The sequence below is a fragment of the Corallococcus terminator genome (genome assembly GCF_049194865.1).
Taxonomy (GTDB): domain Bacteria; phylum Myxococcota; class Myxococcia; order Myxococcales; family Myxococcaceae; genus Myxococcus; species Myxococcus terminator_A.
Genome location: NZ_JBLZWL010000129.1, coordinates 56,604 through 255,975 on the forward strand (window position 1 = coordinate 56,604; position 199,372 = coordinate 255,975).

The 199,372-nt window shown below is 69.3% G+C and carries 165 protein-coding genes and 1 pseudogene; 94 read left to right on the top strand and 72 right to left on the bottom strand.

Going from position 1 to position 199,372, the window contains the following annotated elements:
* Positions 1-30 precede the first annotated feature (30 nt).
* From ACN469_RS38115 to ACN469_RS38125, 3 genes are all read right to left on the bottom strand, one after another.
* Entirely contained in the window at positions 31-1,161 is a 1,131-nt protein-coding gene (locus ACN469_RS38115) for an NAD-binding protein (RefSeq protein WP_498776339.1), read from the bottom strand.
* Positions 1,158-2,741, bottom strand: coding sequence for a cation:proton antiporter (locus tag ACN469_RS38120; RefSeq protein ID WP_498776341.1), 1,584 nt, complete (start codon positions 2,739-2,741; stop codon positions 1,158-1,160). Before ACN469_RS38120 ends, ACN469_RS38115 begins: the two co-directional genes overlap by 4 nt.
* Positions 2,742-2,829: 88 nt before the next feature.
* Complete coding sequence (locus tag ACN469_RS38125; protein ID WP_498776343.1) at positions 2,830-3,996, bottom strand: PQQ-dependent sugar dehydrogenase; 1,167 nt, start codon at positions 3,994-3,996, stop codon at positions 2,830-2,832.
* Between the two features lie 205 nt (positions 3,997-4,201).
* On the opposite strand from ACN469_RS38125, the gene ACN469_RS38130 reads away from it, so the two are divergent.
* A complete protein-coding gene (locus ACN469_RS38130) occupies positions 4,202-4,783 on the top strand; it encodes a type 1 glutamine amidotransferase domain-containing protein (protein ID WP_498776345.1) in 582 nt (193 codons plus the stop codon).
* Between the two features lie 55 nt (positions 4,784-4,838).
* On the opposite strand, the gene yjjJ is transcribed toward ACN469_RS38130, so the two are convergent.
* Positions 4,839-6,140, bottom strand: coding sequence for a type II toxin-antitoxin system HipA family toxin YjjJ (gene yjjJ / locus ACN469_RS38135; protein WP_498776347.1), 1,302 nt, complete (start codon positions 6,138-6,140; stop codon positions 4,839-4,841).
* Positions 6,141-6,326: 186 nt separating this feature from the next.
* Complete coding sequence (locus ACN469_RS38140) at positions 6,327-7,262, bottom strand: DUF1684 domain-containing protein (RefSeq protein WP_498776349.1); 936 nt, start codon at positions 7,260-7,262, stop codon at positions 6,327-6,329.
* 112 nt (positions 7,263-7,374) lie between these two features.
* Here ACN469_RS38140 and ACN469_RS38145 point away from each other — a divergent pair, with 112 nt between their 5' ends.
* The 3 genes from ACN469_RS38145 to ACN469_RS38155 are packed head-to-tail and all read left to right on the top strand — an operon-like array spanning position 7,375 to position 8,804.
* Positions 7,375-8,220 (top strand): 2-oxo acid dehydrogenase subunit E2, encoded by an 846-nt coding sequence (locus ACN469_RS38145; RefSeq protein ID WP_498776351.1) that lies wholly within the window; start codon positions 7,375-7,377, stop codon positions 8,218-8,220.
* Between the two features lie 34 nt (positions 8,221-8,254).
* Positions 8,255-8,485 (top strand): hypothetical protein, encoded by a 231-nt coding sequence (locus ACN469_RS38150; RefSeq protein ID WP_498776353.1) that lies wholly within the window; start codon positions 8,255-8,257, stop codon positions 8,483-8,485.
* Between the two features lie 22 nt (positions 8,486-8,507).
* Positions 8,508-8,804 (top strand): cyclic-phosphate processing receiver domain-containing protein, encoded by a 297-nt coding sequence (locus ACN469_RS38155; RefSeq protein WP_498776355.1) that lies wholly within the window; start codon positions 8,508-8,510, stop codon positions 8,802-8,804.
* 4 nt (positions 8,805-8,808) lie between these two features.
* On the opposite strand, the gene ACN469_RS38160 is transcribed toward ACN469_RS38155, so the two are convergent.
* Positions 8,809-9,918: a hypothetical protein gene (locus ACN469_RS38160; RefSeq protein ID WP_498776356.1), complete on the bottom strand. Its 1,110-nt coding sequence runs from the start codon at positions 9,916-9,918 to the stop codon at positions 8,809-8,811.
* A gap of 312 nt (positions 9,919-10,230) precedes the next feature.
* On the opposite strand from ACN469_RS38160, the gene ACN469_RS38165 reads away from it, so the two are divergent.
* From ACN469_RS38165 to ACN469_RS38180, 4 genes are all read left to right on the top strand, one after another.
* On the top strand, positions 10,231-11,121 hold the full coding sequence (locus ACN469_RS38165; protein ID WP_498776358.1) for a hypothetical protein: 891 nt from the start codon (positions 10,231-10,233) through the stop codon (positions 11,119-11,121).
* 431 nt (positions 11,122-11,552) lie between these two features.
* Positions 11,553-18,716 carry a HAMP domain-containing protein gene (locus tag ACN469_RS38170; protein ID WP_498776639.1) on the top strand — a complete coding sequence of 2,388 codons (7,164 nt, stop codon included), beginning with the start codon at positions 11,553-11,555 and terminating at the stop codon, positions 18,714-18,716.
* Between the two features lie 113 nt (positions 18,717-18,829).
* Entirely contained in the window at positions 18,830-20,809 is a 1,980-nt protein-coding gene (locus ACN469_RS38175; protein WP_498776360.1) for a hybrid sensor histidine kinase/response regulator, read from the top strand.
* Between the two features lie 181 nt (positions 20,810-20,990).
* Entirely contained in the window at positions 20,991-22,433 is a 1,443-nt protein-coding gene (locus tag ACN469_RS38180; protein WP_498776362.1) for a hypothetical protein, read from the top strand.
* A gap of 20 nt (positions 22,434-22,453) precedes the next feature.
* On the opposite strand, the gene ACN469_RS38185 is transcribed toward ACN469_RS38180, so the two are convergent.
* Both ACN469_RS38185 and yedA read right to left on the bottom strand, forming a co-directional pair.
* A complete protein-coding gene (locus ACN469_RS38185; RefSeq protein ID WP_498776364.1) occupies positions 22,454-24,745 on the bottom strand; it encodes a hypothetical protein in 2,292 nt (763 codons plus the stop codon).
* A 138-nt stretch (positions 24,746-24,883) separates the two neighbouring features.
* Positions 24,884-25,825: a drug/metabolite exporter YedA gene (yedA, locus tag ACN469_RS38190; protein ID WP_498776366.1), complete on the bottom strand. Its 942-nt coding sequence runs from the start codon at positions 25,823-25,825 to the stop codon at positions 24,884-24,886.
* Between the two features lie 286 nt (positions 25,826-26,111).
* Between yedA and hrcA the strand changes: the two genes are divergently transcribed.
* Positions 26,112-27,146: a heat-inducible transcriptional repressor HrcA gene (hrcA, locus tag ACN469_RS38195; protein WP_498776368.1), complete on the top strand. Its 1,035-nt coding sequence runs from the start codon at positions 26,112-26,114 to the stop codon at positions 27,144-27,146.
* A gap of 74 nt (positions 27,147-27,220) precedes the next feature.
* Here hrcA and ACN469_RS38200 read toward each other — a convergent pair whose 3' ends face one another.
* From ACN469_RS38200 to ACN469_RS38210, 3 genes are all read right to left on the bottom strand, one after another.
* Entirely contained in the window at positions 27,221-30,100 is a 2,880-nt protein-coding gene (locus ACN469_RS38200; protein ID WP_498776370.1) for a carboxypeptidase regulatory-like domain-containing protein, read from the bottom strand.
* A 54-nt stretch (positions 30,101-30,154) separates the two neighbouring features.
* The gene (locus ACN469_RS38205) at positions 30,155-31,093 is read right to left on the bottom strand and encodes a lipid kinase (RefSeq protein ID WP_498776641.1); all 939 of its coding nucleotides are present in this window, start codon (positions 31,091-31,093) and stop codon (positions 30,155-30,157) included.
* A gap of 174 nt (positions 31,094-31,267) precedes the next feature.
* Positions 31,268-32,137: an EF-hand domain-containing protein gene (locus tag ACN469_RS38210; RefSeq protein WP_498776372.1), complete on the bottom strand. Its 870-nt coding sequence runs from the start codon at positions 32,135-32,137 to the stop codon at positions 31,268-31,270.
* A gap of 185 nt (positions 32,138-32,322) precedes the next feature.
* On the opposite strand from ACN469_RS38210, the gene ACN469_RS38215 reads away from it, so the two are divergent.
* The gene (locus tag ACN469_RS38215) at positions 32,323-32,787 is read left to right on the top strand and encodes a transcriptional regulator (protein ID WP_498776374.1); all 465 of its coding nucleotides are present in this window, start codon (positions 32,323-32,325) and stop codon (positions 32,785-32,787) included.
* A 62-nt stretch (positions 32,788-32,849) separates the two neighbouring features.
* Here ACN469_RS38215 and ACN469_RS38220 read toward each other — a convergent pair whose 3' ends face one another.
* The 3 genes from ACN469_RS38220 to ACN469_RS38230 all read right to left on the bottom strand — a co-directional run bounded on the left by ACN469_RS38220 (position 32,850) and on the right by ACN469_RS38230 (position 34,862).
* Positions 32,850-33,569 (bottom strand): HAD family hydrolase, encoded by a 720-nt coding sequence (locus ACN469_RS38220; protein ID WP_498776376.1) that lies wholly within the window; start codon positions 33,567-33,569, stop codon positions 32,850-32,852.
* Positions 33,570-33,611: 42 nt separating this feature from the next.
* Positions 33,612-34,412, bottom strand: coding sequence for a hypothetical protein (locus ACN469_RS38225; protein ID WP_498776378.1), 801 nt, complete (start codon positions 34,410-34,412; stop codon positions 33,612-33,614).
* A 102-nt stretch (positions 34,413-34,514) separates the two neighbouring features.
* Positions 34,515-34,862, bottom strand: coding sequence for a hypothetical protein (locus ACN469_RS38230; protein WP_498776380.1), 348 nt, complete (start codon positions 34,860-34,862; stop codon positions 34,515-34,517).
* A 213-nt stretch (positions 34,863-35,075) separates the two neighbouring features.
* Between ACN469_RS38230 and ACN469_RS38235 the strand changes: the two genes are divergently transcribed.
* The 5 genes from ACN469_RS38235 (at position 35,076) to ACN469_RS38255 (ending at position 41,821) form a co-directional block, all read left to right on the top strand.
* Positions 35,076-36,071, top strand: a complete 996-nt coding sequence (locus ACN469_RS38235; RefSeq protein WP_498776382.1) for a site-2 protease family protein — start codon at positions 35,076-35,078, stop codon at positions 36,069-36,071.
* Positions 36,068-36,820, top strand: coding sequence for a hypothetical protein (locus ACN469_RS38240; protein ID WP_498776384.1), 753 nt, complete (start codon positions 36,068-36,070; stop codon positions 36,818-36,820). Before ACN469_RS38235 ends, ACN469_RS38240 begins: the two co-directional genes overlap by 4 nt.
* Before the next feature lie 132 nt (positions 36,821-36,952).
* On the top strand, positions 36,953-38,950 hold the full coding sequence (yoaA, locus tag ACN469_RS38245; protein ID WP_498776386.1) for a DNA repair helicase YoaA: 1,998 nt from the start codon (positions 36,953-36,955) through the stop codon (positions 38,948-38,950).
* A gap of 100 nt (positions 38,951-39,050) precedes the next feature.
* Complete coding sequence (locus ACN469_RS38250; RefSeq protein WP_498776388.1) at positions 39,051-40,388, top strand: hypothetical protein; 1,338 nt, start codon at positions 39,051-39,053, stop codon at positions 40,386-40,388.
* A 125-nt stretch (positions 40,389-40,513) separates the two neighbouring features.
* Entirely contained in the window at positions 40,514-41,821 is a 1,308-nt protein-coding gene (locus ACN469_RS38255; protein ID WP_498776390.1) for a hypothetical protein, read from the top strand.
* Between the two features lie 3 nt (positions 41,822-41,824).
* Here ACN469_RS38255 and ACN469_RS38260 read toward each other — a convergent pair whose 3' ends face one another.
* On the bottom strand, positions 41,825-43,933 hold the full coding sequence (locus tag ACN469_RS38260; RefSeq protein ID WP_498776392.1) for a TonB-dependent receptor: 2,109 nt from the start codon (positions 43,931-43,933) through the stop codon (positions 41,825-41,827).
* 97 nt (positions 43,934-44,030) lie between these two features.
* Between ACN469_RS38260 and ACN469_RS38265 the strand changes: the two genes are divergently transcribed.
* Positions 44,031-44,276, top strand: coding sequence for a hypothetical protein (locus tag ACN469_RS38265; RefSeq protein ID WP_498776394.1), 246 nt, complete (start codon positions 44,031-44,033; stop codon positions 44,274-44,276).
* A 178-nt stretch (positions 44,277-44,454) separates the two neighbouring features.
* Here the strand turns inward: ACN469_RS38265 and ACN469_RS38270 are convergent, their stop codons facing one another.
* Complete coding sequence (locus ACN469_RS38270) at positions 44,455-44,733, bottom strand: LysR family transcriptional regulator (RefSeq protein WP_498776396.1); 279 nt, start codon at positions 44,731-44,733, stop codon at positions 44,455-44,457.
* 104 nt (positions 44,734-44,837) lie between these two features.
* Here ACN469_RS38270 and map point away from each other — a divergent pair, with 104 nt between their 5' ends.
* The 4 genes from map to ACN469_RS38290 all read left to right on the top strand — a co-directional run bounded on the left by map (position 44,838) and on the right by ACN469_RS38290 (position 49,105).
* Positions 44,838-45,647: a type I methionyl aminopeptidase gene (gene map / locus ACN469_RS38275; protein ID WP_498776398.1), complete on the top strand. Its 810-nt coding sequence runs from the start codon at positions 44,838-44,840 to the stop codon at positions 45,645-45,647.
* Positions 45,648-45,720: 73 nt separating this feature from the next.
* Positions 45,721-46,347, top strand: a complete 627-nt coding sequence (locus ACN469_RS38280) for a hypothetical protein (protein WP_498776400.1) — start codon at positions 45,721-45,723, stop codon at positions 46,345-46,347.
* A complete protein-coding gene (locus ACN469_RS38285) occupies positions 46,344-48,107 on the top strand; it encodes a zinc metalloprotease (RefSeq protein ID WP_498776402.1) in 1,764 nt (587 codons plus the stop codon). Before ACN469_RS38280 ends, ACN469_RS38285 begins: the two co-directional genes overlap by 4 nt.
* A 23-nt stretch (positions 48,108-48,130) precedes the next feature.
* Positions 48,131-49,105 (top strand): hypothetical protein, encoded by a 975-nt coding sequence (locus ACN469_RS38290; RefSeq protein WP_498776404.1) that lies wholly within the window; start codon positions 48,131-48,133, stop codon positions 49,103-49,105.
* 19 nt (positions 49,106-49,124) lie between these two features.
* Here the strand turns inward: ACN469_RS38290 and ACN469_RS38295 are convergent, their stop codons facing one another.
* The 5 genes from ACN469_RS38295 to ACN469_RS38315 form a co-directional block, all read right to left on the bottom strand.
* The gene (locus ACN469_RS38295) at positions 49,125-49,655 is read right to left on the bottom strand and encodes a GNAT family N-acetyltransferase (protein WP_498776406.1); all 531 of its coding nucleotides are present in this window, start codon (positions 49,653-49,655) and stop codon (positions 49,125-49,127) included.
* Positions 49,656-49,704: 49 nt separating this feature from the next.
* A complete protein-coding gene (locus ACN469_RS38300; protein WP_498776408.1) occupies positions 49,705-50,529 on the bottom strand; it encodes a hypothetical protein in 825 nt (274 codons plus the stop codon).
* 53 nt (positions 50,530-50,582) lie between these two features.
* The gene (locus tag ACN469_RS38305; RefSeq protein ID WP_498776410.1) at positions 50,583-51,689 is read right to left on the bottom strand and encodes a type IV pilus twitching motility protein PilT; all 1,107 of its coding nucleotides are present in this window, start codon (positions 51,687-51,689) and stop codon (positions 50,583-50,585) included.
* Position 51,690: 1 nt separating this feature from the next.
* Complete coding sequence (locus ACN469_RS38310) at positions 51,691-53,469, bottom strand: type IV pilus twitching motility protein PilT (RefSeq protein WP_498776412.1); 1,779 nt, start codon at positions 53,467-53,469, stop codon at positions 51,691-51,693.
* 245 nt (positions 53,470-53,714) lie between these two features.
* Positions 53,715-54,254 carry a GNAT family N-acetyltransferase gene (locus tag ACN469_RS38315; protein WP_498776414.1) on the bottom strand — a complete coding sequence of 180 codons (540 nt, stop codon included), beginning with the start codon at positions 54,252-54,254 and terminating at the stop codon, positions 53,715-53,717.
* 286 nt (positions 54,255-54,540) lie between these two features.
* Here ACN469_RS38315 and ACN469_RS38320 point away from each other — a divergent pair, with 286 nt between their 5' ends.
* The 3 genes from ACN469_RS38320 to ACN469_RS38330 all read left to right on the top strand — a co-directional run bounded on the left by ACN469_RS38320 (position 54,541) and on the right by ACN469_RS38330 (position 57,462).
* On the top strand, positions 54,541-55,260 hold the full coding sequence (locus tag ACN469_RS38320; protein ID WP_498776416.1) for a GTP-binding protein: 720 nt from the start codon (positions 54,541-54,543) through the stop codon (positions 55,258-55,260).
* Complete coding sequence (locus ACN469_RS38325) at positions 55,257-56,765, top strand: ATP-binding protein (protein ID WP_498776418.1); 1,509 nt, start codon at positions 55,257-55,259, stop codon at positions 56,763-56,765. Before ACN469_RS38320 ends, ACN469_RS38325 begins: the two co-directional genes overlap by 4 nt.
* Before the next feature lie 109 nt (positions 56,766-56,874).
* On the top strand, positions 56,875-57,462 hold the full coding sequence (locus ACN469_RS38330; RefSeq protein WP_498776420.1) for an NYN domain-containing protein: 588 nt from the start codon (positions 56,875-56,877) through the stop codon (positions 57,460-57,462).
* 30 nt (positions 57,463-57,492) lie between these two features.
* Here ACN469_RS38330 and ACN469_RS38335 read toward each other — a convergent pair whose 3' ends face one another.
* On the bottom strand, positions 57,493-58,203 hold the full coding sequence (locus ACN469_RS38335; RefSeq protein ID WP_498776422.1) for a sigma-70 family RNA polymerase sigma factor: 711 nt from the start codon (positions 58,201-58,203) through the stop codon (positions 57,493-57,495).
* 26 nt (positions 58,204-58,229) lie between these two features.
* Between ACN469_RS38335 and ACN469_RS38340 the strand changes: the two genes are divergently transcribed.
* The 18 genes from ACN469_RS38340 to ACN469_RS38425 all read left to right on the top strand — a co-directional run bounded on the left by ACN469_RS38340 (position 58,230) and on the right by ACN469_RS38425 (position 79,673).
* Positions 58,230-61,088, top strand: a complete 2,859-nt coding sequence (locus tag ACN469_RS38340; RefSeq protein ID WP_498776424.1) for a tetratricopeptide repeat protein — start codon at positions 58,230-58,232, stop codon at positions 61,086-61,088.
* A 143-nt stretch (positions 61,089-61,231) separates the two neighbouring features.
* On the top strand, positions 61,232-61,657 hold the full coding sequence (locus tag ACN469_RS38345; RefSeq protein ID WP_498776426.1) for a VOC family protein: 426 nt from the start codon (positions 61,232-61,234) through the stop codon (positions 61,655-61,657).
* Between the two features lie 18 nt (positions 61,658-61,675).
* A complete protein-coding gene (locus ACN469_RS38350; RefSeq protein ID WP_163864103.1) occupies positions 61,676-62,023 on the top strand; it encodes an ArsR/SmtB family transcription factor in 348 nt (115 codons plus the stop codon).
* A 20-nt stretch (positions 62,024-62,043) separates the two neighbouring features.
* Positions 62,044-62,535, top strand: coding sequence for an SRPBCC domain-containing protein (locus tag ACN469_RS38355; protein ID WP_498776428.1), 492 nt, complete (start codon positions 62,044-62,046; stop codon positions 62,533-62,535).
* An 89-nt stretch (positions 62,536-62,624) separates the two neighbouring features.
* Entirely contained in the window at positions 62,625-63,647 is a 1,023-nt protein-coding gene (locus ACN469_RS38360; RefSeq protein WP_498776430.1) for a hypothetical protein, read from the top strand.
* 318 nt (positions 63,648-63,965) lie between these two features.
* A complete protein-coding gene (locus ACN469_RS38365; protein ID WP_498776432.1) occupies positions 63,966-65,573 on the top strand; it encodes a hypothetical protein in 1,608 nt (535 codons plus the stop codon).
* A 333-nt stretch (positions 65,574-65,906) separates the two neighbouring features.
* Positions 65,907-67,658, top strand: a complete 1,752-nt coding sequence (locus ACN469_RS38370; protein ID WP_498776434.1) for a Hint domain-containing protein — start codon at positions 65,907-65,909, stop codon at positions 67,656-67,658.
* Between the two features lie 144 nt (positions 67,659-67,802).
* Positions 67,803-69,329, top strand: a complete 1,527-nt coding sequence (locus tag ACN469_RS38375) for a hypothetical protein (protein WP_498776436.1) — start codon at positions 67,803-67,805, stop codon at positions 69,327-69,329.
* 53 nt (positions 69,330-69,382) lie between these two features.
* A complete protein-coding gene (gene thiL / locus ACN469_RS38380) occupies positions 69,383-70,315 on the top strand; it encodes a thiamine-phosphate kinase (protein WP_498776438.1) in 933 nt (310 codons plus the stop codon).
* A gap of 133 nt (positions 70,316-70,448) precedes the next feature.
* Complete coding sequence (locus tag ACN469_RS38385) at positions 70,449-71,774, top strand: methyl-accepting chemotaxis protein (RefSeq protein WP_498776440.1); 1,326 nt, start codon at positions 70,449-70,451, stop codon at positions 71,772-71,774.
* Positions 71,771-72,343: an MmcQ/YjbR family DNA-binding protein gene (locus ACN469_RS38390; RefSeq protein ID WP_498776442.1), complete on the top strand. Its 573-nt coding sequence runs from the start codon at positions 71,771-71,773 to the stop codon at positions 72,341-72,343. Before ACN469_RS38385 ends, ACN469_RS38390 begins: the two co-directional genes overlap by 4 nt.
* 15 nt (positions 72,344-72,358) lie before the next feature.
* Positions 72,359-72,781, top strand: a complete 423-nt coding sequence (locus tag ACN469_RS38395; RefSeq protein WP_498776444.1) for a chemotaxis protein CheW — start codon at positions 72,359-72,361, stop codon at positions 72,779-72,781.
* Positions 72,782-72,856: 75 nt separating this feature from the next.
* Positions 72,857-73,225, top strand: coding sequence for a response regulator (locus ACN469_RS38400; protein WP_015352829.1), 369 nt, complete (start codon positions 72,857-72,859; stop codon positions 73,223-73,225).
* A 50-nt stretch (positions 73,226-73,275) separates the two neighbouring features.
* Positions 73,276-75,720: a chemotaxis protein CheA gene (locus ACN469_RS38405; RefSeq protein ID WP_498776446.1), complete on the top strand. Its 2,445-nt coding sequence runs from the start codon at positions 73,276-73,278 to the stop codon at positions 75,718-75,720.
* Positions 75,717-76,316, top strand: a complete 600-nt coding sequence (locus ACN469_RS38410; RefSeq protein WP_498776448.1) for a chemotaxis protein CheC — start codon at positions 75,717-75,719, stop codon at positions 76,314-76,316. The genes ACN469_RS38405 and ACN469_RS38410 overlap by 4 nt, the downstream gene beginning before the upstream one ends.
* Before the next feature lie 24 nt (positions 76,317-76,340).
* Positions 76,341-77,093, top strand: a complete 753-nt coding sequence (gene larB, locus ACN469_RS38415) for a nickel pincer cofactor biosynthesis protein LarB (protein ID WP_498776450.1) — start codon at positions 76,341-76,343, stop codon at positions 77,091-77,093.
* A 5-nt stretch (positions 77,094-77,098) separates the two neighbouring features.
* Complete coding sequence (gene larC, locus ACN469_RS38420) at positions 77,099-78,271, top strand: nickel pincer cofactor biosynthesis protein LarC (RefSeq protein WP_498776452.1); 1,173 nt, start codon at positions 77,099-77,101, stop codon at positions 78,269-78,271.
* A gap of 118 nt (positions 78,272-78,389) precedes the next feature.
* Positions 78,390-79,673, top strand: coding sequence for an SH3 domain-containing protein (locus ACN469_RS38425; RefSeq protein WP_498776454.1), 1,284 nt, complete (start codon positions 78,390-78,392; stop codon positions 79,671-79,673).
* A 67-nt stretch (positions 79,674-79,740) separates the two neighbouring features.
* On the opposite strand, the gene ACN469_RS38430 is transcribed toward ACN469_RS38425, so the two are convergent.
* The 3 genes from ACN469_RS38430 to ACN469_RS38440 form a co-directional block, all read right to left on the bottom strand.
* On the bottom strand, positions 79,741-80,451 hold the full coding sequence (locus tag ACN469_RS38430) for a hypothetical protein (RefSeq protein WP_498776456.1): 711 nt from the start codon (positions 80,449-80,451) through the stop codon (positions 79,741-79,743).
* On the bottom strand, positions 80,448-82,016 hold the full coding sequence (locus ACN469_RS38435; RefSeq protein ID WP_498776458.1) for a Ycf46 family AAA ATPase: 1,569 nt from the start codon (positions 82,014-82,016) through the stop codon (positions 80,448-80,450). Before ACN469_RS38435 ends, ACN469_RS38430 begins: the two co-directional genes overlap by 4 nt.
* Before the next feature lie 130 nt (positions 82,017-82,146).
* A complete protein-coding gene (locus ACN469_RS38440) occupies positions 82,147-83,160 on the bottom strand; it encodes a Gfo/Idh/MocA family protein (protein WP_498776460.1) in 1,014 nt (337 codons plus the stop codon).
* Positions 83,161-83,277: 117 nt separating this feature from the next.
* Here ACN469_RS38440 and ACN469_RS38445 point away from each other — a divergent pair, with 117 nt between their 5' ends.
* Positions 83,278-83,994: a DUF2238 domain-containing protein gene (locus ACN469_RS38445; protein WP_498776462.1), complete on the top strand. Its 717-nt coding sequence runs from the start codon at positions 83,278-83,280 to the stop codon at positions 83,992-83,994.
* On the opposite strand, the gene ACN469_RS38450 is transcribed toward ACN469_RS38445, so the two are convergent.
* Together ACN469_RS38450 and ACN469_RS38455 are read right to left on the bottom strand one after the other, a co-directional pair.
* Complete coding sequence (locus ACN469_RS38450; protein ID WP_498776464.1) at positions 83,981-84,478, bottom strand: hypothetical protein; 498 nt, start codon at positions 84,476-84,478, stop codon at positions 83,981-83,983. The two genes, ACN469_RS38445 and ACN469_RS38450, sit on opposite strands and share 14 nt — an antisense overlap.
* A gap of 166 nt (positions 84,479-84,644) precedes the next feature.
* Complete coding sequence (locus ACN469_RS38455; RefSeq protein WP_498776466.1) at positions 84,645-86,033, bottom strand: ATP-binding protein; 1,389 nt, start codon at positions 86,031-86,033, stop codon at positions 84,645-84,647.
* A 280-nt stretch (positions 86,034-86,313) separates the two neighbouring features.
* On the opposite strand from ACN469_RS38455, the gene ACN469_RS38460 reads away from it, so the two are divergent.
* On the top strand, positions 86,314-87,807 hold the full coding sequence (locus tag ACN469_RS38460; protein ID WP_498776468.1) for a sensor histidine kinase: 1,494 nt from the start codon (positions 86,314-86,316) through the stop codon (positions 87,805-87,807).
* Between the two features lie 5 nt (positions 87,808-87,812).
* On the opposite strand, the gene ACN469_RS38465 is transcribed toward ACN469_RS38460, so the two are convergent.
* The 9 genes from ACN469_RS38465 to ACN469_RS38505 form a co-directional block, all read right to left on the bottom strand.
* The gene (locus ACN469_RS38465; protein WP_498776470.1) at positions 87,813-88,850 is read right to left on the bottom strand and encodes a sensor histidine kinase; all 1,038 of its coding nucleotides are present in this window, start codon (positions 88,848-88,850) and stop codon (positions 87,813-87,815) included.
* 1 nt (position 88,851) lies between these two features.
* The gene (locus tag ACN469_RS38470; protein ID WP_498776472.1) at positions 88,852-90,513 is read right to left on the bottom strand and encodes an FAD-dependent oxidoreductase; all 1,662 of its coding nucleotides are present in this window, start codon (positions 90,511-90,513) and stop codon (positions 88,852-88,854) included.
* Between the two features lie 117 nt (positions 90,514-90,630).
* Complete coding sequence (locus tag ACN469_RS38475) at positions 90,631-92,685, bottom strand: DUF7151 family protein (RefSeq protein WP_498776474.1); 2,055 nt, start codon at positions 92,683-92,685, stop codon at positions 90,631-90,633.
* Positions 92,686-92,720: 35 nt separating this feature from the next.
* Positions 92,721-94,619: a DUF7151 family protein gene (locus tag ACN469_RS38480; RefSeq protein WP_498776476.1), complete on the bottom strand. Its 1,899-nt coding sequence runs from the start codon at positions 94,617-94,619 to the stop codon at positions 92,721-92,723.
* The gene (locus ACN469_RS38485; protein ID WP_498776478.1) at positions 94,616-96,547 is read right to left on the bottom strand and encodes a DUF7151 family protein; all 1,932 of its coding nucleotides are present in this window, start codon (positions 96,545-96,547) and stop codon (positions 94,616-94,618) included. The genes ACN469_RS38480 and ACN469_RS38485 overlap by 4 nt, the downstream gene beginning before the upstream one ends.
* 31 nt (positions 96,548-96,578) lie before the next feature.
* Positions 96,579-98,309: a caspase family protein gene (locus ACN469_RS38490; protein WP_498776480.1), complete on the bottom strand. Its 1,731-nt coding sequence runs from the start codon at positions 98,307-98,309 to the stop codon at positions 96,579-96,581.
* Positions 98,306-99,052, bottom strand: a complete 747-nt coding sequence (locus ACN469_RS38495; protein WP_498776482.1) for a hypothetical protein — start codon at positions 99,050-99,052, stop codon at positions 98,306-98,308. The genes ACN469_RS38490 and ACN469_RS38495 overlap by 4 nt, the downstream gene beginning before the upstream one ends.
* Positions 99,049-99,744 carry an RNA polymerase sigma factor gene (locus ACN469_RS38500; RefSeq protein ID WP_498776484.1) on the bottom strand — a complete coding sequence of 232 codons (696 nt, stop codon included), beginning with the start codon at positions 99,742-99,744 and terminating at the stop codon, positions 99,049-99,051. Before ACN469_RS38500 ends, ACN469_RS38495 begins: the two co-directional genes overlap by 4 nt.
* A gap of 339 nt (positions 99,745-100,083) precedes the next feature.
* Positions 100,084-102,372, bottom strand: coding sequence for a lamin tail domain-containing protein (locus ACN469_RS38505; protein ID WP_498776486.1), 2,289 nt, complete (start codon positions 102,370-102,372; stop codon positions 100,084-100,086).
* Between the two features lie 224 nt (positions 102,373-102,596).
* On the opposite strand from ACN469_RS38505, the gene ACN469_RS38510 reads away from it, so the two are divergent.
* The 5 genes from ACN469_RS38510 (at position 102,597) to ACN469_RS38530 (ending at position 107,935) form a co-directional block, all read left to right on the top strand.
* Positions 102,597-103,127, top strand: coding sequence for a transcriptional regulator (locus ACN469_RS38510; RefSeq protein ID WP_498776488.1), 531 nt, complete (start codon positions 102,597-102,599; stop codon positions 103,125-103,127).
* A gap of 95 nt (positions 103,128-103,222) precedes the next feature.
* Positions 103,223-104,134, top strand: coding sequence for a nucleotide exchange factor GrpE (grpE, locus tag ACN469_RS38515; RefSeq protein ID WP_498776643.1), 912 nt, complete (start codon positions 103,223-103,225; stop codon positions 104,132-104,134).
* Between the two features lie 5 nt (positions 104,135-104,139).
* Complete coding sequence (dnaK, locus tag ACN469_RS38520; RefSeq protein ID WP_498776490.1) at positions 104,140-105,963, top strand: molecular chaperone DnaK; 1,824 nt, start codon at positions 104,140-104,142, stop codon at positions 105,961-105,963.
* 95 nt (positions 105,964-106,058) lie between these two features.
* Complete coding sequence (locus ACN469_RS38525; RefSeq protein WP_498776492.1) at positions 106,059-106,358, top strand: hypothetical protein; 300 nt, start codon at positions 106,059-106,061, stop codon at positions 106,356-106,358.
* Between the two features lie 29 nt (positions 106,359-106,387).
* Complete coding sequence (locus ACN469_RS38530; RefSeq protein ID WP_498776494.1) at positions 106,388-107,935, top strand: serine/threonine-protein kinase; 1,548 nt, start codon at positions 106,388-106,390, stop codon at positions 107,933-107,935.
* A 66-nt stretch (positions 107,936-108,001) separates the two neighbouring features.
* Here ACN469_RS38530 and ACN469_RS38535 read toward each other — a convergent pair whose 3' ends face one another.
* On the bottom strand, positions 108,002-108,901 hold the full coding sequence (locus ACN469_RS38535) for a YsnF/AvaK domain-containing protein (protein ID WP_498776496.1): 900 nt from the start codon (positions 108,899-108,901) through the stop codon (positions 108,002-108,004).
* 429 nt (positions 108,902-109,330) lie between these two features.
* On the opposite strand from ACN469_RS38535, the gene ACN469_RS38540 reads away from it, so the two are divergent.
* The 8 genes from ACN469_RS38540 (at position 109,331) to ACN469_RS38575 (ending at position 118,357) form a co-directional block, all read left to right on the top strand.
* On the top strand, positions 109,331-110,542 hold the full coding sequence (locus ACN469_RS38540; RefSeq protein ID WP_498776498.1) for an ABC transporter substrate-binding protein: 1,212 nt from the start codon (positions 109,331-109,333) through the stop codon (positions 110,540-110,542).
* The gene (locus ACN469_RS38545; RefSeq protein ID WP_498776500.1) at positions 110,543-111,463 is read left to right on the top strand and encodes a branched-chain amino acid ABC transporter permease; all 921 of its coding nucleotides are present in this window, start codon (positions 110,543-110,545) and stop codon (positions 111,461-111,463) included. It begins immediately after the preceding gene.
* Between the two features lie 2 nt (positions 111,464-111,465).
* Positions 111,466-112,530, top strand: a complete 1,065-nt coding sequence (locus ACN469_RS38550; RefSeq protein ID WP_498776645.1) for a branched-chain amino acid ABC transporter permease — start codon at positions 111,466-111,468, stop codon at positions 112,528-112,530.
* Complete coding sequence (locus ACN469_RS38555; protein WP_498776502.1) at positions 112,527-113,423, top strand: ABC transporter ATP-binding protein; 897 nt, start codon at positions 112,527-112,529, stop codon at positions 113,421-113,423. Before ACN469_RS38550 ends, ACN469_RS38555 begins: the two co-directional genes overlap by 4 nt.
* Entirely contained in the window at positions 113,420-114,175 is a 756-nt protein-coding gene (locus tag ACN469_RS38560) for an ABC transporter ATP-binding protein (RefSeq protein ID WP_498776504.1), read from the top strand. Before ACN469_RS38555 ends, ACN469_RS38560 begins: the two co-directional genes overlap by 4 nt.
* A 192-nt stretch (positions 114,176-114,367) precedes the next feature.
* Positions 114,368-115,153 (top strand): hypothetical protein, encoded by a 786-nt coding sequence (locus ACN469_RS38565; protein WP_498776506.1) that lies wholly within the window; start codon positions 114,368-114,370, stop codon positions 115,151-115,153.
* 157 nt (positions 115,154-115,310) lie between these two features.
* Positions 115,311-117,530 carry a WD40/YVTN/BNR-like repeat-containing protein gene (locus tag ACN469_RS38570; protein ID WP_498776507.1) on the top strand — a complete coding sequence of 740 codons (2,220 nt, stop codon included), beginning with the start codon at positions 115,311-115,313 and terminating at the stop codon, positions 117,528-117,530.
* Positions 117,531-117,589: 59 nt separating this feature from the next.
* Positions 117,590-118,357: a methyltransferase domain-containing protein gene (locus ACN469_RS38575; RefSeq protein WP_498776509.1), complete on the top strand. Its 768-nt coding sequence runs from the start codon at positions 117,590-117,592 to the stop codon at positions 118,355-118,357.
* A gap of 12 nt (positions 118,358-118,369) precedes the next feature.
* Here ACN469_RS38575 and ACN469_RS38580 read toward each other — a convergent pair whose 3' ends face one another.
* The 4 genes from ACN469_RS38580 to ACN469_RS38595 all read right to left on the bottom strand — a co-directional run bounded on the left by ACN469_RS38580 (position 118,370) and on the right by ACN469_RS38595 (position 122,449).
* Positions 118,370-120,430 (bottom strand): MopE-related protein, encoded by a 2,061-nt coding sequence (locus tag ACN469_RS38580; RefSeq protein ID WP_498776511.1) that lies wholly within the window; start codon positions 120,428-120,430, stop codon positions 118,370-118,372.
* A gap of 73 nt (positions 120,431-120,503) precedes the next feature.
* A complete protein-coding gene (locus tag ACN469_RS38585; protein WP_498776512.1) occupies positions 120,504-121,133 on the bottom strand; it encodes a YiiX/YebB-like N1pC/P60 family cysteine hydrolase in 630 nt (209 codons plus the stop codon).
* Positions 121,134-121,366: 233 nt separating this feature from the next.
* Positions 121,367-121,921: an RNA 2',3'-cyclic phosphodiesterase gene (thpR, locus tag ACN469_RS38590; protein WP_498776514.1), complete on the bottom strand. Its 555-nt coding sequence runs from the start codon at positions 121,919-121,921 to the stop codon at positions 121,367-121,369.
* Positions 121,922-121,924: 3 nt separating this feature from the next.
* The gene (locus ACN469_RS38595; RefSeq protein WP_498776516.1) at positions 121,925-122,449 is read right to left on the bottom strand and encodes a metal-dependent hydrolase; all 525 of its coding nucleotides are present in this window, start codon (positions 122,447-122,449) and stop codon (positions 121,925-121,927) included.
* Between the two features lie 97 nt (positions 122,450-122,546).
* On the opposite strand from ACN469_RS38595, the gene ACN469_RS38600 reads away from it, so the two are divergent.
* A complete protein-coding gene (locus ACN469_RS38600; RefSeq protein ID WP_498776518.1) occupies positions 122,547-123,791 on the top strand; it encodes an adenylate/guanylate cyclase domain-containing protein in 1,245 nt (414 codons plus the stop codon).
* A 92-nt stretch (positions 123,792-123,883) separates the two neighbouring features.
* Positions 123,884-124,744, top strand: a complete 861-nt coding sequence (locus tag ACN469_RS38605) for a caspase family protein (RefSeq protein WP_498776520.1) — start codon at positions 123,884-123,886, stop codon at positions 124,742-124,744.
* Positions 124,745-124,816: 72 nt separating this feature from the next.
* Here ACN469_RS38605 and proS read toward each other — a convergent pair whose 3' ends face one another.
* Positions 124,817-126,250, bottom strand: coding sequence for a proline--tRNA ligase (gene proS / locus ACN469_RS38610; protein ID WP_498776522.1), 1,434 nt, complete (start codon positions 126,248-126,250; stop codon positions 124,817-124,819).
* Positions 126,251-126,991: 741 nt separating this feature from the next.
* Here proS and ACN469_RS38615 point away from each other — a divergent pair.
* From ACN469_RS38615 to ACN469_RS38630, 4 genes are all read left to right on the top strand, one after another.
* Positions 126,992-127,366 carry a DUSAM domain-containing protein gene (locus ACN469_RS38615; RefSeq protein WP_498776524.1) on the top strand — a complete coding sequence of 125 codons (375 nt, stop codon included), beginning with the start codon at positions 126,992-126,994 and terminating at the stop codon, positions 127,364-127,366.
* A 177-nt stretch (positions 127,367-127,543) separates the two neighbouring features.
* Positions 127,544-128,008, top strand: a complete 465-nt coding sequence (locus ACN469_RS38620; RefSeq protein WP_498776526.1) for a hypothetical protein — start codon at positions 127,544-127,546, stop codon at positions 128,006-128,008.
* Between the two features lie 167 nt (positions 128,009-128,175).
* On the top strand, positions 128,176-128,802 hold the full coding sequence (locus tag ACN469_RS38625) for an MXAN_6652 family MXYO-CTERM-anchored protein (protein WP_498776528.1): 627 nt from the start codon (positions 128,176-128,178) through the stop codon (positions 128,800-128,802).
* 84 nt (positions 128,803-128,886) lie between these two features.
* Complete coding sequence (locus tag ACN469_RS38630) at positions 128,887-129,741, top strand: endonuclease/exonuclease/phosphatase family protein (RefSeq protein WP_498776530.1); 855 nt, start codon at positions 128,887-128,889, stop codon at positions 129,739-129,741.
* Here ACN469_RS38630 and ACN469_RS38635 read toward each other — a convergent pair.
* Positions 129,720-130,271, bottom strand: a complete 552-nt coding sequence (locus ACN469_RS38635) for a hypothetical protein (protein WP_498776531.1) — start codon at positions 130,269-130,271, stop codon at positions 129,720-129,722. The two genes, ACN469_RS38630 and ACN469_RS38635, sit on opposite strands and share 22 nt — an antisense overlap.
* A gap of 111 nt (positions 130,272-130,382) precedes the next feature.
* Positions 130,383-130,766, bottom strand: a complete 384-nt coding sequence (locus tag ACN469_RS38640) for a hypothetical protein (protein WP_498776533.1) — start codon at positions 130,764-130,766, stop codon at positions 130,383-130,385.
* Positions 130,767-130,923: 157 nt separating this feature from the next.
* On the opposite strand from ACN469_RS38640, the gene ACN469_RS38645 reads away from it, so the two are divergent.
* Both ACN469_RS38645 and ACN469_RS38650 read left to right on the top strand, forming a co-directional pair.
* Positions 130,924-132,324: a hypothetical protein gene (locus ACN469_RS38645; protein ID WP_498776535.1), complete on the top strand. Its 1,401-nt coding sequence runs from the start codon at positions 130,924-130,926 to the stop codon at positions 132,322-132,324.
* 43 nt (positions 132,325-132,367) lie between these two features.
* The gene (locus ACN469_RS38650; protein ID WP_498776537.1) at positions 132,368-133,030 is read left to right on the top strand and encodes a YdcF family protein; all 663 of its coding nucleotides are present in this window, start codon (positions 132,368-132,370) and stop codon (positions 133,028-133,030) included.
* On the opposite strand, the gene ACN469_RS38655 is transcribed toward ACN469_RS38650, so the two are convergent.
* Entirely contained in the window at positions 133,011-134,546 is a 1,536-nt protein-coding gene (locus tag ACN469_RS38655) for a trypsin-like peptidase domain-containing protein (protein ID WP_498776539.1), read from the bottom strand. The genes ACN469_RS38650 and ACN469_RS38655 overlap by 20 nt on opposite strands.
* A gap of 164 nt (positions 134,547-134,710) precedes the next feature.
* On the bottom strand, positions 134,711-135,223 hold the full coding sequence (locus ACN469_RS38660) for a MarR family winged helix-turn-helix transcriptional regulator (RefSeq protein WP_498776541.1): 513 nt from the start codon (positions 135,221-135,223) through the stop codon (positions 134,711-134,713).
* Positions 135,224-135,341: 118 nt separating this feature from the next.
* Between ACN469_RS38660 and modA the strand changes: the two genes are divergently transcribed.
* Genes modA through modC form a run of 3 tightly spaced genes read left to right on the top strand, consistent with a single transcriptional unit; the run spans position 135,342 to position 137,844 of the window.
* On the top strand, positions 135,342-136,103 hold the full coding sequence (gene modA, locus ACN469_RS38665; RefSeq protein WP_498776543.1) for a molybdate ABC transporter substrate-binding protein: 762 nt from the start codon (positions 135,342-135,344) through the stop codon (positions 136,101-136,103).
* Positions 136,100-136,777: a molybdate ABC transporter permease subunit gene (gene modB, locus ACN469_RS38670; protein WP_498776545.1), complete on the top strand. Its 678-nt coding sequence runs from the start codon at positions 136,100-136,102 to the stop codon at positions 136,775-136,777. The genes modA and modB overlap by 4 nt, the downstream gene beginning before the upstream one ends.
* A gap of 14 nt (positions 136,778-136,791) precedes the next feature.
* Complete coding sequence (gene modC / locus ACN469_RS38675; protein ID WP_498776547.1) at positions 136,792-137,844, top strand: molybdenum ABC transporter ATP-binding protein; 1,053 nt, start codon at positions 136,792-136,794, stop codon at positions 137,842-137,844.
* Between the two features lie 153 nt (positions 137,845-137,997).
* Here modC and ACN469_RS38680 read toward each other — a convergent pair whose 3' ends face one another.
* Complete coding sequence (locus ACN469_RS38680) at positions 137,998-140,025, bottom strand: glycosyl hydrolase family 18 protein (protein ID WP_498776548.1); 2,028 nt, start codon at positions 140,023-140,025, stop codon at positions 137,998-138,000.
* Between the two features lie 480 nt (positions 140,026-140,505).
* Here ACN469_RS38680 and ACN469_RS38685 point away from each other — a divergent pair, with 480 nt between their 5' ends.
* On the top strand, positions 140,506-140,973 hold the full coding sequence (locus ACN469_RS38685) for an NUDIX hydrolase (protein WP_498776550.1): 468 nt from the start codon (positions 140,506-140,508) through the stop codon (positions 140,971-140,973).
* A 358-nt stretch (positions 140,974-141,331) separates the two neighbouring features.
* Here ACN469_RS38685 and nagA read toward each other — a convergent pair whose 3' ends face one another.
* Positions 141,332-142,495 (bottom strand): N-acetylglucosamine-6-phosphate deacetylase, encoded by a 1,164-nt coding sequence (gene nagA, locus ACN469_RS38690; RefSeq protein WP_498776552.1) that lies wholly within the window; start codon positions 142,493-142,495, stop codon positions 141,332-141,334.
* 256 nt (positions 142,496-142,751) lie between these two features.
* Here nagA and ACN469_RS38695 point away from each other — a divergent pair, with 256 nt between their 5' ends.
* The 3 genes from ACN469_RS38695 to ACN469_RS38705 all read left to right on the top strand — a co-directional run bounded on the left by ACN469_RS38695 (position 142,752) and on the right by ACN469_RS38705 (position 148,977).
* The gene (locus ACN469_RS38695; protein ID WP_498776553.1) at positions 142,752-144,116 is read left to right on the top strand and encodes a hypothetical protein; all 1,365 of its coding nucleotides are present in this window, start codon (positions 142,752-142,754) and stop codon (positions 144,114-144,116) included.
* 286 nt (positions 144,117-144,402) lie between these two features.
* Complete coding sequence (locus tag ACN469_RS38700; protein ID WP_498776554.1) at positions 144,403-147,690, top strand: RCC1 domain-containing protein; 3,288 nt, start codon at positions 144,403-144,405, stop codon at positions 147,688-147,690.
* A gap of 84 nt (positions 147,691-147,774) precedes the next feature.
* Positions 147,775-148,977 carry an RICIN domain-containing protein gene (locus ACN469_RS38705; RefSeq protein ID WP_498776555.1) on the top strand — a complete coding sequence of 401 codons (1,203 nt, stop codon included), beginning with the start codon at positions 147,775-147,777 and terminating at the stop codon, positions 148,975-148,977.
* Between the two features lie 34 nt (positions 148,978-149,011).
* Here ACN469_RS38705 and ACN469_RS38710 read toward each other — a convergent pair whose 3' ends face one another.
* Complete coding sequence (locus tag ACN469_RS38710) at positions 149,012-149,191, bottom strand: hypothetical protein (RefSeq protein WP_498776556.1); 180 nt, start codon at positions 149,189-149,191, stop codon at positions 149,012-149,014.
* Between the two features lie 610 nt (positions 149,192-149,801).
* Here ACN469_RS38710 and ACN469_RS38715 point away from each other — a divergent pair.
* The gene (locus ACN469_RS38715) at positions 149,802-151,388 is read left to right on the top strand and encodes an IS1182 family transposase (protein ID WP_498765577.1); all 1,587 of its coding nucleotides are present in this window, start codon (positions 149,802-149,804) and stop codon (positions 151,386-151,388) included.
* Between the two features lie 48 nt (positions 151,389-151,436).
* On the opposite strand, the gene ACN469_RS38720 is transcribed toward ACN469_RS38715, so the two are convergent.
* Entirely contained in the window at positions 151,437-151,943 is a 507-nt protein-coding gene (locus ACN469_RS38720) for a hypothetical protein (RefSeq protein ID WP_498776557.1), read from the bottom strand.
* A gap of 975 nt (positions 151,944-152,918) precedes the next feature.
* On the opposite strand from ACN469_RS38720, the gene ACN469_RS38725 reads away from it, so the two are divergent.
* Together ACN469_RS38725 and ACN469_RS38730 are read left to right on the top strand one after the other, a co-directional pair.
* Positions 152,919-153,536 carry a WD40 repeat domain-containing protein gene (locus tag ACN469_RS38725; protein WP_498776558.1) on the top strand — a complete coding sequence of 206 codons (618 nt, stop codon included), beginning with the start codon at positions 152,919-152,921 and terminating at the stop codon, positions 153,534-153,536.
* 38 nt (positions 153,537-153,574) lie between these two features.
* Positions 153,575-153,721, top strand: a pseudogene (locus tag ACN469_RS38730) (IS701 family transposase); the annotation flags it as partial.
* Between the two features lie 60 nt (positions 153,722-153,781).
* Here ACN469_RS38730 and ACN469_RS38735 read toward each other — a convergent pair.
* Entirely contained in the window at positions 153,782-155,647 is a 1,866-nt protein-coding gene (locus ACN469_RS38735; RefSeq protein ID WP_498776560.1) for a glycoside hydrolase family 2 protein, read from the bottom strand.
* 142 nt (positions 155,648-155,789) lie between these two features.
* On the opposite strand from ACN469_RS38735, the gene ACN469_RS38740 reads away from it, so the two are divergent.
* The gene (locus ACN469_RS38740) at positions 155,790-156,200 is read left to right on the top strand and encodes a hypothetical protein (RefSeq protein WP_498776562.1); all 411 of its coding nucleotides are present in this window, start codon (positions 155,790-155,792) and stop codon (positions 156,198-156,200) included.
* Between the two features lie 90 nt (positions 156,201-156,290).
* Positions 156,291-157,538, top strand: a complete 1,248-nt coding sequence (gene glgC, locus ACN469_RS38745; protein ID WP_498776564.1) for a glucose-1-phosphate adenylyltransferase — start codon at positions 156,291-156,293, stop codon at positions 157,536-157,538.
* Positions 157,539-157,542: 4 nt separating this feature from the next.
* On the opposite strand, the gene ACN469_RS38750 is transcribed toward glgC, so the two are convergent.
* The gene (locus ACN469_RS38750; RefSeq protein WP_498776566.1) at positions 157,543-158,250 is read right to left on the bottom strand and encodes a siderophore-interacting protein; all 708 of its coding nucleotides are present in this window, start codon (positions 158,248-158,250) and stop codon (positions 157,543-157,545) included.
* 125 nt (positions 158,251-158,375) lie between these two features.
* Here ACN469_RS38750 and ACN469_RS38755 point away from each other — a divergent pair, with 125 nt between their 5' ends.
* Together ACN469_RS38755 and ACN469_RS38760 are read left to right on the top strand one after the other, a co-directional pair.
* Positions 158,376-159,170 (top strand): HmuY family protein, encoded by a 795-nt coding sequence (locus tag ACN469_RS38755; protein WP_498776568.1) that lies wholly within the window; start codon positions 158,376-158,378, stop codon positions 159,168-159,170.
* A complete protein-coding gene (locus ACN469_RS38760; protein ID WP_498776570.1) occupies positions 159,167-160,699 on the top strand; it encodes an MXAN_6640 family putative metalloprotease in 1,533 nt (510 codons plus the stop codon). Before ACN469_RS38755 ends, ACN469_RS38760 begins: the two co-directional genes overlap by 4 nt.
* On the opposite strand, the gene ACN469_RS38765 is transcribed toward ACN469_RS38760, so the two are convergent.
* On the bottom strand, positions 160,614-161,723 hold the full coding sequence (locus ACN469_RS38765; protein WP_498776571.1) for a hypothetical protein: 1,110 nt from the start codon (positions 161,721-161,723) through the stop codon (positions 160,614-160,616). The two genes, ACN469_RS38760 and ACN469_RS38765, sit on opposite strands and share 86 nt — an antisense overlap.
* A gap of 262 nt (positions 161,724-161,985) precedes the next feature.
* On the opposite strand from ACN469_RS38765, the gene ACN469_RS38770 reads away from it, so the two are divergent.
* The 5 genes from ACN469_RS38770 (at position 161,986) to ACN469_RS38790 (ending at position 166,833) form a co-directional block, all read left to right on the top strand.
* Positions 161,986-163,071: a type III polyketide synthase gene (locus ACN469_RS38770; RefSeq protein WP_498776572.1), complete on the top strand. Its 1,086-nt coding sequence runs from the start codon at positions 161,986-161,988 to the stop codon at positions 163,069-163,071.
* A complete protein-coding gene (locus tag ACN469_RS38775) occupies positions 163,065-163,640 on the top strand; it encodes an isoprenylcysteine carboxyl methyltransferase family protein (RefSeq protein WP_498776574.1) in 576 nt (191 codons plus the stop codon). The genes ACN469_RS38770 and ACN469_RS38775 overlap by 7 nt, the downstream gene beginning before the upstream one ends.
* A complete protein-coding gene (locus ACN469_RS38780) occupies positions 163,633-163,911 on the top strand; it encodes an acyl carrier protein (protein ID WP_498776576.1) in 279 nt (92 codons plus the stop codon). Before ACN469_RS38775 ends, ACN469_RS38780 begins: the two co-directional genes overlap by 8 nt.
* 44 nt (positions 163,912-163,955) lie before the next feature.
* Positions 163,956-165,662, top strand: coding sequence for a fatty acyl-AMP ligase (locus ACN469_RS38785; RefSeq protein WP_498776647.1), 1,707 nt, complete (start codon positions 163,956-163,958; stop codon positions 165,660-165,662).
* A gap of 73 nt (positions 165,663-165,735) precedes the next feature.
* Positions 165,736-166,833, top strand: a complete 1,098-nt coding sequence (locus tag ACN469_RS38790; RefSeq protein ID WP_498776578.1) for an NAD(P)/FAD-dependent oxidoreductase — start codon at positions 165,736-165,738, stop codon at positions 166,831-166,833.
* 6 nt (positions 166,834-166,839) lie between these two features.
* Here ACN469_RS38790 and ACN469_RS38795 read toward each other — a convergent pair whose 3' ends face one another.
* Positions 166,840-167,481 (bottom strand): TetR/AcrR family transcriptional regulator, encoded by a 642-nt coding sequence (locus tag ACN469_RS38795; protein WP_498776580.1) that lies wholly within the window; start codon positions 167,479-167,481, stop codon positions 166,840-166,842.
* A 92-nt stretch (positions 167,482-167,573) separates the two neighbouring features.
* Here ACN469_RS38795 and ACN469_RS38800 point away from each other — a divergent pair, with 92 nt between their 5' ends.
* Together ACN469_RS38800 and ACN469_RS38805 are read left to right on the top strand one after the other, a co-directional pair.
* Positions 167,574-168,617, top strand: coding sequence for an SDR family oxidoreductase (locus ACN469_RS38800; RefSeq protein ID WP_498776582.1), 1,044 nt, complete (start codon positions 167,574-167,576; stop codon positions 168,615-168,617).
* Positions 168,618-168,712: 95 nt separating this feature from the next.
* Positions 168,713-169,822 (top strand): MBL fold metallo-hydrolase, encoded by a 1,110-nt coding sequence (locus ACN469_RS38805; protein WP_498776584.1) that lies wholly within the window; start codon positions 168,713-168,715, stop codon positions 169,820-169,822.
* Positions 169,823-169,837: 15 nt separating this feature from the next.
* Here the strand turns inward: ACN469_RS38805 and ACN469_RS38810 are convergent, their stop codons facing one another.
* A complete protein-coding gene (locus tag ACN469_RS38810) occupies positions 169,838-171,193 on the bottom strand; it encodes a DoxX family protein (RefSeq protein ID WP_498776586.1) in 1,356 nt (451 codons plus the stop codon).
* Between the two features lie 86 nt (positions 171,194-171,279).
* Positions 171,280-172,197, bottom strand: coding sequence for a LysR family transcriptional regulator (locus tag ACN469_RS38815; protein WP_498776588.1), 918 nt, complete (start codon positions 172,195-172,197; stop codon positions 171,280-171,282).
* A 106-nt stretch (positions 172,198-172,303) separates the two neighbouring features.
* On the opposite strand from ACN469_RS38815, the gene ACN469_RS38820 reads away from it, so the two are divergent.
* Entirely contained in the window at positions 172,304-174,028 is a 1,725-nt protein-coding gene (locus tag ACN469_RS38820; RefSeq protein ID WP_498776590.1) for an alkaline phosphatase family protein, read from the top strand.
* Between the two features lie 7 nt (positions 174,029-174,035).
* Here the strand turns inward: ACN469_RS38820 and ACN469_RS38825 are convergent, their stop codons facing one another.
* The 5 genes from ACN469_RS38825 to ACN469_RS38845 are packed head-to-tail and all read right to left on the bottom strand — an operon-like array spanning position 174,036 to position 179,391.
* Positions 174,036-175,301 (bottom strand): TIGR02270 family protein, encoded by a 1,266-nt coding sequence (locus tag ACN469_RS38825; protein WP_498776592.1) that lies wholly within the window; start codon positions 175,299-175,301, stop codon positions 174,036-174,038.
* A complete protein-coding gene (locus ACN469_RS38830) occupies positions 175,298-176,128 on the bottom strand; it encodes a hypothetical protein (protein ID WP_498776594.1) in 831 nt (276 codons plus the stop codon). The genes ACN469_RS38825 and ACN469_RS38830 overlap by 4 nt, the downstream gene beginning before the upstream one ends.
* 2 nt (positions 176,129-176,130) lie before the next feature.
* A complete protein-coding gene (locus ACN469_RS38835; RefSeq protein WP_498776595.1) occupies positions 176,131-177,234 on the bottom strand; it encodes a PAAR-like domain-containing protein in 1,104 nt (367 codons plus the stop codon).
* Positions 177,227-178,288: a hypothetical protein gene (locus tag ACN469_RS38840; RefSeq protein WP_498776597.1), complete on the bottom strand. Its 1,062-nt coding sequence runs from the start codon at positions 178,286-178,288 to the stop codon at positions 177,227-177,229. Before ACN469_RS38840 ends, ACN469_RS38835 begins: the two co-directional genes overlap by 8 nt.
* Entirely contained in the window at positions 178,285-179,391 is a 1,107-nt protein-coding gene (locus ACN469_RS38845; RefSeq protein ID WP_498776599.1) for a DUF2169 family type VI secretion system accessory protein, read from the bottom strand. The genes ACN469_RS38840 and ACN469_RS38845 overlap by 4 nt, the downstream gene beginning before the upstream one ends.
* A 282-nt stretch (positions 179,392-179,673) precedes the next feature.
* On the opposite strand from ACN469_RS38845, the gene ACN469_RS38850 reads away from it, so the two are divergent.
* The gene (locus ACN469_RS38850; RefSeq protein WP_498776649.1) at positions 179,674-180,237 is read left to right on the top strand and encodes a regulatory protein RecX; all 564 of its coding nucleotides are present in this window, start codon (positions 179,674-179,676) and stop codon (positions 180,235-180,237) included.
* Between the two features lie 181 nt (positions 180,238-180,418).
* On the opposite strand, the gene ACN469_RS38855 is transcribed toward ACN469_RS38850, so the two are convergent.
* Together ACN469_RS38855 and ACN469_RS38860 are read right to left on the bottom strand one after the other, a co-directional pair.
* Positions 180,419-182,011: a carboxylesterase/lipase family protein gene (locus ACN469_RS38855; RefSeq protein WP_498776601.1), complete on the bottom strand. Its 1,593-nt coding sequence runs from the start codon at positions 182,009-182,011 to the stop codon at positions 180,419-180,421.
* Between the two features lie 330 nt (positions 182,012-182,341).
* Positions 182,342-183,253: a LysR family transcriptional regulator gene (locus ACN469_RS38860; protein ID WP_498776602.1), complete on the bottom strand. Its 912-nt coding sequence runs from the start codon at positions 183,251-183,253 to the stop codon at positions 182,342-182,344.
* Between the two features lie 90 nt (positions 183,254-183,343).
* Between ACN469_RS38860 and ACN469_RS38865 the strand changes: the two genes are divergently transcribed.
* Positions 183,344-184,459, top strand: a complete 1,116-nt coding sequence (locus ACN469_RS38865) for an aldo/keto reductase (RefSeq protein ID WP_498776603.1) — start codon at positions 183,344-183,346, stop codon at positions 184,457-184,459.
* A gap of 110 nt (positions 184,460-184,569) precedes the next feature.
* On the opposite strand, the gene ACN469_RS38870 is transcribed toward ACN469_RS38865, so the two are convergent.
* The 7 genes from ACN469_RS38870 to ACN469_RS38900 form a co-directional block, all read right to left on the bottom strand.
* Complete coding sequence (locus ACN469_RS38870) at positions 184,570-185,160, bottom strand: Uma2 family endonuclease (protein WP_498776604.1); 591 nt, start codon at positions 185,158-185,160, stop codon at positions 184,570-184,572.
* A 50-nt stretch (positions 185,161-185,210) separates the two neighbouring features.
* On the bottom strand, positions 185,211-185,801 hold the full coding sequence (locus tag ACN469_RS38875; RefSeq protein ID WP_498776605.1) for a Uma2 family endonuclease: 591 nt from the start codon (positions 185,799-185,801) through the stop codon (positions 185,211-185,213).
* Between the two features lie 64 nt (positions 185,802-185,865).
* Positions 185,866-186,603 (bottom strand): SDR family oxidoreductase, encoded by a 738-nt coding sequence (locus ACN469_RS38880; RefSeq protein ID WP_498776607.1) that lies wholly within the window; start codon positions 186,601-186,603, stop codon positions 185,866-185,868.
* Positions 186,604-186,627: 24 nt separating this feature from the next.
* On the bottom strand, positions 186,628-188,019 hold the full coding sequence (locus tag ACN469_RS38885; RefSeq protein WP_498776609.1) for an FAD-binding oxidoreductase: 1,392 nt from the start codon (positions 188,017-188,019) through the stop codon (positions 186,628-186,630).
* A gap of 13 nt (positions 188,020-188,032) precedes the next feature.
* Complete coding sequence (locus tag ACN469_RS38890) at positions 188,033-189,478, bottom strand: UbiA family prenyltransferase (protein ID WP_498776611.1); 1,446 nt, start codon at positions 189,476-189,478, stop codon at positions 188,033-188,035.
* Between the two features lie 83 nt (positions 189,479-189,561).
* The gene (locus ACN469_RS38895; protein WP_498776613.1) at positions 189,562-190,605 is read right to left on the bottom strand and encodes a class I SAM-dependent methyltransferase; all 1,044 of its coding nucleotides are present in this window, start codon (positions 190,603-190,605) and stop codon (positions 189,562-189,564) included.
* A 10-nt stretch (positions 190,606-190,615) separates the two neighbouring features.
* Positions 190,616-190,981, bottom strand: a complete 366-nt coding sequence (locus tag ACN469_RS38900; RefSeq protein ID WP_498776615.1) for an MXAN_6627.5 family MYXO-CTERM protein — start codon at positions 190,979-190,981, stop codon at positions 190,616-190,618.
* Positions 190,982-191,095: 114 nt separating this feature from the next.
* Between ACN469_RS38900 and ACN469_RS38905 the strand changes: the two genes are divergently transcribed.
* Complete coding sequence (locus ACN469_RS38905; RefSeq protein ID WP_498776617.1) at positions 191,096-192,424, top strand: response regulator; 1,329 nt, start codon at positions 191,096-191,098, stop codon at positions 192,422-192,424.
* 55 nt (positions 192,425-192,479) lie between these two features.
* Here ACN469_RS38905 and ACN469_RS38910 read toward each other — a convergent pair whose 3' ends face one another.
* Positions 192,480-193,127: a hypothetical protein gene (locus tag ACN469_RS38910; protein WP_498776619.1), complete on the bottom strand. Its 648-nt coding sequence runs from the start codon at positions 193,125-193,127 to the stop codon at positions 192,480-192,482.
* A 56-nt stretch (positions 193,128-193,183) separates the two neighbouring features.
* Here ACN469_RS38910 and ACN469_RS38915 point away from each other — a divergent pair, with 56 nt between their 5' ends.
* The 4 genes from ACN469_RS38915 (at position 193,184) to ACN469_RS38930 (ending at position 196,462) form a co-directional block, all read left to right on the top strand.
* Positions 193,184-193,678: a hypothetical protein gene (locus ACN469_RS38915; protein ID WP_498776621.1), complete on the top strand. Its 495-nt coding sequence runs from the start codon at positions 193,184-193,186 to the stop codon at positions 193,676-193,678.
* Positions 193,679-193,746: 68 nt separating this feature from the next.
* Positions 193,747-195,030, top strand: a complete 1,284-nt coding sequence (bcp, locus tag ACN469_RS38920; protein WP_498776623.1) for a thioredoxin-dependent thiol peroxidase — start codon at positions 193,747-193,749, stop codon at positions 195,028-195,030.
* 382 nt (positions 195,031-195,412) lie between these two features.
* Positions 195,413-195,907: a hypothetical protein gene (locus ACN469_RS38925; protein WP_498776625.1), complete on the top strand. Its 495-nt coding sequence runs from the start codon at positions 195,413-195,415 to the stop codon at positions 195,905-195,907.
* A gap of 99 nt (positions 195,908-196,006) precedes the next feature.
* Positions 196,007-196,462 carry a hypothetical protein gene (locus ACN469_RS38930; RefSeq protein WP_498776627.1) on the top strand — a complete coding sequence of 152 codons (456 nt, stop codon included), beginning with the start codon at positions 196,007-196,009 and terminating at the stop codon, positions 196,460-196,462.
* A 105-nt stretch (positions 196,463-196,567) separates the two neighbouring features.
* Here ACN469_RS38930 and nagZ read toward each other — a convergent pair whose 3' ends face one another.
* On the bottom strand, positions 196,568-197,632 hold the full coding sequence (gene nagZ, locus ACN469_RS38935) for a beta-N-acetylhexosaminidase (protein WP_498776651.1): 1,065 nt from the start codon (positions 197,630-197,632) through the stop codon (positions 196,568-196,570).
* A 332-nt stretch (positions 197,633-197,964) separates the two neighbouring features.
* Here nagZ and dbpA point away from each other — a divergent pair, with 332 nt between their 5' ends.
* On the top strand, positions 197,965-199,347 hold the full coding sequence (gene dbpA, locus ACN469_RS38940; protein ID WP_498776629.1) for an ATP-dependent RNA helicase DbpA: 1,383 nt from the start codon (positions 197,965-197,967) through the stop codon (positions 199,345-199,347).
* Positions 199,348-199,372: the final 25 nt, after the last annotated feature.

The following is a 199,372-nucleotide window of genomic DNA, read 5'->3' on the forward strand; positions in this document are numbered from 1 at the left end:
AGCTCCTCCGGTTCCTTGCAGGTGTCCAACCTACCGGCCGAAGAGTCCCCACCGCTTGGGCGTCTTGCCGCCCTGCGCGCGTGACAGGCGCTCTCCGAGGATGCGGCTCATCTCCAGCGCCACGCCCGGGTTGGCCATGACGACGCTGCGGAAGTCCTCGCGGCCCACCGCCGCCAGCTCGCAGGCCGTGGCCGTCACCGCCGTGGCCGTGCGCGGCTCTCCCGTCAGCAGCGCCAGCTCGCCGAAGAAGCCTCCTGGCTTCACCAGGGCCACGGCCTGTCCTCCCGTGTCCCTGAGCTGCACCTCACCCGCGAGCACCACGTAGAAGCTCTCTCCCGCGTCGCCCTGTCGGAACAGCTCCGTGCCCGCCGGACGCTGGAGGTGCTCCGCGCCGCGCGCCACTGTCTCCAGCTCCACCGGATTCAGCGGCGCCAGGAAGTCCACCTTGCGCAGCGTCGCCGCCAGCGCCGCCGCTCCCGTCGTGCCCACCGGCTCCGTCGTGAGGAACGTCACCGCGTCCGCGAGCTGTGCCCGCCGCGCGACGAGGATGATGGTGTGCCCCGCCTTCAGCACCGTGCTCCCATCCGGCAGCGCCGCGCGGCCCTGCGGGTCCACCATGCCGATGAAGATGCACTCGCGCGGGAAGCCCTCCATCGCCCGCACCTGCGCCACCGTCTGCCCCGCCACACGCGCACGCAACGGCAACGCCAGCTCGAACAACACCGTGTCGCCATCACCCAGCGGCAACGAGCCCGCCACCTGCGGGAAGTCGATGGCCGTGGTCATCTTCGCCACCACCACCTCCGCCTCCGCCACCAGCTCCTTCACGCCCGCCAGCCGGTACGCCTCGCGGTAGCTCGTGTCCAACATGCGCACCATGATGCGCGCGGGGGACATGCTGCGCACCAGCATGGCGAACGCCAGGTTCTCCGGGTCCCTCGCCAGCACCCCCGCCGCCACGTCCGCGGACGCCACGCCCGCCGACTCCAATACCTGCGGACTCGTCGCGTCCCCGCACACCGCCACCACGCCCACTTCCTCGAAGAGGCGCGCGCAGATGCTCGCGTCCCGCTCGATGACTGTCACGGTGTGCTGCTCGGCCACCAGCCGGGACGCGAGCACACTTCCCACCCGTCCCCCTCCCGCGATGACGATTTTCACGACGCCTTCCTCCCGTGATCCGCCGCCGGCTCGTCGCCGTGCACTCCGTGCAACACCTTCTCCAGCATCAGCGTCCGCTCATCCAACTGCGCCAGCATGTGCTCCGCCGTCGTCTCGGGGATGAGGCCGCTCCTGCGCGCCACCTGGAGCGCCGTGCGCTCCGCGTCGATGAGCCGCCGTCGCATGGCGATGAGGTCCCGCGCCCCCTGCGCCAGATGATGGTCATTGAGCCGCCGCAGCTCGCGCTCCGCCCGAGCGATGCTCACCTGATACTCGCTGCGCAGGTGGTCATACGCGGCCCGAGGCACCAACCCCTGCTCGTGCAGCGACGCCAGCTCCTGGTGCGCCGCGCGACTGGCGATGAGCCGGCCGCGCTGCTCGGACATGGCCAGCGCCACCTCGTCCTGCTGGAACAGGCCCAGCCACTTCAGCGCGCGCGTGAGCATCAACCCCTGACCCACCAGCGACACCAGCGTCACACCGAAGGCGATGGCCACCAGCTTCTCGCGACCCGGCGTCGTCTCCGGAAGACCCAGCGCGAGTCCGATGGACAGCGCGCCCTTGATGTTGCCGACGATGAACACGTGCTGCCAGCGCGGTGGGACGGCCTCCGCCGGGCGGAAGAGCCGCAGCAGCAAGAAGGGCCCGTAGATGGCCACCGCGCGCCCGCCAAGCACGCAGCCCACCGCGATGGCCGTCTCCGGCAGGTAGCCGCTGAGCGTCTCCGGCTTGGTGGTGAGCCCCACCGCCAGGAAGAGGAAGGTGTTCACCCCGAACGTGGCGTACTCCCAGAAGGAGTGGATGGCCACCCGACTCTGCGGGGACACGTCCTTGCGCAGTCCGACACCGACGGCCAGTCCCGCGACGACGGCGGAGATGGCGCCCGACAGGTGGAGCTGCTCGGCGACCACGAACGAGGACAGGGCCACGGCCGTCGTCACCATGATTTCGGCCAGCGGGTCCTCGGTGCGGCGGATGACGAAGGCACCCAGCATGCCCACCGCGAGCCCCACCACCGCGCCACCCGCCGAGGCGAGCAGCACGCGCGCGGCCAGCATCGGCAGGGACGGCGCCGCGGCTCCCGCCACCACGCTGGCGATGGCCGCGTAGGCCACCAGGGCCGTGCCGTCGTTGAAGAGGCTCTCGCCCTGGATGATGCCGGACAGGCGCGGCGGCACCGGGGCGCGACGGAACGCGTAGAGGATGGAGACGGTGTCCGTCACGGCCAGCAGCGCGCCCAACAGCAGCGCGGGCCAGATGGCCAGGTCCACCAGGTAGTGCAGCGCGGTGCCCGTGGCGCCGATGGCCAGCACCATGCCGAGCGTGGACAGGAGGAGGATGGGCAGGGCATTGGCGCGGATGCCATTGAGGTCCGCGGTGATGCCTCCCTCAAAGAGCAGCGCCGGCAGGCAGACGAGGAACACCACCTCCGGGTTGAGTGGCGGCACGCCGGGGAGCAGGTTGCCCACCGAGATGAGCAGGCCTCCCACCACGAGCGCCACGTTGTAGGGCATGTTCGCCCGTTTGGCTGCGATGGCCAGGACGATGGCCGCCACCATCAACCCAATGACGAGAGGCATCTCCAAGTGCACGTCGCGCAGTCTTCCAGAACGGAGGAGCGAGGTCACGACCCCCGCATGCGAACCGGCCAGGCCGCCCGTGGGCGCGCTAGCGTCTCAGGCGGAGGATGAGGTCCTTCTTCGCCCCGCAGTCCCCTCGCCCGTCACAGTTGCTGGTGGTGACGTACAGGTGGCCGTCCGGACCCATGCTCACCTCGCGCAGCCGGCCATACGTGTCGCGCAGGTACACCTCGTGGCGGGCGACTCGGGCCGGGTTGTCCGACTCGAACTCCACGCGGTGCAGGTGTCGTGAGCCCAGCGTGCCCACCAGCAGGGAGCCCTTCCATTCGGGGATGGCGGTGCCGGTGTAGAGGGCGGCGCCCCCCGGTGGCATCGCGTCCGCGAACGTGAGCGAGGGCGTCACCCAGCCTTCATGAACCTCGCACGAGTAGATGCCGGGCCAGCCCAGGTTGCTCCCGGGACGCGCGAGGCTCACCTCGTCGTGCCCACGCCGCATCGTCTCGCCGCTCGGGCCGTGGTCCGTCACGTACAGCGTGGTGGCATCCTTCCAGTCCCAACCCTGGAGGTTGCGGAGGCCGGTGAGGAACGCGGGGGAGTTGGGGAAGGGGTTGTCCTGGGGGACCTGTCCTTCGGGCGTCAGGCGCAGGAGCTTGCCGGCCGGGTCGTTGACGTTCTGCGAGCGGTCCGGCTCGCGGGCGTCACCGGTGCCCGCGTAGAGCATGCCGTCGGGGCCGAAGCGCAGGCGTCCGCCGTCGTGGTACGTGGCGGAGGGGATGCCGCTGAAGACGACGCGGTCGAACGTCGCGGTGGTGTGGTCCTCGGAGAGGGTCCACCGCTCCACGCGGTTCTCGTCCTGGCCGCTCGCATCGGTGGTGACGTAGACGTAGAACTGGCGGTTCGTCCCGAAGTCCGGGTGAGCGGCGATGCCGAGCAGTCCGCCCTCCGCCACGCGGGTGATGCGCACGGTGGCGACGGGCTGGGGCTGGAGGACGCCGGCCTTGAGCAGCCGCACGCGGCCGGGTCGCTCGGTGATGAGCGCGTCGCCGCCAGGCAGCCAGGCGATGCCCCAGGGGACTTCCAGCCCTTCCGCGACGACGTCGACGGTGATGGGCACGGCGCCATCCGGGCCCCAGTCGTCAGCGACGCGCAGGCAGTCCTGGGGCGAGGCGGTGCCCTGGGACTGGCTCTTGCGACAGGCGGAGGCCGACAGGGCGAGCACCAGGAGGGCGGAGGCGAGCAGGCGAGAGGCGCGCATGGGGCGATTAATGTCCGTGGGCAGGCGGGGGCGCCAGTGCGACGGAGGGAGGGCGTGAGGGTGAGGACGCTCGGGGAGGCGTCCCTTGTCGGGAGGGAGGGCAGGCGACCGGGCCGAGCGCGGAGGCGCGCCTGTGGCGTCGCGAGGCGCGTGGGCACCTTGAGCGCACGGGACAACCCGCCCATTCGCAAGAAGGAGACGTCCTATGGCGCGCATCGCGTTCATCCTGGCTGACGACTTCGAGGATTCTGAGTTCCGCATTCCGTACGACCGCGTGAAGCAAGCGGGGCACGAGGCGATTGTCATCGGCGTGGAGGATGGCAAGCCCGTGAAGGGCAAGAAGGGTGAGGAGGTCATCACCCCGGACAAGGCCGTGCGGAACGTGTCGTCTCGGGACTTCGATGCGCTGGTGATTCCGGGGGGCTACTCGCCGGACCATCTGCGCATGGACATCGACATGGTGGGCTTCGTGCGGGACTTCTACCGCGCGGACAAGCCGCTGGCGGCGGTGTGCCATGCGCCGTGGATGTTGGTGGAGGCGGACGTCTTGGACGGGCGGACCGTCACGTCCTGGCCCTCCATCCGCACGGACCTCATCAACGCGGGGGCGCGCTGGGTGGACCGTGAGGTGGTGGAGGACGGCAACCTCATCACCTCACGCAACCCGGGGGACCTGCCGGCCTTCAGTGATGCGCTGCTGCGACAGGTGGCCCAGGGCATCGCTCCTCGTATGGCACCGTCGCGCGGGCGCGAGGCCACTTCGGAGCAGCCGTCCGGTATGCACTGAGTCACGGGCCACGAGCTGACGAGGTGTGTCGGCTCGTGGCCTGTTGGCGCAGGGGTCAGACAGGCTGCTGGTTCACGAAGGCCTGGAGGGTGGCCTCGCAGTGGCCGCATCGCTCTCGGAACGGTGCGCTGAGCGCTGGCTCGCGTGAGAGCTTCTCCCAGTACGCGAGGGCGAGACGTGCGGCGTCGGACCAGACGTCCACGGTGTTCGCGGTGGGAGGGCGTGGCGTGAAGGTCCGCTCGATGAGGTTCGTTCCCACGGGCGCGAACACCATGGGCAGCATGTCGTAGACCGGCGCGAGTCGGAATCGCTTCGGCCCTTCCGCGAAGAAGGACAGGTTGCCGAAGTGGCGGTCCGTGTTGCCGGTGAGCTGGCCGAAGGTGTCGAGCCAGCGCATGCGCCGGGCATCGTCCTCGGAGATGAGCTGCGCCTCATGCATTCTCGATGCGGCCTGCGTCCAGGTGTCGCGCGGGCCGATGTACTCGTCGGTGATGGCTCCGAGTGACAGCAGGGCCTTCCTTCCGCGCGGGCCGCTTCGGTCGAAGCGCTCCACTTCGAGGAAGCGATGGTCCTCCACATCCAGCCAACGGGCGTTGGCCGCGGAGATGCCCGCGTCTCGAAGGGTTTCGAGCGCGAGGGCTTCGGCGATGAGCAGGTCCCTCCAACGGGAGGCCGCTGCTCCATCGTCAGGGCCCGCGAACTTCACGATGACGTGGCGACCTTGGGTGTACGTCGCGAACTTGGGATGCGCTCCGCCCACAGAGGCGCCAGAGAGTCCCGTTCCGGAATCACGTGCGAGCGTGGGGTAGTCGTCTGGTGTCGCACTGGGTGGAGGCGCGGCGAGGTATCTGTCGAGCGATTCGTCGCCGACGATGAGGTCTCCGACGCAGTCCTCTCCACGCAGGCCGAGCGCGATGAGACAGTGGTCGTCCGTCCAATCCGCGACGCGTTGTGGGAGTGAGAGTTCGGGATGTCGGAATGCGAAAGTCGCACCGATGTAGCCCTGTGGGCTCATGTCCGTCGCAAAGGGTGGTAGCCCCGCGAAGAGCGCGGGCGCACCCTTCGTGTATTCGAGCCAGTGTCGGCCTCTCGCGAGCAAGCGGAGCACTCCGTACTGGTGGACGGCGCCTGCTTCATCGATGCGGTGGATGTTCATCCGTGTGCCGAGAGAGGGAAGCTCCCGGGTTCGGGCATAGCGGGTCGCAGGTCCCTCGCCCATGCGACACACGCGGTCCCCTGCTGCTAGCAGGAGGCGCGTCACCGAGGGGCGAGAGACCTTGAGCTGTGTCGCGAGCTCGCTCGCCCGGGTCTCATCCCGACGGCCGATGGCCGCCAGAAGCTGGTCCACCGTGGCCATGGTGTGGGGCTTGCCCTGACTCCCTGATTCAATCCGTGAGCAGATTCCTGATTCGATTCGTGAGCATTACCCAAGGCATATGGGTTGTCATATGCCTGGATTCATTGGGGAAAATGAAACCGGGCCGCCCCGCGTGAGAGCGGAGTCGGCCCGGTGGGCACAGCGGGATGAGCAGCTCCCTGGACCTCAGTGGTCGCCGTAGCGCTTCTCGCCGGCTTCCACGCGGACGGCCAGGCGGTTGCCACGGGGCGGCAGCGGGCAGGTGGCGAAGCGCGTGAAGGCGCAGGGCGGGTTGTAGGAGCGGTTGAAGTCGAGCACCACCTGTCCGTCCTTCGGCATGTCCGAGTACAGGAAGCGGCCCGCGCCGTACGTCGCATCGCGGTTCGTCTCATCCGCGAAGATGATGAAGAGCTGATTCGAGCCCTCCTCCTCCACCGGCGTCAGGCGGTACTCCTTGCCGTCCACCGTGAAGACGAGCGTGCCCGGCGCCTTCATCTCCTCCGTGGTTCCCAGCACGTTGGGCACCTGGAGCGTGCGCGGCGTGGCGGAGGGCTCGAAGCGCGCGGTGACCTTCCACGTGGGGCTCGCCGGATAGGTCGCGATGCCATGGAACTCCTTGCGCGCCTGCGCCTGCGAGTCCTTCACGCGCACGCCCAGCTTGTCGCCTCGGAGGATGACCTGGAAGTTGAGGCTGCCGAGCTGCACTACATCCGGGGAGCCCTTCTCGTCCGTCGTCAGCTCGCCTCCGGTGAAGGGCTCGTTGTTGCGCGTGAACCGCACGCCCGGCGCGGGCTGGAAGCTGACGGTGTTGCCCTTGCGCGTGAAGGTGCCGAGCTTCGCGGGCGTACCGGCCGGGAAGTCCAGCTCGCTCTCGGGCGCGGAGCCGGCGGTCTGCTCGCCCTCCTTGAGCCAGAAGAGACCGACGAGCGTCAACCAGCCCTCCTCGGACTGGAGTCGCTGGAGGCGCTGCTCATGCCAGGCACGGGTGGAGGCGGTGAGGTCTTCGGGCGTCGTGGGAGTGGACACGGTCTTGGCGGGGGCAGCGGGTTTCGGGGGCGGGGCCTTCTGCGGGGCCGGCGCGGCCTGGAGGGCGAGGGACAGGGCCAGGGCAAGGGGCGTCATGTCGGGTGCCTCGGTGAGAGGGGGCTTCCAGCGGTGGCCCCTGTCTAACAGGGTGGGGTGCGCGGCGCAGGGTTGCAGGCGACCGGGCTCCGTGCGAAGCCGGACACCCGCCGTGGAACTCGACCTGAAGCCGGCACCGCCGCCGGGTGCCTTCCGCAAGCTCGCCCTGGGGGCCTGGCGTTCGCCCAGCGACGCGAGCGCCTATGCGTCCCTGGAAGTGCGCATGGAGAAGGCCGTCGAGTTCCTGGAGGCGTGGCGGGCTCGCACCGGACAGCGCCTCACGGTGACGCACCTGGTGGCCAAGGCGTCCGCGGATGCGCTGCGCCTGCACCCCGAGGCCAACGTGCTCCTGCGCTGGGGCGCACCCGCTCTGCGCGTGGACGTGGGCGTGTGCGTGCTCGTGGTGCAGCCCGAGGAGTCGGGGCGGGCGGACCTGACGACGGCCACGGTGCCTCGGGCGGACACGTTGTCCCTGGGAGAGTTCGCGCGGGCGATGGAGGCCGTCGTGGCCCAGGTGCGCTCGCGCAAGGACGCGGTCATCGAGCGGGGCAAGCGCCGCTCGTATCGCATCCCCGGACTCTTCATGGGGCTGGCGCTGCGACTGTTGTCCTTTGTCTGGTTCACCTTGAACATCGACCTGCGCTGGGTGGGGATGCCCAGGGACCCGTTCGGTTCGGTGGTGGTGACGAGCCTGGGCTCGCTGGGGTTGGAGCGAGGCTTCGTGGCGACGGTGCCGTACACGCGGGTGCCGCTCATCCTCGCGCCGGGTGCGGTGCGGTCCGTGCCGGTGGTGGAGGCGGGCGAGCTGGTGCCCGGGCGGATGATGACGCTGACGTGCACGTGGGATGCGCGGGCGCTCGACGTGGAGGTGGTGGCGAAGGTGCTGCGGCACGTGGGCGCGGCGCTGGAGGCCCCCGAGGAGACGTGGGGGGCTGCGAGCGGCGAGCGGGTGGGGTAGAACGGAGCAAGTCGCCACCGCTGGAGGTCCCGTCATGCCCGTGGATACCAATCGTCGCGTTGCCTCTGCCCGTCCCGTGGGGCGCGCGCTCGGAGGGCAGGACCGCTACGAGAAGGAAGCGCTCGAGGGGCCCGCGGAAGGTGGACTGGCGATGACTCGGCGCCAGCGACTGGCGGGTGGGCCCAATCGCGCGGAAGGGGAGAGTCCCTTCGCCGCGAAGATGCGGCAGCTCACGGAGGGCAAGTCGAAGGACGAGGAGCGCTGAATCCCACGGTGGAGCGGCATCGATGAAGGTCTATCTGGACGACGAGCGCCCCACGCCCGAGGGCTGGGTGGCGGTGCGGTGGCCGGAGGAGGCCATCGCGTTGCTCGAAGGTGGGCAGGTCGTCGAGCTCAGCCTCGACCATGACCTCGGGGATGATGAGCACGGCACGGGGTATGACGTGCTGTTGTGGCTCGAGGAGGCGGTGGCCACGCGAGGCTTCGTTCCTCCCCGAGTCCGGGTGCACTCGGCGAACAGCTCCGCGCGCCACAAGATGGAACTGGCGACGGCGCGCATCGAGCGGTTCGCGCGAGAGCGGTGACGGTTCAGCGTGAGCGCGGGCTTGGGCTCGGGGCCACCTGGATTCGGGTCGCGTCGGTGCTGCCGTCGGCGATGAGGCTGAACGCGGCCTGGACGGCGGTGCCCTGGGGCAGGTTTTCGAGGGAGATGCGCTGGCCGTTGCGCACCACCTGGGTGTTCTGTCCCACACGCAGGTTGTAGAGGTCACCGGTCTCCGCGTCTCGGACCACGACGCGTCCCTTCGAGGTCGAGGCCACCTGTCCGCGCATCACGACGGTGGCAATCACGGTCTTTTCGGGGTCCGCGCCGGTGTCCCGTGCGGGCGCTGGGGATGCGCTCTGGGCCGGGGGCGTGCTCTGGGCCGGGGGCGTGTTCTGTCCCGAGGCAGCCTGTCCCGAGCCGCCGGTGCCCTCTTCTTGCTGACCCGAGTGACCGCCGTGGAAGGCGTTGACCTGTCGCTGGAGGCGCAGGACATCGGAGCGAAGCATCGCGACTTCACGAGTCAGTTGCCGAGGGCTCAGGTCTTTACCCGAGGATGCGGCCTCCGCGCTGCCACCATGCGCGTCACCTGTCGCGTCCGTGGGTTCGGTACCTTGCGGCGTGGCGGCGGCCCTGCCGCTGGGGATGCCGCTTGCCGAGCCCTGGTTCGGGGCGGAAGTGTTGTGCTTGCTACCGGAGCCACCGGTGCCCTGCGTGCCGCTGACGTCGGAGCTGTTGTCCGTGGCGGGAGTCTGCGTCGTGCTCGTGTCGTTGGATCCGGAGCCACCGGTGCCCTGTGTGCCGCTGACGTCCGAGCCTTGGGGCACGACCGCGGTTCCGGCCGAGGGTGGGGTGTAGCGTGGGTCGCTGACGCCGGAGCCGCCCGTGCCCGAGTAATCCGTGTTCGGCGTACCGAGATTGTCCTCGGCGCCCGTGGCGCCCTGTGGGACGGGCGAGAAGTTTCCTGACTCGTACGTGCCCGGGGGCTGCACGCCGGTATCTCCCGAGACACCGCTGCCCTGCTGATTCTGGGGCAGCGGAGTCGTCCCTTGAGCGGACGTCCCACCGCTCGCACCACTGCCCGCTGTCTGCGCGAGGGCAACGGGAGTCATCAAGAAGCTGAACGTCAGGGCCGCTGAGAAGAGCGCTCGTCGCATGGTGGGGTCCTTTCCTCGTGCTCAAGGTTGAGGCTGGGGGCCCTGGCGACAAGCGAGCCTCGCGGAAGCTCGCATGCTCGCGTTCAGCTCGCGTGTGCTTGTTCGTACTGCGTACCTGCGAGCACGGAGGGAACCTGCTGGGTGGTGACCGCAGGGGCTCGGCCGGGCGTCGTCGGAGAAACGGGACTCGTGGGCACCCGCACCCAATCCGTGCTGTGCTGCGAACACCCTCGGGGTGGGTGGCTCGGAAGCGTGCCGGGCGCTATGCGTGTGAGGCCGAGGGCCGGAGCAGCACTGTCACGAGGACTCACCTTGAGTGGACGCGAGAGCGCGGTGACCACGGGAAGGAAGGGCGCACGCGCGTCCGCCAGGAACACCCGCGCGCGCAGCCTCAGGCCCTGGCCCCTCACCCTCGCCACCGCCGTCTCGCTGGGCTTCTTGCTCTACGTCGCCACCACCAGCCTGCCCTACCTCGTGTCCTCCCCGACGACGGACCCGAACTTCGGCGCCCTCAACCACTGTCTCTCCAAGGCCCACCCCGAGGCCCGGCTGGGTTGGACCGTCTCCCCGGATGCCTCGCGCGCCGCCGTCTACGGACCCCACTCCGTCGCCGTCTGCGGCCCTGGTGACGTCGCCCAACGCAAGGAGCTCAACGGCACCCTCGCGCTCGCCTTCGACGGAGACAACCGACTGTGGCTCTCCGTCGAAGGCCGCCTGCTGCGCGAGGACGGCGCCTCCCTGCGTCCCATGGGCGACTTCGAGCCCGTGGCCCTCGTCGGCCACTCCCACGGCATGCTGGCGCTGGATGCCTCCGGTCAGCTCGTCTCCGTGTCTCCCGGCGGCACGGTGCTCGCGCAGACGCTCGTCTCCGGAAGCGCCGGCCGGCTCTCCGTGGGCGCGGGCGGTGTCCTGGCCGCCGTGCTCTCCGAGGGCGTGCTCCGCGTCTTTGACGCTCACACCCTCGTGCCCGTCGAGCTGACCTCCCCCTGCGCCGTGGAGACGGTGTGGTGGTTGGACGCACCCGACCGGTTGCTGATCGGCTGTGCACCGTCCGGGGCGCCGTCCTTCACGGTCGACGTGCGCACGGGTGTTCAGGAGAAGGCGCCGGCCTACCGGAGTCTGGCCCCTGCTCGCCGGCTCTCCGGTCGGCCGCTCTATGTCCAGGGCTGTGACGGTTTTCCCTGCACGGCGCCGCCGCCCTGACATGTTGCACAAAGGCTCTGGGTCCCGTGGATTCCACACGGGGCGTCCGGAATGTCCGCCGTGAAGTCGAGTAGCCGACAAATTGCCCCGCCGGGGTGGGCTTTGAATCGACAAGCCCGCGAACTCACAGGAGATTCGAGCCCCGGCCCGTCCGTCGTGAAACACAACTCACGGCGTTCATCCCGATCAGAAGGGTTCTCCTCGTGGACGACACCAAGGTTCCCAGCTCCACCACCAAGGGCAAGAAGCGCGCCTCGACGCGCAAGCCTCGGAGCGAAGCGGCTTCCAGCCCGCGGGGCTCCAGCGCAAACCTCGCCGCCAATCGCGTGGAAGCTGAGCGCACAGGCAGGCAGGCGGGCGAGGGCTCGCGCGGCCGAGGGGGTGGCGCCAGGACGCCTGGAGGCGGCTCGCGCATCCGGGGCGATGACCCGATGCAGACGCTGCTGTCCGCGCTGCGGGCGGTGCAAGGCGGAGACTTCTCCGTGCGCCTGCCGGACTTCTCCACCCTGCCGGTGATGGATGACATCTCGCGCGTCTTCAACGCGGTGGTGACGCTCAACTCCTCCATGACGCACGAGATGGTGCGCGTGTCTCGCGTCGTCGGCCGCGAGGGCCGCATGGGCGAGCGCGTCTCGCTGGGCGACGTGCGCGGCGACTGGGCGACGGGGATGAACTCCATCAACGCGCTCATCGGCGACCTGGTGCAGCCGACGACGGAAGTCGCGCGCGTGCTGGTGGCGGTGGCCGAAGGCGACCTGACGCAGAAGATGGCCCTCGAAATCGACGGCCAGCCGGTGAAGGGCGAGTTCCTGCGCATCGGCACCACCGTGAACGCGATGTTGGATCAGCTCAACTCGTTCGCCGCCGAGGTGACGCGCGTCGCGCGCGAGGTGGGCAGCGACGGCAAGCTGGGCGGTCAGGCCGAGGTGAAGGGCGTGTCCGGCGTCTGGAAGGACCTCACGGACAACGTGAACCTGATGGCCAACAACCTCACGGCCCAGGTGCGAAACATCGCCGAGGTGTCCACCGCCGTCGCCAACGGCGACCTGTCCAAGAAAATCACGGTGGACGCGCGCGGCGAGGTGCTCGAGCTCAAGAGCACCATCAACACCATGGTGGACCAGCTCAACGGCTTCGCCTCCGAAGTGACGCGCGTCGCGCGTGAAGTGGGCACGGAAGGAAAGCTGGGCGGTCAGGCCGCGGTGCCCGGTGTCTCCGGCACGTGGAAGGACCTCACGGACAACGTGAACTTCATGGCCTCCAACCTCACGACGCAGGTGCGCGGCATCGTGAAGGTGGTGACGGCCGTCGCCAACGGGGACCTCACCCAGAAGCTGATGGTGCCGTCGCAGGGCGAAATCGCCGCGCTGGGCGCGACGCTCAACAACATGACGGACACGCTCAACGTCTTCGCCCAGCAGGTGACGAGCGTGGCGCGCACCGTGGGTGTCGAGGGCAAGCTGGGCGCCCAGGCCCAGGTGCCCGGCGCCGCCGGCACGTGGAAGGACCTCACCGACAACGTCAACCTGATGGCCAACAACCTCACGGCCCAGGTGCGAAACATCGCCGACGTGACGACGGCCGTCGCGAAGGGCGACCTGTCGAAGAAGATCACCGTGGACGTGAAGGGCGAGGTGATGGAGCTGAAGGACACCATCAACACGATGGTGGACCAGCTCCGCGCCTTCGCCTCCGAGGTGACGCGCGTCGCGCGCGAGGTGGGCACCGACGGCAAGCTGGGCGGTCAGGCCGACGTCAAGGGCGTCGCCGGCGTGTGGAAGGACCTCACCGACAACGTCAACAGCATGGCCTCCAACCTCACCACCCAGGTGCGCAACATCGCCCTGGTGACGACGTCGGTGGCCAATGGTGACCTGTCCAAGAAGATCACCGTCGACGCTCGCGGCGAGATTCTGGAGCTGAAGAACACCATCAACACGATGGTGGACCAGCTCAACTCGTTCGCCTCTGAGGTGACGCGCGTCGCGCGCGAGGTCGGCACGCACGGCAAGCTGGGCGGTCAGGCCGAGGTGAAGGGCGTCTCCGGTACGTGGAAGGACCTCACGGACAACGTGAACGTGATGGCCGTCAACCTCACCACCCAGGTGCGAGGCATCGCCAAGGTGGTGACGGCGGTCGCCAACGGGGATTTGACGCAGCGGCTGAAGATGGAGGCCAAGGGCGAGGTCGCCGAGCTGGCCGACACCATCAACGCGATGACTCAGACGCTGTCCATCTTCGCGCAGCAGGTGACGGACGTCGCTCGTACGGTGGGCGTGGAAGGAAAGCTGGGCGCCCAGGCCGTGGTGCCGGGCGTCGCGGGCACGTGGAAGGACCTCACCAACAACGTGAACCTGCTCGCGAACAACCTCACCGACCAGGTCCGCAACATCGCCGAAGTCACCACGGCCGTCGCCAATGGTGACCTGTCGAAGAAGATTACGGTCGACGCCAAGGGCGAGGTGCTGGAGCTCAAGAGCACCATCAACACGATGGTGGACCAGCTCCGAGGCTTCGCGTCGGAAGTGACGCGCGTCGCGAAGGAGGTCGGCACCGAAGGGAAGCTGGGTGGGCAGGCCGAGGTGCGTGGCGTGTCCGGCGTCTGGAAGGACCTCACGGACAACGTGAACTTCATGGCCTCCAACCTCACCAGCCAGGTGCGCGGCATCGTCCGCGTGGTGACGGCGGTCGCCAACGGAGACCTCACCCAGAAGCTCATCATGGACGCGAAGGGCGAAATCGCCGCCCTCGCGGAGACCATCAACGCGATGACGCAGACGCTGTCCATCTTCGCCCAGCAGGTGACGGACGTCGCCCGCACGGTGGGCGTGGAAGGGAAGCTGGGCGCTCAGGCCGAGGTGCCGGGCGTCGCGGGCACGTGGAAGGACCTCACCAACAACGTGAACCTGCTGGCCAACAACCTCACGGCCCAGGTGCGAAACATCGCCGAGGTGACGACGGCCGTCGCGAATGGCGACCTGTCGAAGAAAATCACCGTCGACGCCAAGGGCGAGGTGCTGGAGCTCAAGAGCACCATCAACACGATGGTGGACCAGCTCCGCGCGTTCGCCGCCGAAGTGACTCGCGTCGCCAAGGAAGTCGGCACCGAGGGCAAGCTGGGCGGGCAGGCCGATGTGAAGGGCGTGTCCGGCGTCTGGAAGGACCTCACCGACAATGTGAATGTCCTCGCCGGCAACCTGACGGACCAGGTGCGAAACATCGCCAAGGTGACGACGGCCGTCGCCAACGGTGACCTGTCGCAGAAAATCACCGTCTCCGTGAAGGGCGAGGTGCTGGAGCTGAAGAACACCATCAACACGATGGTGGACCAGCTCCGAGGCTTCGCGTCGGAAGTGACGCGTGTCGCGAAGGAGGTCGGCACCGAGGGCAAGCTGGGCGGTCAGGCCGCGGTGCCCGGCGTCGCGGGCGTCTGGAAGGAGCTCACCGACAACGTGAACGTCCTCGCCGGCAACCTGACGGACCAGGTGCGAAACATCGCCAAGGTGACGACGGCCGTCGCCAACGGCGACCTGTCGCAGAAAATCTCGGTCGAGGCGCGGGGCGAAATCCTGGAGCTCAAGAGCACCATCAACACGATGGTGGACCAGCTCCGCGCGTTCGCCGCCGAAGTGACTCGCGTCGCGAAGGAAGTCGGTACGGACGGCAAGCTGGGCGGTCAGGCCGCGGTGCCGGGAGTCGCCGGCACGTGGAAGGACCTCACGGACAACGTGAACAGCATGGCCTCCAACCTCACCGCGCAGGTGCGAAACATCGCGCTGGTGACGACGGCGGTCGCCAATGGTGACCTGTCGAAGAAAATCACCGTCGACGCGAAGGGCGAGATTCTGGAGCTGAAGGACACCATCAACATCATGGTGGACCAGCTCAACTCGTTCGCCTCGGAGGTGACGCGCGTCGCTCGCGAGGTCGGCACGGAAGGCAAGCTGGGTGGACAGGCGGAGGTGCGCGGCGTGTCCGGCGTCTGGAAGGACCTGACGGACAACGTGAACTTCATGGCCCGCAACCTGACGACCCAGGTGCGCGGCATCGTCAAGGTCGTGACGGCCGTCGCCAACGGCGACCTCAAGCAGAAGCTGGTGGTGGATGCGAAGGGCGAAGTGGCGGCCCTCGCTGAGACCATCAACAACATGACGGACACGCTGGGCACCTTCGCCGAGCAGGTGTCCACGGTGGCCCGCGAGGTCGGCGTCGAAGGGAAGCTGGGTGGACAGGCCCGCGTGCCCGGTGTGGCCGGCACGTGGAAGGACCTCACGGACAACGTGAACTTCATGGCCTCCAACCTCACCACCCAGGTGCGCGGAATCGTCCGCGTGGTGACGGCGGTCGCCAACGGTGACCTCACCCAGAAGCTCATCGTCGACGCGAAGGGCGAGGTCGCCGCGCTCGCGGACACCATCAACAACATGACGGACACGCTGGGCACGTTCGCCGAGCAGGTGTCCACGGTGGCCCGCGAGGTCGGTATCGAAGGAAAGCTGGGCGGTCAGGCCCGCGTGCCCGGTGCGCGCGGTACGTGGCGGCAGCTCACCGACAACGTGAACCAGCTCGCCGGCACCCTGACGAGCCAGCTGCGCGCCATCTCCGACGTGGCCACCGCGGTGACGAAGGGTGACCTCACCCGGAGCATCACCGTCGTCGCGGAGGGCGAGGTCGCCGCGCTGAAGGACAACATCAACCAGATGATCGTCAACCTGCGTGAGACCACGCAGAAGAACCAGGAGCAGGACTGGCTCAAGACGAACCTGGCGAAGTTCAGCGGCATGATGCAGGGCCAGAAGAGCCTGGACGCCGTCAGCCGCCTCATCATGAGCGAGCTGACGCCGCTGGTCTCCGCCCACCACGGCGCCTTCTTCCTGATGGACGCCGAATCCGGCGCGCCCGTGCTCAAGCTGACGAGCACCTACGCGTACCGGGAGCGCAAGCACATCGCCAACCGGTTCCGGCTGGGCGAGGGCCTCGTGGGACAGACGGCCCTGGAGCGGAAGACGATTCTGCTCACCCACGTGCCGCCGGACTACATCACCATCTCCTCCGGCCTGGGCGAGTCCGCGCCCCTGAACATCATCGTCCTGCCCGTGCTGTTCGAGGGTGAGGTGAAGGCCGTCATCGAGCTGGCCTCGTTCCACACCTTCAGCGCCATCCATCAAATCTTCCTGGACCAGCTCACCGAGAGCATCGGCGTGGTCCTGAACATGATCATGGCGAACATGCGCACCGAGCAGCTCCTGCAGCAGTCGCAGGGCCTGACTCAGGAGCTGCAGAGCCAGTCGCGCGAGCTGACGCAGCAGCAGGACGCGCTCAAGCGCAGCAACAGCGAGCTGGAGGACAAGGCGAAGCTGCTCGAGGAGCAGAACCGGCGCGTCGAGGAGAAGAACAACGAAGTCGAACGCGCCCGCGTCAGCCTGGAGGAGAAGGCCGAGCAGCTCACCGTCATCTCCAAGTACAAGAGCGAGTTCCTGGCCAACATGAGCCACGAGCTGCGCACGCCGCTCAACAGCCTGCTCATCCTGGCCAAGCTGCTGTCCGACAACAAGGACGGCAACCTCAGCACCAAGCAGGTGGAGTACGCGAACACCATCTACGCCTCCGGTGGTGATTTGCTCAGCCTCATCAACGAAATCCTCGACCTGTCCAAGGTGGAGGCCGGGAAGATGCAGGTGGAGCCGCGGGACATCGTCCTGTCGGAGCTCAACCAGTTCATCGACCGGAGCTTCCGCCCCGTCGCGGACCAGAAGAACCTGGCCTTCACGGTGGAGGTGGCCCAGGGCGCGCCGCGCCACATCCGCACCGACCCGCAGCGGCTGCAGCAGGTGCTCAAGAACCTGCTCTCCAACGCCTTCAAGTTCACCGACGAAGGCAACGTGAAGATGACGGTGAAGCTGGCCGAGCCGGGCACGCGCCTGGACCACGAGGTGCTCAAGCGCTCGCGCTTCGTGCTCGCCTTCGCGGTGACGGACACGGGCATCGGCATCGCCAAGGACAAGCAGCGCCTCATCTTCGAGGCGTTCCAGCAGGCGGACGGCTCCACCGCGCGCAAGTACGGCGGCACCGGCCTGGGCCTGTCCATCAGCCGCGAAATCGCCAAGCTGCTGGGCGGCGAAATCCACGTCCACAGCGAGCCGCGCAAGGGCAGCACCTTCACGCTGTACCTGCCGCCCGAGTACGTGGGCCCGGAAGACGACGGCATGCCGGTCATGCCGGCGCCGCTCGAGCCGCTGTCGCGCATGACCGCCTCGTCGCCGGAGGCCCTGCTCCCGCTGGCTCCGCCGCCCTCGCCGGCGCCCCCGACCGCCGCGGAGAGCGCCCATGTGCTGGACGCGGCGCTGCCGCCGCCCCAGGTGGACTCGCTGCTGCCGCCGCTCGCGGTGGAGGACGACCGGGACCACATCCGCGAGGGTGACCGCGTCCTGCTCATCATCGAGGACGACCTGAAGTTCGCCCGCATCATGGTGCAGCTGGCGCGGGAGAAGGGCTTCAAGGCCCTGGTCGCCACGCGCGGTGACACCGGCCTGTCCATGGCCAACGAGTTCCAGCCGCACGCGGTGACGCTCGACATCCAGCTGCCCGTCGTCGACGGCTGGAGCGTGCTCGACAGGCTCAAGCGCAACCCGCGCACGCGCCACATCCCGGTGCACATCATCAGCGTCATGGACAAGCACCTGGGCAACGCCCAGGGCGCGTTCGGCTACCTCACCAAGCCCGTCAGCAAGGAAGGCCTGGAGCGGGTGTTCAACCAGCTGGCGAAGTTCCTGGAGCGCACGGAGCGCCGCCTGTTGCTGGTGGAGGACGACGACGTCCAGCGCAACAGCCTGGTCAGCCTGCTCGCCGAGGGCGGCGACGTGCTCGTGACGCCCGTGGCCACCGGCCAGGAGGTCCTCCAGAAGCTGGAGGAGGGCGAGTACGACTGCCTCGTCATCGACCTGCTCCTGCCGGATATGGACGGCATCAAGCTGGTGGAGGAGGTGAAGACGCAGCAGCGCTTCAGGGACTTGCCCATCGTCATCTACACGGGCAAGGAGCTGACGCCGAAGGACGACGCGCGCCTGCGCCGCTACACCGGCAGCGTCATCCTCAAGAGCGGAACGAAGAGTCCCGAACAGTTGCTCAGCGACACGGCGTTGTTCCTGCACCGGCTGGACCAGAACCTGCCTCCGCGCGCGCGGGCGGCCCTGGCGCAGCGCAGCGAGCAGGAGACGGAGCTGACGGGCAAGAAGGTGCTCGTCGTCGATGACGACATGCGCAACATCTTCGCGCTCACCAGCGTGCTGGAGAACCACGGCCTGCAGGTGGTCTTCGCGGAGAACGGGCGGGCGGCCATCGAGACGCTCGAGCAGCACCGCGACGTGTCCATCGTGCTGATGGACGTGATGATGCCGGAGATGGACGGGTACGAGACCATGCGGGCCATCCGCAAGGACGTGAGGTACGCCAGCCTGCCCATCATCGCCGTGACAGCGAAGGCCCTGAAGGACGACCGGGAGAAGTGCATGGCCGCGGGGGCCAGTGACTACCTGCCCAAGCCGGTGGATACGGACAAGCTCCTGGAGCTCATCCGTCTCTGGGTGTCGGCTTGAGAGGTCGAATGATGGCTAGCGCACGACTCGTTACCGCCGGGCTTGGGGACAGCGGAGGTCGCGCCTAGCCTGTCCCACCAGTGAACGGTGGGGCATACCTTGCTCCTATTTCAATGACGCCTAGCGAACACATCTCCGAACGCCCCCAGGACGGTGCAAGCCGTCCCCGGGCAAGCATCCTGATGGTGGACGACCACCCGTCCAACCTGCTGGCGCTGGAGGCCATCCTCGAGCCGTTGGGACAGGAGCTGGTCAAAGCGACCAGCGGCGAGGAGGCGCTGAAGTTCCTGCTTCAGCGCGACTTCGCCGTCATCCTGATGGACGTGCAGATGCCGGGCCTGGACGGCTTCCAGACGGCCACGCTCATCAAGCAGCGTGAGCGCACGCGCACCATCCCCATCATCTTCCTCACCGCGCTCAGCCGCGACGCGGCCCACATCTTCAAGGGCTACGCGCACGGCGCGGTGGACTACCTGCTCAAGCCCTTCGACCCGGAAATCCTCCGCTCGAAGGTCAGCGTCTTCGTGGATTTGTTCCTCAAGGAACAACAAATCCAGCGGCAGGCGGCGATGTTGCGCCAGCGCGAGCGCGAGGCGGTGGAGCGGCAGGGCGAGCTTCGCTACCGGCGGCTCACGGAGTCGCTGCCGGAGGTCATGTGGGCGGCGCGCGCGGACGGCTCGTTCACCTACGCCAACCGGGCGGGGCGCGACTACACGGGCATCCACGAGGAGCAGCCGCTGTCGCTGGGCACGTTCCTGGAGTTCGTGCACCCGGTGGACCGGGAGGAGATGCGCGTGGCGTGGGAGTCGGCCATCCGCTCCGGTCAGCGGGTGGAGCGCGAGTTCCGGCTGCGGCGCTTCGACGGTGTGTATCGCTGGCATCTGGCGCGCGCGGTGCCGGAGCGGGACGAGTCCGGGCACGTGCAGGGCTGGATCGCGGTGGCCACGGACATCGACGACAAGCGGCGGGCGGAGGAGGCGCTGGGGCGCTTCAAGATGACGTTGGACGCGACGCTGGACTGCGTCCTGATGTTCTCGCCGGACTCGCTGACGCTCACGTATGCCAACGCGGGAGCGGCCAAGCAGCTCGTGAGCACCACGGATGAGCTGGTGGGGCTGTCGGTGCTGGAGGTGGAGAGCGCGTTCGACGAGGCGGGGTTCCGCAAGTTGCTGGCGCCGCTGGTGAGCGGGACGTTGCCCAGCCAGACGTACTCCACGACGCACCGGCGCCGGGATGGCACCGAGGTGCCGGTGGAGGTGGTGCTCCAGTTCGTGGGCGCGGCGGAGGGGCCTGGACGGTTCATCTCCGTGGCGCGCGACATCACCGAGCGGCAGCGGGCGGAGACGGCGCTGCGGCTGGCGAGCGAGGCGAAGGACGCGTTCCTCGCGGCGGCGAGCCACGAGCTGCGCACGCCGCTGGCGGCGGCCAAGGGGCACGCGCACCTGGCGCTCTTGAAGCTGGGCGGCGAGACGGAGGCGGGGCCGGGCAAGTCGCTGAAAATCATCAACCGGCAAATCGACCGGATGGCGAAGCTGGTGGAGGACCTGCTGGACATCAGCCGGCTGCAGGCGGGGCGGCTGTCGTTGGAGCTGGAGAAGTTCGACTTGAGCCAGCTGGTGCAGGAGACGCGGGACCGCATGGCGGTGCTGTCGCAGGGGCATGAAATCCAGGTGGAGACGCCGGAGCAGCTGGAGGGGACGTGGGACCGGGGGCGGTTGGACCAGGTGCTGACGAACCTCTTGTCCAACGCCATCCGCTACTCACCGGAGGGCGGGGCGGTGCTGGTGCGGCTGGTGCGCGAGGGGAAGGAAGGCGTGCACCTGTCCGTGAAGGACAGCGGGGTGGGGATTCCCAAGGACAAGCAGGCGCTCATCTTCGAGCGCTTCGGGCGCGCGCACGGCAGCAAGTACGGCGGCCTGGGGTTGGGGCTCACCATCAGCCAGGGCATCGTCGAGCAGCACGGCGGTCGCATCTGGGTGGAGTCCCAGGGCGTGCCGGGCCAGGGGTCCACGTTCAACGTCTGGCTTTCGCGTGAGACGGAGTCCCCCGGTGTGCCCGTGCACCATGAGCACGGGACGCGCACGGCGAGCTGAACCCCGCGGCGAGCCGGTGCGTCCGCCGGCCCCGCGTTCCACCGGAACGCACCCGCGTCTGACTGGAACGCGCCCCGCGTCCAGAGGGGGCGCTTCCTTGGTGTCCCCAGTGACTTAGCGCTGGCTTGCCGCTTGCTGTGGGAAGGGTTGGCCGTTACCCCCCTCAGGCGCGCGAGACACCATGTTGATTCGATGCAAGCGATGCAACCAGAAGGTGTTCGTCTTCACCTTCGAGGATAAGAACCTCTGCCGGAACTGCCTGCGGGCCATCACCGTCGCGAGAAACCTCGCGCCCGTTGACCCACTTAAACCACTTGAGCCCCGTAAGCCTCTTCCGTTCAAGTACAGCGACGCCAAGCGGGACCATCACCGCGGGAAGGTCGAGAAGTCCAAGCCCGGCGTCAATCGGGACTACAGCGGCATCTCCAAGAAGGCGGCGGGCACCAAGCGCTCCCACTCCGACATGGGGACGCATGGCACCCAGGAGCGCCCCAAGCGGGTGCGCGCGATGGATGAGGAGCCCTCGCCCACTGCGTTCGACGACACGCCCAGCATCGTCCGGCCGAACACCCTCCGACTGCAGTGCATGACGCTGTTCATCCCGTTCGACGCGGGAAAAAATATCTATAAACAAAACGCCGGCAAGGGGACCTTCCAGGCGGACTTCATCCCCAGGCCGGACAACGTCTTCTCGCCGTTCACGCAGCCGACGGTGCAGACCCCCCTCAGTGCATTCAACACCAAGGTCTTTCCGGGACAGTCGCTGTTCGAGCCCAAGGCTCGGGCCATGACGGACAAGGAAATCGGGGATCACTACAACGAGATTGTCGACAAGCACATCCGCGCGTGTACCGACTGGAAGCTCTGGGAAGCGGTGCACGCCAGGCGCGAATTCACCATGCACCTGCAACTGTCCGAGTTGTGCCCCGAGGTCATCTTCCTCTCGGAGCAGCTGAAAGATGCCCCCTTCCCGGACATGCTCCAGCCCTGTCCGCAGCTCAAGTACCGGAAGATTGGCAGCCTCAAGGCCCTATTGGGCGACAAGAATGTCGACCACAAGAATGAGATTGCCGCCTACGTCCTGAAGGACGAGATGAGCGCGACGCAAGTCCTCTTCGACGCACGAGCCCTGATCCGCAAATCGGGCAAGACGAAGACCGAGAAGTGGCTGACCGTCCAGAAGATTGCCTTACCGAATGTCTATGTCGAGGTGGCGGGGGTCCATCTGGATGCGGACTACACAGGGCACACCTCCAAGGCCGCCAAGGAGAAAACCCTTCAGGAGGTGGGTCAGTTCGCGCGCGACCAGGGCATCGATGCGCTGCTGGGCGACCTGAACATGGACTCCTTCGAGCTAAGCGGAGGGTTCTTTCCGAACGACTACTCCTTTGCGAAGACGGACGGCCCGTCCGGGACGTTCAATCCGAAATACACCTTTTCCCATTCCAACTCGAACTCGCAGAACAACTACATGGGAGGGATGATCGTGAATCTGGAGCAGGTCGAGACAGAACCCATGCACTGGCTGGGACACGACACGATAGCCCTGTCGCGCACGCTGGATGGCGAGTTCTACTCAGACCATCCGGCCATCATGGCGAACTACGTCAAGTCCTTCACCTGACGTGGCGCGCGGGGGGCGTGTCAGAGATTGAAGCCCACGTTGCCCACGGAGATGCTGGGTCCGAAGATGAAGGACCAGCGGCTGGACGGGACGACGGAGCCGTCGGAGCGGCGGGTGATGTCGTCGCGGAACTCGCGCGCCACCCACGCCTGCGCTCCCACCGCTGCTCCCGGCCCAATGGGCACGCGCAAGCTGAGCCCCAGCACCACCGCCAACGTCGGCGGGAACTCGATGTCGCCGGACTGGGGAATCAACCCCATCCCCATCAATCCCATCTCGATGCCCAACAGCCGCTCCTGCCCCTCGTTGTTCAGGAGCGCCAGGCGCGACACCACGCCGAAGTTCAGGATGAGCTGCCCGCTGGGCTCCGTCGCCCGGTAGAGGCCCGCCGGAATCGTCGCCGTCGTGTACAGCCGGAAACGCCCACCACTCACGATGGCCGTCCACTGCGCCGACGGCAGCCCCGAGCGGTCCGACGTGCTCAGCGCATAACGCGACTCGTCCGCCACCAACGACACCTGCACGAGTATCCGGTCGAACTGCGACAGCTGGCCCGGCACCGGAATCGTCCGCGCTTCACCTTGAGGCCGCAGCAACATCCGCTGCTCCACCCGGCTCTCTCCCCGCGCCGCGCCGTCCGCCTTGGTGACGTCGATGCGCAGCACGATTTCCTGTGTGCCCTGCTCGGGCTTCAGTCGCTCCCGGTGGATGATGACCCGACACGAGTTGCGCATCTCGTAGTGGATGCGGTGCGGACGGCTGGGCTCCAGCACCTGGTCCTTGCCCTCCTTGTCCGCGCACACGAACTCCACCACGCTCTCGATGCGGATGGGGACGCTCGCCTCACGCACCGAGCGCTGCACCCGCTCGTTGACGATGAACAGGTCCGTCGTCGCCAGCTCCCCCGGCAGCGTGGACACCTGATAGCCGAAGCGCAGCGACACGAAGCCGCCCGCGGTGGGCTCGCCCTGCACATACGTCGTCCCGTCGCGCGAGATGATGCTGTACGCCCCGGCCACCGGGCGCGGAACGAAGCGTCCCTGCTCCCCGCTGGAGGCCACAATCAGCTCCGCCGGTCGGTTGATGGGGATGAAGTCGATGGCCCCCTGGTCCGGCAGCTCCAGTGACGCGCGCGGCACCGGCAACGGCTGCGTCTTCGTCGTGTCCGACGCCACCACGGAGCCCTCCACCCGCGAGGTCTGCGCGATGACCGTCACCTGCTGCTCGGACGTGCCCCCCGTGCGCAGCAGCACATAGACGCCGTCCTGCGCCTTCACCACGCGCTCCACGCGCGCCCGCTGGTCGTTCATCGACCACAGGAGCTTGCGCGGGTCGTGCTGACACGAGGTGTCCAGCCGCACCACCATCGCCGCGTTCTCCGCGTCGCGCAGCACCGTGCCCTCCACGGCCGTGAGCGGACACGCCAGCACCGGCAACGTCTCCAGCAGCACCTGCTCCAGCACCTCGCCTCGCGCGAAGTAGATGCGCGGCGCCAGCCGCAGCCGCAGCGTCACGCTCACGTCCACCCCGGGCACGTTGCGCAGCGACACCGTGCCCTCGTTCACCTCGCAGCGCACCGGCCCGCAGTCCACCGACGCCAGCGCCTCCGAGTGGCTCAGCGCCACCGAGCCCGGCCCCCGCGACACATCCACGCCCCCCGACTGGATGAGCGGCTGCGTCAGCACCACCCGGCCCGGGCGCAGGCGGAAGGTCTCCGGGGCCACCAGGTTGCCCGCGGCGTCGTACGTCGTGACGTCCGGCCCATGGCGTCCGTGGGGCGGCGTCCAGTAGAGCGCCGCGTCCGTGGGCAGCCCGCGCGCCACGGGCACCGTGCAGCTCGCCGGCCCTCGCTCCGTGGAGGGCGCAAGACACCTGTCTTGTCCTTCGATGAGCTGGGGCTGGGACTCGCCCCGGGGCGTTCCGCTCCAGGCGATGCCCACGTGGTCCAGCCCCGTGCCGCGCAGCTCCACCCGGCCCTCGTCCGGGAAGAAGTTCGTGCCCGCCGCGTCCACCCGGGGAAAGGCGCCGGTGGCGATGACGGTGACGCGCTCCTCGGTCGTCTCGCACTGCGCCGTGGAGGCGGCGACCTTCAGCTCCTGGATGCGCGCGTCGTCCTGCTCCACCCGCTGCGGAGGCCGCAGGGTGCGGCCGTCCGTCGCCAGCGTCCAGCCCGCGCGCAGCGGCCCGCAGACGACACCCTTCGAGACGACCGGCACGCCAGCGCCGCCCTCGGGCACCTGGACGACGGGCGCGGCGGCGGCCAGGCCACCCACCAGCAGCCATGTGAAGCAGAGCGCGCGGACGGATTCCATCCCCCCGTTAAACAGCGAGGAAGGGCACCAGCGTCAAGCGCCGTGTGCCCCTCCTTGCCCATGTTGACACGCGACGTGCGGTCCCCCGAGCACGCAGGGTCCGCGAGCGGCAGGTCCGCGAAGAACCTGGCGTGGGGCTCAGCGCTTGCGCGTCAGCAGCACGACGGCGCCGAGAATCGCGGCCATGGCGACCCACGACAGGGGGCTCATCGACTCGCCCGCGAACACGACGCCCAGCAGCACCGCCACCACCGGATTGACGTACGCGTAGCTGGTGGCCACGGAGGGACTCGTGTGGCGCATCAGGTAGCCATACGCGGTGTAGCCCACCAGCGAGCCGAAGGTGACCAGGTACGCGAAGGCCGCGAGCGCGCGCGCATCTGGCATGGCCGTCAGGTGCTCGCCGCGCAGGAGCCCGAAGGCCAGCATCAGCGCGCCCCCGCACAGCATCTGCGCCGCGGGCGCCATCATCCCCTGGGGCATGGACATGCGGCGCCCGAGCACGGAGCCCAACGCCCAGCTCATCGGCGACACCAGCAGGGCCAGCGTGGCCCACCAGCTTCCGCCCAGCTCGCCCCCGAGATTGAGCAGGACGATGCCGCCAAACCCCACCGCGAGCCCCCAACGCTCCAGCTTCCCGGGCCACTGCCCGAACAGTCCACCGAACAGCGCCGACCACATGGGCAGGCTGCCCACCACCAGCGCCGCCACACCGGAAGGCACCCACTGCTGCGCGAAGACGAGTCCCCCGTTGCCCACGCCCAGGAGCAGCAGTCCCACCACCGCGCTCGAGCCCCACTGCCGCGCGCCAGGCACCGGCGCGCCCTTGAGCCACATCGCCCCGAACAGCAGCGCTCCCGCCAGCAGGAAGCGCGTCCCCGAGGCCAGGAACGGCGGCATGCCACCCTGGAGTACCCAGCGGATGGCCAGATAGGTGGAGCCCCAAACGAGGTACAGCGTCACCAGGCACAGCAGGACGCGACCGCGCTGGGCTCCGGACTGGAGCGCGTCACCGACGACAGGGGAGAGGGCGGGAGTGGACGGCGTGGACAGGGACGAAGCGGCGGACGAGGCGGACACGGTGGCGCGGCTTGTAGCGTTCGACCTCCCCCCGGGCCATGTGCGCATTGCCGTACCCCACAGTCGGTGGAGCCGCCGGGCGGTACAGTGCGAGCGCACGTCAGGTGGGGTGCAGGTGTGCCTGCTCGGCTCCCTGCCAGGGATGAGCCAGGGCGGGGACCACCCTTCGTCCGCCTGTCTCCTTCGGACGTGGATTGAACCCCCGGACGCGCTTTCTTACACTTGGGGCTCGTGGAGCGCTCGCGGCGCGGTGGCTGGCCGCATGCTCCAGAGTGAGAGCTCCTGGATGTCGTCTGAAGAGCTGGGTGAACGCGAGAAGGAAGTCCTCCGGGCGGTGGTGCAGGAGTACATCTCCACGGGCGGGCCGGTGGGGAGTCAGCAGCTCGCTCGCCGCCCCGGGTTCGAGGTCTCCTCGGCCACGATGCGCAACGTGTTGGCGGACCTGGAGGAGCTGGGGTTTTTGGAGAAGCCTCACACCTCGGCCGGCCGGGTACCCACCGACGCGGGCTACCGCTTCTACGTGGACACGCTCGTCAAGCTGAAGGACCCCACGCCCAGGGACCGTGAGCTCATCCACGCGGGCCTCTTCCATGACGCGAACCTGGAGGAGGTGCTGGGCGACGCCAGTCGACTCCTCCACTCGCTGACGCGGCACGCGGGCGTCGTCGTCACGCCCCGGCCCGAGTCGGCGGTGTTCCGTCGCATCGAGTTCCTCCGCCTGCGCGAGGACCGGGTGCTCGCCATCCTGGTGGGGCAGAGCGGGCAGGTGCACAACAAGGCCATCACCGTCGACTTCCCCATCACCTCGGATGAGCTGATGCGGGCGAGCAACTACCTGTCGGAGCTCTTGCACGAGGTTCCGCTGGAGGAGGCGCGTGAGCGCATCCGCTCGGAGATGGACCAGGAGCAGGCGCTCTACAACGCGATGACGGCGAAGGCGCTCAAGCTGGGCGCGGCGGCCACGGACCTGCCGACGACGGAGCGCGTGCTCATCCAGGGGACGAACTCCTTTTTGGAGCAGCCGGAGTTCGCGGACGTGGAGCGCATGCGCGCGCTCTTCAAGACGCTGGACGAGAAGCACCGCCTGTTGTCGCTGCTGGACCAGGTGCAGCGCGCCAACGAGATGCAGATCTTCATCGGCGCGGAGAGCGACTTCTCCGCCGCTGGCGACGTGTCCGTCATCGCGAGCCCCTACGGAAATCAGGAGCAGGTGCTGGGCACGGTGGGCGTCATCGGCCCCACGCGGATGGACTACCGCCGCGTGATTCCGCTGGTGAACTTCACCGCGCAGGTGCTCTCGCGCGTGCTGGAGAAGGTGTAGCGCGGCTCACTCCGCGCGGAGGGACAACCCCCGCGCGGATGTCGTCCCGCATGATGGAGAAGGTGTAGCGCGGCTCACTCCGCGCGAGTGGCCTGCAACTCGCGCTCGCCGCTGTCGCGCCGCACCTGGAGCCGCACCGGTGTGCCGGGCGCGCCTCGGGTGCGTGCCTCCGCTTCCGTCCTGTCGCGCACCACCAGGCCATCCACCGCGAGCAGCCGGTCGCCCACCACCACGCCCGCGCGCGCGGCGGGCCCGTCCGGCGTCAGCCACGCCACGGCCACTTGTCCGCGCTCCTCGCTGAAGCCCGCGCCCACCGTGCCCGGCGACGCGCGGCGCGGGGACACCGTCACGTCACCCAGGTCCGAGGCCTCCGCCTCCGTCACCTTCACGGAGTGCGTCTCCACGCGTCCTTCGGGCGGCAGCAGGCGCACCGTGTGCGGACCGGGCCTGACGTCGTCCAGGCGGAAGCGGCCGTCGGCGGCAGTGACGGTGTCGGGCTTCGCGGACACGGCGCGATCCAGGAACACCGCCACGCCCGCCGCGGGACCACCACTCCTGCTCCACACCGCGCGCCCGATGATGGAGGCCGCGCCCCCCGTCGTGAGCGGCACCTCCACGTTCGCGCCGCCGCCCGGCTCCAGCGCCACCCGCGCCGAGCCCGTGCGTCCGTCATGCGTCTGCACGTGCACCTTCACCACCTGCCCGGGTGCGTCCCTCAGCTCGAAGGTGTCCCCGCTGAAGCGCCGCGTGGACGGAGCCAGCGGCTCCCACGGCAACTCCTCGCCGTTGTCCTCCGTCAGCCGCAACGTGAAGCCCTCGGGCGCCGCGCCACCTCGCGCCACCACCTTGCCGCGCAAATGGGCCGCGGGCTGAAGGCGCGGGTCCACCAGGCCCTGGCCCTCGCGCACCGAGGGCACTCGCACGACGCGCCCTCCGTTGTGGGCCACCAGTTCCTCCAGCGGCGGCGCGCCCGAGGGACGCGTGGGGATGGCGAACGTGCCGTCCTCGTCCGCTCGCACGCGCATGGTGAAGGGCATGTTCCCTCCCTGCACCGCCGCCACCACGGCGAAGGGACTGGGCGTGCCGGAGGGCTCGCGCACCGTGCCGGAGATGCCGCGCTCCTCCACGAGCACCAGGTCCTGCTGCACCGCGCTCCCCGCGTGCACCGTCACGCTCGGGTCGTCGTCCTGGAAGTAGATGAAGCGCGCGCGAGGCAGCACCGCGGTGAGCTGGTACACGCCCGCTGGCAGCTCGAGCTGATACGTGCCCGCCGCGTCCGTCTCCGCCCACGCCAGGTCGGAGGCGCCGCCGGAAGCGCCGCGTGGCACCGCGCGCACCACCGCGGGCTCGGACAGGGGCTCGCCCGAGGCCTGCGTCACCCGGCCCTGCACCATGCCGGACTCCGCCAGCGTCAGGTCCACGCGCACGCGCGCGCCGGCTTTCAACGTCTCCACGCGGCTCGTCCAGCCCCGCGAGCCCTCTCTCCGCGCGCGCACCGCCGCCGGGCCGGGCACCAGCCCGCTCAGCATGTACGCGCCTTGCGTGTCCGTGCGCGTGGTGCTCACGGCGCCTCCGCCCGTACGCGGCTGGGCGCGCACCTCCGCGCCCGCCACCGGCTGCCCCTGGGGATTGAGCACGACGCCCTCGACCTCGGCCGTGGCCGGCTCCAGCTTCACATCGAGTGTCGCGTGCGCCCCCTCGGTCACCACCACGCCGTCATGCGTGGCGCTCGCGAAGCCCCGTGCCCGCACCGCCACGTCGTACTCACCGGGAGGCAGGTCCAGTCGATAGACCCCCTCGCCTCCGGACGTGGTGCGGCCCAGCTCTCCGTCGGCGCCCGAGGGACTGACGACCACCACCGCGTCGCGCACCGGCGCGCCATCGCCCGTCGACACCACCTGCCCGGTCAGCCCGCTCGCCGCGCCCAGCCTCACGGTGAGGCCTCGCAGCGTCTGGCCCGGGGCCACGAACAGCGTGCCGGGCACGCGGCCCAGGGTGTCGCCGTGTCGCGCGGACACCACCCAGTTGCCTCCACCCACCTCGAGCGCGAAGCCTCCGCCCTCGCTGGTGGAGGTGCTCACGGGCTCCCGTCCACCCGACGCCGTCACCTGAGCGCTGGTGACGGGCTGCCCCTTCGCGTCCACGACGAAGCCCTCCAGCGTGCCCGCGCCCCACAGTCCCACCACCAGCTCTCCCTGCTGGGGCACATGGAGGAAGCGCAGCGTGCGGCGGCTGTAACCCGGCGCCTCGGCCGTGAGGCCATAGCGGCCCGGCGCCAGCCCGGAGAACTGGAACTGGCCGCGCCCGTCGCTCGTCGCCGTCACGGCCTCCTCGGCCATCGTCGCGGGCTCCGCCCAGGCGATGGCGGCTCCGGGATACGGATGGAGCGTCACCTCCGCCAGCGGCACCGGCTCGCCGCCTTTCTCCTCCACCGTGCGACCCTGGAGCGTCACCCCCGCGCTCAGCGTCAGCTCGACGGACGTCTCCGACTCGCCCGAGGGACGCGTGGCCTCGCGGCGCGCGGGCGCATGGCCCTGCGCGCGCGCGGACAGCAGGTAGTCACCGGGCCGGGTCGGCAGTCGCAGCGTGCCGTCCTCGGCCGTGGTGCCCTCACCCGCGAGCCGCCAGGAAGACGGCGCGGTATCGGCGCGGTCCGTCGCCTCCTTGCGCCAGGCCCGCACCGTCGCGCCCGGCACTGGACCCGAGGAGCCCACCACTCGCACCACGAAGGCGCCTTCCTCGTCGGCCGCGGGCTCGTCGCGAGCCGTCGTGGCCGACACGGACTCGGCGCGGGCGGCCAGGCCTCCGACGTCGGCGGTGGGGCTCGCGTGGAGCCCCGAAGGTGTCGGATGGGAGGGCGTGCCGGGCCTCGGCACGCGGAACCAGAGCAGCAGCACCGCGCCAATGGCGAGCAGGGCGGCGAAGAAGAGGGGACGTTGGGACCGCAGGCGCATGTGGGCTCGTCCTCGGAAGGACGCCAGCGTAGGCCAGCCTGGGTCATTTCGGAATTAGGCGGGAGCGGGGGCGTAGACGCGCAGGGCCGCGGGGGCCACCTCGAAGCGCATGGGCGTGAGGCCGACGAGCTCTCCGTCCGCGTTGACCTCCTGCGGCGGAGTCGCCTCGACGTACAGCCGCACGGCGCGCAGCGCGGTGACCGCGGGGTTCTCCGCGTGCTCCCCGGTGCGCACCGCCAGCGCCACCCGCGCGAGTGTGGCCAGGTCCTGGAGCTGGCCCAGGCCCGTGCCATCCCGGCCGGAAGCCGAGGAGGGCGCGGAGACGGCGTAGACGTGCAGCCGCCGGTCATCCAGGCGCGCGTCGGGAGCCACCATGTTGCCAGCGCCGTGGTACAGCCCGTTGCCCACCACGAGCTGCAGCACGTCCAGCTCCAGCTCCTGGTCATCCGCTTTGATTCGGATGCGGAAGGGGCGCAGGTCCTTCACCTCGGCGGCGGCGGCCACCGGATAGGCCAGCTTGCCCGCACGCTGCTTCAGCTGCTTCGTCAGCCGCCGGGCAATCGCCGAGGCCAGCCCCAGGCTCGCCGCGTTGAGGAACGGGCGCCCGTTGGCCAGGCCCACGTCCACGCGCGCGGTGTAGCCCCGCGCGATGACGTCACACGCCGACTCGATATCGGGGGCGATGCCCAGGGAGCGCGCGAAGTCGTTGCCGGTGCCCAGCGGCAGCACGCCCAGCGTCACGTCGCGTCCCAGCAGGTGCGCCACCACGCCGCTCAGGGTGCCGTCTCCGCCGCCCACGATGATGCGGCGGGTGCCTTTGCCCAGCACCTGCTCCAGCACGCGGCGCAGCCGTCCACTTTTCGACAGTGCGTGGCTCTCCGCCACGATGACGCCGCGCGAGGCGAGGGCGTCACGGGCGAGCGCATAGGCCTCCCGGCCCGAGCGCGACTGCGTGTTGACCACCAGGGCCGCGGGCCCGTCGTCCGGGGCCAGCCGGCGTGGAGGCTCGATGAGCGCGGGTTCCAGGGGGACCTCCTCCTTGTTGCGTGCCGGAAAAGGTGTGCACGCGGAGTCCACGAGGCCAGCGGGCCCCGGGGGAAGATGACCGAAAGCCACCGGCCACTCGAAGCCCCGAGGCCCCTGGAGGGCAACCTGGGAGACGAGGGTTCAGTCCTCCGCGTCGCGTCCCTCGACGATGCGGCGCTGGATGTCCTGGCGCAGCGGGAGGGCCTCCTCCGTGCTCAAGCGGCCGTCGCCGTTGGTGTCATGGGCGGCCAGCAGCGTCGCACGGCGCTCCTGGGCCGCCTCCACGCGGTCCGTGCGCAGCGCCACGCGCTCACCCGCGTCGAGCACGCCGTTGTCATTCGTGTCGTAGGTCACCAGCCGCTCCTGGCGCCGCGCCTCCCACCGGGCGCGCCGGGCCACCCGAGCCGCCTGCCGCTCGGCCTCGTCCAGCGAGCCGTCGCCGTTGGTGTCGTGCTGCTCCAGCCGCTCGGTGCGCAGGCGCTGGCAGCGCGCCTCCATGGCCTCCACCAGCGCGCCGCGCTCCTCGGCGGACAGCGCGCCGTCGCCGTTCTCGTCGAAGGCCCAGCGCACACGCCAGAAGGCCCAGTGCCGCGCACGGCGGCCGAGCTGCGCCAGGCGGGGGCGCGGGGCGTCGCGCTGCTCCCCCACGTCCGCCTTCAGCTCGCGCAGCTCCCGCACGCTCAGCTGGCCGTCTTTGTCGTCGTCGTACTTCTCCACCACCGCTTGTCGATGCGCGCTGAAGTCGCACGTCTTCCCCTCGTCGGTGGGCTCCGTCTCCAGTCCGCCCACGTCCTCGTCGGCCATGGCCTCGCGCTGCGAGGCGTTCGTGTCCGCCACCGCGTCCGCGCCCAGCGCGCCGTCTTCCTCCGCGGCCGTGAGATAGGACGCGGCCTCGCCCACGTACCGCGCGGTCTCATCCGGTACGTCGTCGCCACAAGCGGTGAGCCCGAAGGGCAGGGTGAAGCACAGCGCTGCGGCGAGGATGCGACGGTGAGTGGTGACTCGGTTCATGGAAGGGGCTCCAGGTTCGAAGTGCGGCGGTGTCCGGCCTCGCTTTGCTGAAACCCGGTGCGTCGGAAGAAGTTGCGGGGCGGACAGCGGTGGGCGCCGCACGCTTCCCGGCGCCAGGGCGGCTGCGCACCTTCCAGGCGCGGCCGGCTGTGTGCCGGCGAGGCGAGAACCCTGGAGGTTGCCGCATGGCACGAGGCAGCAAGGCGAAGTACACGGCGAAACAGAAGCGGATGGCCGCGAAAATCGAGAAGGGCTACGAGGACCGGGGCGCGTCGGAGAAGACGGCGGCGGCGCGAGCCTGGGCCACGGTGAACAAGGCCACGGGCGGCGGGATGAACGGCGGCTCCGGCAGCAAGGCGAAGGTGGCCCGGCGCCGTCCCCTGGTGAAGGCCGCCGCGAAGAAGGCCGCGCGCAAGCGCACCGCCGCGCAGCGCTCCGCGTCCGCCCGCAAGGCGGCGGCCACGAGGAAGCGCAACACGCCCGTGCGTGCCACGCGCTCCGGGAGCAAGTCCACCGTGCGTCGCGCGGCCGGACGTCGAGTCACCGCGCGTCGCGGCTCCACGAGCACGCGCTCCAAGAGCGGCACGGCGCGCAAGAGCACGAAGCGCGGCGCCAGCACGCGGCGGGGCTCACGCGGCTCGCGGAAGTAGTCGCGAGCAGTTAGCGCCCCATCCTCGGTGAGCCCGAGGTGGGGCGCGAACGCCCTGCTGCTTCAGCGGTTCTCTTCGTCCTTGGAGGCCGGCGGCGTGGCGCCGGGTCCATTCCATGGCCAGTCGACCGAGGAGTCCTCGGCCAGCCGCAGCAGCTCCGAGGGGTCCTTCACCAGCAGGCGGCAGCCCGCGGCGCGCAGGTCCTCCGGAGAGAAGCCTCCGGCCAGCACACCCACGGTGGACAGCCCCAGCTTGCCCGCGGCGAGCGCGTCATACGGCGTGTCGCCCACCACCACCGTCACGTCCGGAGCGGGCCGTCCCAGCTTGATGAGCGCGCTCTCGAAGATGTCCGGGTGGGGCTTGCCCTTGTCCACCTCGTCCTGGCTCGCCTTCGTCTCGTACAGGCCGTCGATGCCGCACAGTCGCACGTAGTGCTGCAGCTCCTCGTCCTTCGCGCCGGAGGCCAGGGCGATGCGCCGTCCGTGCTGACGCAGGCGCTGGAACAGCTCCCTCACGCGCGGAAACGGCCTCACCTTGGGCAAGAACTCCCGGACGAAGAGCTTGGAGCGGTACTCCTCCAGCTCCTTGCCGAAGCGCTCGAGCTCATCGTCGTTGAAGAAGACGGGAATGAGCTGATCCGCGCCCTTTCCAATCTGACTGCGGACGTGAGCGAACGGGAAATCCCTGCCGAAGTGCAGGAACGCGCGTCGCCAGGCCTCGGCGTGCTCGTCCACCGAGTCCACCAGTGTTCCATCCACGTCGAAGATGACGTTCTCCACCATCGCGCGCCTCCCGGGCCAAAGTGGGGACGCCCGGGGTGGCGGTCAACCGCCCGTGGGTGGGTTCTCCGCGGGCGCCTCCACCAGTGTTCGTGTCTTCACATCGTAGCCCTCGGGAGCCGTGAGGGTGAAGGCATCATTGGGAGGGGGGCTGTTCAGCTCCACACGTCCGAGCACCGTCTCGCCGACCTTCTGCCCGCCCAGCCACCGGGTGAGGCGCTTGGGGACGCACAGTCCCAGGGCCTCGTCGCAGTGCTCCTCCTCCATCCGGACCTCCGCCTCGGTGCCGTCCGGCGAGCGCGAGCGCTTGTCCAGGAAGTCGAGCCCCGGCCAGCGCAGCACGTACACCAGCGCCACGCCCCCGGCCTCGCCCCCCAGCGTCGCCGTCAGCTCCACGGCCTCCTGGGCGCGGGGGTGTTTCACGCGGCGCAGGGTGGCGCCCCGGGACAGCAGCGGCGCGCGGAAGCCCTCCGGGGTGAAGACGCCGAAGGTCTCCGTGAGGAAGCCCGCCAGCTTCGCGGGCGGCAGCTCCGACTTGAACGTGGTGAAGCGCTTCTCACCGTCGAGCTGCTCGAAGAGGTGGATGCCGTCCCACGAGAAGATGCGCGTGGGCGGAGTGCCCAGCGTGCCGCGCATGCGCTGGGGGGCGCGGTAGTCGAAGGTGAAGGGCACCAGGTCCTGGCCCTCGTCCTTCACCGTGCCGGCGATGTGATAGCCGGAGAGCTTCGTGTCGCGCTCCGCCAGCCGCTGCTTCACCTGCCCGGCGAGCGCCGCGGTGTCGTCCGTCTTGCGTGAGCAGCCCGCGAGGGCGAGGAGGACACAGGGGGCGAAGTGGCTGAGGCGCATGGAATGAGAAAGTGAGGCAGGAGGGTGGCTGAAAAGCAAGGAGGCCCGCCTGTCGCCAGGGGGCCTCCCGAAAAGCTGCCGCCGTGTGGGCCGGCCGCCTGACTACTTCACCGCCACGCCGGTCGCCGTGGAGGAGGTGATGCCGATGATGGTGCCGAACAGGGCGTAGATGCCGTGACGGGGGGTGGTGGCCGCCGACTTCAGGTCGACCTTGGACGCGCCCATCGCCTTCGCCTCGGCGATCAGGAGCTTGTTCACCACGGTGTCCAGGTCGCTCTGGACGATGTCGATGATGTGGAAGATGGCGGTCAGGCCCAGCGCGTTGGTCTGGATGACGGCCACGGCCTCACCGTTGGCCGCGATCTCGCTGCCGGAGACAACGGCGCTCTCGACGCTGGTGCAGCCAATGAGGCTGGACGCGGCAACGGCGGACAGGATGAGCTTCTTCATGGTTTTCCCCTCTTTGAGTGTGGCTTGGATGGTGGTTGGACACTCCCAGGAAGAGAGCGCCCGTCCGTTTGATTGGAACCTCAAGCGGCGGGGTACGTACCAGATGTCGACTCCATGTCAAGGTCCGTCCGGACACACTGTACGGACGTTGGAAGAGCGCGCTCGCGTTGCAATGCACATCTCGCCTTGCTAGCCCAACCCCGAGGCTCCTGAATGGACACCGTCCCCGTCGCACGTCCCGCGCCCCGGTACTGGCTTCACTTGCTGCTGCTGCTGCTGACGGTGGTGACGACCTTCACCTCGTACCTGCTGTACTTCCACTTCCAGCGGCCCTACTCGCCGGACGAGGTCTCCACGGAAGCGGCGCTGCGCGCGCTGTCGTTCAGCCTGTCGCTGCTGGCGATTCTGGGCACTCACGAGATGGGCCACTACGTGCTCGCGCGCCTCCACCGTGTGGACACGTCGCTGCCGTACTTCATCCCGTTGCCGGTGCTGGGCGTGGGCACGCTGGGCGCTGTCATCCGCATCCGGGACCGCATCCCCCACCGCAACGCGTTGGTGGACATTGGCGCCGCGGGGCCGCTGGCGGGCCTGATTGTCGCGCTGCCCATCCTCTACTGGGGGCTGGCGCACTCCACGGTGGTGGACGCGCCGCGGGTGGCTTCCCAGTTCCCCGGCGAGGCGTCGCTGTGGGTCTACGGCAAGGACCTGTTCACCTGGGTGATGGCGAAGTTGACCCATGCGCCCGCCGCGCCGGAGGAGACGTTTCATGGCGTGCAGACCGTGTTTGGTGACAGCCTGTTGATGCAGGGGCTGACGTGGCTGGCGTTGGGGCCCCTGCCGGAGGGCAAGGACGTGCTGGTTCATCCGGTGGTCATCGCGGGCTGGTTCGGCCTGCTCGTCACGCTGCTCAACCTGATGCCCATGGGGCAGCTGGATGGCGGGCACCTGGCGTTCGCGCTGTTGGGCCGTCACGCGCACTGGGTGGGGCGGGCCATGGCCGCGCTGTTGTTGTTCCTCACGCTCTTCGTCACCGCGTCCTGGGGGCTGTGGCTGTTGGTGACGAGCAAGGTGGTGGGCTTCGGGCATCCGGAAGTGGTGGAGCCGTTGGAGCCGCTCAGTCCCTCGCGCAAGCTCATCTGCGCGCTGTGCCTCTTGGCCCTCATCGGCTGCGCGATGCCCGTGCCGCTGCGTCAGGTGGTGTCATGAAGTTCCAGTGTGAAGCCTGTGAGCGGCTCATCCCCCTGGAGTCCTTCCGGATGGAGGGGGGCGGGCTGGTGGTGCAGTGCCAGCGCTGCGGCGCGGAGAACCGCGCGCGTGCGTCGGTGTCCCCGGCGCTGTCCCAGGAGGGCTCCGGCTCGACGCAGTCCGTGTCGGAGGATGCCGTGGCGTCGTCGTCGTCGGCCTTGTCCGCACGCGCCAGCGCGCCGGCCCTGCGGGTGGTGCGGGGCGCGACGGTGCCCGTGACGCTGGACGACGAGGCGCTCTTCACGCCGCCGCCGGGCCACTGTCCCAAGTGCGTGTCGTCGCGGCGGGAGGTGGACACGTCCTGCGCGCAATGCGGGCTGGTGTACGCCAACTTCCTGGCGGACGAGCACCAGCCCTCGGAGGAGCTGAGGGGGGCGTGGCGCTCGCTGGCGGAGCGCTGGGAGGAGTGGGAGGCGCACGACAGGCTGCTGACCCTGGCCATGGGGCGCGGGGAGCTGGCGGCGGCGGGGCGGCTGTATCGGGTGCGGCTGGCGCGGGCGCCGGACGACGCCGTGGCGCACCGGGCGCGGGAGGAAGTGGTGCGCCGGGCCACCCTGGTGGTTCCCACGGAGGTGGAGTCCTCGGAGCTGTCGGCGGGCAAGCGGCGGCTGCGCGCGGCGGCCATCGCGGTGCTCTCCCTGGTGGTGTTGATGCTCCTGGCGTTCATCATCCAGCGCGTGCGGCTGCTCTTGTCCGGCGACCTGCCCTGACCCGGCGGGCGACGCCTCCCCCGCGGGGCGGCCGGCCATGCGGGCAGGGATGTGGGCCTCGGACGGAAACGGGCCTGGGGCGCGGCTGGCTGCTATCGTGTCGGGCCGCTCCCGCGAGGCTCGCCACCCCCGATGACGCTCCCCGTCTCTCCCTCAGCCACTGTCGACAGCCTGCTCGGTCCGGGGGGCGCGCTCCAGGTGGCCCTGCCCGCGTACGAGCACCGGCCAGAGCAGCTCCAGATGGCGCGCGCCGTGGAGCGAGCCTTCGCGGAGCGCAGCTATCTGCTGGCGGAGGCGGGCACGGGCACGGGCAAGACGCTCGCCTACCTGGTGCCCGCGCTCTTGTCGGGCCGCCGCGTCGTGGTGTCCACGGCGACGAAGACGCTGCAGGACCAGATCTTCTTCAAGGACCTGCCGCTCCTGCGCGAGAAGATGGGGCTCACCTTCGAGGCCGCGTACCTCAAGGGGCGCAACAACTACCTCTGCCTGCAGCGCTACGGGGCCTTCGCCAAGGAGCCGCAGTTCGGCTCGCGTGACGAGGCGCGGTACTGGCCCAAGCTGAAGGCGTGGGCGGAGGAAACGCAGACCGGAGACCGCAGCGAGCTGGATTTGCCGGAGTCCTTCAGCGCGTGGGCGCGGCTGTCCACCACGTCCGAGACGTGCGTGGGCACGCGGTGCCCGCTGTACGAGCCGTGCTTCGTCACGCGCATGCGCAAGCGCGCGGAGAGCGCGGACCTGCTGGTGGTCAACCACCACCTCTTCTTCGCGGACCTGTCGCTGCGCACCTCCGGCAAGCGCACCGAGGGCGTGCTGCCGTACTACGAGGCCGTCGTCTTCGACGAGGCGCATGCGCTGGAGGACGCGGCCAGCGGCCACTTCGGCGTGGGTGTCTCCAACTACCGGTTGGAGGAGCTGGCGCGCGACGCGGTGGCGTCGTTGAAGGAAGACGACTCGCGGCACGCGATGCTGCGCGCGTTGGCGGCACGGCTGCGCACCAGCGCGGACGCCTTCTTCGCGCAGGCACCCCGGGCGCTGGGGTTGTCGGGCCACGAGGCCTCCGTGTCGATTCAGCCGGAGGCGATGGGCAAGCTGTCCAGCGCGTTGGGAGGAGTGCGCGAGGGCCTGGCCGCGCTGTCCGCCTTCTCCGCGGGCGAGCGCGAGCCGGAGCTGGCCGCGATTACGCGCCGCGCGGACGAGCTGGAGGAGCAGCTCTCCTTCCTGGAGAAGGCGGAGTCGGCGGACCACGTGTACTGGGCGGAGCAGCGCGGCAAGGGACTGTTCCTGCGCGCCAGTCCCATCGACGTGGCGAAGGAGCTGCGCGAGCGGATGTACGGCGCGCTCGACACGGTGGTGTACACGTCCGCGACGCTGGCGGCGGAGAGCCGCTTCGACTTCTTCGCCCGGCGCATGGGGCTGTATGGCGAGGATGGCCAGACGGTGACGCGCGTGCGCACGCTGGCGGTGCCCAGCCCGTTCGACTATCCGCGCCAGTCCGCGCTGTACCTGCCCACGCACCTGCCGGACCCGAGCGCCCCCGGCTTCATCGAGGCGGCGGCGGAGGAAATCGTCGAGCTCTGCCAGGTGACGGGGGGCCGGGCCTTCGTGCTCTTCACGTCGTTGCGCAACATGGTGCGCGCGTACGAGCTGGCGGCGGGGCGGCTGCCGTACCAGGCGTTGCTCCAGGGCGAGCGGCCCAAGCAGCAGTTGCTGGAGGCGTTCCGCGACACGCCGAGCGTGCTCTTCGCGGCGCACAGCTTCTGGGAGGGCGTGGACGTGCCGGGAGACGCGCTCAGCCTGGTCATCATCGACCGGCTCCCGTTCGCCTCGCCGGGAGACCCGCTGGTGGCCGCGCGCATCAAGCAGCTCCAGTCGCGGGGTGAGGAGCCCTTCGAGCAGTACCAGCTCCCCCAGGCGGCGCTGGCCCTGCGTCAGGGCTTCGGGCGCCTGATTCGCACCCAGTCCGACAAGGGCATCGTCGCCATGTTGGACCGGCGCATCCTCACCAAGGCGTATGGGCAGGTGTTCCTGGACAGCCTCCCGGACGCGCGGCGGATGGACGACCTGGTGGAGCTGAGCCGCTGGTTCAACGGCCCGGTGCGCCCGGTGCGCGCCTTGCGTTCGGTGGAGTGAGCCGGAAATCCGGGCGAAATTGCCCGAGAATCCCGCTCATTTCGTATGCCTTCGGCCGAGTCTGCTGCCCACGGCCGTCCTCGCACCCCAGAGCCCTGACGTGGACTGTCCGGTCCTTTCCTTCCCGCGCCTTGTCCTGCTCGCCGCCGTGGCGCTGCTGTGCGCGTGTGAGCCCATCTCGCTGAGGCCCGCGGGGATGGACCCAGCGGACGCGGGCTCCGACGGGGACGACGGGGGCGACGATGGCGGGGGCGACGGCGGCGACGGTACGGGCGGGAGGACTGAGCCGGATGGCGGGGGGGACGGTGGGACGGACGGCGGGATTCCGGAGGACGCGGGGACGGATGCGGGGCCTCGAATCCCCCGGCCTCCGCTGGGCGATGGCGGGGTGGATGCGCGGATGACGGAGTGGAGCGCGTGCGAGGACGGGTGGCAGTCGCGCACGGTGCTCCCGCTGGGAAGTGACAGGGGGTATCCGCAGTTCGCGCTGGATGCGGACGGCGAGGCGTACTTCCTGGAGTACACCGACGAAGTCCTGCGGGTGGTGACGACGAAGCCCTGGCGTGTCTTCGCCGACATGGACGTCGTGGGAGGGCAGTGGTGGCTGGGCGGCATCCGCGTGGATGCGGCGGGGGACGTCCACCTGGCCATCAACCCGCGGTTCAATGACCTGTCGGCGGTGGTCCCCACCGATTTCCTCCACCACACGGGGGGACGCTGGGAGCGCGCTCGGCTGATGAGTGGCTGGGTTCGGGCCTATGACCTGGATGCGCTGGGACAGGTCCAGGCGCTCAGCCTGGTGGATGCCGTGAAGCACCGGCTCAACCATGTGCAGGGGGGTATCGAGGACTTGTCTGTCATCGACACAGGACTTGAGTTGGGAGTGCCCTACTCCGGTGTGTCGATGCGCGTGGATGCGCGGGGCAAGGCCCATGTGACGTATGAGAGCGGGGGCGAGCCAGGCCGCCCGGACATCTACTACGCCACGAATGCCTCGGGGACGTGGGTGAGGGAGTTGGTCACCGCGGTGGGGGCGCGTCCGGTCATCGCGCTATCGCCGGCGGGGGTGCCGCGGATCCTCTGGTCGCAAGTGGGCGTCGTGAACCTGAGCACCCGGACTGCCCAGGGCGAGTGGACCACCACTGCGCTTCCCTTCGAGGGGGCCGGGCAGATGAGGATCTCCGCCTCGGGCGTGGTGCATGTGCTGCACACCGTCGAGAAGCGGCTGGAGTACCTGGACAACGCGCAAGGGACTTGGTCGGCGAAGACGGTCATCGACATGGCGTCCAGCCCCCGTGATGCATCCCTCTTCGACTGGGCACTGGAGGTGGATGCCCAGGGCCGTGCGCATGCGATGTACACGGAGGTGGTCGACGACCATGCTGGGGACGTGCCGCGAATACTCCGGCGCCTCGGCTATTCGCGGCAATGCCCGTGAGCGGTCAACCTTCGCAATCAGGCCGGGAGGAGACTCCGTCTGACTTTGGCCAGCCCCACCCCTGTCGCCCTCTCACCTCCAGGTCTGCCGTGGACCGTCCCGTCATCCTTCGCTTGAGTCTCTGTGTGCTCGCCGTCGTCGCGCTGCTGAGCGCGTGTGAGCCCATCTCCCTTCCCGCGCTGGACAAGCCCGGAGGGACTGGGGCGGTGGACGCTGGCACCGACGTTCCTGAAGACGGAGGAGACGACGGTGGGTCGCCAGATGGAGGGCCCGTGGCGCCCGCGGATGGTGGACCCGTTGAGTCTCCAGACGCGGGAAGTGATGGCGGAGACGTGCGCGAAGATGCGGGGAGCGGCGCGCTGGAAGACGCGGGGAGCGGCACACCGGAAGACGCGGGCGGGAATGGGCAGATGACGCCGTGGAGCGCATGTGAGGACGGCTGGCAGTCGCGCACCGTGCGTCCGCGAGGCGGTTGGGCGTCTCCGAATTTCGCCTTGGACTCGGATGGTGACGCGTACTTCGTCGACTACACCGACAACGTCATTCGCGTGTCGACCACGAAACCCGGACGTGTGGTGGAAGGGACAGGGTGGGTGGGCCTTCCGTGGGTGGGAGGTGTCCGCGTGGATGCCCAAGGTGAGATTCATCTGGCCATGAGTGCCGTCGCCAATGGCAGTGAGCCGATGTCCATCTCCTTCCTCCGCTACACCGAAGGTCGGTGGGAACGCACGTCGACGCCGAGTGGCCAGGTGAAGGACTTCGACATGGATGCGCAGGGGAACCTCCACGCCCTCTCCGTGGTGGAGGCCAACGGCCTGTACTTCAATCACGTGCACGGTCGCCCCGGGGCATTGGTGGTGGACAACACGGGCCTCGAGGTGGGCGACCTCTATCGCACCTCGCTGCTGCGCGCGGATGCGCAGGGGCACGCGCATGTGGTGTACGAGCGCTCCACGAACCCCAAGGGCCTGTACTACGCCACCAATGCCACGGGGGTGTGGGTCAAGGAGTTGCTCTCCGCGACGGGCAAAGAGCCCACCATCGCGGTGACGCCCTCGGGAGTTCCCCACGTCCTGTTCACCGAAGAAGGCCAGTTGGCCCTGGGGATTCGTCGTACGCCCGGCGATTGGTCCACGTCCCTGCTCCAGGCCTGGGGTGTGGGCTATTCCTCCATCGCGGTGGACTCCTCGGGAGGGGTCCACGTGCTGCATCCCGGCGGTCTCCAGCGGCAGGTGAACTACTGGAACAATGGCAGTGGAAGCTGGGTGATGAAGACAATCGCCAGTTATGAGGAGGCTTCCATGCCGGTCTTGGATATGTCCGTGCAGGTGGATGCGCGAGGCCGCGTCCATGCCATGTACTATCTGGTCCTGCCGGACTTGGAGACAGGGGCGATGGCCAGGACCCTCGACTACGCCCGTCAGTGCCCCTGAGGCTCAGGGGGCGTCGCGAAGTCGCAGGCCCACGCGCGCGAGCAGGGGAGGGCCCAGCGTGTCCACGCCCGCGCGGCCCGCCAGGTACTCGCGGTCGAAGAGGTTCTCCACCGCGGCGAAGAGGTCCACCTTCCAGAAGAGGCGCCGACTGACGGCGGCATCCACGACGAGGACCCCGCCCATGCCGCGCTCATTGAGGTCATCCTCGTACTGGGGACCGGTGACGCGCAGCTGCACGGTGGCGGTGACGAGGGACGGGTCCTCGAAGGTGAGGCTGGCGGCGCCTCGGTGTCTGGGGTCTTGCGCGAGCTGTCGCCCCACGAGCGCCGGCTGTCCTGGCGCATCCGTGACGGTGGGGTCCACGAACGTGTATCCGAGGAGCGCCGTCCACTGTCGCGACAGTCGCCAGTCGAGGCTGGTCTCCACGCCACGCACGCGGGCCTTGCCCAGGTTCTGTCGCTCGCGACCCGCGCCATCGGGGAGGGTGACGTTGGTGATGGGGTCCTCGAGCACGTTCCAGAAGCCGGTGACGCGGGCGGTGAGGGTGCGGAGGGGCTCGACCTCCACACCGGCCTCCGCGCCCCACAGGCGCTCCGCGCCGAGGTTCGCGTTGGCGGCGGTGAACACGGTGCCGACCTGGAACGGGCGATAGAGCTCGTTGAGCGTCGGCGCACGGAAGGCGCGATACCCGGAGGCGCGCAGCGTGACGGCATCCCAGGGGCGCAGACGCAGGCCCAGACGTGGACTGAGCTGGTGCTCGGTGCGGTCCTCGAAGGGCGTGGTGTCCACCGTGCCGCTGGCTCGTTCGACGCGCTGGCGCCCTTGCGTGTTTCGCCAGACGTCGAAGCGGAGCGCCGCGGACAACTCCAGGGCGGGGGTGATGGCGTAGAGGTCCTGGAGGAAGACGCCACCGGTCCACTGCGTGCCGCCGGCATCGCGGGCGAGGACGGTGTCCGGAGTCTGAGCGGGCGGAAAGAGCTGCTCGCGGGAAGTGCCCGCCAGGCGTCGGGCATCGAGGCCAGCGGAGAGCAGGTGTGCTCCTCCCGCATTCCAACTTGGAGCCGTCCACACGAGCGAGGCGCCCTGGTCATCGGCGGGGACCTCCTGGGACGCGGCGAGGGACTCGACGGCGCGGTCCTGGGCGACGCGAGCGCGGTTCTGCTCGAAGCGCAGGGCGCGGCCGAAGAGGTCCAGGGAGAAGGCGCCGAGCGTGTCGGTCTGGAGTCGAGCGCTCGCGCCAAACTGAGCCAGCTCGACGCGAGCGGTGGTGAAGCGGGTGCCGCCGTTCTGGTTCTCTCGGAAGAGGTTGGCGCGAGCGGACAGCGTCAGGGCGTCGGTGGCTTGGGCTTCCACGCGGCCGTTGAGGACGACGTGGTTGCTGGGTGTGTCACTGTCGATGGCGCCGCGTTGGCCAGGGGTGACGATGCGATAGCCGCTGCTGGTGAGCAGCTCGGTTTCGACGGCGGCGGCGATGGCGCCCCAGCGTTGGGCGCCGCGCGCGGCGAGGAGTCCCGTGTCGCGGTTGCCGTAGGAGAGGTCCGCGTCGACTGCCGGGCCGGTGATGGGGCGGGAGATGAGCTGCACGACGCCGCCGAGCGCGGAGCTGCCATAGAGGGCGGAGCCGCCACCAGGGACGACCTCGATGCGCTCCAGTCCGAGTCGAGGGAGCGAGCGCCAGAAGACCCAGCCACCGAGCGGGTCATTGACGGGGACGCCGTCCAGCAGGACGAGGGTGCGAGCGACGCCGGAGGGAGCAAGGCCCCGCAGGTTGAGACCCTGGGCGGTCGGGTCGGAGACGAGGCTCGGAGTGCGGCGGAAGGTGGCGACCGAGGGCAGGGAGCGGATGAGGGTGTCCTGCGTCAGCGATGGACTGCGGTCGATTTCCTCGCGAGGCAGCACCACGGTGGTGGCGGGCACGTCCCGCACGGGACGCGGAAGGCGCGTGCCCGTGACGACGGTGCGCGAGGATGCGCTGGGCTCCGCTGTCTCGGTGGCCGGCGCTGTACTTGATGGAACCTCAGGCGCGGTGGACGCATCGGCGATGGGAGCAGCAGGTGCCTCGTGCTGTGAGGGGGGCTCGGCGAAGGCGCGGGAGGTCGCCACCTGCTCCATGGGCGCATCGACGGCGACAAGAGGGGACGTCTCAGGCGCCGTGGGTCCATGGGCGGCGGGCCGCTCCGGAACAGCTACGGAGGAGCCGGCGATGTGAGTGCGCGACTCAGGCGATGAGGCGGTGCCGATGATGGTGTTCCGCGCGCCGGACTCCGTCGTCGTTATTCCGGTGCCCGGTGTCTGCGCCCATGCCAGCGAAGAGAGCAGAACCCAGGGAACCACGAGCCGACGGGGCGATGACGGGATGCGTGACGACCTGCGCGGCATGTCTGGCGGTTCCCTTTCGGTCCTGGCGCTCTCGGCGCGGAAGTATGTCTCCACCTCGCGCACGTGCGACCGCTGAGCGTCGCGAGGCACCTTGAGGCCGCGTGGTATCGTCCAGTTCGCAACGAGCGAGGCGACGTCGCGCCTCGGGGGCCATGCTTCGGAGGCTGGCACCACACCCTCCCTCCGCGGACCGCTCAGGCACAACAAGCCAGTTGTTCAACTGCCTTGTTGGCCAGGGCCGTAGAGGCTGCTGCTCACCCGCCCGCGTCGCGCGGTACGAGGCCGCGCACGGTGTTCACCGCGGTGTCCACCTCCGCGAGGATGCGACGCGCGTGGAGCAGGAACACCTCTCCGGCGGGCAGCAGGTGCATGCCCTGTCGGGTGCGCTCGAAGAGGCGCGTGCCGAGCTCATCCTCGAGCGCGAGGATGTGGCGGCTCAGGGGCGGCTGGGTGAGGTGGAGCCGGCGTGCGGCCCGGCCCACGTGCCGTTCCTCGGCCACCGCGACGAAGGACTGGAGGTGGGTGATGCTCACGGCCCCAGGTTAGCGCGAGCGCCCCTCTCGTGCACCTCCGCCCTGGAGCGCGATACCGAAACAGCATTGGACGCTGAAGGCCCCCGGGGACACCTTGGCTCCCCATGGGAACTCCATTGTTCAAGGGCACCGAGGTGGAGCGTCTGCGGCTTGCGGGCGCGGCGGCGGCAGGCACGCTCGCCTGGGTCGCGGGGAAGCTGACACCGGGCATCTCCACGGAGGACATCAACCAGTGGGTGCGCGAGGACACGGCCCGCAGGGGCGGCACGCCCAGCCAGCTCGGCTACCACGGCTTCCCCGCGACGGTGTGCACCAGCCGCAACCAGGTCGTCTGTCACGGCGTCCCGAATCCGAACGAGAAGCTGGCGCTCGGGGACATCATCAACGTGGACGTCACCACGTGCCTGGACGGCTACCACGGAGACACGTCGGCCACGTTCTGCATCGGTGAAGTGTCCGACGATGCGCGGCACGTGGTGGACGTGGCCCGTCGGTGTCGTGACGTGGGCGTCTCCGTCGTGCGTCACGGTGCTCGGCTGGGCGACATCGGCGCGGCCATCCAGGAACTGGCGGAGCGGGAAGGGTGCAGCATCGTGCGGGAGTTCGGTGGGCACGGCATCGGACGTTCCATGCACGCGTCGCCCCATGTGCCCCACTTCGGCACGCGGGGCACGGGCATCACCCTGCGCTCCGGAATGGTGCTCACCATCGAACCGATGGTGAACCTGGGCCGCCCTGAGATTCGAATGCTCTCGGATGGTTGGACGGTGGTGACCGAAGACGGCAGCCTCTCCGCGCAGTTCGAGCACACCATCCTCGTGACGCGCGAGGGCTGCGAAGTGCTCACCCCGTACCCAGGTGCCCATCCCCTGGTGCAGTCCGTCCCTCTGTCGTCACAGCCCGAGGCCCGCTGAACCCACCGAGCCTCCGGCGGTTTGATGCCGACGGGAATTGAGGCTAGACGTGTGGCCTGCGAGTGGGGACCGCATGCGCGCACGGGACGACAAGGTCGGAATCGGGAGTGTGGTGTTGGGCGTCGTACTGCTCGCGGCGGGAGTCCCCCTGCTGGTGCCTCGGCACCTGTTGAGTGAGGACTCCGCGGCCGTGGGCCACCGCGAGCCGACCCAGGTGGCTCGACTCGAAGCACCTCCCGTCCCGCGCAAGGATTCACCGGAGCCTGTTCTTCACGTCGAACAGGTCCAGGGCCCTGATGGCCTCACGGTGGAGGTGGCGACTCCCGCCCCCGCGACGTCCCCGCTGACGCGATTCGCGAAGGATGCGCTGGTGTCGCTGACACCGGACGAGGAAGCCTTGCTTCGCGAGGAGCCCGTCGACGACCTGGCCACGCTCGTGACGCGAACGGAGCGAGCCTTCCAGGAGGCGAGCCCCGAGACGCGTGCGCGCCAGGAGCGGCGCTATCTCGCCGCGCTCAACCTCGTCGCGAAGCTCTCCGGAGTGCCCAAGGAGGACGCGCATGCGCGGGACGAGGACGCGCGCTACCAGCGGGCGCTCGCGCGGGAGCAGGCGAAGTGGAGCGGCCTCTCGCCCGAGGAGCGAGCGCGCGCGCAAGAGACCTTCAAGGAGTGGTTCTTTCAGGGGGAGCAGAAGCGATGAAGTCGTTCATGGGGGCGCTTCGCGCGGTGTTGCTGCTGGCGCCGATGATGGCGTGGGCGGGGCCGCACTATGTGGCATCACGGGACTGGGGCAGCTTCATCTGGTTGAGCACCTGGCTCGACGCGGGCCAGACGTACACCTTCGAGACGCGAGACCTGGCGGGCGCCGCGCCGGACACCGTGCTGCACGTGCTGCGCGACAGGAATGGCTGGAGTCAGGTGGCCGTGAGCGACGACTGCCAGGGAAACACGCGCTCGTGTGTGACGTTCGTCGCGCCGGACTCCGGCTACTACCGCGTCTGGGTGCGCGCCTACGCGGATGGGCGCGGTGGCACGGCGAGCCTGTATCGCAACGGGACGCTGCTCCTGTCGCAGCAGCCCTTCGGCGGCGTGCCGCTCCTCTTCGCGTGGAATGCCAAGGAGACCTTCAGGGCCTCGGCCACCAGCCCCGGGGGAGGGGACCATCTGCTCTTCCTGCTGCGCTCCAATACCGAGTACCTCCAGCACGATGACGACAGCGGGCCGAAGTACTACCCGCTCGTCACCGCGACGAGCACGCAGAACGTCGGCACGCAGCGCGTGGTGGTGGGTCGCTACCCGGGCAGCGCGGGCACGGCCACTTTCGTCCACGACGAGGAGCTCTGGTCCACCATCTTCGACGACAACGACGGAGACGAGGACGGGCTCTCGGACTCGCTGGAGCCGCTCATCGGCCTGAGTGCGAACAACGAGGACTCGGATGGGGACTCGATAGCGGACACGCTGGAGGTGTTCGGCAACGATGGCTTCTCCTTCTCCGAGTGGAGCAGCCCCACGGCGAGAGACCTCTACGTGGAGATCGACTGGATGCAGCACCCGACGAACCCGTACCTCACGCGGCAGCCCTACGCGGGCCTGGTGGCGGATGCGGCGGCGGTGTTCGCCCAGGAGACGGGCGGGAGTGTGCGGCTGCATGCCTTCATCGACAGCGTGCTGCCCTGGTACGAGGTGGTCTGCTACGGGAGCTGCCCTGGCGGCGTGGACTTCTACGCGCTGAAGCAGAGCGCGTTCTCGTCAGCGAATCCCGAGCGCCGGCCGTACTTCCACTACGCGATGTGGGCCAACCGGCACACGAGCCTCACGAGCTGCTCCTCCGGCAAGGCCGAGCTGCTGGGCAATGACATCATCATCAGCATGGGCTGCTTCAGCAGCCCGAGCATCCAGGAGCAGCGCGGCACCTTCATCCACGAGCTGGGCCACAACCTGGACCTGGACCACAACGGCAATGACGTGTCGGGGCAGTACAGCGTGGTGCACGACAGCGTGATGAACTACCGCTACCAGTTCGCGGGCGTGAGCAACTCGGGGTGGCACTCGTACTCGTTCGGCGACAACGGGTGCGCGGCGTGTGGTTCGTCACCGAAGGCGGAGTGTGTCTCCTGCCGCGATGGCTTCCTGGGTTGCAGCTTCCCGGGTTGCGGCTCCTGCGACTGTGACGTGGGGGAGTGGGGCTCGCTGGAGCTCGACTTCTCCGACGACGGAGACGCGGACGACGGCGCGGAGCGTGTCTCGAAGCGCTCGGCCCTGACGCGCTATCTGCCGGACGACAAGGGCGGCCCCGCGCGCTTCCAGCCGAGGGTTCCGCATGAGGAGTCCTCACTGGCGCGACGACGTGACGATGTCCTACGCAAGCGGGAGAGGCTCCTGTCGCGAGGCCGCGTGGAGGGACGCGACTTCCACGTGTCGGCGGATGGAGCGCTGCTGTACGCGGAGTGCCTCTGACCGGGTTCGAGGGAGCACGCCCGTTGCGAAACACACGGACCTGGGTGCTGGGGCTCCTGCTGATGCAGAGCGCCTGTTGGCTGCGACCCGAGCCCCCATCGACGGACGCGGGGCCGGGTGTCGCCGCGCGGTCTGACGCCACCCTGGCTTCCTCGCCGGGAGAGGACCGTGAGCTGACGGATGGTGGCCTCGCCGCGTCTGGTGTGGCTTCACCGGACTCCAAGCGCGGACTCCCTGTGTCGAGCGGCTCAGCTCGGCCGTTGGAGTCGACGCCCGACGGAGGAACTCGCCCGTTGGAGGAGGCACCTGACGCGTGCGCGGACGTGTGGCGCGCGGCCCGGGTGGACGTGGCCTTCAAGGAGACGCCGGAGGCGCGCTCCATCGAGCGAAAGGGCCCACGATTGGAGCGACGGTTCACGGTGGCTCGACAGCTCCGAGGCGCGTACCGACATGGGGACCAGTGGGCCTCGGTGCTGGAGTACGAGTCCGGCGAGATGCGGGGTGGCGTGAGCTACGGGCTCACGGTGCCAGACGTCCTGGCGGACCTGACAGGGCGGACCGTGAGCTGGGCCAGCCACCGCGAGCCCGCGAGCTGCGTCTCCAGCGACGGAGACCATCCCGAGCTCCTCTCGGGCGACACGCTCCGCGACTCGGAGGGCCAGCTCCTGCTGCTCACGGTACCGAGCGCCCCCACCACACCGGACGGCGATGTGTTGCTTCCCCCGGGCCTCGTGCCAGAGCTGCGCGTCCGCTGGGAACTCGCGGGCTGTGAGCGGCGAAAAGACACCCGCACCCAGGGCGCGCGGCTTCGGTTCGAGGACGCCCGGAAGCGCGGTGCCTCACCCATCACCGTCTCCGTGGGAGAGACGAAGCGACTCGTGCTCGGCGGTGTCCGCCATGAGGTCCGCGTGGTGCGAGCACAGGCCGATACGTCGGACCGCTGCGGGCAGGCGGTGTTCACCGTGTTCCGCGAGGGGCTGCGCGAACAGCAACCGTGAGTCCGCGACCGGGTGAGGCTCACTCGGCCACGTACAGTCGGCTCGGGGTGCCCTCGTAGTCGGTGATGCGCTCGAACTTCAGCCCGAGCCGCTCCGCGACGCGGAGGGAGGCCACGTTCTCGGGATGGATGATGGCGACCAGGGGGACGTCCGGGAGGTGTCGCCGGGCCTTCTCCACGGCGACGCGCGCGACCTCCGTCGCATAGCCCGAGCCCTGCGTCTCGGGAGCGAGCCGGTACGCGAGGTTCAACACCGTCCGACCTTCAAACAGCTTGTGGCGCACGCCGCAGACGCCCACGACGATGCCCGGTGCCTCGCGCCGCTCCACGGCCCAATACCCCACGCCGTGTTTCGCCCAGTCGCTCAGCCACAGCGCCAGCAACTCCTTCGCCGCGTCCAGCGTGCGCAAGGGGCCGGCGGGATTGAAGCGCGCCGTCTCCGGATTGCCATGGAGCCTGAACACCGCCTCCACGTCACTGTCGCGGAAGGGGCGAAGCAGCAGCCGTTCCGTCGTCGTGCTCTCGAAGCCCTGAAGCATGGTGGGCATCATGTTCCGCGTCGCTCACCCACGCACGCGGGTTCGTCGCTTCGTGCGCGCCTCAGCGAGGCAGCGTGCTCAGTCGAGGGACTGGAGGGAGGGCCGCGAGGGTGGCGGTGAGGTCCCCGCTCAGACGATGGAATGCCCGCAGGAAGGTGAGGGCTGGCTCGCGGGTCGATGCGGGGTCCCCGGTGGGCTTGCTCGATTGAGGAGGCCAGGGGCGGACGCCAACGTCATCCAGGAAGGTGAGCACATCATGCACCCCCATCAGCAACCGGGGAGTCTTGTGTCCATGGAGCACCACGTGACGTCGGCCGTCGTGTCCGTGCTTCCAGCTCCAACTGCTGGCGCCGGCCCGCTTGAGATAGCCGTTGAACGCTTTCTGCCCGCCGGGGATTCGCAGCAGTCCGCGAAGGATTTGCGCCATCACCCCGCGGTCCGAGAGGGGCTTTCTCCTCCACGGGGTCCTGTTGACGCCCCATCCTCGCGGGAGGTCGATGGTGCTCAGGAAGTGCTCCTTCCCCTTCAAGTGGGCGAGCCCGTGACGTCCGATGAGGCCCTCCGGGAGCGTCTTGCGTATCAGCTCCACGCGCAGGTCGCGGGGCTCGTCCAAAGTCCGTCGCTTCGCCCAGCGGATGAAGGGATTGACCTTGTCCCCGTCTCGTCGCCGCGCCACCACCCACCCCAGCTCCAAGGATGCGTCTTCATCCAGCTCAGCGCAGTCCTCGGCGAGCTCGGGGTCCCTGATGAGCTGGGCGACCCGGGTCTTCGCCGTGCGGCGGGCGCTCCGTGTCACGTTCGCGCGGTTCTCGCGCGCCTGCTGACGCTTCGTGGATGGCAACAGACTGCGTGCCATCTCGAATGCCTTGTCTTTGCCACGGCGCATTCTGGGGCTCCTGGGAGCCCCAGCGACGCCATGGCTTCGGAGTCCTGACGCGACTACGCCTTCATCGACTCCGGCAGCACCCAGTCCGGCTTGAGCCGCTGGATGACCTTGGCCAGGTTCTCCTTGTCCTGGGCCTTCTCCAGCGCGGCGTCGGGCGTGATGATGTTGTCGCGCACCAGCCGCTCCAGGTGCATGTCGAGCGTCTGCATGCCCTGGCCCTGGCCCGCCTGCATCTTGGACGCAATCTGGAAGACCTTGCCCTCGCGAATCATCGCGGCGATGGCCGCGCCGCCCACCAGGATTTCCAGCGCCGCGACGCGGCCCTTGCCGTCCGCCGTCTTGATGAGCTGCTGCGCGACGATGCCCGCCAGGCTCTCCGCCAGCATGCCTCGCACCTGCGCCTGCTCGTCGGCGGGGAACGAGTTGATGATGCGGTCGATGGTCGCCGGAGCGCTGTTGGTGTGCACCGTGGCGAACACCAGCACGCCGAAGCTCGCCAGCTGGAGCGCCAGCTTCATCGTCTCGTTGGTGCGAAGCTCGCCGATGAGGATGACGTTCGGGTCCTCGCGGCCCGCCGAGCGGATGGCCGTGGCGAAGCTGGACGCGTGTGGCCCCACCTCGCGGTGCGTCACCTGCGCCCGCGCGGACTCGTGCACGAACTCCACCGGGTCCTCGACGGTGAGGATGTGCGCGGGGCGCGTCTGGTTGATGTGGTTCACCATGCCCGCGAGCGTCGTGGACTTGCCGCTGCCCGTGGGGCCCGTCACCAGTACCAGCCCGCTGCGGCGCTCGGCCAGCTTGCGGACGATTTCGGGCGTCTTGAGGTCATCCAGCGTGAGGACCTTGCTGGGGATGGTGCGGAACACCGCGCCCAGGCCTGTCTGCTTGTAGAAGTAGTTCGCGCGGAAGCGGGCCTTGGTCCCGTAGCCGTAGGCGAAGTCGAGGTCCAGCTCCTCGACAATCTGCTTCTTCTGCGCCGGGTTGATGAGCTCGAACAGGAGCCCTTCGATTTCCTGGGGCGTGAGGGCGGACTCGCGCAGCGGCGTCAGCTCGCCACGGATGCGGCCCATGGGGGGATAGCCGGTGCTCAGGTGCAGGTCGCTGCCCTTCTGCTCCAGCAGCATGTCGAAGAGCGCGGCGATGCGCGGCGTGGTGCTCATCTCAGCCGCCCTTCCTTCCCATCAGCGAGCCCATCTTGCTGAGCAGCCGGGCGCTGTCCTGTTGCGTCTCCGGCGCGTTCACGGCCGTCGTGCCCGGCCTCTTGCCCGTCACCACCGCCTCCAGCTCGTCCGGGTTGTCCACGAAGCCCTTGGCCACTTCCAGCTTCACCTTCTGCGAGCGCACCAGGTCCGCCATCGAGTCCTCGAAGCGGATGATGCCCAGGCTCTTGCCGCGCTGCTGGAGCGAGGGAATCTGGTACGTCTTGTTGTCGCGGATGAGGTTGCCCAGCGCCACCGAGCCGGGCAGCACCTCCGCCGCGGCCACCATGCTCTTGCCGTCCGCGCTCGCCATCAGCCGCTGGCTGACGATGAGGCGCAGGCCGCTCGACAGCGACAGGCGCACCTGCTGCTGGTCCGCCGGGGGGAAGAGGTCGATGAGCCGGTCAATCGTCTTCGCCGCGCTCGGCGTGTTCATGGTGCTGATGAGCAGGTGGCCCGTCTCCGCGGCGGCCAGCGCCATGCGCACCGTCTCCGTGTCGCGCAGCTCGCCCACCACGATGACGTCCGGGTCCTCGCGCAAGCTGCCCTTGAGCGCGCTGGCGAACGTCCTCGTGTGCGCTCCCACTTCGCGCTGGCTGATGAGCGCCTTCTTGCGCGGGTGGACGAACTCCACCGGGTCCTCCACCGTGAGCACGTGGTGGGACGTCTCGCGGTTGATGAGGTCCACCAGCGCCGCCAGGGTGCTCGTCTTGCCGTGGCCGGACGGGCCCGTGACGACGATGAGGCCCTGGTGGTGGTGGGTCGCCTTGGCGATCTCCGGGGGCAGCCCCAGCGACTCCAGCGTGGGGATGTCGCGCGCAATCACCCGGAAGGTGCCCTTGAGGCCCGTGCGGTGGCGCGAGACGTTGACGCGGAAGCGCCCCATCTCCGGCGAGTCGAGCGAGAAGTCACAGCTCCCCTCGCGCTCCAGCACCGGGCGCAGTCGCTCCGGCACCACCGGCATCAACATGCCCTCCACCCGCGCCGCGTCCAGCGCGCTGCCCTGGGGCACCAGGTCTCCGGCGAGGCGGAAGAGCACGGGGCGCTCGGCCACGACGTGCACGTCGCTGGCGCGGCTGCTGCGCCCCTGCTCCAGCACGACGGCCAGGTCCCTGGCTCCACCCGACATGCGCGACATCGCGAGCGAGCGCGCGGCCTCCTGGGCACCCGTGGGCGTGGACCCGGCGCTCTGCGGCGCGGCGGCGGGAGCCGAGGGAGCGGGGGCATATCCGGCCGAGGGCGCGGCGGCCGGCGCGGGCGAATACCCGGGCGAGGGCGCGGTGGCCGGCGTGGACGCATACCCGCCCGAGGGCGCGGCGACCGGCGCGGCATATCCCGGGGCGGCGGCTGGGGCCGCACGTGCCGCTGGGGCCGGAGCCACTGGCGCTGGAGCCGCCTGCGGGGTAGCGGGCTGCGGAGCGGCGGGCGCGGTGGCGGCGTCCGCCGCGCGCGACAGCCGCAGGTGCATCAGGTCCCCTCGACGCATGGCGGCGATGGACAGCGCGCCCAGGCCGTTGGCGTTGACTGACCAGTTCGAGGGTGAGTCGGAGACGCTGGACGCTCGAGCGACTCCCACCATGGCCTGGAGGGCTCGGACGACGTCCTCGGTCGTCACCGCGGCGGGGTCCAACGGCTCGTAGCCGTTGCTACCGCGAATCATGGGAGGGCGCCCGGTGGCCAGGGTCAGCTCCGTCACTCCAGGCCGCGACAGATGGCGCAACAGCTCAGCAAGGGGTCTCATGCGGATTCGAACTCGGGCCGTGACGGAGCGCGGGGGACCGCAGGATAGTCGACATTGACGCAAAAGCGCCCACCCCTGGACGGACGTCCCACGCCTCGCCTCGCGCAGTGGGCCCCACACCCACCCCGACGAGGGGGCAAGTCACTCCTGCCTGGGTGGAAGAGGGGAGCTCCGGAGCCTGGGAGGCCCGCTCGGAGCAATGGCGGCGGGAGGCGAACGACCTCCCGCCAGCCAGGGTGCGCGAACTACAGCTCGCGGGACATCAGGAGCCGGAGCTTGCCGGACTTCTTGGACACCACCGTGGCCACGGTGGTGAAGCCCGCCTTGCGGTAGAAGCTCACCGCGGGGGCGTTGGACGGGTCCACGCGCAGCGCAATCGTCTTGCGGTACATGTCCCGCGCGGCCCGGAGCGCCTGCTCCAGCACCACGGCGCCCAGGCCCTTCTTGCGCAGCTCCGGCTTCACCACGATGTTGCGCAGGTAGGCGGCGCCGGGCACCGGGCCGTCGCGCTCCACCGTGACGTAGCCGACGATCTGCGTCTGCAGCTTGGCCACGTGGATGTAGGGCTTGAGCTGGGCCAGGGCCTTGAGGCTGTCCTCCTGCGTCTCACCCCGGCTCTTCCAGGGCTCGGAGCTGGCGCGCAGGGCCGCCACCGCCGTCATGTCTTCGTCGGTGGGCAGGGTGAACTTCACCGCCGCCGTCAGGTCATTGGGGGAGCCCACCGCCGCTTCCAGCACCGGGGCTGGGGCCATCTCCACGCCCGGGTCCACCTGCTTCATCGTCATCGCCATCTCCTCCGTCGCGCTGCGATCCTAACCGCACCCCCACCACCGGTGCACGCGGTGATTCCGCGCACATTGTCTTCCCAAGTGAGGAGATTGCCTCCCCCGCGAATGTGAGGGCCGGATTCCGGTCAACCCCAGCAGGGCCCGCCCCATTCCAAGAATGGGCATCGCTTCCACGGCTGGCACCCAGCCGGCCTTCCGCGCCGGGCGCCTTCCCACTATAAAACCCTGGTCGTTCACGGAGGGCTGGCCTCCTCATCCCGACCCCGCCCGCCCGAGTCATCCCTTGCAACTCAACCACGCCCAGCGAGAGCTGACGCTCAAGATCGTCTACTACGGGCCCGGCCTCAGCGGGAAGACGACGAATCTGCGCCAGCTCCACGCCCGGGCGTCCCCGGAGGTCCGGGGCCGGCTGCTGACGGTGGACACGCACGACGACCGGACGCTGTTCTTCGATCTGCTGCCTGTCTTCTTCTCCACGTCGTCCGGCTTCAAGGTGAAGGTGAAGCTCTTCACCGTGCCCGGGCAGGTCATCCACAACGCCACCCGGCGCATCGTGCTCCAGGGCGCGGACGCGGTGGTGTTCATCGCGGACAGCCGGCACGGCGCGACGGCGGAGAACAACGCCTACTGGCGCAACCTGCAGGACAACATGAAGGAGAACGGGCTGGACGTGGACCAGGTGCCCGTCGTCATCCAGTTCAACAAGCGGGACTTGCCCGACGCGCGCACGGACGCGGAGCTGGAGGAGGCGCGCAAGCGCGGCGGCGAGGCCGTCGTCGGCGCGGTGGCGCTCAAGGGCGAGGGCGTGCTGGAGACCTTCCACGCCGTGGCGCAGGCGGCCTACCGGCGGCTGGACGCCCGGGCGCACCTGGCGCGCAACGTGGGGCTGACCGAGGCGGAGTTCCTCTCCCAGGTCTTCGGGCGGATGGACCTGTCTGGCACCACGCTGGCCGGCCGCTACACGGCGGTGGGGCGGGACGAGCATCTGGGGGGCGGGCGATGAGCGGCTATCAGGGGCCGCCGCCGGAAGGCTCGAGTATCTCGCGCCGCGAGTCGGTGCTGCAGCGCCGCCTGTCGCTGGGCGAGATGTTGGATTTGCCCTCCTTCTCCGAGGTGGTGAGGAGCTTCAGCGAGCTGTACCGCGTGGGCATCAAGGTGCTGGACGCGCGCGGCACCAAGCTGGCCGACGTGAAGGTGGGCCACGGCGACTTCTGCGCCTACGTCTTCTCCTTCCCGGACGGCCGCTCGCGCTGCACGGCGACGGTGGCGCGGGTGAAGGACGGCCCGGTGCTCCCGCTCAACGGCGCGCGCGTGGCGCAGGGCGACGGCGCGGAGGAGGCGGGCCTCATCGCCCTGCCGTGCTTCACCGGCCTGCGCTACCTGGTGATGCCGGTGCGCTGGGAAGGCGACTTCCTGGGGCGCGTCATCCTGGGGCCCTTCACGCCCGAGGAGCTGGGAGACTTCCCGGACACGCTCACGGACATCTCCGGCCTGGAGCTGACGCGCGCCCAGGAGCTGGTGGCCAAGGTGCGCCGCGCGCCCGAGCGCACCGCGGCGCAGGTGCTCACGCACTTCGGCCAGGTGCTCGCCGCGCTGGTCGCCAGCGGCCACCGCACGTACCTGACGACGCAGCTCCACATCGAGGCGATGCTGGAGACGCACCGGGAGCTGGAGGCGCAGAACTCGCGGCTGGCGCAGGTCAACTCCCGCCTCAAGGAGCTGGACCGGCTCAAGTCCACCTTCCTGGGCACGGTGAGCCACGAGCTGCGCACGCCCCTGGCCTCCATCATCGGCTACTCGGAGATGCTGGCCGAGGGGCTGGCCGGCGCGCTCAACCCCGAGCAGCTGCTCTACGTGCGCACCATCGTCGAGAAGGGCGAGTCGCTGCTCAACCTCATCTCCTCCATCCTGGACCTCAGCCAGATTGAAGCCGGCAAGCTGCGGCTGGCGATGGGCCCGGTGGACCTGGCCGGCGTCATCCAGACGGCGGTGTCCACGGTGATGCCGCAGGCGCAGCGCAAGGGCGTGGAGCTGGAGGTGCGGCTGCCGCCGTTGCCCAGGCCCAGGCTCGCGGGAGACGCGGACAAGCTGCGGCAGGTGCTCATCAACCTCCTGGTCAACGCGCTGAAGTTCACCGCCTCCGGAGGCCGCGTGTCGGTGGTGATGTCGGAGGCGGGCCCGCAGGACCCGCTGGGGATGTCTGGCTATCGCGTCAGCGTGGAAGACACCGGCGTGGGCATCCGCGAGGACCAGTTCGAGCGCATCTTCCAGAGCTTCTACCAGGTGGATGGCAGCTCCACGCGCGAGCACGGCGGCGCGGGTCTGGGCCTGGCCATCGTCAAGAGCCTGGTGGAAGGCCACGGCGGCAAGGTGTTCGTGGAGAGCGAGTTCGGACGAGGCTCGCGCTTCACGGTGGTGCTGCCCATGCAACCGCCCATTCCGGAGCACGGGCTGCTGGCCGTGTCGGCGCCGCTGCCGGAGATGCCGCCCGGACCGGACCGCTTCTGACGCGTCAGGTCGCCCGGGCGCCGTCAGGTGCTCGGGACTCGTCAGGGGGCGTTGGGTCGCTCACGCAATCCCCCCCTGGAAACGGCGCGCGAGCGTATTGTCCGCGCCCATGCTCACCGGACGTCCCCCCGCCGCCTCCTATGTGCTCATCGATGCGGAGAACATCGACTGGGCCGTCTCCAACGTTGTCGGCCGCAAACCCGAATCACAGGACCGCGTCCAGTTCGACCGACTGGTGGCGTTCTGTGAGAGCTACTTCCCCGCGCCCGTGCGCTGCGTCGTCGTGCTCAACGCGCGCGGCGAGCAGCTCCCCGACGTGATGATTGGCTTCATCCGGGCGCTGAAGTCCGCGGGCTGCGAAGTCGCGCTCCTGTACGGACGGCCGGACCAGAAGGTCGTGGACCTGGGCATCCTCAGACTCCTGGAGTCCATCCGCGTCCAGCGGCCCCAGGCGGCGATAGGCCTGGCCAGCCACGACGGCGGAGACTTCGCCGAGGCGCTCAAGCCCCTGCTGGAGGAGAAGCGCCAGGTCGCCGTGCTCGGCCTGCGGGAGTACGTCAGCCAGCGCTTCAGGGACCTGGTGCCCTCGGGCCTGAAGATTGTCGACCTGGAGCTCAACGCGAAGGTGTTCCAGCGCCCGCTGCCCCGGCTGCTGCCGGTCAACGTGGACGAGTTCGACCCGATGCTGTTCGTGTAGTCCGCTCGCGGGGGCGGGAAGGGGGGCGCGCTACGACGCGTCTCCCTCCGTCGTCATCAGGCGACGGATGCTCAGGTCGAGCTGGCTCTGGAGCTGGGCGAGCAGACTGCCCAGCTCCGGCACGCGAGCACCCACGCGGGCCGCGAAGCGCGTGCGGGTCTGGTCCAGCAGCCACTCGCGCGCGGTGGCGAGCCAGCGCTTCACCGAGGAGCGGTCCACGCCGTACGCCTCCGCGATGCGCGCCGTGCCCATTCCGTCCACCAGATGCATTCGCAACAGCGTCCGCGCGCGCGGCTCCAGCCCCGCGAGCGCCTCCTGGAAGGCGGCGTTGAAGTCCGCCCCGTAGCGGGACTTGAGGTACTGCAGCTCCATGTCGTGAGGGGCGGCGCTCAGCGCCTCCAACGGCGCGTCATCGGAGAGGGCCGGGCGCTTGCGCTCGTCAACCAAACTCCAGGCCAGCCGCAGCGCGGTCATCCGGAGCCAGGCGGAGAGCGGACCGCGCCCGGAGTACTCCATGATGCGGGGCGGCATGGCGCCGTCGGCGACGAGCACGCGCGCGCGAAGGACCTGGAGCGCCTCGTCGGTGGTCGTCTCGTCCACTCCACGGCGCTTCAAGGCCACGCGCACCTGGGGAATGATGCGCGCCTCGAGCGCGGCCAGGGCCACGGCGTCACCGTGTGCGCAGGCTCTCGCGAGCGCCAGGTCCTCTTCATGGACCTCGGTGTCCGGTGTCTTGGCCATCCACCCGAAGCCTACATCGAGGACTCATGCAGTGTCCCACCACGGAGAACCTCCTCGCCTTTGGCCGGGGCTTGTTGCGCGGTGAAGAGGCCACGGCGGTACAGGAGCATCTGGATGGATGCCCCGCGTGCCGGGTGCTGGTGGCGGAAGCGGTGGCCTCGGTGGACGAGGGCGCGAGCCAGCCCACGGCTTCGCCGACACCGCCCTGGGAGCCCTTGATTCCCGGCACCTCGCTGGGGCGCTACGTGGTGATGGCGCGCATTGGCGCGGGGGGCATGGGCGTCGTCTATTCCGCGCGGGACCCGGAGCTCGACCGCCGCGTCGCCCTCAAGATTCTGCGCTTCGACACCATCCAGCCCGCCCGTCTCGCGGAGGCCCAGGGCCGGCTGCTGCGCGAGGCCCAGGCGACCGCGCGCGTCGTCCATCCCAACGTCGTCGCCATCCACGACTTCGGCCGGGTCGACGAGCGCGTCTTCCTGGCGATGGAGTTCGTCGAGGGCACCACGCTGGGGGCCCGCATGCGCGCGGGACGGATGCCCTGGCGCGAGGTGCTGGGCCTGTTCCTCCAGGCAGGGCAGGGGCTCGCCGCCGCGCACGCCGCGGGGCTCGTGCACCGCGACTTCAAGCCGGACAACGTCCTCATCGACAAGGCGGGACGGGTTCGCATCACCGACTTCGGGCTCGCGCGCATCCTCGACGAAGGGGGCGATGAGCCGCCGAAGCCCGGACCCGGAGGCGCTCCGCCCGCGCCAGGTGCGCCTCTCACGCAGACGGGGGCGCTGCTGGGCACGCCGGGCTACATGTCCCCCGAGCAGGCGAGGGGCGAGCGGCCCGACGCGCGCAGCGACCAGTTCAGCTTCTGCGTCGCGCTCCTCGAGGCGCTCTATGGCGTCAGGCCCTCCGCGCGGGCCTGCCAGATGGACATCACGCCCGCCGAGCGCGCTCGCGAGGTCCGTGCCCTCCAGCGCGAGGCGGAGGTGCCTGCCTGGGTTCATGGCGCGGTGCTGAAGGGGCTCTCGCCTGCTCCCCAGGACCGCCACTCCTCCGTGGAGGAGCTGCTGCGGGCGCTGGGACAGGAGCCCCGCTCGCGGAGGCAGAGGCTGCTCGCGGGAGCCATCGCGGCCTCGCTGCTGGCGGCGGCGGGCGCCGTCCTCTTCGTCTCCACGCGGCCCGCGCTGTGCGCGGAGGACCCCGGCGCCTTCACCGGCATCTGGGACGCGAAGACCCGGAGCAGCGTGCACGCCGCCCTCACGAAGGACGCGCTGCCCTACGCGGCGGATGCGTGGCGCGTGGTGGAGCCGGCGCTGGACGCGTACGTGCGTGATTGGACGACGGCGTCGAAGCAGGCGTGCGAGGCCACGCGCATCCACGGGCGGCGGACGGAGGGCATGTTCGAGCGGCAGTTGCTGTGCCTGGACCAACGCCGCAAGGACGTCTCCGCCTTGGTGGAGGTGCTGGCGTCGGCGGATACGACAGTGGTCGAGAACGCCGCCCGCGCGGTGAGCCGTCTGGAAGACCTGGCCCGTTGCTCGGATGTGCAGGCGCTGACTTCGCCGCGTCCACTTCCGAAGGACCCGGAGACGCGGCGGCGACTGGAGGCGCTTCAGAAGGAGTTCGCCACGGTCCGCGCGCGGCTGCACGCGGGGCAGCTCAAGGCCGCGCTCGAGTTGGCCTCCACGCTTCCCGCGCGGATGGAGGGCCTGGACTACCCACCGGCGCGAGTGGAGATGCTCAGCGTGCTCGCTCAGTCGCAGGCGGGGCTCCAGCCACGTGACTCCGTGAAGACGCTGCACAAGCTCATCCAGACGGCCCAGGCGGCCGGGCTGGACAGGCAGCTGGCGGACGGGTGGGTCGCGGTGCTGCGAGTCGCCAGCACGCTCGACGAGCAGGACCCCGAGAACCTGTACGCGAGCAATGCCACCGCCGCCGTCGAGCGGCTCGGAGGCGACGCGGAGCTGGAGCTCCTGCTGGCCACCCACCTCGCCGTCTTCCTGCATACCAAGGGGCGGCTTCCCGAGGCTGTCACCCAGGGCCTGCATGCCCTGGAGCTGGCCCGCAAGAAATACCCCGTGGGAGATGCCCGGCTCGCGACGCCCCTGCTGAGCGCGGGGCGGGTGCTCAGCGTCGCGGGCCGCTTCGAGGAGTCCGCCGTGCTCTTGAAGGAAGCGCTGGCGCGCTCCACGGAGCGCTATGGGCCGAACCATCCGGACGTGGCCGCTGTCCTCCAGGCGCTGGCAGTGCAGGAGACCTATCTGGACCGCTATGAGGACGCGCTCGCCAACCAGCACCGCGCGCTCGCCATCTACGAGAAGGTGTACGGCGAGGAATCTCCGGCCGTGGCCTCGGCGCTGCACAACAGCGCCAACATGCTTCGCCACGTCAAGGGGCGCGCCGAGGAGGCCGCGGAGTACTACCGCCGCGCGGTGGCGATTCGAGAGAAGGCCTTCGGCTTGGAGAGCGCCGTCGTCGCCGGGCCCCTGGCCGGCCTGGGCCAGGTCCTGCGGGACTTGGGCCGCCACGCCGAGGCGCTCGCGCTCCATGAGCGCGCCCTGGCCATTCGAGAGAAGACACGGGGCCCCGACTCCCTGGATGCGGCCTATGACCGGGCCCTCGTCGGCGAGGCGCTCCTGGCCATGAATCAGCCACGCAAGGCCATTCCGCATCTGGAGCGCGCGCTGGTCGTCTTTGAGAAGAACGCCTTCGGCTCCGACGAGCTCCTCCTCGCGGACATGCGGTTCCTGGTCGCGCGCGCCCTGGTGGACAAGCCCCGTGACGCCCGGCGGGCACGAGATTTGGCGCAGTCCTCGCTCGAGGTCTACCGGCGCTTCCCCAAGGCCCGCGAGAAGGAGACCCGCGAAGTCGAGGCGTGGCTCGCCGCCCGCTGACCCCTGGAGCCACGGGCGCCTCCCTCCTGACGACGGCCGCTTCCTCGCCCGGCGGGGTCACGTCCTTCGGGCTTGCAGATGGTTAACGGCGGCGTTAAATATTGCCTGAATCGGAAACGAAGTTCGTCGCCAGGAGACACGCCATGAAGAAGGTTCCAGAGGGCTGTGCGCGCATCACCCCCGGGCTGTTCTATGTGGATGCACCGGCCGCCATCGACTGGCTGGAGAAGGCCTTCGGCTTCCAGACGCGGCTGAAGGTGGAGGGCGGGCCGGGCGTCATCGTCCACTCGGAGCTCGTCTTCGGCGAGGGCGTCATCATGGTGGGCTCGCTCAGCGCGAAGTACCCGGGGCGCACGCCGACGGCGGTGGGAGGCACCAGCGCCGCGTACCTGATGCTCTACGTGGATGACGTGGACGCGCACTGCGCGCGGGCGAAGGCCGCGGGCGCGAAAATCACCCGGGAGCCGGAGACGACGAACTACGGCGAGGACTACTGGACGGACCGGAGCTACGGCGCGGAGGACCTGGAAGGCCACGCGTGGTGGTTCGCCCAGCGCGTGAAGGGCTGAGCGTCGGAGCCCTCGCCCATGGGAGCCGCCCGACGTCTCGACGACACCTTCGCCGCCCTGGCCGACCCCACCCGCCGGGGCGTCATCGACCTGCTGCGAGAGCAGCCCCGGCGCGCCGGTGAGCTGGCCGCCGCCTTCGACATGTCGCCTCCGGCCATGAGCCGGCACCTGCGAGTGCTGCGCAAGACAGGACTCGTCGAGGAGGACGCCGTGGAGGACGATGCCCGCGTCAAGCTGTACCGGCTGCGGCCGGAGCGCTTCTCGGAGCTGCGTGCGTGGCTCGACGAGGTGGAGGCCTTCTGGGGTGACCAGCTCCAGTCGTTCAAGGAACACGCCGAGCGCACGCGCGGCAAGAAGCGGCCCTGAGCCGCCCTGCGAGGCCCGACATGACGATGGAGCAGACCGCCCGCGTGACGACCTTCCTGGAGGTGGAGCCCGAGGTCGCCTTCACCGTCTTCACCGAGGAGACCAACCTCTGGTGGCGCCGGGGGCCTCGCTTCCGGGGCTCCCATGCCGCCGACAGCGTGGTGCGCTTCGAGGGCGGCGCCGGAGGCCGCCTCGTCGAGGAGGACGGCGCCGGCGTCTTCGAGATTGGCCGCGTGCTGACGTGGGAGCCCGGCGCGCGGCTGCGCTTCGAGTGGCGCGGCCGGAACTTCGCGCCCGGCGAGCTCACCCAGGTGGACGTGCGCTTCGAGCCCTCTCCAGGCGGAACCCGCGTCGTCCTGGAACACCGAGGCTGGGAGGCCCTCCGCCCGGACCACCCCGTGCGCCATGGCCAGGACGTCTCCGCCTTCCTCGCGATGATGGGCATGTGGTGGGCGGGCCTCGCCACCGCGCTGCGCTCCCAGGCCGCGAAGGCGACGCCCTCCGTGGATTGATTGCCTGAAAACCGCCACGGCGTATTTTTTCAACAATATCCACTGTGAGTACGTATGCTGTTGAGCCTCCAACACAGGGGGCAACAGTCATGGCGGAGAATCCGTACTGGCACTGGAATCGTGTCTTCCTTTGGCTGCTGCTCCTGGGGCTGGCCTGCACCCAGGCTCCGGCGGGAGGAGGCGCGGAGGCACCTCCCGCGGAGAGCCTGGGCACCCAGGAGTCCCGCGCGGTGACGTCCTCCTACCTGGACCTGCGGCTGCGCGTGGGGCGGGGCGTGGCGGTGGGGCGCACCTGCGGCGCGGCGAACGAGGTGACGCCCGCGTGCGGCGGTGGCAGCGGCCCGGACCTGAGCTTCCACTTCATCGCTCCGTATGACGGCAGCTACACCTTCGTCACGGACCCGCTCGACACCACGGACTACGACACGGTGGTGCAGGTGACGGACTGGCACAGCAGCGCCTCGCTGGGCTGCAACGACAACGCCTCGGCCTCCACGCTCACGTCCTCCGCGGTCCTCAACCTGGCGCGCAACCAGGAGGTGCGCATCACCGTGGACGGCAAGAACGGCTCCTGTGGCCGCTTCATGCTCAACATCCTCGTCGTGGAGTCCTCCTGCGGCCCCTGCAACACCCCTCCCGGGTCCTGCTTCTCCCCCTATGGCTCCTGCTCGGGGGCGACGTGTGTCTACGCGCCCCTGGCCGCCGGTGCCGTCTGCGATGACGGCAATGCCTGCACCCTCAACGACAAGTGTGGGGCGACCGGAGCCTGTGCCGGGCTGACGGTGGGCTGCAACAGCCCGCCCACCGCCTGCTTCACCAGCCCCGGAACCTGCAACCCCGCCACGGGCGCGTGCGCCTATGCGACGCGTCCCGCGGGCACGGCGTGCAACGACGGTGACTCGTGCACGAGCGGGGACACCTGCCAGGGCGGGTACTGCCACGGCGGTCCCCAGGTGTGCTGCTCCGGCGGTGGCGTGCTCTGCAATGGCGTGTGCTGCGCCCAGGGGGACTACTGCATGGGAGGGTCCTGCCGGCCGAAGTGCCGGTTGGAGACGGCCACGCTCACCCCGGAGAACCAGATGCTTCCCGCCTGTCCCATGGAGGTGTTCTGACAGTCCTTGCGTACTGGTGTGACGCAGCCGTGCGTACGGTTTGAACGCAGCATTTGTTTTGTCTCGCGTCCTTCCGCGTACCGGAAGGACGCACCCCGCGTACGCCTGGGACGCCAGAGGGGAGTGCAGTCTTGACGCACCCAGGGTCAATGGCTTGTGTGTCGCGGGTACTACTTATGTGTGTACGCGTGAGCTGGCTTATGTGGGTATTGTGGCTATTCCGATTATGTCTTGTAATTATTTGTTGAATCCTTCATAAGGGCGCGCGCTGCACAGAAGCGGTGAAACCAGTTGTGTCAATCCGAAGAGGGGGAGTTCATGGACAAGCGCGTGCGGCGCTCATGTCTTGCTTTTGCATCGATGCTGGCTCTGGCGGGCTGTAGCACGCAGGAAGACTTGCTGGAGGCGCCCCAGGCGTCCCAGCCCGCGCGGACCACTCCACTCCACTCAGAGCGCGCCGGTATCGGTCTGCTGCATCAGTCGGGTGAGAAGTCGCAGATGGCGGCGGTGACGGTGAACACGTTCCGTTCCCTCATCGTGACGGAGACAGCCATCCTCAACAACTTCCCCATGCGCGACGTGTTCACGCAGCTCACGGGGCAGGTCAATGTCCCGGGCGTGACTGCGCTGTCGCTCTTCCGCCAGTTCTGGGACACGCAGAACAACGGCCCGGGCCTCAACCAGGGCCAGCACTGCAACGACCAGGTCGTCAGCGGGCAGACCACCTTCAACAGCTTCCCGTACCAGTGCCGGACCGTCGAGGGGGCGCAGGCCACCCAGGACCCGTTCACCAACCCCGCCCTCGCCACCGGGTACAAGGCGGTGGGCTTGTTCAACCGCTTCGACCTGGCCCCCGCGGATGGCGCCAACTGCGGTGAGTATCGCATCGTCTTCGCGCGCAAGTCGGGCGAGAACAACGCCACGTCGCGCAACTTCATCATCTTCGAGGCCGTGCTGCCCAACCCCCACCTGGACGAGGGGCTGGACGGCTGCCTCCCGGTGGCGGAGTTCTGGTCCGGGCTGTCGAACGACCCGGACGCCAATTCGCGCTCGGCGAAGCTGCGCACCTTCTACTTCCAGGGCCTGCCGGGCTTCCGTCCCGTCGTCCACGTGGACAACTACGGCGCGGACCCGGCCACCATCGCGGGACAGATTCGCACCAACCAGTTCCTGCAGAGCAACTGGCTCTTGCGTGAGTTCAAGCTGCAGAAGACCTGCAACGCGGGCACCTGCACCTCGCTCAAGGCCATCATCTCCACGGACAAGGTGAACCCGTTCGGCGGGCTGTTCAGTCCGACGTCCACCCACGCCCGCGCGGCGGACTTCCGCTTCTTCTTCGAGACGCAGGTGGAGGCGCTGGCGCGCAACGACATCAACCTGTTCAACATGGACGTGCAGGACCAGTTCAACGGCGGCCAGAGCGACGCCCAGGGCGGCGAGAACAACTACACCGGCCAGTTCGGCAACAACCCGTCCGCGCTGCGCACGCTGATCCAGAACGAGCTGGACCGCATCGGCAGCCCGCTGGCGCCCATCAACATCGTCGCCCGCGCCAAGGCGCTCTCCTGCGCCGGCTGCCACGACCTGAGCAACAGCAATCCCCTGGGCGGCGGCCTCGTCTGGCCCAACTCGCTGGGCTTCACCCACGTCAGCGAGCAGACCGAGAACGGTCCCGAGGGCATCCGCTTCCGCATCTCCCCGGCGCTCAATGACGTCTTCCTGCCTCACCGCAAGGCCGTCTTCGAGGAGTACCTCAGCCGTCCGCGCCCGTGCCACCACGTGTGCCGGCCGGGCAATCCCATCCCCACTCACTGCTCGCCGTGCGCGGCGGCCGTGTGCGAGGGCGACCCGTTCTGCTGCACCGGCAGCTGGGACTCCATCTGCGTGGACCAGGCCGAGGATATCTGTGAGCTGACCTGCAACTAGCCCCGGCGGGACGCCCGCGCGTCCCTTCGTGGCCAGTCGGTGGGTCAGCGGGTCAGGGCAGGTGGGCCTGACTCCGAGTCTTCAAGGGCCCCCTCCTCGTCGGTGAGGAGGGGGCCCGTCTCAAGAGAAGTCGTCTCGTGCGTTGTGGTTGTCGTTGGCAAAGGCAGTCCACTGCAGCAGAGGGGGTTACAAATGAAGCCGTACTCGCGTTTCTCGGTGCCTGTTTTCGCGGCCCTGCCGCTCGTTGCGTTCGCGACGTCTGCCTGGGCCGGAGCGTTGCGCTCCCCGGACCGGGGGTTGGACAGCGCGACCCTGGTGGAGGATTCGCGGTACATGCATCGCGTCCTCGGGGAGAAGTCCCCGGTGATGGGTGACGGTATCGCCATCGACCTGGCCGACCCGGGCCAGTACCGCTTCGTGATGAACCGCCTGCGTGGCTCCGGCAAGACGGCCAGCAACTCGCCCAAGCTGTTCGCGCGGCTGGGGCTGGCGCGCGAGAAGGCCCTGGCGAGCAAGTCCGCTGGCACGGAGGCGCGTGGCGCGTCCCTGGTGAACAACTGGGGCTGTGACCACTTCCTGAGCATCAACCGCGGCGCGAACGCCGGCGCGGTGCGCACCTACGAGAGCAACCCCTGGGCCGCGTGTGTCAACGGCGCCAGCTACGTGTACACGGACATCGTCGCCTTCAACTCGAACAACGCGGAGACGCAGACCACGGTCGTCGACTCGGCGTCCGGCGAGGAGTACGCGGCCGGCCAGAGCTTCGACGACGTCATCGTCCGTCCGGCCATCCCCATCAACATGGACCGGCAGGTCGTCCTCGATTCGATGATGATCGCCATGAACGAGAACACGGGCGAGGAGGTCGTCACCTTCGCGCGCGGCAAGTCCAGCACGACGACGGGCGGCGCGGACCTGGCGATGGACCACCCCCGGCTGTCGGTCCCCACGAGCGGGAAGGTCGCCACGGAGCTGTGTCTGATGCGCGGCGGCATCGACTGTGACTACGCCGCGGTGGGCAACACGCTGGCGCCCTCGGGCGGCGGCACGCCGACGAGCGTCGCGATGCGCAACATGGCCATCACCACGAGCTGGGTGGGAGACGCCACCAACAACTTCGCGGTGACGCCGCCCTGGGACTTCTCGAAGATCTACGTGCCCACCCAGTTCACCTTCAACGCGGGCAGCAAGGCCGGCGTGGCCTGCGTCATCCGGGAAATCCTCGATGGCTCCAAGATTCGCCTGGTGAAGCCCATCACCGGCGGCACCTGCCGCTCCGAGCTGTCCCTGCGGACGGTGCTGGCGGGCTCCGTCGGCAACCAGACGGCCACCGTCAAGATGCTGGGCGACTTCACGCGCGAGGCGCCCGTCGCGGGCACCACCGAGGATTGCAGGTCGCAGACCATCATCAACCAGGCGGTGGAGTACGTCATCACGGTGAGCACCAAGGTGAACTGCGGCACCGCGACGGACACCTACGCCACGGTGACGGTGCGTTCGATGAGCGACCCGCGCTATCGCTACGGCGTCATGGTGTGGAACAGCTGCATGGCCGAGGGCACGAAGGTGGCGCTGGCCGACGGCAGCATCGTCAACGTGGAGGAGGTCAAGCGCGGCGACCGGATGGTGACCAACGACAAGGGCGAGACGCTGACCGTGCGCGACATCCAGGTCGGCGGCGAGCTGGACCCGATGGTGAACCTGCGTGACGACAAGGGCCACGCGGTGAGCCTCACCGACAAGCACCCGGTCATCATGGCGGACGGCAAGGCCGTGGCCGCGGGCAAGCTGAAGGTCGCCGACCGCGTCAGCACCCGTGATGGTGTCGCCACGCTGACGTCCGTCACCCGCGAGAAGTACGCGGGCAAGGTCTACAACTTCAGCCTGGGCACCAAGGCGGAGCTGGCGCGCGCGGGCAAGGGCGCCAACACGCTGTTCGCCAACGGCTTCCGCGTGGGCGACAACGAGATGCAGGGCGAGCTGACGGCGCCCGTGGCCGACTCCCGCCAGCTGCTGGAGCGTCTGCCGGCCTCGTGGCACCAGGACTACCAGCGCTCCTCGTCGTTCGTGGCGGGCCAGCGCTAGTCCCAGGGCTCCGTGGTGAAAGAGCTTCCGGGCCTGCTCCCCTGAGCAGGCCCGGACCCGGCGCCCCACTCGCGACTCATCGCGGGTGGGGCGTCCTCATGTCGAGACAACAGGTCAGTCAACCCGGCAGTGGCAGGAGCGCGGATGCGAAACACGGTCGTCGTGAGCGTGCTGGTGGTGGTGGGTCTGGGGCTTTCGGCGTGTCGTGAGGACCCGTCCCCGCCGCCTCCTCCCCACTTCTGTCCGGAGCGCCCCGCTCGCCAGGAGCCCAGGCCCGGTCAGGCGCCGCTGCTGGTGCGCGCGCACCCTCGGCTCCAGGCGATGCTGGCCAGGCGCGAGCGCGGGACGCTGACGGCGCTGGCCCGGCCCCAGGACGCGGGGGAGGTGGGCGTGGAGGGCAGGGCCTGGTGGGCCTCGCCCTGCTTGATGGGCACGCCGGGCCTGGAGACGGCGACGCCCCGGGTGGCGGTGGCCGGGGATGGCCGCGCGATGACGGTCTGGACGGAGAACGACGGCCTCCACCAGGCGCTCTGGTTCAGCGAGTACCTCCCGGAGACGGGCTGGACGTCCGGGGCGGCGGTGGGGTTGTGGCGCGACTTCCCGGAGGCCGCGCTTCGGGTGCGGCAGCCCCAGCTGGTCGCCGACGGGCAGGGCCGCATGCTCGCGATATGGCTGCAGCAGGAGGGCCCCGCGGCGGAGCTGATGTGGTTCTCCCTGCACACGCGCGGCGAGGGGTGGAGCAAGCCGGACCGCGTGCTGACGCGCCCGCCAGGAGACGCGACGCACCTGGAGGTGGTTCGCGACGCGGCTGGCACTGTCACGGCCGCGTGGACGCGGTTCGACGGGGACACGTTCAGCGAGAATGTCTGGGTGACGCGCGGCTCGCCGGAGGCGGGCTTCGAGGACGCGCGCCGCATCGACACGCCCGTGCCGGGCTTCTCCCTGGAGCCGCAGCTGTCCGTCAGCGCTGACGGACACGTGGTGGTGGGGTGGACGCGGTTCGATGAGCTGGAAGGCATTGGCATGACCTGGTTCAGCCGGTGGACGCCCGCCGAGGGGTGGAGCGCCGCGGAGCGCACCAGCCCGGACGGCGTGGAGAGCTTCTACGCGGAGCCGCTCGCGGGCCCCGGGGGCGCGGCGCTCGCGCTGTGGAGCGAGCTGGGCCCGGTGAACGTGGAGCTGTGGGCACGGCCCTTCGTGCCCGGCACCGGCTGGGGCGAGGCCCAGAGGGTGGAGGACGCGCTGGGCTCCTCCGGCATGGCGCAGGCCAGCCTGGAGATGGGCGGACGGGCCATGGTGGTCTGGCCCCGCGCCCGGTCCGGCTTCGTCCGACTGTCCGCCCAGCCCTATGACTTCGCGCGCGGCTTCGGCGAGCGCCAGGACGTGGACGCGCAGCCCCTCACCCTGGGCAAGGCCCAGGACCCGCAGGTGGTGTCCCTGAGCCGCAACCAGGCGCTCGTCGTGTGGTCCCACCAGTTGGTGGCCGGCCACCGCATCGCCACCAGCCGCTACTCCTTCAACCGGGGGTGGGGCAGGGCGCTGCTGCTCGACACCGCGCCTTCCTCGCGGAGCGGCCACCCCCGGCTCTCCGTGGGGCCCACGGGCGTGGGCGTGACGACGTGGTTGCACGGCGGCGAGCTGCCGGGCCTGGGCGTCAGCGTGTTCCAGTAGTCGCCGCACGCGCGCGTTGCCTCGGAGCGGCGGCTGGTCTTTCCTGCCGGGCGATGCCTGGTGAGTTCGACTTCATCCGCCGCTTCCTCCGCCACTTCCCCAAGGCCCGCGTGCCGGTGGGGCCAGGTGACGACTGCGCGGTGCTCGCGCCGTCGCGCGGCGCGCTGTGTGTCACCACCGACGCCGTGGTGGAGGACGTGCACTTCACCCGCGCGGGCTTCTCCCCGGCGGACATCGGCCACAAGGCCCTGGCGGTAAACCTGTCCGACGTCGCCGCCATGGGCGCCACGCCGCGCTGGTTCGTCTGCGCGCTCGCGCTGCCCCGCGACTTCCCGCCCGCCCACCTCTCTGGAATCGCCCGGGGCATGGCCGCGCTGGCGCGCGAGCACCGCGTGGACCTGGTGGGCGGCAACTTCACCTCCGCGCGCGAGCTGTCCGTCACCGTCACCGCCACGGGCGAGCTGTCCCGTCCGCCGCTCACCCGCTCGGGCGCTCGGCCTGGGGACTGGCTCTATGTGTCCGGCACGCTCGGCGACGCGAGGCTGGGCCTGGTCCACCTGAAGGCCGGCCTGACGCGCGGCGCCTCCGTGCGCCGCCAGCGCCGCCCCGTTCCTCGTGTGGCCCTGGGCCAGCTCGCCTCGCGCTTCGCGTCCGCTGCGCTGGATGTTTCCGATGGACTTGCACAAGACCTGGGTCACTTGTGCACCGCATCTGGCGTGCGAGCGACGGTGGAGCTGGCGCGTCTGCCCATGTCGGCGGCGGTGCGGAGGGAGCTGGGGCCGGAGGGGGCGCTGGCGGGGGGCGAGGACTACGAGCTGCTGTTGGCGGTGGCGCCAGGGCGCGGCCGGGCATTCGAGCGGGCGTGTGCTCGGGGCGGGCACGTCGTCACGCGGGTGGGCGTGCTTTCAGAGGGCGCGGGGTGGGTGATCCACGATGAAATGGGGCGCGCGGTGCGCCGGCCGGGCGGGTTCGACCACTTCCGGTAGCATCCCGGGTGGATTGACCCTGCCCCACAGCAAGGCTAAACCCAGGTCGCTTCCGCACCTCCCCCGAAAGCATCCCGTGCGCCGTCCCCTACGTGACGACACTGCCCCAGGCCTGACCCCTCGTCGCGAGCCCGTGCAACGGCTGCTGCGCGCCGTGGACGGCCCCCGTTCGACCAAAGAGGTCTCCCTCCACCGGAGGATTCTCAATGGCTATGTGGTGCTGGGGCTGCTGCTCACCGTCTGGATGTTCACCTCGGACGTGCTCTTCCGGGAGCTGAGCCCGGGCCCCGCGTTGTGGAAGGACGCGCTCCGGGTGGGCGTGGCCATCTTCATCACCGGCGCCGCGGCGGCGCTGCTGCCCTCGCTGCTGGCGCGCGTCACGCGCGTGAAGGTGCTCAGCCGCTCCGCGTATGAGATTTCGCAGGGTGACTTGTCCAAGCCGGTGGCCGCCGAGGGTGGCCGCACGCGCGACGAAATCGACGAGCTGACGGGCGCCATCATCCGCATGCAGGAGAACCTGCGCGAGCTGGTGGGCAAGATTCAGGAGACGGCGAAGAGCGTGGCGGACACCGCCATCGACCTGCAGCGCTCGGCGGAGAACGTCAACGGGTCCACGGAGGAAGTGGGCTCGTCGATGAACATCATCGCTGGGGGCGCGGAGTCGCAGTCGCAGCTCGTGTCGAAGGCCTCCAAGGTCATCACGGAGATGGCCAGCAGCATCCAGCGCACGACGGGCAGCGCCGAGGACGCGGCGCGCACGACGGCGGAGACGAGCAGCGCGGCGGAGGACGGCTCCAAGGCGGCGCGGCTGGCCGGCGACAAGGTGAAGAAGGTCTTCAACCGAATCGAGTCCGCCAGCCAGCAGGTGTTCGCCTTCGGCGAGAAGACGCAGGAGATCTCCAAAATCGTCGACGCGATTACCCAGGTGGCGCAGCAGACGAACTTGCTGGCGCTCAACGCGACGATTGAAGCGGCGCGCGCGGGTGAGTACGGCCGCGGCTTCGCGGTGGTGGCCGACGAGGTGCGCAAGCTGGCGGAGAGCGCGGGCCGCTCCGCCGAGCAGATCTCCAAGCTGGCGCGGGATATCTCCGGACAGTCCACCTCCGTGGTGAGCGCCATGAAGGAAGGCATCGCGGAGCTGGCCGAGGGCCGCGAGGACCTCACCAACATCGTGCGCTCCATGACCGCCATCACCGAGACCATCCGCAAGGGTTCGGAGAAGGTGCACCTCATCTCCGAGAGCGCCCGCGAGCAGCACAAGGGCAGCGAGGAGATGGTGAAGGCCATCGAGGAGATCAAGCTGGTGGCGCGCAACAACGCCGCCTCCACGGAGGCCATCCAGTCCGTCATCCAGGAGCAGACGGCCGCCGTGTCGCGCATGACGTCGCTGGCCAGCGAGCTGACCAACCTGTCCGTCGAGCTGCAGAGCGTGGTGCGCAGCTTCCGTCTGGGGCCATGAGCAAGTCCTCCGCTTCGTCGTCCGAGGCCGCGCTGCGGGCGGTGGAAGTCCGCCTGCGCGAGGTCATGCTGGCGTTTCCCGACGTCACCGAGGAGTTTCCGTGGGGCCACCGCACGGCCAAGGTGCGGGGGAAGATGTTCGCCGTCCTCGTCCTGGATGACCGGGGACTGCACGTCACCACCAAGCTGCCCCAGTCCAGCGAGGCGGCGCTGATGCTCCCCTTCGCCGAGCCCACCGGCTACGGCCTGGGCAAGAGCGGCTGGGTGACGGCGCGCTTCGCCCCCGGCGAGGTGGCTCCGGTGGAGCTGCTGTCCCTGTGGATTCGCGAGAGCTTCAACGCCGTGGCGCCCAAGGCGCTGACCGGTGGAAGCAAGGGTAACAAGGCGCCGCGTGCGTCCCAGGTGAAGAAGTCCGCCACGGCCAGGAAGAAGGCCGTGTCAGTCGGGAAGAAGCCCACGTCGGCGGTGAAGAAAGTCGCGCCGGCCTCGAAGAATTCGAAGGCGGCGCCCGGGGTGAAGAAGCCCCGCACGGCGCGGCGCGCCACTGCGGCCCGCCTGAAGCAAAGCTGATACAACACGACCTCTGTGCGGCACGTCATCTTCCGGGTGGAGAAGGAGCGCTACGGGCTGCCACTGTCGGCGGTGCGGGAGGTCGTCGTGCCCCCGGAGCGGTTCACCCGTGTGCCCCGAGCGCCCCCGGCGATTACAGGGGTGATGAACCTGCGGGGCCGGGTGGTGACGGTGGTGGAGCTGCGTCAGCTGCTGGGGTTGCCGGACGGTGCCACGCCGCCCTCCCGCGTGGTTCTTCTGGACCGGGGCCGGAGGGATCTGGGACTGTTGGTGACGGACGTGGATGGAATCGAGGCGGTGGAGCGAGTGAGCACGGCACCGGGCAAGTTGACGCCGGCCATCCGTGGCGTTGCTCGGCTGGGCGGGCTGGGAGTGACCGTGTTGGATCCAGAGGGTCTGGATGCCGCGGTGGTTGCCTTGTTCACCCATTCCAAGTGAGTAGCCCCCTGGAAAGCGCGGGTGATAGTGTCCGCGCTCCTCTAGGATAGGCGATTCGGAGGCGGAGTTCTTCACATGGCTAAGCGGGTCCTGGTCGTCGACGATGCCATCTTCATGCGCAACATGATCAAGGACATCTTCGCGTCTGGAGGGTTCGAGGTCGTCGGCGAAGCGGCCAACGGTCTGGAGGCCGTGGAGAAGTACAAGGAGCTCAAGCCTGACCTCACCACGATGGACATCGTGATGCCCTTCAAGAGCGGCATCGAGGCCACGCGGGAGATCATCAAGCACGACAGCAGCGCGGTGGTCATCATGTGCTCCGCGCTCGGGCAGGAGAGCCTGGTGATGGAGGCCATCGAGGCGGGTGCCTCGGACTTCATCGTCAAGCCGTTCCGGGCCGAGGATGTGCTGGCCGTGGTGAAGAAGGTCCTGGGAGAGGCGTGAGCGGCATCGCCTCCGGGCGGTTTCGCGGCGCTTCCTGACGAGGTCGGGCCATGACGATGGACATGTCCCGCTACCTGGGCCTCTTCATCTCGGAGGCCACCGAGCACCTCGAGGCGCTCGGGCGGGACCTGGTGCAGTTGGAGCGCGAGGGCTCCTCGAGCTCGGTGGACTCGATGTTCCGCCATGCCCACTCGGTGAAGGGCATGGCGTCGTCGATGGGCTTCGAGCCCATCGCCATCGTCGCGCATCGGGTGGAAGACCTGGTGGACGCCGTGCGGCAGGACCGTGGCCGGCTGGACCGGGACCTGGTGGACCTGCTGCTGAGTGCCTCGGACACGCTGCTGGCGCAGGTGCGCGCCGTGGCCGATGGCCGTCCCCCGGATGATGCGACGGCGCTGCTGGCGCAACTGGGTGTCCGCGTCACGGCGATGACGGGCCATGCGCCCACCGCCACCCGCGTCGCCAAGGTCACCGTGAACAAGCCCGAGGACCCCGAGGGCGGAGGGGACTCCGGCTCGGGTTCATCGGGCAGCGGCGGCGCGGGCCCCGCGTCCGGCTCCGGCTCGTCGGGCAGTGGGGGCGCGGCCCCTGCGTCCGGTGCCGGCACGGACTCGTCGGGCAGCGGTGGTTCGGGCTCCTCGGGAGCCGGCTCCACGGGCTCCGCGCCTTCGCCTTCCTCCGAGTCTGGCTCGGGCGGAGGCGCGGCCGGGTCGTCGGCTCTCTCGACGGAGGTCGGCTCCGGTGGAGTGGCGGGCCCGGGGGGCGACACGCCCTCTGGCGCTCAGGCCTCGGGCGCGCTGGACGCGCCGCCTCGGCTGACCGTGTTGGAGAACGGCGCCGGTGGCGTTCGCGAGGTGCTGGGCATCGGCGCGCCTCCGGCCTCCGGCAACGGCAGCGCGCCCACGGCGACCCCGCCGGTGCTCACCGAGGCGCTGGTGGCCGACCTGGGGACGGCGCTCAAGGCGGCCTCCGGTGGCCCGCTGCCCGGAGAGGTCTCCGCCGACGGCCGCGCCACCCAGCGCTGGGCGGTGCGGCTGCGCATCTCCCCCACGTGCCAGGTGCCCGGCGTGCGCGCCTTCCTGGTGCACAAGCGGCTCACCAACCTGGGCACGCTGGTGGACCTGCGGCCCGCGCTGGAGGAGCTGAAGGCCGGGCGAATCCCAGACGGCTACATCCAACTGGAGATTGAGACGTCGGTGGGCGAGGCGGGCATCCAGGCCTCGCTCAAGAACGTGGCGGAGGTGGACGTCGTCTCGGTGAAGCCGGCCGTGGCCATCGCGCTGCCCGTGGTGGTTCCCACGGCGGCGGCTGAAGGCGGCCGTGTCTCGGGTGACTCCTCGTCGCGCACGGTGCGCGTGCGCACGGAGCTGCTCGACTACTTCCTCGACACGGTGGGTGAGCTGATGCTCGCCACGGCGCGCCTGCGCGAGGTGGGCAAGGTGCTGCCGGAGAACGTGCGGCCCGTGCTGGACGAGGGCGTCTACCGGCTGCACACGCTGGTGAAGGACCTGCACGACAAGGTGATGTCGGCGCGCATGACGCCGCTGTCGCTCATCACCGACCGGCTGCCCCGCGCGGCGCGCGACATCGCCCGCCGCAAGGAGCGCGAGGTCGACCTGGTCATCACCGGCGCCGAAATCGAGCTGGACCGCGCCATCCTCGACGAGCTGTCGGACCCGCTGCTGCACCTGCTGCGCAACTGCATCGACCACGGCCTGGAGTCCCCCGAGGAGCGCATCGCCGCGAAGAAGGGCCCGCGCGGACGCGTGCTCGTGGCCGTCAAGCGAGCCAGGGACCGCGTCATCATCGAGCTGGAGGACGACGGCCGGGGCATGAACCCCGCGAAGCTGAAGGCCGCGGCGGTGGCGCGTGGACTGCTTCCGCCCGAGGTCGCCACGCGGCTGACGGACCGGGAAGCGTTCATGCTGTCGTGCCTGCCGGGCGTGTCCACGGCGAAGGACATCACGGACATCTCCGGCCGGGGCGTGGGCATGGACGCCGTCAAGCGCGTGGTGGAGAGCGTGGGCGGCACGCTCGAAATCGACAGCGAGCCGGGCCGGGGCACGCGCTTCACGCTGCGGCTGCCGCTGACGGTGGCGGTGGTGCACCTGCTGCTGGTGGAGGTGGGGGACGAGGTCTTCGGCCTGCCCATCGCCAAGGTGGTGGGCGCCACGGAGGCGGACGGCGACGCGCTCAGTCGCAGCCGGGAGACGGCGCTCCTGCCGCATGGCAACTCGCTCTTGCCCGTGCATGCGCTGGACACGCTCGTCGGGGTGCCGACGCCGGGCATGCGGGGCGTGCGGCCCTTCGTGGTGATGGAGGGTGACTCCGGCCGGGTGGCGCTGGGCGTGGACCGGCTCCTGGGGCAGGAGGAAGTGGTGCTCAAGCCGCTGTCCCGGCCGTTGGATTTGTTGCCGGGGCTCTCCGGTGTGACCATCCTCGGAAGCGGCCGTCCGGTCTTCATCCTGGATGTGCCGAGGTTACTCTCCGCGTGAGCTTTCCCCTTCCCAGCGACGCGCAGCTCGATGCCCTGCGCGAGGTGGCCAACATCGGCTGCGGCCATGCCGCCAACGCCCTCTCCCGGCTGATGGGCGGGCGCCAGGTGGACCTGTCCGTCCCTCGCGTGGTGCTCACCGGCCCGGCGGACGCCGTGGGGTTGTTGGGCGGCGACGCGCCCGCGGTGGCGGCCTGGCTCGCCATCACCGGCGCGCTGCGCGGCGTGTTGATGCTGGCGATGCCGCTCGCGGACGGAAACGCGCTGGAGACGCTGCTGCTGGGTGGGCAGGAGACCGGGCAGGCCGAGCGCGACAGCGCGGTGTCGGAGGCCGCCAACATCGTCGCGAGCGCCTGCCTGTCCGCCATCGGCAAGCTGACGTCGTGGCGGCTGATGCCGTCGGTGCCCACCCTGCGCCGGGACTCGGCGCGGGCGCTGGTGGACGCGGCGGTGGCCCAGGTGGAGGGCGACGCCACCCGCGTGGTGGTGCTGGAGGCGCGCTTCATGGCGTCGGCGACGCCTCCGGTGAGCGGGCAGCTGCTCCTGGTGCTGGAGCGGGAGAGCTCCCGGGCGCTCCTGGCGCGGCTGGGCGTGTAGCCCGTTTCGGAGTAGACGGGCCCCATGGATGAGAAGGCGCTGAAGCAGCTCCTGGGGAGCGTGAAGTCGGGCCGCGTCTCGGTGGATTCGGCCGTGGGCAAGCTCAAGGATTTGCCCTTCGCGGAGCTGGGCTACGCGACGCTCGACACCCACCGCAACCTCCGCTTCGGCTTCCCGGAAGTGGTGCTGGGGGAGCCGAAGACGCTGGAGCAGCTGCTGGGCATCGTCGGCGCGCTGGTGGAGCGCAAGCAGACGGTGCTGGTGACGCGGCTGCAGCCGGAGAAGGCCGAAGTCCTCGTGTCGCGCTTCCCCAAGGGGCTGTACCACCCGGTGGCGCGCATCTTCCATCTCAAGCAGGGCAAGGTGCGCTCGGGCAAGGTGGCCGTCGTCACCGCGGGCACCAGCGACATCCCCGTGGCGGAGGAGGCCGCCGTGACGGCCGAGGCCATGGGCGCGGAGGTGCGGCGCGTCTACGACGTGGGCGTGGCGGGCATCCACCGGCTGTTGCGGCGCCGGGAGGAAATCCAGGAGTGCCACGTCGCGGTGGTGGTGGCCGGCATGGAAGGGGCGCTGGCGAGCGCGCTGGGGGGCCTGGTCGGCATCCCCGTCGTCGCGGTGCCCACGTCCGTGGGCTACGGCGCCAACTTCAAGGGCCTGTCCGCGCTCCTGGCGATGGTGAACTCGTGCGCCTCCAACGTGGCGACGATGAACATCGACAACGGCTTCGGCGGAGGCTTCTACGCGGCCCTCGTCTCGCGCACCAAGGGGCGGCGGTGAGCGCCATGCGACGCATCCTCTACCTGGAGCCGGTGGGTGGCATCGCCGGGGACATGTTCCTGGCGGCGGGCATCGACCTGGGCCTGGCGCCCGAGGCGATTGAAGCCGCGCTGCGCGGCCTGAGCGTCCCGGGGTGGAAGCTGGCGGTGAGTCGCGCCGTGCGCCACGCCATCAGCGGCACCCACCTGGACGTGGTGCTGGACACGCGCGAGGCGCACCCGCACCGTGCCTACGCGGACATCCGCCACCTCATCGAGTCCGCGTCCACGCTGTCGCCTCGCGTGAAGGAGCGCGCGCTCGCGGTGTTCCGTGCCATCGGCGAGGCCGAGGCGAAGGTCCACGGCGTGTCCATCGACGACATCCACTTCCACGAGGTGGGCGCGGTGGACTCCATCGTCGACATCTGCGGCGCGGCGGTGGTGCTGGAGTTGTTGGGCGACCCGGAGGTCCACGCGGCGCCGCCCCCGCTGGGCAGCGGCTCCATCCGCGTGGCGCACGGCACCATGCCCATTCCGGTGCCGGCCACGCTGGAGCTGCTGCGCGATGTGCCCGTGCGCTTCGAGGGCGTGGGCGAGCTGACGACGCCCACCGGCGCGGCGCTGCTCAAGGTGCTCGCGCACATCGGCCATCCTCCCGACTTCATCGTGGAGAAGGTGGGCTACGGCGTCGGCACCAAGGACTTCAAGGACAGGCCCAACGTGCTGAGGGCCTCCCTGGGGCGCATGGAGGCGACGCGCTCGGAAGGGCTGTGGGTGGTGGAGGCCAACCTGGACGACGCCACGCCGCAGCTGCTGGGGCACCTGGTGGAGCGGCTGCTCGCCGTCGACGCGCTGGATGCGTGGGTGACGCCCGTGGTCATGAAGAAGAGCCGCCCCGGACACCTGCTGAGCGCCCTGGTGGAAGGCGGCCTTCGCGACAAGGTGGTGGACACGCTGCTGCGCGAGTCCACCACGCTGGGCGTGCGCTACCACCGCGTGGAGCGACAGGCGCTGGAGCGCGACTGGGTGGAGGTGGAGACGCCGTGGGGCCGGGTGCGCGTGAAGCGCGGCCTGCGCGAGGGCGCCGTGCTCAATGCCCACCCCGAGTTCGAGGACTGCCGCCGCGTCGCCGAGGCCGCGGGTGTCCCGCTCAAGCAGGTGGTCGCCGCCGCGCTGGTGGCGCTCGGCCTCCCGAGCTGAATCGCGCTGTCACCCCAGGCCGCGAAGCCCCTCGCGGCCACCTGACGGATGAACCGTGGGGCACGGCCATGCGAAAACATTCTCGCTGGTTTGTTTAAAGCAAGAGGGGGGAGCTTCCATGACTGATGCAATCCGTAGAGGCCTGGGGCCGGTCATCCGGACTGTCGCGAACGCCGCCATCGAGAAGACGGTGCCGCCGCCGCTTCAGCCGGTGGCCAAGGCGGCGATGAACTTTGGGGTGTCGTCGTTCGAGCAGGCGAATCGCTCGCGCTCACGGGTGTCGCTGGACGTTCCGCCGCCGCCTCCACCCGCCGAGGCTTTTGGAGGGGGGCAGGGTAACGCCACGCTGGAGGTGGGCGACAAGCTCCAGGTGGACTCGGGGATTGGGGTGAATCTGCGCGCGAGCCCGGACGCGTCCTCGGCGGACCTCGGTGGCTTCAACAATGGGGCCCGACTGGAGGTCATCGCGCCGCCTCAAGGCTCGCCGGAGCAGGCCGGGTTCGTCTACGTGCGCGGGCCCGATGGGAGCACGGGCTGGGTGAGCACGGAGTTCACCCGGGAGCTGACGGAGGCCGAGGCGGCCCAGGCGCCGGTGGCGGCGGGAGTCCCTGGCTCCGACAACACGGAGGCCGCGGCGGAGTACCAGGACGTCTACGTGGACCAGTTCGGCGCCGAGGGTGACGTGGGCGGCGACGGCGAGAACGCCAACTGTGGCCCTTCCGCCACGCTCACGGCGCTGCGCAACGAGGGCCTGGAGATTCCGGCCATCCCCGACCTCGTCACCACGACGGGGCAGGGCACCACGGGCGCGGACGTGCAGGCGGTGCGCTACTGGGGCAACCATGAGAACGACTCCGGCGATGACGGCGTCGGCACGAATGACCAGGGCGAGGTCGTCTACGCGCTGGGGGAGAACGGGAGCTTCACCGGCACCACGGACATCGAGAACGCGGTGACGGCCGCGGGCGGCACCTTCTACCGGCCGGGGACGAATCCGGAGGCCATCGCGGAGGCCATCCGCGACGGCAGCACGGTGGTCGTCTCCGGCTCGTTCTTCGAGTACTCGTCCGCGACGGACCAGACGCCCGAGGCGCTGAGGGCTCCCGAGGGCCGCGTCTACGTGGACGCCAACGGCGACAGCCTCCCCGACGCGAACGCGGCGGGTGAGTTCACCCTCGCCACCGAGAAGAAGACGGACACCTGGGCGCAGGGAGGTGGCGCCATCGAGCACTTCGTCGCCGTGGTGGGCATGACGGACGAGGGCAACTTCATCGTGTGCGACCCCGCGCATCCCTCGAAGGCGCCCATCGAGGTGTCTCCCGAGAAGCTCGATGCGTTCATGCGTGGCAACCGCAGCGCCGTCGCCATCGACGGTCCGACGACCGAGGCCGAGGCCGCGTAGTCGCGAGGAGCCACAGGTCCGGGGGCCGTCCTTCGCCAGCACGGCGGGGCACGGGCACCCGGGCCTGTCATCGCCAGCGCCTGAACCGGGCTCGCCACGGGGTGAACAGCAGGGAGAGGAAGCACAACATCCCGATGCCCACCCCGCGCACGCTGCCCTGGCCGAGGCGAATCAGCCCGAACGACAGCCCGACATAGCCCACCACGACGAGGCACCGCGCGAGCGTCGAGGGCAGCAGCGCCAGCAGCCCGGTGCCCACGGTGGAGTGACGCGCGAAGATGCGCCACGCGCCGTGCTGCTGCTCCTCCTCGCGCAGCTTCTGGAGGAGGAACGCGTAGCGCTCCGCGTCTTCTCGACGCTCCTGCTCCAGGCGCTGGAGTCCGTCTTCCCGCTCCACGCCTCGCTGCTTCGCGCGCTGCTCTCGCTGCTCGCGCGCGCGCTGCTCCCTGTATTCGAGCTGCTCGGGCGTCCCCAGGTCCGCGCCACACTGCTGGCAGTGCTTCGCATAGCGGCCGTTGTCCGACGCGCAGACGACGCAGCGGGGAAAGTCCGGCCCGTCGTCCTCCGTGGTGTCGGGCCGCTGCTCCAGCACCATGGGAGGCTGGGCCTTGAAGCGCTCCAGGTGCGCCTCCGGGACGTCGCCCTGGGGCAGCGCGCCGCGCTCGGCGATGTCCTCGAAGCGACGTCCTCCATCTTGGAGCTGAGGCGTCACGTCCCGCTTCGCGCGCTCGCCCCGGTCCTTCTCCAGGTGGAGGAAGCGCGACAGCTTGGAGCTCATGTCGCCCTCTGGGGCAGGACTCTCCCGGAGGACGCTGGCCGCGTGCGGCCTCGGGCCCAGTCGCGCAGCCGGCGAATCTCGTCGTGCATCGTCACCGACAGCGGGAAGGTGTCCTTGATGGTGCGCACCAGGTGCTGCTGGGCCAGCTCGGTGTTCTCCGCGAAGGCTTCGTAGAGCCCGGCCACCACCACCTGCTCGATTTCGGCGCCGCTGAAGCCCTCGGTGAGCGTGGCCAGCTCCTTCGTCGAGAAGCCCTCCGGTGCCCGCTTCCGGCGTCGCAGGTGGATGCGGAAGATGTCCTCGCGCTCGGCCTGTTCGGGCAGGTCGATGAAGAAGATTTCGTCGAAGCGTCCCTTGCGCAGGACTTCGGGCGGCAGTCCGTCGATGCGGTTGGCCGTGGCCACCACGAACACCGGCGCCGTCTTCTCCTGGAGCCACGTCAGCAGGGTGCCGAAGACGCGCGCTGACACGCCGGTGTCCCCCGCGCCAGAGGAGGCCACGCCGGACAGCCCCTTCTCGATTTCGTCCACCCATAGGACTACCGGCGCCACGCTCTCCGCCACGCGGATGGCCTTGCGCAGGTTCTCCTCGGAGGAGCCAATCAGCCCGCTGAAGATGCGGCCCATGTCCAGCCGCAACAGCGGCAGGTTCCAGTGCGCTGACACGGCCTTCGCGGTGAGGCTCTTGCCGCAGCCCTGCACGCCCAGCAGCAGCAGGCCCCGAGGCTCGGGCAGACCGAACTGGCGGGCCCGCTCGCCGAAGGCCGCGGTGCGCTGGCTCAGCCACCCCTTGAGGCTCTCCAGCCCGCCCACGTTCCCCAGCGTCTCATCGGGCGGGTAGTACTCGAGCAACCCGCTCTTGCGAATCACCTGCCGCTTCTCGTCCTGGATGCGCTTGATGTCCTCGGGGCCCAGCTTGCCGTCATGCGCGATGGCCTTGGCGAAGGCGTTCTCCGCCTCGGCCATGGTCAGCCCCATCGCCGCCTTGATGAGCTGGTCGGCGTGGTCCCGCGACAGGTCGATGGTGGCTTTGTTCGTCCGCCGCACCACCGCGACAATCTCTTTCAAGAGCTGGAGCAGGTCGTTGTACCCGGGCATGGGTACGTCGATGACCGAAATCTCCTTCTCCAGCTCCACGGGGATGAGCAGGGTGGGCGACAGGAGGATGACGGTGGTGAAGGTGCTCTTGAGGAAGTGCGCCAGCTCGCGCAGGGCGCGCACCACGCCTCGGTCCTCGAGGTAGGGATGGAAGTCCTTGAGCACCACCAGCGCGGGCTCGCCCAGCTTCTCGATGGCGGCCATCGCGTCGATGGGGTTGCGCGTGTCCTCGGGCAGGGGCGCGGTGCGCGAGGTGCCCATGTTGCGCAGGCCCCGGGTGATGGACCAGGTGAAGAGGGCCTTGCCGTGCGCGCGCGCCAGCTCCGCGAGGATGGCGTCCACGCGGTGCTCCTCCCACGAGACCAGGTAGAGCAGCGGGTAGCGAGCCCGCACGAAGATGTCGAGCTCCTCGAGCCACGGCTCGGCGGGGCGGGGGACGCGGGCGCTGCCGGGGGAGAAGGACGACATGTGCCCGGTACTTTAGTGGGCACCGCGCGGAAGCGAAAACACGGGTGCCCACATACTGGCGTGAGACGGACAGGGCTCTGCGCGGGCTGGCCTGGCATGACCAGGGTGGGCCCTTGTCGCGGCGCGTCCTTCACCCCTCCGAAGTGGAAAGCACGTGGACCCTCCGGCCCTCCTCGTCGGAGCGGAGCGCCGCCGCGATGACCTCCTGCACGGTGGCGCCATCGTCCACGGTGGCGAGTCCGTCGCGAGGCGCACCGTGCAACAGGCCGAGGAATCGGCGCGCGCCTTCCTCGTGGGCGCGGGCCCAGGGCTCGGGCTCACCGGGGCGGGGCTCGACACCGGGGGCCACGTCCTTCCAGGTGCCGTGCTCGAAGGCTCGCACGGGGGAGATGCACCAGCCGCCGCGCGAGGGCACGTAGCCACCGGAGAAGCCCACCTCCCAGTCGTGGCCGAGCAGTGTCCATCCGCCGTGAAGCCCTGGCTCCGGACATGCGGCATGCGTGAGCACCAGCACGGCGCCGGAGGAGAGCCCCACGTGCAGCGCGGCGGTGTGCACGGGGCGGCCGGAGAGCGTGGCCTGCACCCAGCCGGGGGACTGTCCCGTCAGCCACAAGGCCGCGTCGATGACGTGGGAGAGACCGCCCCAGTCACCGGACTCGCCCGTGCGCGGAGCGTCCGTGGTTTCGTCGGCGATGGGCATGAAGCCGTTGCGCAGCGAGAGGACGAGGTGTCGCACGGCGCGGCCTTCGAGCCAGTGCTTCAGGGCTCGCAGGGGCGGCAGCATGCGATAGGGGAAATTGACGGCGCTGGGAGTCGGAGCCTCGCGGGCGCGCCGAGCCAGGAGGCGCGCGTCCTCGACGGTGCGAGCCAGGGGCTTCTCGCAGAACACGGCGCGACCGGCGTCCAGGGCGGCGAGCACGTGCTCGATGTGCACCGCGTCCGGGCTGGCGACCACCACCACGTCCACGGCGGCGCACAGCTGGTTGACGTCCGTGGTGGCCAGGGGAATGTGCTCTTGCTCGGCCACGGCTCGGGTGGTCACCGGGTCACGTCCGCACAGGGCCGCGATGTCCGCGCCTGCCGCGCGAAAGGCTCCCACGTGCATTCGCCCCCACTTCGTCCCGATGATTCCGATGCGCGCCATGGCGACACAGCCTGCCAGAGACGGCGGGCCGGGCGTGCACGCCTCCTCTTGGGACATGCCATGCTGCGCGCGCCGCCCGGCCTTCACGTCCGGGCTCGCCCGAGACGAGGCCCCTTGATGCAGCCCGTGGTTCCCTTGACCTCGCCGCCCTCCGCCGACTTCGTCGCTCCGTACTTCGCCCCCGTGCGCGGCACTCGCGAGGAGGCGCGTGTGCCGTTGATTCTCGCGGGGGTGCTGGCGCCCATCCTCGTCGCCACGCTGCTCCTCAGTCCCGAGGGCAAGCTCAACTGGCTGCTGGAAGTGGGGCCCGGGCTCGTCGGCATGATTGTCCTGGCCGCCACCTTCCGCCGCTTCCCGATGTCGCGCTGGGTCTACGTCTGCGTCTTCCTGCACGTCCTCGTCCTGACGTACGGCGGCTACTACACCTATGCGCTCACGCCCCTGGGCGACTGGGCGAAAGACACCTTCCACCTGTCGCGCAATCCCTACGACAGGCTCGGCCACTTCGTGCAGGGCTTCTTCCCCGCGTTCATCATCCGCGAGGTGCTCCTGCGCGCCACGCCCCTGCGGCGCGGCGGCTGGCTGAACTTCCTCACCGGCTCGGTGGCGCTGGCCATCAGCGCCGTCTACGAACTGCTGGAGTGGTGGGCCGCGCTCGCGTTGGACCCCGCGGGCGGCGACGCGTTCCTCGGCACCCAGGGCGACATCTGGGATGCTCAGTGGGACATGTTCCTCGCCCTCTGCGGCGCCATCGTCGCCATGGCCTTCTTCGGCCGCGCCCACCTTCGAAGCGTGGAGCGCCTGATGGAGCGCGCGAAGCTCACATCCACTTGAGCGAATAGCGCCGCACGTTGTTCCGGGGCGTCATCTTCGACTCCGTCACAATCTTCCCGAAGCCCATCAGGAAGCCTCGGAAGGTGCCCAGGAGCAGCGGGGCTGGCAGGCGCGAGCCGCTCTCCAGCTCCGCCGCCAGGGGCATGAAGGCCACGGTGCGCGTGGTGTCCGTCGCGGGCAAGTCCTTCACCAGCGCGCGCAGCACCGAGTCGAAGTCGCTGAACACCTTCTCCACCGAGTCGAACCCCCGCGCCCGCGCCAGCGGCAGCGTGCGCATCGCCGAGCGCTGGGCGATGGCCTCCACCGCCCGGTCTCCCAACGCCACGTGCAGCTCCCCCGTCATGCGCACGTAGTCCTCCCACGCGTACCACGTGTCGTCACGCATGCTGTTGATGGTGCGCTGGTGCGCGGGAAAGCGCGAAGACGCTGCCGTCATCGCGCCGAGGATGGCCTTGAACCAGGCGCCCTGGATTTCGCCGGACATGAGTTGCTCCCCTGACTGGCAAGCACTCCACCCGCGTGGCCCCTCACGAACCAGAGGGGACCCCACGCGGGCGTGCACGGCACGACGCTCGCGAGCGTCGAGGACAGGTCTTCCGTCTCCCGGTGGATGCTCCGCGCGTGCTGCGGACGACACCCGCGCGGGAGCGCTACGCGGGCAACCGCACCTGCACCCGCGTGTGCCCCGGCTCGGAGAGCACGCGCACGTCGCCGCCGTGCCGCTCGACGATGCGCCGGCTGATGTCCAACCCCAGCCCCGCCGCGTTCGGCTTCGTGCTGAAGAAGGGCTCGAAGATGCGCGGCATCAAGTCCCGTGGAATCCCAGGCCCGTCGTCCGCGACCTCCGCCACCACCTGCCCGGCCTCCGTCCAGGTGCGCAGCTTCAGCGTCCCGCCGCGCTCACCCAGCGCCTCCAGCGCGTTCAGCACCAGCTGCGTCCACACCTCGTCCAGCGCGGCACCCTCCGCGCGCAGCTTCGGTGCCTCCCGCTCGAACTGCCGCTCCACGGTGACGTGGCCGCCCTCCAGGCGGTGGCGCAGCGCGACCAACGCGTTCTCCAGGCCGTCGTGCACGTCGACCTCCGTGGCCGGCCTCCGGTCGATGAAGCTGTACGCCTTCACCCCCTCGACGAGCGCGGAGACGCGGGCACTGCCGCGCTCCACCTCCGCCAGCAGCACGTCGCCGCTCACCGCGGCCACCAGCCAGGACAGCGTGTCCCGCAGCAGCGCCTCGCCCACCCGGCGCGCCACGGAGTCCAGCCAGTCCACGTCCAGCCCGGACGCCACCAGCGCGGGCGCGACGTCCCACGCGTCCGACATGCCGCGAAGCTCCAGCCACGTGCCCACTTCCTCCTCGCGCCGCGTCCGCGCGAGCGGCTCCAGCGCGGGAGTGGCCCGGCCCCGGTCCGCGGCCTCCCGAGGCAACGCGAGCAGCGCGCCTCGCTGCGCGGAGGACAGGCCGTGCTGCCCCAGCGCCATGGCCCGCGCGGACACCAGGCGCAGCGTGTCGCGCAGCCGCATCGCGCTCCGGTTCGCCGCCGTCGCCGGGTTGCCCAGCTCCGGCGCGAGCCCCGCCACCATCTGCCCCGGCGTCGCCGGCCCGGGCTGCTGCGTGGACACCACCTCCTGCGGCTGGGTGCGCTGGGCCGCGACCTCCATGAGCCCCCGTCCCAGCGAGGGCGCCAGGCGCAGCAGCTCCCAGAAGGCGGCGGGCTCCAACCTCAGCAAGCGCACGTCCGTCTGCGCGTGGCCGGTGGTGGGGTAGGGCGAGTTCAGGAAGAGGATCAGCTCTCCGAAGATGTCGCCCGCCTCCAGCGCGCCCGTGGGGGCATCCTGGTCTCCCACCCGGCGGGACCACACCGTGCGCCCTTCGAGGATGACGGACAGTCCGTCGGCGGGGTCTCCCTGCGCGGCGACCCGAGTCCCGGCGGTGAAGTGAAGCTGGCGCCCGTGACTGGCCACCCAGTGGAGCTGCTCGTCGCCCAGCCGGGAGAACAACGGAACCCGGCGCAGCGCTGTGACGATGTCCTCGCTTCCCATGTCCCTTCGATGCTGCCTGGGTCCGAGGAAGGGTGTCCATCTCCGGATGACCCCGTGGACCCGGAATCGACATGGACTCTGGGATGCAAGCACTGTAGGCGCCCGGCGCCTCCGGGCCCGTGAGTGGCCCTCCGCGACAGGGAGCAGGCAGCCTCCGCCCGTCAGTCCGGCTCCTGGCCGCCGCATGTCCGGCCGGGCGGCGGACGACGGAGCGCGCGAGGCAGCGGGCCCCGTCCGAGGGATGCATTGTTGGGGGAACCCTCGCGGGAAGGAGCTTCGAATGGACTCGGCGCGGCTAGAGGACATGGACGCGGCGGCCCTCTTCCTGTCGGACCTGCGCAGCGTCTCCCTCTTCACCGATGTAGACCCCGAGGAGGCCGAGCGGCTGCGCGGCGAGTCCTCGTACATGGAGCTCCAGCCCCAGGAGTGGTTGGGCCGCGAGGGAGAGCCCGCCGCCTTCTTCCTCATCCTGGAGGGGGAGCTGCGCATCACCCGGACGATGGGCGGCGTGGAGATGCTGGTCGCGGTGTTCCGTGCCGGCGAGTTCTTCGGGGAGGTGCCGCTGCTGCTCGGCCAGCGCTTCCTCGCCAGCAGCCGCGCCATCTCGCGCTGCCGGCTGATGCGGCTCAGCCACCAGGCTTTCTGGCGGATGCTCGCGGAGTGCCCCACCGCGAACCGGGAGATTCTCCGGACGATGGCCGAGCGCATGAAGACGCTCCAGTCCATCTCGCTCCAGCAGGAGAAGCTGGCGTCGCTCGGGACGCTGGCGGCGGGGCTGGCCCATGAGCTGAACAACCCCGCCTCGGCGGTGATGCGCGGCGTGCGCGAACTGGGAGAACGGCTGGGTGAGCTGCCCTCGCTGGTGCTCTCCCTGGACTGCCGCACGCTGTCCGAGCCCCAGGTGCGAGCGCTGGAGTCTCGCGCCGCGCTGGAGCCCGTCGCCCGCAGTCCCCTGGACCGGGGCGACGCGGAGGACGCGCTGGCGCGGTGGCTGAGCGCGCGCGGCGTGGAGGACGCGTGGGTGCTGGCACCTGAGCTGGTGGAGGCGGGCCTGTCGCTCGAACGACTGGAGCATGAGCTGGAGTCGCTCGATGGCGAGGTGCTGAAGGGCACGCTGCGCTGGGTGGCCGCATCGCGCGGAATCTCGGTGCTGCTCGACGAGGTGGGGCAGGCGGGTGGACGCATCGCCGCGCTGGTGAACGCGGCCCGCGCGTACACGTACCTGGATGAAGCGCCGCTGCAGCGCGTGGATGTGCACGACGGACTGGAGAGCACCCTGGCCGTGCTGGCGCATCGGCTGCGCGGGGTGAAGGTGGAGCGGGACTACGACAGGCGCCTGCCGCCCATCACCGCCTATGGCACGGAGCTGAACCAGGTGTGGACCAGCCTCATCGAGAACGCGGCCGATGCCATCAAGCAGAACGGCGGGGGAACGCTGACGCTGCGCACGCACGGCGACGGGGACCACGTGGTGGTGGAGGTGGTGGACGACGGGCCCGGCATCCCCGAGGACGTCCTGCCCCGCATCTTCGACCCGTTCTTCACCACCAAGGGCGTGGGCGAGGGCACGGGCCTGGGGCTGAGCGTCACCCACCGCGTCGTGTCCCTGCTGCACCGGGGCGAAGTGGCCGTCACCTCACGGCCGGGCGAGACGCGCTTCCGGGTCCGCCTGCCCCTGAAGCTCGACGGCGCCTTCATCCCCGAGCCCGCACGACCGCGCACGTCCGCCCCACCACGTCCAGCTCCGGAGGTCGAGGCGCTGCGCGGCGCATAGCCGTGTCACCCCGGCCGAGGAGCCTCCAGCGGCAGCCTCACCTGGAAGGACGTGCGTCCGGGCTTCGACTCCACGCGCACGTCGCCGTGGTGCTTGTCCACGACGACGCGGCGGGTGATGTCCAGGCCGAGTCCGGTCCCATGGCCCATGGGCTTGGTGGTGAAGAAGGGCTCCCAGATGCGCGGCAGCAAATCGGGCGGGACGCCGGGCCCGTCGTCCACCACCTCCACGAGCAGGAAGTCGCCGTCCTTCGCGGTGCGCACGGTGAGGTGGCCCTTGCCGCCCATGGCGTCGATGGCGTTGTCGACGAGGTTGGTCCACACGTGGTTCAGCATGCCGGGCAGGGCCTGGACGCGCGGCAAGCCGCGGTCGTACTCGCGCTTCACCTCGACGCCGTGCTTCAGCTTGTAGTTGAGCAAGAGCAGCGTGTTCTCCAGGCCCTCGTGCACGTCCACGGCCTCGGGCTGCTCCTTGCCCGCATGGGTGTACGACTTCACCGCGCCCGCCAGCTCCGACAGGCGCGTGGTGCTCTGCTTCACCTCCGCGAGCAGCGCCCGCGTGCGCACCAGCGCCTCCAGCCACGCGAGCGAGTCCGGCAGCGCGTCGGCGGGGAGCGCCTGGGCAATCGCCTCCAGCTTCTCCTGGCCAATGGCCGCGTCCAGCAGCGTGGGGGCCAAATCCCACGCGTTCACCACGCCGCGCGCATCCATCCACGTCGCGAGCGCGTCCTCCGCGTCACCGCGCGCCAGCGGGTCCATGTCCCGGGTGGCGCCCCGGCCCTGGCTCTGTCGGCAGGTGCGCAGGAGGAGCAGGCGCTGCGCCTCCGTCAGCTTCCAGCGCTCCAGCGCGAGGGACAAGTCTTCCTGCGCGTCCATGGCCAGGGTGAGCTGCTCGGTGGCGCGGCGGCCCGCGGAGGCGGGGTTGTTCATCTCGTGCGCGAGCCCCGCCGCATGACGCCCGAGCGCGGCCAGCTTCTCCTGGCGCAGCAGCGTGCCTTCCAGACATCGCAGCCGCTCCTGAGGCTCCTTCACGTCCGCGGACACGTCACACCTCACTCAGGTATTGGTGGATGAAGGAGATGGCGATGGAGCCCTCGCCCACGCCGGACGCCACGCGCTTGATGGAGGCATGGCGCACGTCGCCCGCGGCGAAGATGCCCGGCACGCTCGTCTCCAGGAGGAACGGCGGCCGGTCCGGCTTCCAGCCCTTGGGGCGCTGGCCTCCGGGCATCAGGTCCGGTCCGGTGAGGACGTAGCCTCGCGCGTCCCGGGCCACCAGGCCGTCCAGCCACTCCGTCCGGGGCACGGCGCCAATCATCACGAACATCGTGCTGGCGGGCACGGTGCGCTCGGGCTGTCCCCGCGTGGCCAGGGTGACGCGCTCCAGGTGGGCGGTGCCCTCCACGCGCGTCACCTCGGTGTCGAGCAGCACGGTGACGTTGGGCAGGGAGCGCACCTGCTCGACGAGGTAGTGGGACATGCCCCGCTCCAGCGAGTCGCCGCGCACCACCAGCGTCACCTGGCGGGCGAACTGCGCGAAGTAGAGCGCGGCCTGTCCCGCCGAGTTGGCGCCGCCGATGATGAAGACATCCTCTTCCTTGCAGGACACGGCCTCGGTGCGCGACGAGCCGTAATAGACGCCCGCGCCGGTGAGCGCCTCCATGCCGGGCGTCTCCAGCTTCTTCCATTGCACGCCCATGGCGAGCAGCAGCGCGTGACAGCTCAGCTCCGTCCCGTCCGCCAGGGTGACGATGCGGTACGGGTCCTCCACGCGCAGGCCGCTCACCTCCTGGGGCGTGAGGATTTCCACCCCGAAGCGCGCTGCCTGCGCCACCGCGCGCCGCGCCAGGTCTCCACCGCTCAGGCCCGCGGGGAAGCCCAGGTAGTTCTCGATGCGCGAGCTGGTGCCCGCCTGTCCCCCTGGCGCGCTGCGCTCCACCATGACGGTGCTCAGGCCCTCGGACGCGCCGTACACGGCGGCGGCGAGCCCCGCGGGACCTCCGCCGATGATGACCAGGTCATAGAAGGGCTTGGTGGCGCGGACCTTCAAGCCGATGCGCTCGGCCACCTCCAGCGTCGAGGGGCCCATCAGCCGCGTGCCATCCGGGAAGAGGACCAGGGGCAGCTTCTCCACGGCCGCGCCGCCGGCCTGGGCGAGCAGGAGTCGGCCCTCGTCGCTGCCCTCCACGTCGAGCCATTGATAGGGCACCTGGTTGCTGCCCAGGAAGTCCCGCAGCGCGTGGGAGCGGGGCGCCCAGCGGTTGCCGAGCACGCGGATGCCCTCGAAGGTCGGCGGGTGGTGGGCCCACCATTCCTCCAGCAGGTCCGTCAGCACCGGATAGAGGCGCTCCTCGGGAGGCTCCCACGGCTTGAGCAGGTAGTGGTCCAGGTGCACTTCGTTGATGGCGTGGATGGCGGCCTGCGTGTCGGCGTAGGCGGTGAGCAGCACGCGCCGGGCCTCGTCGTAGAGCGTCTTGGCCTGCTCCAGGAACTCCACGCCGGACATGCCCGGCATGCGCTGGTCGACGAGGAAGAGCGCCACCGGGTCTCCGCGCAGCCGCAGCTGCCGCACCGTCTCCAGCGCGGCCTCACCCCGGTCGGCGCTCAGCACGCGGTACTCGCGGCCGTATTGCCGCCGCAGGTCACGCTCCACCGCGCGCAGCACTTCCGTGTCGTCGTCCACCGCGAGGATGACGGGCTTGGCCATGCGGTTCGCTCCCCCTTGGGGGAGAACGCACCAGACGGGTCAAGTCCTCCAGGCGGACGGACGGGTCCTGGGTGGACTGCTCGGAGCCCTGGCGTCAGCGAGCGCCCGCGAGGCGGGCTACGGCGGGGGACAGAGCGGGGAGGCCTCGTCGTTGTGGCCCACGAAGCGCTCTTCCAGCGGGCCGGTGTGGACGGCCTCCGCCAGCGCGACGGCGTGACAGTTGGGCAGCTTCGGGTTGCTGTTGATGGAGAAGCTGCCCCGGACCACCTCCAACGAGTCGAGCTTGAGCTCGGCGAGGAGCGGATTTTTCCGAAGGGTCAGCGAGGCCATGGAGCGGATGTTGTGCAGCCCGTTCAGGCTGGCCAGCACGCGGTTCTCTTCTACGTGCAAATGGCTCAGGGACTCCATCGTGGCGAAGGCGGACAAATCATTGAGCTGCGCGTTGCTGCTGATGAAGAGCCCTCCTTGCAGGGCTCGCAGGCGCTCCAGTCCCATGATTCTCCTCAGTGCCGAATTGCTGACGATGTTGAAGTCTCCGTCAACGGCGTCCAGTGACGGCAGGGGACCCAAGGACGCCAACTCCGCGTTGCCATCGATGAAGAGACCGCCCGTACTGACAAGGGCAGGGAGCGTGAGGCTCGTGAGTCCGTTGTTGTTCATCACGGAGAACCCCCGTCCGACGGACACGAGTTCCGCCATCCCCATCATGTTCATCACCGAGCGATTGCTTTCGATGATGACGTCGTGGCCGACCGTCTGGAGCTTGCCCACGCCCAGGGAACTCAACGCGGGATTGTTGATGATTTCGAGGGAGCCGCTGACGTGGACGAGCCTGCTGAAGGACAGGTTGCCCAACGAGCCGTTGTCCTGGATGTGGAGGTCGCCCGCGAGGCTGTCCACGAAGTGGAAGGTGACCTGTTCTCGCAGGAGCGCGTTGCTCGTCAGCTTCAGGCTCCACCGAGGTGCGACGGAGGTCAGTCCCACCAGGCTGGTCAACAGCGGGGATTTGTCCACCGTCAGGCTTCCTTCCACCCGAACCGGGAAGGAGGGGGGCTGGGTGCTGGAGCCGACCTTCGCGATGGCGAGGATGGCGTTGTCCGAGAACGTCAGGTCATCCCGGACGTAACGGAGGGCGGGCAGCTCCACCCGGTTGAGTTTCGGGTTGGCCACGACCTTCAGCGTGCCCTCCACGAACTCCAACCCAGGAAGGACCACTTCTCGGAGTTCGGGCGAGGAGATGATGAGCCCACCCCGGATGCGGGAGATGGCCTGCAGCGCCGCGATGTCCGAGTCATCCCGCAGCTCGTAGATGCCCTCATACGTGGCGGCGGGCTGACAGAGGAGTGAGGTGCCGAGGACTTCGGCCCCCTGCAGCTCATTGTCCTGGTCCGTATCTCCGCCGGACGCGACGGTGATGCCACCGGAGAGACAGTTCACACCAGGGAGCTCCACCTGGTGACGCCACAGGATGGGCGCGTCCGGGTCGCAGAAGCGGCTCACGGCCCGGACCTCGCCATCGTCGAGCACTCCGTTGGCGTTCAAGTCCGCTCCGGACTCCACGGCGTAGACCGCCTGATTGCCGCAGTCGTCCTCCGCACGGATGCCCAGCAGCTCCACCCGAGAAAGCACGGGCGCGGGTTCATTGCAGCCGTACGCCTCCCGGGAGATTTCGGTGTCCTCCAGGACGCCATTGCCGTTCGAGTCACTCCCCGCGTGGGTGACCTGGCCCCCCTTGGGACAGGCCTCGCTGGGAGCCACCGACCGCGTGCGCACCAGTACGCCCGGGAAGGCCGTGGCGCAGACGTACTCGGTGGCCGTCACCTCCTCGGTGTCGTCGAGCACGCCATCCAGGTCCGCGTCGATGCCCGTCTCCACCGCGCGTCCGCCGTGCTCGCACCGGACGCTCGCGGGCTCCTCCCGCGTGCGCTGCGCGGCGCGTGGGAGCGCCGTGGCGCAGAAGTACTCGATGCTGTCCGCCTCGTCGTCGGACAGCTGCCCATCGTCATTCTCATCCGAGCCCGCGAGCAGCGCCTCCCCGCCGTGCGCGCAGTGCTCTCCAGGGGGCACCGGCGCCCTGCGGGTGAGCGTCGCGTGAGGCTCGAGGAAGTCGTCGATGCGAATCGCATCGCAGCCTCCGAGTAGGAGCAGCGGCACGGCCCAGGTCCATCGCATCGGAGTTGCTCCGCGCCGCTTCTCGGGGTGTGGCGTCATGGACAGGTGGCCTGGTCGTCGTTGCCCGCCACGAAGAGCAGGTGTGACGGACCCGTGTAGAACCGTGTCGCGAACGCCTGGGCCTGGCAGGTGGGAAGCCGTGGGTTGCGCCGGAGGGCCAGATAGTCGGTCACCTGACGCACCTTGCCCAGCTCCAGTCGCGTCAGGTTGGCATTGTCCTCCACGAACATCGAGCCGACGGTGCTCAGGCTCGACAAGTCCTCGAGGCCGAGCAGGGCATCGCAGTCCCGGACGGTGAGCCCCTTCAGTTGCTCCAGCTTCGACAGCCCATGCAGCGCAGTCAGCTTGGGGTTCCTGCTGAAGGTGAGATAGCCGCTGTTCACGAGCGCCGGCATGTTGCCCACCGTCGCCAGCCGCGCGTGGGAGTCCACGTGGAACTCCCCGTCCATGCTCTTGAGGAAGGGCATGCCCCCCAAGTACGTCATGGCGTCGTTGCGGTAGAAGTAGATGCCGCCTCCCACCTGCCAGAGGTTGTCCAGGCCCACGGAGGAGATCATCCGCTCGTTCTCTCGCACCACCAGCACGGTGGAGATGACCTGGAGCGAGAACAGCCCCTGGAGGCTGAGCAGAGACGCGTTGCCCTTCACCATCAGCTGCCCTCCGATGAACGTCAGCGCCGTCCCCGACAGCGAGAGGAGGCTGGCGTTGTCCTCGATGAGCACGTCTCCGCCCACGCTCACCAGGTTCGGCAGAGGCAGCATCTCCAGCGCGCCATTGCCGCGGATGTCCACCGTCCCATCGAGGAACTGGATGGCGTCCAGCCCCTGGTAGGGCCGCTGCGTGAGGACGGCATTCTGAATCAGCCGGACGCCGCCGCGAGGGACCACGGTGCGCAGGCCGTCCAGGCTCGTCAGCCGGGCGTTGTCCTCCACGGTCAGGTCCGTGGACACCCAGAGCTTTTCGTCGTTCGCGCCTCCGACCTTCAGCGTCTCCAGCGCGTCGTTGCCGCGAATCACCAGCCCCTGGCCGATGAAGCGCAACCCGGGCAGCTCCAGGCGCGTGAGGGAGGGGTTGCCCTCGATGACGACGGCGCCATCGACGACCTCCAGCGAGGGCAGTCGCATCTGGGCCATGGACGGACCGCCGCCCCGGAACTGGAGGGTGCCTCGGATGCGGCCGATGCCCTGGAGCACGGCGAGGTCCGTGTCGTCCTGGACCAGGAAGTCGCCCTCGAAGGTCTGCCTGTCCCGGCAGAGGGCGCTGGAGGCGAGGACCTCCGAGGCGTCCAGCTGCGTGTCGGCGTTCTGGTCCACGCCCGCGAGGACGCGCGTGCCTCCCACCGCGCAGCGCGCGCCCGCCGGCTCCCAGTCCAGCTCCACCAGCAGCAGCGGCTCTGGTGCGCAGAGGGTGAGCGTGGTCCGCACCTCGTCATCGTCGAGGTTCTTGTCGCCGTTCTCGTCCGGCCCCGCGTCGACGAGGGTGAGCGTGGCGGGCTCGGGACAGGAGGGCAGGGGCGTGCCGGCGGCGCGCACCCGCGTGAGGATGGGCGCGTCGGTGACGGGCCAGCAGGAGTACACCTCGCGGTCGACCTCCTCCGCGTCCAGGAGGCCGTTGCCGTTCACATCGCGCCCGGCACGGGTGACCTGACCACCCCCCAGGCACCGCGTCCCGAAGGGCACCGGCTCCACGGTGACCAGCAGCTCGCCAGGGTCGAGGCAGTGGACCTCGGTGCTCGTCACCTCGTCCTCGTCGAGCACCTCGTTCCCGTTGGTGTCCGTGCCCACCGACACCACCTGTCCCCCGAGGGGACAGCGCTCACCCGGAGGTTCCGTGACGGAGTGCGAGAGCGGGGGGAACTGCTTCAGCAGCTCGCTCAAGCGCAGGGCTTCACAGCCCGTCACCCAGGGCAGCAGGGCCAGCCAGAACCATCTCATCGAGTGCGTCCTTCAAGGGGCCACGCGTCCGACGCGGTCCTCGGGTCCTCGGGCGGAAGCACCGGTGCCGCGCAGGAGGCCGTGTCGTCGTTGCCCCGGATGTTCTTCTCCGTCCCGATGAACACCCGGTCCGCGAAGGCGTTGGCCAGGCACGTGGGCAGCGCCGGGTTCCAGACGATGTCCAGCGCGAGGCGCACCTCCTGGAGACCGTCCAGCCCGAGCCGCTGCAGCGTGGGATTGGAGTCCACCTTGAGCCTCGTCAGGGACTTGAGGTGATTGAGCCCGTCCAGGTGCTTGAGCGCCGGGTTCCCCGTCACCTCCAGCTCTCCGATGCTCGCGAGGTTGCCCAGCCCCGACACGTCGTTCAGCACCGCGTTCTCGACGAGCGCCAGTCGCGGCAGGGAGGACAAGATGGGGAAGTTCCCCAGGTGCGTCAGCGCCTTGTTGCGCGTCAGGTCGAACCGGCCGTGGATGGCCGTCAACTGTGGGAAGTCGCAGGCCGTCAGGGCGTCGTTGTCGGCCAGGTACAGCCAGCTCACGCTGTGCAGCTCGCCCAGCCCCGACGTGGACACCAGGGCGTCGTTGTCCGTCACGTACAAGCCCTCCTGAATCGTCCGGAGCACGGGCAGGCCCGACAGGTCGGTCAGCGAGGCGTTCTGGAAGAGGGTGAGCGTGTTGCCGACCGTCTCCAGTTGCACCAGCTCCAGCGTGGCCAGCGCGGGGTTCTCTCTGATGGCGATGGAGCCACCCACCCGCTTCAGGGCCCCGAAGGGCAGTCGGGTCAGCTTCGCGTTGCCGACGACATCGAGTGAGCCGGGCAGCTCCGTGAGGCTCCACGCGGCCGAGCTGGTGAGGGAGTCATTGTCGAGCAAGGACAGGTTGCCTCGGGGCTTCACGTTCTTCAGTCCATCCAGGCTGGCGAGTCGCGGGTTCTGCTGCACGAACAGCTCCCCCTCCACCCACACGGTGCTCAGCTCCGTCGTGATTCCCAGCGTCAGCGTCTCCAGCTCCGGATTCGAGTAGGCGGTGACGCCGCCGCGCACGAAGCGCAGCCCGCCCAGCTCCAGGCGCTTCAGGGCCGTGTTGCCGCCCACGAGCAGCTCGCCTTCCACCGAGGTGAGCGAGGGCAGGAAGATTTGGGTCAGCGCGGTGTCTTGGATGCGCAGCGAGCCGTGGACGCGGGAGATGGAGCGCAGCACCTCGAGGTCCACCGCGTCGTGCACGTAGAAGTCGCCGGTGAACGTGTGCTCGGAGAGGCACACGTAGGTGCGCGTGGCCACCTCGGAGTCCTCGAGGAGGCCATTTCCATTCGTGTCGGTGCCCACGTTGAGGCGCGTGCCTCCCGAGGGGCAGCGGACTCCGGGAAACTCGGCTTGTGAGCGCACGCGGACCGTGGACACGGAAGCGCAGACGATGGCCTGCGCGCGGCGCTCCGTGTCACCCAGCGCTCCATCGCCATCCAGGTCCGGTCCCGCTTCCACGAGGGTGGTTCCCTCATCACAGGCGAGGGGATACGCGTCCTGGTTGCTCACGCGGTACACCACGGCGGAGGAGTCCCGGCAGGTGAGGAACTCCTGGTTGACCTCCGCGTCTTCCAGCAGCCCGTTGCCATCCGCGTCCATTCCCGCGCGAAGGCGCTGTCCCCCCAGCGGGCAGTCCGTCCCCGGGGAGAGCGTCTGCGTCACCACGAGCACCCGCGGTGGCGGGAAACAGTCGTACCGGGTGTTGCTCACCTCGTTGTCGTCCAGGACGCCGTCGTCGTTCAGGTCCAGGCCCGTGCGCACGCGCCGTCCGCCGTGCTCACAGGTGTCCCCGGCGGGCTCGGTCTCGGAGCGGGACAGGGCGTCATGCTGGCGGACGAGCTGCCCAAGGTCGATTCCGTCACAGCCCGCGGCCAGCAAGAGCAGCGTCATCCAGAGACATCGCATCACGAGCGCTCTTCCCCCGGGCTGGACGGTGTCAGCGTCTCAGCGCCAGCTCGAGGCCTAACATCCGGTCCCACTTGTCGTCACCGTCCAGCGTGACGCGGTCCGCGGCGACCGTGGCCGCCAGTCTCAGCTTCAGGCCGAGCAGCCGCCCCGCCACGCCCGCCGCCACGTGGGTCGTCAGCAGCGTCGGGTCCCACATGCGTTTGGTCGGCGACGAGACGCCCAGCACGCCCCAGCCCAGTCCCGCCTCCAGGAACAGCGGCGTGCGCACCCCGTCCCGCAGGCCCAGCAGTCCTTGCACCGTGGTGCGGTGCGTGCGGATGCCCTCGAACGCCACCGGCATCAGCGAGTAGGAGGCGCGCGCGCCGTAGTACAGGTGCGGCCGGGTGTCGCTGCGCCAGGAGAGGCTCGGGCCGGTGGAGAACGCGCTCAGCCCCAGCGGGGCCTGGTGCCCCATGAGGCCCACCTCCCAGGAGGAGAGGGCGGAGGGGCTGGACATGGCGAACCGCCGGGACACGAAGTCGCCGCCAGCGGCCGGAGGAAAGGCGCGGGAGAAGTCCACCGGCACCAGCCCCGAGGCGGCCACGTACTGGTCATAGAAGTCCTTGTCGAGCGGCACCGCGAACAGGCCCCGGCGCAGGGCCTCCTCGGCGGGGCCGCGCTCCTGCAGCTCGCGCGGCTTCAGGTCCGGAACCAGGTCCTGGGACAGCTCCGCCAGCGTGACGCGGGCCTCGCTGGTGGGCGTGCGCAGCCAGTACACGTCGCGCTCCGGCAGCCGCAGCATCACGTACTGGTCCTCGGAGCGCCGTACGTCCGCCAGGCGCCGCCCGTCCGCGTCCTCCACGGAGATGCGCGAGTGCCCGAAGCCGGTGGACAGGGTGATGCTGGGGCCACTGGGGGCGCCGCCGACGAGGGGCCGGCGGGGGGAGCCCGTGGGCGCGAAGGCGTGGATGCTCAGCCGCGCGGGCAGGCCCTTGACGCCCTGCAGCGACGCGGAGACGAACGCGCCCAGCTCGCTGTACTCCACCTGGCCGTCGCCGTTGATGTCGGCTGCGCCCAAGAGGCCCGAGCGCGCCACGTGGCTGAAGACGCCCGCGCGGATGCGGGACCACTCGTGCGTCTCCCCGTCGTCGCTCTCCGCGAAGACGGCGCCCACGGAGGGCCGGGTGGCCAGTTGCTCGCGCGCGAGCATGCCGCGCAGCTCCGCCAGCACCGCCGAGTCCGTCTGACCGCCCCGGCTGCCCACGACGCCGGAGGCGCGACAGGCGTCGACGATGAGGTGCACGTAGTCGGCGCCCAGCGGGTCCACCACGTCCGCGTAGAGGCTCGCCTTGTCCAGCCGGCCTCCCGCCAGGGTGAAGTAGGCGCGGCCCGCCTCGTCCGTGTTGCCGTGGCCCACGTACACCACGAGCACGTCCGTCTCGCGGCCCAGCTCGTCGTCGGCGAGGCTGGCGGCGCGCAGGCGGGCCACCTCGCGCTTCACCTCTTCGGGCGTGGGCGGGCGCGCGCCCGCGAGCACCGGCCGGCCCCCCGCGAGCGTGGACGCGTCCGGGTCCACCAGCAGCGTCGTCTCCACCCCCAGCCGCTGGAGCGTCTCCGCCCACAGCACGCCGTCGTCGTCCGCGAAACGCAGCGCGGGCAGCGACGGGTCGTCGCTGCCGTTGTGGGCAATCACGAGCGCTCGGCGGACCAGGGCCTCGGCCGAGGCGTCGCGTGCGGCGAAGAGCGCGGCGACCCCGAGGAGCACTCCCAATTTCTTCATGGCCCCTCCTCTACCCTCAGCGCCTGCTTGAGCACCACTGCGCCCTCTCGCTCTTCCCCACGCAAGGCCGCCAGGGCCGCGGACGGGCTGTCGGCGAACGCCGCGGTCACCTCCGCCTCTCCCACCGTCTCTGGAAGCGGCACCGTCAGCTCCAGGGGCGCCTCCTTGCCTGGTGCACCGGACAACACGAAGGGACCGGCGGTCAGCTCCGCGCGCTGGGTGCCTCTCACCTGGAGGGCGATATGCGTGTACGGCGTCTGCCCGCCCGCCGCGAAGGCCAGCATGGCGCCGGCCGGGCAGGCTTCACCCGAGTGCAGCTCCCGCAGGGGCTGGCCCGGGGTGGCGCAGAAGATGCGCAGCGCCACGCCAGGGGGTGGGGTGCCCAGGCCCCGAGCGCGGAACTCGTCGGTCAGGGCGGGCGACAGCACCATGGCGGCGACGACCGCGGTCAACGCGCCCGCGAGCGCCACCATCGACGGCCAGTGCGAGGGCGTGGGCAGGGGCGCCGCCGCGGCGAGCGCCGCTTCCAGTCCGCCTTCGGTCAGCGCGAGCCGCTCCATGGAGGAGGGCGCGTCCAGCGATTCCTCGAGGGCGCGATGGGCCTGGGCCCAGCGCTCGTAGAGCGGTCCACACCGGTGGCAGACGTGGGCATGGCGCAGCAGGCGGGCCGCCTGGGGCGCGGGCAGGTCTCCCTGGGACCAGCGCGGCAGGCTGGCGTCGATGTGTCGCTCGTACCACCTCATGATGGGATGCTCCCTATTGCGCACAGGGCCAGGGTGGCCAGGAGGACGCCCAGCTCCATGCGCCCGGGCTCGGCCGCCATGTCCATCCAGCCCGAGGACTTCAGGTGCTCGGTGAACTGCGTGCGCAGTCGCCGCTCGCGCACGCGAACCTCGCCTCGGGTGAGTTGGAGCCGCTCGGCGGCGGCCTCCTGCGACAGCCCTTCGACGAAGCGAAGCTGCGCCAGCGCGCGGCCTTCCTCGGACTGCGTCTCCAGGAAGCGGCGCACCAGCGTCCGGACCTCGGTGCCGAGCGCCTCTTCCTCCGGGTTGCGCCCCTCGTTGGGCAGCTGGGTCAGCTCCGGTGCCTCGTCCAGCGAGACGGCTTCCCGCGCCACCCGTCCCGCCGCGCGCATCAGGTCGATGGCCGTCGAGCGCGCCACTGTCAGCAGGAACCCCAGGTACGGCCTCACGCCGTCATAGGCCTGCCGCATGTTGGGACGAAACGCGCGCACGAAGGTCTCCTGATGGGCCGCGTCCAAATCCAGCGCGGACAGGGACACGGTGCGCGTGGCCCCTCCGTCCGCGGCCACGGAGAAGCGCCGCGAGAGGTAGCGCAGCACCTCTGGCGAGTAGACGCGGTACACCTGCGTGAGGACGGACGCATCCCCACGGCGGAAGGACTCCAGGACGGAACGGTCATTGCCTGGCAGCACGGTCTCTCCGACCCCACGCGAGCCGGCCCGGGCCCAATGCCCGGCCAGCCGTCACCCTTGAAAGGGATACGGAGCTTGCTCGCGAAATGGGTTGTCCACCTCAACGAAGAGGCGCTGGATTCCTTGCGGCGCCTCTCGGAAATAGTTGTCGGGACGCGGTCTTATGTCCCCTAACTATTTTTCGGTCCCCACCTTGGGCGTGGGGGAGGGGACACCCGGAGGGGGCTCCAGGGAGCCCAGGGGTGAGGTGGACCCCTGGTAGTCCTGCGGCCGTACCAGCTTTGGAGGGTCGGCCGCTCGACGCCGTGCTGGCGTCGAGCGGACTTCATCGCCGACGAATCAGAACGCCGAGCCGTTCACGCGGGTGCCAGGAGAGGCGCTCGAGGAGGACAGCGTGTTGTGCGGCACCCAGCTCCCCGCGGCCGAGCCGTCCGGGCTCCGGTTGTAGGAGAGGCCCTGGGTGGCGTCCCTGTACTTGCCCTTGTCCTGCTCGGAGCCGTCCGGGCGGACGAGGAACGCGGTGTCGCCGGTGCTGCCGGTGTTTTCGCCCCGGTTGAAGCGCAGCCCGTCGCCGCCGTTGGCGTAGGCCACGTTGGGCACGCCCGAGGGCACTCCCGACGCGCCGGAGTAGACGGTGTAGACCTTGCCCGGCTGGAGCATCGTCCCCGAGGGGAACACGTGCCGCGCGGGCCTGTCGCCCCGCCGCGACTCCTCGTCGTGGATGGAGTAGCCACCCAGGTCCACGGCCGTGGCGCCGGTGTTGAGGACCTCCACGAACGTCCTGTCGTAGTCCGGCGTGCTCGTCCCGGAGATGTTGTTCGGCTGGGGCAGGTACTCATTGATGAACAGCGTGGGCACCGGCCGGTTCAAGAGGAACACGTTGTCGCTCGCGTCGGTGAGGGTGGCGTCCTGCGCGTCGCTGATGCGCACCTTCGCCGCGCCGGACTCCACCGCGGGCACCGTCCAGGCGTACGTGGAGGGCGTCGCGGGCACGGAGGCGGCGATTTCGCTCCACGTGAGGCCGTCATCCACGGAGTACTGCAGCCGCACCGTGCTCACCCCGGCCGCCGTCCAGGTGATGTTGAACGTGTTGCCCGCGCTGAGCGACTCCCCGCCGTTGGGCGCGATGAGCCTCACGTCGTGCGCCACCACCTGCCCGAAGTTGTAGCGGCTGACGATGGGGTAGTGGTCCGACGTGGTGGAGCCGTAGCTGGTGATGGCCGGCCGAATCACCGCCGCCGAGTTGGGGACGTAGTTCGCCAGCATCTCGTTGCTGACGAGCTGGTGGTCGATGAACGTGCTGTAGCTCACCGTGGAGGCGACGCCGTCCAGCGACATGGCCTGGGTGACGAAGGTGTAGCGCGCCGTGTCGTTCACGAAGTCGCGGTAGGGCGTGTCGAACTTCTGCCCCCCCGTGCCGGGGTTCGTGGTGGTGGACTCGTCCACGTCGTCGTTCCAGTCACCCACCACCATCACCCGCTGCGTGGGCAGGTTGAAGTCCAGGTACTCCTTGAGGTGCTGCCCCGCCGCGAGCCGCCGCGCGTAGTCGTCCGCCGTGGCCATGGCCTTCATGTGCAGCACCAGCACCGTCAGGTCCACGCTGGAGGTGCCCCGGGTGATGCGCAGGTCCACGCGCAACGGCGGCCGGCTGGCGAAGTCGTAGTCGTACTCGCCCAGGACGATTTGCGCCTGACGCACCTCCACCAGCCCCGTCCTGTAGAGCAGTCCCACCTTCTGCTCGTTGAACGAGTAGTAGTTGGAGCCGGACGTCACGGAGGGGTCATTGGCCAGGAAGCCCGAGTAGCTGCCCAGGTTGGACTTCAGCTTGTTGAACTCCGTCGTGTTGACCATCTCCCCCAGGCCCCACACGTCCACCTTCGTATCCGTGAGGACGGTCGTCACGTTGGCCAGCTGGAGCGCGTCGTCCGCCGGGCTCTCCGTGGGCGAGCCGAACCACTCGATGTTCCAGTTGCCCACCGACAGGGGGAAGCTCGTCGGCGTCCCTCCGTCCGGGAGGCCCGTGCCCGTCTTCACCTCCACGGAGAAGCGGCCCTCCACCCTCACGCCGCTGGCGTCCTCCACCCGCAGGGTGAAGGTCTGCGTGCCCACCAGCTCCGCGGTGCCCGTCAGCTCGCCGTCCTGGGTCAGCGACAGGCCCAAGGGCAGCGAGCCCGCCACCACGGAGAACTTCAGCGGCAGCCGCCCGCCCGTCACGCCGAAGGTGTGCGTGTAGCCGTTGCCGGTGAACGCGGGGAGCGGCGCGGTGTTGGAGAGCAGCGGCGCCGGCCACACCTTGAGGCTGTACGTGCGCGCATCCTGGCTCTTCTCCACGTCCCGCACGCTCACCCGGAGGGAGAACTCCCCGGAGGCGCTCGCGGGGCCGGTGAGCTTCGCGTCGGCCGAATAGAAGGAGAAGCCCGGGGGCGGCTCCGTCTCCAGCGTGTAGCTCATGGGCGCGGTGCCGCCGGTGGCCGTCAGGCGCACTTCGTACGCGGCGCCCACCGTGGTGTCGGTCAGCTCGGTGGTCGGGAGCTTGGGCCCCCCGCCGGGAGCATCGTGATTGCTTCCCGAACAGGCGCTCAAGACAGCCAGGAGGACGAGCATCCCGGCGGCGCGGACGAAAGACATGGATGTGGACTCCAACAGGGCGGGCCCTCGGCCGGACCCGCATTTGAAACGAGACACTCTAGCGAAATCCTGGTTGCGCGACGATGACGCCCTCGGACGCGGCCCTGGCAAGGAGGAAGTCGCGCCGCGTTGGAACGGCAATGGCCGTCCGCGTTGTCCGTGACATATTCAAGAGTCGCGGGAACCATGGGGGGCTGCCGCCGCCCGAAGAGAGGACACGCGCAATGGCCGAGAAGTGGGACAAGCAGCTGATGGAGTTCCTCAAGCGCACCGGTGACGAGCTCAAGCGCACGACCGACGACCTTCGCGGCGAGGCGCAGCGCCTCCTCAAGGAAGTGAAGGACCCGGACAAGCAGGCCAAGGTGAAGGAAGGCCTGGAGCAGCTGCGCACCTGGGCGGCCAGCACCACCAAGGTGGCGGCGGAGAAGATTGAGACGGCCGTGCGCCAGGTCGAGGGCGCCGTGGAGCGCGCCTTCCATTCGGAGGACGAGGCCGGGGCCACCGCGAAGCCGCCCGCTGGAAAGAAGGCCAAGGGTGCGCCCGCCTCCCGCGCGAGCACCGCCGAGGCCGCTCCCGCCGAGGCTCCGGCTCCGAAGGCCGCGCCCCGCGCCGCGAAGAAGGCGGCGGGCAACAAGTCCATCGGCCGCGCCAAGAAGGCGGGCGGGCAGGCGGCGAAGAAGGCGGCTCCGGCTTCCAAGGCTCCGGCTTCCAAGAAGACGATGGGCCGCGCCAAGAAGCCCACCGCCGGAGCGTGAAGTTCCGCTCCGCCTGAAGCGGGCCCGCACCTGCTTCAGGTCTGGATTCCGTGAGTCGTTCCCGCTTGTTGGAACGGTGTGCGGCGCGTGAGATAGTGCGCGCCGTGGCCGGCTCCAGCGATAAGGACAGCATCCAGGCGGAAATCGGGCAGGACGTCATCGACGCGGCGGTCCGCAGTGTCGAACGTCACATGGAGGATGACGAGGTAACCGTCATCGAGGTGGAGGCCCCCCAGGCCCCCACCTCTGACGAGGACCCCGCCTCTTCCCCCGAGGTTTCCGTGATTTCCGATGACCCCGTGGCGACTCCGGCGACAGCCGAAGAGGTCGCCGCCTTGCGCGCGGAGGTGGACTCGCTCAAGGCGCAAGTCGAGTTCAGCCAGGCCAAGGGCCGGGAGACGATGGACCGGCTGCGCGAGGCGCACGAGCGCGCGAAGGAAGCGCAGGAGCGCATGGTCCGCGCCGCCGCGGACCTGGAGAACTACCGCAAGCGCGCGCAGAAGGAGAAGGAGGAGGTCCAGCGCTTCGGCTCGGAGAAGCTGCTCAAGGACCTGCTCCCGGTGATGGACAACATGGACCGCGCGCTCGAGGCGGCGGCCAAGTCCCCCGATATCGACAGCTTCCAGAAGGGCGTGGCCATGACGCGCAAGTCCTTCGAGGACGCGCTCGGGCGCCACGGCGTGAAGTCCTTCAGCGCCAAGGGCCAGCCGTTCGACCCGCGCATGCACGAGGCCATCCAGCAGGTGGAGACGGCGGACGTGCCCGTGGGCCACGTGGCCTTCGAGGTCGTGCGCGGCTTCTTCCTCAACGAGCGGCTGGTGCGTCCGGCCCTCGTCGTCGTCGCGCGCGCGCCCGAGGCCGCGCCCGTCGTCGAAGCCGCGTCCGCGGCGGAGACCACGTCAACCACGCCGGCCGAGTCCGTGGAGGCGCCGTCCTCGCCGGACGGTGAGCCTCTCGCCGAGGCACACGCGCCGCAGTCGGACAGCACTTCCGGGGGGAGTCAGTAAGCATCATGGGCAAGGTGATTGGAATCGACCTCGGGACGACCAACTCGTGCGTCGCCGTCATGGAAGGCGGCGAGCCGGTGGTCATCCCCAACAGCGAGGGCAGCCGCACCACGCCTTCGATGGTGGGCTTCACGGACTCCGGTGAGCGGCTGGTGGGCCAGATTGCCAAGCGGCAGGCCATCACCAACCCGGAGAACACCGTCTTCGCGGTGAAGCGGCTCATCGGCCGCAAGTTCGACTCGCCGGAGGCGAAGAAGGCCATCAGCGTCAGCTCGTTCAAGGTGGCCACCAGCCCCAACGGCGACGCGTGGGTGGAGATTCGCGGCAAGGGCCACAGCCCGCCGGAGGTCTCCGCCATCATCCTGATGAAGATGAAGCAGACGGCGGAGGACTACCTCGGCGAGCCCGTCACCGAGGCGGTCGTCACCGTCCCCGCGTACTTCAACGACAGCCAGCGTCAGGCCACCAAGGACGCCGGCCGCATCGCCGGCCTCAACGTCCTGCGCATCATCAACGAGCCCACCGCGGCGGCGCTCGCCTACGGCCTGGACAAGGTGAAGGACGGCGGCACCGAGCGCGTCGCCGTCTACGACCTGGGCGGCGGCACGTTCGATATCTCCATCCTGGAGCTGACCGCCGGCGTGTTCGAGGTGAAGAGCACCAACGGCGACACGTTCCTGGGCGGCGAGGACTTCGACCAGCGGCTCATCGACTACCTGGCCAAGCGCTTCGCCGAGCAGAACAACGGGTTGGACCTGCGCAAGGACCGCATGGCGCTCCAGCGGCTCAAGGAGGCCGCCGAGCGCGCCAAGCACGAGCTGTCCAGCGCGCCGGAGACGGAGGTGAACCTGCCGTTCATCACCGCGGATGCGTCCGGCCCCAAGCACCTGACGGAGACGGTGGACCGCTCCACGTTCGAGGCGCTGGTGGCGGACCTCATCGACCGCACCATCGAGCCCTGCAAGATTGCCCTGAAGGACGCGGGCATGAGCGCGCAGCACGTCAACCAGGTGCTCCTCGTCGGCGGCATGACGCGCATGCCGCGCGTGCAGCAGAAGGTGCGGGAGTTCTTCGGCAAGGAGCCCCACAAGGGCATCAACCCGGACGAAGTCGTGGCCGTGGGCGCGGCCATCCAGGGTGGCGTGCTCAAGGGCGAGGTGAAGGACGTCCTCCTGTTGGACGTCACGCCGCTGTCCCTGGGCGTGGAGACGGCGGGCGGCGTCTTCACCAAAATCATCGACAAGAACACCACCATCCCCTGCAAGAAGAGCCAGGTGTTCTCCACCGCGGTGGACAACCAGCCGCTGGTGAGCGTGCACGTCCTCCAGGGCGAGCGCGAGATGGCGGCGGACAACAAGACGCTGGCGCGCTTCGAACTGGTGGGCATCCCCCCGGCGCCGCGCGGCGTGCCCCAGATTGAGGTGTCCTTCGACATCGACGCCAACGGCATCGTCCACGTCAGCGCCAAGGACCTGGGCACCGGCAAGGTCCAGCAGGTGCGCGTGGTGAGCAACTCCGGTCTGTCGGAGGCGGAAATCCAGGGGATGATTTCCGACGCGCAGTCGCACGCGACCGACGACAAGAAGAAGAAGGAGCTGGCGGAGCTGCGCAACAACGCCGACGGCCTCATCTACACGACGGAGAAGAGCCTGGAGGAGTACGCCAGCCTCCTGTCGGAGAAGGACCGCGAGGAGATTCGCACGGACCTGGAGCGGCTCAAGGGCATGCTCAACACCTCCGACGCGGTGGCTCTCAAGGAGGGCTTCCAGCGCCTGGAGGGCAGCGCCTACCGCATCGCCGACGCCATCTACACCGGCCAGGCGAGCTGAGGCGGCACCTCCGGATTCCGGACCGGGGGCGTGCAATCATCCGCGTGCGTCGCGCGTAGGTGAAGCACCCCCTGTCCGTTTCGAGGTAGCGAGTCATGGATCCAGTCGAAGGCGTGGTGATGGTGCTGGTGGTGGCGATGACGTGCGGCATCCCCCTGCTCGGGTTGACGCTGCGCTTCTCGCTCAAGCCGGTGCTGGAGGCCTTCATCCGGCTGCGCGAGGCCCAGCTCGGCCAGCAGCCGGACACGGCGATGCTCCGGGCGCGCGTGGCCCACCTGGAGCACGTGCTGGAGGTCCATGGCCTCATCGACGACCGCCGCTCCGTATCGCTGCCCTCGGGCACCTCCGAGCGGGTGTCCAGTAGCGTGTCCTTGAAGGACCGCGAGCGCGTCTAGCGGCAACCCCAGACTACCCGGGGAAGCTCATGCGGGTGTGTAATGGGCCCGTGGAATTCCCTTCGTTGGAGACAGAGGTCGCGTTCCTGCGCGGCCTGGTGGCGGTTCATCGGATGTCCGACGACATCCTCGAGGACTGCCTCCAGCGCGGCCTGACGCTGGATGCGGGGCTGGATGTCTTCCTCACCCAGTGCGCGCGCATGGTGCACGCGCCCGCGGGCTTCGTGTCCCTGCGAGGCACGCGCGGGCCGGTGCTGACGCGGGTGCTGGGCGAGCTGGGGGCGGACGTCTTCGAGGTCGCGGGCTGGCGAGGCCCTCACCGCTTGAAGAACGGGCGGATGTTGTTCTGCACCCGGCTGAAGCTGGGCAACCTGGAGCTGGGGGGCATGGGGCTGGCGGTGGACGGCGGCTTCGCGGACGGCGGCGGGCTGGTGATGAAGCTGGTGGAGGCCATCGGCGAGCAGCTCGACACCGCGGTGCTGGCCTTCCTGGCGCTGACGGACGGGCAGGGCCCCCTGGAGCGGCTGGACGAGCTGGCGCTGGACGACACGCCGGTGCCGCGCGGGCGCATTGGCAAGTACGAGGTGCTGACGCCGCTGGGCACGGGCGGCATGGCCCAGGTGCTGGTGGCGCGGACGCGGGGCCCGGAGGGGCTGGGGCGGCTGGTGGCGCTCAAGCGCATCCTCCCGCACCTCACGGCGGACCCGGCCATCGTCCAGCAGTTCCTGGACGAGGCGCGCATCGGCCTGCGGCTGTCGCACCCCAACCTCGTGCACGTCTACGACTTCGGTGAGGCGCAGGGGGCGTACTTCATCGCCATGGAGCTGGTGCGAGGCGTGGACCTGGACCGGCTCTTGCGCGCGCACAAGGGGCCGCTGACGCCCGAGCAGTCGGCGGCGGTGGTCGTGCAGGGGCTGAGCGGATTGCACGCGGCGCACCTGCTCAAGGGCGAGGACGGCAAGCCGCTGCACCTGGTGCACCGGGACTTGTCCCCGCACAACCTGATGGTGGGCTTCGACGGCCAGGTGAAGGTGCTGGACTTCGGCGTGGCGAAGGTCCGCGCGCAGCGGACGATGACGCTGCCGGGCATCGTGAAGGGCAAGCCGCTGTACATGTCACCGGAGCAGGCCCGGGGGCAGCGGCTGGACGCGCGCAGCGACTTGTTCGCCATGGGCCTCATCCTCTACGAGGCGCTCACGGGGCGGCGCGCGTTCGACCGGGGCGACGAGCTGGTCTCCATGCAGGCCATCTGCGACGAGCGCCTGACGCGGCCGGACACCATCTCCCGTCCGCTGTGGGAGGTGCTGGAGGTGGCGCTGGCCAAGTCTCCGACGGCGCGTTTCGCGAGCGCGCAGGAGATGGCGGAGCGGTTGAGGGACGTCGTCACGCCCGCGAAGGACACGGAGCTGTCGCGGCTGATGGCCAGGCACTTCCCGGACAGGCTCCGGGAGCTGAACCGGCTGGACCGCACGGAGGCGGGCGGCCAGCCCCTCGTCGCGTCCCGTGAAGTGATGCCCCCGCAGGAGGACATCGACACGGAGCCGCGCCCCGCGCCCCAGAAGAAGGCGGCGCGCTGACGAGGGTTGGCGCCCAGCCTCACCCCGGGAAGGAGTGGGGCCGGGCGGCCTGGACCCACGCGTCACTCAGGTGCGGCGCAGTGACGGGTCGTCGGGGGTGGCGTTGAGCGTGCGAGGCGCGTCGACCTCGCCCTCGGTGCGGATGTCCACGTTCTCGTGGCGCACCGTCTCGGTGATGCGGCGCTCCTCCTCGACGACGTCCTTGTGGATGACGACCTCCTCGTCCAGGACGGAGCGCTTGGTGATATCCACCTCTTCCGCATGGAGCGGGACGACGATGGTCTCCTCCTTGAACGTCGCGCCCACCGCGGGCCTGTCCGACGTCACCGCCCGGCGCTCCACGCGGACCCGCTCATGGCGCAGGGGGACCTTCACCACTTCCTCCTCCACCACCACGTCCTTGTGGACGCGCAGCTCGCCCGCCTGGGTGTCACGCTTCTCCACCATCAGCTTCTCCCGGTGGACGGGGATGGAGATGTCCTCGTTGTCCCGCCGCATCTCCGTGCCCAGGCGCTTGTCGGTCTCCAGGCGGGTGTCGGTCCTCCGCAGGTCGGTGTCCGCCTTCATGTTGGCCGCGTAGCTGGCGTCAGCGCCCAGGTTGGCGCTCGGCAGCGGCGTGACGGAGCCCCGGGAGAGGTCCGGGTCCCCGTTGCGTACACGGGTCTCCGTCTTCGTCGTGGTCCGCTCGGAGGCCAGGCCCAGGGCCGCCGCGCCCGTGGCGGCGGCGCCCCCCTTGGCGCGCTCGGCGTCGGAGACCTGCTGGAGGGCCTCCTTGCCCCGGTTCAGAATCACCTCTCCATCGCGAATCTCGCTCACCTCCGAGAAGGCGACCTTGTAGTCCTTCGGGAAGAACAGACCCCTCTCGATGTGGAATGCGTCGTCGCCGATGGCGAAGACCTTGCCGAGCTTCTCGTTGTCGATGCTGCGTACGGCCATTCCTTCCCTGACATCCTTGCGCTGGAACATGGCTGGCTCTCCTCCTGCTGGCTGGATGGAGGGCGCGGTCCACCTCTCCATCAACCGGAAGGTGGGAACAGGTCCGGGGATGAACAGTGCCATGGCGACATGAACGCGAGGGGCTCGGTCCCGTGGCTGCCCTCGACGGGGCTGCCTGCCCTCGCCCGGCGTGTGGAGCGGGGCCCCCTGGCAAGAGCCTTCCGCGCGGGGCGCGGGGCCGTGGCACCCCCGGAGCGCGCCCCATGCGCGATGTGGGACGGGTGTGCCGGAGGCCCTCCCTGCCTTGGGGGAGTGGGGCCCTGTCCCCTCGTGACGCGCCGCACGGAGGGTACGTGGGGGGAGGGCCTGACTGGCAGCGCGCTTGACCCATGGAGAGGGCTCCCCTAGAAAACCGGGGCTTTGAAGCGCAGCACCCCCTGTTGAGGAGGATTGCTCCCCATGCGACGCCTTGCCCCGATGCTGCTCGCCGCGCTCGCCCTCATGGCGGCCGCTTGCGAGAAGAAGACGCAGCCCACTCCTTCCAGTGAGGCTGGCACGCAGGCCGCGCAGGGTCAGTCCGGGAGCACGGCGAGCGGCACTCCCGCCGCTGGCTCCGACACCATCCTGCTGGGCCAGGTGGGCGCGCTCACGGGAGGCCAGGCGACCTTCGGCATCTCCACGCGCAACGGCATCGAGCTGGCCCTCAAGGAGGCCAACGCCGCGGGCGGCGTGAATGGCAAGAAGCTGGCGATCCGCGTCTACGACAATCAGAGCAAGCCGGAGGAGGCCGCGCAGGCCGCCACCCGCCTGATTACGCAGGACAAGGTGGTGCTCATCCTGGGCGACGTGGCCTCGTCCAACTCGCTGGCCATGGCGGAGAAGGCTCAGGCGGCGGGCGTGCCCATGATTACGCCCTCGTCCACCAACATCACGGTGACGGAGAAGGGCGACTTCATCTTCCGCGTGTGCTTCATCGACCCGTTCCAGGGCTTCGTGATGGCGAAGTTCGCCCGCGAGGACCTGAAGCTGGCCAAGGTGGCGGTGCTCCAGGACAACAAGAGCGCCTACTCCATCGACCTGTCGGGCGTCTTCACGCGCAAGTTCACGGAGATGGGCGGCAAGGTCGTCACCACGGAGAGCTACAGCCAGGGCGACACCGACTACCGCGCGCAGCTCACCGCCATCAAGAAGACGCAGCCGGACGGCATCTACGTGCCGGGCTACTACAGCGAGGTCGGCGTCATCGCGCGCCAGGCCCGCGAGGTGGGCCTCAAGGTCCCCCTGATGGGCGGCGACGGCTGGGACTCCGAGAAGCTGTTCGAGCTGGGCGGCAGCGCGATTGCTGGCAGCTACTTCTCCAACCACTACTCGCCGGACAACCCGGACCCCCGCGTGCAGAAGTTCATCGCCGACTACAAGGCGGCGTACGGCGCGGTGCCGGACGCGCTGGCGGCGCTGGGCTACGACGCGGCCCGCGTGGCGGTGGAGGCGCTCAAGCGCGCCAAGGATTTGAGTGGTCCGTCGGTGCGGGATGCCATCGCCCAGACGAAGGACTTCCCGGGCGTGGCGGGCACCGTCACCCTGGATGACAAGCGCAATGCCGTGAAGTCCGCCGTCGTCCTCAAGGTCGGGGACGGCAAGACGCAGTACGTGACGACCATCTCTCCCTAAATGGCGCAGCTCCTCCAGCATCTCATCAACGGTCTGGCCGCCGGCACCATCTACGCGCTCGTCGCGCTCGGCTACACGATGGTGTACGGCGTCCTCAAGCTCATCAACTTCGCCCACGGCGACGTCATGATGGTCGGCGTCTACATGGGCTACGCCACCGCCTTCGCGATTGGTCGCGAGGCGCGCGGCTCGTTCCTGGGCATCGCCGCCGTCTTCGCGGTGGCCATGCTCGGGTGCGCGCTGTTCGGCTTCCTGATTGAACGCTTCGCCTACCGCCCCCTGCGCGAGAAGCCCCGGCTGACGGCGCTCATCACCGCCATCGGCATCTCCTTCGCGCTCTCCTACGGCTTCCAGCTGGACATCGGCTTCCTGCCGGGCGCCAGCCCCCGTGCCTTCCCTGAAATCATCGAGCCCAAGGAGTGGCTCATCATCGGTGACCGGGACGTCGTCGTGTGGAACTGGCAGATCATCAGCTTCCTCATCGCGGTGGGGTTGATGGTGGCCCTGCAGTACCTCGTCTTCGGCACGCGCTTCGGCCGGGCGATGCGCGCCGTGTCCTGGGACCACCGGGTGGCGGCGCTGATGGGCATCCCCACCGACCGCGTGATTGCGCTGACGTTCATGCTCAGCAGCGGCCTGGCCGCGGGCGCGGGGCTGCTCTACGCCATCAAGGACACGTCGGTGAGCCCGCTCATGGGCCTGTACGTGGGCCTCAAGGCCTTCGTCGCGGCGGTGATTGGCGGCATCGGCCACGTGCCGGGCGCGGTGGTCGGCGCGCTGGTGCTGGGGCTGGTGGAGGAGTTCGTGGTGGGCTACGCGGCCAGCACCTGGCGTGACGCGGTGGCCTTCGGCTTCCTCATCCTGGTGCTGCTGGTGAAGCCGGGTGGCCTGTTCGGCCGGGTCGCCGCGGAGAAGGTGTGACGATGCAATCCCCCGCGCTCACCGTCCCCGAGGCATCGTCCCTCGTCCCCCCCGCGCTGCGCGGAATCCTTCCGCTGCTCATCGCGATTCCCACGCTCGCGCTGTTCCACTGGTCGCTCACCGGCTCCGACTTCGCCACGTATCTGCTGTCCGTCGTCGGGGTGAACATCATCCTCGCGGTGAGCCTCAACATCGTGAACGGGATGACGGGCCAGTTCTCCATCGGCCACGCGGGCTTCATGGCCGTGGGGGCGTACATCGCGGGCTACACCTCCTTGCAGTTGAAGGAGGTGGCGCTGTCCTTCCTGCCGGTGTCGGCCAGCGACCAGGTCCTCTTCATGCTGGCGCTGCTCGTCGGGGGCATCGCCGCCGCGCTGTGCGGCTTCCTGGTGGGCCTGCCCTCGCTGCGCCTCAGGGGCGACTACCTGGCCATCGTCACGCTGGGCTTCGGCGAAATCATCCGCGTCGTGGTGCAGAACACGGACGCGTTCGGCCGCGCGCTGGGCCTGTCGGGCATCCCCCAGTACTCCAGCCCGTTCATGGTGTTCTTCTGGGTGTTCCTCGTGGTGCTGGCCGCGCGCCGGCTCGCCGGCTCCAGCCATGGCCGCAGCCTGTGGGCCATCCGCGAGGATGAGGTGGCCGCCGAGGCCATGGGCGTGGACACCACCGGCTACAAGGTCCGCGCCTTCGTCTTCTCGTCGTTCTTCGCGGGCATCGCCGGCGGGCTGTTCGCCCACTTCGTGCCCATCATCAACCCCGGCTCCTTCACCTTCGTGCGCTCGATGGAAATCGTCGTCATGGTGGTGCTGGGCGGCCTGGGCTCCACCACCGGCGCGTTCGTCGCGGCCATCTTCCTCACGCTGCTGCCCGAAGGCATGCGCTCGCTGTTCGGCGCGCTGGGCACCGAGGGCAGCCTGGCGCAGCGGGTGGACCAGATTCGCATGCCCATCTACGGCCTGCTGCTCGTCGTGCTGATGCTGTCGCGTCCTCAGGGCCTGTTCGGCACCAAGGAAATCTGGGACGTGCTGCCGCGGTGGCTGCCTCGCAAGCGAAGGGGGCTCGCGTGAGCGCGAACGCGCAGCCGGTGGCCCCCGTCTCCCAGGGCACGCAGTCCCCCGCGCTCCTGCGGGCGGACGGGGTGAGCATCCAGTTCGGCGGCCTCAAGGCGCTGACGGACTTCCACCTCTCCATCCAGCAGGGCGACCTGCTGGGGCTCATCGGTCCCAACGGCGCGGGCAAGTCCACCGCGTTCAACGTGCTGACCGGCGTGTACCAGCCCACCCAGGGGCAGGTGATTGTCAGCGGCACGAAGGTGAACGGGCGCAAGCCACATCAAATCAACCTGCTGGGCGTGGCGCGCACCTTCCAGAACATCCGCCTGTTCCGCGCGCTCACCGCGCTGGACAACGTGAAGGTGGCCTGCCGCGCGCAGACGGCGCTGCACCAGTCCAGGCTGGGCCTGGGCGCGAAGCTGGTGAACGCGGGCCACAACTACGCGGACTGGTGGAAGGCGCTCTTGCTCACCCCGTCCTTCCAGCGCGAGGAGCGCCGGCTGACGGCGCAGGCCGAGCACCTCCTGGAGGTCATGGGCCTGTCGCACCGCCGCGACGAGGAGGCGCGCAACCTCCCGTACGGCGAGCAGCGCCGGCTGGAAATCGCGCGCGCGCTGGGCAGCCAGCCCCGCGTGCTGTTGTTGGACGAGCCCGCCGCCGGCATGAACACGCGCGAGAAGGCGGACCTGATGGTCCTCATCCGCAAGCTGCGTGACGACTTCAAGCTGGGCGTGCTGGTGATTGAGCACGACATGAAGCTGGTGATGGGCATCTGCGAGCAAATCACGGTGCTGGACCACGGCGAGACGATTGCCCGGGGCGCTCCCGCCGAGGTGCGCAGCGACCGGAAGGTCATCGAGGCGTATCTGGGCGACAGCTACCTGGAGAGCCACGGAGGAGCGGCGTGAGCGACGCGCAGGTGAAGACGCTGGGCGAGCGCCAGGCTTTTGCCCCCCTGCTGGCGGTGGAGGGCATCAAGGTCCACTACGGCGCCATCCAAGCCCTCAGGGGCGTGTCGCTGACGGTGGGCAAGGGTGAAGTCGTCGCCCTCATCGGCGCCAACGGCGCGGGCAAGACGAGCACCCTGCGCGCGGTGAGCGGCATGCTCAAGGCGAGCGCGGGCCGCATCCACTTCAGCGGGCAGGACACCACGTCCCTGAAGGCGCACCAGCTGGTGCCCCGGGGCATGGCGCACGCGCCGGAGGGGCGCGGCATCTTCCCCAACCTCACCGTGCTGGAGAACCTGGAGCTGGGCGCGTACCTGCGCCGGGACACCGCGGACATCCGCGCGGACATGGAGAAGAACTTCACGCTCTTCCCCGTGCTCAAGGAGCGGCGCAACCAGATGGCCGGGACGCTGTCGGGCGGAGAGCAGCAGATGCTCGCCATCGCCCGCGCGCTGCTCAGCCGGCCCCAGCTGCTGCTGCTGGACGAGCCCTCGCTGGGCCTGGCGCCGCAGGTGACGGAGACCATCTTCCGCACCCTGCGCGACGTGAACAAGGCGGGCGTCAGCGTGCTCCTCGTGGAGCAGAACGCCCACCTGGCGCTCAACTCCGCTCACTACGGCTACGTGCTGGAGACGGGCGAGGTGGTGATGGCCGGCCCTGGCAAGGCGCTGCTGGAGAGCCCGGAGGTGCGGCGCGCCTACCTGGGCGAGTAGGCTCCCCGGAGGCCGATTTTCCGCCTCCGGACGCACCGCGTTCGTCCTGCCGCCGACGCTTCCGGGGTCCTCGTGACACCTGGAAACTGGCGGGTCTCAGAATCTCGGGTAGTCAGAAGTCGAGCAGTTCGTCTAGCGTCGTCCGACGCACCGCGTTCAAACTCTCCCCAACTCATTTCAGGAAGCGCGCCCATGCCTTCGTTGTCCCGCCTCCTTACATCGATTGCGACCCTCGCGCTGATTGCCCTGGCGTGCGTCGGGCCGCAGAAGACCGACAGCAGCTCCAACTCTGGTGAAGCGTCCTCGACGATTGAGGAGCTGCCCAACGAGGGTGGAGAGACGGGCGGCGACCCGGCGGCGGCCGCGGCTCCGCAGCTCACCGACGTGAGCGCCGAGGAAGGCTTCAACGTCAAGATGCCGGGCCAGCCCCAGGTCCAGCGCCAGAAGGTCAACATCCCCGCGGGCGAGGTGTCCACGGCGGCCTACTCGCTGCAGACGCCCGAGGGTGTCATCTACTCGGTCAGCATCGCGGACTACCCGGAGAAGGTCGTCGCCAGCCGGCCGCCCGAGGCGTTCCTGAACGAGGGCCGCGACGGCCTCACCAATCAGCTCAAGGGCACCGTCAGCAACGAGCAGGAGCTGACGCTCGACGGCTACCCCGGCAAGTCCTACACGGTGTCCTCGCCCAACGGCGAGGTGCGCGCGCGCAACTACCTGGTGGGCCCGCGCCTCTACACCATGCTGGTGCTCTTCAACCCGAGCATCGGCGCTCCGGCGGCGGACGGGTTCCTGGGCTCGCTCCAGCTCGTCAACCCGCCTCCGGCCGTTCAGCGCGCGAGCGCGGCGGGCGCCGACGCGGGCACGGGTGACGCGGGCGTGGCCGCCACGGAGGGCGCCGCCGTCGAGGCGACCGCTCCCGACGCGGGTCCGCAGGACGCGGGCACGGCCGCTCCGGCCAAGCGCCGCCGCACGAAGTAGTTTCAGCCTTCAGGGTGCGCGCCGCGCTCGCGTGAGCGTGCACCGTGGGACAGGCCTCCCGTTCACTTGAAAGGAACGGGTGCTCCGTGGGTGCGGGGCGGCTTCCTTAAGCGAGGGGTCGCTCACATTCTCTTCTGGGCATTTCAGGAGGGAATCCATGACAGGGCTGGCTGGGGCCTTGCTCGCCGCGGTACTCGCGGCGGGCGGCTCGGCGTTGGTGCCAGTGAGCGGGGGCAATGCCCTGACGCTCCCGGCGCAGCGCCACATCGTTCGCATCGACAGAGGTGGAGGTCGTCCTCCCAGTTTCCTGGTGGCCATCCAGCACGGTGGCACGGAGGGCAAGGGCCTCGTCCTGTACCGCTCCGAGGACGGGCTGCGCACCGTGCGGCGGGTGGCGGATATCCAGCCGGACTCCACGCACACGGACCGGGCGGAGCTCCTGGCGGTGGGCCGGGACGTGGCGCTCGTCTATTCGTACGAGGGCCCGCAGCTGGTGCCCTCGCGGCGGCATGACGTCTGGTTCCAGTGGTGGCGCTACCAGTCCTCGGCGGACACCTGGCAGCCCGAGCCGGCGGTGCGAGTGCTGGACGCGGTGGATGACAGCACGGGCTACTCGCGGGCGCTCCTGACACGCGACTCGCAGGGGCGCCTCTGGGTGCAGGCCTTCCGGGTGGAGGTGGATGGCGGCTCCACCGCGGTGGTGGCGGTGTCCACCGATGGCGGGCAGGGCTTTGGCGCGCCCCAGGTGCTGGACAGGGTCAACCGGCGCGGCGGAGGGCGCCTGCTGAGTGTGGGGACGAAGGTCATCTTCGTCTACGCCATGCATGACGGCTTCCTGCCCACGCGGATGCGGGTGCGCAACGACTCGGACCCCGTGGAGGCGTGGGGGCCGGTGCGCGAGGCCTTCTCCGACGGCATCTACCATGGCGCCGCGCTGAGCGCGGTGGCGGACGGCCGGGGCGGCATGCACCTGGTCTACAAGGACGAGCAGGAGCGGCTGTACCACCGGCGCTTCGACGGGACGTCCTTCGGGCCGCGCAAGCTGGTGGAGGGCGCGGGCGACTGGGCGCTCCAGCCAGCCATCACCCGCGTCGGCGACACGCTGTACATCTTCTCCAACCGCATGCGCGTGCTCAATCAGCACACCGAGCTGCGGGTGCGCGCCCTCCTGGCGGACGGCAGCCTGACCGACGCGGTGACGCTCGCCGGAAACGTGACGTTCAAGGGTTATCCCAACGCGGTGGACGTGCTGCCGGAGGGCAGCTCCGAGGTGCCGTGTCTGTATGGCGAGGCCGTGGACGCGAGCTCGCGAGGCACCGTGTCGCGGGTGGCGATGGTGCTGGACGAGGAGCCGCCGGAGCAGCCCTTCACGTTGGAGCTGGTGCGCTCCAGCGCGAGCCATGAGCTGCTCACGGTGGATGGCGGGGGCACGCTGTATGGACTCCCGGTGGGAGGCGAGCGCTCGCGGTTGATGGCGAGCACGGATGGTGGGGCCTCGTGGGTCGCGCGCGGGCAGGGCGGGGGGAACCTGTGGACGCTGGCGGCGATGAAGAACGGGACGTTGGTGGCGGTGGCCAGCCACGGCGGTGCGTACTTCCTCCAGCGCTCCACGGATGGCGGGAGGACGTGGAAGGACGAGGTGGGCCTGGGGAGCTACCGGGCGATGGGACCGCGCAGCTTCGCGGAGCTGGGTGGCGCGTGGTTCTTCCTGGAGTATCAGACCTTCACCTCGGCCTCCGCGCCGGTGCGGATATGGGCGAGTACGGATGGCGGAGGTTCCTGGGCCGTGCGCTCCACGCTCACCGCGCACCGGCATGGCTATGCGTTGGTCTCGGACCCGGTGACAGGGGCGCTGTGGGCGCTGATGGGCAGCAGCAAGGCGCAGGCGGCGGTGCTGCGCTCCACGGATGGCGGGCGGACGTGGAGGTCCGTGCTCCAGGGCTATGGGGCGAACGCGGTGGCGGGCGTGGTGATGGCGGATGGCTCGCTGCTGCTCGGGCAGTCGACCTTGTTCGAGCCCGAGCACCCGAAGCTGCTGCGCCTGTCCGCGGACGGACGGGTGAGCACGGTGCGGGAGCTGCCGGGGCCCGCGTACTCGCTGGTGGCCGCGCCGGGAGGGGGCTGGGTGCTGGGGACGGCCTGGTCCAGCGCGGGGGACGTGCAGGCGCCGGGTGATGTCTCCGCCCGACTCTTCACCAGCGGAGACGGGCAGGCGTGGCAGGAGGCGCGGCGCCACGAGCGCGCGAGCGGGGCCGACCTGGCACGAGCGGACGTGTGGGGCGTGTTGCCCTCCGGGGAGCTGGTGGTGCGGATGGAGAACGTGAGCGGCTTTGGAAGCACGGGAAAGGGCTTCCAGGTGCTGCGCATCAAGCGCTGAGCGGGCGGGTGGATTAGACCTTCCGGTGCGCGGCGTGAGCACGCCGTCGGGAGGCTGTCATGTGGGACCCGTCGCAGTACACGCGCTTCCGGGATGAGCGGAAGCGGCCCTTCTTCGAGCTGTTGTCGCGGGTGGACTCAGACGCGCCGACGCACGTCGCCGACCTGGGGTGCGGGACGGGGGATTTGACGCGTGTGCTGGCCGAGCGCTGGCCCGGCGCGACGGTGTACGGCGTGGACTCCTCGGTGGAGATGGTGGAGGAGGCGCGCGGCCGTCCCGCGCCGGGCGCCGTGCGCTTCGAGGTGGGAGACCTCGCGGGGTGGGCGCCTCCCGTGCCGCTGGACGTGCTGGTGTCGAACGCGGCGCTGCACTGGGTGCCGGACCATGCGGCGCTGATGGGGCGACTGGTGGCGAAGCTGGCGCCGAGCGCCGTGCTGGCCTTCCAGGTGCCGGCCAACTTCGATGCGCCCTCGCACCGCCTCGTCGATGAGGTGAAGGCGCTGCCGCGCTTCGCCAGGACGCTGTCGCCCGTGAGGCGGCGTCCCGTGGAGACGCTGGAGACGTACGAGTCGCTGCTGGCGGGGCAGGGGATGACGGTGGATGCGTGGGAGACCACGTACCTGCACCTGCTGCCGGGCGAGGACGCGGTGTTGCAGTGGCTGTTGGGGACGACGCTGAGGCCGGTGCTGGCGGCGCTGGGCACGGACGAGGGGAAGGCGTTCCTGGAGGAGCTGGGGCCGCGCTTGCGTAACGCGTACCCCGCTCACGCGAGGGGCACTCCGTTCCTGTTCACCCGCCGCTTCGTGGTGGCACGGCGCGGCGGGTGAGGCTTCGAGTGACTAAGGCCAGGCGGGCCAGCGGTAGATGCGCCCGCTGCTGCCCACCACCCAGAGGTCGTTGGGGCCCGTGCCGGTGATGTCGTTGTAGCGGCCGCCTCCGTCCTGGATGCGCAGCCATGCCTGGCCGTCATAGCGGTAGATGTGTCCGTTCGCGCAGGTGGCGTAGGCGGACGCGGCACCGAAGGCGATGACCGAGGTCAGGTTGTCGGTGTTGGGGAACGCCTGTTTGACCCAGTGGGTGCCGTCGACCTTGCGCAGGACGGTGCCTCCATTGCCCACGGCGAAGGCGACCTTGTCGTTCACCACCCAGACGCCCTTCAAGGGCCGGGCATTCGGGGTGTCTTGCTCCGCGTTCTCCGACCCCCAGAGGCTGTTGCTCGGGTTGAACCGGAACACGCGAGGCGCGTTCGAGGCGCCGCCCACCAACAGCAGGTGGCTCTGGGCGCTTCCGTGGACATCGTAGACGCTGGGGAGCGCGTTGTTGTCGGCGTTGTAGTTCAGGGTGCCGCCGCCATCCCAGAGGAAGGCCGAGCCCGTGTTCGCGGTCGCTGTGGCATTGGGTGAGCTGGCACCGTAAATCGTGAGGGTGTTGTTGGTGCGCAGGCCGGTGATTCCGAAAATCCACCGGTTGTCGTCCTGGATGTCGGAGCAGTCCGCGGCGGTCGTGTCCTGGTGGGCCTTCTTGCCACCCTCGGAACCGAGCCACGCACGACCCGTGGAGGGGTCCGCCCAGATGCTGCGCCATTGGGTATCGTCAGCGCCGCAGTCTTGATCCGTGATGACCGTGAAGTTCGTGCCGGAGGGCAGCAGCCGCGCGCGCCGGTTCTCATCACCCCCGACCCAGACTCCTCCACGGGTCCAGGAAGAGGCCGAGTACCAGTCCCTGTTGTTGGGCCCCACCGTCTTGCTGGTCCATGCGGGAGCGTTTCCACCCGGGCAGATGCTCTGGGGCTCTTTCTGGCCGTCGCAGTCGTTGTCCAGGTCGTCACACAGCTCGGTCGCGCCGGGGTAGGTCAGCGGGTTGCCGTCGTTGCAGTCCGCGCTGTTGTCGACGTAGGCGCCAGCGGGCTTCACACAGGACTGCACGACGCCGGCGTTGGCGCCGAAGCCATCACCGTCCTCATCCGGGTACCAGAAGGTGGCCACCGATGACGTCACGCACTCCACCGCAGTCTGGATGCTGTTGCACTGATTCGTTCCCGCGCACTGGAGTGAATCCGTGCACGCCAGGCTGAGCGTGGGGAAGTTCTCGTCCTTCACCCCGTCACAGTTGTTGTCCACGTCGTCGCAGAGGTCGGTGAGCCCCGGGCGGATGTTGGAGTTCTTGTCGTCGCAGTCGTCCGGAAGGCCGTTGGTGTATCCGGTGGGGGTGATTCCGCAGACGGCGAGGGGCGGGGAGTCCTTCTTCCCGTGGCCGTCCCCGTCTTCGTCCACATACACGTCCCGGCTGAGCGGGGTGTCGCAGTACAGCGCGCGGTCCGTCAGGTTGCAGCGGAAGACGCCCGTGCAGTCCGCCGATGCAGTGCAGGACTGGCCCAGCTTGAAGTGCTCCGTGTCACTGACGCCGTCGCAGTTGTCGTCCTGCTCGTTGCACAGCTCGGCCACACCGGGGTTGATGCCTGGCAGGTCATCCCGACAGTCGGTTCCATTGCTGCTGACCGCGGCGTAGCCGTCCTTGTCCTCATCCTCCGCCTTGAGCGACAGCGTGACGGCCTGCACGGTGTCGACCACCACCGTCACGCCTTGCGAGTGAGTCACCACGAGGTGGCCCGTACAGGACTGCTCGAAGGCCGTGGCTCGCACCTCCACGGACGCTCCCCAGTCCAGGGGAGGCGCCAGCGCCACCGTCATGCTGCCGCCAGTGCCGAGCGTGCCCTTCACCTCCGCGCCCGTGACTTCCCTGACGCGAGTCGCTCCACTGGCCACGTCGACCGCTTCCACGCGGAGACATCCTGGAAGGAACGGGCCGTAGGTCACCGTGACTTTCACGGCGCCCTGGGTGACTTCTTTCTTGCAGCCGACGAGGACGAGGAGGGGGAGCACAAGCAAGAGCCGTCGCATGGCTCGAATTGTACCCGCGCTCACGTGCCCGGCTCACCTTCTCCGAGTCAGGGTTGAATACACCCCTGGATATTCATGACCCTGGGTCGCGCTCGCTCGGGAAATCCGAGTGAAGCACCATCAACCGCGAATCACGCGCGAGGCTGGCGGGTGTTATCAGCTCCAGCTCCAGCGGAACCTGGGTGCCGTAGCGCTGGCGCATCTGCTGCTTCAAACCCGCGACGTCGAGCGAGCCCAGCGTCTCCAGGGTGCCGTACTCCACGCCCGCGCCCTGGGCATACGCCTTGCGCACCAGCTCCGAGCAATACATCGCCTCGTCGCCCCAGCCGAAGAGCCAGTCGTACGGCTTGCCCAGGTGGACCTTCGCCGCGTCGAGCACGCGCTGTCGTTGCTCGATACTCAATCCCTCGGGGCGCAGCACGAGGATGTGGCCTTTCACGCCGCGCGCCTTCCACTTCGCGAACGGGACGCGCTGCACCGGCTGCACGGCCTCCACCACGAAGATGCCTTGCTTCGTCACCTCCACCAGCCCGACGTGGGAGAGCGGGCTGTGCGTGGCCGCCTGGATGGCCTTCGACTGCCGCGAGCGCGAGGTGTGCAGGACGACGTCTCCCGTCATGAGGTTCGCCTCCAGTCCCTCCCGAGGCGCGGCGACCGCGCCGAGTCCCCACAACCACACCCCCCACAGCACGAGCCACCGCATGGAGCCTGTCCCTTCCAGCACTTGCCGCACCCGCTGTCTCACGGTGCAGCCTCGATGCCAGGACCCGCTCTCGCGAGCCCACCGGAGAGGCATGTGACGCCCCTGGCGCCGAAGGCGTTCCCCGGCGAAGAGCGTGGTGACTCCGCGCGAGGAGTCTCCCGGTGTCCGCCGAGGCGAGAGCACCGCGCCACGAGCCTCTCGGCATGGCGGATCGCGCGCACCGTGTGTACCCGTCAGGTGGTGCGCGTCAGCGGCACTTCGGCCACGCGGTGATACTCCGGGCCGCGGCTCTCGAAGAGGACGAGTCGGTCCACGCGGCCCTCACCGAGGTCCGTGCCGGACAGCGCCTTCACGCACTCGAGCAGCGCCGGGTCTCCAGAGGCCGCGGAGCTTCGGGCCAGCGTCAGGTGGGGCGCGTAGTCGCGGTACTCGGACTCGAAGCCGAGCGGCAGCAATTGCTCCGCGGTGTCGGCCTGCAGGGTCTTGAGCGCGTCGGTCTCCCCGTGTACGTCCGCCCAGAGCACGCGCGGATGCGTGGGCGTCCCGAAGGTGCCGCCTTCGCCCACCGACAGCGTGAACGGTGCGTGCCGGGGACCGACCGAGGCCAGCGCCTCACGGATGGCGGGCAGTCGCGAGGACTCCACTTCGCCCAGGAACACGAGCGTGAGGTGCACGCCTTCGACTCGCACGAAGCGGGCGTGGTGGGCGAGCTGACGCAGCCGCTTCATCTCGGCGGCGACCCGGGCCTCGATGGTGGCCCCCAGCGTGACGGCGGTGAACAGGCGCATGACTCAGGACTTTCTCGCGGACCCGCGCGGCCAGAGCGCGTAGGCCCAGAAGGGGATGAAGGCGAGCAGCTCCGCGCCGACGACGTACAGGCCGCGCGATGACAGCATGCCCGCGCCGATGGGCGACACCGGCAAGGGACGCACGGGCGCGAACAGCCGCGCGTTCGAGAAGGGCCACAGCAGCGCCGCGCCCAGGCCGCCATCCGTCAGCGAGTCCAGGAGCCCGTGGCTCGCCACCGCGAGGAACGCGAGCCCTCCCCAACGTCCCGCGGGGGCCCGCGCCCACTTCGCGACTCCCGCCACCATGAGCGCCACCGCCGCCGCGAACACGAATGAGTGTGATGCGCCCCGGTGTCCCCACGGCGCCGCATAGGGAATGCGAAAGACGAAGGCCACCACGTCCGCGTCCGGAAGCAGGGCCAGCATCGAGAAGAATGCCATGGAGGCAACCAGGCGCCGGGTCGACCCGCCGTTCGCCTCGTACCGCCCCAGGGCCATGCCCACCGCCACGTGACCGATGCTCGCCATGAATGTCCTGGGGTCGAAGATACCGCACGTGGGTCTTGGGGAGCGCGCTGGTGCGTCCCTGGAGGGTGGTGATGGGGTGGGCTAGCGTAGCGGGTTCATGCGGATGCTTTCCCATGTCGAGGATACGCTCCGGCGGCGCCTGGAGGGCTGGCGCGCGCAGGTGGGCGAGTGGCTCAACCGGGTCCGCGCGGCGGGCACGGCGAGCTGGCTGGTGATGTCGTGGCTGCTCGACTGGCGCACGCCGCTCGGAGTGCTCGCGGCGTACCTGGCGCTGGCCGTGGTGCTGTGGGCCGGCGCTCGGCGCTTCCCGCGCCTGGGGCGGCGTCCGGCGCTCGGGCTCGTCTTCCTGGACATGCCCGCGGTCTTCGCCCTCCAGTCGCTGGCCATCGCCACGGCGGGCAACGACAACGCGGTGCCCACCGCGCTCTTGACGCTGGGCGTGTACATCGTGCTCGTGGTGCTGGTGTCCCTGGTGACGCTGTCGCGAGTCATCGTCGTGCTCGCCACGGTGGTGGCCATCGGCCTGGAGAAGATGCTGGTGTTCCAGGCCCAGGTGGAGTGGCAGTCGTTCCTACCGGGCATGGTGCTGGTGCTGACGCTGGGGGCGCTCGCGGCGGCCTTCATCAGCCGGCAGGTGCTGGGGCTGGTGACGCAGGTGGCGCAAGAAGAGGTGCGGCTGGAGCGGCTGGGTCGCTACTTCTCTCCGGAGGTCGCCCGCCAGATTGCCCAGCACGGCACCGAGGCCGGCCGTGGCGAGCACCGCGAGGTGACGCTGTTGTTCTCCGACATCCGAGGCTTCACCTCCATGTCCGAGCGCCTGGACAGTCCCCAGGTCGTCGCGCTGCTCAACGAGTACCTGTCGCGCATGGTGGACGTGGTGTTCCGCCATGGCGGCACGCTCGACAAGTTCATCGGCGACGGCATCCTCGCGTACTTCGGCGCGCCGCTGGACTTGCCCGGGCACCCGAAGGCCGCGGTGGCGTGTGGGCTGGCCATGCTGGAGGCGCTAGAGACGCTCAACGCGGAGCGCGTGGCGCGCGGTGAGGAGCCCTTGCGCATCGGCATCGGCATCCACACGGGGCGCGTCGTCGTGGGCGACGTGGGCAGCTCGCAGCGGCGCGAGTACACCGTGATTGGCGACGCGGTGAACCTGGCCAGCCGGATTGAAGGGCTCACGAAGAAGGTGGGCGTGGCCATGCTGGTGTCGGAGGCCACGCGCCGCTTCTGCCAGGACGACGCGTCCCTGCGCTTCGAGCCCGCCGAGCTCCTGCCCGTCGCGGGCAAGGCCGAGCCCGTGGCCACCTTCGTCCCCGGCAAGCAGGCGCTGCGCGAGGTGGGCTGAGCGGACGCGGGCCGAGCGGGGAGGCTCCCCGGGCCGCCGTGCTCACACCTGGATGTGCCGCGCTCCCTCCGGTGACAGGAGGAGTGTCACTCATGGCTCAGGGATATTCGTTGAACATCGGCTTGAACTCGGTGGACCCGGCGCACTACTCGGGCTGGGACGGAGCGCTCACCGCCTGCGAGGCGGACGCGGAGGACATGGTGTCCATCGCGAAGGAGCGGAAGTTCTCCACGGTGCGCAAGGTGCTCACCCGGGATGCGACGCGGGGCCGCATCCTGAAGGAGCTGGACGAGGCGGCCCGCGTGCTCCAACCCGGAGACCTGTTCCTGCTGACGTACTCCGGACACGGCGGGCAGCTCCCGGACCGCAACAGCGACGAGTCGGACGCGCAGGATGAGACGTGGGTGCTCTTCGACGGGGAGATCATCGACGACGAAATCCACCTCGCGCTGTCCAAGCTGAAGCAGGGCGTGCGCGTGTTGATGTTCTCCGACAGCTGCCACAGCGGCACGGTGAGCCGGGTGGCGTACTCGGCGCTGAGGAGCAGCGGCAGCCTGGAGATGCTGGCGGACACGCTGCATGACCCGTCGCCGGGAGAGCGGCGCTTCAAGGACCTGCCCACGGCGATTGCCTTGCGCACGTACCGGGACAACAAGGCCTTCTACGACGACGTCATGGCCGCGCTGCCGAAGGAGGACCCCATCGCCAAGACGAAGGCGACGGTGCTGCTCATCTCCGGGTGCCAGGACAACCAGCTCTCCAGCGACGGGGCCTTCAACGGCCTGTTCACCGCGAACCTGCTGCGCGTCTACAACAGCGGCAAGTTCCGGGGCAGCCACCGCACGTTCCACCGCCGCATCGTCCGGCGCATGCCGCCGATACAGTCGCCCAACTACTCCATCGTCGGCGTCCCCAGCCGCGAGTTCGAGCGGGAGACGCCCTTCGAGGTGTGACAGAGGGCCGAGGGGGGACTGATTGAGTCCCTCCACGGCCCTCCGGGGTGAAGCAGTGCTCTGGCGAAAGGCTCAGTACGCCTTGGAGAACACGATGCGGCCCGGCGAGTCCTCGCCGGTGACGACGCACTTGCCCGGCTCCTGCTTGAGCGCGAAGGGGCGGTTGCGCGTGGTGAGGCCCGTCTCTTCCTTGATGCGCGCCTCCACCTTGGGGTCCAGGTTCCAGTGGGCGAGGAGGAAGCCCGCGTCCGCCTTCTCCTTCATCTCCTCGTAGGAGTTGACCTCGAAGGTGTGCTCGTCGCGGAACGTCTTCGCCTTCTGGAAGAGGTCCTTCTGCATCTGGTCCAGCATGGCCTGGGCCTTGTCGGCGGCCTCGCCCAGCGGGATGAACTCCTTCACCTTCAAGTCGCGGCGCACCATGACGCAGGTGCCCTTGGCCAGGTCCTTGGGGCCAATCTCGATGCGCACGCAGGTGCCCACCAGCTCGTGCTCGAAGTACTTGAAGCCGGGGCCCTTGCTGTCGTCGTCGTCCACCACCACGCCCAGACCGGACTTGCGCAGGTCGGCGGCGAGCGCGTGGCTCTTCTCCAGGACCTGGGCCTTCTCGGTGTCGGTCGCCTTGCCGAAGATGGGGATGATGACCACGTGGGTGGCGGCCAGCTTCGGCGGGACGATGAGCCCCGAGTCATCCGAGTGGGTCATGATGAGGCCGCCGATGAGGCGCGTGGAGACGCCCCAGGACGTCTGCCAGACGAAGTGCTCGCGGCCGTCGCGACCCTGGAACTTGGTCTCGAAGGCCTTGGCGAAGTTCTGTCCCAGGTTGTGGCTGGTGCCGGCCTGGAGCGCCTTCTTGTCCTGCATCATGGCTTCGATGCTGTAGGTGCGCAGGGCGCCGGCGAACCGCTCCGACTCCGACTTGCGGCCCGTCATGACGGGCATGGCCATGTAGTCCTCGGAGAACGTCCGGTAGACCTCCAGCATCTGGAGCGTCTCCTTCTCCGCGTCCTCTTCCGTCTCGTGACAGGTGTGGCCTTCCTGCCAGAGGAACTCGGTGGTGCGCAGGAACAGGCGGGTGCGCATCTCCCAGCGCATCACGTTCGCCCACTGGTTGATGAGCAGGGGCAAGTCCCGGTAGCTCTGCACCCACTTGGCGAAGCTGCGGTTGATGATGGTCTCCGACGTGGGTCGGATGACGTAGGGCTCCTCGAGCTTGGCGCCGCCCGCGTGGGTGACGACGGCGAGCTGGGGGTTGAAGCCCTCGACGTGCTCGGCTTCCTTCTTGAGGTAGCTCTCGGGGATGAGCAGCGGGAAGTAGGCGTTCTTGTGGCCCAGGTCCTTGAACATCTTGTCCAGGACGCGCTGCATGTTCTCCCACAGCGCGTAGCCGTTGGGACGGATGACCATGCAGCCCTTCACGTCCGAGTAGTCGGCGAGCTTCGCCTTCTGGACCAGGTCGACGTACCACTCGGAAAAGCCCTTCTCTCGGGGCGTGAGCTTATCGGCCATGTGCTGAGCACCTTTTCAAAGTCGTTGAAAGAGGACGGTTGCCTACGCTGGGGCCACCCGGAAATCAACGCTCCCGTCGTCCCAGGGCGTCCCTCGGGTCATCCCAAGGCAGGTCGTTCGCGTTGCGGGGGTTCGCCTGGGACACGAAGCAGGTGGTGGTGTCTCACGGAGACGTGCAGGAGCAGGGTGCGCGCGACACTGCGCGCGTCGTTCCGCTGGCTCGGGGGCTGAGCGCCTGGCCCGTTTTCATTCTCCGAGCACGACTCGGGTGAAGAGGGGTGGCAGGTAAGCCTACCTGTGCTTGCTCGGGGTGGAGCCTGGGGTGTGAGGTGGCCCGTGTGCCGGGTAGGTTCTCCCTCCATGGCCGCGAGGAAATCCGCCAGCTTCGCCGCGCTTGGCGCTGTGCTCTCCTTGCACTGTGCGACCGCTGGGCCCACCTGCATGGACAGCGAGACGTGTTGCCTCCAGTCGAACCTTGGCAACCCGGCTGCCTGTGGCCTTACCGCCTCCGAGGCGACTGCCATCCTCGCAGCCGGGGCAACTACTGCAGCAACCCTCGCCACCAGCGCTGCGGGCGACGACCCGGATGATGGGTGGAGACAGCACTGCATCGATACCTATGTCCGATGCAAATCCCAAAAGAAGCCGCGCTGGGTTGGGGATTGTTACGCCTGCTTCCGCAACTGCGAAGGCCAACACGAATGGCCGTTCGACACCTGCCACGCGCGATAGGAGGCACAATTGTCAGAAGACTTGAAATGGGACGACGTTCGGAACCTCGCGCGCCGTACTTCCGAAGGACAGCCGTTCACGCTCACTGACGAGACGAGGGCAATCCTCCGGCGCACCGCTCCGCAGGTGGCCATTCCCCCAGATGAAGCTGAGCGGGCACTACAACAGGTGCAAAGCGCCGCTGCGTTGCTGGATGAGGTTGCCAGCCGCATCCGCGTTGGGTCGCGGCGCTTGTCGCGCGCCATCGTCGACTCGGCCAATCGCCAGGACGCTGGCGACACGGACGGTGCACGCCAGCCGTTCTTGGATGTGCTCTCGGTTGAGGTTGTGCCCCACTATCGAGCAATCGCCCAGACGCACCTGGAGGCGCTGGACGACCCGTAGCTGACCGGGCTCCTGACGCTCTTGATTGGGATCAAGTGGGCGAGGTGTTCGCATGGGATGATGCGGCCCGTCGCTGGCGGTTCGAGGCCACCTATCGTCCGCGTCCGCCCAGCTCCTTCTTGCATCAGGGAGTCTTGCCGGACTGTTCTTCATCGCCGCGTCCGTAGAAGGTGCGCCATGCCCAACCCGCAGCTTGTCATCCTGGTCGTCTCGCTGCTGGCGGATGGCGGCGCGCTTCCTCCGCGAGAGGATGCCGTGGGGCTGGACGCGGGAGTCCGCGTCGTTGCGCCAGGACCCGAGCGGGCAAATGCGGGGCTCGACGCCGGGTCCGCCATCCCCTGGCCTGATGAAGAGCTTCAGCCGTTGGCCACCCTGGATGGCTCCGCGGTCCTCGCCGCGCACTCCGTGCTGACGCAGGTGCTGAAGCGCTTTCCCAAGGAGGCCGAGCGCTCGTGTGCGTTCTCTCCTCGCTCCTTGGAGGTGCTCGTCGCGCGCAAGGACGGGTGGTACTTCGTTCGTGTCAACCGACGCGTGGACCAGTGCCCGGGATTTGGCCCCGGCGTTCAACTCGAGACCGACTGGTTCGAGCTGTACGCGGTCTCTCCTGAAGGACGCGTGGAGCGCTACCCGTATCACCCGTGAGCCAGCTGCCTCGCGGGTCGCCGCCGACCCTTTTTCTACCGGGAATCTGGAGTCGTCTCGCGTGGATGCAACGCACGCGTGACACCCTGGGGGATGCTGGGAAGCGTTGGCGCGTCGCGCTATGAAGTGCTCTCCATTTTTCCTTGGGTGTTCCCCCTGGAGGCTTCATGCGGTCGTTTCTTCCGTCTCTCGGAGTGGCTGGTGCGCTGACGGCGTGTCTCGTCTCCGGCTCCGCCTTCGCCTACTCCACCGGCCAGACGGGCTACAGCGGCAAGGACAGCGCGCTGACGTGCGCGAGCTCGACGTGCCACTCGGTCAGCGGCGCCACGCCCACCGTCACCATCGAGGGCCCTTCGTCCCTCGAGCCCGGCCAGACGGGCACCTACGCGCTCGTCATCACCGGGGGCCCCGCCATTCGCGGCGGCTTCAACGTGGCCACGGATGGCACGGCCACCCTCACCGCCGGCTCCGGCTCGAAGAAGGTCTCCGGCGAGCTCACCCACACCCAGCCCAAGGCCTTCACCAGCGGCACCGTGCGCTTCGACTTCACCCTCGTCGCTCCGTCCACCGCCACCACGCTCACCCTGTTCGGCGCGGGCAACTCGACCAACGGCAACACCGAGGACACCGGTGACGCGTCCGCCGTCACCACGCTCAAGGTGAAGGTCGGCGACGGCGGCGGCGGCGGCGGTGGTGAGGACGACGGCGGTGGCTGCGCCGCGGCCGGTGGCGCGCCCCTGCTGGGCGCCGTGCTGATGCTGCTCGGCGCGCGCCTGCGCCGCCGCGACGCGTAAGCGGTCGGCTGCTCCTCAGTCAGGCACCGGGGGGCGGAGAGACAGTGAGCAAGAGCGCGGCGTATCCTCGCGCCCCTGCTCACCATGCACCTCCGCCTCCTCTCCCTGCTGCTCCTGCTGGGGCCGCTCGCGTGTGCGACGGGCTCAGGCCTCATCCCCCCGGAAGTTCCGCTCGCCGCCGTGCAACGCGAGCCTGGGACGCTGCGGGTGATGACCTTCAACATCCAGTCCGGTGCCCGGGGCCTGGACGGCGTGGCTCGCGTCATCCGCGCGTCCGTGCCGGACCTCGTCGCGCTCCAGGAAGTCGACGTCGGCTCCACGCGCGCTGGTGGCATCGACCAGGTGGAGGCCCTCTCCCGCCTCACCGGCCTGCCCCACCGCGCCCACTTCCGCACCACGGACCTGCACGGCGGCGCCTATGGCCTCGCCATCCTGTCGCGCTTCCCGCTGGAGTCCCTCGCGCAGTACCCGCTGCCCGTGCCCTCGGGCTCGGAGCCGCGCACGCTCGCGCACGCCGTGGTGTCAGTGGATGGCCGCGAGGTGAGCGTCTACCTCACGCACCTCATCCGCCGCCCCTTCAACAACGCCACGCGCCTGCGCCAGAGCGCGTACGTGGCCCGACTGCTCGCCCAGGACTCCCGGCCGCGACTGCTCCTGGGTGACCTCAACGACGACCCGGACTCGCACTCGGTGCGCCTCTTGCGCCGTGACTTGCGCGACGTCGTCGCCGCCACCGGCGGAGCCAGGGGCACCTACCCGATGCCCCTGTTCCTGCCCACGCTGCGCATCGACTACGTGCTGGCCTGCGGGGCCTTCACGCCCGTGGCCAGCCGCGTGTTGAAGGTCTCCGCGTCGGACCACTACCCCGTCGTCGCGGACCTGCGGCTGGACGTGCTTCCTCCCGCCGACGCGGAAGGTCAGCTCACGTTGAAGCGGTAGAGCACGTCCGGGTCTCCCCGGGTGTAGCCCTTGAGGACCTCGTGCTTCAGGCCCTTCGCGCCGAGCACCGTCAGGCCGCCCCACGCGAAGCCCATCACCGACAGCTCGAAGTACACGTGCGGCTTGGGCACCTTGATGATGTGCAGGTCCGTGTGGCCTTGGCCCGGCAGCACCTCCAGCTCGCCCTCGGTGAAGTAGCCCTTCCAGATGCCGGGCGTGAAGAAGAGAAAGCGGCGGAAGTCACCGGGGCTGAACATCGCCTTGAGCTGACCCTGGCCCAGCGCGTACTCGGCGGACTTGATGCCGAACTGCCACCACGCGTTGGGGTCTCCCGCGTAGAAGCGCTGGAGCAGCTCCTCGTTGAACCGCAGGAACGCGTCCACGGGGATTCGCGTGACGGGGAGGATGGGCAGCGTGAAGACGGGCTCGCGCTTCTTGATGTCCGCGATGAAGTCCTTCCACGCCTGCTCACCGTGGGACTGCAACGTCATCTGTTGCCGAGCCAGGAACGCCACGCCTTTGACTTCCATCCGTGTCCTCCACCGCCAGACCCCGCGCGGGGCCGCGCTCGGGGGACTCCGTCCCGGCTTCCCCGGGAAGGATAGGGTGCGACAGCGTCGCGCGCAGGCGACGCTCGCCTGCTATTCGAGCTGAAGGCCGCAGTCGGCGCAGGCACCCTCGACCAGGGGCGCCACGGTGCCGCAGGCGGGGCAGGGCGGCTCACCCTCCTCCGTCGCGGGCAGCACGAAGGGCGAGGCACCGTCCGCCAGCACGCCTTCGCGCTGGATGCTGTCCATCCAACGTTGCTGGAGCAGCGTCGCCACGCGCAAGCCGTCCTCGGGGCGCACCAGCACCTGAAACTTCGGGCTGCACCCGGTCTTCGCGCACGCCTCGCGATGTACCAGCGCGGGGACGTCCGCCTCCAGACAGGCCTCCACCAGCCGCCGGGCGTCCGCCAGCGCCATCTCCGCGCACGGCACCAGCTCCACGTCGGCCAGCACCTTCGTCACATCATCCTGGGTCATCACCCGGCGGATTGGAGCCCACGCATGGGCTCGCCGTCCAGAGGCGTGCCGTCTTCTCGGACCTGAGGGCACCTCGCGCCTGCTCCGTCGCATCCCCACCCTGCCGTCGCTTCCTCGAGATTCCACGGGTCGATGGGGCGGGTGGGGGCACGACGCAATGCTTCATGGGGCGCGGGGCTGGGGAGCCTGCTGGGCGTGGGTGTTGCTGGCCGTGGCTTGCGAGCGGCCCGAGGAGGTGGCTCCGAGTCCCTCCGTCGTGGAGGAGGCGCCTCCAACTGTCGCGAGCCCCGTGAAGGCGAGGACGCTGACGGGACGGACGCGCTGGCTGCGCTCGCTGGTCGGCGCGGGACGAGAGAGCGCCGCAGGGCTCGCGCACGACTCGCGCGGCAACGTGGTGGTGGCCCTGAACTCGGACGACGCGGTGGCGGACCTCTTCGGGCCGCTGCTGGTGACGGCGGGCTCGGCTGCTCCCGCGTCCCAGCGGTTCACGGTGGCGAAGTACGGCACGGGCGGCGAGCGGCTGTGGTCCCTCTCCCTGCCGGGCTACGTGGAGACAGTCACCGTCAGCTCGCGCGGGCAGGTCCTCGTCGCGGGTCGCAATCCAGCGGGCGCGGACCTCGGCGGTGGGCCCCTGTCAGCGGGGCGCTTCCTGCTCAAGCTGGGGCGCGACGGAGACTTCCTGTGGGCCCGGAGCCTGGGGGCGCTCGGCGTCTCGCCCGACTTCGTCCTCCGGCGCGTGGAGGTGGACCTGCTGGGCAACGTGGTGCTGGCGGGCACGCTGCCCGACGTGAAGCTCGGTGGAGTGCCCGCGCTGGTGAAGGTGGACGCGAAGGGCGGCTACCTGTGGACGTATGCGCACGAGGAGCCTGGAGAGGCCTCGGGCGTGGCGGCGGACCCGGAGGGCCAGCTCTACGTCACGGGGTTGCTGCACCCGCCGCGCTCTCCGGTGACGCTCGACTCGCAGCCGTTCCTCGTCAAGCTGGACGCTCGGGGGCGACAGCAGTGGGAGCGGCGGCTCGACACGGGGGCCGGCGGGGCCACCGGGGTGGCGGTGCATGGCAATCGCGTGCTGGTGACGGGCGGGTTCTCCGCGCCGCTCACCTTCGAGGAGGAGACGCACGAGGTGGAGCCAGGGGGCAGCGAGGCCTTCGTGGCCGCGTTCGACCGGGAGGGCACACCGCTCTGGCTGCGAGCCTTCGGCTTCGAGGGCCTGGGCATCTCGATGGACGAGGACGACGGAGTGACGGTGGTGGGGCGCTACGCGCACGGTGACGACCTGGGCGCGGGGCCCGTGGTCGGCGCGCCAGACAGCACCTTCAATCTCTTCCTGGTGAAGCTGGACCGCGTGGACGGCGCCTTGAGCTGGGCGCGGGGCTTCGCCATGGCGCCGTCAGAGGGCGGAGGTCCCTCCGATGCGCGCTTCTTCGTCTCGTCGTCGAGGAAGGGCACGAGCGCGTTGCTGGGCGCGCAGCTCTCCGCGGTGGATTTCGGGACGGGGGTGCTGAGTGGGCCCGGCGGCGGAGGGCGGGAGCTGTTCCTCGGTGGCTTCGAGCCCTGAGGAAAGTCGGCGGGGTGGACGGCTCGCGGATAACGTGGGGCGCGTGCCTCCAACTTCGCTGAGAGCGCGGCCCGGACGCGCGCGCCGACTCCTCGTGGTGTCCGTGGGCGTGGTGACGTGCGGCGTGTTCGGCCTGGCATGGGTGGTGGACCGCTTCGGGCAGCGCGAGCGCGTGGAGCCCTCCGACGCCGTGGTGGTGCTGGGCGCGCGTGTGCTGGCGGGAGGTGTCCCGTCCGGTGCGCTGCGAGCGCGCACGGAGAAGGCGGTGGAGCTGTACCAGCGTGGCGTGGCGCCCCGGCTCGTCTTCTCCGGAGGCGTGGGCGTGCATCCACCCTCCGAAGCACGGGCGATGCTCGCGCTCGCGACGCGGTTGGGTGTCCCCGAGGAGGCGTGCGTGCTGGAGGAGGAGAGCCACTCGACGGATGACAACGCGCGGCTGACGGCGAAGCTGCTGCGCGGCTTGGGCGCGCGGCGCGTGGTGGTGGTCTCCGACCCGTACCACCTGCTGCGCGCGCGACAGTACTTCCGGCTCAATGGCTTCGAGGTGAGCACGAGCCCCGCGCTGGAGACCGAGCGCAACCTGCACTGGGTGGACCGCTTCTATTGGACGGTGCGCGAGGCCATCGCGTTGTTGCTGCACCCGCGCGTGTTGTGGGCCCGAGCTCCGGCGGACTCGGGGCCGCCCGTCACGACTCCGGAGCGGTGAGCGCGCGCAGCTCGCGTCGACCTCCGGGCACGGCCACGCGCAGCAGCACGGACTTGCCCGGCTCGGATTCCTTCAGCACGCGCGCCAGGTCCGTCGCACGGCGCACCGGCTGACCGTCCGCCTCCACCACCACCATGCCCGGCACCAGCCCGGAGCGCTCGGCGCTGGAGCCCGGCACCACGTCCGTCACCAGCGCACCCGCGCGTGGCAACTCCTGCGCACGCGAGAGCCTCGGGTCCATGTCCGACAGGCTCAACCCCACGCGCTGATGCGGCGGCTCCGCGTGCTCCTCCGGAGGCTTGCGTCGGGCCACGCCCTCCAAATCCGGCCGCGTGCCCAGCGTCGCCTTCAGCTCCGTCTTCTTCCCACCTCGATAGACGGTGAGCGGCAGCTCGGAGCCCGGCGCCTTGAGCGCCACCGCGCGAGTGAGCGCGCGCCCCGAGGCGATGGGGCGTCCCCCCGCCGTGACGATGATGTCATCCGGCTTCAGGCCCGCCTCGGCGGCCGGTGTGCCCTCGTTCACCTCGGTGACGATGGCGCCCTCCGCGTTGGTCACGCCCAGCGCGCCGCCCAGGTCCGGCGTCAAATCCTGCACGGCGACCCCGAGCCAGCCCCGCGTGACGGCGCCATCCTTCTCCAACTGCGGCAGCAGCTCCTTCACGAGCGAGCTGGGCACGGCGAAGCCGATGCCGGACCCCTGGCCGATGATGGCGGTGTTGATGCCCACCACCTCGCCGTGGAGGTTGAACAGCGGCCCGCCGGAGTTGCCCGGGTTGATGGCGGCGTCCGTCTGGAGGAAGTCGTCGAACGGCCCCACCTGGATGTCACGGGCCTTGGCGGAGAGGATGCCCAGGCTGACGCTGGAGGCGAGCCCGAAGGGGTTGCCGATGGCCACCACCCAGTCCCCCACGCGCAGCGCATCCGAGTCCCCCAGCTTCACCACCGGAAGCCCCTTCACGTCGCCCTGGAGCTGGAGCACCGCCACGTCCGTGAGCGGGTCCGTGCCCAGCACCTTCGCGGCCAGCTCGCGCCCGTCGGGAAACTGAACGCGTATCTCCGTGGCATCCGCCACCACGTGGTTGTTGGTGAGCACCAACCCCCGGGCGTCGATGACGAAGCCCGAGCCCAGCCCCTGGCGCGGCCCTTCCTCACGCGGGTCATCGAAGGGAGCGCCAAACGGCATGCCGGGCATGCCTCCGCCGAACGGTGAGCGCGGTCCTCCACCATTCCAGGGAGAGCCCCGACGGGAGCTGCGCGCGGGTGTGGCCTCGCGCACCTCCACGTTGACGACGGCGGACTTCACCGACTCCACCAGCGGCGCGATGGACGCGAGCGCCCCGCGCATGTCCGGTGGCATCGGCTGCTTCGCGGGGGGCGCGCTGTCCGGATTCACCTCGGACGAGGGCGCGGCGGGCTCCTGCTGAGTGGGAGCGGGCTGTGCTTCATCCTGCCCGCGGCGGCAGCCCGCGAGCGTCAGGACCAGGCCCACGGCGACCGCGCGTCTGCTTCCCTTCATCGCGTTCCTCCCCTCGCATCAACGCCGCGCTGCCATGGTGCGGAAGTCGTCCGTCGGATGCGCCGGGCCGTGCCGGCGCGGAGGACGACACGTGTCACTTGAGGTGGTGCCCCTCGTGGGAGAAGGCACGAGGGAGCGGGACTTGCTCGCCCGCTCCACGAGCTTCAGGCCGAGCGCTCACGTGCCGTCACCGCGGCACTCGGAGGCCCCAGCGTGTCGATGCGGCGCAGCAGCTTCTCCAGGATGCGGAAGAGCGCCTTGCGGTCCACGCCATCGAGGATGGAGAGCAGCTGGCCCATGCCCTGGGTCATGAAGCGCTCGAGCCGCTGGTAGGTCTGCATGCCATCGGGCGTGAGGCGACAGCGGACCACGCGGCGGTCGGCCGCGCTGCGCTCACGCAGCAGGTGGCCCTCGCGCTCCAGCCGGTCGACGAGCCCCGTGACGGTCTTCTCGGTGACGCCCAGTCGGCGAGCAAGCTCGCCCATCGTGAGCGAGCCGTCCTGGCCGAGCCAGAGCAGCGCATGCACCTGCGGGGGCGTGAACTGGAGCTGTTCGCAGGTGCTGGCGATGGGGTCACGGAGCGAACGGCGCCGACCCAGCGCGAGCAGAAGCTGCTGGAGCTTCAGCACGTCCGCCGAGATGTCCTCATCCTCTTTAGGGTGGATATTCCGTGACACGGAGTATGGCTTAGCGGGCAGGGCCCCACGGGTCAACCCGTTGTCACGGCGTGGGCAGCCGTGCGGACAATGCGCCCCCCGGTGTAGGGAGCAAGAGGAGCGTACAGGAGTGCGTACCATGTCCAGGCTGTGCGTGCTGACCCTGATGCTCCTGGTAGGGGCCGCGAACGCGGAGGAAGGGCTCGTCTTCGCCGCCGCCAGCACCACGGACGTGCTGCAAGAATTGCGTCCCGCCTTCACGGCGGCCACCGGCCATTCGGTGGTGGTGGCCCTGGGCTCATCCGGAGACCTGGCACGTCAGGCGATTGCGGGAGCTCCGGCGGACGCCTTCCTCTCGGCGGACGTGGCGAGGATGGAGGCCGTCCAGCAAGCGGGTCTGGTGCAACCCGGGACGCGCGCCGACCTGTTGTCCAACCGGTTGGTGGTGGTGGTTCCGGTGGATTCGAAGCGGAAGCTCGCCGGGCCCGAGTCGCTGAAGGGGTTGAAGCGGCTGGTGTTGGCGGACCCGGCCATCGTCCCCGCGGGGGTGTACGCGAAGGCGTGGCTGGAGAAGGTGGGGCTGTGGAAGGAGCTGGAGCCCCGCGTCGTGCCAGCACTGGATGTGCGGGCCGCGCTGTCGGCGGTGGAGGCGGGCCGGGTGGACGCCGGTGTGGTGTATGCGACAGATGCGGCGCAATCGAAGAAGGTGAGGGTGGCCTTCGAGGTGTCCGAGACGGACGCGCCGCGCATCGTCTACCCGGTGGCGGCGCTGACGAAGGGCAAGGCGCCCGAGGTGGGTAGGGCCTTCGTGCGCTTCCTCCAGTCCGAGCCCGCGCGAGCGGCCTTCCGACGACATGGCTTCATCGTGCTCGCGCCGGATGCCGGGAAGCCCGCGAAGTGACGGACGACACGACGGGGCTGGTGCTCTTCACGGTGACGGTGGCGGCGGTGGCCACGCTCATCATCCTCCCGCCCGGCGTGGCGGCGGCGTACGCGCTGGCGCGCTGGCGAGGCCCGGGGCGAGGCCTCGTGGACACGGTGCTCGCGTTGCCGTTGGTGTTGCCTCCGACGGCAGTGGGCCTGGTGCTGCTGGAGCTGCTGGGCCGCAACGGTCCGCTGGGGCGCCTGTTGGATGCGGTGGGCGTGGAGGTGGTCTTCACGCCCGGGGCGGTGGTGCTGGCCAGCGCGGTGATGGCGTTCCCGTTGCTGGTGCGCTCGGCGCGCTCGGGCTTCGAGGAGGTGGACCCGAGGCTGGTGGCGGTGGCGCGCACGCTGGGGGACTCGCGGGCGCGAGCGTTCTTCCGGGTGACGCTGCCGCTGGCGTGGCGCGGGGTGGCGGTGGGCGCGCTCCTGGCGTTCTCCCGCGCGCTGGGCGAGTTCGGCGCGACGGTGCTGGTGGCGGGGAACATTCCCGGGCGCACGCAGACGCTGTCGCTCGCCATCTTCCAGCACACGCAGCTGGGGCAGGACGCGCGGGCCCTCCAGTTGGCGGGCATCGCGGCGTTGCTGGCCTTCGTGGCGGTGTACGCCACGGAGGGGCTGACGCGCTGGCGGGGACGGCGGGTGCGCGCTTGAGTCTGGAGCTGTCCGTGCGCTTGCCGCTGGCGCGCTTCGCGCTGGAGGTGGACGTGCGGCTGGAGGGCGCGTCGGTGGCGGTGCTGGGCCGCTCGGGCTCAGGGAAGACGTCGCTGCTGGAGATTCTCGCGGGGCTTCGACGCGGCGCGCGCGGTCGAGTCGTGGTGGGAGGACGCGTGCTGCTGGACAGCGCGGCGCGCGTGGACCTGGCGCCGGAGGCTCGGCGCATGGGGTACGTGCCGCAGGACGCGCTGCTCTTTCCTCACCTCACCGCGGAGCAGAACGTGCGCTATGGCGCGCGAGCGGGCAGGCCGTCGCGCGTCGAGGAGGCCGTGGCGCTGCTCGAGCTGGGGCCGCTGCTGCATCGCTACCCGGCCACGCTGTCGGGAGGGGAGAAGCAGCGCGTGGCCCTGGCGCGAGCGCTGGCGACGGACCCGGCGCTGCTGTTGCTCGACGAGCCGCTGGCCGCGCTGGACGTGACGCTGAAGGAGCGCGTGCTGCCATACCTCCTGCGCGTGCGGGACGAAGCGCGTGTGCCGATGCTGTACGTGACGCACCAGCTTGGCGAGGCGCGGGTGCTCGCGAAGGAGGCCCTGTTGCTGGAGGACGGGCGCGTGCGCGCGGCGGGGCCCGCGTCCGAGGTGCTCGGTGCGTCCGCGCGCGGACTGCTGGCCTCGGAGTCCGAGGGCGAGGAGAACATCCTCGAAGGCGTGCTGGAGCGGCCGTCCGAAGGTGGCACGCGGTTGCGGGTGACGGAGGGCCTGTCGCTCTGGGTCCCCGACGCGCCGGAGCTGCCACCAGGCGCGCGCGCGGCCTACGCGGTGCCGGCCGAGGACATCCTCCTGTCCATGGGGCCGCTGTCGGGCGTGTCCGCGCGCAACGTACTGGTGGGCACCGTGGTGGGCGTGGAGGGCGCGGGGGCAGGGGAGGCCGCGGCCACGGTGGAGGTCGAAGGCGTGCGCTGGGTGGTGCGACTCACCGAGGCCTCGGTGCGTGAGCTGGGCGTGGCCCCAGGAGTCCGTGTGTATCTGGCGGTGAAGACCGCCGCGTGTCGTCGGTTGCGGTGAGCGCCAGCGCTCGGTTGTTCACGGGAGGCATGTCGAGGCGCTCGCCGGGCTCGGGTCCGCCTTGCCCACAACGACCTGCACGCCCAGGGAGACGAGACACCGGACCTGGTGTCCCGTCCCCTGGAAGCGGGCCGTCACATCAGACGGACATGCTCAGTGCAGGCGCTGGTAGAGGACGTCGAGCAGGGTGCCGTCGTCGCCGCTCAGCTCCCAGAACATCGCGCCGCCCAGGCTCTTGCTGATGATGTAGTCCGACTTCGCGTGGAGCGTCTGCGGGTCGTCATACGCAATCCACACCTGGGTGGACGGGCTGTAGACGTAGGCCTGCTTCGCCTCGGGGTGGGTGAACTTGGAGTACCCGGAGCCCGCGCGCTCGTAGTTGGCCTTCACGTCCTTGTAGTCGAACACGCCCGTCAGTCCGGATTGGCCATCATCCCAGGTGCCGCGCGTGGGCACGCCATTCTGGAACAGGCCGTTGTTCACGTTCGGCACGCCGCCCCAGCCACGGCCGTAGAACGGAACGCCGACGACAATCTTGTTCGGAGCGACGCCCAGCTCGAGCATCTTCGCCACCGAGCCATCCGTGTAGAAGCCCGCGCTCGCGCCCGGGTCATTCGTCACGCGGTTGAGCGCCGAGTGGAAGTTGACCGTGCTCTCGAAGGAGCCGTGATAGTCGTAGGCCATCACGTTGATCCAATCGAGGATGTTGGACAGGTTCTTCGTCTCCTGCTGGTTGGCGAGCAGGGCCGGCGATGCGCCCGTGGCGATGGTGAGCAGGTACGGCTTGCCCGTCTGCGCCGTCACCGCGCTGAGCTGGCTGCGGAACTCCGCCATCAGCGCCGTGTAGTTCTGCTTGTCCGCCGGGTTGTTGGTGTTGCCGGGCAGGCCGCCGCCCACCGGGTACTCCCAGTCGATGTCGATGCCGTCGAAGACGCCGACGCCATTCACCGCGTCCACGCCGGGGTACTGGCCCTTGATGAACATGTCGACGCAGGACTTCACGAACGCCGTGCGGGACGCCGCGGTGGCGGCCACCTGCGAGAAGTACTTCGACCACGTCCAGCCACCGACGGAGATGAGTACCTTGAGGTGCGTCTGCGTCCGCTTCAGCTCCTTGAAGGCGCGGAAGTTGCCGCGCAGCTGCCCCGGGTCCCACTCGCCCGTCCAGCCGCCGCCCTTGTCGATGTCCGCGAACACATCACCGAGGACGCACTTGCCATCCGCGGAGATGTTGGAGAACGCGTAGTTGATGTGCGTCAGCTTGGCCGCGGGGATGTTGGAGACCTGGTAGTTGCGGCCGTAGATGCCCCACTGGGTGAAGTACCCCACGATGCGCTTGCTCGTGTTGCCACCGGGAATCGCCACCGTGACGGGGACCTCCCGCGTGCCTACGTTGCCGGCCGCGTCGAAGGCCCGGAAGATGTAGTTGTAGGAGCCGTTCTGCGCGGAGCTGGAGAAGCTGCGCGTGAAGCTGTTGCCCGTGGAGACGACGGTGCCGTTCTCCAGCAGCTCCACGCGGGACACGCCCACGTTGTCCGAGGCCGTGGCCGTCAGCGTGACGGAGCCCGCGGCGGTGATGTTCGTGGCGCTGGCGTTCAGCGTGACGGTGGGCGCGGTGGTGTCACCCTGGACGGTGATGGCGACCGTGACGGGGACCTCCCGGGTGCCCACGTTGCCGGCCGCGTCGAAGGCCCGGAAGATGTAGTTGTACGTGCCGTTCTGCGCGGAGCCAGAGAAGTTGCGCGTGAAGCTGTTGCCCGTGGAGACGACGACGCCGTTCTCCAGCAACTCCACTCGGGACACGCCGACGTTGTCGGTGGCGGTGGCCGTCAGCGTGAGCGAGCCCGGCGCGGTGATGCGCGCGGTGCTGGCGCTCAGCGTGACGGTGGGTGCGGTGGTGTCACCACCTCCCGCCGGCCCCAGGTCCAGCCACAGGGACGCGACGGCCGGAGGCGTCCAGTCCGACTGCGACGTGTGGGGCTGACGGCACTGGTAGAGCCGGCCGCCATAGGTGACCTGCGTGCCCACCGAATAGGCGACGCCCACCGCCCACTCCGAGGCGAGCGGGGCCTTCATCACGCTGCCAGGGCCCTCGCCCTGCGAGGAGGAAACGTCTTGTCCGCAACCGCCAGCGGACAGGGCTGTGACCATCAGTCCAATGAACCACTTGCTGCGACGCATGCTTGCTCTCCTCGGTGCGAGCCCAGGGCGCCCCTCGCGTCGTCCACGCGGGGTCAGCTCGGGAACTCGTTTCCAGGAAGGAGGCTTGGACCTATTTTTCCGGGTTAATGCCTCGCAGCATTTCCAGGAGAAATGGGTGTGAGGCTTTGCGGTGGACGGTGTGGATGGAAGAACACGCACTCACCGGAAGCGATGCTTGCCTGTCATGGCCTCACCGCGTCGAGGTGCCAGCACAGGAGCGTCGCACGGGCTGCACCGAGCCACTGCCAGTTCGTCGGCCTCGACAGCGGAGCGCGCCAGCCTGCCAGGTGCCAGGGCTGTGCCGCAGCCCGGTGAGTGGAACCGGATGATCATGGATGCGCTACTCCAGGCTGAGACGAGAGCCGGCCGGTTGTTGACGCGGGATGGGATCTTGAAGGAAGTCGCGAGGCATATGCGGGACTATCGAATCCCCATGAACTTCACTTCTGGGAGAGGACGATGAGTGGTGGAGGAGCTTGGCGGGGCGACATCAAGGCACGCCTGTACGAGAGGGTTCGTGAACGGGGCTTCGGCTCACTCATGGCCTTTGCCGATGCGCGCCCTGCCGTTCCGCTGTACGTCCTGGCTGACGAGTTGGGCAACGACGTTGCTGCCGTGCAGATTCTAAGCGGCTTGATGTACGAGGCGGAGCAGCGCAAGCAGGTCACGCGCTTGGTTCGTGACGTCCTCGTGCGCGAGTTGGCCGAGAGGTTCCCGAATGGCTGGCCGGACGTGCTGGACGATGCAACCCGTGGAGAGGTTGCGATGGGGCTCGGGTCGTGGTTCGCCTACACCCCAGTAACCCACAGGGCGCGGGTTGATCGGGCAGGGGATGCGCTTCTCGCCAACCCTCCCCCCGCTGGCTGGCATCCACTCGGCCCTGACGACGAGCTTCTCCGGACGCTCCTCCCCGACGAAGAAGCCTGAACGGAGCTGGTGGCCCTGCGTGTCAGAGACGGAGCTGCCATCGGAGCCCCTTTCTTCATCGAAGGGTTGGCGCTGGTCCGACTCGCGGAGCGCGAGGGCCTGGAGACGGAGGAGGACCACCTGTTCATCCCTTCCCTTGCCCGCGAGGCGCCCCGGGCTTCTATCGAGCCAGAGACTTGGAAGAAGCCGTCGCTGGACTCCCACCGTCCCGGATGCTCCCGAAGAAGCTGCCGTAGGACGGGCTCGCCTGAGCGCTCCCACCTCCAGGGCGAACTCCCCCAGGGCCAGCAGCCCTGCCTCCCGCGAGCAGCCGCGCCGCGGCTCTGTGGACTCACCGGAAGCGCTGTTCGTCACGGCCTCAGTGCCACTGTTCGTTTCCACCCACCCACGTGGCCTGCACGGAGAGGTCCTCGCGCAGCAGGGTGAGGTCGGCTCGGTATCCGGCGGCGAGCCTGCCCAGTCGCCTCTCCACTCCGAGCGCCTGGGCTGGATAGAGGGACGCCATTCGCAGTGCCTCCTCTAGAGGGAGGCCCAGCAGGCGGAGGCAGTTGCGCACCGCCGCTGCCATATCGATATCCGCGCCCGCCAGCGTTCCGTCCTCCGTCACGAGCCGACCGTCCTGGCGCAGGATGGTGTGGCCATACAGCGTGAAGGTGGACTCGTGGGTTCCCACGGGTGGCATGGCGTCCGTGACGAGGAGCACTTTGCCGGGGGGCTTGGCCTTCAAGAGCTGGCGAAGGTTCGCGGGGTGGACGTGGTGGCCGTCGACGATGACGCTGCACCACGCTTCGTCGGCGCAGAAGCCCGCCTGCACGGGGCCGGGTTGGCGGCCCAGCACCGGGGGCATCGCGTTGAACAGGTGCGTGAAGCCGCGCACGCCGGCCGCGACGGACTCCAGGGCGCGCTCGAAGCTCGCCGTGGTGTGGCCCGCGAAGAGGAGCGCGCCAGCGTCACTGAGGCGTCGCAGGAAGGAGTCCTCCACGCGCTCCGGGGCCAGGGTCATCAGCAGTCGTCCGCCCGCGCGGGACAGGTGTGCCGCGAGCGTGGTGAGGGACGCGAGGTCGCTCGGCTCTGGCTGACGGATGTAGCGCGGCGCGTGGACACCGGGGCGCTCGGGGCTGATGAAGGGGCCTTCCAGGTGGATGCCGAGCACGCCACCGTGGGGGCGCGACATCGCCTCCGACGCGGCGGCGCAGGCGCGGGTGGTGAGGTCGGGGGCGTCGGTGATGAAGGTGGGGAGCAGGCCCGTGGTGCCCGTGCGCCGCATCGTCGCGGCGATGGCGAGCGCCGCGTCGACGGTGGGGGACTCGTTGAACAGGACGCCGCCCGCGCCGTTGACCTGGAGGTCGATGAAGCCCGGGACGAGCAGCGTCCCTGAAGGCAGCGCGCGCGGAGTGATGCCCACGGGGGTTTCCTCGCGGGGGACCACCGCGACGATGCGCTCGCCGTCGAGCACCACCGCGTGCCCGTCGAGAAAGCGCTCTCCGGTGAACACGCGGGCGCCCAGCAGGACCTGCGTCATCTCGTGGCCTCCATGGGTCGAGCCCGCTGGATACCACCATGAGCCCCGCGGTGGTGCTCGCTGAATGGACGGAAAGGACGCTCGCCTGCCAGGTGGGGCGGATGCGGGCAACTGGGTGACGCCTGGGATTGAACAACCCGACGCCTGAGTCCCGGGTCCGGGGGTTGTTTCCCGACGCGTGCCTCACAACTCGGTGGTGCGCCTTCGCTGAGCGCGCGCCGACGCGTGCCCCCGTGAATGGAAGAGGAGTCAGGTGATGCTGAGTTTCCGAACGAAGACAGTCACGCTCGGCGCGGTCCTGCTGGGCTGGGTGGTGCTCTCGGGCTGCGGGCTGCCCGAGGAGGGCGTGACGCCCGACACGCACGGAGACGGCGTGGGACGCCCCATGGCAGCCCAGGAGGCCGTGGGTCCGCCGAGCGTGCGCGCGTGGCAGGTGTTGGACACGGGCATGATTTATCGCGGCAACACGCGCTCCTCGCGAATCGCGCGGGACAGCGGGGGCAACGTGCTCACGCTGGCGAGCTACTGGCGCAACGGCTCCCAGCGCACGCTGGAGCTGCTCAAGCTGAATCCCTCTGGACAGGAACTCTGGCGCAAGGTCTTCGACTGGCCCGTGGCGCAGCTCCAGCCGGCCGAGTCCGACTTCTATTCGTTCCCAGACCTGGTGGTGGACGCCGCCGACAACATCCTGATGGCGGGCCATGCGCCGGAGACGATGGACCTGGGGGATGGCGCGCTGGGCAGACGCTCCTTCGTGGCGAAGTTCTCTCCATCGGGGACGCTGCTGTGGCGGCACGCCCTGTGTGACGAGCTGGGCATCCGCGCCGTCGCGGTCGACTCGCAGGGCGCGGTGTGGCTCGGAGGCCAGGTGGGCTTGAACTGCAACGTGGGCGGTGGCGTCCGGTGGGTGCTGGAGGTCCCGGGGTGGCAGGGCTACATCGCGAAGTTCGCCGCGAATGGCGACTACGTCTTCGACCGCGCGATTGGTGGCAGGGGTGACCGCGTGGAGGTCATGGACCTGAAGACCTCCTCGGACGATGGAGTCGTGGTCGTGGGGTGGCGCTATGTCTTCAATCGCGGGCCGGACCGGGTGGCCTTCGTGTCCAAGTTCGCCCGGAATGGTCCGCACCGCTGGTTCCGCGAGTACCCCAGCGCCACGGGTGGCTTCTACTCCGTCGCCGCGCTCGGTGACGATGTCGTCGCGGTGGGCAGCTTCTCGGGGACCATGCGCTTCAAGGGGCAGGACTACGCGGGTGGCATCTGGGGGCGCGGCAACATCGCCGTGTACTCGCTCACCGGCGAGGAGCGCTGGATGTCGCTGGTGGGTGCCTGGCTGAAGGATGTCTCCACGGGCCCGCTCGGCATCGCGGTGTTGGGTGCGTGCGACGCCACGTGTCCGCCGCCCGAGGTCCAGTTCGGCGGGACAGATGGAGTCCTCGGGCTCTACTCCCCGGCGGGAAGTCGCCTCTGGGGCGCGGGAATCGGGCCCTACCACGGCGCTGCGTGGGAGCTGACGTACCACCCCACGGGCGAGGTCTCCCTCACGGGGGACGCGGACGTCGACACCTCGACGTCGCCGTTCAGCGCGAAGCAACTCATCCAGCGGTTGCGGCTCCAGTAGCGCGCGGCACCTCCTCGCGTCAGCAGCAACCGCCGGGTCCGAAGGAGGCCCTGTCCTGCTGGGTGACGTTCATCGTGGGTGCGAGGCCAGGGGGAGAGACGCAAATCTGCTCAAACAGTATCAGTCGGGCTCTACTGCCAGGAGCCTCCCTGTCCTCGAGGTTGTCCAACCAGGGCGGCGTCACCCGCCGTGTGACATTGAGTCACGGATACCACCGCGGAATTTGTCTTTATTCCGAGAACCCTGTCGTGCTCGTGTGTGAAGTCCTTGCACTGGGGGGATGTCAATGGCGCCACACCGCCGAAACACGGGCGTCGCATGGAAGGCCGTCTGGCTCTTGTTCGTGGTCCTGGGCGCCTCCGGCTGTCAGGCGGGCACTTCGTCGCCGGAGGAGAGCCTGGGCACAGCGAGAGCCGCCGAGACGGCCAGCCGCCTGGGGCTCGTGGCCGCCGGTCGCAACCACACGCTCGTCGTGCGCTCCGATGGGACTGTCTGGGCCTGGGGTGACAACGCCCACGGCCAGTTGGGCAACGGCAGTCTCCAGGACCAACGTGTGCCCGTCCGGACCTGGGGCTTGTGGAACATCAGCGCCGTGGGCGCCGGTGACATGCACTCCCTGGCGTTGAAGTCGGATGGCACCGTGTGGACCTGGGGCAGCAACGTCTACGGCCAGTTGGGCGACGGCACCACCACGAGGCGCCAGACGCCAGCGCGGGTGTCTTCGCTGGTGGAGGTCGTGAAAGTGGCCGCGGGCTTCTCGCACTCGCTGGTGCTGAAGGCGGACGGCACCGTGTGGGCCTGGGGCAGCAATGGCACGGGGCGGTTGGGGGACGGCACCACCACGCAACGCCTGCTGCCCGTGCAGGTGCAAGGCCTGCCATCGATTACGGCGATTGCCGCAGGCAATGCGCACTCGCTCGCGCTCGACGCCAGCGGGGCGGTGTGGTCCTGGGGCAGCAACGCCAATGGACAACTGGGCGACGCCACGCCCGCCTACCGGGCACTCCCCGCCCCAGTCCCGGGCCTTGGAAACGTGACGGGGCTGTCGGCGGGCAGCAATCACTCTCTGGTCCGGAAGGCGGATGGCACGGTGTGGGCGTGGGGTGCCAACGCCTACGGCCAGTTGGGCGACGGCACGACGACGGCCTTCCGCTCCACGCCGCAACAGGTGCCGGGCTTGGGGGGCGTGGACGGTGTGCTGGCGGCGGAGGTGCACTCGCTCGCGCTGAAGTCGAATGGGACGACCTGGGCGTGGGGGGCGAACCCGCGAGGCCAGCTTGGCGATGGGACGCTGGAGTCGAGGCTGCTGCCCGTGCAGGTGGTGGGGCTGACCAGCGTGGTGGCGGTGGCGGCGGGCAGCGGTCAGCACTCGGTTGCATTGCTGGTGAGCGGCGATGTGTGGACGTGGGGCCAGAACGTGGAGGGACAGTTGGGAGATGGCTCCACCGCCCTCAGTTCCCTGCCCAGGCGGACGCTGGGTCTGGTCGAGCGGACAACGGGGGCCTCGGGGGCCGCGCATTCACTGGCACTGAAGCCCGATGGCAGCGCCTGGGCTTGGGGCATCAACGACGTGGGCCAACTGGGCGACGGCACCACCACGAATCGATTGGTGCCCACGCAGGTCCCAGGCCTCGCTGGCGGAGCGGCCCTGGCCGCGGGCTTCTCGCACTCGCTGGCACTGACGTCGGACGGCACCGTCTGGACCTGGGGGTTCAACGTTGGTGGTCAACTGGGGGATGGCACCACCACCACCCGGCTGGCGCCCACGCAGGTCGCGGGCCTCACCGGTGTGGCGTCCCTGTCCGGAGGCAACAACCATTCGCTGGCGCTGAAGGGGGACGGCACCGTCTGGGCTTGGGGGAGCAACTCCTACGGCCAACTCGGCGACGGCACCCTCATCCGCCGGCTGGTGCCCACACAGGTCGCGAGCCTCACTGGCGTGGCGGCCCTGGAGGCGGGCCACAACCACTCGGCCGCGCTGAAAGGGGACGGCACTGTCTGGGCCTGGGGTGACAACGGCAATGGCCAACTGGGGGACGGCACCCTCACCAACCGACAGGTGCCCACGCAGGTCGTGGGCCTCACGGGCGTGGTGTCCCTGGCCCTGGGCTACGGCCACTCCCTGGCGCTGAAGGGGGACGGTACCGTCTGGGCCTGGGGTGACAACCTCTATGCCCAACTGGGGAATGGGACGACCACCCGATGCCTGGTGCCCACGCAGGTACTCGGTCTCACCGGCGTGGTGTCCCTGGCCGCGGGCACCTCTCACTCGCTCGCGCTGAAGGAGGACGGCACCGTCTGGGGTTGGGGCCTCAACAACGCGGGTCAGCTCGGCGATGGCACCCTCATCAGCCGATCGATACCCATCCAGCTATCGGGGCTCACTGGCGTGGTGTCCCTGGTGGCGGGCGACTCCCACTCGCTGGCGATGAAAGCGGACGGCACCGCCTGGGCCTGGGGCTGGAACTATCAGGGCCAGTTGGGCGACGGCTCGTCAGGGACAAATCCCTCTCCGGCCGTCGTCTCATTCAGTGGCGGTCGCAGTCTGGCGGGCGGCTCGCATTCCTTGGCTCGAAAATCGGACGGCACGGTCTGGGCCTGGGGGGCCAACAACGCTGGCCAACTGGGAGATGGCACAAACACCGACCGACCGTTGCCCGCGCAGGTCGCCAACCTCTCCGACGTGGAGTCGTTGGTGGCGGGTACTGCCCACTCACTCGCATTGAAGTTCGATGGCACCGTCTGGGGATGGGGCTCCAACAACCAGGGCCAACTGGGAGATGGCACCACCACCCACCGACTGGTGCCCACGCAAGTCCCGGGCCTCACCGACGTGGTGTCCCTGGCCTCGGGTGGCTCCCACTCGTTGGCGCTGAAGGCGGATGGCACCGTCTGGGCCTGGGGCCGCAACGCCAATGGCCAGCTGGGAAATGGCAACACCACGGGCCGGCTGGTGCCCACGCAGGTCTCGGGCCTCATCGGCGTGGTGTCCCTGGCCGCAGGCACCTCTCACTCGCTGGCGCTGAAGGCGGATGGCACCGCTTGGACCTGGGGGGCCAACAGCTCCGGCCAACTGGGAGATGGCACCACCACGGGCCGGCTGGTGCCCACGCAACTCGCGGGCTTCACCGGCGGGGTGTCCCTGTCCGGGGGCACCGCTCACTCGCTCGCGGTGAAGTTCGATGGCACTGTCTGGGCTTGGGGTTCGAACCTCTATGGCCAGTTGGGAGATGGCTCGACCTCCACCCGACTGGTTCCCACGCAGGTCCCCGCCCTCTCGGGCGTCAAGGGCGCGAAGACCGGGGGCAACCACTCGCTGGCGGTGAGGGCGGATGGCACTGTCTGGGCTTGGGGCCGCAACACCACGGGGCAGTTGGGGGATGGCACCGTCATCCAACGACAATCGCCCACCCAGGTGCCGGGGTTGATGTCTGCCGTGGACATCCTGGCTGCGTCCACCCATTCCCTCGCCGTTTCGGCGGACGGAGTGCTGAAGAGCTTCGGAGACAACCTCTACGGCCAGCTTGGCAATGGCATCCCGTCCAGCAGGCTGACGCCGATCCAGGTCTGGTGAGACGCCCATCCCTTTCTCGGGCAATCATCGCGCATGTGCGGTGGAGGGTGGGCGCTACCTGCCACACGAGGCGTAGGATGAGGCATGCGTTCTCCAAAATGGCCCCTCCTGGCCGCCCTGGTATTCGCTTGCGTCGCCTCCGCGGCCAGCCCCGTGCCCACCTACCAGACCCAGACCCTGGAGGGCTGGACGGTTCGCATCGATGACCGCCTGCTGGCGGCGGCGAACAAGCCCCTGACGGACAAGGCCCTGGTGCTCCTGTCGGCGCAGCTCAAGGAGGTCGTCCGAATCGTCCCCGCGGGCCCCGTGGCTCAGCTCCGCAAGGTGACGCTGTGGCTGTCGCCGCCCTATCCCGACGCGCCGGATGCGGCTCGGTACCATGCTGGCGAAGCCTGGCTGAGGCAGCTTGGTCGCAACATGGCGATGCTGAAGAGCATCGAGTTCTCGAATGTCCTCATCTTCGAGAAGGAAACCCGGCGGATGCCCGTGTTCGTGCTCCACGAGCTCGCCCATGCCTATTACGACCGTGTGCTCGGTGAGCGCGCCGACATCAAGGCTGCCTATGCGCGCGCGATTGCAAACAGGAGCTACGACTGCGTGGAGCGCAGGCGTGGGCCCGACCAGCCCATCACGTTCGAGCCTGCCTATGCCATGCTCGACGATTGGGAGTTCTTCGCGGAGACCTCGGAGGCGCTCTTCGGCCGCAACGACTTCTATCCCTTCACGCGTGAAGACCTGGGCAAGCACGACCCGGGCATGCTCGCGCTGCTCCAGCAGGTGTGGCAGTTGACCACGACCACGACACCCGCCCCGCCCACGACACCGCCTGTGTCCGCCGCCTTCGATGCCCGCTGCTACTACCGGTTGACGACCCTGTGGCAAGGCGAGGGCATGTCGCTGGACATTCTCTATGACGACAAGGCCAACAACGTGCCCATCCTCGCCAGGACGGGCAAGCTCTCGGGGCAGATGTGGAAGCTGACTCCGGAGGCCAACGGCTTCTACCGACTGACGACCCAGTGGCGTGGGACCAGCCTGTCCCTGGCCAACACGGCCGGCAATCGCCCCCTCCTCGTCAAAACGGCGGCTGTCCCGGAGCAGCGATGGAAGCTGATTCCGGAGCCCAACGGCATCTACCGGCTGACGACCCAGGCGCAGGGCGACGCGCTGTCTCTGGGCATCGTCAATGACAGCAAGGCCAACAACATCCCCATCCTCGCCAAGACAGTCTGCAGTGACTCGGGGCAGCTGTGGAAGGTGACCTCCGAGCGCCCTGTGGGGGATTAGCAGTGAGCCAGGAGCTCTCGTTGGCGCCAGTGAGTCAGGGCGCGGTGCGCGCCTGTTCGGCCTGGACCTGTCGTGCCTCCAGCTTGCGGTAATGGTCGGCGAGGACGTCGAAGGCCTGCTTGCGCTGGCCTGTCTCCGAGAGCAGTCCCTTGCGATTCCACCCCTGCTGGTAGACGGGGTGTTGTCTCCGGGGTGAGCGGAAATCCTTCAGCACCCACGGCACCAAGCCCTGCGCACCGCTTTCTGGGCAATGAACGGTGACTTGGTTTGGGGTAGTCAGATGCCGTTCGCAATGCTGAGCTTTGGGGATTCTATCTCTTCCCGTTGAGGGCCGTTTCAAAAAGTGGGGATAGTTGCTTGCATTGCTGTTGCAGGCTTAGGTCTAAGTTGGGGTCCCCCTTTGATGCAATTATCCAGCCGCCAATGCAGGGTACTGCAGAAAACTCGCGGCCCGTGAGTCGACAGACGTGAATGGGCGTATTGCCTTTGTGGCACTGTTTTTCGAGAATTGGGGCCAGTCGAGAGGGTTCGTTCCTTGATTCGGCAATAAGTAGTGCCTGGAGATGGTTGTTTTTTCCGCTAATGCCGATGAGGACCCGGTAGGTGCCAGAAGAAAGCCACCGACTGTGCCACCACCTGTCTTCAGTCTGCTCTTGGATAGGCCATCCTGCCATTTCGAGCTCGGTTCGAGTCTGCCCTGGGAGCGGAATGCATAGCCCTAGAGCGCCGATCAGGAATCAGCCCGAGGAAAATCGATCGCTTACGAGCACGGTCGACGCGGGCTGTCGCCGAGTGCTCAGGTCACCTCCTCACGGAGGTGCCACTTGGACCGATGGAAGCCCACGATGGAGTGCAGTGCCCGCGAGCAGAAGCTCCTGAAGCTCGCCGGCAAGAGTCGGAAGCTCTTCGTCTTTCTGCGCGAGCACCGGCACGAGTTGTTCGACGACGCTTTTCAGGCCGAGTTGGAGTCGATGTATCGACAGACGGGCCAGGGTGAAGCCGCGCAGCCGCCTGCGCTGATGTGCATGGGCCTGTTGCTACAGGCCTACCTGCAGACTTCCGATGCGGAAGCGGTGCGTCTGTCGGCGAGCGACCGCTGCTGGCGGTTGGTTCTCGGAACGCTCGATGATGAAGAAGACGCGCCCGCGTTTTCGCAGGGCGGGCTGCAGCAGTTCCGCGAGCGCCTCATCGCGCACGAGATGGACCGTCGGCTGCTCGAGCACACCGTCGAGGTGGCGAAGCGGACGAAGGGGTTCGATTCGAAAAAGACGCCGAAGACGTTGCGAGTGGGGGTCGACAGCCGCCCTTTAGAGGGAGCCGGGCGGGTTGAGGACACCATCAACCTGCTCGGCCACGCAGGCCGCAAGGTGGCCGAGTGCATGGCGCTCGCGCTCGGCACTGACGTCGAGGAGGTGTGTCAGCAGGCCGATGCGCCGTTGCTGAGGGCCAGCAGCATCAAGGCCGGCCTCGACATCGACTGGAGTGCGCCCGACGCGAAGCTCGACGCACTCAATCGCCTGTGCCGACAACTCGACCGCCTCATGGCCTGGGTGGCGAAGCAGTCGAAGTCGTGCGTCGAGGCGCCGCTGACGCGTTACATCGAAGCGCTCGCGCAGGTGCGCGAACAGGACCTCGAGCCTCGCCCCGAAGGAGGCGTTCAGATTCGACAAGGCGTGGCAGCCGACAGGCGCATCTCCATCGAGGACGCCGACATGCGCCACGGGCGTAAGAGCAAGAGCAAGCGCTTCAATGGCTACAAGCAGCACGTCGGCATCGACCTCGACACCGAGCTCGTGGTGGCCTGCGCCGTGTCACCCGCCAACCGCCCCGAAGACGAGGCGACGGACGCACTGCAGGAAGACATGGCCCACCAGGACCTCTATCCCGACGTTCTGCTCGTCGACAGGGCATACCTCAACAGCACGATGGCCGAGGACGTGCTGGCCAGCGGCGGCGACCTCGTCTGCCGGCCGTGGCGAGGAGCCAGCGCGAAGCCGGGACTGTTCGGCAAGCGCGACTTCAAAGTGAACATCCGCGACGGTACCCTCACGTGCCCCGCGGGTGAGGTGGAGCCCTTCGAGCCCGGCGCCGTCGTGCACTTCGACCCGGAAGCCTGCGGACCGTGCAAGCTGCGCCCCAGTTGTACCCAGGCCGCATCCGGTAAGGGGCGCAGCGTCACGATGGGCGATGACGAGCGGCTCCAGCATCGCCTTCGCTCACTTCTGCAGTCGCGCGCGGGCCGCGCACAACTCCGCGAGCGGGTCGGCGTCGAGCATCGCCTGGCTCATCTCGCCAACCGCCAGGGTCCGAAGGCCCGTTACCGAGGCACGCGCCGCAACCTCTTTGACCTCAGGCGACTCTCGGTCGTCCAAAACCTTGAGGTCGCCGCGCGCTTCCAGCTCGCGGCGTGACCTAACCTGTTCGGCGCTCTAGAATCGCCAGTCCTGTGCAGAGTGTCACTATTCACCTCCAAATTGGCTTTGCCAGTACCATTCCATAACCTTGTGCGGTGTTACCAGTGCATTGGGTGAGTCGGGCAGCGCGCCATCCATTGCTTGGTCTGAAAATTCCGGAATGGGTGCGGGGGCGCCTGGACGTGCAAGATATTGATAATCAAAGAGTCCGGCATGAGTTAGTTCGTGAGCTAGGTTTGTCACGGGATTATATCCGTCGCGAACAACCATCTGGTCATATAGCTCAATAGTCCCGCCGGCGTTACATCGGTTTCGGCCCACGCCGAGTCCCGGAATGAACCTTCCGTAAACTCCATTCTTCAGCCCTGTTGGGAATTGCGCATCCCCCGTGACGCTGTAGACGTAGGGCGACCTGTCTAGGTAGTTGTATAGCGCGGCGCCACTTGGATGCTGTTGAAGCTGCGCGATGAGCAAGGAGGCGCGAGCATCAACTGCGTATACCTCGCGGCCATCCGGATCGACGAAGTTGACGGGATTGTTGAGTGCGTACATGTAGGAGGGGACGGCATGGCCAACAACATCCCCATCCTCGCCAAGACAGTCTGCAGTGACTCGGGGCAGCTGTGGAAGGTGACCACCGCGACTCCTCCGGATTCACCGTGAGCAAGTTGAGGACTCCCCTTGCCAACGGTCACCCCGGCCCCGACTTTCGTCAGGCGCTGTTCGTCAGGGCGCAGTGCGCGCCTGTTTGCGCTGGCCCGTCTCCGAGAGCAGTCCCTTGCGATTCCATCCCTACCCACGGCACCAGGCCCCGTGCACCGCTTTCAGGGAAATGAGTCGCCCCCGTCCATCGAGCGCGGCTCTCCGGCGGCGACGCGCACACCATCGCCACCATCTCCCCGCGCTGCCGAACCGACCTGGCGCACCCGTGACTCAGCGACCGAGATCTGGGTAGGCACACCGGGCTGTGCCCGTACAGGACAGCGGGAGGCCAGGAGATTCTGTTATGTTCGGCCGCGTCTTGGTTCACCAACTCGGTCCGGCTCAAACCCCTCGTGCGCGGTCTGGCTTGACGCAGCGTGCGAAGCGAGTCATCGCTGCCTCTCCATTTCTGAAAGCCCTTCAAGCCGCGCCGCTGAGCGGCTCTGCGCGCTCCCAGGATCCGCACCATGCTCACGCCCTCCCTTCCGCTGACCCCTGACACCGCGAGGCACTTGTCCCTGCTGCGGATGCTGGGGCCGCCGGAACCGTCGCGGCACTCTCGGTGGCAGCGGTTGGCCTGGGATGCGTCGTCGCGCTATCTGTTGTCGGTCCAGGAGCGGGGCGGTACGCCGCTGCGTTGGTGGGACCTGCACTCGGAAGAGTCGGCTCCGCTTGTCGCGCACCCCGGCCCCCAATGCGTGGGCGCGTGGTTCCTGCCCGGCTCCCAGCGGCTTCTGTCCGTGACGGTACGTGGCACCCTCCAGACCTGGTCCGTCACCGACGGCAAGCTGTTGTCCTCGGTGGAGACGGGTGGGTCCGTCGCCCATGGGTGCCTGTCGTCGGACGGCGCGCGCCTGCTGCTCACGGCCAGCCAGGGACGCGGTCCTGCTCTGGGACCTGGAGCGCAACTGGCCCGTGTGGCAACTGGAGGATCCGGCCTTCCTCTACGGCTGCGCATTGTCGCCGGATGGCCGGTTCGCGGCCGTGGGCGTCGCCGAGGAGCAGGACGGCGACGCGACATGTAGCTCGGTTCGCCTCTGGGATGCGAGGACCGGTAAGCCCGTGGCGACCCGCACGCTCGACTCAATGCGGATCTGGACCGTGGCGTTCACGCCGTCCGGAGCGTCGCTGGTCGCCGCGAATTCCGCTGGCCAGTTGTTGTTCCTGGACCTTCCCGGACTTGAAACCACCCGGACCCTCAGGGCCCCAGCCTCCGGGGCCCTGCAGTTGGAGTTCAATCGGGAGGGCACCTTGCTGGCGGCGGGTCCGGACGCGAGCGCGTTCGCGGTCATCGACGTTCGTGAGGGACGCGGCGTCTTCGCCTATTCGGATCTGCACGACGAGGAGGGAAGCACCGCGAACTTCTCTCCCGACGGACGCTTCGTGAGCTGGGGCATGGACGACGGCAAGGTGGGCGTCTGGGGCGTGAAGCCGCGTCCCTGACGCCACTTGAGACTGTTCCCCAGGCATGACGCCGACGCAGACGAATCGACCCGATGGCGGGGCGACGGGTGGAGCAAGCATCCGAGAAGGAGGCCATGCGCCAGCGCCTCCAGCAGTGCCTCCGTGGCAGTAACTGGGCAGACGATGAGGTCATGCGCCGGCTGGCCTTGAAACTGGAGGCGGAGACGTCCCTCAAGCAGTGGGTTCGCCTGACGAAGCTGCGCTGGCGCGTCGAGCCTCCAGCGTCAGGGCGCGGTGCGCGCCTGTTCGGATTGGGCCTGTCGTGCCTCCAGCTTGCGGTAGTGCTCGGCGAGGACGTCGAAGGCCTGCTTGCGCTGGCCCGTCTCTGACAGCAGTCCCTTTCGATTCCACCCCTGCTGGTAGACGGGATGTTGTCTCCGGGGTGAGCGGAAATCCTTCAGCACCCACGGCGACAGTCCGCGCAGCGAGGGCACCTTCTCGCTCATCGCGAGCGTCTGTCGGTGGTACTCGGCCTGGAACTCCTCGGAGAACTTTCGCTTCAGCCCGGGCTCGTGGAAGCCCGCCTGCGCATCGGCGCCGAACTCGGAGAAGATGAGCGGCTTGCCCGTGTCGTTGCGCCAGCCGATGCCCGGCAGGTCCGCCAGCGCGTCGTCGGAATACCAGCCGTTGTAGGTGTTCACCGCTGCGACGTCGAGGTGGCTCACCAGCGGGTCCTTCACCACCATCACCGACTTCCCCTTCTCCTGGACGCGGTCAATGAGCAGCGCCGCCGTCACCAGCCGCGTGTCGTCGAGCGCCCGCGCATCGGCCGCCAGCCGCGCCAGGAACGCATTGCGCGCGTCGCTCACGGGCGTCTCGTTGGCCACACTCCAGAAGGCGATGGAGGCGCGGTTGCGATCTCGCAGGATGTTCTCCGCGAGCATCCGCCGCGCCGTCTCCAGCGTCTCGCCCCGGGCGAAGTTGACGCGCCAGTAGACGGGAATCTCGCTCCACACGAGCAGCCCCATTTCATCCGCCATGCGCGTCATGACTTCCGCGTGGGGATAGTGGGCCAGCCGCACGAAGTTTCCATGGAGCCCGTGCTTCACCTCGCCGAGCAGCGCGCGCGCCGCCCCGGGAGTCATGGCCCGTGTGGGGTGCTTGCCCAGCTCCTCTTCATGAAGGCTGATGCCGCGCAGGAACACGGGCTTGCCGTTGAGCAGGATGTCGTGGCCTTTCACCGCCAGCGTCCGGAAGCCGATGCGGTCCACCAGCCGGTCCTCACCGGCCTCCACCGCCACCTCGTAGAGCGTGGGCTGCTCGGGACTCCATCGCTTCAGTGCCGAGGGCTCCACCGCGTCACCCGTCCAGCTCCCATCCGCGCCAGTGCGTCCCTTGAGCGTCAACGCGAGCGCGGGAATATGCACCCGCACGTCGGCACCACCGGCCTTGGCGCCCTGGAGTCGCACCGTTGCGCGAAGGCGGCCGTCATCGCCCAGGCGGACCCACGCATCGTCGATGTACGTGGCGGGAGTCAGCACCAGCCGCACGGGCCGGGTGATGCCGCCATAGGTCTCCCAGTCCGTGACGGTGGGCGGCACGGTGTCGGCGGAGCGGACGGAGTCGACACCGACCGTCACCTGGTTCTCTCCCGTCCGCAGCAGGGACGTCACCTCGAACGCGAAGGGCGTGAAGCCTCCTTCATGTGTCCCCACCGGCTTGCCATTCAAATACACGCGCGCCACGTAGTCGGCGGCGCCGAAGCGCAGGAACGCCCGCTGTCCCGGCGCCTTCGTCGCGGTGAAGGTCCGCTGGTACCAGACGAGGCCGTCGTAGTAGCGCATCGTCTCGTCGTGGGAAATCCACGAGCCGGGCAGGTGGACCACGGGCGAGCGGCGCATGTCGTACTCGTAGAGCGCCGTGGGGTTCGCGCGCGTGAGGACATCGACATCGACGTCGTCATAGCGCCGGTGCCCGGGGCCCGCCTCCGCGCCATGGAAGCCCGCGAGCCCATCCCGGTACGGGTCCACCGACCAATGCCATGCACCCGACAAGTCTTCCCCGGCGCGGGCCTCCACGTTGACCAGCACCGGCCCGGGTGTCAGGGGAGGAGCACTCGCGAGGGATTGCGTCGCCAGTCCGACAATCACGGTCATCCCTCCGCACCACTGTTTGAGCCACCGTCCCGGCATCATCTTGCTCCGTGAGTGGGAGCGTGTCCGTCAGGCTTCGGCGCACGCCGCGAGAGGAGCAGGCTAGGCAGGGAGGCCAATCCCTGTCGAACCGGTGCGCATGTCCAGTCCGCGTGTCGAGGCGAAGCCCCACCCGGTCCTCGCCGTGCTCCTGGGCGTCCTCCTGGCATTCCTCCCCAAGTGCGCCATGTGCTGGGCCGCCTGGCTCAGCCTGTTCGGAGGGGTCGGGCTCGCGAGCGGACCCGCCCTGGACTGGCTCTTCCCGACGCTGATGGGCCTCTCCGCGCTCCACCTGCTGCTCCTGCTGCGGAGGGCGCCGCGCCGGGGACCCGCCCCCTTCGCGCTCAGCCTCGCGGGCTTCGTCGTCATCCTGCTCGCCCGGGAACAGCCAGTCCCGGCGCGCTGGCTGTTGTTCCTCGGCATCGCGCTCATGGTGAGCGGCTCGCTGCTCAACGGCCTGCCTCGAAAGAAGCCACCTGAGTCGGACCTGCCCTCACTTCCGACGCGTTGACGCACGAGGACTACGAGACGAGCGCGCCGTGAAAACGGACATCCCTCCGTTGCGCCCTATACTGAGGGCCACGAAGGGGTACATCTCAGCATGGGTACGCGCATCCTCGGCATGGTGCTGGCCGGAGGCCAGGGAACTCGGTTGTCTCCGCTCACACAGCGGCGCTCGAAGCCAGCGGTGCCCTTCGGCTCGAAGTTCCGCATCATCGACTTCGCGCTCAACAACTTCATCAACTCCGGCATCTACTCCATCTACGTCCTGACGCAGTTCAAGGCGCAGTCGCTGACGGAGCACATCCAGCGCGGCTGGCGCTTCGGCTCGGTGTTGTTGTCGGACTACTTCATCACCCTCGTGCCCGCGCAGATGTACCTGTACGAGGAGCTGGGGCCCGTCTGGTACCGGGGCACCGCGGACGCCATCTACCAGAACATGCATCTGGTGGAGAACCACCGGCCCGAGCACATGGCCATCTTCTCCGGCGACCACATCTACAAGATGAACGTGGCGCACATGCTGGAGCTGCACGAGGACCAGCGCGCGGACATCACCATCGCCGCGTATCCCACGCCGCTGGCGGACGCGCACCGCTTCGGCGTCATGCAGGTGGACGAGCGCGGCCGGGTGACGGAGTTCCAGGAGAAGCCCAAGGACCCCAAGCCCATCCCCGGCCGGCCCGACACCGTGCTGGCCAGCATGGGCAACTACATCTTCCGCAGCAAGGTGCTCGCGGAGCTGCTCGAAGTGGACGCCAAGACGGAGGGCTCCCAGCACGACTTCGGCAAGGACGTGCTGCCGCGCGCGCTGCGAGACGGCTACCACATCCAGACGTACGACTTCGCCAAGAACCCCATCCCCGGGCAGACGCGACCCAACACCTACTGGCGCGACGTGGGGACGCTGGACGCGTACCACGAGGCGTCCATGGACCTGGTGTCCATCAACCCGGAGTTCGACATCTTCAACGCCGAGTGGCCGCTGCGCACCGCCAGCGAGTACAGCCCGCCCGCCAAGTTCGTCCATGAGTCCGGCGAGCGGGTGGGGCGCGCGCTCAACTCCATGGTGGCCGGCGGCTGCATCATCTCCGGCGGCGTGGTGCGCGAGAGCATCCTCTTCCGCCGCGCGCGCGTGAACAGCTACGCCAGCGTGCAGCGCTCGGTCATCTTCGACGAGGTGGACATCGGCCGGCACGCGCAGGTGAAGAACGCCATCATCGACAAGGGCGTGCGCGTGCCGCCCAACACGAAGGTGGGCTTCGACCTGGAGGCGGACAAGGCGCGCGGCTTCACCGTCACCGAGGGCGGCATCGTCGTGGTGCCCAAGGGCTACCGCTTCGAGTGAGGCCTCACAGCCCGCGCTTTCCGTCCGCCCAGTAGGCCTTGCTGCGCAGAGCGCGCTTCGTGAACCCGTGCTGCTCCAGCAGCTCCTGCCGGAGCATCACGATGGAGCCCGCGTGCCCGGCCAGGTAGCACGTCGCGCCCGTGAGCACGTTGCGCGAGAGCCACTCGCGCAGCGCCGTGCCGCGCGGCTTTCCCTCCGCGCGCGGGACGGCCGTCAGGGGCACGCCCACGCGAGCGAGCCAGTCCTCCGCGCCCGGCTCCACCTCGATGGCGCCCAGCATGCGCAGCGGTGAAGACAGGGAGCGAATCATCGCCTGGAACAACCCCAGACACGTCTCGTCGCCCAGGAACAGGTGCGCGGGCGCCTCCTCGTCCACGCCCAGCCTTCCCCCGGGCCCGAGGATGTCCGCGGTGTCTCCCGGCTTCAGCCCCGAGGCCCACTCGCTCCCGGGCCCCTGGCCGTGCAGATAGAAGACCACCTCCATCGCCCCGTGCCCCGGGTCCACCAGTGACGGCGTGTAGTGGCGGAAGGCCGTCGGGCTGACGCGAAACTCCACCTCGTGCCCGGGCTCGTACGTCACCCCGCGCAGGGACTCACCCTCGAAGCGCACCCGCCGCAGCCGGGGCGCCAGCGTCTCCACCCGAGAGACCTGCGAGGGCTTCGCGAACCAGGGCATCAGCGTGTTCGCGATGACCGCGGGCATCTCCGGCATGGGGTCTCCCTCGTGGGTGCGGGTGTTGAATCTTTAATATTGAAAATGAGAATCGTTATCAAGTACGGTGTTGCCCTGTCGAATGGGTCGAGACTCCGTCCGCCCAGGGAGAGGGAGACACGAGAATGATGAGCCATACCGAGGAGGCGCTGCCGAAGCGCGCCGGACAGCAGGGCCTGTGGGTCCTGGTCGCCGTGGGGATGTCGCTGGCGTTGCTGGTGAGCTGTGGCGAGGACGACCCGAAGGACGACCCGGCGCCGCAGGTTTGCGAGGCGAGCCAGGTGACCTGCACCGAGCAGACCATCGACCGGATGAGCATGCTGTCCGTGGTCTCCACGGGCGAAGTGCGCGAGGAGGGGACGACGGCCGGTGAGTTCCACACCTTCATCGACACGCGCGCCGGTGGCCTGACGCCGACGATGTCCTATACGTACCTGCGCTTCACGCCGACGGGGCTGACCCAGGTCCAGATTCACGACCAGGCGGCGCTCGCGTCGACGGACTGGGACCTCGCGGTGCGTCGCTACACCATGCGCGTCAACAGCGGCACGTCCGGGCCGTCCTGCGTCGCGGTGGCGAACACGGCCGAGGGCTCGACGTTCGCCTCGGTGACGGCGAAGAGCGCGGCGGCTGGGGAGTTCAGGACGGAGGCGTGGTTCGACGCGTCCTGCACGCTCATCCCGGATGACTCCGGTCTGAATGGCCCCGCGACGGTGCTGGGTGGCTTCTGGCGCTACCAGAGCTGCGTGGAGATGACGGGCCGCATCTTCATCGTCCGGCTGGCGGACGGCCGTCACGTGAAGCTGGAGGTGACGGGGTACTACGAGCCCTCCGCGCAGCAGGTCTGCAACGAGACGCACTCGGTGCCGCAGCCGAGCGGCTCGGGCTCCATCCGCATCAAGTGGGCGTTCCTGCCATGAGACTGGGGGCGTGGCTCCTGCTGCTTCCCCTGGGATGTGGCCCCGTGCAGCCGTCGCGGGCGCCGCATGAGCTTCCCGAGTCGCTCGGCGAGGCGCGAGCGGGGCAGCAGGCGGGAGCGCGCCCCACCTCACCCCAGGCGGTGCCGCCGAACTTCGGCGCGGGCGAGCAGGTGGAGTCGGCGGTGTCCCCGAAGGGGCGCTTCCGGGTGCACTTCTCGCGCGTCGGACTCAACGCGGTGCCGTCGGGGGACGCGGATGGCAATGGCGTGCCCGACGCGGTGGAGGTCGTCGGGCGGGCCTATGAGCGCGTCGCGGACTTCTATGTGGGGCTGGGGTTCCTCCTGCCGGGCAGCGACGCGGCGGTGGGGGAGGACAACGGCGGTGATGGGCTGTTCGACGTGTACCTCGTGGACTTCGCGGGCCGGGCGGATGGCGCGTTCCGGCTGGATGGTTGCGAGGAAGAGGACAGCAAGTGCGTGGGGTACATGCTCCAGGAGAACGACTTCGCCGGGTACGACTACCCCTCGTTCGAGGCGGCGGTGGGCATCCTGGCCAGTCACGAGTTCTTCCACGCGGTGCAGGCGGCCTACCGGCCGGGGCTGGGCAGCGTGGTGTCGGAGGGCTCGGCGGTGTGGGCCAGCGAGCGCTTCGACGAGACGCTCGATGACCTGGAGCAGTTCTCCTCGTCGTATCTCTCCCGGACGGACCGCAGCCTCGTGTTGGACCCGACAGGGCCCGCGGCGTCGTTCAGCTATGGCGCGGGGGTGTTCTTCCAGTACCTGGGCGAGCGCTTCGGAGACCGGGTCATCCTGGCGCTGTGGCAGGAGAGCCTCGTGTCGCCGACGGCGCCCTGGTTCAACTTGCTGGACACGGTGCTGCGTCGCGAGTGGGGCGCGGACTTCGACACGGCCTTCACCGAGTTCTCGCAGTGGAACCTCTCCACGGGCGCGCGGGCGCGAATCGACCAGGGCTATGCGCGAGGGGGTGGGTATGACGGGCTGGCGCTGGCGGCCAGGACGCTGCCCACGCAGGAAGCGGATGTCCGGGTGACGACCGCGTCGACGCGCTACTTCGTGGTGCCCGGTGGTTCGGCGGAGGTGCTGGCCAGGTACACGCTCAAGGCCGGCGAGGACCCGGCGAAGCTGCACCTGCTGGTGGCGGCGGTGACGGACACCGCGGTGCTCCGCGTGTCGCGCGCGGAGGGCTCTGGAGCGCTGTCCGCGAAGGTGGACGCGTCGGACGCGCGCGAGGTCATCATCGCGGTGGTGGATGGTCGCCACGAGGGCGTGGGCCGCTACGGGACGCTCTGCCTCACGGCGGATGCGACGGGCGCGCCCTGTGTCGACGTGACGCCCGGCCCCAAGGACCCCGACGACGACGGGGGCTGCGGCGCGGCGCCGAGCGGCCCGGGATGGGTGGCGCTGGTGCTGGCGTTGCTTGCGCTCAGTGCACGTCCGAAGCGGGCGCGGGTGGCGGCGCGGGCGCGTCCGACGGGCACTGGCGCTGGTACTCCGCCAGCGCGCTCTTGAAGCGCGCCTGTTCCTCCTGGGGCCACTCGGACGGGAGCTTCGCGATGGCGCGGTGCTGGTCGAGCACGGCCTGCTTGCAGTGGCCCCGGTGGAAGGCCACCAGTGCCGCCGTCTCCAGCACGTAGGGATTCTGGGCGCCGGTCTTCCTCGCCATGCGCGCCAGCGGCTCGGCTTCCGCGTAACGGCCGGCCTTGGCATGCAGCCACGCCAGCTCCGCCGCGGCCCACCAGTACGTGGGCGAGGTGAGGTTCAGGTAGCGCAGCGCGTTCGCATACCAGGGGTCGTCGGGCAAATCCCGCGCGAGCACCCGCGCCAGGTGTGCCCATGCGGAGGGGCTGGTCGGAAATCTCTGCGCCCGGGTCCGAGCCCATTCCAGCTCCTGCTGCGAGGTGGGCTTCGCCTGGCTGAACGACGTGTTGAGCTGGAAGGTGTATGGAATCTCGAGGGGGTGTCCCGCCAGCATCGCCGGCTGGTACTTCGACTCACGCAGCGCGGTGAGCAGGGCCTCCGTGAGCCCATAGGGCGCGAATTCCAGCACCTGGATGTCCCGGACGATGCCGTCCGTCCCGAGGCGACAGGAGACGACCGCCACGGCCATGGCTCTCTTGAACAGAGCCGCCCGGGTCATCTCGGGCGGCTTGCCTTCGAGCTTCGTCGGGCGCTGGTACTGCTCGCGCTGGTACGTGCACGCCTCTTCCAGCTCAGCGTCACAGGCCGCGCTGAGGTCCTGGGCGGCCTGCTTCACCTGCTCCTCGGTCGCCGTGCCCGAGAGCACCTGGACCGCGTCGGCGAAGATGGCCCGAGCCTGCGCCGGCTCCACGACAACGGTCGGCGCGGGGTCATAGAGCGGGCCAGCCCCGCCCATGTAAGCCTCTTCTCGCTCGACCATCGGGTCGAGGTAGTGCGCCATGGTGCGCGACAGGTGCCCATGGCTCGCGGGCAGCGAGGGAACGCGGGAGGAGAAGTGACTGCACGCGCTGCCCCCGAGAAGAAGGGGGAGGAGGACGATGTGGAGAGGACGCATCGCCGAGTACGCTAGCGGCCTCTGTCCGCCCGGAGAAGCTTTGCCCAAGGCGTGTCCAAGGTTGCGGGTCGGAAGGCGCTGTCCGGAGTGTGACAGGGAGTCCCAGCCCCTCCTTCCCAGGGGGGAGTTCGCCGTCGACCGCGCGACAGTGCGAGGGGCGCCCTGCGTCGGGACTCGTTCAAGTCCCCGTGAGCCGTATCGCGTCTGTCCCGAGTTCCGGCTAAGCGTGGGGGCCTGACCGCCGCACGGACCCGAGACCTTCATGCACAGCGCATCCGGCCAGGACAGCAGCGCGCCCTTCATTCGTTCGGTGGGCCGGGCACTCCCGCCACATTATGCCTCGCAGGAGCAGCTCATCGCGGCCTTCCGGGAGCTGTGGGCCAAGCGCCACTTCAACCTGGAGCGACTCGAGGACCTGCACCGCAACGTACAGGTGGGGGGCCGCTACCTGGCGCTGCCCATCGACGCGTACCCCGCCCTGGTGACGTTCCAGCAGCGCAACGACGCCTGGATTCGCGAGGCCACGGCGCTCGGCGAAGTCGTGGTGAAGCAAGCGCTTCAGCGGGCGGAGCTGACGCCGGCGGACGTGGACCACGTCTTCTTCGTCACCGTGACGGGCATCGCCACGCCCAGCATCGAGGCGCGGCTGGCCAACCGGCTGCGCTTCCGTGACGACTTCAAGCGCACGCCCATCTTCGGGCTCGGCTGTGTCGCGGGCGCGGCGGGCATGGCGCGGGCGGCGGACTACCTGCGCGCCTTCCCCACGCACACCGCGCTCGTCGTCTCCGCGGAGCTGTGCTCGCTGACGCTGCAGCGCGAGGACCTGTCCATCCCCAACATCATCGCCTCCGGCCTCTTCGGGGACGGCGCGGCCTGCGCGGTGCTCAGAGGCGCCGACGCTCCCGGCGCGAAGGGGCCCCGGGTGGTGGCGTCGCGCTCGGTGTTCTATCCGGACTCCGAGCGCATCATGGGCTGGGACGTCGTCGACTCGGGCTTCAAGGTCGTCCTTTCCGCGAAGGTGCCCCAACTGGTGAAGGACCACATCCGGGGCAACGTGGACGGCTTCCTCGCATCCCACGGGTTGAAGCGCGGTGACATCCGTCACTGGGTGGCGCACACCGGAGGTCCCAAGGTGCTGGAGTCCTTCGAGGAGGCGCTGGAGCTGGACAAGGACGCGCTGGCGCGCTCCTGGGCGTCGTTGCGCGAAGTGGGGAATCTGTCCTCGGCCTCGGTGTTGTTCGTGTTGGGGGAGACGCTGGACCAGGTGGCGGCGAAGCCCGGCGAGTACGGATTGATGATGGCCATGGGACCTGGGTTCTGCGCGGAGATGGTGCTCTTGCGATGGTGACCGCCACACAGGCTGTCTTCCTGGGCTACATGGGCCTGCTCGGGGCGGAGCGACTGGTGGAGCTGGTGCTCTCCAAGCGCAACGCCGCGTGGGCCTTCGCGCGGGGAGGGGTGGAGACGGGGCAGCGTCACTACCGCTTCATGGTGATGTTCCACTCGCTCTTCCTCGTATCGTGTCTGGCGGAGGTGTTCCTCCTGCGCCGGCCCTTCCTGGGCGTGTGGAGCGGCGTGGCGCTGGCGGGCGCGGTGGCGGCGCAGGGGCTGCGCTACTGGGCCATCTCCACGCTGGGCCCGCGGTGGAACTCGCGCATCATCGTCGTGCCGGACCTGCCGCCGGTGGTGGGCGGCCCGTATCGCTTCCTGCGCCATCCCAACTACGTCGCGGTGGTGCTGGAGCTGGCGAGTGTGCCGCTCATCCACGGCGCGTGGTGGACGGCCGTGTTCTTCTCGGTGGGGAACCTGGTGCTGCTCTCCGTGCGCATCCGCGCGGAAGAGGCGGCGCTGGGGGACGCGTACGCGCGCGCCTTCTCCCACCGTCCCCGTTTCCTCCCCGAGGTGCCCCGTGGCTGAACTCGAACTGGAAGTCGTGGCGGAGATTCGTCGCATCGCCGCCGATGAGCTGGAGTGGAAGGGCGTGGTGGAGCCCCAGCACGACCTCGTCAGGGACTTGCAGCTCGACAGCCTGGGGCTGACGGTGCTGGCGGTGGGGTTGGAGAACCGCTTCCGCATCCGCCTGTCGGAAGAGGACGCGCAGGGCGTGCGCACGGTGGCGGACCTGGCGAAGCTGGTGGTGCGCCGGGTCGCCTCGACGGCGCGCCCTCCCACGGAGGTCCGCTCGTGAGAGGGCCCACGCTGCCGAAGGTGCGCTTCCCCACGGTGAACGCGATGCTCGCGGCCGCCGGGCAGACGCCTTTCAAGCTGACCTTCGTCGACGCGGCCGAGCGCGAGGAGTCGCTGCCCTGGGGCGACGTGTACCGTCGCGCGCGGCGCACGGCGGCGGGGCTTTCGCGGCTGGGCGTGCGCGAGGGGGAGCGGGTGGCGTTGCTCTTGCCCACCTCGCCGGGCTTCATGGACGCCTTCTTCGGGACGCTGCTCGCGGGCGCGGTGCCGGTGCCCCTGTACCCGCCCGTCCGGCTGGGGCGCCTGGAGGAGTACCACCGGGCCACCGCGCGGATGCTCCAGGTGACGGGGGCGAGCCTCGTCCTGACGGACTCGCGCGTGCGGCTGCTGTTGGGGGCCAGCGTGGAGAGGTCCCGTCCGCGCCTGGGCTGTCACACGGTGGAGGAGGTGTCTCGAGGCGACGACGAGCGCGAGGTGCCGGTGGGCCCGGAGGCGCTGGGCCTCATCCAGTTCTCCTCCGGCTCCACGGTGGACCCGAAGCCGGTGGCGCTGACGCAGGGGGCGCTGCTGTCGCAGGTGATGGCGCTGGAGGTGGCGATGCCGCTGTCGCCCGACACGCCGCGCGTGGGCGTCAGCTGGCTGCCGCTGTACCACGACATGGGGCTCATCGGCTGTCTGCTGTCAGCGCTGCACTACCCCGGGCACCTGGTGCTGATTCCGCCCGAGGTCTTCCTGGCGAGGCCCGCGCTGTGGCTGCGCGCGCTGTCGCGACACCGGGGCTTCATCTCCCCCGCGCCGAACTTCGCCTATGGCCTGTGCCTGAAGCGGGTGAAGGACGCGGAGATGGAGGGCGTGGACCTGTCGTCGTGGAAGCACGCGCTCAACGGCGCGGAGCCGGTGTCGGCGGAGACGCTGCACCGCTTCGCCGAGCGCTTCGAGCGCTGGGGCTTCTCCGCGCGAGCGCTGCGGCCGGTGTACGGGCTGTCGGAGGCGTCGCTCGCGGTGACCTTCCCGCCGGACGGACGGGGGCCGCGCTCGCTGGGCGTGGACCCGACGGTGCTGGCGTGCGAGGGGCGGGTGGCGGAGGGCTCACGACAGTTGGTGAGCGTGGGCTCGCCGGTGGCGGGCTTCGAGGTGGAGGTGCGCGACGCGCAGGGCACCGTGTTGCAGGACAAGCGCGTGGGCGGCGTCTTCACGCGAGGCCCCTCGTTGATGGAGAGCTACTTCGGTGATGCGCTCGCCACGCGGCGCGCGCTGACGCTGGATGGCTGGCTGGATACGGGAGACCAGGGGTTCATCGCGGACGGCGAGCTGTACCTGACGGGCCGCGCGAAGGACGTGGTCATCATCCGAGGCGCCAACCACGCGCCGCAGTCGTTCGAGGAGCCGCTCCAGGCGGTGGAGGGCGTGCGCACGGGCTGCGCGGTGGCGCTGGGCTTCACGCCCGAGGGCGGCCAGGACGAGGCGCTGCTCATCCTCGCGGAGCGCGGTGGCGAGGAGGAGGCGTCGGCCGTGGAGGAGCGCATCCGCGCGGCGGTGGTGGAGGCGACGGGCGTCAGGCCCCACACGGTGAAGTTGCTGGAGCCGGGGACGCTGCCCCGGACGTCGAGCGGCAAGCTGCGCCGGGGTGAGGCGCTGCGTCGCTACCTGTCCGGAGAGCTGTCGCCGCCGAAGAAGGTGGGCATGGTGGGCATGGCGGTGGAGATGGCGCGCAGCGCGCTGGCCATGGCCCGGGCGGAGCACGAGACATGAGGCGGTGCATGGTGGGCACGGCGGTGGAGTTGGCGCGCGGCGCGCTGGCCATGGCCCGGGCGGAGCACGAGACGTGAGACGGTATGACGTGGCCGTGGTGGGCGGAGGGCCGGCGGGTCTGGCGGTCGCCATCCACACCACGGTGCGCGGGCTGAACACCGTCGTCCTGGAGCGCGCGACGCTGCCGGCGGACAAGGCCTGTGGCGAAGGGCTGATGCCTTCCGGGCTCGCGGCGCTGGAGCGCCTGGGCGCGCTGGCGTACCTGGACCGCGCGGAGAGCTCGCCCTTCGTGGGCATCCGCTACGTGCAGGAGGACGGCAGCACGGCGGAGGGCCTGCTGCCGGGCCCCGGAGGGCTGGGCGTGCGGCGCGTGGCGCTCGCGTCGGCGCTGGTGGCGCGGGCCCGGGACGTGGGCGTGGAGCTGCGCGAGCGCACGCAGGTGCTGTCGCATCGGCGCGGGCACGACGGGGTGACGCTGGAGACGCCGGAGGGGCCCGTGGAGGCGCGGATGCTGGTGGCGGCGGACGGACTGGGCTCGCCGCTGCGCCGCGCCGAGGGGCTGGAGGTGGACGTGGAGGGGCCTCGGCGCTTCGGGCTGCGCAGGCACTTCCAGCTGGCCCCGTGGACGCCCTATGTCGAGGTGCACTTCGCCGACGGCGTGGAGGCATACGTGACGCCCGCCGGCGCGCGGCGCGTGGGCCTGGCCTTCCTGTGGGAAGACGGTGGCGTGGAAGGGCGCGTGGGCTTCGACACGCTGCTCGCTCGCTTCCCCCGGCTCCAGGAGCGGCTGCTCGTCGCGGAGCCGGACTCGCAGGTGCGCGGCGCGGGGCCGCTGGCGCGGGTGGCGCGGGTGCGCGTGGCGGACCGCTTCGCGCTGGTGGGCGACGCCGCGGGCTACGTGGACGCGCTGACGGGCGAGGGACTGTCCCTGGCCTTCGCGTGCGCGGAGTCGCTGGGGACGCTCTTGCCGGACGCGCTGACGAAGGGCGCGACGAGTCAGGTGCTGCGTCCCTACGAGCGGCGCTTCCAGCAGGTGTTCCGCAAGTATGCGTGGGCCACGCGCGCGCTGCTCATGCTGGCGCGAAGGCCCACGCTGCGCCGTCCCATCGTCCGACTGCTGGGACGAAACCCCTGGATGTTCGAGAAGATCCTCCACGCCGTCGTGGCGTGACGGGCGCTACTTCGCCATCACCCACCCGACGAACAGCTCCGTGGAGCGCTCCAGCAGCGGTTCTATCGAGTCGCTCCGGGACTTCTTGCGCAGCGGCCCCTCGTTCCACAGCGCGGCCAGGCCGTGCACCCAGGCCCAGATGGTGAAGGCCAGCGTGTCCATGTCCACCTTGTCGCCCGTGGCCTGCTTCGCCTCCTGGGCCAGCGCCTGGAGTCGCCCGTAGGCGCGCATGCCCTCCGTGTGCAGGCTCGCGTACTTCTCCTCGTCGCTCCACTCGGGTCGGAACATGACGCGGTAGTGCGCGGGGTGCTCCACGGCGAAGCGCACGTAGCACCGGGCAAGCGCTCGCAGCTGGCTGTCCGTCCGGGGCGCTCGGGTGCTGGACAGCGCCTCGTCCATCCGCTGGTTGAGCGCCCGGTAGCCCTCTTCCGCCACCGCCGCCAGGAGCGCATCCTTGTCCCGGAAGTGGTGGTAGGGCGCCGCCGCCGTGACTCCGGCCCGCCGAGCGACTTCGCGCAGCGACACCGCGCCCACGTCCTCCGTCGCGATGAGCTTCAGCGTCGCGTCCACCAGGGCCTGGCGCAGGTCTCCATGGTGGTAGGCCCGCCGTCGCGGCGCAGCCGGCTTCTTCACGCCCCGGGTCGTCATCGCCCCTGCTCCCTTCCTGGGCTGTCGTTCATCTTGACACCGTTAAGACCGCTTCTTATCTGAGCGGTGTTCATATTGACTGGAGGCGCGGGATGCGCGCATTCGTGACGGGAAGCACGGGCCTGTTGGGGAACAACGTGGTGCGGGCGCTGGTGGCCGGGGGGCACACGGTGCGGGCGCTGGCCCGCTCGCCGTCGAAGGCGCGCGCGGTGCTGGGCGGCCTTGGGGGAGTGGAGGTGGTGGAAGGGGACATGAAGGACGTGAAGGGCTTCGCGGCCGCGCTGGAAGGTTGCGACGTGGTCATCCACACGGCGGCCTACTTCCGCGAATACTACGCGGCCGGCGACCACTGGCCGAAGCTGTATGCCATCAACGTGAAGGCCACGGTGGAGCTGGCCGAGGCGGCCCACCTGCGCGGGGTGAAGCGCTTCGTGGACATCAGCTCGTCGGGGACGGTGGGGGCGAAGCCGGACGGCTCGGCCGGAGACGAAGAGACGCCGCCCGCGCCTGTCGCCTCCTCCAACCTGTACTTCAAGAGCAAGGTGGAGTCGGAGCGGGAGCTGAATGGCTTCAGCGCGCGCTCGGGCCTGGAGGTGGTCTACGTCCTGCCGGGGTGGATGTTCGGGCCCTGGGACGCGGGCCCCACGGGCGCGGGCCAGTTCGTCCTGGATTTCCTCGCGGGGAGGATGCCGGCGCTGCTCGACGGAGGCGGGTCGCTGGTGGATGCGCGCGACGTGGCCCAGGCCACGGTGGTAGCGGCCGAGAAGGGCCGTGCGGGCGAGCGGTATCTGGTGGGCGGCGAGTTCGCGGACCTGGCCACCATCTCCCAGGCGCTCGAGCGGGTGACGGGGGTGAAGGGGCCGCGCCGGACGCTGCCGCATGCGCTGGCGGTGGCCCTGGGGGCGGCGGGACAGACGTGGGCTCGGCTGACGGGCGGCGAGACGTCGCTGACGGTGGAGGGCGTGCGAACCATGCACGCGAAGCTGCGCGTGGACTCGACGAAGGCGCGGCGGGAGCTGGGGGCGTCGTTCCGTCCGTTGGAGGAGACGCTGCGGGACACGGTGGCGTGGCTGCGCGAGCACAAGCTCCAAGCGGCGCCCGTCGTGGAGAAGCCCCGGGTCGCCACGTCCCCCTGAAGAGTCCTGCGCGTCGTCCCCCCTGCCGTTACGATGGGTCCCCAGCGCGCCCTGGCCGGAGGGTGCTCGGGTCGCCTCGATGGAGTGTCGTCGCCATGCCTCTGGACCGCCAGTCTCCCACCTCGACGGTTCTGTTCCTGTTGCTGTGCGCACCGCTGCTCGGTGGCTGTCTCTTCGCGGGCCCGAGTCACCAGGGGCCCACGTTGGCGCACTTCGATGGAGAGAAGTTCCACAACCTCGGAGACGCGCCGGAGCTGAGGACGACGGAGCTGGTGGAGGCGGCGCTGAAGGAGCCTCGCGGCGCGTGGCGGGAGTACGAGGAGCTGACGCCGGGCAAGCCCCCTCCGGAGCGGGTGGGGCCGGGCAAGCTGAAGGTGACGCTCATCAACCACGCCACCGTGCTCCTCCAGGCGGACGGGGTGAATGTGCTGACGGACCCCATCTACTCGGACCGGCCCAGTCCGGTGCCCTGGGTGGGGCCCAGGCGCGTGCATCCGCCGGGCATCCGCTTCGAGGACCTGCCGCCCATCCACGTGGTGGTGGTGAGCCACAACCACTATGACCACATGGACCTGCCCACGCTGCGCAGGCTGGAGGAGGCGCACCATCCGCGCTTCATCGTCGGCCTGGGCAACAAGGCGCTGCTGAAGGGCGAGGGCTTCCGGAACGTGGAGGAGCTGGACTGGTGGCAGTCCACGGAGGTGACGCCGGAGGTGAAGGTGACGGCGGTGCCCGCGCAGCACCGCTCCAACCGGGGGCTCACGGACCTGTCGGAGACGCTGTGGGCGGGCTACGTCTTCTCCACCACGGGAGGGCCGGTGCTCTTCGCGGGGGACACGGGCTTCGGTCCGCACTTCTCGATGATGGCCGCGCGCTTCGGGCCCATGCGGCTGTCGGTGCTGCCGATTGGCGCGTTCCGTCCGCGAGTCATCCACACGGTGCACATGGGGCCGCGCGAGGCCCTGGATGCGCACAAGGTGCTGAGCTCCTCCACGTCCGTGGCCATGCACCACAACACCTTCCCCATGGCCTTCGACGGGCAGGACGAGGCGAAGTTCCTGCTCTTGCGGTTGCTGTCGCGTGAAGAGGTGCGCCCGCGCTTCTGGGCGCTCGGCTTCGGTGAGGGCCGCTACGTGGAGCCGCTGCCAGAGACGGCCGCGGCCCTGGCGGGGCTCTGCCACGAGGACACGGCGGTCATCGATTAGTCACCTCTAGTCACCTCAGCGGTTGAACGGCGCTTCCTGGACCCAGTGGAAGCCCCGGCTGAGGAGGTGGAACCTCGACGTGTCCGCCTTGCGCACGCGGACGTCGATGGCGGCGCCCTCGAAGGTGCCCTGGAGGACCAGGTGCTCGGGGTCGGGCTGCTCCAGGGTGAGGGTCGTCTTCTTCGCGTCCTCACCGCGCCCCTCGGCCAGCGTGAGCGTCCGGTCCTCCACGCTCCCTGTCAGCTGGAAGTACTGCTTGGAGCCATCCATCCTCCGGAGCGTCATCCAACTGCCGCGACTGATGGAGAAGCCGCGCCAGCGCGTCGTATCGCCCAGGAGCGGAGGCAGCACCGCGCCTTCTCTCGTGAAGGACTCGACCTCGTAGAGCCCGTAGAGCGGAGGGCGGGGGGCGCCCTCGCCCCACGTCGAGTACGCCTCCCTCGTCCGGCTGGAGTGGGAGTGGAGCATCCAGCCGATGAAGAGGAGCTTCACGCCGAGCAGCGCCCAGGTGGTGCGAGAGGAGAAGGTGAAGGGCGTGGCGAGGGCGACGGGCTGCGTGGCGCGGTTGAGCACGAGGACGTCGGCCAGGCGGCGCAGGTCCGGCGCCAACAGGAAGACGGCGAAGAGGAGGAGCTGGGTGGAGTAGAGCTTGACGGGGACGTCGTAGAAGAAGTTGAGCGCCACCACATTGGACATGACGCCGATGACGACCAGCGCGCCGAGCGTCGTGGTGCGCCGGAAGACGAGCAGCAGCCCGCCCAACACCTCCGCGCCTCCGGTGAAGAGGTTGTAGCCGGGGGAGTAGCCCATGAAGGCCCACAGGAGCCCCATGGGGGAGAGCTCGCCCACGGGCTGGGTCAACTTGTCCATGGAAGGGAAGGGGAACTGCGACTTGAAGACCTTGGAGAGGCCATAGGACAGCATGGTCATGGCCAGGGTGTAGCGGACGTAGACGCGCAGGACGTCGTGGGCCTTCGCGTACCGGGTGCGATGCCTGTCGACGACGGACCACACGGCCGCCGCGATGACGGCGAGCGCCACGAAGAGGCCCGTCTGCGCGTAGTCAAAGGCCTTGTCCCCGCTGCCAGACATGGCGGTGGACAGCTCCTGCCCGCCGACCACGTGCCTGAAGACCCAAGGCACGACGAGCTCCCAGAAGTCCGAGATGGCCTTGGACACGTGTTCGCCGATGACGGGCAGCGTGTCCAACGGGAAGGCGAAGTTGAAGAGGAAGACGTAGGCGAAGACGAAGCGGAACGCGACGCGCGTCGCCAGCCTCCACGGTGCGGGCTCCGGCGCGGCGGTGATGGGGGCCGCGGGCACTGGAGCGACGGGCACTGGCTCGGAGGCAAGAGGGGTGGCGGTGGTCATGGTGGGCTCTGGCGCTCAATCGTAGTCAGTGAGCCTCATGCACCCCAAACCATGCTTGTCCGGTGATGGCGTCGGAGCGGGTGTCGCTATCGTGCGGTGCGTCGAGGGGCCTTCCGTCGCGGCTTGGGGGTGGAGGCGGTGCGCAGGGCTTCGATGAGGCGGTGGGCCAGGGGGTTCTCCGGAGCGCTCGCCCGCTGCACGGCGTAGATGAGATTGACCACCGGCTGGCGGCTCGGTGCGGTGGGCACGACGACGGTGCCCTGACGCGCGGCCTCGGCGACACAGTGGTCGGGGAGGATGGACCAGCCGTGCCCGGCGGCCACCGTGCCCAGCACTTCCTCCAGCTCCTCGAAGTGGTACGTGCCCCGCACGGAGCGCGGCTGTCGTCCGTAGTGGCCCTCGAACCACTTGCCGAAGACGTACTCGCATTCGTCATAGGTGATGAAGGCGAGGTCCTCGAAGTCCGCGAGCTGGGGGAACGCGCGTCCCCGAGCCTGGGGCGGGCCGACGAGCACCAGCTCCTCGCTCCACACGGGAGTGGTGAGCAGGCGGCTGGACACGTGGGGCAGGTAGACGAAGCCCACGTCGCAGGCGCCGTCCTCCAGGGAGGCGAAGACCTGGTCCGCGGTGGGGAAGCGGAGCGAGTAGGGCGACGCGGCCAGCTCGCGCGAGAGCAGGGGATAGAGCACATAGCGCCCGAAGCCGCTCACGGAGGCGATGCGCAAAGGCGCTGGCTGGGTATCGCCGTCCTTGAAGGCGCGCGCGAGCTGACCGAACTCATCGAAGAAGCGCTCACAGAGCGCGTGCAGCTTCGAGCCCGCGTCGGTCAGCGTGAGCCGCCGCGTCGTGCGGTCGAAGAGCACGGTGCCGAGCTGCTGCTCCAGTTGATGAATCTGGTAGCTCACCGCTGGCTGCGTCCGGTGCAGCACCGTGGCCGCGCGGCTGAAGCCCCGCTCGCGGCTCACCGTCAGGAAGGTCTCGAGGTAGCGAGGGTCCAGGTCCATCGAATGGTTATATAGGGTCCATCCAGTCTATCCATTGGATTGATGGAGCGGGGCGCTCGCAGGATGCCTTCCACATCGCGGGATGCGCGGTGTCGGAGGTGGAGTCATGACGGGTTCGTGGAGTCGGACACTCGTGTCGGTCGGCGGGTTGTGGATGGTGTTGGGCGCGGGCACGGGAGTGGCGCGGGAACCGGAGACGTCCTCGGGCAGAGCGGGCTCGCGAGTGGTGGCCCCCGTGCGGGGCTCCACGAGGGCCGTGACGCCGTCGGTGGAAGACGCGCGTCCTTCGCTCGTGGTGTTCCTGGTGTTCGATGGGCTGCGCTACGACGACCTGGAGCGCTGGCGTCACCGGATGGGGCCGGGAGGTTTCCGCAGGCTGCTGGAGGGCGGCACCGTCTTCGACTCCGCGCGCTATCCCTACGCGACGACGAAGACGTGCCCGGGACATGCCACGCTGGCGACCGGTGCGCTGCCGGGTGTGCATGGCATCATCTCCAACGAGTGGTACGAGCGGGAGTCCGGCGCGGAGGTGAGCTGTGTGCGCGACTCCGCGAGCCCTCCGTTGGATGACCCGAAGGGCAAGGGCGTGTCACCCCGACGCCTTCGAGTATCGACGTTGGGGGACCGGTTGCTCGCGACGCATGGGGCTTCTTCGCGCGTGCTGTCCGTCTCGTTGAAGGACCGTGCCGCCATCATGCTGGGAGGCCACCGGGGACAGGCGTACTGGTGGGGCACGAAGGGCTTCACGACGAGCCGTCATCATGCGGAGCAGTTGCCGTCCTGGGTCTCCACGTGGAATGACGCCCAGGTCTCCCAGAAGGGTGGAGCGTGGGCGCGAGGCGCGGAGGTGGCGACGTACGCCGCCCTGGGTCCGGATGACGATGCGCGTGAACGTCCACCCGAAGGACTGGGGCGAACGTTCCCCCATCCGCTCACCACCGAGGACGCCTTCCTCTACACACCGCTGGGCGCGGAGAAGTTGTTCGAGTTCGCCCTCGCGGGCCTGCGTGCCGAAGCGCTGGGACAGCGCCCTGGTGCCAGGGACTTGCTGGCCATCGGCATGTCGAGTGTGGACGTGGTGAGCCACGGCTTCGGTCCGGAGAGCCACGAGACGGTGGACATGTTGCTCAGGCTGGACAGGGCGCTGGCCGTGTTCCTGGAGTCGTTGGAGCGAGAGTTGGGCTTGTCGAAGGTGCTGGTGGCCGTGAGCGCGGACCATGGGATGGCGCCCGCGCCGGCTCGGGCCGAGCAGCGCATGTCGGGCGCGCTCGTGACGCGCGCGGTGGATGCGGCGTTGGATCAGGCGTTCGGCGCGGACGACTGGGTGGAGGCCTTCAGCGTGCCGCACCTGTATCTGCGGCAGGCGCGGGTGAAGGCGCGGAAGGTGCGGCTGGAAGAGGCCGTCGAGGTCGCGCGCAAGGCGGTCCGTGTGCTGCCGGGCATCGCCGATGTCGTCTCCGCCGCGGACGTGAGCCTGGGCCGTGAGCAGGGCTTCGCGCGGAGGGTGCGCGGCGAGTACGTGCCGGAGCGATCCGGAGAGCTGGTCATCATCGCGGACCCACATGTGCTGTTGGCTCCGGACGACGAGCATGCGAGCACTCATGGCACACCGTACGAGTACGACATCCACGTGCCGCTCGTCCTCTTCGGCCAGGGCCTGCCCGCCGTGCGCCATGGGCGGCCCGTCACGCCGCTGGACCTGGCGCCCACGCTGGCCACGTGGCTGGGCGTGACGTTGCCGGACGCCTCGGGGAGTCCGCTCTGCGAGGCCCTGGCGCCCGGCTCTCCTGTGCCCGCGAGCTGTGTCGCGAACTCCGCTTCGGCACAGTGAGTCGTGTTCAGCCCGTGGAAGGCTGCGATTCGGCGAGCCACCGACGCTGGCGGAAGGCAGGCGCACCGATGTCGAACAAAGGCTGGCCGGGGCTTCGGAGGACCAGCTCCAGGGCCGCGGACCCACGCTCGCGCTGCTGGCCGAGTCGCAGCACTTCTTCGAGTGACGCCTGGGTCATCGGGCGGCCAAGAAGGTAGCGCGCCTCCGGAGGGAAGCCGCCCGTTCGCTCGGCCCACCAGTCAGCCACGGCATCGGGCGCGGGCCAGGGGAGGTCCGTGTCGTCGTCGAGCTCGGTTGCCTCGTCGTCCTCTTCCACTTCTGGAGCCGGAGCCCTGAGAGGACGCTCCGAGAGGTCTGCTCCCGTGATGGTTCGGAAGGCCGCACCCGCGGCGCGGGCGAACTCCGGGGTTCGCATCATTCTCAGGACCCAGGGGATGAAGAACACATCCCCGAGGGCGGCGCTTCCGGCGAGCGCGAAGCGCGAGTGCTCGGGCCGCTCGGTGAAGCCCATCAACCACCGGCGAGCCTCGGCTCGTTCCATTCGTCGGAGGGCCAGGCAGCCTGCCTCTGTCGCATGGGGTCCTCCTTGTTCCGCGAGGATGCGAAGCGCGGAAATGGCCGTTCGTTCTCCTGACAGGAGACAGGTCGCGGCGGCCGCGTGTGCGCAGCCTTCGTCCTTGGATGCGAGGGACGGCTTGATGAGAGGCAGCAGCTCGCGGTGGCCTTGCTCGCCCACGGAACGCAGGGCACGGGAGCGGAGTCCGGGATGGGTGCTGGCGAGTGCCCGCTGGAGCGTGGCGCCTGCCTCTCGCCGATGGGCGGCATATCCCGCCAGGACGAGCTGGCACAGCAGGGGGTCCTCTTCTCCACGGAGTCGTTCAAGACTCTTGCCCACACGAGACCAAGGCAGCCACGAGAGTGCCGAGACCATCGCTTCCAGCATGGACTCCGATTCACCAGCGAGTGGCAGCAGCGACGAAAGCCGGTCGATGCAACCCCCGTCGAGCGCGAGCGTGGCCGCGACGAAGACTTCACCTGCCTCGGACAGGGGCTGCGCCTCCTCGAGAACTGCGTCTGTTGCTTCGCTGGCGAGGCGAAGGCCATCCACGTGGGCCTCGATGCGCTCGTCGAGCCGCTCCAAATCATGAAGTGTGTAGTGCGGCGCACGGATGGCCCTCCGGCGGAGGTGCCAGAGGAACGAGGCCTCCTCGAAATGGCGCGAGACGAGGTGGGGCAGCGGGCCGTTGGAAGGCAAGGGCCTGGATGGATTCATCCTGGAATCCGATGGCCAAAGAAGTAGCGCACACCCTCGTCGTAGCGACTGGCCTCGGGGCTCTCCAGGAACGCTTCGAGGATGGCGGCGGCGGTGAGGGACTGGAACTCGCGGTCCTTGTAGAAGCGAGAGCAGTCGATGCCCGTGCTCGCCTCGAAGCGGCGTCGGTAGAAGGGCTGCATGGCCCGCTCCAGGTCGCTGTCGCCCAGGCTTCGCAGCATTCGCCGGGCCAGGGACACGACGCCGAAGCGCTCACCATGCAGCAGGATGACCTGGTCCGAGCCGAACTCCCGCTGGAGTGCCTCGCACCGCGCCATCACCTGGTCTTCATAGGCGAGGAGCCTGTCTTCTGTCGGTCGCCGTGCCAGGGGACCCCACTCGGGTTCGAGGAGGGTGGAGAGCTTGAGTGGGAGCCCCTCGAAGTCCTGGAAGCCGAAGTACCTCTCATATGCCTGGAGGAGCGCTGGCACGGCGGAGGTGCTTCCCCATGCCTCGAAAGCGTTGCAGAAGCGTCCCGCCTTGTCGGGGTCCAACGCATCGTCAAGTTCGCGGACCATGCGGTCGAAGCAGGAGCGAGGGGCGGCATCCCCCAGAATCTGCACACAGGTCCAACGCAGGAGGTCGGAGGTCGTTTCGTCGTGGATGTCCAGCAGCCGAGCCATCCCCCCGAAGTCGCCGCCTTTGACTTGAGACAGAATCCGTTGGGTGTCCAGCCAACGCGCGCCGTCGGGGTCCGCCCGCAAGCTCGGATCGTCGGCAGCGGTGGGTGGCGCGAAATAGCCGCTGCCAGACCAGTTCAGCGACACCCAGTAGAAGGATGAACCCATCTTCACTTCCCCTGCCATTCGTCCGTGAAGAACTGGTCGATGTCCTGACAGACCGAGCAGAGGGTCTGATGTGGCTGAAGGTTGCCTGGGTTGTCTGGACACCCTCCCGCCGTTTTCGGCACCAGATGGTTGATTCTCTCGAGCTCCTTGGCCCGCAGCTTCAACTCGCTATATTCGGCCCAGTCCCTCCGGAGTGGCTCATTCGTGGGCAGTTGGAGGTCTCGCCTGGAGGCCTTGGCTGCGCTTCGTAGTGCCTCCTCGCGACCACACTTGGCGAGCAGTTCATCGAGGAACTCCGTCGAATTCTTGAGAGCCACTCCCGTGGTTCGCTTGTACGCCTCTCGGTACTGAGCCTTGGTGCCAGATGCTTCCCATCTGGCGACGATGCCATTGTACCGGTTACCTGCAATGGCTTCCTTGGACCGGAACACGTCGCAGGGAGGCTCTGGAAAGACCCTGCCAGAGCAGGTACAGCGCGTCGTCTTGAGCTTCTTGAGGTTCTCGTACTGCTCGCGCCGAGGCCCCGTGACGTCGATTTTGTAGAACTCCTCCAGATGAAGAGGCTGGTCGTCCTCCTTGAACGCGGCGGCGCAGGAATTCAACCCGCAGCAAGGACATTGCCCGTCGTTCATCCGTCGCTGAGCGAGCTCCTGGGCCTCTTCCACCTGTGCCTGCGACAGATTGGGGAGGGGTGGTGTGGCACCAGGATAGCTGCCGTGATTCGAGGTGGTCAGGTCGCGATGCCGCACCACGCCCTTGCCTTCCACCTTCACGTCCATCGACCACGAAGCGAAGAACGTCTTGCCTGTGATGGTGTGGGTCACCACGCTCGCACCGAAGCTCCTCGTGGCCGCCTCGTTGCCCAAGGGGGATGACTGGTAGTGGGACACGTCTTGGAGGGCGACCTCGTTGTCCGCGATGCGCACCGTCTTGCTCCCCGCCTTCAAGTCTCTCGCGGAGGAGCTGTCCGCGTAGGGAACTGGTACGGGGCCCGCTGGCGGTGGGGGTGGGCTCATGCACACGTCAGGAAACGCCGCCGTCACCTTGCCATCGCCATCCCGGTGCACCACCTCGTTTCCATCCGCGTACACCTTGCCGTCACTCATGGGCGCTTGACCTGTTGGAAGCGGGCCGCCGCAGCACGGCTACGGCACGGCCTCCCGAGACACTGCTAGCGAAGCACATCGCGTGCGCTCCCGGCGCATAGCCACGTTGGTAGGCCTGTGCCGCTCGCACGAGCTGACAGAGGCTCGCCGCTGTTCCAACCTCTCCAATGGACTCGGCGCTGAGCCACAGGGGGAGGTCCTCCCGCTTCACTCGGAGCAGCCGCGTCAGCGCAAGGGCCTGCTCCTTGAATCCATACGACTCTCCCGATGCATCCGACAGCCGCCAATCCATGTCCTGCATCCGCAACCCGGCCTCCGCCAGCGCGGCTCTGCCTGCTCCGACGAGGCCCTCTGCACGAAGGGGATTCTCGTCGAGCACGGATGCTGGCTCTGTTGCGAACCCCAGGCCGACGAGCGAGGCCAGTGGCTGTCGCCGTCTTCCCGTGTGGGGCTCCACCCGGAGGCATACCGCAGCCTCTCCTGGAATGACCCCATCCGAGTTGCTTCGCGTCTTCAGCCGCCGGTGCTCCTCCAGCCAAAGCAACGAGCGGGCATTGAGCAGGGAGTCCACCGCGCAGACGAAACAGGATGGAACGCGCTGCTCCCATGACAGCGTTCGTGCCAGCGCCAACGCGCGAAAGGCGGCGGCGTTCCCTCCCGTCAGCGTGCGTGAGAGACGCGGGTGAAACGTGCGCGCGAGGCGCTGCTCCACTCGAGATACCAGTGTGTCCGCGAGCGAGGCCGCACCTCCAGGGCGCTCCGGCTCGGCCAGGGCGACCAGCAAGGGGACTTGCTCGGTGCTGACGTTCTCCTCTCCTGCCAAGGCATCCGTGAGTGCCATCGCCAACAGGTCAATCAGTCGCTCCTGGCGCTCCAAGGTCAGGGGGAGGCTCGATACGGGCGAGCCCGTGATGGGATTGCGCCCATTGTCCCAGAGAGGAAGCTGCTCGAAGGCCGACAGCCCCGCCCGCATGGCGGCGCAGGCCGAGGGGGTGTTCGACCCTACTGAAGTCACCAGTCCAGTCGCCGTGACGTACAGCCGGATGGCACTCATCGGGAGCCTCTTCCTCGCGGGCTCCCGCGACGCGCGGCCACCAACTCCGCGAGCGAATTGAAGCGTGGCTTGCCGCCCCCTGTCCTCGTGGCGGGCCTCCTTCCCACGAGTATCTCTCGCAGCCTCGAGGACTTCCGGCCCAGGGGTGCCGAGGTCCGCCAGGTGAGGACGATACGTCGCGTGTCGGATTCGATGAGGAAGGTATCCAGGAGCGGCTCGACCCCATGGTCGCGGTCATCGAAGCGGAACGTGATGGGAAACTTCAACGTGGGGATGGATGCCAGCAGCACGCCATCGGGTGTCATGCCCGTGCAGCGCACCGTCTCTCCGCCACGAAGGTACGGCAGTTGCTGGTCCTCGGGCGCGGAGAGGAAGAATCGCGTGTCGAAGTCGCGGGGCAGGAAGGGATAGTCCTCCTCGCGCCATCGTGAGTCGTAGGTTCCCGCGTGGGTGATGCGCGGCCGCCAGCTTCGACCGACGGGGCCGAAGCCCACAGGCGACACAAGGTCAGTCCAGCTTGAGAGCGGGTGTCGAGGGTCCTCCAGGTTGGGAAGGGCGGTGTCTAGCGTCGCGCGAGCCTCTGGATTCTTGCGATAGCCCACTCCCACCGGGTTGCGGAGTTCCGCACCCTGGTGTCGTGGGTCCGGGTGGGTCAGGTCCGTTCCTCCGAAGGCTCGTTCGTAGACGATTGGAAGATGGGTGAAGGTCGTGGGCGCGGAGGCGCGCAAACCGAAGAGTCCCCGCTCCCAGCGGCGGTCACCCGTGACTCGAATGGATTTTTTCAGCGGCCCGAGCTCGAGCGTCACCAGCAGCGACTCGACAGGGCGGCCCGAAGCGGAGACGGCCTGTCCCTGGACGAGGAGATCCGTCCTGGGCTTGAAGGGGGCAAAGTCGCACTCCCGAACGAGGCTCGTCGTTCCAGGGACCCCACGATATTGGTCCACGTAGACAAGTGGCGCCTGTGCTTCAGCCAGCTTCGGGTTCCCCTGCGAGCCGAGCGCGAAGGTTCCTTTCACCACGACGACACAGAGGTCCTGCCCCGACTTGTCGGTGGCGACGCAGATGTCCGACGGCATCCCCGTCGTATTGACTCCCAATTGCATGCGTCCCCCGCCACGAATGGGTGGATGCCGCTGCGGCCTGCTCGAGAATGGCTAACAGGATTCGTTTGCACGGCCAATCCGACCCGAGGTCATTGTGAGTGAGAGGACATGCCGTCGAGCGCGCGGGCAGGACCCTCTGGAAATGAGTCCGCGTACATTGGGGCCGGACGAGACTTGGAGTACGAGCGCCAGCCGGACCGCTCGGCCGCCCGCTCGGGTGTCGGCGACCTGGGGGCTCTTGTTTCGCGTCCGGGTCAGACGCCCCTGGTAGATAGGGTCCACGTGGACGACGACCAGAGTGGACAGGACAGCAGACCCCCCAGGAAGCAGAAGCGACCCCGGAAGGCGTCCGCCCGCTATCTGGAGAACGTGGCGCTCCACTACGTCAAGCGCTACGCCTCCACCGTGAGCCAGTTGAAGCGCGTGCTGGTGCGCCGGGTGGACCGCTCGGTGAAGGAGCACGGTGGAGACCGCGCCGAGGCGCTCGGGTGGATTGACGCGCTCGCGCAGAAGCTCGTCCGCAACAACCTCATCAACGACGACACCTACGCGGGGATGAAGGCGCAGTCACTGCGCGCCTCCGGTCGCAGCACGCGGATGATTGCCCAGAAGCTGCGGATGAAGGGCGTCGCCGCGGACCTGGTGCAGCGCAAGGTGGCGCTGGCCACCGCGGAGGTCTCCGACGAGGACGCCGCGCGCATCTGGGCCCGGAAGAAGCGACTGGGTCCCTTCCGCAAGGACCTGGCGAAGCGAGAGGAGAATCGCAAACGGGACCTCGCGGCGCTGGCTCGCGCGGGCTTCTCGTTCGGTGTCGCGAAGAAGATCATCGATGGAGCACTCGACTAGCGCGGACGCCCTCCAGCACGGGAACCACTCGAGGTCCGCAGCCGCCAGGGAATCCCATCGAGAATGAGCCGGTGGCGGCAGAGGGGCCAAGGCCCTCTACCGACGCTCCGTCGACTCGCGGCGCATCACGCCGGCTTGTCTCCCTGGGAGGATGCTGGCGCTTCCACCCGACAGACGCGGCCTAGCCGGCCCGCCCCGCGGCCTGGGCGTTCGCGCTCGCCCGGCCGAAGTGCGCGACAGCGTACGGGTCGGGCGGCGTGGACCTGCGCCCGGCCGGAGGCCTCATGGCGTTGTCGATGAGGCCCATTCCCACCGCGAGCACCGCCAGTCCCAACAGGTCCTTCTTGTAGGGCTGCGCCATCAGGACCTCCTCGCCCAGCACCAGCGCGCCGTCCTTGAGCAGGGTGTGGCGCTGCCACGCGACGCCCTCGCTGGTGCCCGGGTCCCCGGTGCGGAAGAACTGGAGGAGGTGCGTCTGGAGGCGGCGCAGGAACGCCTGGTCCTCCTCCACCAGCTTGCCCTGCGCGGGCGAGCACCGGTCCGGCGTGAGGAGGAACCAGGGGATTTCCTCGCCGTGCGGGACGCCATGGGGCCGGTCCCCGCGGAGCTGCACCGCCGTGTAGTCGAAGTGGCAGCGCCACACCGGCGCGTGCTCCGCCTGGTGGCTGCCCAACAGTCGGGGCACCACGGTGAACACGAAGTCGGTGCAGATGCGCCGGCCCAGTTCCTCGTCGTCCGACACGTCCGGGTAGAAGGGGCGGACCACCGCGACCATGTTGCCCAGCCGCTCGACGACGTCCTTCGGTTCGATGCCGAAGGCGACCGCCACGCTGGCGTCGTAGCTGGTGCTGCCGAGGATGAGGGGCAGCTTGAGCGCCTGGTTGTCGCGGAACGCGGCGCGAATGGTCCGGGGGAGCACCGGGTCTCCCACCACGGAGGACGGCGAGATGACCGTGCCGGGCGAGCGCTTCCAGAAGTCATCCGCCTTCAGCCCGCGCAACTGCTCCATCGTGACGTCGTCACTCGTCAGCTCCAAATCACTGGCGAAGATGGTGCCACGTGAGACGGCGTCCTCGCGAGGCAGTTCGTTGATGACGTAGGAGCTGAGGGCCACGCCCCGCTTGAAGTGGTTCTTGTTCTTCATCAGCGGCGACGCGTAGAGCGACAGCACGGACTTGGCGCCCGCGGACTGGCCCATGACGGTGACGTTGTCCGGGTCTCCACCGAACTGGGCGATGTTGCGGTTCACCCACTCCAGCGCGGCCATCTGGTCCAGCAGGCCGAAGTTCACCGGGCCGTTCGGGTTCTCCTTCTCCAGCGCCGGGTGCGCGAAGAAGCCCAGGTGGCCCAGCCGGTAGTTGAAGGTGACGAGCACCACGTCCTGACTCGCCAGGGGCACGCCGTTGTACGCCGGCAGGTTGCCCGCGCCGATGACGAACGCGCCGCCGTGAATCCAGAAGACGACGGGCAGCTTCGCGCCGGCCTCCGCCCGGGGCGTCCAGACGTTGAGGTAGAGGCAGTCCTCGCTCATCTTCCCGGGGTCGCCACCGCCCATGTCGATGCAGCCCTGCCGGTCCTGGAACGGGGAGAGGCCGAACTCCAGCGCCGGGCGGACGCCTGTCCACGGGTCCATGGGCTCGGGGGCCTTCCAGCGCCGGGAGCCCACGGGGGGCTTCGCGTACGGAATCCCCTTGTAGACCATCACCCTTTCGACCAGCGCGCCCTGGACCTGCCCCTCGCGGGTGGAGACCACGGGTGCTTTCTCGCCTGCCATGTGTCGCTCCCTTTCTGGTGAACGCTGAGTGTCCTCACGTCCGTGCAGTCATCCGATGATGGGAGGCAACGGGTCTGGGAGCGGATGCACGAGTCGTCCGACGACCGACGGGACGCGTGGAATAGAAGCTCACGAAGTGCCCACGCAATCGCGGTGGCGGAACGTCCCAGCGCCGTATGGCCTGGAAGACAGACACACCTCGACTCCTCGACCCTGGAGGTCGGGTCGAGTGTCATGCTCGCTGCACTGGGTTGGCCCTGGAGTTGGAAGCCGCTGTCCCGTAGGGCCGCGGGAAGCACCGCGCAGGCTGGCCTGGCGTGAGGGGTCGCCTCAACCGAGGCCCTTCGTAGGGAGCAGCTTGCGCGCCAGGGCGATGAAGGCGCGCAGCGGGGGCGAGGCTTGGGCGCGGTGGGGGTAGTACAGGAAGATGCCCGGGACGGAGGGTGCCCAGTCCTCCAGCACCGGCACGAGCGTTCCCGCGCGCAGGGCGGGGGCGACCTGCAGCTCCGCCAGGTAGGTCAGCCCCACGCCCGCCACCGCCATGCGGAACATGACCTCGGCATTGTCCGTGGCCAGCCGGCCCTTCACCTGGACGCGCAGCTCCTTGCGTCCCCGCTCCAGCTCCCAGTGATAGGGCAGGCCCGTCGTGGGCGCGCGGTAGGTGATGCAGTCATGGTTCGCCAGGTCCTCGGGCCGTTGCGGGGTGCCGTGGCGCTTCAGGTAGGCCGGTGAGGCGAGGACCATGAAGCGGAAGGCGGGCGTGAGGCGCACCTGCACCATGTCCTTCTCCACGGCTTCCATCAGCCGCAGTCCCGCGTCGAGCCCTTCCTCGACGATGTCCACGAACTGGTCCGACAAGCGCACCTCCGCGTGGACATGGGGATTCTCCCGGAGGAAGCGGGGCAGCACGGGCTCGATGACGCTGGCCAGGGCGATGCCGGGCACCGTGAGGCGCAGGGTGCCGGTGAGCTGCGTGGCGTCGGCGGACAGGTGCTCCAGCGCGTTGAGCGCCGACTCCAGCCCCGGCGCCGCGCGCTCCAGCAGTCGCTGACCCGCGTCGGTGAGCGACACGTTGCGCGTGGTGCGAAAGAGCAACGCCTGGTGGACGCGCTCCTCCAGCAGCTTCACGGACTGACTCACCGCGGAGGTGGAGACACCCAGCTCCTTCGCGGCCCGGGTGAAGCTCTTGTGCCGGGCGACGGCAACGAACACGGCCAGCTCATTCAGTGGGGTCAGGGCCATTATGAAGCCATCCTAAACAGTGCTTTCAAATCGTGCCTCTTCTCCGAAAAGCCCTCGGGCGGCAATTTGAGGTCATTCACGGAGGCACGCATGACAACGACGAACCGCATCGACTCGCTTTCCCGCTACCACCTGCTGGGGCGCTCGGGGCTGAGGGTGAGCCCGCTGGCCCTGGGGACCATGACGTTCGGCACGGAGTGGGGTTGGGGCAGCCCCAAGGACACGGCGCACCGCCTGCTGGCCCGCTACCTGGAGGCGGGGGGCAACTTCCTCGACACGGCGGATGGCTACACGAACGGCACGAGCGAGGAGTTCATCGGGGACTACTTCGCGAAGCAGGGCGGGCGTGATGGCGCCGTCATCGCGACGAAGTTCACGGTGAACACGTCGCCTGGAGACCCGAACGCGGGAGGCAACGGCCGCAAGAACATCCACCGCGCGGTGGAGGGGTCGCTGCGCCGGCTGAAGACGGACTACCTGGACCTGTACTGGATGCATGCGTGGGACGGCATCACTCCGATGGAGGAGGTGATGAGCACGCTGACGGACCTCGTGAGGGCTGGGAAGATTCGCTACATCGGCCTGTCGGACGTGCCGGCCTGGTACTTCGCGCGGGCGCAGACGCTGGCGGAGCGCGAGGGCTGGGAGCGCGTCGTCGCGTTGCAGTTGGAGTACTCGCTGGTGGAGCGCAACATCGAGCGGGAGCACATCCCGGCCGCGCTGGAGCTGGGGGCGAGCATCACCCCGTGGAGCCCGCTGGCGTCGGGGTTGTTGTCGGGCAAGTACACGCGAGAGGGTGTGTTCGCGAAGGGAGAGGGGCGACTGCCGGCCATCCAGGCGAGTGGCAACCCGGGGATGGCGAAGCTCTTCACGGAGAGGAACTGGCGCATCGTGGACACGTTGATGGAGGTGGCGCGGGAGCTGGACAAGCCGCCCGCGCAGGTGGCGCTGGCGTGGGTGACCCGGCGGCCGGGGGTGGCGTCCACCATCATCGGGGCGACGAAGTTGGAGCAGCTCGAGGCGAACCTGCGTGCGCTGGACGTGGAGATTCCGGAGGAGCAGTCGGCGAAGCTGGAGGCCGCCGGTCGCCCGGAGCTGGTGCACCCGTACATCTTCTTCGCGAACGAGTTCTTCACCAGCGGCATGTTCACCGGAGGGACGTCCGTGCGCGCCGAGCCGACGTGGTTCCGTCCGGCGGTGCGCTGAGGGTCATGCCCGCGCTGGAGGTGGGCTCAGTCGGTGCGTTGCAGGGCGAGCCAGAGCCAGCCCCAGCGCGGCTCCAGCGGAACCAGCGCTGATAATCAACCTGGATGCGGCTACTCGGTGTCAGGTGTCTCCACGAGCGGCCACAGCTCACCGAGTTTCAGCTCGATGTCGTTAAACGGGGCGGCACGGATGACGTCATCCGCGCCGTACGTCCCCAGCACGAGCCAGTGTCCGTCGCGCAGCTCGCTCACCGTGAGGGTGCGCGAGTCCAGGTCGATGAACCACAGATGCTGGATGCCAATCCGCGCGTAGAACGGCTGCTTGATGCGCGTGTCGTAGCCGCGTGTCGACGGCGACAGGACTTCACAGGCCCAATCAGGAGCCAGGGTCCACGAGCCCGCTGGCAATCGCGCCACCCGCTCTTTGCGCCACCCCGCCAGGTCCGGAATGAACTCTGGCGAGCCCTCCAGCCGGACACCCGGCTCCACTTGAACCCACCACCCGCCCGGCCCACCCAGGGCCCGCTGAAACGGGCCCCGAAGCTCGGTAATCAAGGCTCCAATGAAATCCATGTGCCCAGCATGCGGCTGGGCATGCGTGTACAGCGTTCCATCGATGATCTCGCCCACGACGCCCTCGGGCAGAGCCTCGATATCGGCGAGGGTCGCGACACCCTCTGTCTCGCGCTTGCCGTAGGCCATGCCCCGAGTGTGGAGATAGCAGCGCTGTCTGACAAGCGGCGTGGATGCGGCTACTCGGTGTCGGGTGTCTCCACGAGCGGCCACAACTCACCGAGCCTCAGCTCGATGTCGTCGAACGGGGCAGCGCGGATGACGTCATCCTCGCCATACGTCCCCAGCACGAGCCAGTGTCCGTCGCGCAGCTCGCTCACGGTGAGGGTTCGTGCATCCACGTCGATGAACCACAGGTGCTTGATGCCAATCCGCGCGTAGAACGGTTGCTTGATGCGTGTGTCATAGCCGCGTGTCGACGGTGACAGGATTTCGCAGGCCCAGTCTGGCGCCACGAGCCACGAGCCCTCCGGGATTCGCGCCACCCGGTCTTTCCTCCAGCCCGCGAGGTCCGGGACGAACTCCGGAGACCCCTCCAGTCGGATGCCGGGCTCCACCTGAATCCACCAACCCCCAGGCCCGCTACTCCCCTGCTGGAAAGGGCCCCAGAGCAGGGCATGCAGACTTCCAAGGGTATTCATATGCCCAGCACGCGGCTGGGCATGCACATACAACGTTCCTTCGATGACCTCGCCCACGACGCCCTCGGGCAGAGCCTCGATATCGGCGAGGGTCGCGACACCCTCTGTTTCGCGTTTGCCGTAGGCCATGCCTCGAGTCTGGGGATAGCAAAGCCCCCTGACAAGCAGCGCCGCTGACGGCGTTCGTTTACAGCTAGAGCTTCAACTTCTTGAACACGGATTCCGGGATGCTCTTGATGATGAGCATGATGATTGCCCAGATTCCGGGAACGTAGACCTCGTTCTTGCGCGCATCGGCCGCGCTGAGCAGCCCGCGCGCCACCTTCTCCGGCGACGCGAACAGCTTGTTCTTCGGCAGGTGCGCCGTCATCGGTGTGTCCACGAAACCCGGCTTCACCGTCACCACCGCCACATTGGACTTCGCCAGCCGGTTGCGCAGGCCCTGGAGGAACACGGTCAGCGCGCCCTTCGACGTGCCGTACACGTAGTTGCTCTGCCGGCCGCGGTCTCCCGCCACCGACGAAATCACCACCAGCGTGCCGGCCTTCTGCGCCTCGAACCGATTGGCCAGAACCGTGAGGAGCGACGCCGCGCTCAGGAAGTTGGTGCGCAGCACCGCCTCCGTCGCCGTCCACGAGCGCTGCGCCTCCGCCTGGTCTCCCAGCACGCCGTGAGCCAGCACCACGCCGTCCAGTCCGCCCAGCGCCTGGAACGCCCCGTCCACCAGCGCCTCGTGCACGGCGAAGTCGTTCAGGTCCACCGCCTTCGACTCCACCTTCGCGGCGCCCCGCGTGGCGGCATCCTTCGCCACCGCGTCCAGGTTCTCCGCGTTGCGGCCCACGAGGTACAGCGAGGCACCGCGCGCGGCGAGCAGCCGCACCGTCGCCTGGGCAATGGCGCTGGTGGCGCCGAGGACGAGCACTTTCTTCATGGGGTCGGCAATCTCGGAGAGAGGTCAGCGAAGCGCAAGCAGGGACTTCGGATGCGGCGCTCCAGAAGCGCGCTCCGACTCCAGCGAGAAGGGCATGGCCACCGGATTCATCCGCCGCCAGAAGGACGACGAGAACGCCGGGTCGATGTAGCCCGCGAACTCCGCGCGGCGCGGGAAGTACGCCGCGAAGCTCTCCGGACTCATCCGCGCGTCCTTCGCCGGATACACCGCGCCGCCCGCCTCGCGCGTCACCCGGTCCAGCTCCTCCACCAGCCGGTACGTCTTCTCTCCCCGGTTGGCGAAGTCCATGGCCAGCGTCACACCCTGGCGCGGAAAGGACATCCACCCCGGCGAGGGAAGGTCACCGAAGGTCTTCAGCACCGACAGGAAGCTGGGCAGCCCGCCGCGAGCGCTGCGCTCCAGGATGTCCTTCAGCGCGTCACGCGCGGTGGAGTAGGGCACCACGCACTGGAACTGGAGGAAGCCCCGGCTGCCGTAGATGCGGTTCCACGCGTAGATGGCGTCCAGCGGATAGAAGAACGGGTCGTAGTGCGTCAGCCGCTGCTTCGGCTTGCCGTTCTGCCGGTGGAAGTAGAGCCAGTTGAACGCCGACACCGACAGCCGGTTGAGGCAGAACGCCGGCATGTCCATGGGCACCGCGAGGCCAATGCCATGCGACAGGTGGCTCTTGGCCAGGGGAAGCCCGTCGAACTGCGGCGGCGCGAAGTTGCCCCGGTACAGCAGGCCCCGCCCCAGCTTCTTGCCGCGCGCCAGGCAGTCCACCCACGCCATGGTGAACTCGTGGTCCGCCTCGGACTCGCGCGCCACGACGAGGAACTCGTCCAGGTTGCCGAAGGGCACCGTCTCCTGGAGCACGTACGGATTGCTGATGGGCTTGAGCTGGACCTCTGCCCAGGTGACGAGCCCCGTGAGCCCCAGGCCGCCAATCGTCGCGCCGTACCAGTCCGGATTCTCGTCCGGCGCGCACACGCGGCGGCTGCCGTCCGAGCGCACCAGCTCGAAGCGGCGCACGTAGCGGCCGAACGTCCCGCCCCGGTGGTGGTTCTTCCCGTGCACGTCGTTGGCGATGGCGCCGCCCACCGTCACGTACTTGGTGCCCGGCGTCACCGGCAGGAACCAGCCGCGCGGCGCCGCCAGTCGCAAGAGCGTGTCCAGCGTGACGCCCGCCTCGCAGCGCACCACGCCCGTGGCCGCGTCGAAGGCGATGAGCTTGTCCAGCCCCGAGGTGAGCAGCAGCGTCCCGCCCCCGTTGAGGCAGGAGTCGCCATAGCTGCGCCCCAGCCCGTGCGGCAGCACCGAGCCGGAGACTTGCGGCAGCGCGTCCGAGCGCCACGTCAGCGCCTGCGTGTGCTGCTCGACTCGGGGGTAGCGCCCCCAGGACTCCAGTGACTTCATCGCGGAATCCCTCTCACGTGGCCGCCCACAGCACCAGGGCGGAGACGAGCCCCACCGCGTAGCTCACCTTGTCCTTGAGCGCGAAGACGAGCGGGTCCTCGTTCACCTGTCCGCGATGCGCCAGCACCCAGATGCGGCCCACCCAGTAGAGCATCACCGGGCACAACAGCCACAGCCGCTCCGGGTGGTCGTAATAGACAGTCACTTCCTTCGACGTGATGTACAGCGCCAGCACCAGCACGGACACCTGGCCCGCCGCCGCGCCCAGGCTGGCGAGCTGCTCGTAGTCCTGCGCCAGATAGCCGCGCCCGTGCGCGGTCGTCTCGTTGGACAGCCGCAGCCGGCGCACCTCGCTCAGCCGCTTCACCAGCGCGAGCGACAGGAAGAGGAACATGCTGAACATGAGCAGCCAGCTCGACGTGGGCACGCCCACCGCCAGCGAGCCGCCGAAGATGCGCACCGTGTACAGGCCCGCCAGCACCAGCACGTCCAGCATCACCACCTGCTTGAGCCGCAGCGAGTACGCCAGCGTCAGCGCGTAGTACGTCGCCAGCAGCGCGGAGAAGGCGGGCGGCAACAGCAGACACACCACCGCGCCGGCCAGGAGCAGCACCGGCGCCAGCACCACGCCCACGCTCACCGGCAGCGCGCAGGCCGCGAACGGACGCTTCTTCTTCGTCGGGTGCCGTCGGTCCGCGTCGAGGTCCAGCAAGTCGTTGAGCACGTACACGCTGGAGGCGCACAGGCTGAACGCCACGAAGGCCAGCATCGCCTGGGCCAACAGGTTCGGAGACGCGGCCTTGTGCGCGGCGAGCACCGGCACGAAGACGAGCGCGTTCTTCGCCCACTGGTGCACGCGCAGCGCCTTCACCCAGACGCGCGGGCCCACCCCGGGCTTCTCGAAGACGCGGTGCACGTGGCGCCCCAGCGCTCGCGCCTTCTCCAGCACGCCCGCGGGCGCGTGGACGACCACGATGTGCCGCGACTCGCGCCACAGCGGCAGGTCCACCGCGTCGTTGCCCGCGTAGTCGAACGTGCCCAGCGCCGCCTTCAGCTTCGCCAGCTTGCGCGCGCCGGACAGATTCACGGTGCCGTCGCTGGCGTGGACCTCCGTGAAGAGGCCCAGGTGCGCGGCGACAGCCTGCGCGATTCGCTGGTCCGCCGCCGTGGCCAGCACCAGCCTGCGGCCTCGCGCCTTCTCCTCGTGGAGGAACGCGAGCAGCTCCTCGTTGTACGGCAGCTGGGCGGCGTCCAGGCCCGCGCGCCGCGCGACTTCCGCCTTGAAGTACGCCTTGCCCTTCATCACCCACAGGGGCAGCAGGAAGAGCAGCCAGGGCGCGCGCTTGAAGAGCACGAGCAGGTTCTCATGCAGCGTGTCGGTGCGCACCAGCGTCCCGTCGAGGTCGACGGCGAGCGCCACGTCTGCGGAGTCCTCGGGGAGGGGTGTCTCGGGAAGCATGGGAAGCGGGGGCGAAGGCTACCCTGTCGGACTGTTTCCGGGCGCGAGAAGGGCACACGGCCCTTCGCCCGCCAGGGCACCGCTCAGTCGAGTCGGGCGATCAACAGGGTCTGGAGGGGGAGGTTGCGGATGGGTCGGCTGCTCTCGATGCGGTAGCCCGCGTCGTCGAGGAAGCCCTCCACCTCCGCGGGCGTGTAGGCGTCCGCGCCCGAGGTGACGAAGTAGTGCAGGCCGATGAGCGGCGCGGAGCTGGTCGGGTCCTGGATGTCCTCCCGCAGGTACTCCAGCACGGCCAGCGTCCCCTTGGGCGCCAGCGAGGCACGGATGCGGCGCAAGAGCGCCACGTTCTGCGCGGGCGTCAGGTGGTGCATCACCTGGAACAGCAGCACCCCGTCGTAGAGGCCGCCCAGCTCCGAGGTGAGGATGTCCCCGGCCTGGTGCGTGACGAGGTGGCTCAGCCCCGCCGAGGCGATGATGTCCCGCCCCACGCGGACGCTGCCTTCCAAATCCAACACCGTGGCCTTGAGGCCCCGGTGGCGCAGGCACAGCTCCGCGGCGAACCAGCCATGCGCGCCGCCCAGGTCCAACAAGCTCTTGGCACCTCGGGGCAGGGGAATGGCGCCCACGACTTCCGGCGCCGCCAGCCGGGCGAGCTGGTGCATGGCGTGGATGTAGTCGCGCCAGCGCGGGTCCTCCGGCGCGAAGTCGTGGATGTCCACCGCCTCGCCCGAGCGCACCACGCCCTCCAGCCCCGTCCACCAGTCCCACTGCGCGTAGTTGAACTCCAGGAAGGCGCCCACGTACTTGGGCGAGCGCGGGTCCAGCCACCGCTTCGAGCGCGACGCCAGTCGGTAGCGGCCGTCACGCTGACGCTCCACCGCCTCGCACGCCACCAGCGCCTCCAGCAGCGAGCGGGTGCCTTCGGGCGACAGGTTCAGCCTCGCCGCCAGCGCCTCCGACGTGGCCGCGCCATCCGCCAGCGCGCCGTAGATGCCCAGCCGCACGCCCGCCATCAGCGTGCGCGAGGCCATCATCCCGAAGAAGGCATGGGCCAGGGGTTGGGGGGCCAGGTTGAACCAGTCCGCCACACGCTCCAGCAGGTTGTCCGCCTTGAGCCCCAGCCGCATGCGTGCGCCCCTAACGCTTCTTCCGGGGGAGGGCCAGGCCGGCCAGTCCCACCATCACCAGCGCGGCCTCCGCGCCCATCAGACAGCCTACCTGCTCCGCCTTGCGCACCCCCGTGTAGCGGCAGGTGCCGTCCTCGCAAGTGAAGCGCGGCGAGCAGTCTCCGCTGCTACGACAGACGGTGTTCACCCGCCCCGTCCCGTCCTCCCCTTCCGGGTTGTCCCGGTCGGGCCCGCCCTCTCCCGTGGAGGCGTCCGGGAGGGGAATGATGATGCCTCCGTCGCTGGACGACTGAGCGAGTGCGGCGGCGGGCAGCAAGAGCGGGAGGCAGGCCAGCAGGGACAGGCCCTGGGCGCGAACTAGGTGACGAAGGGACATGACGGGGTCGTCACCCTAACCGTCCGGCCGCACAGATGCATCCACCGTGGAAACCGGAAGTCGGGGGTAGATTGTCCCACCCCTCCGCCTTCATCTGGTAGCGTACGACCCCCGATGGCCGCCCCCAGAATCCTCGTCGTCGATGACAACCCGGAGCTTCTCTCCCTCCTCACGCAGCTGTTCGAGGACGCGGGCTACGAGGTCGTCGGCGCCAGCCGCGGCAGGCAGGCGATTGATGTCGCTCGCGCCAATCCACCCGGCGCGGCCGTCTTGGACATCCTGCTGCCGGACATGATGGGCTACCATCTGGCGGACGCGCTGCGGAAGGACAACCCCCAGCTCCCGCTGCTCTTCATCACCGGCGTCTTCAAGGGCGGCAAGCACGCGCTGGAGGCCCGTCAGAAGTACCAGTCCGCTGGCTACTTCGAGAAGCCCTTCGAGGCGCAGAAGCTGCTGGAGGCCGTCACCAAGGTCCTCGCTCCGGAGAAGAAGGCCCCGCCCCCTGGCTCGCTCCAGGACGCCTTCGAGGTGGAGCTGGACATCGACGTGGAGGAGGAGGGCCCGCAGGACGTGATGGAGTTGACGGGCCGCATCAAGGTGACGGGCGGCGGCAACATCACCGCGGAGATTCGCGGCGCCAACCTCACCGCCAGCCCCATGCAGAAGGTGCCGGCCACCCAGGTGCGTCCGCCCACGCCGGGCCGTCCGCCGGACCCCCCGCCCGCGGGCTCGGGCGCGCCGGGCAGCCGCCGGGGGGAGCTGAAGGACAACCTGCCCTCGTTGCTCACCGCCTACTACCTCTCCCGCGAGACGGGCGAGCTGGGCATCCAGCGCGGCAAGGTGAAGAAGGTCGTCTATTTCGAGAAGGGCATGCCGGTGTTCGCCCTCTCCAACCTGCTGGCGGACCGCTTCGGTCAGTTCCTGGTCCGCGTGGGCAAAATCAAGCCCGAGCAGCTCCAGGACGCCTCCGCCGTGGCGGGCGCGACGAACCGGCGCACCGGTGACGTGCTGGTGGAGCGCGGCCTGCTCAAGGACACCGAGCGGCTGTACTACGTGGGCCAGCAGGTGAAGGCCGTCATCTACTCGCTCTTCGCGTGGGAAGACGGCACGTACGTGATGAGCTTCCGGGAGAAGGCCAGCTCGGAGTCCATCAAGCTGGACGTGCACCCGGGCAACCTCATCGTCCGTGGCATCAAGAAGCTCTACAAGCCGGAGCGCCTGCGCCGGCTGCTCAAGCCGGAGGACCGGCTCATCCCCGCGGTGGCCCCGGCGTACCAGCTCAACGAAGTGGAGCTGGAGCGGTGGGAGGCGGAGCTGTTGCCCAAGATTGACGGCAACCGCACCGTCGCGGAGCTGCTGGCGTTCGCCAACCGCCCCGAGCACGTCGTCTACGGCTTCCTGGTCGCGATGATGTCGCTGGGCATCCTGGACAAGCGCTCGTAGCGCGGTCGGGTCGCCGGGCGGGCACCCTCAGTGAGGTGCCCGGTGGTGTTTGGGTTCAGCCGCCCGCCAGGCGGGAGCCAATCCAGAACAGGCCGAGCGCACCGGAGCCCACGGCGACGACGCGCTGCACCCACCGGGTGATGCGGTCGTTGAGGCGGGTGATGCCCTCGGCGAAGAGCAGACCCACGGTGCCCATGCCGATGAGGATGCCCAGCGCGAAGCCAGGCAGGTACGTCCACGCCGCCAGGCTCATGCTGCCGCCCACGAGCAGCGGGGGCAGGGCGAGCAGCAGCGAGCGCACGCCGCTGACGGCCATCAGCGCGCCCGCGGCGGTGCTGACGGTGTGCACGTGCTCGTGCGGCTCCTTGGAGTGGTGGGGGAGGTGGGGGTGGCCGTGGTTCAGGCTGTTGGGGAACAGCAGCGCCGTCACGGCGAGGGCCACCAGCACGGCGCCGCCGAAGATTTCGGCCCAGCGCTCGAAAGTCTCGGAGAGCCCCACGCCGGCCAGGAGGCACAGGGAGGCGATGCCGCCGAGCATGGCCGCGTGCCCCAGCGCGAAGCGGAAGGCGGTGGCGATGGCCGCGCGACGCCGGCCCCCATTCAGGGTTCCAAGCGTGGCCACGGCCGCGCAATGGTCCGGCCCCACGGCGTGGAGCAGGCCCTGGGACAGACCGAGCAGGAAGGCAAGGAGAATGGGCTGCACGACGCGGACCCTACCCGCGCTTCCCTCCGGAGGCCAGCAAGAGGTACCTACGCGTCATGTGGACCGCCTTCCGACCGCTGCCGACCATGCTCTCACTCGGGCTTTGCTGGCTCCTCTTCTCCGGGTGTGACTCGGGGAAGAAGCAATTCCAGGAAGCCAATGAGCAGTACGAGGCGCTGGTGGACAAGGGCGTCCCGCCGACGGACCCGGCGTGGGACGGAGTGGTGGCGTCCCTGGAGAAGGTGCCCGCGGGTTCTCGTTCGCGTCCGGAAGCGGACAAGCGCCTCGCGGCCATCCGAGGCCTGCGGGGCAGCCTGCCACCGCGCCCGCTGGCGACCCCCGGCGCGACGGGGCCGGGCACCAGCGAGGCGGACGTGAAGCGCGCCGCGTGCGAGGCGCTGGCGAAGAAGCTGGGACAGGCGACCGATGACGCCACGCGCGAGCCGCTCACCCAGGCGCTCGCGCAGTGTCGCGCGGACCTGGTCCGGCTGGAGGCCAAGAGCCACCCTCCTGGTGAAGAGGGCCACGAGCACGGGGGCGAGCCGCATTGACGCCGTGTGACGTCGCTCACGGATGATTGAGAACGCGCCGGGTTTGTGGCTATGGAGCGCGCATGCCCATGCCCCAAGCAGGTGACGCGGCTCCCGACTTCGTGCTTCAGGACCAGGACGGCAACTCCGTGACGCTCTCGCAGCTCGCGGGGAAGAACGTCGTCCTCTATTTCTATCCGAAGGATGACACTCCTGGATGCACCGTGGAGGCGTGTGCCTTCCGCGATGAGCACTCGGTGTTGGAGGGTGCCGGCGCGGTGGTGCTCGGTGTGTCCGCGGACAACACCGCGAGCCATCGCAAGTTCGCGACCAAGTTCAACCTCCCCTTCCCGTTGCTGGCGGACACCGAGCACCAGGTGTCGGACGCCTACGGCGTCTGGGGAGAGAAGTCGCTGTATGGACGCAAGTTCCTGGGTATCAACCGCGCCACGTTCCTGATTGGAGCGGATGGCAAGGTGAAGCAGGTGTGGCCGAAGGTGAAGGTGAACGGCCACGTCGTGGAGGTCCTCGCCGCGCTGGGGGCGAAGCCGAGTGCGCCGGCGCCGGGTGCGCCCGCGTTAGAGGTGGAGGCGCAGGCGCCCGAGCTGTCCGCGGCGTATGTGAGGGGCTCGGAGCAGGCGTACGATGAGGTCACTCCGCTCGCGGGGACGCCGTTGACGGCGCCGGCGCAGGTGACGAAGTTCGAGCCCACGAAGCGGAAGTCCGCGGCGACGAAGGCTCCTGCCGCGAGCAAGGCCACGTCGCAGGATGAGGCTGGCGCCGGTGCGGATGTCGCGGTGGATGAGGCGCCTGTGAAGAAGGCGGCGGCGCCCGCGAAGACGGCCACGCCCGCGAAGGAGGCGTCCTCCGCGAAGACGGCCACGCCCGCGAAGGAAGCGTCCTCCGCGAAGACGGCTGCGCCTGTGAAGGTGACTGCGCCCGCGAAGGTGGCTGCGCCCGTGAAGGTGGCTGCGCCCGCGAAGGTGGCTGCGCCCGCGAAGGTGGCTGCGCCCGCGAAGGTGGCTGCGCCTGTGAACGAGGCCACGCCCGCGAAGAAGGCAGCGCCTGTGAAGAAGGCTCCGCCCGCGAAGGAGACAGCCTCCGCGAAGAAGGCGGCGCCCGTGAAGAAGGCTTCCGCGAAGAAGTCCGCGCCTGTGAAGTCGGCCTCCGCGAAGAAGGCGTCCGCGAAGAAGCCAGCGCCCGCGAAGAAGCCAGCGCCCGCGAAGAAGCCAGCGCCCGTGAAGAAGTCAGCGCCCGTGAAGAAGGCGTCCGCGAAGAAGCCAGCGCCCGCGAAGAAGGCGTCCGCGAAGAAGTCTGCTCCGGCGAAGAAGTCCGCTCCGGCGAAGAAGAAGTCCGCCGCGAAGCGGAAGTAGCAGAACGCGGCAGTGAAGTAGGTCACTCCCGGAGATGCGTGGACGCGGCGCAGCCAGCCTCGTCCACGTCAGCTCCTCACCTCGCGCCAGCTCAAGGTCTTTCTCCGGCGCTCAACGCTGTGAGTGCTTGGGTTTGAGCGCGAAAATCTTTCGCGAAAGCAGAGGCCCGCCGCGCAAAATTTGCGGTGAGACACTGGCTTCTGTCGCGAAGAAGTCGCAGTCGACCGAGTCAGCGAAGAAGACTGTGCACGAGCATCGCCGAGGGCATAACTGAGCAAGCGGCCCGAGAGGCCGCCGTGTACCCGTCCCGTGGTTTGGACACCAGGCGTGCCCATCTTGTTGGGATGCGGGGACCTGAAGGCAGACAAGCCTAGGAGTGGACATGCGCGAGCTGAATTTCCGTCGGTGGAGCCAGGTGGTGGCGTTGACGGTGGGGGTCATGGGAGCCGCGGCCTGTGGTGGCCTGCCCGAGACAGGTGGCAAGCAGCCGGGCGAGAGCCGTGGCGGCCCGTTCGCCCAGCGTGGCGTCCAGCCCGACGCCCTCCTGGACATGCAGGGCAACGTGCACCCGGAGAAGTCCCCACCGTGGCTGATGGTCGCGGACCGCGGGCACAACGGCACCATCAAGGACATCGGCTCCAGCATCGACCCGCGCACGCCGAAGCTGGAGGGAAAGCAGAACAACTCCCTCTTGGATGACGCGGGGAAGATGATGCAGGACCGGTACGGCATCGAGGGCGGCGCCTCCTACGCTCCAGCGGCCCAGGGCCTGGGCGGTGAGGACGGCGCGATGCAGGGCGTTCCCTCGGACTACAATCATGGGTGGGGCTATCGCCCGCAGGGCTGGCAGGACCGCAACGGCCGGCTGGTGCGCTAGGTCCTTGTCGGGCGAACGGACGGCTCCCCGCCGACGCCCGTGCCCGAGGATGGATATCCATCCCTCTGAAGCCTGAATGGCTCGCCGGAGGGATGGAACATGAACCAGGGAAACATTCGACGCTGGCTCCTACCCGGCGCGCTGGCCGTGGCTTCGTTGCTGGGAACGGCGTGCGAGCGCGAGGAGCAACGCGTCCGTCGTGAGATTCCCAGGACGGGCGGTCCGTATCAGGGCATCGCCAATGACTCGCAGCCGCTGAGCAGCTTCGGCCCAGGGACGGGTGGCTCGGGCACGCCCAACATCGCGCCCGTGCAGGACATCGTGGGCGCGAACCTGCCTCCCACCGCGGTGGACAACGTCCCTCCGCGCGTGGAGCCCGGCATCGCCGAGGGCTCGCCGACCGCGATCCGACGCCAGCAGGAACAGCAACAGGCACAGGACGAACAGGCCACTCCCAAGCCGGGAGACCCGCCCGCGAACAAGCCGCCGGATGGAGTGTCGGGCCCGCGGCCCGGAGAGGCTCCGCCTCGCGAGGACTCCCAGGTGCCGCACTGACCTGGCCTACGGGGCCGTGTGCCCCGTGACACCGCCACGCTCAGCGAGACGCGAGCATGGCCATCGGCTCTGCCCACGGGGCTGTGCCCCGTGATGCCGCCACGCTCAGCGAGACGCGAGCATGACCTCGGTGGGGTCCTTGCCCGCGAAGGCGCTGTCGAGCCCCTTGGCGAGCGCGTGGTGCTCGGCGCCGCCCAGCGTGGCGAGCCGGTCCTCCGCCGGGTGCGCGAAGCGCGCGGCGAGCACGTCGAGCCTGCGGTGCGCCTCTTTGATGCGCTCTCGCGGAATCCGTCCGGACTCCACCGCCTTCACCACGGCCTCGATGGCGCGGCGCTGCACGTCCGCCTGGTGGCACACGAGGAACAGGTCCACGCCCGCAATCGTGCCCTGCACCGCCGCCTCCTCCACCGTGTAGTGGTCCGCGATGGCCTTCATCTCCAGGTCGTCGCTGACGAGCACTCCGTCGAACCCCAGCTCCTCGCGCAGCACCCCGGTGAGTACTCGCTCGCTCATCGTCGCGGGCACGCCCTTGTCCAACGCGTCGAACAGGACATGGGCCGTCATCAACGAGGCCAGCCGCGCCTGCGCGAAGGCCCGGAAGGGCACCAGCTCCACGCGACGCAGCCGCTCCAGGTCGTGCGCAAGCCGGGGCAGCGTCAGGTGGCTGTCCGTGGTCGTGTCGCCGTGTCCAGGGAAGTGCTTGCCGCAGGAGGCGATGCCACCGGCCTCCAGCCCGCGCGCGAGCGCCACGCCCAGCCGCGCCACCTCCTCCGCGTCCCGGCTGAAGCTCCGGTCTCCGATGACGGGGTTGGCGGGATTGGTGTCCACATCCAGCACCGGCGCGAAGTCCCAGTCGAAGCCGACCGCGCGCAGCTCATGCGCGAGCAGCCGCCCCACGCGCTCCACCAGCCGGGCGTCCCCGCGCTGTCCCAGCTCGCGCATGGGGGGCAGGGCGGTGAACGGCGCCCCGCGCAGCCGAGCGACGCGGCCTCCCTCCTGGTCCACCGACAGGATGAAGGGCCGACCCGCGCGGAGCTTCAGCTCGCGGCACAGGGTCGCCGTCTCCTGGGCGGTGCCCACGTTGCGCTTGAAGAGGATGGCGCCATAGATGCCGTCATCCATCAGCGCCGCCAGGTCGGCGTCGATGCGAGTCCCAGGGAAGCCCACCATGAACAGGCGGGCGCAATCGCGGTAGAGGGCGGAGGCAGTCACGGGACGCAGTGTCGCAGAACCCGGGCCCAAGCTGGACTCCGTTCCTTCGCGAGGCACACCGTGCGTCGTCTGCCCGTCACCTCCCAGGGCGGCCGTGTCCGCTGGGCGCCATCCGGGTTGCGCCGCCGTCCTGAAGGAGTACCTGGAGCGTGGGCTGTGTCCGGCCAGGCGTCGCACGCGTCGGCGCCCGACGGTGCATTGACACAGGGGCTTGTTCCGCCCCGGACGGCTGCTACAAGGGCCCCGGGATTCCGAGGCACCTTCCGCGCCTCCGTTCAATCGAGGCCCTGATGGATTTCGCCACGCTCGAGTTGTCTCCACCCTTGCTCCAGGTCCTGGCCGAGCTGGGCTTCCAGTCGGCCACGCCCATCCAGGCGCAGAGCATCCCCGTGCTGCTCCAGGGCAAGGACCTGGTCGGCCAGGCGCGCACCGGCAGCGGCAAGACGGCGGCGTTCGCGCTGCCCATGCTGCGTCAGGTGCAGCTCCAGGACCGGCGCCTCCAGGGGCTGGTGCTCTGCCCCACTCGTGAGCTGTGCGCGCAGGTGGCGGGCGAGATTCGCAAGCTGGGGCGCCGGCTGCCGGGGCTCCAGATTCTGGTGCTGGCGGGCGGGCAGCCCATCCGGCCGCAGCTCGAGGCGCTGGAGAAGGGCGTGCACATCGCGGTGGGGACGCCCGGCCGGGTGATTGACGTGCTGGAGCGCGAGGCGCTGGAGACGAAGCGGCTGGGCACGGTGGTGCTGGACGAGGCGGACCGGATGCTCGACATGGGCTTCCGCGACGACATGGAGCGCATCATCGGCGCGATGCCTTCACGGCGTCAGACGGTGCTCTTCTCCGCGACCTTCCCGCCGGACATCGCGGCCCTGAGCCGCGCGTTCCAGAAGGACCCCGTGCGAGTGACGGTGGAGGACACCGAGGCCACGCCCGCGATCCGTCAGGTCCGCTACGACACGAAGCCCGAGGAGAAGACCCAGCAGTTGCTGCGCGTGCTCCGGCTCTACCAGCCGTCCTCCGCCATCGTCTTCTGCAACCACAAGGCGACGGTGGTGGAGCTGACGAAGGCGCTCTCTGACTCGGGCGTCAGCGTGGACGGGCTCCAGGGCGACTTGGAGCAGTTCGACCGGGACCGCGTCATGGCGAAGTTCCGCAACCTCACCACGCGCGTGCTCGTCGCCACGGACGTGGCGGGGCGAGGCATCGACGTGGAGGCGCTCGACGCCGTCGTCAACTTCGACATGCCCTTCCAGCCGGAGCCGTACGTGCATCGGATTGGACGCACGGGACGCGCGGGGCGCACGGGGCTCGCCATCTCCCTGGTGGCGCCGAACGACAAGCGCAAGGTGGAGGAGATTGAGCAGTCCCTGGGCCTGAAGCTGGAGGCGGGCGACGCGGCGGAGCTGGAGGCGGCGGCGTCGAAGCCGGGCTCGCTCGGCTCGGAGTGGGAGACGCTGTACATCTCCGCCGGGCGCAAGGACAAGATGCGGCCGGGAGACATCCTCGGCGCGCTGACGGGCGAGGCGGGTGGGTTCGTCGCCACGGACGTCGGCAAGATTGAGATTCAGGACCACATCGCCTACGTCGCCGTCGCGCGCCGCGTGGCCAAGATGGCCTTCCAGCGTTTGAGCGAGGGCAAGATCAAGGGCCGCAAGCACAAGATTGAGCGCGTGAAGTAGGCGCCCGGTTGATGGGCGTCAGCCT

Excerpts from the sequence above, each read along its gene's own strand:
- ACN469_RS38440 (WP_498776460.1), bottom strand. The coding sequence starts at position 83,160 with ATGGCGCGCATCGGAATCATCGGGACGAAGTGGGGGCGAATGCACGTG.
- ACN469_RS38430 (WP_498776456.1), bottom strand. The coding sequence starts at position 80,451 with ATGAGCTCCAAGCTGTCGCGCTTCCTCCACCTGGAGAAGGACCGGGGC.
- ACN469_RS38825 (WP_498776592.1), bottom strand. The coding sequence starts at position 175,301 with ATGAATCCATCCAGGCCCTTGCCTTCCAACGGCCCGCTGCCCCACCTC.
- ACN469_RS38620 (WP_498776526.1), top strand. The coding sequence starts at position 127,544 with ATGCCCAACCCGCAGCTTGTCATCCTGGTCGTCTCGCTGCTGGCGGAT.
- ACN469_RS38225 (WP_498776378.1), bottom strand. The coding sequence starts at position 34,412 with ATGCGCCTCAGCCACTTCGCCCCCTGTGTCCTCCTCGCCCTCGCGGGC.
- ACN469_RS38505 (WP_498776486.1), bottom strand. The coding sequence starts at position 102,372 with ATGTCTTTCGTCCGCGCCGCCGGGATGCTCGTCCTCCTGGCTGTCTTG.
- ACN469_RS38545 (WP_498776500.1), top strand. The coding sequence starts at position 110,543 with ATGGCGCAGCTCCTCCAGCATCTCATCAACGGTCTGGCCGCCGGCACC.
- ACN469_RS38280 (WP_498776400.1), top strand. The coding sequence starts at position 45,721 with ATGCGCGCACGGGACGACAAGGTCGGAATCGGGAGTGTGGTGTTGGGC.
- ACN469_RS38705 (WP_498776555.1), top strand. The coding sequence starts at position 147,775 with ATGCGTTCTCCAAAATGGCCCCTCCTGGCCGCCCTGGTATTCGCTTGC.
- ACN469_RS38785 (WP_498776647.1), top strand. The coding sequence starts at position 163,956 with ATGCTCGCGGCCGCCGGGCAGACGCCTTTCAAGCTGACCTTCGTCGAC.
- ACN469_RS38530 (WP_498776494.1), top strand. The coding sequence starts at position 106,388 with ATGCGGGTGTGTAATGGGCCCGTGGAATTCCCTTCGTTGGAGACAGAG.
- ACN469_RS38605 (WP_498776520.1), top strand. The coding sequence starts at position 123,884 with ATGGCTCAGGGATATTCGTTGAACATCGGCTTGAACTCGGTGGACCCG.
- ACN469_RS38685 (WP_498776550.1), top strand. The coding sequence starts at position 140,506 with ATGAGTGGTGGAGGAGCTTGGCGGGGCGACATCAAGGCACGCCTGTAC.
- hrcA (WP_498776368.1), top strand. The coding sequence starts at position 26,112 with ATGTCGTCTGAAGAGCTGGGTGAACGCGAGAAGGAAGTCCTCCGGGCG.
- ACN469_RS38855 (WP_498776601.1), bottom strand. The coding sequence starts at position 182,011 with ATGGCAGGCGAGAAAGCACCCGTGGTCTCCACCCGCGAGGGGCAGGTC.
- proS (WP_498776522.1), bottom strand. The coding sequence starts at position 126,250 with ATGGCCGATAAGCTCACGCCCCGAGAGAAGGGCTTTTCCGAGTGGTAC.
- ACN469_RS38655 (WP_498776539.1), bottom strand. The coding sequence starts at position 134,546 with ATGAAGGGAAGCAGACGCGCGGTCGCCGTGGGCCTGGTCCTGACGCTC.
- nagZ (WP_498776651.1), bottom strand. The coding sequence starts at position 197,632 with ATGGTGGGCTTCCCTGGGACTCGCATCGACGCCGACCTGGCGGCGCTG.
- ACN469_RS38625 (WP_498776528.1), top strand. The coding sequence starts at position 128,176 with ATGCGGTCGTTTCTTCCGTCTCTCGGAGTGGCTGGTGCGCTGACGGCG.
- ACN469_RS38180 (WP_498776362.1), top strand. The coding sequence starts at position 20,991 with ATGTTGATTCGATGCAAGCGATGCAACCAGAAGGTGTTCGTCTTCACC.
- ACN469_RS38870 (WP_498776604.1), bottom strand. The coding sequence starts at position 185,160 with ATGGCCTACGGCAAGCGCGAGACAGAGGGTGTCGCGACCCTCGCCGAT.
- ACN469_RS38640 (WP_498776533.1), bottom strand. The coding sequence starts at position 130,766 with ATGACCCAGGATGATGTGACGAAGGTGCTGGCCGACGTGGAGCTGGTG.
- ACN469_RS38835 (WP_498776595.1), bottom strand. The coding sequence starts at position 177,234 with ATGAGTGACGGCAAGGTGTACGCGGATGGAAACGAGGTGGTGCACCGG.
- ACN469_RS38700 (WP_498776554.1), top strand. The coding sequence starts at position 144,403 with ATGGCGCCACACCGCCGAAACACGGGCGTCGCATGGAAGGCCGTCTGG.
- ACN469_RS38830 (WP_498776594.1), bottom strand. The coding sequence starts at position 176,128 with ATGGGTTCATCCTTCTACTGGGTGTCGCTGAACTGGTCTGGCAGCGGC.
- ACN469_RS38435 (WP_498776458.1), bottom strand. The coding sequence starts at position 82,016 with ATGTCGTCCTTCTCCCCCGGCAGCGCCCGCGTCCCCCGCCCCGCCGAG.
- ACN469_RS38445 (WP_498776462.1), top strand. The coding sequence starts at position 83,278 with ATGCAGCCCGTGGTTCCCTTGACCTCGCCGCCCTCCGCCGACTTCGTC.
- ACN469_RS38220 (WP_498776376.1), bottom strand. The coding sequence starts at position 33,569 with ATGGTGGAGAACGTCATCTTCGACGTGGATGGAACACTGGTGGACTCG.
- ACN469_RS38495 (WP_498776482.1), bottom strand. The coding sequence starts at position 99,052 with ATGAGGTGGTACGAGCGACACATCGACGCCAGCCTGCCGCGCTGGTCC.
- ACN469_RS38680 (WP_498776548.1), bottom strand. The coding sequence starts at position 140,025 with ATGCGTCGCAGCAAGTGGTTCATTGGACTGATGGTCACAGCCCTGTCC.
- ACN469_RS38895 (WP_498776613.1), bottom strand. The coding sequence starts at position 190,605 with ATGCGGCTGGGGCTCAAGGCGGACAACCTGCTGGAGCGTGTGGCGGAC.
- ACN469_RS38370 (WP_498776434.1), top strand. The coding sequence starts at position 65,907 with ATGCATCGCGTCCTCGGGGAGAAGTCCCCGGTGATGGGTGACGGTATC.
- ACN469_RS38295 (WP_498776406.1), bottom strand. The coding sequence starts at position 49,655 with ATGATGCCCACCATGCTTCAGGGCTTCGAGAGCACGACGACGGAACGG.
- ACN469_RS38820 (WP_498776590.1), top strand. The coding sequence starts at position 172,304 with ATGACGGGTTCGTGGAGTCGGACACTCGTGTCGGTCGGCGGGTTGTGG.
- ACN469_RS38720 (WP_498776557.1), bottom strand. The coding sequence starts at position 151,943 with ATGTACGCACTCAACAATCCCGTCAACTTCGTCGATCCGGATGGCCGC.
- ACN469_RS38335 (WP_498776422.1), bottom strand. The coding sequence starts at position 58,203 with ATGGCCAAGACACCGGACACCGAGGTCCATGAAGAGGACCTGGCGCTC.
- ACN469_RS38325 (WP_498776418.1), top strand. The coding sequence starts at position 55,257 with ATGAGCGGCTATCAGGGGCCGCCGCCGGAAGGCTCGAGTATCTCGCGC.
- larB (WP_498776450.1), top strand. The coding sequence starts at position 76,341 with ATGGATGAGAAGGCGCTGAAGCAGCTCCTGGGGAGCGTGAAGTCGGGC.
- thpR (WP_498776514.1), bottom strand. The coding sequence starts at position 121,921 with ATGCGCCTGTTCACCGCCGTCACGCTGGGGGCCACCATCGAGGCCCGG.
- ACN469_RS38915 (WP_498776621.1), top strand. The coding sequence starts at position 193,184 with ATGTGGACCGCCTTCCGACCGCTGCCGACCATGCTCTCACTCGGGCTT.
- ACN469_RS38240 (WP_498776384.1), top strand. The coding sequence starts at position 36,068 with ATGAAGTTCCAGTGTGAAGCCTGTGAGCGGCTCATCCCCCTGGAGTCC.
- ACN469_RS38755 (WP_498776568.1), top strand. The coding sequence starts at position 158,376 with ATGATGAGCCATACCGAGGAGGCGCTGCCGAAGCGCGCCGGACAGCAG.
- ACN469_RS38305 (WP_498776410.1), bottom strand. The coding sequence starts at position 51,689 with ATGAGCACCACGCCGCGCATCGCCGCGCTCTTCGACATGCTGCTGGAG.
- ACN469_RS38490 (WP_498776480.1), bottom strand. The coding sequence starts at position 98,309 with ATGAAGAAATTGGGAGTGCTCCTCGGGGTCGCCGCGCTCTTCGCCGCA.
- ACN469_RS38645 (WP_498776535.1), top strand. The coding sequence starts at position 130,924 with ATGCTTCATGGGGCGCGGGGCTGGGGAGCCTGCTGGGCGTGGGTGTTG.
- ACN469_RS38800 (WP_498776582.1), top strand. The coding sequence starts at position 167,574 with ATGCGCGCATTCGTGACGGGAAGCACGGGCCTGTTGGGGAACAACGTG.
- ACN469_RS38285 (WP_498776402.1), top strand. The coding sequence starts at position 46,344 with ATGAAGTCGTTCATGGGGGCGCTTCGCGCGGTGTTGCTGCTGGCGCCG.
- ACN469_RS38810 (WP_498776586.1), bottom strand. The coding sequence starts at position 171,193 with ATGACCACCGCCACCCCTCTTGCCTCCGAGCCAGTGCCCGTCGCTCCA.
- ACN469_RS38150 (WP_498776353.1), top strand. The coding sequence starts at position 8,255 with ATGCCCGTGGATACCAATCGTCGCGTTGCCTCTGCCCGTCCCGTGGGG.
- ACN469_RS38215 (WP_498776374.1), top strand. The coding sequence starts at position 32,323 with ATGGCACGAGGCAGCAAGGCGAAGTACACGGCGAAACAGAAGCGGATG.
- glgC (WP_498776564.1), top strand. The coding sequence starts at position 156,291 with ATGGGTACGCGCATCCTCGGCATGGTGCTGGCCGGAGGCCAGGGAACT.
- ACN469_RS38885 (WP_498776609.1), bottom strand. The coding sequence starts at position 188,019 with ATGAAGTCACTGGAGTCCTGGGGGCGCTACCCCCGAGTCGAGCAGCAC.
- ACN469_RS38585 (WP_498776512.1), bottom strand. The coding sequence starts at position 121,133 with ATGCGGTGGCTCGTGCTGTGGGGGGTGTGGTTGTGGGGACTCGGCGCG.
- ACN469_RS38795 (WP_498776580.1), bottom strand. The coding sequence starts at position 167,481 with ATGACGACCCGGGGCGTGAAGAAGCCGGCTGCGCCGCGACGGCGGGCC.
- ACN469_RS38580 (WP_498776511.1), bottom strand. The coding sequence starts at position 120,430 with ATGCGACGGCTCTTGCTTGTGCTCCCCCTCCTCGTCCTCGTCGGCTGC.
- ACN469_RS38300 (WP_498776408.1), bottom strand. The coding sequence starts at position 50,529 with ATGCGCCGTGGCAAAGACAAGGCATTCGAGATGGCACGCAGTCTGTTG.
- ACN469_RS38570 (WP_498776507.1), top strand. The coding sequence starts at position 115,311 with ATGACAGGGCTGGCTGGGGCCTTGCTCGCCGCGGTACTCGCGGCGGGC.
- nagA (WP_498776552.1), bottom strand. The coding sequence starts at position 142,495 with ATGACGCAGGTCCTGCTGGGCGCCCGCGTGTTCACCGGAGAGCGCTTT.
- dnaK (WP_498776490.1), top strand. The coding sequence starts at position 104,140 with ATGGGCAAGGTGATTGGAATCGACCTCGGGACGACCAACTCGTGCGTC.
- ACN469_RS38470 (WP_498776472.1), bottom strand. The coding sequence starts at position 90,513 with ATGGCCAAGCCCGTCATCCTCGCGGTGGACGACGACACGGAAGTGCTG.
- ACN469_RS38200 (WP_498776370.1), bottom strand. The coding sequence starts at position 30,100 with ATGCGCCTGCGGTCCCAACGTCCCCTCTTCTTCGCCGCCCTGCTCGCC.
- ACN469_RS38595 (WP_498776516.1), bottom strand. The coding sequence starts at position 122,449 with ATGGCGAGCATCGGTCACGTGGCGGTGGGCATGGCCCTGGGGCGGTAC.
- ACN469_RS38880 (WP_498776607.1), bottom strand. The coding sequence starts at position 186,603 with ATGAAGAAAGTGCTCGTCCTCGGCGCCACCAGCGCCATTGCCCAGGCG.
- ACN469_RS38695 (WP_498776553.1), top strand. The coding sequence starts at position 142,752 with ATGCTGAGTTTCCGAACGAAGACAGTCACGCTCGGCGCGGTCCTGCTG.
- ACN469_RS38480 (WP_498776476.1), bottom strand. The coding sequence starts at position 94,619 with ATGAGATGGTTCTGGCTGGCCCTGCTGCCCTGGGTGACGGGCTGTGAA.
- ACN469_RS38230 (WP_498776380.1), bottom strand. The coding sequence starts at position 34,862 with ATGAAGAAGCTCATCCTGTCCGCCGTTGCCGCGTCCAGCCTCATTGGC.
- ACN469_RS38235 (WP_498776382.1), top strand. The coding sequence starts at position 35,076 with ATGGACACCGTCCCCGTCGCACGTCCCGCGCCCCGGTACTGGCTTCAC.
- ACN469_RS38375 (WP_498776436.1), top strand. The coding sequence starts at position 67,803 with ATGCGAAACACGGTCGTCGTGAGCGTGCTGGTGGTGGTGGGTCTGGGG.
- ACN469_RS38600 (WP_498776518.1), top strand. The coding sequence starts at position 122,547 with ATGCGGATGCTTTCCCATGTCGAGGATACGCTCCGGCGGCGCCTGGAG.
- ACN469_RS38140 (WP_498776349.1), bottom strand. The coding sequence starts at position 7,262 with ATGACGCCCCTTGCCCTGGCCCTGTCCCTCGCCCTCCAGGCCGCGCCG.
- bcp (WP_498776623.1), top strand. The coding sequence starts at position 193,747 with ATGCCCCAAGCAGGTGACGCGGCTCCCGACTTCGTGCTTCAGGACCAG.
- ACN469_RS38905 (WP_498776617.1), top strand. The coding sequence starts at position 191,096 with ATGGCCGCCCCCAGAATCCTCGTCGTCGATGACAACCCGGAGCTTCTC.
- ACN469_RS38865 (WP_498776603.1), top strand. The coding sequence starts at position 183,344 with ATGACAACGACGAACCGCATCGACTCGCTTTCCCGCTACCACCTGCTG.
- ACN469_RS38340 (WP_498776424.1), top strand. The coding sequence starts at position 58,230 with ATGCAGTGTCCCACCACGGAGAACCTCCTCGCCTTTGGCCGGGGCTTG.
- ACN469_RS38925 (WP_498776625.1), top strand. The coding sequence starts at position 195,413 with ATGCGCGAGCTGAATTTCCGTCGGTGGAGCCAGGTGGTGGCGTTGACG.
- ACN469_RS38365 (WP_498776432.1), top strand. The coding sequence starts at position 63,966 with ATGGACAAGCGCGTGCGGCGCTCATGTCTTGCTTTTGCATCGATGCTG.
- ACN469_RS38750 (WP_498776566.1), bottom strand. The coding sequence starts at position 158,250 with ATGCCGGAGATGCCCGCGGTCATCGCGAACACGCTGATGCCCTGGTTC.
- ACN469_RS38770 (WP_498776572.1), top strand. The coding sequence starts at position 161,986 with ATGCACAGCGCATCCGGCCAGGACAGCAGCGCGCCCTTCATTCGTTCG.
- ACN469_RS38900 (WP_498776615.1), bottom strand. The coding sequence starts at position 190,981 with ATGTCCCTTCGTCACCTAGTTCGCGCCCAGGGCCTGTCCCTGCTGGCC.
- ACN469_RS38170 (WP_498776639.1), top strand. The coding sequence starts at position 11,553 with ATGCAGACGCTGCTGTCCGCGCTGCGGGCGGTGCAAGGCGGAGACTTC.
- ACN469_RS38575 (WP_498776509.1), top strand. The coding sequence starts at position 117,590 with ATGTGGGACCCGTCGCAGTACACGCGCTTCCGGGATGAGCGGAAGCGG.
- ACN469_RS38765 (WP_498776571.1), bottom strand. The coding sequence starts at position 161,723 with ATGCGTCCTCTCCACATCGTCCTCCTCCCCCTTCTTCTCGGGGGCAGC.
- ACN469_RS38540 (WP_498776498.1), top strand. The coding sequence starts at position 109,331 with ATGCGACGCCTTGCCCCGATGCTGCTCGCCGCGCTCGCCCTCATGGCG.
- ACN469_RS38125 (WP_498776343.1), bottom strand. The coding sequence starts at position 3,996 with ATGCGCGCCTCTCGCCTGCTCGCCTCCGCCCTCCTGGTGCTCGCCCTG.
- ACN469_RS38635 (WP_498776531.1), bottom strand. The coding sequence starts at position 130,271 with ATGGAAGTCAAAGGCGTGGCGTTCCTGGCTCGGCAACAGATGACGTTG.
- ACN469_RS38310 (WP_498776412.1), bottom strand. The coding sequence starts at position 53,469 with ATGAGACCCCTTGCTGAGCTGTTGCGCCATCTGTCGCGGCCTGGAGTG.
- ACN469_RS38630 (WP_498776530.1), top strand. The coding sequence starts at position 128,887 with ATGCACCTCCGCCTCCTCTCCCTGCTGCTCCTGCTGGGGCCGCTCGCG.
- ACN469_RS38175 (WP_498776360.1), top strand. The coding sequence starts at position 18,830 with ATGACGCCTAGCGAACACATCTCCGAACGCCCCCAGGACGGTGCAAGC.
- ACN469_RS38510 (WP_498776488.1), top strand. The coding sequence starts at position 102,597 with ATGGCCGAGAAGTGGGACAAGCAGCTGATGGAGTTCCTCAAGCGCACC.
- ACN469_RS38390 (WP_498776442.1), top strand. The coding sequence starts at position 71,771 with ATGAGCAAGTCCTCCGCTTCGTCGTCCGAGGCCGCGCTGCGGGCGGTG.
- ACN469_RS38805 (WP_498776584.1), top strand. The coding sequence starts at position 168,713 with ATGCCTCTGGACCGCCAGTCTCCCACCTCGACGGTTCTGTTCCTGTTG.
- ACN469_RS38260 (WP_498776392.1), bottom strand. The coding sequence starts at position 43,933 with ATGGAGCAGGTGGCGACCTCCCGCGCCTTCGCCGAGCCCCCCTCACAG.
- ACN469_RS38355 (WP_498776428.1), top strand. The coding sequence starts at position 62,044 with ATGACGATGGAGCAGACCGCCCGCGTGACGACCTTCCTGGAGGTGGAG.
- larC (WP_498776452.1), top strand. The coding sequence starts at position 77,099 with ATGCGACGCATCCTCTACCTGGAGCCGGTGGGTGGCATCGCCGGGGAC.
- ACN469_RS38475 (WP_498776474.1), bottom strand. The coding sequence starts at position 92,685 with ATGCGATGGACCTGGGCCGTGCCGCTGCTCCTACTCGGAGGCTGCGAT.
- ACN469_RS38185 (WP_498776364.1), bottom strand. The coding sequence starts at position 24,745 with ATGGAATCCGTCCGCGCGCTCTGCTTCACATGGCTGCTGGTGGGTGGC.
- ACN469_RS38525 (WP_498776492.1), top strand. The coding sequence starts at position 106,059 with ATGGATCCAGTCGAAGGCGTGGTGATGGTGCTGGTGGTGGCGATGACG.
- ACN469_RS38550 (WP_498776645.1), top strand. The coding sequence starts at position 111,466 with ATGCAATCCCCCGCGCTCACCGTCCCCGAGGCATCGTCCCTCGTCCCC.
- ACN469_RS38450 (WP_498776464.1), bottom strand. The coding sequence starts at position 84,478 with ATGTCCGGCGAAATCCAGGGCGCCTGGTTCAAGGCCATCCTCGGCGCG.
- ACN469_RS38155 (WP_498776355.1), top strand. The coding sequence starts at position 8,508 with ATGAAGGTCTATCTGGACGACGAGCGCCCCACGCCCGAGGGCTGGGTG.
- ACN469_RS38740 (WP_498776562.1), top strand. The coding sequence starts at position 155,790 with ATGTCCAGTCCGCGTGTCGAGGCGAAGCCCCACCCGGTCCTCGCCGTG.
- ACN469_RS38345 (WP_498776426.1), top strand. The coding sequence starts at position 61,232 with ATGAAGAAGGTTCCAGAGGGCTGTGCGCGCATCACCCCCGGGCTGTTC.
- ACN469_RS38815 (WP_498776588.1), bottom strand. The coding sequence starts at position 172,197 with ATGGACCTGGACCCTCGCTACCTCGAGACCTTCCTGACGGTGAGCCGC.
- ACN469_RS38350 (WP_163864103.1), top strand. The coding sequence starts at position 61,676 with ATGGGAGCCGCCCGACGTCTCGACGACACCTTCGCCGCCCTGGCCGAC.
- ACN469_RS38405 (WP_498776446.1), top strand. The coding sequence starts at position 73,276 with ATGACGATGGACATGTCCCGCTACCTGGGCCTCTTCATCTCGGAGGCC.
- ACN469_RS38860 (WP_498776602.1), bottom strand. The coding sequence starts at position 183,253 with ATGGCCCTGACCCCACTGAATGAGCTGGCCGTGTTCGTTGCCGTCGCC.
- ACN469_RS38875 (WP_498776605.1), bottom strand. The coding sequence starts at position 185,801 with ATGGCCTACGGCAAACGCGAAACAGAGGGTGTCGCGACCCTCGCCGAT.
- ACN469_RS38890 (WP_498776611.1), bottom strand. The coding sequence starts at position 189,478 with ATGCTTCCCGAGACACCCCTCCCCGAGGACTCCGCAGACGTGGCGCTC.
- ACN469_RS38315 (WP_498776414.1), bottom strand. The coding sequence starts at position 54,254 with ATGACGATGAAGCAGGTGGACCCGGGCGTGGAGATGGCCCCAGCCCCG.
- ACN469_RS38775 (WP_498776574.1), top strand. The coding sequence starts at position 163,065 with ATGGTGACCGCCACACAGGCTGTCTTCCTGGGCTACATGGGCCTGCTC.
- ACN469_RS38460 (WP_498776468.1), top strand. The coding sequence starts at position 86,314 with ATGGACTCGGCGCGGCTAGAGGACATGGACGCGGCGGCCCTCTTCCTG.
- ACN469_RS38485 (WP_498776478.1), bottom strand. The coding sequence starts at position 96,547 with ATGCGATGTCTCTGGATGACGCTGCTCTTGCTGGCCGCGGGCTGTGAC.
- ACN469_RS38455 (WP_498776466.1), bottom strand. The coding sequence starts at position 86,033 with ATGGGAAGCGAGGACATCGTCACAGCGCTGCGCCGGGTTCCGTTGTTC.
- dbpA (WP_498776629.1), top strand. The coding sequence starts at position 197,965 with ATGGATTTCGCCACGCTCGAGTTGTCTCCACCCTTGCTCCAGGTCCTG.
- yoaA (WP_498776386.1), top strand. The coding sequence starts at position 36,953 with ATGACGCTCCCCGTCTCTCCCTCAGCCACTGTCGACAGCCTGCTCGGT.
- ACN469_RS38840 (WP_498776597.1), bottom strand. The coding sequence starts at position 178,288 with ATGAGTGCCATCCGGCTGTACGTCACGGCGACTGGACTGGTGACTTCA.
- ACN469_RS38565 (WP_498776506.1), top strand. The coding sequence starts at position 114,368 with ATGCCTTCGTTGTCCCGCCTCCTTACATCGATTGCGACCCTCGCGCTG.
- map (WP_498776398.1), top strand. The coding sequence starts at position 44,838 with ATGGGAACTCCATTGTTCAAGGGCACCGAGGTGGAGCGTCTGCGGCTT.
- ACN469_RS38330 (WP_498776420.1), top strand. The coding sequence starts at position 56,875 with ATGCTCACCGGACGTCCCCCCGCCGCCTCCTATGTGCTCATCGATGCG.
- ACN469_RS38120 (WP_498776341.1), bottom strand. The coding sequence starts at position 2,741 with ATGCCTCTCGTCATTGGGTTGATGGTGGCGGCCATCGTCCTGGCCATC.
- thiL (WP_498776438.1), top strand. The coding sequence starts at position 69,383 with ATGCCTGGTGAGTTCGACTTCATCCGCCGCTTCCTCCGCCACTTCCCC.
- ACN469_RS38360 (WP_498776430.1), top strand. The coding sequence starts at position 62,625 with ATGGCGGAGAATCCGTACTGGCACTGGAATCGTGTCTTCCTTTGGCTG.
- ACN469_RS38210 (WP_498776372.1), bottom strand. The coding sequence starts at position 32,137 with ATGAACCGAGTCACCACTCACCGTCGCATCCTCGCCGCAGCGCTGTGC.
- ACN469_RS38760 (WP_498776570.1), top strand. The coding sequence starts at position 159,167 with ATGAGACTGGGGGCGTGGCTCCTGCTGCTTCCCCTGGGATGTGGCCCC.
- ACN469_RS38535 (WP_498776496.1), bottom strand. The coding sequence starts at position 108,901 with ATGTTCCAGCGCAAGGATGTCAGGGAAGGAATGGCCGTACGCAGCATC.
- ACN469_RS38845 (WP_498776599.1), bottom strand. The coding sequence starts at position 179,391 with ATGCAATTGGGAGTCAATACGACGGGGATGCCGTCGGACATCTGCGTC.
- yjjJ (WP_498776347.1), bottom strand. The coding sequence starts at position 6,140 with ATGGCCACGGTGGACCAGCTTCTGGCGGCCATCGGCCGTCGGGATGAG.
- ACN469_RS38400 (WP_015352829.1), top strand. The coding sequence starts at position 72,857 with ATGGCTAAGCGGGTCCTGGTCGTCGACGATGCCATCTTCATGCGCAAC.
- ACN469_RS38130 (WP_498776345.1), top strand. The coding sequence starts at position 4,202 with ATGGCGCGCATCGCGTTCATCCTGGCTGACGACTTCGAGGATTCTGAG.
- ACN469_RS38930 (WP_498776627.1), top strand. The coding sequence starts at position 196,007 with ATGAACCAGGGAAACATTCGACGCTGGCTCCTACCCGGCGCGCTGGCC.
- ACN469_RS38160 (WP_498776356.1), bottom strand. The coding sequence starts at position 9,918 with ATGCGACGAGCGCTCTTCTCAGCGGCCCTGACGTTCAGCTTCTTGATG.
- ACN469_RS38725 (WP_498776558.1), top strand. The coding sequence starts at position 152,919 with ATGGGTGCCTGTCGTCGGACGGCGCGCGCCTGCTGCTCACGGCCAGCC.
- modA (WP_498776543.1), top strand. The coding sequence starts at position 135,342 with ATGTCCAGGCTGTGCGTGCTGACCCTGATGCTCCTGGTAGGGGCCGCG.
- ACN469_RS38425 (WP_498776454.1), top strand. The coding sequence starts at position 78,390 with ATGACTGATGCAATCCGTAGAGGCCTGGGGCCGGTCATCCGGACTGTC.